At 42.9% G+C, this 229,455-nt stretch carries 229 protein-coding genes, 16 tRNA genes, 10 rRNA genes, 6 pseudogenes, 1 riboswitch and 5 other annotated features (1 of these 267 only partly in view); of the genes and pseudogenes, 36 read left to right on the top strand and 225 right to left on the bottom strand.

The annotated features are described in order from the left end of the window. The 3 genes from CEF17_RS18000 to CEF17_RS17990 form a co-directional block, all read left to right on the top strand. Positions 1–266 carry the 3' end of a Cof-type HAD-IIB family hydrolase gene (locus CEF17_RS18000; RefSeq protein ID WP_100400693.1) on the top strand. Its footprint begins 598 nt before the window's first position, so only the last 266 of its 864 coding nucleotides appear in the window; its start codon lies beyond the left edge, outside the window; its stop codon occupies positions 264–266. Positions 267–590: 324 nt separating this feature from the next. Then, positions 591–2,159, top strand: a complete 1,569-nt coding sequence (locus tag CEF17_RS17995; protein WP_157843079.1) for a Na+/H+ antiporter NhaC family protein — start codon at positions 591–593, stop codon at positions 2,157–2,159. Between the two features lie 232 nt (positions 2,160–2,391). Further along, complete coding sequence (locus CEF17_RS17990; protein WP_232725548.1) at positions 2,392–2,637, top strand: hypothetical protein; 246 nt, start codon at positions 2,392–2,394, stop codon at positions 2,635–2,637. A gap of 151 nt (positions 2,638–2,788) precedes the next feature. Here CEF17_RS17990 and CEF17_RS17985 read toward each other — a convergent pair whose 3' ends face one another. Next, positions 2,789–3,208, bottom strand: coding sequence for a universal stress protein (locus CEF17_RS17985; RefSeq protein WP_100400691.1), 420 nt, complete (start codon positions 3,206–3,208; stop codon positions 2,789–2,791). Between the two features lie 65 nt (positions 3,209–3,273). Further along, the gene (locus CEF17_RS17980; RefSeq protein WP_442857443.1) at positions 3,274–4,713 is read right to left on the bottom strand and encodes a SulP family inorganic anion transporter; all 1,440 of its coding nucleotides are present in this window, start codon (positions 4,711–4,713) and stop codon (positions 3,274–3,276) included. 449 nt (positions 4,714–5,162) lie between these two features. On the opposite strand from CEF17_RS17980, the gene CEF17_RS17975 reads away from it, so the two are divergent. Further along, positions 5,163–5,774, top strand: coding sequence for a YusW family protein (locus CEF17_RS17975; protein ID WP_100400689.1), 612 nt, complete (start codon positions 5,163–5,165; stop codon positions 5,772–5,774). Between the two features lie 51 nt (positions 5,775–5,825). Here the strand turns inward: CEF17_RS17975 and CEF17_RS17970 are convergent, their stop codons facing one another. The 3 genes from CEF17_RS17970 to nirB (CEF17_RS17960) all read right to left on the bottom strand — a co-directional run bounded on the left by CEF17_RS17970 (position 5,826) and on the right by nirB (CEF17_RS17960) (position 11,195). Continuing rightward, positions 5,826–6,494 carry an HD domain-containing protein gene (locus CEF17_RS17970; protein WP_232725547.1) on the bottom strand — a complete coding sequence of 223 codons (669 nt, stop codon included), beginning with the start codon at positions 6,492–6,494 and terminating at the stop codon, positions 5,826–5,828. Positions 6,495–6,654: 160 nt separating this feature from the next. Then, positions 6,655–8,802: an assimilatory nitrate reductase catalytic subunit NasC gene (gene nasC / locus CEF17_RS17965; protein ID WP_100400687.1), complete on the bottom strand. Its 2,148-nt coding sequence runs from the start codon at positions 8,800–8,802 to the stop codon at positions 6,655–6,657. Between the two features lie 35 nt (positions 8,803–8,837). Next, positions 8,838–11,195 (bottom strand): nitrite reductase large subunit NirB, encoded by a 2,358-nt coding sequence (gene nirB, locus CEF17_RS17960; protein WP_100400686.1) that lies wholly within the window; start codon positions 11,193–11,195, stop codon positions 8,838–8,840. Positions 11,196–11,557: 362 nt separating this feature from the next. On the opposite strand from nirB (CEF17_RS17960), the gene moaC reads away from it, so the two are divergent. Next, on the top strand, positions 11,558–12,049 hold the full coding sequence (gene moaC, locus CEF17_RS17955) for a cyclic pyranopterin monophosphate synthase MoaC (RefSeq protein WP_100400685.1): 492 nt from the start codon (positions 11,558–11,560) through the stop codon (positions 12,047–12,049). Positions 12,050–12,066: 17 nt separating this feature from the next. Here moaC and CEF17_RS17950 read toward each other — a convergent pair whose 3' ends face one another. The 6 genes from CEF17_RS17950 to CEF17_RS17925 form a co-directional block, all read right to left on the bottom strand. After that, on the bottom strand, positions 12,067–12,633 hold the full coding sequence (locus CEF17_RS17950; protein ID WP_100400684.1) for a GNAT family N-acetyltransferase: 567 nt from the start codon (positions 12,631–12,633) through the stop codon (positions 12,067–12,069). Positions 12,634–12,640: 7 nt separating this feature from the next. Next, positions 12,641–13,195: a GNAT family N-acetyltransferase gene (locus CEF17_RS17945; RefSeq protein ID WP_100400683.1), complete on the bottom strand. Its 555-nt coding sequence runs from the start codon at positions 13,193–13,195 to the stop codon at positions 12,641–12,643. Positions 13,196–13,469: 274 nt separating this feature from the next. Continuing rightward, positions 13,470–13,793: a nitrite reductase small subunit NirD gene (nirD, locus tag CEF17_RS17940; RefSeq protein WP_100400682.1), complete on the bottom strand. Its 324-nt coding sequence runs from the start codon at positions 13,791–13,793 to the stop codon at positions 13,470–13,472. Between the two features lie 14 nt (positions 13,794–13,807). Then, positions 13,808–16,246 (bottom strand): nitrite reductase large subunit NirB, encoded by a 2,439-nt coding sequence (gene nirB / locus CEF17_RS17935; RefSeq protein ID WP_100400681.1) that lies wholly within the window; start codon positions 16,244–16,246, stop codon positions 13,808–13,810. A 187-nt stretch (positions 16,247–16,433) separates the two neighbouring features. Continuing rightward, complete coding sequence (gene cobA, locus CEF17_RS17930; protein ID WP_100400680.1) at positions 16,434–17,894, bottom strand: uroporphyrinogen-III C-methyltransferase; 1,461 nt, start codon at positions 17,892–17,894, stop codon at positions 16,434–16,436. Positions 17,895–18,286: 392 nt separating this feature from the next. Then, a complete protein-coding gene (locus CEF17_RS17925; RefSeq protein ID WP_100400679.1) occupies positions 18,287–18,739 on the bottom strand; it encodes a hypothetical protein in 453 nt (150 codons plus the stop codon). A 127-nt stretch (positions 18,740–18,866) separates the two neighbouring features. On the opposite strand from CEF17_RS17925, the gene CEF17_RS17920 reads away from it, so the two are divergent. Further along, positions 18,867–19,232 (top strand): rhodanese-like domain-containing protein, encoded by a 366-nt coding sequence (locus CEF17_RS17920; RefSeq protein WP_100400678.1) that lies wholly within the window; start codon positions 18,867–18,869, stop codon positions 19,230–19,232. 160 nt (positions 19,233–19,392) lie between these two features. On the opposite strand, the gene CEF17_RS17915 is transcribed toward CEF17_RS17920, so the two are convergent. Next, positions 19,393–19,761: a DUF2512 family protein gene (locus CEF17_RS17915; RefSeq protein WP_100400677.1), complete on the bottom strand. Its 369-nt coding sequence runs from the start codon at positions 19,759–19,761 to the stop codon at positions 19,393–19,395. A 440-nt stretch (positions 19,762–20,201) separates the two neighbouring features. On the opposite strand from CEF17_RS17915, the gene CEF17_RS17910 reads away from it, so the two are divergent. Then, positions 20,202–20,906: a C40 family peptidase gene (locus tag CEF17_RS17910; RefSeq protein ID WP_100400676.1), complete on the top strand. Its 705-nt coding sequence runs from the start codon at positions 20,202–20,204 to the stop codon at positions 20,904–20,906. Between the two features lie 301 nt (positions 20,907–21,207). On the opposite strand, the gene CEF17_RS17905 is transcribed toward CEF17_RS17910, so the two are convergent. Then, positions 21,208–21,444: a hypothetical protein gene (locus CEF17_RS17905; RefSeq protein WP_100400675.1), complete on the bottom strand. Its 237-nt coding sequence runs from the start codon at positions 21,442–21,444 to the stop codon at positions 21,208–21,210. 77 nt (positions 21,445–21,521) lie between these two features. After that, entirely contained in the window at positions 21,522–22,022 is a 501-nt protein-coding gene (locus tag CEF17_RS17900) for a DUF421 domain-containing protein (protein ID WP_100400674.1), read from the bottom strand. Between the two features lie 321 nt (positions 22,023–22,343). Here CEF17_RS17900 and CEF17_RS17895 point away from each other — a divergent pair, with 321 nt between their 5' ends. Beyond that, entirely contained in the window at positions 22,344–22,820 is a 477-nt protein-coding gene (locus CEF17_RS17895) for a hypothetical protein (protein WP_100400673.1), read from the top strand. A 40-nt stretch (positions 22,821–22,860) separates the two neighbouring features. Then, a complete protein-coding gene (locus tag CEF17_RS17890) occupies positions 22,861–23,241 on the top strand; it encodes a YndM family protein (RefSeq protein ID WP_100400672.1) in 381 nt (126 codons plus the stop codon). A 37-nt stretch (positions 23,242–23,278) separates the two neighbouring features. On the opposite strand, the gene CEF17_RS17885 is transcribed toward CEF17_RS17890, so the two are convergent. From CEF17_RS17885 to CEF17_RS17855, 8 genes are all read right to left on the bottom strand, one after another. Next, positions 23,279–24,076, bottom strand: coding sequence for a class I SAM-dependent methyltransferase (locus CEF17_RS17885; protein WP_100400671.1), 798 nt, complete (start codon positions 24,074–24,076; stop codon positions 23,279–23,281). Positions 24,077–24,311: 235 nt separating this feature from the next. Then, complete coding sequence (locus tag CEF17_RS17880; protein ID WP_100400670.1) at positions 24,312–25,949, bottom strand: Na/Pi cotransporter family protein; 1,638 nt, start codon at positions 25,947–25,949, stop codon at positions 24,312–24,314. A 326-nt stretch (positions 25,950–26,275) separates the two neighbouring features. Further along, the gene (locus tag CEF17_RS21120) at positions 26,276–26,722 is read right to left on the bottom strand and encodes an ArsA-related P-loop ATPase (RefSeq protein ID WP_442857442.1); all 447 of its coding nucleotides are present in this window, start codon (positions 26,720–26,722) and stop codon (positions 26,276–26,278) included. 41 nt (positions 26,723–26,763) lie between these two features. Next, entirely contained in the window at positions 26,764–27,090 is a 327-nt protein-coding gene (locus tag CEF17_RS21115; protein WP_157843077.1) for an ArsA-related P-loop ATPase, read from the bottom strand. Between the two features lie 12 nt (positions 27,091–27,102). Continuing rightward, positions 27,103–27,465, bottom strand: coding sequence for an arsenite efflux transporter metallochaperone ArsD (arsD, locus tag CEF17_RS17870; RefSeq protein WP_100400669.1), 363 nt, complete (start codon positions 27,463–27,465; stop codon positions 27,103–27,105). Positions 27,466–27,482: 17 nt separating this feature from the next. Beyond that, positions 27,483–27,902: an arsenate reductase (thioredoxin) gene (arsC, locus tag CEF17_RS17865; RefSeq protein ID WP_100400668.1), complete on the bottom strand. Its 420-nt coding sequence runs from the start codon at positions 27,900–27,902 to the stop codon at positions 27,483–27,485. 16 nt (positions 27,903–27,918) lie between these two features. Beyond that, positions 27,919–29,223, bottom strand: coding sequence for an arsenic transporter (locus CEF17_RS17860; protein WP_100400667.1), 1,305 nt, complete (start codon positions 29,221–29,223; stop codon positions 27,919–27,921). A gap of 15 nt (positions 29,224–29,238) precedes the next feature. Next, entirely contained in the window at positions 29,239–29,592 is a 354-nt protein-coding gene (locus CEF17_RS17855) for an ArsR/SmtB family transcription factor (protein ID WP_100400666.1), read from the bottom strand. Positions 29,593–30,197: 605 nt separating this feature from the next. Here CEF17_RS17855 and CEF17_RS20720 point away from each other — a divergent pair. Further along, on the top strand, positions 30,198–30,353 hold the full coding sequence (locus tag CEF17_RS20720; RefSeq protein WP_232725546.1) for a hypothetical protein: 156 nt from the start codon (positions 30,198–30,200) through the stop codon (positions 30,351–30,353). A gap of 83 nt (positions 30,354–30,436) precedes the next feature. Further along, the gene (locus CEF17_RS17845) at positions 30,437–30,664 is read left to right on the top strand and encodes a hypothetical protein (protein ID WP_100400664.1); all 228 of its coding nucleotides are present in this window, start codon (positions 30,437–30,439) and stop codon (positions 30,662–30,664) included. 207 nt (positions 30,665–30,871) lie between these two features. Here CEF17_RS17845 and CEF17_RS17840 read toward each other — a convergent pair whose 3' ends face one another. Next, positions 30,872–31,858 (bottom strand): metal ABC transporter substrate-binding protein, encoded by a 987-nt coding sequence (locus CEF17_RS17840; RefSeq protein ID WP_442857441.1) that lies wholly within the window; start codon positions 31,856–31,858, stop codon positions 30,872–30,874. 404 nt (positions 31,859–32,262) lie between these two features. On the opposite strand from CEF17_RS17840, the gene CEF17_RS17835 reads away from it, so the two are divergent. Further along, the gene (locus CEF17_RS17835; protein WP_100400663.1) at positions 32,263–32,880 is read left to right on the top strand and encodes a hypothetical protein; all 618 of its coding nucleotides are present in this window, start codon (positions 32,263–32,265) and stop codon (positions 32,878–32,880) included. A gap of 247 nt (positions 32,881–33,127) precedes the next feature. On the opposite strand, the gene CEF17_RS17830 is transcribed toward CEF17_RS17835, so the two are convergent. Next, entirely contained in the window at positions 33,128–33,376 is a 249-nt protein-coding gene (locus CEF17_RS17830) for a GlsB/YeaQ/YmgE family stress response membrane protein (RefSeq protein WP_054636519.1), read from the bottom strand. 331 nt (positions 33,377–33,707) lie between these two features. On the opposite strand from CEF17_RS17830, the pseudogene CEF17_RS21110 reads away from it, so the two are divergent. Continuing rightward, positions 33,708–34,250: pseudogene (locus CEF17_RS21110) on the top strand (peptidoglycan-binding domain-containing protein); the annotation flags it as partial. Positions 34,251–34,412: 162 nt separating this feature from the next. Further along, positions 34,413–34,763, top strand: coding sequence for a C40 family peptidase (locus CEF17_RS21105; protein ID WP_385942609.1), 351 nt, complete (start codon positions 34,413–34,415; stop codon positions 34,761–34,763). 87 nt (positions 34,764–34,850) lie between these two features. Here CEF17_RS21105 and CEF17_RS17820 read toward each other — a convergent pair whose 3' ends face one another. The 7 genes and pseudogenes from CEF17_RS17820 to rpsN all read right to left on the bottom strand — a co-directional run bounded on the left by CEF17_RS17820 (position 34,851) and on the right by rpsN (position 41,569). After that, complete coding sequence (locus tag CEF17_RS17820; RefSeq protein WP_100400662.1) at positions 34,851–35,720, bottom strand: MBL fold metallo-hydrolase; 870 nt, start codon at positions 35,718–35,720, stop codon at positions 34,851–34,853. Positions 35,721–35,970: 250 nt separating this feature from the next. After that, positions 35,971–36,211 (bottom strand): annotated as a pseudogene (locus CEF17_RS21100) (metal-sensing transcriptional repressor). Positions 36,212–36,309: 98 nt separating this feature from the next. Next, positions 36,310–37,440, bottom strand: a complete 1,131-nt coding sequence (locus tag CEF17_RS17810) for an NAD(P)/FAD-dependent oxidoreductase (protein WP_100400661.1) — start codon at positions 37,438–37,440, stop codon at positions 36,310–36,312. Positions 37,441–37,523: 83 nt separating this feature from the next. After that, positions 37,524–38,837: pseudogene (locus CEF17_RS17805) on the bottom strand (6-phospho-beta-glucosidase); the annotation flags it as partial. A gap of 85 nt (positions 38,838–38,922) precedes the next feature. Next, positions 38,923–40,095, bottom strand: coding sequence for a GTP-binding protein (locus tag CEF17_RS17800; protein ID WP_100400659.1), 1,173 nt, complete (start codon positions 40,093–40,095; stop codon positions 38,923–38,925). A gap of 18 nt (positions 40,096–40,113) precedes the next feature. Next, positions 40,114–41,265: an FAD/NAD(P)-binding protein gene (locus CEF17_RS17795; protein ID WP_100400658.1), complete on the bottom strand. Its 1,152-nt coding sequence runs from the start codon at positions 41,263–41,265 to the stop codon at positions 40,114–40,116. Between the two features lie 34 nt (positions 41,266–41,299). Then, positions 41,300–41,569 carry a 30S ribosomal protein S14 gene (gene rpsN / locus CEF17_RS17790; protein ID WP_054636579.1) on the bottom strand — a complete coding sequence of 90 codons (270 nt, stop codon included), beginning with the start codon at positions 41,567–41,569 and terminating at the stop codon, positions 41,300–41,302. Positions 41,570–41,915: 346 nt separating this feature from the next. On the opposite strand from rpsN, the gene CEF17_RS17785 reads away from it, so the two are divergent. Next, the gene (locus CEF17_RS17785) at positions 41,916–43,022 is read left to right on the top strand and encodes a metal ABC transporter solute-binding protein, Zn/Mn family (RefSeq protein WP_100400657.1); all 1,107 of its coding nucleotides are present in this window, start codon (positions 41,916–41,918) and stop codon (positions 43,020–43,022) included. Positions 43,023–43,194: 172 nt separating this feature from the next. Further along, a complete protein-coding gene (locus tag CEF17_RS17780) occupies positions 43,195–43,932 on the top strand; it encodes a ZIP family metal transporter (protein WP_100400656.1) in 738 nt (245 codons plus the stop codon). Positions 43,933–44,009: 77 nt separating this feature from the next. Here the strand turns inward: CEF17_RS17780 and CEF17_RS17775 are convergent, their stop codons facing one another. The 3 genes from CEF17_RS17775 to CEF17_RS17765 form a co-directional block, all read right to left on the bottom strand. Continuing rightward, positions 44,010–45,695 carry an ABC transporter permease gene (locus tag CEF17_RS17775; RefSeq protein ID WP_442857440.1) on the bottom strand — a complete coding sequence of 562 codons (1,686 nt, stop codon included), beginning with the start codon at positions 45,693–45,695 and terminating at the stop codon, positions 44,010–44,012. A 27-nt stretch (positions 45,696–45,722) separates the two neighbouring features. Continuing rightward, positions 45,723–46,838, bottom strand: a complete 1,116-nt coding sequence (locus tag CEF17_RS17770; RefSeq protein ID WP_100400655.1) for an extracellular solute-binding protein — start codon at positions 46,836–46,838, stop codon at positions 45,723–45,725. Positions 46,839–47,019: 181 nt separating this feature from the next. Further along, complete coding sequence (locus CEF17_RS17765; RefSeq protein ID WP_100400654.1) at positions 47,020–47,889, bottom strand: VanW family protein; 870 nt, start codon at positions 47,887–47,889, stop codon at positions 47,020–47,022. Positions 47,890–48,124: 235 nt separating this feature from the next. Here CEF17_RS17765 and CEF17_RS17760 point away from each other — a divergent pair, with 235 nt between their 5' ends. Then, positions 48,125–49,450, top strand: a complete 1,326-nt coding sequence (locus CEF17_RS17760; RefSeq protein ID WP_100400653.1) for a cytochrome P450 — start codon at positions 48,125–48,127, stop codon at positions 49,448–49,450. Between the two features lie 279 nt (positions 49,451–49,729). Here CEF17_RS17760 and CEF17_RS17755 read toward each other — a convergent pair whose 3' ends face one another. Further along, positions 49,730–50,647, bottom strand: coding sequence for an aldo/keto reductase (locus CEF17_RS17755; protein ID WP_100400652.1), 918 nt, complete (start codon positions 50,645–50,647; stop codon positions 49,730–49,732). A 231-nt stretch (positions 50,648–50,878) separates the two neighbouring features. Here CEF17_RS17755 and CEF17_RS17750 point away from each other — a divergent pair, with 231 nt between their 5' ends. After that, complete coding sequence (locus tag CEF17_RS17750; protein WP_100400651.1) at positions 50,879–51,607, top strand: YetF domain-containing protein; 729 nt, start codon at positions 50,879–50,881, stop codon at positions 51,605–51,607. Between the two features lie 29 nt (positions 51,608–51,636). After that, positions 51,637–51,999, top strand: a complete 363-nt coding sequence (locus CEF17_RS17745; RefSeq protein ID WP_100400650.1) for a DUF4363 family protein — start codon at positions 51,637–51,639, stop codon at positions 51,997–51,999. 63 nt (positions 52,000–52,062) lie between these two features. Here the strand turns inward: CEF17_RS17745 and CEF17_RS17740 are convergent, their stop codons facing one another. From CEF17_RS17740 to sigW, 8 genes are all read right to left on the bottom strand, one after another. Next, positions 52,063–52,953, bottom strand: a complete 891-nt coding sequence (locus tag CEF17_RS17740; protein ID WP_100400649.1) for a hypothetical protein — start codon at positions 52,951–52,953, stop codon at positions 52,063–52,065. Positions 52,954–53,461: 508 nt separating this feature from the next. Then, positions 53,462–55,264: a glutamine--fructose-6-phosphate transaminase (isomerizing) gene (gene glmS, locus CEF17_RS17730; RefSeq protein WP_100400647.1), complete on the bottom strand. Its 1,803-nt coding sequence runs from the start codon at positions 55,262–55,264 to the stop codon at positions 53,462–53,464. A gap of 126 nt (positions 55,265–55,390) precedes the next feature. Beyond that, on the bottom strand, positions 55,391–55,519 hold the full coding sequence (locus CEF17_RS20910) for a hypothetical protein (protein WP_269799467.1): 129 nt from the start codon (positions 55,517–55,519) through the stop codon (positions 55,391–55,393). Between the two features lie 281 nt (positions 55,520–55,800). Continuing rightward, on the bottom strand, positions 55,801–57,147 hold the full coding sequence (gene glmM, locus CEF17_RS17725; protein WP_100400646.1) for a phosphoglucosamine mutase: 1,347 nt from the start codon (positions 57,145–57,147) through the stop codon (positions 55,801–55,803). Between the two features lie 36 nt (positions 57,148–57,183). Continuing rightward, entirely contained in the window at positions 57,184–58,488 is a 1,305-nt protein-coding gene (locus tag CEF17_RS17720; RefSeq protein ID WP_198509003.1) for a CdaR family protein, read from the bottom strand. Next, the gene (gene cdaA / locus CEF17_RS17715) at positions 58,481–59,308 is read right to left on the bottom strand and encodes a diadenylate cyclase CdaA (RefSeq protein ID WP_100400644.1); all 828 of its coding nucleotides are present in this window, start codon (positions 59,306–59,308) and stop codon (positions 58,481–58,483) included. Before cdaA ends, CEF17_RS17720 begins: the two co-directional genes overlap by 8 nt. Before the next feature lie 187 nt (positions 59,309–59,495). After that, on the bottom strand, positions 59,496–60,122 hold the full coding sequence (locus CEF17_RS17710; protein WP_100400643.1) for an anti-sigma factor: 627 nt from the start codon (positions 60,120–60,122) through the stop codon (positions 59,496–59,498). Positions 60,123–60,140: 18 nt separating this feature from the next. Continuing rightward, positions 60,141–60,704: an RNA polymerase sigma factor SigW gene (gene sigW / locus CEF17_RS17705; protein ID WP_100400642.1), complete on the bottom strand. Its 564-nt coding sequence runs from the start codon at positions 60,702–60,704 to the stop codon at positions 60,141–60,143. 224 nt (positions 60,705–60,928) lie between these two features. Between sigW and CEF17_RS17700 the strand changes: the two genes are divergently transcribed. Next, positions 60,929–61,087 (top strand): aspartyl-phosphate phosphatase Spo0E family protein, encoded by a 159-nt coding sequence (locus CEF17_RS17700; RefSeq protein WP_232725543.1) that lies wholly within the window; start codon positions 60,929–60,931, stop codon positions 61,085–61,087. Between the two features lie 168 nt (positions 61,088–61,255). Here the strand turns inward: CEF17_RS17700 and CEF17_RS17695 are convergent. From CEF17_RS17695 to CEF17_RS17655, 9 genes are all read right to left on the bottom strand, one after another. Beyond that, positions 61,256–61,331: transfer RNA gene (locus tag CEF17_RS17695), tRNA-Ala, on the bottom strand. Between the two features lie 8 nt (positions 61,332–61,339). Beyond that, a tRNA-Gly gene (locus CEF17_RS17690) sits at positions 61,340–61,413 on the bottom strand. A 6-nt stretch (positions 61,414–61,419) separates the two neighbouring features. Beyond that, positions 61,420–61,494, bottom strand: a tRNA-Gly gene (locus CEF17_RS17685). A gap of 216 nt (positions 61,495–61,710) precedes the next feature. Next, positions 61,711–61,786, bottom strand: a tRNA-Lys gene (locus CEF17_RS17680). Between the two features lie 16 nt (positions 61,787–61,802). Continuing rightward, positions 61,803–61,888 (bottom strand) — tRNA-Tyr (locus CEF17_RS17675). Positions 61,889–61,989: 101 nt separating this feature from the next. Continuing rightward, a tRNA-Glu gene (locus CEF17_RS17670) sits at positions 61,990–62,064 on the bottom strand. 154 nt (positions 62,065–62,218) lie between these two features. Further along, a complete protein-coding gene (locus tag CEF17_RS17665; protein WP_100400641.1) occupies positions 62,219–63,436 on the bottom strand; it encodes a D-alanine--D-alanine ligase family protein in 1,218 nt (405 codons plus the stop codon). Between the two features lie 20 nt (positions 63,437–63,456). Further along, complete coding sequence (locus CEF17_RS17660) at positions 63,457–65,043, bottom strand: UDP-N-acetylmuramoyl-tripeptide--D-alanyl-D-alanine ligase (protein ID WP_100400640.1); 1,587 nt, start codon at positions 65,041–65,043, stop codon at positions 63,457–63,459. A gap of 6 nt (positions 65,044–65,049) precedes the next feature. Beyond that, positions 65,050–65,829: an alpha/beta fold hydrolase gene (locus CEF17_RS17655; protein ID WP_100400639.1), complete on the bottom strand. Its 780-nt coding sequence runs from the start codon at positions 65,827–65,829 to the stop codon at positions 65,050–65,052. Between the two features lie 454 nt (positions 65,830–66,283). Between CEF17_RS17655 and CEF17_RS17650 the strand changes: the two genes are divergently transcribed. The 4 genes from CEF17_RS17650 (at position 66,284) to cydS (ending at position 69,918) form a co-directional block, all read left to right on the top strand. Beyond that, on the top strand, positions 66,284–67,174 hold the full coding sequence (locus CEF17_RS17650) for a manganese catalase family protein (protein ID WP_100400638.1): 891 nt from the start codon (positions 66,284–66,286) through the stop codon (positions 67,172–67,174). Positions 67,175–67,429: 255 nt separating this feature from the next. Next, positions 67,430–68,761: a cytochrome ubiquinol oxidase subunit I gene (locus CEF17_RS17645; RefSeq protein ID WP_100400637.1), complete on the top strand. Its 1,332-nt coding sequence runs from the start codon at positions 67,430–67,432 to the stop codon at positions 68,759–68,761. Positions 68,762–68,774: 13 nt separating this feature from the next. Beyond that, positions 68,775–69,791, top strand: a complete 1,017-nt coding sequence (locus CEF17_RS17640) for a cytochrome d ubiquinol oxidase subunit II (RefSeq protein ID WP_100400636.1) — start codon at positions 68,775–68,777, stop codon at positions 69,789–69,791. After that, complete coding sequence (cydS, locus tag CEF17_RS21095) at positions 69,769–69,918, top strand: cytochrome bd oxidase small subunit CydS family protein (protein WP_442857462.1); 150 nt, start codon at positions 69,769–69,771, stop codon at positions 69,916–69,918. The genes CEF17_RS17640 and cydS overlap by 23 nt, the downstream gene beginning before the upstream one ends. A gap of 56 nt (positions 69,919–69,974) precedes the next feature. Here the strand turns inward: cydS and CEF17_RS17635 are convergent, their stop codons facing one another. Continuing rightward, positions 69,975–70,268 carry a hypothetical protein gene (locus tag CEF17_RS17635; protein WP_100400635.1) on the bottom strand — a complete coding sequence of 98 codons (294 nt, stop codon included), beginning with the start codon at positions 70,266–70,268 and terminating at the stop codon, positions 69,975–69,977. Positions 70,269–70,582: 314 nt separating this feature from the next. Here CEF17_RS17635 and CEF17_RS17630 point away from each other — a divergent pair, with 314 nt between their 5' ends. Next, entirely contained in the window at positions 70,583–71,971 is a 1,389-nt protein-coding gene (locus CEF17_RS17630) for an MFS transporter (RefSeq protein WP_100400634.1), read from the top strand. 31 nt (positions 71,972–72,002) lie between these two features. Here the strand turns inward: CEF17_RS17630 and CEF17_RS17625 are convergent, their stop codons facing one another. Genes CEF17_RS17625 through eutH form a run of 3 tightly spaced genes read right to left on the bottom strand, consistent with a single transcriptional unit; the run spans position 72,003 to position 74,583 of the window. Then, positions 72,003–72,692, bottom strand: coding sequence for an SOS response-associated peptidase (locus CEF17_RS17625; RefSeq protein ID WP_332835310.1), 690 nt, complete (start codon positions 72,690–72,692; stop codon positions 72,003–72,005). Positions 72,693–72,704: 12 nt separating this feature from the next. Further along, positions 72,705–73,466 (bottom strand): 3-oxoacyl-ACP reductase, encoded by a 762-nt coding sequence (locus CEF17_RS17620; RefSeq protein WP_100400633.1) that lies wholly within the window; start codon positions 73,464–73,466, stop codon positions 72,705–72,707. Between the two features lie 25 nt (positions 73,467–73,491). After that, positions 73,492–74,583 carry an ethanolamine utilization protein EutH gene (eutH, locus tag CEF17_RS17615; protein WP_100400632.1) on the bottom strand — a complete coding sequence of 364 codons (1,092 nt, stop codon included), beginning with the start codon at positions 74,581–74,583 and terminating at the stop codon, positions 73,492–73,494. Between the two features lie 280 nt (positions 74,584–74,863). Here eutH and CEF17_RS17610 point away from each other — a divergent pair, with 280 nt between their 5' ends. Continuing rightward, on the top strand, positions 74,864–76,129 hold the full coding sequence (locus CEF17_RS17610; RefSeq protein ID WP_100400631.1) for a Y-family DNA polymerase: 1,266 nt from the start codon (positions 74,864–74,866) through the stop codon (positions 76,127–76,129). A gap of 55 nt (positions 76,130–76,184) precedes the next feature. On the opposite strand, the gene CEF17_RS20145 is transcribed toward CEF17_RS17610, so the two are convergent. Then, on the bottom strand, positions 76,185–76,328 hold the full coding sequence (locus CEF17_RS20145) for a hypothetical protein (protein ID WP_157843075.1): 144 nt from the start codon (positions 76,326–76,328) through the stop codon (positions 76,185–76,187). 261 nt (positions 76,329–76,589) lie between these two features. Here CEF17_RS20145 and CEF17_RS17605 point away from each other — a divergent pair, with 261 nt between their 5' ends. After that, a complete protein-coding gene (locus CEF17_RS17605; RefSeq protein WP_232725602.1) occupies positions 76,590–77,000 on the top strand; it encodes an NUDIX hydrolase in 411 nt (136 codons plus the stop codon). 118 nt (positions 77,001–77,118) lie between these two features. Next, a riboswitch (cyclic di-GMP riboswitch) is annotated at positions 77,119–77,207 on the top strand. Between the two features lie 53 nt (positions 77,208–77,260). After that, positions 77,261–77,548: a hypothetical protein gene (locus CEF17_RS17600; protein ID WP_100400629.1), complete on the top strand. Its 288-nt coding sequence runs from the start codon at positions 77,261–77,263 to the stop codon at positions 77,546–77,548. 40 nt (positions 77,549–77,588) lie between these two features. Here the strand turns inward: CEF17_RS17600 and CEF17_RS17595 are convergent, their stop codons facing one another. The 8 genes from CEF17_RS17595 to CEF17_RS17560 form a co-directional block, all read right to left on the bottom strand. Beyond that, positions 77,589–77,954: a PH domain-containing protein gene (locus CEF17_RS17595; RefSeq protein WP_157843074.1), complete on the bottom strand. Its 366-nt coding sequence runs from the start codon at positions 77,952–77,954 to the stop codon at positions 77,589–77,591. Between the two features lie 91 nt (positions 77,955–78,045). After that, positions 78,046–78,621 (bottom strand): DUF421 domain-containing protein, encoded by a 576-nt coding sequence (locus tag CEF17_RS17590; protein WP_232725541.1) that lies wholly within the window; start codon positions 78,619–78,621, stop codon positions 78,046–78,048. Between the two features lie 531 nt (positions 78,622–79,152). Beyond that, positions 79,153–79,617: a hypothetical protein gene (locus tag CEF17_RS17585; RefSeq protein ID WP_100400627.1), complete on the bottom strand. Its 465-nt coding sequence runs from the start codon at positions 79,615–79,617 to the stop codon at positions 79,153–79,155. A 163-nt stretch (positions 79,618–79,780) separates the two neighbouring features. Further along, a tRNA-Thr gene (locus tag CEF17_RS17580) sits at positions 79,781–79,856 on the bottom strand. 147 nt (positions 79,857–80,003) lie between these two features. Beyond that, a 5S ribosomal RNA gene (gene rrf / locus CEF17_RS17575) occupies positions 80,004–80,120 on the bottom strand. Positions 80,121–80,199: 79 nt separating this feature from the next. After that, a 23S ribosomal RNA gene (locus CEF17_RS17570) occupies positions 80,200–83,140 on the bottom strand. Positions 83,141–83,437: 297 nt separating this feature from the next. Next, a 16S ribosomal RNA gene (locus tag CEF17_RS17565) occupies positions 83,438–85,005 on the bottom strand. Together the 16S, 23S and 5S rRNA genes with 1 tRNA gene alongside form the textbook arrangement of a ribosomal RNA operon. 300 nt (positions 85,006–85,305) lie before the next feature. Next, a complete protein-coding gene (locus tag CEF17_RS17560; protein ID WP_054637092.1) occupies positions 85,306–85,533 on the bottom strand; it encodes a hypothetical protein in 228 nt (75 codons plus the stop codon). Between the two features lie 98 nt (positions 85,534–85,631). On the opposite strand from CEF17_RS17560, the gene pdaB reads away from it, so the two are divergent. Then, the gene (gene pdaB, locus CEF17_RS17555; RefSeq protein ID WP_100400626.1) at positions 85,632–86,393 is read left to right on the top strand and encodes a polysaccharide deacetylase family sporulation protein PdaB; all 762 of its coding nucleotides are present in this window, start codon (positions 85,632–85,634) and stop codon (positions 86,391–86,393) included. A 44-nt stretch (positions 86,394–86,437) separates the two neighbouring features. Here pdaB and CEF17_RS17550 read toward each other — a convergent pair whose 3' ends face one another. After that, positions 86,438–87,046: a KinB-signaling pathway activation protein gene (locus CEF17_RS17550; protein WP_100400957.1), complete on the bottom strand. Its 609-nt coding sequence runs from the start codon at positions 87,044–87,046 to the stop codon at positions 86,438–86,440. Positions 87,047–87,191: 145 nt separating this feature from the next. Between CEF17_RS17550 and gerD the strand changes: the two genes are divergently transcribed. Continuing rightward, positions 87,192–87,878 carry a spore germination lipoprotein GerD gene (gene gerD / locus CEF17_RS17545; RefSeq protein WP_198509002.1) on the top strand — a complete coding sequence of 229 codons (687 nt, stop codon included), beginning with the start codon at positions 87,192–87,194 and terminating at the stop codon, positions 87,876–87,878. A 72-nt stretch (positions 87,879–87,950) separates the two neighbouring features. Here the strand turns inward: gerD and CEF17_RS17540 are convergent, their stop codons facing one another. The 5 genes from CEF17_RS17540 to CEF17_RS17520 all read right to left on the bottom strand — a co-directional run bounded on the left by CEF17_RS17540 (position 87,951) and on the right by CEF17_RS17520 (position 93,325). Continuing rightward, entirely contained in the window at positions 87,951–89,015 is a 1,065-nt protein-coding gene (locus tag CEF17_RS17540; RefSeq protein ID WP_100400956.1) for an Mrp/NBP35 family ATP-binding protein, read from the bottom strand. Positions 89,016–89,185: 170 nt separating this feature from the next. After that, positions 89,186–90,958: an SLC13 family permease gene (locus CEF17_RS17535; RefSeq protein WP_100400625.1), complete on the bottom strand. Its 1,773-nt coding sequence runs from the start codon at positions 90,956–90,958 to the stop codon at positions 89,186–89,188. Positions 90,959–91,156: 198 nt separating this feature from the next. After that, the gene (gene cwlD / locus CEF17_RS17530; RefSeq protein WP_100400955.1) at positions 91,157–91,873 is read right to left on the bottom strand and encodes an N-acetylmuramoyl-L-alanine amidase CwlD; all 717 of its coding nucleotides are present in this window, start codon (positions 91,871–91,873) and stop codon (positions 91,157–91,159) included. Between the two features lie 66 nt (positions 91,874–91,939). Next, a complete protein-coding gene (locus tag CEF17_RS17525) occupies positions 91,940–92,380 on the bottom strand; it encodes a DUF2521 family protein (protein ID WP_157843073.1) in 441 nt (146 codons plus the stop codon). Positions 92,381–92,530: 150 nt separating this feature from the next. Then, complete coding sequence (locus CEF17_RS17520; protein WP_100400623.1) at positions 92,531–93,325, bottom strand: alpha/beta hydrolase; 795 nt, start codon at positions 93,323–93,325, stop codon at positions 92,531–92,533. A 161-nt stretch (positions 93,326–93,486) separates the two neighbouring features. Between CEF17_RS17520 and CEF17_RS17515 the strand changes: the two genes are divergently transcribed. Further along, the gene (locus tag CEF17_RS17515; protein ID WP_054637100.1) at positions 93,487–93,705 is read left to right on the top strand and encodes a hypothetical protein; all 219 of its coding nucleotides are present in this window, start codon (positions 93,487–93,489) and stop codon (positions 93,703–93,705) included. A 59-nt stretch (positions 93,706–93,764) separates the two neighbouring features. Here the strand turns inward: CEF17_RS17515 and CEF17_RS17510 are convergent, their stop codons facing one another. The 4 genes and pseudogenes from CEF17_RS17510 to CEF17_RS17495 form a co-directional block, all read right to left on the bottom strand. Beyond that, entirely contained in the window at positions 93,765–94,661 is an 897-nt protein-coding gene (locus CEF17_RS17510; protein ID WP_100400622.1) for a DUF6671 family protein, read from the bottom strand. A 169-nt stretch (positions 94,662–94,830) separates the two neighbouring features. Next, positions 94,831–94,896 (bottom strand): annotated as a pseudogene (gene rpsI / locus CEF17_RS17505) (30S ribosomal protein S9); the annotation flags it as partial. Between the two features lie 548 nt (positions 94,897–95,444). After that, the gene (locus CEF17_RS17500) at positions 95,445–96,725 is read right to left on the bottom strand and encodes a hypothetical protein (RefSeq protein WP_157843072.1); all 1,281 of its coding nucleotides are present in this window, start codon (positions 96,723–96,725) and stop codon (positions 95,445–95,447) included. A 64-nt stretch (positions 96,726–96,789) separates the two neighbouring features. Next, on the bottom strand, positions 96,790–97,830 hold the full coding sequence (locus tag CEF17_RS17495; RefSeq protein ID WP_100400620.1) for an HNH endonuclease: 1,041 nt from the start codon (positions 97,828–97,830) through the stop codon (positions 96,790–96,792). A gap of 265 nt (positions 97,831–98,095) precedes the next feature. Between CEF17_RS17495 and CEF17_RS21090 the strand changes: the two are divergent. Then, a pseudogene (locus CEF17_RS21090) lies at positions 98,096–98,339 on the top strand (IS110 family transposase); the annotation flags it as partial. 78 nt (positions 98,340–98,417) lie between these two features. Here the strand turns inward: CEF17_RS21090 and CEF17_RS17485 are convergent. Further along, a complete protein-coding gene (locus CEF17_RS17485; RefSeq protein WP_100400619.1) occupies positions 98,418–98,606 on the bottom strand; it encodes a hypothetical protein in 189 nt (62 codons plus the stop codon). A 296-nt stretch (positions 98,607–98,902) separates the two neighbouring features. Here CEF17_RS17485 and CEF17_RS20700 point away from each other — a divergent pair, with 296 nt between their 5' ends. Continuing rightward, a complete protein-coding gene (locus CEF17_RS20700) occupies positions 98,903–99,064 on the top strand; it encodes a tyrosine-type recombinase/integrase (protein WP_100400618.1) in 162 nt (53 codons plus the stop codon). A 270-nt stretch (positions 99,065–99,334) separates the two neighbouring features. Here CEF17_RS20700 and CEF17_RS17475 read toward each other — a convergent pair whose 3' ends face one another. The 8 genes from CEF17_RS17475 to CEF17_RS17440 all read right to left on the bottom strand — a co-directional run bounded on the left by CEF17_RS17475 (position 99,335) and on the right by CEF17_RS17440 (position 103,780). Next, positions 99,335–99,688, bottom strand: a complete 354-nt coding sequence (locus CEF17_RS17475) for a hypothetical protein (protein ID WP_100400617.1) — start codon at positions 99,686–99,688, stop codon at positions 99,335–99,337. Next, positions 99,685–100,377 (bottom strand): dCTP deaminase, encoded by a 693-nt coding sequence (dcd, locus tag CEF17_RS17470; RefSeq protein ID WP_100400616.1) that lies wholly within the window; start codon positions 100,375–100,377, stop codon positions 99,685–99,687. The genes CEF17_RS17475 and dcd overlap by 4 nt, the downstream gene beginning before the upstream one ends. A 244-nt stretch (positions 100,378–100,621) precedes the next feature. After that, positions 100,622–100,846 (bottom strand): hypothetical protein, encoded by a 225-nt coding sequence (locus CEF17_RS17465; RefSeq protein ID WP_100400615.1) that lies wholly within the window; start codon positions 100,844–100,846, stop codon positions 100,622–100,624. A gap of 145 nt (positions 100,847–100,991) precedes the next feature. After that, complete coding sequence (locus CEF17_RS17460; RefSeq protein ID WP_100400614.1) at positions 100,992–101,402, bottom strand: COG3415 family protein; 411 nt, start codon at positions 101,400–101,402, stop codon at positions 100,992–100,994. A 57-nt stretch (positions 101,403–101,459) separates the two neighbouring features. Further along, positions 101,460–102,338, bottom strand: coding sequence for an ATP-binding protein (locus tag CEF17_RS17455; RefSeq protein ID WP_100400613.1), 879 nt, complete (start codon positions 102,336–102,338; stop codon positions 101,460–101,462). 14 nt (positions 102,339–102,352) lie between these two features. Continuing rightward, entirely contained in the window at positions 102,353–103,198 is an 846-nt protein-coding gene (locus CEF17_RS17450) for a replication protein (RefSeq protein WP_100400612.1), read from the bottom strand. A gap of 14 nt (positions 103,199–103,212) precedes the next feature. After that, positions 103,213–103,494, bottom strand: a complete 282-nt coding sequence (locus tag CEF17_RS17445) for a helix-turn-helix domain-containing protein (RefSeq protein ID WP_100400611.1) — start codon at positions 103,492–103,494, stop codon at positions 103,213–103,215. 70 nt (positions 103,495–103,564) lie between these two features. Then, complete coding sequence (locus CEF17_RS17440; RefSeq protein ID WP_100400610.1) at positions 103,565–103,780, bottom strand: helix-turn-helix transcriptional regulator; 216 nt, start codon at positions 103,778–103,780, stop codon at positions 103,565–103,567. A 98-nt stretch (positions 103,781–103,878) separates the two neighbouring features. On the opposite strand from CEF17_RS17440, the gene CEF17_RS17435 reads away from it, so the two are divergent. Both CEF17_RS17435 and CEF17_RS17430 read left to right on the top strand, forming a co-directional pair. Further along, entirely contained in the window at positions 103,879–104,268 is a 390-nt protein-coding gene (locus CEF17_RS17435) for a helix-turn-helix domain-containing protein (RefSeq protein WP_100400609.1), read from the top strand. Positions 104,269–104,319: 51 nt separating this feature from the next. Next, the gene (locus CEF17_RS17430; protein ID WP_232725540.1) at positions 104,320–105,486 is read left to right on the top strand and encodes a site-specific integrase; all 1,167 of its coding nucleotides are present in this window, start codon (positions 104,320–104,322) and stop codon (positions 105,484–105,486) included. A 124-nt stretch (positions 105,487–105,610) separates the two neighbouring features. Here the strand turns inward: CEF17_RS17430 and rpsI (CEF17_RS17425) are convergent, their stop codons facing one another. From rpsI (CEF17_RS17425) to metG, 130 genes and pseudogenes are all read right to left on the bottom strand, one after another. After that, entirely contained in the window at positions 105,611–106,003 is a 393-nt protein-coding gene (gene rpsI / locus CEF17_RS17425; protein ID WP_054637103.1) for a 30S ribosomal protein S9, read from the bottom strand. Between the two features lie 21 nt (positions 106,004–106,024). After that, positions 106,025–106,462, bottom strand: a complete 438-nt coding sequence (rplM, locus tag CEF17_RS17420; protein ID WP_100400607.1) for a 50S ribosomal protein L13 — start codon at positions 106,460–106,462, stop codon at positions 106,025–106,027. A gap of 292 nt (positions 106,463–106,754) precedes the next feature. Beyond that, positions 106,755–107,492: a tRNA pseudouridine(38-40) synthase TruA gene (gene truA, locus CEF17_RS17415; protein ID WP_100400606.1), complete on the bottom strand. Its 738-nt coding sequence runs from the start codon at positions 107,490–107,492 to the stop codon at positions 106,755–106,757. 16 nt (positions 107,493–107,508) lie between these two features. Continuing rightward, positions 107,509–108,306, bottom strand: a complete 798-nt coding sequence (locus tag CEF17_RS17410) for an energy-coupling factor transporter transmembrane component T family protein (protein ID WP_100400954.1) — start codon at positions 108,304–108,306, stop codon at positions 107,509–107,511. Positions 108,307–108,308: 2 nt separating this feature from the next. Continuing rightward, a complete protein-coding gene (locus CEF17_RS17405) occupies positions 108,309–109,172 on the bottom strand; it encodes an energy-coupling factor transporter ATPase (protein WP_100400605.1) in 864 nt (287 codons plus the stop codon). After that, complete coding sequence (locus tag CEF17_RS17400; protein WP_100400604.1) at positions 109,173–109,985, bottom strand: energy-coupling factor transporter ATPase; 813 nt, start codon at positions 109,983–109,985, stop codon at positions 109,173–109,175. A gap of 253 nt (positions 109,986–110,238) precedes the next feature. Then, positions 110,239–110,601: a 50S ribosomal protein L17 gene (rplQ, locus tag CEF17_RS17395; RefSeq protein ID WP_054637108.1), complete on the bottom strand. Its 363-nt coding sequence runs from the start codon at positions 110,599–110,601 to the stop codon at positions 110,239–110,241. Between the two features lie 41 nt (positions 110,602–110,642). After that, positions 110,643–111,587: a DNA-directed RNA polymerase subunit alpha gene (locus CEF17_RS17390; protein ID WP_054637109.1), complete on the bottom strand. Its 945-nt coding sequence runs from the start codon at positions 111,585–111,587 to the stop codon at positions 110,643–110,645. Between the two features lie 191 nt (positions 111,588–111,778). Further along, positions 111,779–112,171: a 30S ribosomal protein S11 gene (gene rpsK / locus CEF17_RS17385; RefSeq protein WP_100400603.1), complete on the bottom strand. Its 393-nt coding sequence runs from the start codon at positions 112,169–112,171 to the stop codon at positions 111,779–111,781. A gap of 25 nt (positions 112,172–112,196) precedes the next feature. Continuing rightward, the gene (rpsM, locus tag CEF17_RS17380; RefSeq protein WP_054637111.1) at positions 112,197–112,562 is read right to left on the bottom strand and encodes a 30S ribosomal protein S13; all 366 of its coding nucleotides are present in this window, start codon (positions 112,560–112,562) and stop codon (positions 112,197–112,199) included. A 20-nt stretch (positions 112,563–112,582) separates the two neighbouring features. After that, complete coding sequence (rpmJ, locus tag CEF17_RS17375; protein ID WP_054637112.1) at positions 112,583–112,696, bottom strand: 50S ribosomal protein L36; 114 nt, start codon at positions 112,694–112,696, stop codon at positions 112,583–112,585. 87 nt (positions 112,697–112,783) lie between these two features. Further along, positions 112,784–113,002 (bottom strand): translation initiation factor IF-1, encoded by a 219-nt coding sequence (gene infA / locus CEF17_RS17370; protein WP_054637113.1) that lies wholly within the window; start codon positions 113,000–113,002, stop codon positions 112,784–112,786. Positions 113,003–113,006: 4 nt separating this feature from the next. Beyond that, complete coding sequence (locus tag CEF17_RS17365) at positions 113,007–113,315, bottom strand: KOW domain-containing RNA-binding protein (protein ID WP_100400602.1); 309 nt, start codon at positions 113,313–113,315, stop codon at positions 113,007–113,009. 21 nt (positions 113,316–113,336) lie between these two features. Beyond that, positions 113,337–114,083: a type I methionyl aminopeptidase gene (gene map / locus CEF17_RS17360; protein ID WP_100400601.1), complete on the bottom strand. Its 747-nt coding sequence runs from the start codon at positions 114,081–114,083 to the stop codon at positions 113,337–113,339. Then, positions 114,080–114,733 (bottom strand): adenylate kinase, encoded by a 654-nt coding sequence (locus CEF17_RS17355; RefSeq protein WP_100400600.1) that lies wholly within the window; start codon positions 114,731–114,733, stop codon positions 114,080–114,082. Before CEF17_RS17355 ends, map begins: the two co-directional genes overlap by 4 nt. 64 nt (positions 114,734–114,797) lie before the next feature. Further along, positions 114,798–116,090 carry a preprotein translocase subunit SecY gene (secY, locus tag CEF17_RS17350; protein ID WP_100400599.1) on the bottom strand — a complete coding sequence of 431 codons (1,293 nt, stop codon included), beginning with the start codon at positions 116,088–116,090 and terminating at the stop codon, positions 114,798–114,800. After that, positions 116,090–116,530: a 50S ribosomal protein L15 gene (gene rplO, locus CEF17_RS17345; RefSeq protein ID WP_054637115.1), complete on the bottom strand. Its 441-nt coding sequence runs from the start codon at positions 116,528–116,530 to the stop codon at positions 116,090–116,092. The genes secY and rplO overlap by 1 nt, the downstream gene beginning before the upstream one ends. Before the next feature lie 30 nt (positions 116,531–116,560). Beyond that, positions 116,561–116,749: a 50S ribosomal protein L30 gene (gene rpmD / locus CEF17_RS17340; RefSeq protein ID WP_054637116.1), complete on the bottom strand. Its 189-nt coding sequence runs from the start codon at positions 116,747–116,749 to the stop codon at positions 116,561–116,563. A gap of 13 nt (positions 116,750–116,762) precedes the next feature. Continuing rightward, complete coding sequence (gene rpsE, locus CEF17_RS17335) at positions 116,763–117,260, bottom strand: 30S ribosomal protein S5 (protein WP_100400598.1); 498 nt, start codon at positions 117,258–117,260, stop codon at positions 116,763–116,765. A gap of 20 nt (positions 117,261–117,280) precedes the next feature. Further along, a complete protein-coding gene (rplR, locus tag CEF17_RS17330; RefSeq protein WP_100400597.1) occupies positions 117,281–117,643 on the bottom strand; it encodes a 50S ribosomal protein L18 in 363 nt (120 codons plus the stop codon). Between the two features lie 35 nt (positions 117,644–117,678). Continuing rightward, a complete protein-coding gene (rplF, locus tag CEF17_RS17325; protein WP_100400596.1) occupies positions 117,679–118,215 on the bottom strand; it encodes a 50S ribosomal protein L6 in 537 nt (178 codons plus the stop codon). Positions 118,216–118,245: 30 nt separating this feature from the next. Next, the gene (rpsH, locus tag CEF17_RS17320) at positions 118,246–118,644 is read right to left on the bottom strand and encodes a 30S ribosomal protein S8 (protein ID WP_100400595.1); all 399 of its coding nucleotides are present in this window, start codon (positions 118,642–118,644) and stop codon (positions 118,246–118,248) included. 30 nt (positions 118,645–118,674) lie between these two features. Beyond that, the gene (locus tag CEF17_RS17315) at positions 118,675–118,860 is read right to left on the bottom strand and encodes a type Z 30S ribosomal protein S14 (RefSeq protein ID WP_019375521.1); all 186 of its coding nucleotides are present in this window, start codon (positions 118,858–118,860) and stop codon (positions 118,675–118,677) included. A gap of 28 nt (positions 118,861–118,888) precedes the next feature. Continuing rightward, the gene (gene rplE / locus CEF17_RS17310; protein ID WP_100400594.1) at positions 118,889–119,428 is read right to left on the bottom strand and encodes a 50S ribosomal protein L5; all 540 of its coding nucleotides are present in this window, start codon (positions 119,426–119,428) and stop codon (positions 118,889–118,891) included. 27 nt (positions 119,429–119,455) lie between these two features. Next, positions 119,456–119,782 carry a 50S ribosomal protein L24 gene (rplX, locus tag CEF17_RS17305; protein ID WP_054637122.1) on the bottom strand — a complete coding sequence of 109 codons (327 nt, stop codon included), beginning with the start codon at positions 119,780–119,782 and terminating at the stop codon, positions 119,456–119,458. 43 nt (positions 119,783–119,825) lie between these two features. After that, positions 119,826–120,194, bottom strand: a complete 369-nt coding sequence (rplN, locus tag CEF17_RS17300; RefSeq protein WP_100400593.1) for a 50S ribosomal protein L14 — start codon at positions 120,192–120,194, stop codon at positions 119,826–119,828. Between the two features lie 35 nt (positions 120,195–120,229). After that, the gene (gene rpsQ / locus CEF17_RS17295) at positions 120,230–120,493 is read right to left on the bottom strand and encodes a 30S ribosomal protein S17 (protein WP_100400592.1); all 264 of its coding nucleotides are present in this window, start codon (positions 120,491–120,493) and stop codon (positions 120,230–120,232) included. A gap of 26 nt (positions 120,494–120,519) precedes the next feature. Then, positions 120,520–120,723 carry a 50S ribosomal protein L29 gene (gene rpmC, locus CEF17_RS17290; protein WP_054637125.1) on the bottom strand — a complete coding sequence of 68 codons (204 nt, stop codon included), beginning with the start codon at positions 120,721–120,723 and terminating at the stop codon, positions 120,520–120,522. Next, positions 120,713–121,147, bottom strand: a complete 435-nt coding sequence (rplP, locus tag CEF17_RS17285) for a 50S ribosomal protein L16 (RefSeq protein WP_054637126.1) — start codon at positions 121,145–121,147, stop codon at positions 120,713–120,715. Before rplP ends, rpmC begins: the two co-directional genes overlap by 11 nt. Before the next feature lies 1 nt (position 121,148). After that, positions 121,149–121,808 carry a 30S ribosomal protein S3 gene (rpsC, locus tag CEF17_RS17280; RefSeq protein ID WP_054637127.1) on the bottom strand — a complete coding sequence of 220 codons (660 nt, stop codon included), beginning with the start codon at positions 121,806–121,808 and terminating at the stop codon, positions 121,149–121,151. Positions 121,809–121,811: 3 nt separating this feature from the next. After that, positions 121,812–122,153 (bottom strand): 50S ribosomal protein L22, encoded by a 342-nt coding sequence (rplV, locus tag CEF17_RS17275; RefSeq protein ID WP_054637128.1) that lies wholly within the window; start codon positions 122,151–122,153, stop codon positions 121,812–121,814. Positions 122,154–122,174: 21 nt separating this feature from the next. Further along, entirely contained in the window at positions 122,175–122,453 is a 279-nt protein-coding gene (gene rpsS, locus CEF17_RS17270) for a 30S ribosomal protein S19 (protein WP_054637129.1), read from the bottom strand. A 57-nt stretch (positions 122,454–122,510) separates the two neighbouring features. After that, positions 122,511–123,341 carry a 50S ribosomal protein L2 gene (rplB, locus tag CEF17_RS17265; protein ID WP_100400591.1) on the bottom strand — a complete coding sequence of 277 codons (831 nt, stop codon included), beginning with the start codon at positions 123,339–123,341 and terminating at the stop codon, positions 122,511–122,513. A 25-nt stretch (positions 123,342–123,366) separates the two neighbouring features. After that, positions 123,367–123,651, bottom strand: a complete 285-nt coding sequence (gene rplW / locus CEF17_RS17260; RefSeq protein WP_269758318.1) for a 50S ribosomal protein L23 — start codon at positions 123,649–123,651, stop codon at positions 123,367–123,369. Beyond that, positions 123,651–124,274 carry a 50S ribosomal protein L4 gene (rplD, locus tag CEF17_RS17255; protein ID WP_100400590.1) on the bottom strand — a complete coding sequence of 208 codons (624 nt, stop codon included), beginning with the start codon at positions 124,272–124,274 and terminating at the stop codon, positions 123,651–123,653. The genes rplW and rplD overlap by 1 nt, the downstream gene beginning before the upstream one ends. Positions 124,275–124,301: 27 nt before the next feature. Further along, positions 124,302–124,934, bottom strand: coding sequence for a 50S ribosomal protein L3 (rplC, locus tag CEF17_RS17250; protein WP_100400589.1), 633 nt, complete (start codon positions 124,932–124,934; stop codon positions 124,302–124,304). Positions 124,935–124,988: 54 nt separating this feature from the next. After that, positions 124,989–125,297: a 30S ribosomal protein S10 gene (gene rpsJ / locus CEF17_RS17245; protein ID WP_054637132.1), complete on the bottom strand. Its 309-nt coding sequence runs from the start codon at positions 125,295–125,297 to the stop codon at positions 124,989–124,991. A gap of 431 nt (positions 125,298–125,728) precedes the next feature. Continuing rightward, positions 125,729–126,919 (bottom strand): elongation factor Tu, encoded by a 1,191-nt coding sequence (tuf, locus tag CEF17_RS17240; RefSeq protein WP_100400588.1) that lies wholly within the window; start codon positions 126,917–126,919, stop codon positions 125,729–125,731. Between the two features lie 121 nt (positions 126,920–127,040). Next, positions 127,041–129,119: an elongation factor G gene (gene fusA, locus CEF17_RS17235; protein ID WP_100400587.1), complete on the bottom strand. Its 2,079-nt coding sequence runs from the start codon at positions 129,117–129,119 to the stop codon at positions 127,041–127,043. Between the two features lie 65 nt (positions 129,120–129,184). Continuing rightward, positions 129,185–129,655 carry a 30S ribosomal protein S7 gene (gene rpsG / locus CEF17_RS17230; protein ID WP_054637133.1) on the bottom strand — a complete coding sequence of 157 codons (471 nt, stop codon included), beginning with the start codon at positions 129,653–129,655 and terminating at the stop codon, positions 129,185–129,187. Between the two features lie 29 nt (positions 129,656–129,684). Beyond that, a complete protein-coding gene (gene rpsL, locus CEF17_RS17225) occupies positions 129,685–130,098 on the bottom strand; it encodes a 30S ribosomal protein S12 (protein WP_054637134.1) in 414 nt (137 codons plus the stop codon). 108 nt (positions 130,099–130,206) lie between these two features. Further along, entirely contained in the window at positions 130,207–130,458 is a 252-nt protein-coding gene (locus CEF17_RS17220; RefSeq protein ID WP_054637135.1) for a 50S ribosomal protein L7ae-like protein, read from the bottom strand. 77 nt (positions 130,459–130,535) lie between these two features. Then, a complete protein-coding gene (gene rpoC / locus CEF17_RS17215) occupies positions 130,536–134,153 on the bottom strand; it encodes a DNA-directed RNA polymerase subunit beta' (protein WP_100400586.1) in 3,618 nt (1,205 codons plus the stop codon). Between the two features lie 94 nt (positions 134,154–134,247). Further along, positions 134,248–137,787: a DNA-directed RNA polymerase subunit beta gene (gene rpoB / locus CEF17_RS17210; protein WP_100400585.1), complete on the bottom strand. Its 3,540-nt coding sequence runs from the start codon at positions 137,785–137,787 to the stop codon at positions 134,248–134,250. 489 nt (positions 137,788–138,276) lie between these two features. Continuing rightward, positions 138,277–138,873: a class I SAM-dependent methyltransferase gene (locus CEF17_RS17205; RefSeq protein ID WP_100400584.1), complete on the bottom strand. Its 597-nt coding sequence runs from the start codon at positions 138,871–138,873 to the stop codon at positions 138,277–138,279. Positions 138,874–139,062: 189 nt separating this feature from the next. Then, positions 139,063–139,425 (bottom strand): 50S ribosomal protein L7/L12, encoded by a 363-nt coding sequence (rplL, locus tag CEF17_RS17200; protein WP_054637138.1) that lies wholly within the window; start codon positions 139,423–139,425, stop codon positions 139,063–139,065. A gap of 68 nt (positions 139,426–139,493) precedes the next feature. After that, a complete protein-coding gene (gene rplJ, locus CEF17_RS17195; RefSeq protein ID WP_100400583.1) occupies positions 139,494–139,994 on the bottom strand; it encodes a 50S ribosomal protein L10 in 501 nt (166 codons plus the stop codon). 72 nt (positions 139,995–140,066) lie between these two features. Continuing rightward, positions 140,067–140,222 (bottom strand) — a sequence feature (ribosomal protein L10 leader region). A 54-nt stretch (positions 140,223–140,276) separates the two neighbouring features. Then, entirely contained in the window at positions 140,277–140,975 is a 699-nt protein-coding gene (gene rplA, locus CEF17_RS17190) for a 50S ribosomal protein L1 (RefSeq protein ID WP_054637139.1), read from the bottom strand. A 109-nt stretch (positions 140,976–141,084) separates the two neighbouring features. Beyond that, positions 141,085–141,510, bottom strand: coding sequence for a 50S ribosomal protein L11 (gene rplK / locus CEF17_RS17185; RefSeq protein ID WP_054637140.1), 426 nt, complete (start codon positions 141,508–141,510; stop codon positions 141,085–141,087). A gap of 148 nt (positions 141,511–141,658) precedes the next feature. Continuing rightward, entirely contained in the window at positions 141,659–142,192 is a 534-nt protein-coding gene (nusG, locus tag CEF17_RS17180; protein WP_054637141.1) for a transcription termination/antitermination protein NusG, read from the bottom strand. A gap of 54 nt (positions 142,193–142,246) precedes the next feature. Then, positions 142,247–142,441, bottom strand: a complete 195-nt coding sequence (gene secE / locus CEF17_RS17175; RefSeq protein WP_054637153.1) for a preprotein translocase subunit SecE — start codon at positions 142,439–142,441, stop codon at positions 142,247–142,249. Between the two features lie 237 nt (positions 142,442–142,678). Continuing rightward, positions 142,679–142,825: a 50S ribosomal protein L33 gene (gene rpmG, locus CEF17_RS17170; RefSeq protein WP_054637142.1), complete on the bottom strand. Its 147-nt coding sequence runs from the start codon at positions 142,823–142,825 to the stop codon at positions 142,679–142,681. Positions 142,826–143,028: 203 nt separating this feature from the next. Beyond that, entirely contained in the window at positions 143,029–143,679 is a 651-nt protein-coding gene (sigH, locus tag CEF17_RS17165) for an RNA polymerase sporulation sigma factor SigH (RefSeq protein ID WP_100400582.1), read from the bottom strand. A gap of 76 nt (positions 143,680–143,755) precedes the next feature. Continuing rightward, positions 143,756–144,268 carry an NYN domain-containing protein gene (locus CEF17_RS17160; protein ID WP_100400953.1) on the bottom strand — a complete coding sequence of 171 codons (513 nt, stop codon included), beginning with the start codon at positions 144,266–144,268 and terminating at the stop codon, positions 143,756–143,758. 7 nt (positions 144,269–144,275) lie between these two features. Next, a complete protein-coding gene (gene rlmB, locus CEF17_RS17155; protein WP_100400581.1) occupies positions 144,276–145,025 on the bottom strand; it encodes a 23S rRNA (guanosine(2251)-2'-O)-methyltransferase RlmB in 750 nt (249 codons plus the stop codon). Then, a complete protein-coding gene (locus tag CEF17_RS17150; protein ID WP_100400580.1) occupies positions 145,022–145,459 on the bottom strand; it encodes a Mini-ribonuclease 3 in 438 nt (145 codons plus the stop codon). The genes rlmB and CEF17_RS17150 overlap by 4 nt, the downstream gene beginning before the upstream one ends. Next, positions 145,460–146,860 carry a cysteine--tRNA ligase gene (cysS, locus tag CEF17_RS17145; protein ID WP_100400579.1) on the bottom strand — a complete coding sequence of 467 codons (1,401 nt, stop codon included), beginning with the start codon at positions 146,858–146,860 and terminating at the stop codon, positions 145,460–145,462. Next, the gene (cysE, locus tag CEF17_RS17140) at positions 146,857–147,543 is read right to left on the bottom strand and encodes a serine O-acetyltransferase (RefSeq protein ID WP_100400578.1); all 687 of its coding nucleotides are present in this window, start codon (positions 147,541–147,543) and stop codon (positions 146,857–146,859) included. The genes cysS and cysE overlap by 4 nt, the downstream gene beginning before the upstream one ends. 103 nt (positions 147,544–147,646) lie before the next feature. Further along, positions 147,647–147,872: a binding site (T-box leader), on the bottom strand. A gap of 22 nt (positions 147,873–147,894) precedes the next feature. Continuing rightward, on the bottom strand, positions 147,895–149,355 hold the full coding sequence (gene gltX / locus CEF17_RS17135; protein ID WP_100400577.1) for a glutamate--tRNA ligase: 1,461 nt from the start codon (positions 149,353–149,355) through the stop codon (positions 147,895–147,897). 42 nt (positions 149,356–149,397) lie between these two features. Beyond that, on the bottom strand, positions 149,398–149,871 hold the full coding sequence (ispF, locus tag CEF17_RS17130) for a 2-C-methyl-D-erythritol 2,4-cyclodiphosphate synthase (RefSeq protein WP_100400576.1): 474 nt from the start codon (positions 149,869–149,871) through the stop codon (positions 149,398–149,400). Continuing rightward, entirely contained in the window at positions 149,868–150,566 is a 699-nt protein-coding gene (ispD, locus tag CEF17_RS17125) for a 2-C-methyl-D-erythritol 4-phosphate cytidylyltransferase (RefSeq protein ID WP_100400575.1), read from the bottom strand. Before ispD ends, ispF begins: the two co-directional genes overlap by 4 nt. Positions 150,567–150,790: 224 nt before the next feature. Then, entirely contained in the window at positions 150,791–151,888 is a 1,098-nt protein-coding gene (locus tag CEF17_RS17120) for a PIN/TRAM domain-containing protein (protein ID WP_100400574.1), read from the bottom strand. Positions 151,889–152,092: 204 nt separating this feature from the next. After that, positions 152,093–153,166 (bottom strand): DNA integrity scanning diadenylate cyclase DisA, encoded by a 1,074-nt coding sequence (gene disA, locus CEF17_RS17115; protein WP_100400573.1) that lies wholly within the window; start codon positions 153,164–153,166, stop codon positions 152,093–152,095. A gap of 79 nt (positions 153,167–153,245) precedes the next feature. Then, entirely contained in the window at positions 153,246–154,643 is a 1,398-nt protein-coding gene (gene radA / locus CEF17_RS17110; RefSeq protein ID WP_100400572.1) for a DNA repair protein RadA, read from the bottom strand. A 186-nt stretch (positions 154,644–154,829) separates the two neighbouring features. Then, complete coding sequence (clpC, locus tag CEF17_RS17105; RefSeq protein ID WP_100400571.1) at positions 154,830–157,286, bottom strand: ATP-dependent protease ATP-binding subunit ClpC; 2,457 nt, start codon at positions 157,284–157,286, stop codon at positions 154,830–154,832. A gap of 25 nt (positions 157,287–157,311) precedes the next feature. Next, entirely contained in the window at positions 157,312–158,388 is a 1,077-nt protein-coding gene (locus CEF17_RS17100; protein ID WP_100400570.1) for a protein arginine kinase, read from the bottom strand. Continuing rightward, positions 158,388–158,924, bottom strand: coding sequence for a UvrB/UvrC motif-containing protein (locus CEF17_RS17095; RefSeq protein WP_054637148.1), 537 nt, complete (start codon positions 158,922–158,924; stop codon positions 158,388–158,390). The genes CEF17_RS17100 and CEF17_RS17095 overlap by 1 nt, the downstream gene beginning before the upstream one ends. A gap of 28 nt (positions 158,925–158,952) precedes the next feature. Beyond that, positions 158,953–159,420, bottom strand: coding sequence for a CtsR family transcriptional regulator (locus CEF17_RS17090; protein WP_100400569.1), 468 nt, complete (start codon positions 159,418–159,420; stop codon positions 158,953–158,955). Between the two features lie 130 nt (positions 159,421–159,550). Continuing rightward, on the bottom strand, positions 159,551–160,258 hold the full coding sequence (locus CEF17_RS17085; RefSeq protein WP_100400568.1) for an MgtC/SapB family protein: 708 nt from the start codon (positions 160,256–160,258) through the stop codon (positions 159,551–159,553). Between the two features lie 290 nt (positions 160,259–160,548). Then, a 5S ribosomal RNA gene (gene rrf / locus CEF17_RS17080) occupies positions 160,549–160,665 on the bottom strand. Between the two features lie 79 nt (positions 160,666–160,744). Further along, positions 160,745–163,685, bottom strand: a 23S ribosomal RNA gene (locus CEF17_RS17075). A 241-nt stretch (positions 163,686–163,926) separates the two neighbouring features. Further along, positions 163,927–164,002 (bottom strand) — tRNA-Ala (locus CEF17_RS17070). Positions 164,003–164,010: 8 nt separating this feature from the next. Beyond that, positions 164,011–164,087 (bottom strand) — tRNA-Ile (locus CEF17_RS17065). 106 nt (positions 164,088–164,193) lie between these two features. Continuing rightward, positions 164,194–165,761 (bottom strand): 16S ribosomal RNA (locus CEF17_RS17060). 159 nt (positions 165,762–165,920) lie between these two features. Beyond that, positions 165,921–165,996: transfer RNA gene (locus CEF17_RS17055), tRNA-Ala, on the bottom strand. Positions 165,997–166,003: 7 nt separating this feature from the next. After that, positions 166,004–166,080: transfer RNA gene (locus CEF17_RS17050), tRNA-Arg, on the bottom strand. Between the two features lie 3 nt (positions 166,081–166,083). After that, positions 166,084–166,158 (bottom strand) — tRNA-Gly (locus tag CEF17_RS17045). Positions 166,159–166,187: 29 nt separating this feature from the next. Next, a tRNA-Lys gene (locus tag CEF17_RS17040) sits at positions 166,188–166,263 on the bottom strand. A gap of 45 nt (positions 166,264–166,308) precedes the next feature. Next, positions 166,309–166,384, bottom strand: a tRNA-Thr gene (locus CEF17_RS17035). Positions 166,385–166,390: 6 nt separating this feature from the next. Beyond that, positions 166,391–166,466, bottom strand: a tRNA-Val gene (locus CEF17_RS17030). Positions 166,467–166,474: 8 nt separating this feature from the next. Further along, a 5S ribosomal RNA gene (gene rrf, locus CEF17_RS17025) occupies positions 166,475–166,591 on the bottom strand. Positions 166,592–166,672: 81 nt separating this feature from the next. Continuing rightward, a 23S ribosomal RNA gene (locus tag CEF17_RS17020) occupies positions 166,673–169,613 on the bottom strand. 297 nt (positions 169,614–169,910) lie between these two features. Further along, positions 169,911–171,478: ribosomal RNA gene (locus CEF17_RS17015) — 16S ribosomal RNA — on the bottom strand. Between the two features lie 501 nt (positions 171,479–171,979). Beyond that, positions 171,980–173,470 (bottom strand): lysine--tRNA ligase, encoded by a 1,491-nt coding sequence (gene lysS / locus CEF17_RS17010; protein WP_100400567.1) that lies wholly within the window; start codon positions 173,468–173,470, stop codon positions 171,980–171,982. Positions 173,471–173,759: 289 nt separating this feature from the next. Continuing rightward, a pseudogene (locus CEF17_RS17005) lies at positions 173,760–174,300 on the bottom strand (tRNA-dihydrouridine synthase); the annotation flags it as partial. A gap of 41 nt (positions 174,301–174,341) precedes the next feature. After that, positions 174,342–174,545, bottom strand: coding sequence for a helix-turn-helix domain-containing protein (locus CEF17_RS17000; protein WP_100400566.1), 204 nt, complete (start codon positions 174,543–174,545; stop codon positions 174,342–174,344). Next, positions 174,497–175,027: a 2-amino-4-hydroxy-6-hydroxymethyldihydropteridine diphosphokinase gene (folK, locus tag CEF17_RS16995; RefSeq protein ID WP_100400565.1), complete on the bottom strand. Its 531-nt coding sequence runs from the start codon at positions 175,025–175,027 to the stop codon at positions 174,497–174,499. Before folK ends, CEF17_RS17000 begins: the two co-directional genes overlap by 49 nt. Beyond that, positions 175,028–175,387: a dihydroneopterin aldolase gene (gene folB, locus CEF17_RS16990; RefSeq protein WP_100400564.1), complete on the bottom strand. Its 360-nt coding sequence runs from the start codon at positions 175,385–175,387 to the stop codon at positions 175,028–175,030. Next, positions 175,380–176,222: a dihydropteroate synthase gene (folP, locus tag CEF17_RS16985; RefSeq protein ID WP_100400563.1), complete on the bottom strand. Its 843-nt coding sequence runs from the start codon at positions 176,220–176,222 to the stop codon at positions 175,380–175,382. The genes folB and folP overlap by 8 nt, the downstream gene beginning before the upstream one ends. Before the next feature lie 23 nt (positions 176,223–176,245). Further along, a complete protein-coding gene (pabC, locus tag CEF17_RS16980) occupies positions 176,246–177,097 on the bottom strand; it encodes an aminodeoxychorismate lyase (protein ID WP_100400562.1) in 852 nt (283 codons plus the stop codon). Between the two features lies 1 nt (position 177,098). After that, positions 177,099–177,683: an aminodeoxychorismate/anthranilate synthase component II gene (gene pabA / locus CEF17_RS16975; RefSeq protein ID WP_054637360.1), complete on the bottom strand. Its 585-nt coding sequence runs from the start codon at positions 177,681–177,683 to the stop codon at positions 177,099–177,101. Beyond that, positions 177,680–179,149 carry an aminodeoxychorismate synthase, component I gene (gene pabB, locus CEF17_RS16970; RefSeq protein ID WP_100400561.1) on the bottom strand — a complete coding sequence of 490 codons (1,470 nt, stop codon included), beginning with the start codon at positions 179,147–179,149 and terminating at the stop codon, positions 177,680–177,682. The genes pabA and pabB overlap by 4 nt, the downstream gene beginning before the upstream one ends. Positions 179,150–179,315: 166 nt before the next feature. Beyond that, positions 179,316–180,245 carry a cysteine synthase A gene (cysK, locus tag CEF17_RS16965; RefSeq protein WP_100400560.1) on the bottom strand — a complete coding sequence of 310 codons (930 nt, stop codon included), beginning with the start codon at positions 180,243–180,245 and terminating at the stop codon, positions 179,316–179,318. Between the two features lie 121 nt (positions 180,246–180,366). Next, positions 180,367–181,266, bottom strand: coding sequence for an Hsp33 family molecular chaperone HslO (gene hslO, locus CEF17_RS16960; protein ID WP_100400559.1), 900 nt, complete (start codon positions 181,264–181,266; stop codon positions 180,367–180,369). 39 nt (positions 181,267–181,305) lie between these two features. Next, positions 181,306–182,070, bottom strand: a complete 765-nt coding sequence (locus CEF17_RS16955; protein ID WP_100400558.1) for a type III pantothenate kinase — start codon at positions 182,068–182,070, stop codon at positions 181,306–181,308. Between the two features lie 237 nt (positions 182,071–182,307). Next, positions 182,308–184,347, bottom strand: coding sequence for an ATP-dependent zinc metalloprotease FtsH (gene ftsH / locus CEF17_RS16950; protein WP_100400557.1), 2,040 nt, complete (start codon positions 184,345–184,347; stop codon positions 182,308–182,310). A 70-nt stretch (positions 184,348–184,417) separates the two neighbouring features. Further along, on the bottom strand, positions 184,418–184,957 hold the full coding sequence (gene hpt, locus CEF17_RS16945) for a hypoxanthine phosphoribosyltransferase (protein ID WP_054637356.1): 540 nt from the start codon (positions 184,955–184,957) through the stop codon (positions 184,418–184,420). Positions 184,958–185,127: 170 nt separating this feature from the next. After that, positions 185,128–186,522, bottom strand: coding sequence for a tRNA lysidine(34) synthetase TilS (tilS, locus tag CEF17_RS16940; protein WP_100400556.1), 1,395 nt, complete (start codon positions 186,520–186,522; stop codon positions 185,128–185,130). After that, positions 186,506–186,949 carry a threonine/serine exporter family protein gene (locus CEF17_RS16935; RefSeq protein ID WP_054637354.1) on the bottom strand — a complete coding sequence of 148 codons (444 nt, stop codon included), beginning with the start codon at positions 186,947–186,949 and terminating at the stop codon, positions 186,506–186,508. The genes tilS and CEF17_RS16935 overlap by 17 nt, the downstream gene beginning before the upstream one ends. A gap of 7 nt (positions 186,950–186,956) precedes the next feature. Continuing rightward, the gene (locus CEF17_RS16930; RefSeq protein WP_054637353.1) at positions 186,957–187,724 is read right to left on the bottom strand and encodes a threonine/serine exporter family protein; all 768 of its coding nucleotides are present in this window, start codon (positions 187,722–187,724) and stop codon (positions 186,957–186,959) included. A gap of 37 nt (positions 187,725–187,761) precedes the next feature. After that, on the bottom strand, positions 187,762–188,757 hold the full coding sequence (locus CEF17_RS16925) for a protein kinase domain-containing protein (RefSeq protein WP_100400555.1): 996 nt from the start codon (positions 188,755–188,757) through the stop codon (positions 187,762–187,764). After that, the gene (locus CEF17_RS16920; protein WP_100400554.1) at positions 188,717–189,460 is read right to left on the bottom strand and encodes a VWA domain-containing protein; all 744 of its coding nucleotides are present in this window, start codon (positions 189,458–189,460) and stop codon (positions 188,717–188,719) included. Before CEF17_RS16920 ends, CEF17_RS16925 begins: the two co-directional genes overlap by 41 nt. A gap of 92 nt (positions 189,461–189,552) precedes the next feature. Further along, a complete protein-coding gene (spoIIE, locus tag CEF17_RS16915) occupies positions 189,553–192,054 on the bottom strand; it encodes a stage II sporulation protein E (RefSeq protein ID WP_157843070.1) in 2,502 nt (833 codons plus the stop codon). 400 nt (positions 192,055–192,454) lie between these two features. After that, positions 192,455–192,531: transfer RNA gene (locus CEF17_RS16910), tRNA-Met, on the bottom strand. A 204-nt stretch (positions 192,532–192,735) separates the two neighbouring features. After that, on the bottom strand, positions 192,736–193,203 hold the full coding sequence (locus tag CEF17_RS16905; protein WP_100400552.1) for a S1 domain-containing RNA-binding protein: 468 nt from the start codon (positions 193,201–193,203) through the stop codon (positions 192,736–192,738). 183 nt (positions 193,204–193,386) lie between these two features. Beyond that, the gene (locus CEF17_RS16900; protein ID WP_100400551.1) at positions 193,387–193,779 is read right to left on the bottom strand and encodes an FtsB family cell division protein; all 393 of its coding nucleotides are present in this window, start codon (positions 193,777–193,779) and stop codon (positions 193,387–193,389) included. 2 nt (positions 193,780–193,781) lie between these two features. Next, the gene (yabQ, locus tag CEF17_RS16895) at positions 193,782–194,381 is read right to left on the bottom strand and encodes a spore cortex biosynthesis protein YabQ (RefSeq protein ID WP_100400550.1); all 600 of its coding nucleotides are present in this window, start codon (positions 194,379–194,381) and stop codon (positions 193,782–193,784) included. Further along, a complete protein-coding gene (gene yabP / locus CEF17_RS16890) occupies positions 194,378–194,674 on the bottom strand; it encodes a sporulation protein YabP (protein ID WP_100400549.1) in 297 nt (98 codons plus the stop codon). Before yabP ends, yabQ begins: the two co-directional genes overlap by 4 nt. Before the next feature lie 110 nt (positions 194,675–194,784). After that, complete coding sequence (locus CEF17_RS16885) at positions 194,785–195,066, bottom strand: RNA-binding S4 domain-containing protein (protein ID WP_100400548.1); 282 nt, start codon at positions 195,064–195,066, stop codon at positions 194,785–194,787. Beyond that, complete coding sequence (mazG, locus tag CEF17_RS16880) at positions 195,063–196,547, bottom strand: bifunctional methyltransferase/pyrophosphohydrolase YabN (RefSeq protein WP_100400547.1); 1,485 nt, start codon at positions 196,545–196,547, stop codon at positions 195,063–195,065. The genes CEF17_RS16885 and mazG overlap by 4 nt, the downstream gene beginning before the upstream one ends. After that, positions 196,544–198,151 carry a putative polysaccharide biosynthesis protein gene (locus tag CEF17_RS16875; protein WP_100400546.1) on the bottom strand — a complete coding sequence of 536 codons (1,608 nt, stop codon included), beginning with the start codon at positions 198,149–198,151 and terminating at the stop codon, positions 196,544–196,546. The genes mazG and CEF17_RS16875 overlap by 4 nt, the downstream gene beginning before the upstream one ends. A 158-nt stretch (positions 198,152–198,309) precedes the next feature. Then, positions 198,310–198,849, bottom strand: a complete 540-nt coding sequence (gene spoVT / locus CEF17_RS16870; RefSeq protein WP_100400545.1) for a stage V sporulation protein T — start codon at positions 198,847–198,849, stop codon at positions 198,310–198,312. Between the two features lie 211 nt (positions 198,850–199,060). Beyond that, positions 199,061–202,594 (bottom strand): transcription-repair coupling factor, encoded by a 3,534-nt coding sequence (mfd, locus tag CEF17_RS16865; RefSeq protein ID WP_100400544.1) that lies wholly within the window; start codon positions 202,592–202,594, stop codon positions 199,061–199,063. A gap of 227 nt (positions 202,595–202,821) precedes the next feature. Next, complete coding sequence (locus CEF17_RS16860) at positions 202,822–203,055, bottom strand: anti-sigma-F factor Fin family protein (protein ID WP_100400543.1); 234 nt, start codon at positions 203,053–203,055, stop codon at positions 202,822–202,824. Between the two features lie 62 nt (positions 203,056–203,117). Further along, positions 203,118–203,690: an aminoacyl-tRNA hydrolase gene (pth, locus tag CEF17_RS16855; protein ID WP_100400542.1), complete on the bottom strand. Its 573-nt coding sequence runs from the start codon at positions 203,688–203,690 to the stop codon at positions 203,118–203,120. Between the two features lie 147 nt (positions 203,691–203,837). Beyond that, the gene (locus CEF17_RS16850) at positions 203,838–204,503 is read right to left on the bottom strand and encodes a 50S ribosomal protein L25/general stress protein Ctc (protein WP_100400541.1); all 666 of its coding nucleotides are present in this window, start codon (positions 204,501–204,503) and stop codon (positions 203,838–203,840) included. Positions 204,504–204,684: 181 nt separating this feature from the next. After that, positions 204,685–205,635, bottom strand: a complete 951-nt coding sequence (locus CEF17_RS16845; RefSeq protein WP_083465565.1) for a ribose-phosphate diphosphokinase — start codon at positions 205,633–205,635, stop codon at positions 204,685–204,687. A gap of 21 nt (positions 205,636–205,656) precedes the next feature. After that, positions 205,657–207,027: a bifunctional UDP-N-acetylglucosamine diphosphorylase/glucosamine-1-phosphate N-acetyltransferase GlmU gene (glmU, locus tag CEF17_RS16840; RefSeq protein WP_100400540.1), complete on the bottom strand. Its 1,371-nt coding sequence runs from the start codon at positions 207,025–207,027 to the stop codon at positions 205,657–205,659. A 192-nt stretch (positions 207,028–207,219) separates the two neighbouring features. Then, positions 207,220–207,513, bottom strand: coding sequence for a septation regulator SpoVG (gene spoVG / locus CEF17_RS16835; RefSeq protein ID WP_054637341.1), 294 nt, complete (start codon positions 207,511–207,513; stop codon positions 207,220–207,222). Between the two features lie 146 nt (positions 207,514–207,659). Then, a complete protein-coding gene (locus CEF17_RS16830) occupies positions 207,660–208,037 on the bottom strand; it encodes a RidA family protein (RefSeq protein ID WP_100400539.1) in 378 nt (125 codons plus the stop codon). Further along, entirely contained in the window at positions 208,034–208,876 is an 843-nt protein-coding gene (gene purR, locus CEF17_RS16825; protein WP_054637339.1) for a pur operon repressor, read from the bottom strand. Before purR ends, CEF17_RS16830 begins: the two co-directional genes overlap by 4 nt. A gap of 59 nt (positions 208,877–208,935) precedes the next feature. Next, a complete protein-coding gene (gene ispE / locus CEF17_RS16820) occupies positions 208,936–209,799 on the bottom strand; it encodes a 4-(cytidine 5'-diphospho)-2-C-methyl-D-erythritol kinase (RefSeq protein WP_100400952.1) in 864 nt (287 codons plus the stop codon). Positions 209,800–209,934: 135 nt separating this feature from the next. Next, entirely contained in the window at positions 209,935–210,111 is a 177-nt protein-coding gene (locus tag CEF17_RS16815) for a small, acid-soluble spore protein, alpha/beta type (RefSeq protein WP_054637338.1), read from the bottom strand. Between the two features lie 123 nt (positions 210,112–210,234). Further along, positions 210,235–210,489, bottom strand: a complete 255-nt coding sequence (locus tag CEF17_RS16810; RefSeq protein ID WP_100400538.1) for a Veg family protein — start codon at positions 210,487–210,489, stop codon at positions 210,235–210,237. A gap of 346 nt (positions 210,490–210,835) precedes the next feature. Then, complete coding sequence (gene yabG, locus CEF17_RS16805) at positions 210,836–211,711, bottom strand: sporulation peptidase YabG (protein ID WP_100400537.1); 876 nt, start codon at positions 211,709–211,711, stop codon at positions 210,836–210,838. Positions 211,712–211,804: 93 nt separating this feature from the next. Beyond that, positions 211,805–212,686, bottom strand: coding sequence for a 16S rRNA (adenine(1518)-N(6)/adenine(1519)-N(6))-dimethyltransferase RsmA (gene rsmA / locus CEF17_RS16800; RefSeq protein ID WP_100400536.1), 882 nt, complete (start codon positions 212,684–212,686; stop codon positions 211,805–211,807). Beyond that, a complete protein-coding gene (gene rnmV / locus CEF17_RS16795) occupies positions 212,683–213,249 on the bottom strand; it encodes a ribonuclease M5 (RefSeq protein WP_100400535.1) in 567 nt (188 codons plus the stop codon). Before rnmV ends, rsmA begins: the two co-directional genes overlap by 4 nt. A gap of 713 nt (positions 213,250–213,962) precedes the next feature. Beyond that, a complete protein-coding gene (locus CEF17_RS16785; RefSeq protein ID WP_100400533.1) occupies positions 213,963–215,249 on the bottom strand; it encodes a G5 and 3D domain-containing protein in 1,287 nt (428 codons plus the stop codon). 300 nt (positions 215,250–215,549) lie between these two features. Beyond that, a complete protein-coding gene (locus tag CEF17_RS16780; RefSeq protein WP_100400532.1) occupies positions 215,550–216,317 on the bottom strand; it encodes a TatD family hydrolase in 768 nt (255 codons plus the stop codon). A 145-nt stretch (positions 216,318–216,462) separates the two neighbouring features. Next, positions 216,463–218,490: a methionine--tRNA ligase gene (gene metG / locus CEF17_RS16775; RefSeq protein WP_100400531.1), complete on the bottom strand. Its 2,028-nt coding sequence runs from the start codon at positions 218,488–218,490 to the stop codon at positions 216,463–216,465. 760 nt (positions 218,491–219,250) lie between these two features. Between metG and CEF17_RS16770 the strand changes: the two genes are divergently transcribed. Beyond that, positions 219,251–219,544 (top strand): AbrB/MazE/SpoVT family DNA-binding domain-containing protein, encoded by a 294-nt coding sequence (locus CEF17_RS16770; RefSeq protein WP_054637334.1) that lies wholly within the window; start codon positions 219,251–219,253, stop codon positions 219,542–219,544. 130 nt (positions 219,545–219,674) lie between these two features. Here the strand turns inward: CEF17_RS16770 and rsmI are convergent, their stop codons facing one another. The 11 genes from rsmI to rrf (CEF17_RS16715) form a co-directional block, all read right to left on the bottom strand. Continuing rightward, a complete protein-coding gene (rsmI, locus tag CEF17_RS16765; protein WP_100400530.1) occupies positions 219,675–220,550 on the bottom strand; it encodes a 16S rRNA (cytidine(1402)-2'-O)-methyltransferase in 876 nt (291 codons plus the stop codon). Continuing rightward, the gene (locus CEF17_RS16760) at positions 220,547–220,810 is read right to left on the bottom strand and encodes a GIY-YIG nuclease family protein (protein ID WP_100400529.1); all 264 of its coding nucleotides are present in this window, start codon (positions 220,808–220,810) and stop codon (positions 220,547–220,549) included. Before CEF17_RS16760 ends, rsmI begins: the two co-directional genes overlap by 4 nt. After that, positions 220,797–221,537, bottom strand: a complete 741-nt coding sequence (locus CEF17_RS16755; RefSeq protein ID WP_100400528.1) for a tRNA1(Val) (adenine(37)-N6)-methyltransferase — start codon at positions 221,535–221,537, stop codon at positions 220,797–220,799. The genes CEF17_RS16760 and CEF17_RS16755 overlap by 14 nt, the downstream gene beginning before the upstream one ends. An 86-nt stretch (positions 221,538–221,623) precedes the next feature. Beyond that, entirely contained in the window at positions 221,624–221,974 is a 351-nt protein-coding gene (gene yabA, locus CEF17_RS16750) for a DNA replication initiation control protein YabA (protein WP_100400527.1), read from the bottom strand. A 28-nt stretch (positions 221,975–222,002) separates the two neighbouring features. Then, complete coding sequence (locus tag CEF17_RS16745) at positions 222,003–222,818, bottom strand: PSP1 domain-containing protein (RefSeq protein ID WP_100400526.1); 816 nt, start codon at positions 222,816–222,818, stop codon at positions 222,003–222,005. A gap of 1 nt (position 222,819) precedes the next feature. After that, positions 222,820–223,803, bottom strand: a complete 984-nt coding sequence (gene holB / locus CEF17_RS16740) for a DNA polymerase III subunit delta' (RefSeq protein ID WP_100400525.1) — start codon at positions 223,801–223,803, stop codon at positions 222,820–222,822. Positions 223,804–223,818: 15 nt separating this feature from the next. Next, entirely contained in the window at positions 223,819–224,148 is a 330-nt protein-coding gene (locus CEF17_RS16735; protein WP_054637330.1) for a cyclic-di-AMP receptor, read from the bottom strand. 167 nt (positions 224,149–224,315) lie between these two features. After that, positions 224,316–224,954 carry a dTMP kinase gene (tmk, locus tag CEF17_RS16730; protein WP_100400524.1) on the bottom strand — a complete coding sequence of 213 codons (639 nt, stop codon included), beginning with the start codon at positions 224,952–224,954 and terminating at the stop codon, positions 224,316–224,318. Between the two features lie 5 nt (positions 224,955–224,959). Beyond that, a complete protein-coding gene (locus CEF17_RS16725; protein WP_100400523.1) occupies positions 224,960–226,408 on the bottom strand; it encodes an aminotransferase class I/II-fold pyridoxal phosphate-dependent enzyme in 1,449 nt (482 codons plus the stop codon). 70 nt (positions 226,409–226,478) lie between these two features. Next, the gene (locus CEF17_RS16720) at positions 226,479–226,685 is read right to left on the bottom strand and encodes a sigma factor G inhibitor Gin (protein WP_054637325.1); all 207 of its coding nucleotides are present in this window, start codon (positions 226,683–226,685) and stop codon (positions 226,479–226,481) included. Between the two features lie 440 nt (positions 226,686–227,125). After that, a 5S ribosomal RNA gene (gene rrf / locus CEF17_RS16715) occupies positions 227,126–227,242 on the bottom strand. A 91-nt stretch (positions 227,243–227,333) separates the two neighbouring features. After that, positions 227,334–228,203, bottom strand: a sequence feature (23S ribosomal RNA rRNA prediction is too short). 1 nt (position 228,204) lies between these two features. Then, positions 228,205–228,957 (bottom strand) — a sequence feature (23S ribosomal RNA rRNA prediction is too short). 11 nt (positions 228,958–228,968) lie between these two features. Beyond that, positions 228,969–229,407: a sequence feature (23S ribosomal RNA rRNA prediction is too short), on the bottom strand. Positions 229,408–229,455 lie beyond the last annotated feature (48 nt).

Genomic DNA, 229,455 nt, shown 5'->3' with positions numbered 1-229,455 from the left:
CCGGTCGCGACAATATTGAGATTATGCATCCGGACATTCAAAAAGGGAAAGGGCTGCTGTCTGTCCTTGAACATCTCCATATTGACGCCGAAAATAGCTTTGCCATTGGAGACAATTACAACGACCTTCCCATGTTTAACCTGGTTGGAACCAGTATCGCGATGGGAAATGCTGAAGATGATGTAAAAAAAGTCGCTACTCACGAAACTGCTCATCATGATGCAGACGGTGTGGCCAAAGCAGTTTATGACATCATTTTAAAATAACTTTTCCTCTTTTCTTTTTTCCCTGTTATAATTGCCTGGGCCCATAATATAATAATGGTAAATCTCCATCAGAAACGTGGCGGAGGCAGAACGACCCGTTGTGCTTGCCCGCCTTTTACGCCTATTTTCGGCATTCTCTCAAGCAGTAAAGAGCAGCTTTTTAGAGCTGTATTGAATAAAAAAAACAGGACTGTCACTGTTCACGGGAAGAACAAATAACGGCAGCGTCTCGGCCATCTGGCAATGGATATGCTCCATTGCCCTTTTTTAGTGACAAATGTTTCAAGCTTGGAGAAAAAATTCGAATAGAAAGGAAATTGCATAATGACAGAACCATCCTTTATTTCCTTGATTCCGCCCCTTCTTACTCTTCTTATGATTATACTAACGCGAAGAGTTATTTTATCTTTAGGTGCCGGGATTGTGATAGGAGGTCTTATTTTAAACGACTGGAGTGTTGTCTCCACCATTGTTCAAATTACAGAAACTGCAGTCTCTCTTTTTTACGTTGACGGCGCTGTGAATGACTGGGAATTTTTCATCATGCTATTCTTGCTTTTTCTAGGCATGATGGCCGCTCTTATTACTTTTTCAGGCGGCAGCCGTGCGTTTGGGGAATGGGCTCTTTCCAAAGTAAAAACAAGAATAGGTGCCCAGCTCGCTACATTAGTATTTGGAATTCTTGTATTCATTGATGATTATTTTAATAGTTTAACCGTAGGACAAGTGAGCAGGCCTCTTACCGACAGACATAAGGTGTCACGAGCAAAGCTTGCCTATATCGTGGATTCAGCTGCTGCTCCTATTTGTGTGATTGCTCCGCTGTCAAGCTGGGGCGCCTACATTATAACGATTATTGCTGGAATCTTAGCTGATCATGGTCTGGGGCAGTATGGAGCTCTTGAAGCATTTATTTATATGATCCCAATGAATTTTTACGCCTTGACGGCCATCTTGTTTGTTTTTCTGGTTATTGTATGGAAGCTGAATTTCGGGCCTATGCGTACCCATGAATCAAGAGCTATCCAAAAAGGTGTATTGTTTGACTCCTCCAGAGGAGCGATCCCCGGAGACCACAAAACAGATATTAATGAAGGAAAAGGCTCAGTCATAGACTTACTTCTGCCGATTGCCGTGTTAATTGTGGGTACAGTGGTATTCATGATTATTACCGGAATACAAGGAACAGAAGGAGAAGCAACCGCTCTTACTGTATTTGCTGAAACTGATGTAGCATCCTCCTTGGTATATGGCGGACTGATAGGACTGAGCACGGCTCTCCTTTTAACTGCAAGAAAAAAACCATCTGTAAAAGGGGTACTATCAACCTTAGGAAAAGGCATTCAATCTATGCTTCCAGCAATTTACATCTTAATATTTGCCTGGACAATGGTTACGGTTATTGATGGTTTAGGAACTGGAGAATATTTAGCCGGAGTTCTAGATGGTACGGTTCCTGCGTACTGGCTGCCAGCTCTGCTCTTTCTTTTGGCAGGATTTATGGCTTTTTCTACCGGGACATCCTGGGGCACCTTCATTTTACTCCTTCCAATAGCGGGAGACATTGCAGCAGCCCTTGATATAACAATGATGCTCCCTGTTCTAGCAGCAGTTTTAGCAGGTGCCATTTTTGGAGATCATTGCTCTCCTATTTCAGATACGACCATTCTTTCCTCTACAGGTGCGGGCAGCCATCATATCGATCATGTATTGACCCAGCTTCCTTACGCCTTAGTCGTAGCGGCAGTATCCTTTTTAGGCTATTTAGTGCTCGGGCTGACAGGAAGCACTTTATTAGGTCTTACTGTATCTATTGTTCTCCTTATCCTCGCCGCACTTATGTTGCGTGGCCTTATAAAGCCTATAGACTCAGGGTCAGAATCTTCTATTTGACAGGAAAGATAAATTTAATAAAACTGCCTTGTTCTTTAAAGAAACCAAAGGACAGGGCAGCTTTTTTTAAGCCTGCAAATGAGTCATGTTTTTTCTTTTTACTTGCAGAGGGTGAGAAAATACTTACACTGACTTCCCTATTCAATTCTCTCTCTGCAATTCACAGTTTTCTCTTTCCAGTTTAGGGGCATACTTATTATAGAAGAAAGTTAATGTCTTGAGAGAAAGGATTTTGAAAATGGATGTACTTGTGATAATTCTGGCTATCATTGTACTCGCTGTTTATTTCTCACCGTTTATTTTTTCAAGCTTACAGGCGTCCTTTCCTTTTTTCAATTCCTTCATGAAAGTTAAGTACACTACAATTTTTGCGATTATAGCTGTCATGTTCGGACTTTATATGGATCCATTCCCAGTCCAGACCGTCTTTCTTGGAATGATTGCAGGAAGCTTTATGGATTTTTTATTACGAGATTAGAGGAGAGAGGTGCCTGGCACCTTTATGATGTGTAACATAATAAAATGCATTTTCCCCTTTGCACTAGGGAATTCAGCAATATTAATGTTACAAACCAAGAAGGTGCCAGGCACCTAAATAAAATCCCCCTTGGTGATAAGGGGGATTTTATTTATTTTACAATCATTACCGGACTTTGCACCCTTTTCGCTACTTTATGGCTGACACTGCCAAGCACCATGCTTTGAAGCTTGTTTAAGCCCCGGCTTCCTATAACTACACAATCATAGTTTCCCTCATTCGCAAACTCTACAATGCTAGGTCCTGGTTCTCCATGCTTTAAATGTATATCATAAGAAACGTTTTCTTCTTCAAACATTTCAATGATAGGTTTTAAACGTTCTTTTCGCTTTTTTTCGATTACAGCTGTATCGCCGAAGTGAATGACCTCAGATTTTGCTTTTTCCCCGTCTATTACATAAATGATATCAATGTGGCTGTCTTTATGACCAGCTCTTATACCCAAAGCGTGTCTGGCAGAACGTACAGCATTTTCAGAGCCGTCTGCAGCCAAAAGGATTTTTTTGTACATTGCTGATCTCCCCCTTTTAGTATTATTATATATGAAAAAAGTGCGCATTACTGCGCACTTTTCCCTTAATGGCCTGATGATAACCCTTCAAGCCTTTTCATAAGGTTTGAACTCTCCTGGTTCAAGCCGGTAAAACTGACTTCAACGTTATTTTGCTCATACTTTGCTCTTACTTTTTCCAAAGCCTCGACGGCGGAGTCATCCCATACGTGGGCTTTTGATAAATCAAGCTCCACTTTCTTCACATTCTCCTGGTAATCAAACCCTTTTGTAAAGTCAGTTACTGATGCAAAGAACAGTTGACCGTCTATATGGTAGACTTTTTTCTCTTCTGCTCTGATAAAATGCTCGGTTACTTTTACTTTAGAGATCTTTGCGGCAAAGAAAATCGCACTTAAAATTACACCGGCAAATACCCCTTGCGAGAGGTCATGAGTGACCACGACTGTTCCCACCGTAACCAGCATAACTGCCGAGTCAGTCTTTGGAATTTTAGGAAGCATCCTAATGGATCCCCAGTCAAATGTACTGATTGACACCATAATCATGACACCTGCCAAAGCAGCCATCGGAATTTGGACAACCAGATTACCAAGGACAATGATCAAGAACATGAGAAACACACCGGCAACCAAAGCGGATAACCTTCCCCTTCCTCCTGACTTCACATTAATAACAGATTGTCCAATCATGGCACACCCTGCCATCCCGCCAAAGAAACCTGTCACTACATTGGCGTAGCCCTGTCCTCTGCTTTCTTTGTTTTTATTGCTGTCCGTATCTGTCATATCATCAACAATTGTTGCTGTGAGCAAGGACTCCAACAAACCAACAACAGCAAGAGCCAGCGAGTAAGGAAGTATAATCATTAATGTTTCCATATTTAGAGGAATAGAGGGAAGCAAAAAGACTGGCAATGTATCAGGCAAAGCCCCCATGTCTCCAACAGTCCGAACACCTGCATTCATAAAAACAGCAATAGCTGTCACCACAACAATGGCAACTAATGTCGACGGTACCGCTGAAGTAACTTTAGGGAGCAGATAAATAATGGCAAGCGTTAAAGCAACCAGTGCATACATAATCCATGTTTCTCCCACAAAATGCTCTAATTGTGCCATAAAAATTAAGATGGCAAGAGCATTCACAAACCCCACGATCACAGCCCTTGGGATAAACTTCATAAAGACGGCCAGCTTAAACACACCAAATAATATTTGGATAATTCCCGTAAGAATGGTAGCAGCAAGCAAGTATTGAAGCCCATGATCTGCTACAAGTGTAACCATTAACAATGCCATAGCTCCCGTAGCAGCTGATATCATGCCTGGGCGTCCACCAACAAAGGCAATCACCACTGCAATACTAAAAGAAGCGTATAACCCTACCATCGGATCTACTCCTGCAATGATAGAAAAAGCGATGGCCTCTGGTATAAGGGCCAAAGCCACCACAATTCCTGCAAGAACATCCCCTTTGACATTCCCAAACCACTCTTCTTTCATCTTTGCTGTATTCACTTTTTTGTTTCGCACCTCTTTCTAATTTTTTACTCATTTGCATGGATGAAATTAGAAAGATTATTTTTTTAACCTGCCATTCACATAACAGAGTACCGTTCTATTATTTACAATCTGCTAATTTCAGCTAGGTTATCCGTCCGTTTCCCTCTCTTTTAACATCTTGTGCGCAGAGCATTTCATCTAAGATTCTTGTCCCTAACAAGAATCGGCGTTGTGAACAAAAGAAGTGTAGCATATTTACAGCTATACCGAAAGTCCCATGTAAGTCAATTACATGATTGCATTTCTCTCATTTTCTCTTTTATTCCCCTTTATATGTTAACTTTCACAAATGCCAATAATCTTTCTCCAGCCTGTTTATGTCTTGCCTTCAACGGGTATAGGTCACTCATTACTCATTACTTATGATTAATTAAAAGGAGTTTTTTCATATGAAACGTTCTTTCATTGCTATGTCTTCCTTAGCCCTTGTGCTGGCTGCCTGCGGAGAGGGAGAAGATAACGGTGCAACAGAAGGAGATACAGAACAAGAAGTATCTGAAAATGTCCAAACAGAAGAAACAGACCAGGAGGAGCCAGAGGAAACAGGCGATTTAGAGGACGATGAGCAAACAGAATCACCTGATGATGAAGAAGAGGAAAATGGGGATGAAGAAACAACTGACGACCTTAACGACACAAACGGTGACGAGGAGGAAGCATCTGCAGATGAATCCTTGCTTGATCGTGGCGTAGAAGAGTTCGACCTGGACATTGAATTTACTGATGGCAGCGAATGGGAATATGAATATGAAGAAAACGGAGATACAGAGGGCGAAATCGAAAAAGAAAACGGTGAGGAAGAAGAACAAGAAGGAGAGCAGGCCATCTCAGAATTAGAAGATCTTCTTGGCAGCCTTTATATTAATGAAGATATGTCTGATGATGAAATTATTGATGCAGTCCTGGAAGAACTTGATATCAGTCGTGACGAAATCGATGAATTTGAGCTTGAAATTGAGTTTCAAGATGGGACGAATCTTGAAGTAGAATTAGAACAATAAGCACGTAAATTTGGAAAAAGAGTCTGGCTCCGAGCCAGACTCTTTTTATGCTCATTTCTCCCCATTCCACTCCAGGTAAAACTGCTCGAGAAAATTCACCATAAACAAGTGTCTCTCTTTGCCTATTTCTTTTCCATAATCTGTATTCAATTTTTCTTTTAACAGGAGCAGCTTTTCATAAAAATGATTGACTGCGGAGCTTTGCCTTTTTTCGTATTCTTCTTTTGACATTGCTTCCTGAGGCTGCTCCCCTGGGACGTATATAGGATGGCCATGGGCTCCTGAAAAAGCAAAGGTCCTGGCAATACCAAGAGCACCAATCGCATCAAGACGGTCTGCATCCTGGACCACCTTCCCTTCAATGGTTTTCATTGGAGGGTTGTGGCCTCCCCTGAAAGACATTGTTGAAATAATTTCTAAAACATGATCTCTTTCTTCTTTACGAACCTGCTTGTCATCCAGCCAACCTGCCACTTTTTGAATACCATCCGCTTCTGTCTCATTAAATTTTGAGTCCGCCATATCATGAAGCAGAGCCGCCAGTTCACAGACAAAAAGGTCAGCCTTTTCTTCCCGGGCTATTGTTTTTGCCAGCTCAACTACTCTGTATGTATGCCACCAATCATGCCCGCTTGCCTCTCCTTCAAAGAAATCTCTTACCCACTCCTGCGCCTGCTTTACTATTTCTTCAGTCTGCATAAATACCACCTGTCTTTTCATTAGCCTGAATTCACTACTCTTTTATTATGTGGATTTTCTCAAAAAAGGTAAAGAACCTGGAAACGATTCTTCTCCCGGAAGGAACCCTCGATTTCCAGAACAAATCTATTTGGCAGACAAACTTAAAAGCCTCCATAGCAAGGCTATGGAAGCTTTTAAGTTAAATCACTGCCGTAAAGGGCTGAACTTTCACTGCTGAAGTTTTGAATCCGGGCATTCTGCACTGAGGATCCAATTCCCTAGGAATTAAGTTGTTTACATTCTGGGATTCGGCCCAGTGAAAGGGAACAAATACTGTATCTTCCCTAATGTCTGAAGACCATTTACTTCTTACAATGATTTCTCCTCGCTTTGAGGTAATTTTGACAAGACTATTGTCTTCAATCTCATACTTTCTTGCTGTGGAAGGATGTATTTCAATAAATGACTCAAAGAACCTGGCATTCAACGCAGATGTTTTTCGTGTTTGCACCCCTGTTAAATAATGCGCCATTACCCGCCCTGTCGTTAAGTACACTGGAAATTCCTCCGAAGGTTCTTCCTTTTTAATGGAAGGATCGTTTGAAACAGGCATCATTGCTGCTCTTCCATCAGCATGGTGGAACCGCTCTTCAAACAACCTGCTTGTTCCCTCATGATTTGTATCAGGGCAAGGCCACAGGATTCCTTCCTTTTCCTTAATACGCTCATAGGTCATGCCATAATAGTCAGCCATGCCGCCTCGAGAAGCTACGCGAAGTTCATTAAAGATGTCTTCCACTGTTTCGTAAGTGAAGTATTCTTCTTTTCCCATCACTCTGGCTACTTCACATAAAATCTTCCAGTCATGTTTCGCTTCTCCGGGAATCCTTCGCTGCCCTTCTCTGTGCATCACTCTTCCTTCCATATTAGTCAAGGTACCTTCATTTTCAAGGTAAGATGTAGGGGGAAGAATCAAGTCAGCTAACTCAGCTGTTTCCGAAATAAACATATCCACTGCAACTAGGTATTTCAGCTTTTTCAGGCCGTTTTTGACTAATGTGGCGTTAGGGTTGGAGACAATCGGGTTAGAGGCCATGAGAAACATCCCGGTTATTTCCCCTTGATGCACTTTTTCCATCATTTCATAGGCAGAAACCCCTTTTCCAGGGATATCTGTGTCCTTCACTCCCCAGACCTCGGCAATATATTGACGGTGATCCGGGTTTTCAATGGAACGATAACCTGGCAGCTGGTCTGATTTCTGGCCGTGTTCTCTTCCTCCTTGTCCGTTCGCCTGGCCGGTAATAGCTCCGTATCCACAGTTTGGCTTCCCAATTTTCCCTGTAACGAGAAGAATGTTTAGAAAATTACGTACAGCCATATGTCCATCCGTCTGCTGTTCTACCCCTCTTGCTGTAAAAATCGTGCCTGTTGCAGCCTTACCAAATTTCATTGCCGCCTTTTGAATTTCGGCTTCAGCTACACCTGTGGACTGACTAATTTCCTCTAACGAGAAAGAAGCCACATGCTCCTGAACCTCGTCAAACCCATTGGTTCGTTCATCTATGAAACTTTCATCGATGAGGTTTTCCTCTATTAAAACTTTTAAAATACCATTGGAAAGAGCAGCATCCTTGCCAGGTTTTACTTTCAAATGTAAGTCAGCCATTTTAGTCGTTCCTGTTTCTCTTGGATCAATGGCGATTATATAAGCACCATTTGCTTTGGCTTCTTCAAAGTACGGCATAATCGTAGGCTGGCAGTCAGCAATATTTGTGCCTGCTAAGATAATAACTTCAGACTCTGGAATTTCTGAGAGAGTGTTGGTGAGACCCCTGTCAATCCCAAATACCTTCGCCCCCGCTGAGGCAGCCGAAGACATGCAAAACCTGCCGTTATAATCAATATATTTTGTTTGAAGGCCAATGCGGGCAAATTTACCAAGTAGGTATGCGGACTCGTTGGTTAAAGACCCTCCGCCATAGACAGAAAGGGCATCCATTCCATCCTCTCTTTGTATCTCTGTGAAATTCTCTTTGATAAGGTGTAAAGCTTTGTCCCAGGAGATCCGATGAAACTGCCCATCTTCTCCCTTTGCCATAGGATAAGTGATACGATCCTTGTGCACAGCATGGTGGTGGGCATTGAGCCCTTTAATACAGACCCTTCCTTGCGTAGTTGGGTTATCAAGCCCCTGGGCTGAGTATTTCTTTCTAGTAACTACAGTCTGCTCTACCAGTTGAATCTTACATTGCATGCTGCAAAAAGGGCACTGAGTGTTGTACACTTTTTCAGCTTGAACCTTTTGTTCTTTTTCTCTAAAATATTTCAGCAATAAATCAGTCATGGAAACTCCTCCCTCCTAAGCAAACCTTCTCATTCTTAGCTGGTAACCTCTAGTCCATACTTTTTCTCCATCCTGACATTTCTATCATGATCCAATCGCTCAAGCAGATGATCTTGAAGCTCACTATCAAAGAGAACTTCACGCAAATGTATCTCTGTAATTCTCTGTGCCCATTCGCCCACCGTTTCTCTGAAATTACCCGTTTCCCGGTAATACTGGATAAGCGATAAAGTGAGGATCATAGCGTCTTCACTTGTCTCCGCTACTGAAAGAAGCTCTCCTGTCTGTGGCTCGCCTTTTGTCGTTCCTCCGATGTACACTTCCCATCCTCTGTTCATTGGGACAAGCCCGATATCTTGAAGCTTGGCACCAGCACAGTCTTTCATACAGGAAGACACACTCACCTTAACTGTCGACGGTGTGTTTAAATACTCCAGTTGTCTTTCGATTTCTACAGCAAGCTTGGTTCCCTGCTCTTTTTCACAGTCGCACACGTGAGGACTGTGACTTGTCTGTACAGGGTTAATTTTATAGGCACCTGAGGGGATTAATTCTTTATTAAGTTTTTCATAAATACTGGCCAGATCACTTTCTCTAACTCCCTGAATATGCAGTCTCTGATCTTCGCCAATAGCCACCTCATGTAGGTTATACGCTTCTGCAAGATCGGCTAACAGTCGGAGCTGTTGTGGATTCGTAAGCCCTCCATATATCTTTGGGGTAATTGTGTAGGTTCCGTTTTGCTGTTTAACGGCATGCTCCTCTTCAGAAAACGTACGTTGTGCCTGATAGTTTTCATCAATCATTCCCAGATAATAATGCAATGCAGGAACACAGTCTGCACAGCCATCCTTACTATCCCAGGGAAGCGATTCAATAACCCCCTGCACACTTCTAAGGTTTTTTACCTGTATTTGCTGAACGACTTGTTCTTCCGTTAGGGAAGTACAAGAGCACATTGTTTTTCTTTCAATCTTTTCGTTAAAATCATCACTTTGGATGTACTCAAGAAGGTCTGCCACAAAAGGCTGGCAGCTTCCGCAGGATGTAGAGGCTTTGGTGCATTCTTTTACTTCGCCTAATGTTGTGCAATTATTTTCCTGGACTTTTTCTATGATTGTACCTTTGGAGACGTTATTACAATTACAGATGAGTTCTGTTTGTTCCATAGAGGCTACGGGACTGGTGCCTCCAGAAGCATTTTGGAGGAACGTTTTCTTATCTTTGTCTGACAGCTCCTTTTTCTGCAGCATCATGCCAAGAAGCTTGCTGCCCATGGAAATATCTCCGTAAAGAACAGCTCCTACAATGATTTCATCTTTAAAGAAGATTTTTTTATAAATGTTTTCCAGTCCATCGTACATTTGCAAAGTGGTTGTTTCTGTATCTTCAGTGATTTGCCCGGCTGAAAACACATCAACACCCGCTATTTTCAATTGTGTAGAAACAACTGAGCCTTTGTAGCCGTCACTCTGTTGTTCACATAGATTTCCAGCCAATACTTTCCCTTGTTCGTACAAGGGCTTTACGAGACCATAGGTCCGGCTTCGATGCTCGGCACACTCTCCAACCGCATATATGTTTGGTGTGTTCGTCTCTAAATAGTCATTTACTAAAATGGCTCGATTAGTATCAATTCCACTTGCGTTTGCTAATTCTATATTTGGCTTTACCCCCGCCGCCATGACAACAAGATCAGCCTCTATCATTTCCCCATTCTCAAACTGCAATCCAGTCACGTGGTCTTCACCTAAAAATTCTTTTGTGTTTCTGGAAAGGTAAAATTTCATACCCTGACTTTCAAGCTCTCTTTGAAGCATCTCGCCGGCCATTCGATCCAACTGATTATTCATTAAGTAGTCATCACGGTGAACCACTGCTACTTCCATACCTCTATTCAGCAGCCCTTTGGCAGCCTCCAGACCAAGAAGTCCTCCCCCTATGACCACTGCTTTGTTTACTGTTTTAGAGGCTTTTATCATTTGCTCACAATCCTCTATCGTTCGAAAAGAAATAATGCCTTCCTTTTCCACACCAGGCAAAGGAAGTATAAAAGGTACTGAACCAGTAGCCAGGATCAGTCGGTCATAATCAACTTCACGCCCTTTGTCCGTTACGATCATCCGGTTTTCACTGTCAATCTGCAGCACCTTTTCTCCCGTATAAAGCGTGATATTATTATCCTGATACCACTGCCAATCATTTAAGGTAATCTCTTCTACTGTGGAACTGCCTTGCAGAAGAGAGGAGAGCATAATGCGGTTATAGTTTATATGTGGTTCACTTCCGAAAATAGTAATCTCATATTTCTCATTATCTATCTTAAGTAATTCCTCGATACAGTGTAAGCCTGCCATTCCGTTTCCTACGAGAACTAACTTATTCTTGCCCATGGTGTACCTCCAACAAATTTATAATAAAAAAGGAAAGCCTGAGACAGGTTGCAATGACTAGAATATGCTTCTTATCTACTTGTTTATAGGGAAAATACAGGCTGCCTTTACAATTCCATATCGAATAGGGCAGCTGCTATTTAAAGATTTGATAATAAAAGTTGTGAAAACACAGAAAAAATAGTATAGTTCTTATATTTCCAAACTTCTCCCAAACCTTCAACACTTACGTTAGAAAACTTAACATACTTTTTCTCAAGTGAACATTCTATGTTCTTCTATCTGCCACCAAGGAATGTTACTATCGTTTTATGCAAAAGAAGTATCACACATATATTGATCCAGGAAAGGTGGATGACCAAATGAGTGATTTTTCTCATTGGAATAAAGAGGGCAGACCAAAGATGGTTGATATCTCTCATAAAGAAGAAACGAAGCGGACAGCTCTTGCCCAAAGTACAGTATCTATTTCCGAAGAGCTGTATGAAAAGGTTCAAAAGGGCGGCATAAAAAAAGGGGATCCTTTGCAAGTTGCTCAAGTAGCAGGAATCATGGCAGCAAAAAACACACCAGACCTTATTCCGATGTGCCATACTATATTGCTGCAGGGAACTGATTTCACCTTTGAATATCAACAAACTGAGCAAGGGTATGATTTACTTATTACTGCTGAAGTAACATGCAAAGGTAATACTGGAGTAGAAATGGAAGCCTTAACTGCTGTATCTGTTGCAGCCCTTACTTTTTATGACATGTGCAAAGCTGTGGATAAATCAATGATTATTAAAGAGACACATCTGGTGGAAAAAAAAGGGGGAAAGAGCGGAGATTTCTATCATCCTAACCGTTCGTAAAATACTGGCAAAACACTTCAGCTGTGCAGAATACTGGATGTGTTTTGCCTTTCTTTTTCTATAATTTTCTCCCACTCGTCCTCCAGCATGCTCATTTCCACCAAAGTCCAGTATTCATTTTCAAACCTTCGAAAATCTCTTTTTCTTCCTTCCTCAATAAATCCCATCTTTTTATAACAAACTAGCGCCTGTTCATTAAAATCCCACACTCCGAGACTGATTCTATGTAGGCCCAGACGATCAAATCCAAAGTGAATCGCTTCTTTGATTACTTGTTTTCCGTATCCTAATCCTCTGTACTTTTCATCTATAATAACCTTGCCTATTCTCGCGGATCTGTTGTAGCGATTGACAGCACCAATCGATAAGTGGCCAATCACTTCGCGGGTATTATTTTGAATGATTTTAAACACATAACGAGTACTGTCTGTTTGGTTTGCCTCACTTATATATTCCATCAGCTGCTCTCTTGTAAGGGGATAAGAAAAAGTAGGCCCTGCCCACTGCATAAGAAAGCGTGGAGAACAGGCCCATTTCATTACTATTTCAATATCATCTTTACCGAAATACTCCATTGTTATCATCCACTTATTACCCCCTTTGCTTCATACGCGAAGAATGATATAAGTCTTCTGTTGAAAAAAGCATGGTCCACTCTCCTAAATCCTTGCCACCAATGGTAATGGTGTGTCTTCTTATAAATTTGGGTTCAAGCTTTTCGTAAAAAGGCATGTTAGGATTATCCACGAGGGCACGAATAATGAGTTCCTTCCAATTCCTTTCCAAAAATGCTTCAGAAATAGAATACACTAAACGCTTTCCTACCCCTTGTTTTTGACATCCCTCATACAAATAAAGTGCAAATAGTTCTCCATCAGTCTCTTCCTCTTTGGGAGCAGGCCCTCCCAGAGCAAAGCCTATAATCCTATTATCCTTCATTCTGACCGCTACTCTTCCGATGTTCTGTGCTAAAGGGAATTCTTTGATGAGACGTTTCCACCAGTCCGTTCTCTCTTCAACATGTAAGGAATCTAAATATGAGGCAGGAATGATTCCTTTATAGGTGGTTTTCCAGCTATCTATATGGACTTTTGCAATTTCTTTCTCATCACCTGGTTTCATTGGTCTGATCTCATAGCTCTCCATCCCATTCCATCCTCTCTGCAGGGTGTCTTTAACCACTCATACCATATGATCTTCTATTATAAACCTTAAAACCCTGGTTGACTAAAAATCTCCTCGCCTGTCAAAAGTAATGGCAGAGATTCTCTGGTCGGTTACAAAAAAAAGAACACCGAAAGCACATTTGCTCGCAGCATTCCTTGGTTTGTAGTTATAGTTTTATATAGTAAAAGATTTGGAAAGGAGCAGACCGGGGGCCCGCTTTCCGGCAGGCCCCACCTACCCCATTTCTTAACTTTTAGATATACAGATATACAGAGTCGTCATCAACATCTACTTTGTACGTTTGCACGCAGCCTTCATCAGGTCCTTGAACCATTCCGTCATTAACACATACTTTCCAATCATGAAGGGGACAAAATACATTATCACCGCTGACTATACCTTGAGATAAAGGACCGCCTTTATGGGGACAGCTGTTTTCTATTGCTTTGATTTTCCCGCTCTTCAGCTTAAAGAGAGCGATGGAATGGCCTTCAATAACCACTTCTTTCCCAATACCTTCAACCACTTCGGATACATCTGCCACCTTCAGTTTGTTCACTTCTCCTACCTTGCTCATTATCTGTCCCCTCCTTATTGTTGAGTAACTTGTACGTTTTTGTTTTCAAAGAGTTCTTTTCTCTTGGCTTCATCCTCGACAATATCCTTCCATGGATCTTTAAGAGGTGATAACGCAACTTCCATCCGCTCGATTAATGCTTTTCGCTCCTCTTGGTCATCCATTACAACGGAACGGATATGATCAAGTCCTACACGCTCAACCCAGTGAGACGTTCTTTCGAGGTAACGGGCATCCTCTCTGTAGTATTGTAAAAATGCGCTGATTGTATCTAGTACTTCTTCACCCGTTTTCACTTTACAAAGAAGGTCTCCGCCGCGGAGATCAACCCCGCCGTTACCTCCAACATACATTTCCCAGGCACCCTCTACGCCCACAATTCCTATATCCTTGATGCCTGACTCTGCACAGTTACGCGGGCAGGCTGATACAGCCATCTTCACTTTGTGAGGGGTATTTAGACGCTCGTATTTTTTCTCAATTTGCACCCCAAGTCCAATGGAATCCTGTGTTCCAAAGCGGCAGAAGTCTTCACCTACACATGTTTTTACAGTCCTGATCGTTTTCCCATATGCATAGCCTGAAGGCATGTCTAAGTCGCTCCAAATACTAGGAAGATCTTCTTTCTTTACTCCAAGCAAGTCGATGCGCTGCCCGCCTGTAACCTTCAGCAGGCCTACTTTGTACTTATCAGCTACATCAGCAATTTTTCTCAGCTGGTCTGAGTCTGTCACCCCGCCGTACATTCGAGGAACAACTGAGTATGTCCCATCATTTTGAATGTTGGCATGGACTCTTTCATTAATAAAACGGGAAGTATGGTCATCCTCATACTCCAGTGGTTTCACCATACCGAGATAATAGTTGATGGCAGGACGGCATTTTGAGCACCCTTCATCATTTTTCCAGCCTAGAACATTCATTACTTCACGGGTGTGAGTAAGTCCTTTTTCTTTAATTTCTTCCACTACTTCTTCATGTGAATAATCAGTACATCCACAAATCGGCTCTTTCTGGTCAGCACCAGCCACTTCATCACCAAGGGTAAGTGCCAGAACATCGTTAACTAACGGTTTACATCCTCCACAGGAGCGAGCTGCATTTGTATATTGTTTAATTTCTTCTACAGTTGATAAACCTTGTTCATGAATGGCCTGGACAATGGCACCTTTGGAAACCCCGTTACACCCGCAAATCGTTTCTTCGGCTGCCATAGATGCTACTGGACTTTCTGTAGCTGCAGCTCCGTTTTCAGAAGGAAGAAGGGCAACTTTGTTCATTTCGGAGATGTCTTCTCCCTTTTTCATCATGTCAAGAAGACGAGGGGAATCTGAAGTGTCACCAAACAGAACGGCTCCAACCACTTTATTATCCTTGACTACTACTTTTTTATAAATTCCGTCAAATTCATCGTGTACTCTGATCGCACGATATCCTTCTTGATCCTGAAATTGCCCTGCTGAAAACACGTCTACACCGGAAACTTTTAATTGAGTGTAAACAAGAGATCCCTCGTATCCAGGCTTTAGCTTGCGCTCTTTATCACACAAATGCTCTGCTAACACTTTTCCTTGTTCATATAATGGAGCAACGAGCCCATAAGCTATACCGCGGTGTTCTGCACATTCTCCGACTGCATATACATTTTGTGCGCTCGTTTCCATATAATCATTGATTACAATAGCACGGTTGGTTTCAAGCTTTGTTTTTTGAGCTAAATCAATATTTGGCTTTATTCCCACAGCCATGACCACAATATCGGCGTCGAGAACCTGGCCGTCTTTAAAGCGTAAACCTTCTACATTTTCTTTTCCTAGAATACGTTCAGTTTGTTTTCCCATGTGGAACCGCATTCCCTGGCTCACCAGTTCTTCTTTAAGCATCCGAGCAGCAGGCTCATCTAGTTGACGCTCCATTAAGTGATCAGCCAAATGAATGACGTCAACCTCCATATCGAGATTTAACAAACCACGGGCTGCTTCCAAACCTAATAATCCACCTCCGATAACAGCTGCTTTTTTGTACTTTTTAGAAGCTTCAATCATTTTTTCACAGTCTTTAATATCACGAAATGCCATCACGTCTTTTTTATCTGCTCCTGGAAGAGGAAGCATGAATGGATTTGAACCGGTTGCGAAAATTAAGTGATCGTAGGAAGCACTAATGCCGCCTTCACTATAGACAACCTGTTTTTTCGTATCTATTTCTACTACAGGGTCTCCGACATAAAGAGTAATATTGTTGTTTTTATACCAGTCGTAATCATTGAGAACAATGTCGCTTACACCTGTGTCCCCTTGAAGCACAGAAGAAAGTAAAATACGGTTATAGTTTGGGTGGGGTTCTTTTCCAAATACAGTAATTTCAAAGCGGTCTGGATTTCTTTTTAAGATCTCTTCTAAGGTTCTTATACCGGCCATACCGTTTCCTATGAGTATCAGTTTCTCTTTCACTTGTCATCCACTCCTCTTTCCTTCTTTTTTCTGGAGAATAAAAATTGTCAGCTGCTCGCCAGTTTCAGTGTCCTGTCTTCCACAGAATAATTTATCTATTCTACATGCATATTTAACGAGTAAAAAAACAAAGCCTCTGAACCTTTCTCACCAGGATTATAGAATTCACCTGCCCCTTCTATTTTCATTAGGCTTTTGCCGCTTGAGATAATGAGCTTTCAGCAGTCAGCCATTCAGTAAATTCTTCTTTGCTGCTAAATACTAAGGAGATAGGCACCCCTTCCCTTTTCACTAGCTCTGCTGTCTCTTTTCCTATACAATAAACAGATAAATATTCACCTGCCTGATCAGCGTCTATTCCTTGCTCTTTCATAAATTGGAGAAATGAGTGGGCCGAATTACAATCTGATAGAAGAAGTGTATCTGCATGTCCGTCATCAATCAGACGATGAAGCGTTTCTGAAAAGACTGATGCGATTTTCTTCTGATGTGTTACAGCAAATTCTTTGTTCATCGGACTAGATAATGAGAATCTGTCTTCCTCCCGGCCTAAAAATAAAGGTCTCTCCATTTTCATCCTGTCTCCTAACAGGCTTGATTGAATTCCATATGTTTGAAGCTCTTCTTGCACCTTAGAATCAACTGTGTAAACAGCTTGCTGTACTTGTCTTACATCCTTGCCTTTACGTCCAAGACTCTTGATAAAGATTGAGATACTTTCTTGAGAAAGGAAAACTAATTCCTTAAAACTATCTAGCTTTGACAAATAGGAGGTGTCTTTTCCTTCTATTACATTTTGACTAGGTTCGTATACATCTAATCTGGCATCAGCAAGCATAGCTTTAAGATAGGAATGGTTATTTCCTTCCGGAAGAATAACACCTTGGCTCACTAAAGTAGAGCGTTCAAACCATTTCAGCTTTCTTCTCAAGCTCACAATGTCTCCCACAAGAGTAATAGCCGGATTGGCTATCCTCTGCTGAACCACTTTATTTGAGATAGTAGAAAGAGTCCCTTCTACTGTTCTCTGTTTGCCAAAGGTTGCCCATTCTACAACAAGTACTGGTGTTGTGGAAGGCTTCCCGTACGTAATGAGCTGTTCACATATATAAGATAAGTTCTTCATTCCCATGTAAAAGGCGATCGTATCAATTCCCTTTGCCAGTGAGTCCCATTCCAGCACAGGCTTACCATGTTTATCCTTGCTGTGACCGGTTACCATTGCAAAGGATCCACCAAACTTCCGATGAGTAACAGGCACCCCTGCATACATAGGGGCTGCAATTCCAGATGTGATCCCCGGGACAATTTCATAATCAATCTCATGTCCTGCCAGGAGTTCTGCTTCTTCGCCCACTCTTCCAAATACTGATGGGTCTCCGCCTTTAAGCCTTACAACTTTCAGCCCGCGCCTTGCATATATCAGAAGCTGTTTTTGGATATCCTCTTGCCTTAACGTATGCTGGCACGGCTTTTTCCCGCAATAAACTAACTGAGCATCTTCCCTTGTTTCCATCAGCAAGATGGGATGAACCAAACGATCATATACAATTACATCTGCTTCCTGAAGCAGCCGTCTGCCTTTCACTGTCAGCAATTCAGGATCTCCAGGTCCGGCTCCTATAAAATACACAATCCCTTGTTTCATATTTCCCCACCTTTTGGTCTTCATCTTTGTTAGCATTAACGTTTGATGTGAAGTTCTTGATATAAAGTATTGTAAAGGAGGAAAAGTTTGTTTTGTTAAATGGTGTTAGATAACCTAACACGAAAATTCCCACTACTCTCACTCTTATGAAAAAACACTTGGTTGTTGGAGGCTGGAGGGAGTGATTAGAACGATTCAGAATGAAAAATGGTGATCTAAATGTATTCACGAATAATACATACGAATCGTTCACGCTATTAGATACCACCTCAGCTTCTGCTCTTTGCAGAGTTTCCCATTATCCTTGGGTGACGCAAGCCCGAAAGAAAAATAAAAAAGACACCCGCCCTTCTAAGAGGAGGTGTCTTTCAAGAAATTTTCTATTATTAAAGTCACCGGGTTTCCAAAGCTTTCTCAAAAATATACTTCTTTTCAGGTAAAGGAAGCATACAAAAAGTATCCTTTGTTTCTCCTTTTTTCTTCATCTTCATAATAGATTGGCAGAAACCGCATGTATCATTTGCATGAATTAATGGATTTTCATCGGGGAACCAATCCTTTTCTTCTTTTACATAATAACCGTGAAGTTTATAAATCGTCCCATCCTTTAACTTTGCAATTATTTCAAGGTGAGACCCTTGCTGAAGCTCTCCATCATTTGAATAGTTCGTAACGAGCTTTTCCTTTTTCTCTTCCAGACTAACATGTTCAAGCTTAAGAAAATCCTTTAATTCATTTGTCCTCAGTTCATGCCAGCCTTGTGTTTCCTGTCCCGTTTCCCGCAAATAATTCAGATGCTCTTCATACCTTGAAAGGTAGAGATGCACAGGCTCTCTTCCAGGCATACCACTTCCCCCTTTTCCTGCATTTTAACATATCGTTTAATTATGTTACTTTATTATCAATGAACATTCGAGCAACAAAAGAGTCCCCCTTACCAATAAAAAATTCTATAAGGACAGGTGAGTACCATTGTCAAAAGAAATGGATGGAATTAAACAGCTTTCTTATGAAGAGTTAAAAGAGATCTATGAGAAGAGGGATCAGAATAAAATTATAATTGATGTCCGGGAAATAGATGAATATATAGAAGGACACATTCCTCGTATCCCGCTCCTCCCTATGAGCGAAATTGCAGAGAAGGCTGGAGACTTTGATAAAAGCAAAGATCACATTTTTATTTGTCGAAGCGGCCGGCGAAGCCAGCAGGTGGCTCTCTTTTTTCAATCACAAGGAATTACTTCCTATAATTTCTCTGGAGGCATGCTTACTTGGGAAGGACCACAGGAAACGGGAGAAGAAAACATCGTTACAGATGTAAAAGACATCTATAAATAGAATGTGGCACCCTTGACGATTGTAATTTTCCTCTTCACTAATTCCTTCTAGCTCAAGACTTTCGCCATTTTCTATATTACAAACACCTCAGGTGCCTGGCACGCCCCTTGTCTCTCCAAAAAAGAGGACGACCTTTTCGGGATCGTCCTCTTTACCTATTCTAAGATGAATATACTCCCTCGATTTCTGGATGAACCTGCTTGGATACATATTTGTGAAAGGCCCATTCTCCCGCTGCAATAATTACTGCAGAAATAAGAGCAGGGATAAATGGTACTTCCATTCCATAGATTGGGATAGCAGCAAACCAGGTCATAAACAGGACAACAGCAAAGTCACTTATGGTAGCTGTCATGTTATTGGCCTTCCTTAAAATCAATAAATCCCCAACAATATAAGAAACAGCCACGATAAGAAGAGACAATACAATGGTGCTCAGTACCGGGTAGCCGTAAAATCCGCTCAAAACAACAAGTAATACGAGGGCTACCATGGCAATTTTCATTGCTAACGCTTTGATGTGTGCCATAACTCCACCTCCTTGTCACATCACATACCCACTGTTTTCCATATTTAAAACCAAATTTCAAATCTCTTTCCAACTCTTTCTATATTTCTTTAATGTTACAAAAGTATTTTCAGAAATTCAGACATTTGATAATAAAAACGAAAAAAACCTGCTCTCAAAGGGAGGTAGACAGCTACCCGCTTTTTTCCCTCTATTACATAATATTACAAGTGAAATAACAAAGATTACCTTTGTATAACAAAGAGATAGGATGTATTGTACAAGGAGTTTCAGGGTGGTACATTACTCATTGTAGTCATGACAACAACGAGCCAAGCGGTTAATTAAATTATAAATTTATGAAAAAAATAAGGAGGTGTAATCCAGTTTTATAACTGTCAGTTTAGGTTTCTTAACATAGAAAACAAACATAGGGAAAGTTATAAAATAGGATTAAACATATGAAAAAATTTGTGATTTCAGCAGCTTTAGCAGGTGGACTCTTTTTAGCCCCAACAGCAGCGGATGCAGCATTCGGAGATAACACATTACGAGTAGGCATGAGTAACGGGGAAGTTTCTCAACTTCAAGAAACTCTTAAAGAAGAAGGACATTTTAACCACAGTGTAACTGGGTATTTCGGACCAATCACGAGACAAGCAGTAGTCGACTTTCAGCGGGAGCAAAATATTCAAGTAGATGGAGTTGTCGGGCCACAAACATTTGGCGAAATGAACGTGAGCGGAAATGGATCCAGCACAGCCACTTCCACATCATCAAATCAAACACAAGTAGCGGGAGCTTCTACTACTTCTAACGCTACAGGTATTGTAGACACAGCTAAATCATTACAAGGAACTCCTTATGTATGGGGGGGTACTTCGCCAAGCGGATTTGACTGCAGCGGTTTTATTCAATATGCATTTAATCAAAATGGAAAATCAATACCAAGAACAGTGTCCGGAATGTATAATGCTTCTACAAAAGTGTCTAATCCTCAGGTTGGCGATCTAGTATTCTTTGAAACTCGTACGGGTCCTTCCCATGCAGGGATCTATATCGGAAACAACCAGTTTGTACACTCTGGATCTTCCACTGGCGTTACAGTTGCAAGCTTGAGCAACTCATACTGGAGTCAAACTTACATCGGTGCAGGCCGCATATAAATTCAGCTTCATTTCTTTTTCCTTTCCTTCATCCCGTGCTGGGGTGAAGGCTTTTTTATTGATATAATTTCACTTCCCCTTTCTTCTTACACTTAAAACTTCTTTTTTCTAAAAATCTCTCTTAAAAGTAAATATTTATTTGAACAGGCAATCATGCTTATTAAAAATTCAAACTCTCCCTAGCTAGCTTTTTTCAATACCAAATCTAATTTGCAGACCCTTGGAAAAACAAGTCTTCTTACAATAACAGCAGTAGCTTAACAAAAAAAAGAAGCCTCACATTAGTAAGCCTTCCTCACATTTATATAGTAAGCCAGCTGGTTGGTGAACTGGATTCATAGTACACTTTTCCAAATTCTTTTCCTTCTTGTTCTTTCTGCGCGTTAATTAAAACGACTAAACAGTCTTTACAAGAATCGTCCACCCCTGTACAGCTAGCCGTTATCTCTTTTGTATTATCACTGGATGCCCATGATACTTCATGAACGACATGTAACTTTCTACGATGACAGTAAGTCTGTTCCCGGTGTATATCCATATATTCACCTGCCTGTGGGGTTTCTGTTCTATTCCCACTTCTTAACTAAAGAAAACTTTTAAAGGGGTCAAATTATGCTATTTTTTTACATCCTTTAATGCCTCTCCCTCTTCTTCTCCTTGAATTACTGATAGTGAGCCATCCGTCTCCAGCACTACTGCTTTTACATCCTGTAATGAAGGTTGACCATTTGTTCTGACGGCTTGCTTTATTTCATCTTTGTTTATCCTTTCTTTTTTCATAGCTTCTATATTAAAATTCCCTTCATAATAAAGTAATCGAGGTTCCGCTTTAATCATTCTATTAACAGCAGAAAACCTGACAGAGAGCGAGGTGACTATAAATTGCAGAATAATAAGCATGGCTAAAGCCGCCACTCCTTCTGCATAGGTAACTTCTTCATTGAGAAGGATAGTAGCCACCGTTGAGCCAAGAGCTATAGTAATAATAAAATCAAACATATTCATTTTTGAGAGCGTTCTTTTACCTGATATTCTCAGCATGAATATAAGAAGGGGATAAATACACAACGAAATAATAACCACTCTTATGATTCCTTCCCAGTCCTCAAAGAACATGTTCCAACCCTCCTTCTTTATGAATGTGAACCTGATAACCCTTTCCAAAGGAAGACCCCAGAGAGTACCTAAAAAAGAGTAAAGAATGTTTATTGTCTTACTTTATTTACCTTTTTCTCAGACCTAAAACACCTTTACCGTTTTCATATACACATCCCCCTCCACTCTGCCTCTTCTAACGCAATGTCCATTTGTTAAACGGCTTCCTTGCCAAAAATTAATTGTTTAACTGTGCAAAAAAGGTGGAAGAACATGAACAAACCGCACTGATAAACTAGCTCAAAAAATTAGCTTTCCAAAAAAAACACAGGAGGGATAACCGTGTCTAAAGAACAAAAAGGGAAAAGCGGAAGTAAATTAGTAACTGCCATAACAATAGGGGCCCTGGCCGGGGCAGCCGCAGTATTGATCGACTCAAACACTCGCTCTAAAGTGAAGGGCAGCACGACACAAATGAAAGATTCAGTAGCAAAGGTGGCTTCTGATGTAAAGGAAGATCCGGCTGGCACAAAAGACCAAATGATGGACCGTGTACAGGAAGCTACAAATGTACTGAAGGAAGCAGTAGATGGCTTGCAATCTCTATATGATAAAGCAAACGATGAATTATTTGATAAGGTATCTGAAGTAAAAGAAGACACACAGGAAGTTATTTCTTCAGCAAAAGAAGCAGGGGAAGACCTACAGGAAGTGGGAAGCAAGGTAAAGGAAGCAAAAGACGAATTAACAGGGAGCGATAATCAATCAGCTGCAGAAAATAAGGGGGCAGTAAACAATATTACTGACCGCCCTGTTTAATATAGATTAATAGACCAACGTGAAAAGAGAGGTGAAGGACATGGAACACTTAAAAGCGTTAGGAATTAAGTTCGTAATGGTTGCCGCATCCCTTTTTATAGTACTAGGTCTATGGGGAGTGCCGATTGCAGAAATTCTAATTACCAGCTTAGTTCTTACTGCAGGAGCTTATCTAATAGGCGACCTGTGGGTGTTCCCCTCCTTTGGTAACTGGACAGCCGCCTTCGCCGATCTTGGTCTAGCTTTTGCAGGAATCTGGATTGTAGGTACCTTACTGTTTCCTGGTATTAACTTGCCGCTTGCAGCGCTTATATCAGCCGCAGTGATAGCAGCAGGTGAATACTTTTTCCACAAGTTTATGGCAAGAAAAGTACTGAACAATAACAATCGCCATGTCAGAGAAGAAGCTCAACGCGCTTAACAGAAAAAAGGACAGAGCCTGCGAGGCTCGGTCCTTTTTATGTTTTTTTTAAGATGCTGACGTAAAATTCATGAGGCACTGCATGAATAGTAGAACCAAAAGTTTCTGTCACGTTATCCTGCACCTCTTGAAGAACCCGTTCTCTCTTACTTCTCTCAAACATTGACAGCCACGACAAAGAACCTACTCTCCCCTTCCATTCACTAGGAGTAAAGCTCACTTCATAGCTGAATTTAAAGCAGTCTGTTAACTCAAAGCTATTCTCTTTCCATTCTTCAAACCACTCTACAGGAAAGCTATTAATTAACTGAGTTGAATCAGATTTGGACCCTGGAGACGTCATCTTCTGATTGGGCATATGTTTTTTTATAACTTGCAAAGTATTCCTGATCAAAAGGCTTTGCTTGGGCAAAAATCCTGAATCCATTACAAGGAAGGTGCCGTCTTCTTTCAGGATTCTCTTTACTTCTTGTAATGCTTTTTCCCTGTCAAACCAATGCCACGCCCTAAGAACGGTAACGTAATCGTAACGATTGCCAGGAAGAGCGGTGTTTTCCGCTGTACGGTTAAAATAAGTAATGGAAACTCCTTCTTTAGTGTCTATTTTTCCACCGAGATCCGTCAGATCCTTTGAAGGTTCAATGGCAATAACATTAGCTCCTTGCCTTGACAGCCCGCGTGTAAGGACCCCGGTACCCGCTCCAAGGTCTGCAATGTTACTCCCGTTAACCTCTATCCCTCTATTGGAGAGTTTAGTAAAAAGTGTATCAGGCAAATCATTTCTCCATTTAGCGTAATCATGAGCTACTGAGCCAAAGTTTACTTTCCTTGTCACACTATCCCCTCGCCCTTTATTGGATATAATTACGTTCCTATTATGGCACTTGTAACATTTTGAAAGTTATACTGCTTTTCTTTGACAAGCATATCCTTCTATATATTTTCCGAGGATACTGTTGTCACTCTCGTTAATGGTTTCTTGTTTGCACCTGACATTTCCTTTGTTTTTAGATCATTTTCCCCCTACAAAAAAGGTTGTCACCAATTGGGACAACCTTTACTTATTACTATTAGCTTGCTTGATCCGAGGTTTGAATCAAGCTTTCTACAATATTGGAAGCATGGTCTCCTATTCTTTCGAGGTTGCTTAGCATATCTAAATAAATCATTCCATTTGTACCTGAACATTCGCCTGCATTCAATCGTTCCACGTGTGCTTTTCGGTTCAGCTTTTCTGTCTGGTCAATTTCCCCTTCAATCTCTAAAACTTCCATAGCTATATTTACATCTGCCTTTTCTAATGCCATTAAAGCCTTTTCTACAGCCAGCGAAGTAATAGAAACCATGTGAGCCAACCCTTCTTTTGCTTCATCAGAAAATTTCACTTTATGAACCATTGCATGTTCTGACAGCTCCATAATGTTTTCACAATGGTCGCCAATTCGTTCAATGTCTGTAACGTTATGCATAAGCTGAGAATGAAGCTCTGATTGAGTCGGGTTTAAAGAAGCTTTTGAAATGTGCGTAAGATAACTGATTATCTGTTTGTTTAAGTCATTTATAACTTCTTCTTTTCTTTTTGTAAGCTCCCCTTGCTTAGGGTCCCTGCTGATCAGCATATCTGTAGAGTGGTGAACACATTCCCCTGCCAGTGAGCCCATACGCAATACTTCGAGTCTCACTTTTTCTAGTGCAAATGAAGGCTGCTTTAATAATTCTGGTTCCAGGTGCTTTGGCCCCTGCTCGACAATCTCATCTTCTCCTCTTATAATTTTTGGAATAAGGTAAGCGTACAAAGCAATTAGCGGCAGCTGCAGCAGTACGTTGACGGAGTTAAACAATCCATGGGCATAAGCGATTTCTCTTGCAATGTCACCTCCGAGAGTAGAAGACATAAATAAAACTACTATTTGTACGACTGGCAGTATGATAAGAAACATTACTGTACCTATTACATTAAAAAATACATGAGTTAAGGCTGCTCTTTTGGCAGCAACTGTTGCTCCCAAAGAAGCCAGAACAGCAGTGATTGTCGTTCCAATATTGTCACCAAAAAGAATCGGGAGAGCTTGTTCAAGGTTGACAAGTCCATCAACTGCCATAGTCTGAAGCACGCCGATGGCAGCACTTGAGCTTTGAACCAGCATCGTAAAGAAGGCTCCGGCTACTACGCCTAAAATAGGGTTTTCGCCTAACGTAGCCATCATGTCCACAAATTGCGGCATATCCCTAAAAGGGTACAGCCCATCAGACATCGTACTAAGGCCAAAGAAAATCATTCCAAAACCAAAGAAAACTTGTCCAATGTTATTAATAGACTTCTTATTAAAAAAGAAAATTAAGAAGGTACCAAATGCCAGAATCGGCAAAGCATAATCACCAATTTTGAAGGAAATCATAAAGGCGGTTAGCGTTGTACCCAAGTTGGCGCCCATAAGCATGGGAATTGCTCTTCTAAAGGTAAGCAAACCAGCGTTAACCAGTCCTATAATCATAACTGTTGAACCCGTGGAAGTCTGGAGCAAGGCAGTTACAAGGGCACCGGCTATCACACCTTTAATAGGATTATCCGTGGCTTTCTCCAAAATACCACGAAGTCTGTCTCCAGCTGTGTTTTGGAGGCCGTCACTCATATATTTAATACCAAAAAGAAAGATTCCTAACCCTCCAAAAAATAAAAACGCCATGGTTTGCATATCTATATCCATCGGTTGTTCCTCCTAAATTATCATTTCCATAGCTGATCATAACAACCGATTGTTAATAATATATAGATTCAATGTAAAGGTTTTGTAAATTTCATCTTTGTTTTATTAAACATACTGCTGTAATACTCGAAAATGGTGGTGAGAGGAAAAAAACAGGTGAAAAACGATATATGATTTTCATTAATGGTGGTGCAGTTAAGAAAGTACACCGTCCGTAAGCCCCATCATCCCATTTCTGATCAACAAAAAGGTGTCAGTTATCGAAAATCGATAACTGACACCTTTTATTACTTTTCAGAGACCGTTTTGTCCCAGCCTCTTACGTATTATTTCATTCTAGCTGATAAAAGGGAATCACTTTTCCAGGGAAGTAAGCAAACTTGTTCAGCTTCCTTACTCTTCACTCGTTCAATCCACTTTTGTTCCACCAGTCCTTTTGCTTTTAATATCGGGTCCTCCGTATGGGCTGCTGACAAGCTCTGATTTAACACCCACCAGCTGGGAAACAATTCTGCCCGCTTCAAGTCTTCCTGTAAACGGCTCGCTTCAAGAACTGGAGTTGCTTCCGGCAATGTTATTACCACGATGTCTGTTTGCTCAGGATCACGGAGCCGAGGAAGGAGCTTCTTAACCTCTTCAGGAACTTGTCCTGCCGGGAGCTGGAGAAGACGCAGAGTATGTCCGGTTGGTGCTGTATCGAAAATAATATGATCATACTCATTTTCCAGCTTCTCCGTTGTCAAGAAGGCCCGCAAACTCATCAAATGCTGCAATTTCCACTGTACAAGCTCCTGAAAGCTGCTCTTCCATTTGATTAAATCGCCGATTCTGGAAGAAGGCCCCGGTATGGACCAACCACCTTTTCTCTGTACTGTTCTGCTATTTCCTCAGGATTAATATTAATAGCAGAGAGACCTGGAACCTTTTCAATATCTGTAATGTCTGTTTGGATTTCCTGTTCAAACACGTCCTGGAGATTAGAAGCAGGATCCGTGCTTACTATAAGCACACGTTTGCCGCTGTCAGCCAGATTTACAGCAGCTGCACATGCAGTTGATGTTTTTCCGACTCCCCCTTTTCCTGTATAAAAGAGAAAAGGTGTTAAATCTAAATTCATGGGGTTAAATCTAGGATAAGTCATGGTAATGCTCCTTTAAAGCAAAGTAATATTGTTCCCGCTAGAAGGCTTGGATGATATTTTATCCTCACTGAGCCCGCTCCACTTGGCAAATTCCTGGTTTGTCGGGTACTTCCCTGTTTTCACAATTGTCCCATCAACCATGACAGCCGGAAGGGCGTCGTCCGCTCCCTTTTCGTGTAACAGCTCTTTCATCGCTTTTTCTTCAATGAAAGCTTGCAGCTCTGATGATCCTAGGTTAAACCTTCTTATATCTATATTTTCTTTTTCGAGCATAAAGATTGCTGTCGCTACTCTTGTCAGCTCAGGATCTACACTTGGACCACAGACTCCTGTGTCACAGCACATCGCAGGATCGTATATTCGAATAGTTCCCATTCAGATCACTCCTTTTATTACTTCCCCGTCTCGGCAAACCTCTTAATTCTTGCATCGATTTCATCACGGACACGCTGGAAGAACTTCCACTGTTCTTCATCTGTCCCCTCCGCCTTTGCAGGGTCATCGAATCCCCAGTGTTCCCGCTCTTTGTTTGGAGGCGTTGCCGGGCAGACATCATTTGCATGGCCGCATAAGGTCACAACTAGATCTGCTTTACTTAATATATCCCGATCAATGGTGTCAGACGTTTGATTTGAAATGTCAATTCCTATTTCTTTCATAGCCTTTACAGCCTTAGGGTTCACTCCGTGAGCTTCTATGCCCGCTGAATAAACCTCATATCTATCCCCTAGGTAATGATGCCCAAACCCTTCTGCCATTTGACTGCGGCAGGAGTTCCCTGTGCACAAAAAATAAATAATCGACTTTCCCATTTACCATTCTCTCCTTTTACATCATTGATAATATAAGAAGCCATAGATACAGACCTACAAGGGTGATAAAGAGAGTCGGCACGGTAAGGATAATCCCTACCTTAAAATAATAGCCCCATGATATCTTTACACCCTTTAACGCAAGAACATGAAGCCACAGCAACGTAGCCAGTGATCCTATCGGGGTAATTTTCGGTCCTAAATCAGCTCCTATAATATTGGCATAAATTAATGCTTCACGCAGAATTCCAGACGTATCTGTTTCGGCTATCGCCAAAGCATCAATCATAACGGCAGGCATATTATTCATGACAGATGAAAGAATCGCTGCGATAAATCCCATTGAAATGGTAGCAACAAATAACCCTTCATCGGCTGCAGCCTGAATGACCACAGCAAGTAAATCTGTCAGACCGACATTGCTCAAGCCGAAGACGACGACATACATCCCTATAGAAAATACCACTATGGCCCACGGTGCACCTTTCATGACTTTCCCGGTATTCACCGCAGGGCTTTTTCTTGCCATGATAATAAAAAAGATGGCAATTGCACCGGCTACAAAGGAAACCGGAACCTCAACAAACTCACTGACGAAGTACCCTGTAAGCAGAAGGCCAAGAACTATCCAGGATAAACGAAACATTTTTTCATCTCGTATCACTTCTTTTGGTTTTTTCAACATCGACATATCATAGTTCTTTGGTATATCTTTTCTAAAGAATAAAAAAAGCACTAAAATACTGGCACCTAAAGCAAAAAAGTTCGGAACAATCATTCGGGAAGCATATTCCACAAAACCAATATTAAAAAAGTCTGCTGATACAATATTAACGAGGTTGCTGACGACTAATGGCAGCGACGTCGTATCTGCAATAAATCCACTCGCCATAATAAAAGGAAAAATCATAGCTTCTTTAAAATGAAGAGCCCGCACCATCGCTAATACAATAGGTGTCAGAATCAACGCTGCTCCATCGTTAGCAAAGAATGCCGCAACGATTGAGCCTAATATGGTTACGTAGATAAACATCCGGACACCATTTCCTTTGGCAGCCCTTGCCATATGTAACGCAGACCACTCAAAGAAACCAATTTCATCTAAAATAAGTGAGATAATAATAATAGCTATAAACGTTAACGTTGCATTCCATACGATTCCTGTTACTGTCGATACATCTTGAAAGCTTACAATCCCGGCTGCCAAGGCAAGCACTGCTCCAATAGCGGCAGACCAGCCAATGGACAGACCTTTGGGCTGCCAGATGACCAGCACTAATGTAAACAGGAAAATAAGAACTGCAAGTACAGTTGTCGTCATTTCCTACTCCTCCTACTAGTCACACCGAATACGCAATCCATTCTGTGCTAACTCGTCAAGCACTGCTGTCTGATCTGGTATATATGACAAAATATCCTCAATTACCGGGTAGAGATCAGTTTCTTTGTTAAGTGAATAAAACATCCACTGTCCTTTTCGTTTTTCTTTTACGATTCCTACATCTCTAAGCTTTCGTAAATGCTGACTGATGGCTGGCTGGCTGACTTGAAAAATTTCAACAAATTCACACACACAGCACTCACTTTGTTCAAGCATTTTAAGCATCCTTAACCTGTTTTGGTCTCCCAGCAGCTTAAAAACTCTCGCTCCGTCTGCAAACTCAATCTGTTTAATCTTTTTAACTGACATAGGCCGTTCACCTCCTAAACCTAGGATAACAAATCATATAAGCATATGCTAATATGATAATAAAATGTAATTAAACCTTTACAAATTTACATTCTTGCTATTCTCTATTAACATTTCGATCTTTCGCTTATGATGCGACCATAAACCAAAGGCTGGTGAAATAAATGAAACAGGAGTTAATTTTGATTGTGGAAAGCAAATAAAAGCTGGCACGGGTGATCAGCTGAGAGCATGAATATGAAGGCTATGAGGTTGCTGTTAGCATCATACACCGCAACCCTCGAGTGATACACAGTGGATAAAAGGTATTTACATGCTAGTGGCAAGATATAAAGAGGATACAAAAACCCCAAAAGGCACTTTATTTGGGGGTTTATCTTAATAAAAAACCCTCTCTCTTTTTCGGTTCGTATTATTTTTTATCACTGTAAAAATTTATTGTTTTCTCCCAGTGAAAAGTATTTCCTTAGGGAAACTATTGTTATAATATATATTTATATTGGTTGTTACCCTTTCGGATTTTTGAAGCACAGCCTCGTCCTTTAACAGGAACCACCGGCGAACTTCATAAAATGCGCATCTTCAGACAGTTGACAAAAGATACAATGAATACAGAAAGCATAGTAGAAAATAATGAAAGGCTAGTATTTGAGATTGATCATTCTCATGTTATTGACCGAATGAACAGAGAAAATGGGCAGGAGGAAAATGTTCAAGAAGCAGTTGAACAGCAAGAAGAAGCAGGATCTTTTACTGAATAGTTTTTCTGCTCTTTGAAGTACAGCTTCTACCATTGGAACTTTGCTTCCCATAAACCAGAAGGAAGGAGACATAGGTTCAGGTCATGTCTCATTGTGAAAAAGAGGGAAATATTGTTCTTTTTAATGGCATAGTCACCGTCACATTCACTATACTTCTTATTGTCTGCCTTATTGGGGTGTTATTTGCCCTGATTGACCTTGCCTTGGTTATTTATGCGAAATCGTTATATAGAAAAAGAGGTAAATCCCAAGAAGACATAGGAGAGAATGGGAAAAAACAAGGCAGTCAAAGCGAAAGAAGAAGATTTTAATTGATTAGGAAATATTAAAACCTTTGGCTGAGAAAAAAGAGGAAAAGAATAAGATTGATTATAATATAAATCCAAAGATGTGAGGAAAAGAACGGTCTGAACCCCATCGGATCACTCCTTCTTTTGTATATTCTTTAATGAATACAGCAAAAGATGACTGGGAAGAACCAGTCATCTTTTGCTTTTTCTTTGGGTTTTTTTTCTGTGTTATTGACTTAACCCGTTTACAATGGTTTCTACATTGTGTTCCATCATATCGATATAAGTTTCTGCTCCACTGCCTTCTTGTCCCACGGCATCTGTATAAACAAACTCCTCGTAAATTTCTACTCCAGAGTTTTCAGATACAGTTTCCATGTACTGCGGGTTAATGGTTGATTCGAGAAACAAGGCTGGCAGGTCTTCATCTCTTGCTAGATCAACAATGCGGTTAATTTGGCCTGGGGTTCCTTCCTCATGGGAATTAATGGACCAGACACCATCCGTTTCAAATCCATAATCTCTGCCAAAATATTTGAATGCATCTTCCGATAAAACAATGATTCGATTATCTTCTGGTACTTCTTCTACTTTTTCTTCTGTCCATTCATGGAGGTCTTGTAATTCTTCTAAATAGGCCTCTGCATTTTCTCTATATTCTTCTTCGCCCTCAGGGTCGCGCTCGACCAAGTCTTCTACAAGATTTTCAATATACACAGAGGCGGCGCTTGGAGACAGCCAAGCATGAGGGTCATGCCCGTCATCTCCTTCAAGTGCTATAGGCTCTACTCCTTCTGATAGTTCTACAATAGGAACATCCCCAACATTCTCCACTAAGCCTTCCAGCCACTCTTCAAGATCTAGACCATTAACATAAAAAACTTCCGAATCGCTGACCTTTTGGAAATCACTTGGCACAGGCTCATATTCATGTGGTTCTTCTCCAATTGGAACTATGTATTCTACCGTTCCCCGATCCCCAACAATGTTGTCAGCAAAATCTCCGATCACAGAAAAACTGGTCGTTACATTAATCTCTTCTCCATTACCATCAGCTTCCTCGTTATTATCCTCAGTGTCTGTGTCCTGTTCTTCTTCAACGGTTTCTTCTTCTGTCGTTTCGTCAACCCCACCTTCTTCATCTGTCTCGCCACAGCCGGCTACTACTACTGTAGATATTCCCATTAAAACTAACCATTTTTTCACTTTCTCCATCTCCTCTGCATATAAATTCTTATTTTAATGTAATAGTTTACTACACGTAAAAATATTAGACTCAGGTAAAAAAAGTTACCTTTTTTAAAATATGTTTCCCTAAACCAACATAATGAATTTTCCCATAAACCTTATTTCCTGTCTAGGGTATCTAGGGAAAAAAATATTGTTTTTTTGTACGTGGCACAAAATAAATCAGCATAACAGAAAACATGTAAAATGTTTTAATACTTTACGTTAGCTGCGGTTTATTCTATTTTCTTTTTTTATATTTCATTGTATAAAGATTATTATATTGGCAGATAACCCATTATCTTCTAGGAGGACTCCCAGATGAAAAAGTTTATGATCACAAGCATCGGAACAGTAGTTATTGGTGGTGGACTCACTCTGCTTCTGCTCTCATGATACCCGACGATGTACAGGAAGAACATGCTGAGACATACGGAGAAGTAGCTGCAAGCGCAGAAGAGGAAGAAGAAGTGGAGACAGAAGAAGCAAATGACGACTTAGCGGAAAGAGAAATTCACATGGGACACGCTACGATGAATGGCTATGTTATGTATGGTTGGGATCATAGCAATTTCAATCTTGAGAATTTAAAAGCTTCCTTTGAGCATCGCCCTCAAAGTGTTGAGAAAGCTCTTGAAGGTATGGACGATTCAGCCCTCCAACAAGATTTCGAAGAACTCTTATCTATATGGGACGAGTTAGAAGCAAATGTTGAAGATGTTGAGGAACGAGATCGTTTGGTTCATGAGCTTCAAAAGATCTATAGAGACTTAGATTACTATGTAAGAGAAAATGCTCGTTTTGATCCTCCTAACGTCACTCATTATGGGAAAAGCGTAGGCTATCAAGAGGTAAAGGATCAAAGAACGGATGAACAGATAAAGCGTGAACAAGAATCCGAGGAAACAATGAGAGAAATGGAGATTCATTGGGATGATCGGTATGAAGAGAACGAACCAACACGAATCATAGGTGAGGAGGAAAAAAGAATCATGGGGCACCATGAATAGAGAAAATTTTAGAAAGGCTCAAAATTGGCTCTATTACTCCTTTACTGTTTTGGTTTAGGTATAATGTTCACACTATTTATGGCCATATAGGACGTTTATAAGCAGGACAGTGATCCGGCCTCAGTTAATTATATAAGTGGCTTTGTATACTCTCTATTTTCAATGCAACTTATAATATGTAAAACCCGAATATGGACACTTTTTATATGTGTCCAATATTCGGGTTATGAGTCATGTCTGCTATTTTTTACTTTCTAATTACACGGAGAATGATCGAAACAATGGCTATGAAAATAATGGCCCCTAATAGTGCCGGGAAAATAAAAATGTCACCGAGTTCAGGTCCCCACTCTCCAAAGAGATTGCCTCCTATCCAGGCACCTACTACACCGGCAACAATATTGCCGATAATACCTCCTGGCAAGTCTTTACCTAAAATCATGCCGGCAATCCAGCCAATAATACCGCCTACAATTAATGTAATTATTAGTCCCATTTTCCTATACTCTCCTCTCTTTCTAATAATGAAAAAGAAGAATAATATCTTCTTAGAAAGAGCTATTCCTCATTTAAAGCTTAATAAATCACCTTTTTTTATGAAAAAATTAGTGAGAATGTAAAACTATTCATGCAGACACTGAAATATGTCAATAAGCCTTCTGTCGTTTTTTGATTATTATGTTCCCCTCCCCTCTTATCCCGGCGTTTTATTTTTTATATTATTACAATATTCACCCTAATATTACATTTATATTTCAATTGACCATATCAGTTGTTCACTATAATGAAATTTTAGTAATATTTAGATAACACATTAAACGGATATTATGGCGGGAGGTGGCCTCACCTATAAGGTGCGGGAAAATATGAAAAAGTTTATGATTTCTACAATTTTTGTAAGTACATTGCTTTTAACACCTAAAGTTGCTGATGCTGCTCTCGGCGATCAAACACTTCGTATTGGAATGAGAGATAACGATGTAACTGAGTTACAGGAACTTCTTAAACGAGAAGGACTGCTTCGCGGCGGTGTGGACGGAATCTTTGGGCCACAGACCAAGCAGTCGGTCAAGGACTTCCAAGCACGCAAAGGCTTAACGGTTGACGGCATTGCCGGCCCTCAAACTTTTAGTGCTATGAATGTCAGGAGCTCTTCAGCTGCCTCTTCACCTTCATCATCGAATTCCAGCTCTTCTACCTCTGCTCAACAAAGCAGTTCTTCTTCAAATAGCTTCAGCTCGACTCTTAGACAAGGAATGCGAGGAAGTGAGGTCTCAAGCTTACAATCAGCCCTTAAGGACAAAGGATTCCTGCAGGGAAGTGTGGACGGTGTATTCGGGCCCCTAACCGCCCAGTCAGTCCGTAATTTTCAGCGCTCTGCCGGTATTGCGGTTGACGGCATTGCCGGTCCTCAAACGTTTAATGCTCTAGGAAGCAGTGCTGTTTCTAATAGCAGCAGTAACAGTAATTCCAGCAGCTCAGCAGCAAGTAACACCTCTACATCTAACCAGCAGAGCTCAGGTTCCTCCACCATTGAAAGCACTATTCGTACAGCCCAAAGCTTAACAGGCACACCATATGTATGGGGAGGCACAACCCCAAGAGGGTTCGATTGTAGCGGTTTTATTCAATATGCTTTCAAGCAGCATGGAGTAAATCTGCCCAGAACAGTCGCTCAAATGTATAACCAGCTTACAAGAGTTTCTTCTCCTCAAAGAGGAGATATTGTATTCTTTAATACAAGCTCAGGCCCATCACATGCCGGAATCTATTTAGGTAACGGGCAATTTATTCACTCGGGAGCGTCCACCGGTGTTATTATTGCCAGTATGAGTAATTCTTATTGGGCACCAAGATATTTGGGAGCGGCAAGAGTAAATTAACCACCTACATATAAATATCAAACGTCTTGAACATATAGTTTTATAATAAAGCACCCTGGCTTTTATAGCAGAGTGCTTTGTTATTGGTTACATTTTCTTATTATAGGCATCTACATACTTTCCTTTATCGGGAACGGCAATTTCCTGAAAGTTTTCTACCAGGCTTCTTAATCCTTCCTTTAATTGATCACCTGTCATAGGAAGCCCGTGTCCAGTAACAGCCACTGCCGGCTGCAGTTGATTTATTTTTTGCACAGAAGCCTCTGCCTGAAGCCAATCTGGTGTAAAGTACCTTGGCGGCCCGCTGATTTCCTGCTCTTGTGTTAAGACTTTATAAAGGTATTCTTGTTTCACTGTGACAAATGCATCTCCTGCTATCAATGCCCGGTCTCTCTCACGAAAGAATGAGACATGCCCCGGAGTATGTCCAGGAGTATGATGCCATTTCCATTCCTTCAGAAACGGAACAGTGCCGTCCAGGGGAAGCTGTTGTATGTGATTTCCTAAATCTACAGGTTCATTAGGAAACATTCCCGACAGCTTGGCAATCACCCCTCCTTCTACACTCGGATCAGGCTCTGGATAACTTTTATTTCCTTGGAGAAAGGGCAGTTCCTCTTTATGAGCATAGACAGGTACTTCTTGCCAGTGAGTAATTAAGTCAAGAATTGCTCCTACGTGGTCAAAGTGACCATGGGTTAAAAAAATAGCTTGAGGCCTGGCTCCTTCCCCGAAAGTCTCTTGGACAGCTGCTATAATTTCCTTGGCTGACCCAGGCATGCCTGCATCTACTAAGACAAATTCCTTTTTATTTTGAGAATCACTTATAAAAGCAATGTTTACGATTTGAATCGTCTTGCAGTAAATATCCGGGAGCACTTGGACACTCAGGCCGTCTGCCAGTGATGTAGCCGGAATGATCTTATAATCTCCCCCCAGGTGCATTTCTTTTTCCACTATACCTCCACCTTTCGTCTAACAAGCAACGTCTTTATTATCAGTCCCTGTCCTCCCTTTTATGTAAAAAGAACAGCTAAAGGCCAATCACCATTTTTAAGCTGACCGCAGACCAAGGTATGGAAGTGATTTTGTTTTTCAACACCTCGCAGTACGCTTTTGGGGCATGAAATACTCCAAAGGAAGACACTGTGAATAAAAAAAGCAGACCAAAAGTAAAAATACAATGATCTGCTTTGCTGCATAGATGCTATCTGCTTTTCATCAGAAGATTTACGGTTTCTTGAATAAGCTCTATTGTATTTTCATCTTTTTACATTTGTTCTCTTACATTTTTCTAAATTTGAACTAACGACAAGGCCAATGGCTCTGTCCAAGGCATTTCTCGCTGCTGACATTTGGCTGACTAGATCTTTGTAGTCTTTTTCTTCCTCCATCATTCTAAGTGTTCCTGTGACTTGTCCTTCTACTCATTTCACTCGATTTTTCATCTGGTCGTTATATTTATCTTATCGTGTACCCACCCTAGTATACTTTCAAGTAGGAGAGAAAGAACGCAAAAAAGAACCCTTTGAAGGGCTCTTGATCTTTAAGAATGAGGGTCGCTTTCTGCTATTGCCTGCAGCAGAGAATAATTTTCCAGATCCAAACCAACTTCCTTACCCATTGCTACATTGGCAAGCTCTGAACCGAGATAAGGGCCAACAGTAAGACCCGAAGCCCCCAACCCATTTGCAATAAGAAGACCTTCTTTTTGAGGAGCTTTCCCTATTACAGGCAGAAAACCAGGAGTCATAGGCCGAAAACCAACTCTCGTTTCAAGGAAAGTGCTATGATAAAGACCTGGCGCTACATGTAGGGCCTTTTCAAGGATCCCATGCACCCCGCCAGCCGTTACTCTGTTATCAAATCCTGCTTCATCCTCGTGAGTTGCCCCCACGATGATTCTTCCCTCTTCAAACGAGAGGAGGTAATGGTTGCTTGGCGGCATGACAACTGGCCACTTGTTAGTTGATACATCCATTTCAAGGTGAACAATCTGGGCTTTCTGGGCGGAGACCAACAGATTGATCCCTAAAGGTGCCACTAACTCTCTTGCCCAGGCTCCTGCTGTGACAATTACCTGGTCTCCATATATTTGATTTCCTTCTACTTCTACTCCCGTTACCCTGTCTTTAGTAAAAAGTAAAGATGCGTCTCCGTAAGTGATAGAGGCTCCTTTTTTTTCAGCCGCGTTTATAAGAGCCTTACATAAGGCTCTCCCATTCACTCTTGCCCCTCCACTGACATGAACAGAGCCATACTCTTCCGAGATTGGCGGAAAGAGAGATTTCGTTTCAGCAGGGGAAAGCAGAGTAATCTCCCCTATTTCTGGAGCATTCTCTCTTCGTTTCATCGCTCTTTCTACTGTTTTTTTAAGCTTCTGTTCATCGGTATGAAGACTGATTGCTCCTACCTTTTCATATCCTGTCTCGTATTCGCCTTCCTCGGCAAGCTCTTTGATTAGCTCTGGATAATACTTAGCTCCGTTTTTCGCCAAATGATACCAGGCTTTGTTTCTTCTTTGAGTAAGCCACGGACAGACGATACCAGCAGCAGCGTCAGTCGCCTGGCCAGGATCTCTCCGGTCAACTATTGTAACCCTGGCCCCGCTTTTAGCTAAATGATAAGCAGTAGAGGCTCCTAATATTCCTGCTCCAACTACTACATATGACGTCAATTGTATGCACCTCGTTCCTGAGTTCTCGTGGCTATTTTACCAGCCTTACCCCTGTGAACAAAGCCGTCACCCCCAGGTATGTAAAAAAATTGCGGGAGGTGCTCCCTATGTGCTTCCATCATTTCTTTCACAAGCTGCTTTGAAGTTCGAAGAGATGGCACTAAAGGATTAGCATACATTGCTTTTACTGCTTCTGTAACGTCACCGCTTACAGCTGCACTGACTGTTTTTTCCTCAAACTCTTTCAACTCTTGAATCAGCCTATCCCCATTAGATGGAAGCCTACCTGCATTGCATGGTACAGGACCATCTTTTGTAATGAAACAGCTGACTTCAACAGCTGAATCAGAAGGCAAAGCTTTAATAGCTCCATTATTTCGAGTATTCACTGCTTGAATATCACCTTTGTCCGTGTAAATGGAAGTGATTAAGCGTACGGCAGCTTCCGAGTAGTAGGCCCCGCCCCTTTCCTCAAGCTGGAGGGGCTTTACAGCAAGAGATCGATCTTTATAGAGTGTAAAAAGATCTTTTTCTATTTCCTTTACTACTTCTGCACGTGTTTTGCTCTGGGCTGCTTCTGTCTTGCACACTTTCACGATATCCTCGGTCTTTATATAGTATTTATAATAAGGGCTTGGCAGAGCTCCTAATTCCTTAATAAATTCCGGCTCCCACCCCAGCCTTTTTATATCCTTTTTCATAAGCTCTATCTGTGGAGCTGTCAGGAGGTTATGTATTTTTTGCGTAACGTCCACTTCATCAACTGATACACTAAGTCCAAACACCATGTGATTCAAACCTGCAAAATCAATATGAATTCTAGAAGAAGGGTGCACATTCAGTAATTTTGCTACAGCTCTTTCCATTTTGACAGGGACATTGCACAGCCCAACTGCTTTCTTAATGTTAGAATGGCGAAGAACGGCTTCAGTAATAATACCAGCGGGGTTGGCAAAGTTGATCAACCATGCATCCGGGCAAAGCTCTTCCATGTCCCGACAGACATCTAATACGACTGGGATTGTCCGCAGTGCTTTAAAAAAGCCTCCAGGGCCAGTCGTTTCCTGGCCCAGAATACCATGTTTTAAAGGAAGCTTTTCATCTTTGACTCTCGCATCCAACAGGCCGATACGAAACTGCGTAATCACAAAATCAGCATCTATCAGTGCTTCTTTTCTTTTTAAAGTCTCAATAACCTCAATGGGCAATCCTGCTTTGGCAATCATCCTTCTGGCGAGGTCCCCAGCTATTTCCATCTTTTCTCGTCCTGCTTCAATATCTGTCAGCCACAGCTGCTTAACGGGAAGAGATAGGTAATTTTTAATAAGCCCTTCTACAAGTTCAGGAGTATAACTGGATCCGCCTCCTATGACTGCTATTTTTACTCCCTTTCTCATGCCCTGTCCTCCACAAATTTATCTATTCTCTCTATCATCTGTTTCTTTCTTTGATATGTAAAATATTGGCGTTTGAAAGGAGCAGTTAAAGAACCGTTTTTTCTTGCTTGGCTTTCCATTCATGATATTCGTCTGGCTGAATTAAACATCGATCGAGTGCTTCTTCTATCTCAGACTGCTTCATATCAATTCCTATAATGACTAATTCATTGATTCGGTCTCCAAATTCATGATTGATTAACTCAACCGCTGTTTCAGGCTCCTGATCAACCAGTTCCTTCTTCTCTTCGTTCGGGAGTGCAGCTGCCCAATAAGCTGCGGGTTCTAAAGATACGGAGCTTCCTGCTTGTGACAACAGTACTGCGTAGTCATGGTGTGTAGACAGCCATGCCATTCCTTTCGCCCTGACCACTTCCTTCGGGGTGGATGAAAGCCAGGCAGTTAGTCTTTCCGTGTGAAAAGGCCAGCGTTTCCGGTACACAAAGGAGCTTAGGCCATACTCCTCTGTTTCAGGTGTATGATTTTCCATTTCAAGTTCTTTCAGCCAGCCAGCTGATTGACTTGCATGTTCAAAATCAAACAGACCAGTACCCAGAACTTCAGAAGGTTCAATGCGCCCATACATCGTTTCAATTAAATTGGCTTCGGGCTGAAGCTTTTGTAAAAAGGCAATCAGCTTTTTGCGGTCTTGAGGTTGTAAACAATCAATCTTATTCACTATAAGAACATTGCAAAATTCTACTTGGTCAATAAGTAAATCCACAACGTCTCGCTCATCTTCCTCATCTGCGTTTTGTTTCCTATCTATTAATGTTTCCCCTGATGAATAATCCTCCCAAAAGCGATTAGCATCTACTACTGTTACCATTGTATCCAATCGGCATTGTTCACTTAAGTCGATCCCCATTTCATCATCCAGGTAACTAAACGTCTGGGCTACAGGTATTGGTTCACTAACCCCTGTAGATTCAATCAAAATGTAATCTATATCCCCTTGTTGCACCAAACGGTTTACCTCAACAAGCAGGTCTTCACGTAATGTACAGCATATGCAGCCATTTGATAGTTCTATCATTTTCTCCTCTGTGCGTTTAAAGCCGCCACGTTCTATTAAATCAGCATCAATGTTAATCTCACTCATGTCATTTACAATGACTGCGACTCTTACCCCATCCCTATTTGCTAATATATGATTTAATACAGTCGTCTTGCCTGCCCCTAAATAGCCGCTTAAGACTGTAACCGGTACTTTTTCCATCTATCTTTCCCCCTTGCTCTAGTTAGCCAGTGCAGTGATAATCTCTGCACTTTTCCTTGCCCCGGCAATGTTGCGTGATACGGGCCCTATTTCCAATTCTGCCAGTGGACCAGAAACATGGAGCCCGTTTTCCCATTCCAAATTTTTATTAATAATAGGAAAACCGCATGATGTACAATTGGGCATATGAGTCAGCCAGTCGTGAATTGGATGACGAGAGGCGGCCCCTGTCGTTAAAATAACAGAGGATACTTTTTGGCTTTGATTTTCTTTTAACCTGATATCAATATAAGATCCTGCAGCTCTTACACCTGAAATTTCATCAGTAATTACTTCAAGTTGTCCGCGTCCGTACAATCTTTTAGCTTTCATAAACAAATTTCTTGGCATCGATCCCCTGTGCCTTGCCTGAGTAATCATTTTCCTCCGTATATTCAGATCATTCTCTTTTCTGAAAGAAGTCAGGTATTTAGGCCCCAGCCACCCAGGATCACTATCAAAGTCATGAACTCGAAAAGGATGCCGTTTGATAAGTTTGACCTTTTCATTGTGCACATTACATAAATGGACAGCAGTATGTATGGAAGAGATACCGCCGCCTACAATGCCAAAAGAAGGGGGCATTTCTTTTATGGATTGCAAATCATCATTGAAAATGTGATGAATTCTGTGAGGGTTGCTTTTTGCCAGTTCTTCAGCCCACTCTGGATAGGAAGGCTGAGTATTCATGCCTATGGCAAGTACGACCCGCTTGGCTTCTAATCTCCCATTGGTTGTATGAACCATCCACTTTTTCTTTCCTGGAGCAAGATTCTCTACTTTAGCCCTAAACCAGCAACTGTATAGATCTGTTTCCGCAAATAGTGCTTCACAATGGGCGTTAAATAGAGGAAGGCTCGGTCTTTTAAACCTTCCAATAAAAGGAGCCGTAACCTTATTATCCTTTGCGTATTTCTGCAGACTAAAGGGAGCGGGATCCAAATGATGCACGGAAGGAGACCTTAAATAATCCATTCCTATTTTGCTTGTAATGGTTTTCCACTTGTATAAAGGGACAGGATATGGATCAATAATCAGCAAGTCGTCTTTCTTTACTTTTCCACTCTTTAATAAAAATGTAGCGATCGTGCATCCATGAATGCCGCCTCCAATAATGATCCATTTATACATAGCTGCCTATCCTCCCTTTACATAGTTAATCAGTTTACCAGCTGGATTTCTTTACACCTGGAATCTGCCCTTTATGAGCCAGCTCACGAAAAGTGATACGGGACATTCCAAACTTTCTCATATAGCCTCTGGGTCTGCCGGTTATTTCACAACGGTTATGAAGTCTTGTGGGTGCCGAGTCCCTTGGCAGCTTTCTTAATGCTTCGTAATCCCCTTTTGCTTTTAGTTCTTTTCTTATTTCCGCATATCTCTCCACTATTTCCTGACGTTTTTTTTCTTTTGCTATTTTAGATTTTTTAGCCATTTTCATTCTCCTTTTTAAATCATAATCATTTCGATTTAGATCCGAAATTTTTTTCGTGACAAAATAGTAATTGTTACGATTTATATTTGAAATTATAATGACTTCTTTTCTCTGTGTAAAGTCTTTCTTTCTTACGCTCACCTATCATACGTCACCTTCATGTTTTAAAGTTGACTGTAATACACTAAAATTGGCTATTTTCAAAAGCCTGATTTATGATTTTTAGAAAAACTCATCTACAAACTGAACAAATTGTAACAATTACGGTTTACAAAGCAATCAATACCCTTTATACTCTTTTCTAGATTAATAAAACAGAATGATTACGAAAAGGGGATTACATACAATGAAAGCTAAAGCAGGAATTGCGTGCACAATTGGGCTTTCTGCCGTTTTGGCAGCTTGTGGAGAAGCTGATCAAACGGAAGAAGCAACTGAACAAGACGAAGGTAACGGTGAAGAAACTGAAACAATTGATGTTTACACTACCTTATTTGCTCTAGAGGATTTCGCAAATCGTATCGGCGGGGAAGCTGTGAATGTAACAAATATTGTGCCCGTTGGCGCTGATGCCCACAGCTTTGAACCAACTGCACAGACAATGATTGATATTGCCGAATCAGATATGTTTTTATACAACGGAGCAGGTATGGAAGGATTTGCGGATGCAGTTGAAGATACTCTTCAAGGAGAAGATGTGAAGGTTGTGAAAGCCGTAGAAGGCATCGATTTGATTGATTATGGTCACGATCACGACCATGAGCACGGGCATGATGACGACCATGGACACGATGACCATTCTCATGAAGAAGATGAGCACGGACATGATGACCACACTCATGAGGAAGATGAGCACGGGCACGATGACCATGCCCATGAAGAAGATGAAGATCATTCACATGACGATCATGGACACTCACACGACCACGGAGACGAAGATCCTCATGTCTGGCTTGACCCAGTTTTATCCATAGAAATGGCAGAAAACATTAAAGAGGCGTTAGTAGAGGTTAACCCTGAGGAAAGCGAGACCTTTGAAAACAATTTTGAAGAACTCCAGCAGGAGCTTGAAACCCTCCATGAAGAATTTGAAGTAATGGTAGAAGCTGCAGATAAGGATACATTTATCGTTTCACATGCAGGGTACGGCTACTGGGAACAACGTTACGGATTAAACCAGCTTGGAATATCTGGACTTTCTCCTACAAATGAGCCCTCTCAAAAACAATTAGAAGAAATTATTCAATACGCAGAGGATCACGATATTGAGTATGTTATGTTTGAGCAAAACATTACTCCTCAAGTTGCTGAAGTTGTTCAAGACGAGGTAGGAGCTGAAGCCTTACGTCTTCATAATCTCGAGGCTTTGGTCGAGGAGGATGAAGAAAACGAGGAAGACTACTTTAGTCTTATGAGAAGAAACATTGAAAACCTGGAAACTGCTCTTCAATAAACTAGTAAACCCAACTATCTACAAAGCCTGCAGAGACACTGCAGGCTTTTTTTAAACACCAACTATTTCTTTTTCCTCAGGGACAGGTCTCTTAAATTTATATAGTCCATGCTCTTCTATCCCTTCCTTGCACTGAATAAGGTATAAGAAAACGGCAGGACTGGAGGAAAGAATGGAAGAATTTCTTATTGCCAGTTTTTTATCGGCTCTTGCTACAGGAGCAGGTGCCGTGCCGGCACTCTTCATGGCAAGTGCAACACATAGAGCAAGAGATATTCTGATTGCCTTTAGTGCTGGTTTAATGGTAGCCGCTTCTACGTTTGAACTTATCCCCGAGGCGCTGGAGTTAGCAGGCTTTCCTGTTATTGCGTCCGGACTGCTTCTAGGTGTACTGGGACTTACTTTTCTTGAGCAAAATATTCCTCATACCCACACAGAAACACCACCTGGAAAAAACAACCCGTACCCTTATCCTGCTCAAGCCATACTCGTTGTTACTGCGATCACCTTTCATAACATACCAGAAGGTTTATCGGTAGGAGTAAGTTATGCTAGTGGAGTCGAAGGGTTAGGAATGTTGATTGCCTTTACAATTGGCCTGCAAAATGCTCCGGAAGGCTTTATCATCGCTTTGTTTCTCATTCAGCAAAACGTTTCTCGCTGGAAGGCACTCTTGATTGCTGCTTTTACTGGCATTATTGAAGTCGTTGCAGCCATCATCGGTTTTTGGCTCACGGCTTACGTGTATGCTCTTCTCCCTCTAGGCCTGGCATTTGCTGCAGGCTCAATGCTTTATATTGTTTATAAAGAGCTTATCCCTGAAAGCCACGGTGATGGTCACGCGCTTAGCGCCACCTACGCCTTTGTTTTCGGCCTGGTCGTCATGCTTTTTTTCAGCAGAATGTTTTAGATCATTGGAAAATCAGAATACAGCACGTTAAAAAAAGAGACAAGCACCAATGCTCGTCTCTTTTTCTGCCTTGTTTTTTAATACTTTTTTAACATATATCGAAGTGGAATAATAGACACCAAAATAAGAATTAAGGCAGCCGGTGCAGCCTGATGATAAATTGCTTCAGAAGCTTCGTAATAAATACGTACCGCCAGTGTATCAAATCCAGGCGGCCTTAACATTAGGGTAGCAGGCAGTTCTTTAATCGCACTGACAAACACGAGCGCGCCACCGGCAAGTACCCCAGGCAGAATCGAAGGGATAATCACTTTAAACATTACCTTCCATGGCGGATAGCCTAAGCTCCGGGCTGTCTCGTCTACTCTCGGGGAAACTAAGCTGAGTGATGCATCCCCTGCTTGCATCGCTTGCGGCAAGAATCGTACGACCATAGCAAGCGCGATGAGATAAAAAGTATTGTACAGGAACGGAAAGTGATTGTTAAAAATAAACACAAACCCTAAGGCAACTATTACGCCTGGAAGAGCGTAGCCAGCATAGCTCATTTTATCAATACTGCTGGAGATTACCGATGGATACCTTGAACGCAAGTAAATGATCGGCAGCGCAAGGAGCATACATAATAATGCCGCCATTCCTGAAACAAGTATACTGTTCCAGGCGAATTCGAAAAAGCGTGCATCCACAGCTCCTCTATCCAAACCAATAATTGTCCAATAAATTAAGACGACAATTGGCAAGAAGATTGAAAATGTAATAACCAGTCCGATAAAAGCCATAACCAGAGGCTTCCACTTACCAAGTGACAATATATCAGGTTCTCTAAAAGTGTTGGAAGTTTGGTAGAATTTATTTTTCTTTCTGGTTCTGGATTCAATCCATAAGATGAAAACAGTCAGCACAATGAGGACCAGGCTTAAAACAGAAGCTGATTCTGTATCAAAGCTTGCCCGCTGAAAGTAAATGGCTGCTGTAAATGTTACGTACCTGAGCATAGCAATGGCACCGAAATCTGAGAGAACATACAAGGCGATCAGGATAGCCCCTGCTCCAATAGCCGGACGGAGAAAAGGAAGATTCACCTTCCAAAACACTTGCATCGTATTCATCCCTTGAGATCGGGCCACCTCTTCAAAATTACGATTCATTTTTCGAAGGGAGGCACTTGCTATGAGAAAGACATACGGATAGGTAAACATTGTAAGTACGAAAAAGACACCCCAAAATGAATAAATCGATAGAGGATAGTCTCCAAAAGTGTTCACCAGCCACGGAGTTTCTCTCCAAAGATCACGCATCCACCCACTTGGTCCAAATACAATAATATAGGCCACAGCGCCCACATAGGGAGGGATCACTAACGGCAGAGCAAGCACCCATTGAAGCAGCTTTCTCCCGGGTACATCGGTCCGCACCACAAGCCAGGCCAATGATACCCCAAGAATAACTGCACAAACGGTAACGGCAAAGGTCAATGAAAGAGTGTTCCACAAAAGCTGAGGGATTCTTCCGTCCAACAGTCTCATCCAGCGGTCTGCCCCTGCAAAAAGCGACCTCCAAATGACATAGATGATTGGTACAGACATCAATAGACCGACCAGCATTCCCAATGTAAAAAGCAGAGGGCCCGGAGGGTTTCCACGCCAAATACCAAGCCAGCGTCTTCTCAAGAAACGGAGAAGGGTTGGAGAAGTGTTTTCCCCAACCTTGGCATTTTGATCGTTATCCAGTTGTCTATTTTCATTCTTCCCCATGCTCATTATGCCCTCTCCTAAATACGGATAACTCTATCTTAAATCAAGATCTAGTCCAGAATCTTCAATCAACATTCTAGTGTCTTCAAAATAGTTTCCAAGTTCTCTTAACGGCATATCCTGGATCTTAAGTTCATCAAACCTTACAGCTTCTTCGTATGGAGGGTCCAATTCAGGATTTATAGGAACTTCCAGTGATTCCCCAACGAAAGCCAGCTGATTTTCCTCTTCAAGAACCCAATCCATAAATGCTCTCGCATTTTCTTCATTCGGTCCACCAGCAACCATTCCTACACCGGCTGCGTTGGCAATGGCTCCCATTTCTTCTTCTCCTTGGTCAGGGTAGACAAAACCAACGTTATTATCATTAGGTTCTTCTAACTGCTGATGATAGTAATAATTGTTAACAAGTCCAAAGGCATGCTCACCTGCGCCTACAGCTCGACGGATATCGCCATGTCCATCAAAAATCCCGGCAGCATTTTCCTGGATGGACTCGATCCATTCTGCTGTTCTTTCATCGCCCCACTCATACCGAAGAGCTGAAACATTTCCGATCATACCGCCATTGCCTCCGCGGGTAATGGCATAACCATTTTCTACATCTGCCCACTCAGCATCAAATAAATCTTCCATGCTGGTTGGCACTTCATCTTCTGAAACCAAATCTTTATTGTAAATAAAACCGCGGGCTCTTGCAGAAATTGCCACCCACTCATTATTCTCAGCTCTGTACTGGCTGTCAATGGATTCAACATTCTCCGGATTAGAAGCTTCTAAAAGTCCCTCTCCATTTAAGTATTCTAACGCACCGATATCATTGGAAATGAAAATATCTGCCTGCACATTTCCTGCTTCTTCTCGTAATTGAAGAGGCTCGGCTTCATGCAAGGTGTTTACTTCAATGCCTGTTTCTTCAGAAAATTTGTCCAATAGAGCCTGCACAAATTGTTCGTTCCTAGCCGAGTATACCACAAGTTCCCCGTCTAATTCACTAACACCTTCTTCTGATGTTTCTTCTGTCTCTGTATCACCGTCGGCTTCGTTGTCACCAGACTCACCCTGATCCTCTTCCTGGCCGCAAGCAGCAGCGATCACAAGGAAAGCTGCCAAGACCAGTAGAAGAAGATACTTGCTGTACTTTTTCATACTCTCTTCCCCCTTGAACTATGTAAATGAAAATGATTATCAATCTAAACACAACTATACGGTAATTGATAATCATTGTCAATACTATTATTATGGGGGTAAAACATTTTTCTGATCCCTTTTCTTCACCGTAAAACAAAAAAATTTCTGGACGATGAATATAATTAATCTCACTTTTAAGCTAGTTTATATCTCTAGGTTCTGCATTCACCCTGTCTGAGGAGAACACTTGCACCAATACCATACCGCCGACTGTTTTCGCCCGCAGGAGAACAGGCTGGTTATACCCGTTTTTAAAAGTGAAATCAGGACCATGCCAGCTTACCGTAGCATCTCTTCCAGGGGGAACGTAGGAAACCCGTTTACTATGAGTGTATCTTTGGGTAATTTCCATACCTGCTTTGTCTACAGCGTTAAACAAGGTTGAAGAAACCTGGCAAATCCCCCCGCCTATCCCATCGTACATTTTTCCTTTAATAATAATAGGGGCTGATAAATAACCTTTTTCTTTTGTTCGTTGTCCCACTACTTCATTAAATGAAAATGTCTCTCCTGGAAAAACAACATGATTATTGATCGCCTCTACGGCAAGAGTAATATTCGTGGCTCTCTCCTTCTTTTTTCGATTGAAGTAAGTGATGTATTGTCCAATTTGTTTTTCACGAATTTCCGATAGGAGCTCTACGTCAACTTTTGGGTGAATAGGGAGGAGAGGAGCGCTTACTACGGTGGAACTACCGCTGTAATAAAATTTTGACACCTTACCGAACAACGCCTTCCGGTCAAGTTTATACCCTTCTTTTCCCGGAACAATATTTTCTCCTTTATCAATGGAGGCATTTACCGGGCCTTGGTATACATGTTGTTCCATCCTATCTAAAAATTCCTCTATTTTTTCATACTCAATGACAGGCTCACCAAGCATTGGTTCTGTAATCGCTTCCTTAGGAAGAACACCTACGATTTCCCCTTCGTTTTTAACAGATAATTCGCTTGTTCCGCTGTGAGCGAAAGCAATGATAATGGATAAAAGCAAATATGTACCTTTCATGGTCTTCAACCTCCCACCTGTAGTATGAGTAAGGTAAAGATTTTTCATGTACATTGTCCATGTTTTCTAAAGTAAATGATGACGATTCGGTTAACCCGCTACACAGGAAGCAATCAAGCGTTTATCATCACTCGCCAAGGGTAATTATTATGAATAGAGTAACTTCAACCACTTCTAGAGAGTACATAGCCTCTATGAATGATGAATTTAAAATGTGAAAGAGGAGTTGAAGCCTGTGAAAGTAAAAACACCTATTCCACGTGAAAAAGGGTTCGACAAAACCGTGTCACTCATCAAAGAAGGATTTCATTTTATCCCAAAAAGACGTGAAAAGCTGGGGTCTGATATTTTTGAAACTCGGTTGATCGGCCAAAAAACAGTCTGCATGGCCGGTGAGGAAGCAGCCAGAGTGTTTTATGATAATGACAAATTTAAACGTAAGGGGGCTCTCCCGAAACCACTCAAAAAGTCATTGCTCGGCGAAGGCGGTGTCCATGAGCAAGACGGGGAAGTCCACAAGCACCGTAAGCGGATGTTTCTGTCAATGATGACTCCTGAACGGCTTGAGGATATGAAAAGAATTGCCGTTGAAGAGCTGGACAAAAAAGCAATAGAGTGGGGAAAGAAAGATGAAGTGGTGCTTCTCAACGAGATTCAAGAAGTCTTTGCAGTAGCAGGCATGCGCTGGGCCGGGCTGCCTTTGAAGGAAGAGGAAATTAAAGAGCGAACCCATGAGCTGGTGGACATGGTTGATTTCGGAGGTTCTGGTGTCGGCAGTTCTGCAGCCAGCTTTAAAAAAGGGGTTAGTGCCAGAGATAGCCATGAGAAGTGGCTCCAGGGAATAATAAAAAATGTGCGGACCGGGAAGTTAGAAGTTCATCCAAATACCGCTCTCTATATTGTTGCTCACCACACAGAACAAAACGGAAAAAAACTTGATTTAAAAGCCGCTTCAGTCGATTTGAATAATGCCTACCGTCCGCTGATTGCTGCTGCCTATTATATCGCCTTTGGTGTTCTTGCACTCCATGAGAATCCGGAGGTGACAGACAAACTGAAGGCAGATAAAGACAACTACAGCCAAATGTTTGCCCAGGAAGTTCGCCGTTACTATCCCTTTGCACCTGCCATGGCGGCCAAGGTGAAGAAGAACTTTGAGTGGCACGGTTATAAATTCAAAAAAGATATGCTGGTTGTATTAGATTTATTTGGAACCAATCGTCATCCGGACCTGTGGGAGAACGCAGATGAATTCTGGCCAGAAAGGTTCAAGGATTGGAAGGAAAGTCCTTTTGCCTTTATTCCTCAAGGCGGAGGCGACCATCATGCCGGACACCGTTGTGCCGGTGAATGGATGACGGTCATGGTTATGCGCTCTTGTTTTAAGTACCTGACAGAAAACATTACTTACAAGGTGCCTGAACAAGATCTTGAGTATGATATGACCCGTATTCCAACGTTTCCTAAGAGCGGCTTGGTTATTTCCAATGTAAAAAGAACGACTGCTTCCCCAGTAGATTTAATGCTAGAGGAACAAAGCCAGACTGTTGTAAAATCATAAAGGATAAAAGTTTTGTCGTTGGTTGCTCTAAAATCACGCCTGCGGGAAATGCGTGGTGCATTTTCCCCGGTTAGCTGAAGTCTTGCCCGCGGCAACGAGTGTATTTTTAACAATCAACCAACAGAATTATAATATAAGTAAGGGCCCTCACCGACGGTGAAGGCCCTTCTATTTAGCTGAGTTTTGTCCCAGCCTCTTTAGCCAGGTTTTTGTCCTATCCTCTTTCTTTCTTTTCCATACCCTTCTCCATGAGCTGTGGAAAGGGTTTTTTTGCTCTGCTTATGGCAGCTCATTACCTGCTGCTCTGTATAACTCATACCACTCTTTTCTTGTCAGTTGGATTTCTGAAGCTTTGACTATATCTAATAGCCGTTCAAGGTTCATGCTCCCAACAATTGGTTGAATTTTTGCAGGGTGACGAAGAATCCACGCAATCGCCACAGCCGCAGCTGTGATGTTATAATGCTCCGCCAGCTCTTGCAGTTTCGCGTTCACCTCTGGAAACTGCTCATTTCCTACAAATGGACCTTTTATCATTCCATACTGAAAAGGAGACCAAGCCTGGACGGTCATATTATGTAAACGACAATAATCAATCACACTACTATCCCGCACAATACCAGCACTGTTTTGCATATTCACATTAAGCCCTGCATCAAGCATGCCAGTATGCATGAGGCTAAATTGAAGCTGATTTACGATTAACTTTTGCTCTATGTATTGATTTAGAAGTTCTATTTGCATAGAGTTTTGATTGCTTACCCCAAACTGGCGTACTTTCCCGCTTTTCTCAAGAATCCTGAACGCTTCTGCTACTTCTTCTGGGTCCATAAGAGCATCAGGACGATGAAGGAGCAATATATCAATATAATCTGTTTGCAGCCTTTGAAGGCTGCCGTCTACTGATTCAATAATATGTTCTTTTGAAAAGTCAAAATAGCCTTTCCTGATCCCGCATTTCGTTTGAAGAAGAATATCTTCACGCTGTATGGAGGTCAGTTTGATTGCCTCGGCAAACGTCTCTTCTGCTTTTCCCTTTCCATAAATATCAGCATGATCAAAGAAATCGACACCGGCTTCCACTGCATTTTGAATAACTCTGGCAGCTTCCTCTTTAGAAAGAGTGCTTATCCTCATACAACCCAAACCAATCTCTGAAGCGGTGATGTTACTAGTTCCTATTTGTAACTTTTGCAAACGGTCTCACTTCTTTCTCTAAGAATACTTCCATAATAGCAGGAGGTTCCAAAAATAAACAAATCTTTTCATTACCTTCCGCCCTTTGGCCTTTCTTCGGAATTCTATAACCCGTATAAAAACACCATAACCATGGGGGTGAGAGCCTGTTTCTATAAAGAAAAACCAATGGTATAAATGCAAAAAAGCAGGGGATTTTATGCTTATCAGAGGAAGAAGGTGAGATTGTTTATGCAGGAGCCCCTCGTAGTTCTCGTTCGATCGATCATTACTTTTTTTACTATACTTTTATACGCGAGATTAGTTGGTAAACAGCTTATTGGGAATTTTACAATGTTTGATTACATAAATGGAATTACGATAGGATCAATCGCTGCTACGCTAGCCACCGATCTTTCCTCAAAAGCATTGGTACACTGGATTGCTTTAACGGTTTTTATTGTTTTGACTATTATTCTCCAATTTATTGGCAATAAAAATCGTTTCCTATCTAAAGTTCAGGATTCAGAGCCGGTCGTACTTATGCAAAATGGAATGATTTTAGAAAAGAATCTGTCAAAGGTACGTATAACAAAAGATGAACTTATGCAGCAGCTCCGCTCAAAAAATATCTTTTCTCCTGTGGAAGTAGGAATTGCAATTTTAGAACCCGACGGCTCTGTTTCTGTCCTCCCCCACTCAGACTACCAACCGGTTCAAAAAAGAGATTTTAACCTTCCAGGCCAACCGCCGCAACTCACTACCGAGCTGATTGTGGATGGAAAGATTATTACACAGAATTTATCTCAGCGAAAAAAAGATGAGGATTGGCTAATGGAGCAATTAAAGAAAAAGGGAATACATTCAGTAAAGGAGGTTTCCTATGCTGCTCTGCTTCCGAATGATTTTTTTTACGTTGATAAGTTTGAGGATAACATAACTGATAAATTAAATATCAGTGACTACAAAGGACCTTACTAACAAGGGAATGTTTTAAGGGGGTAGTTTTCATGAGGAAATTCTTTCTTTACCTTGTTCCATCTCTGTTTTTTGTTGCTTCTTTACTCTTAATGACCAGTGGCGGGTGGTTGAAAGAACCGGTCGGTAAAAATGACGATTTGCTTTTTTACGTAGAAAATATAGAACAATATATACAAGAGGAGAGGTGGGAAGAAGCTGCAAGTGAACATGAAAAGGCTTTGCAAGCATGGGATCAAGTTTCTAAGAGGGTGCAGTTTAGTGCAGAACGAGACATAATAAATGAAATTAAAGGCTCCCTTTCTCGAATAAAAGGAGGAATTGAAGCGCGGAATGCCAATACTATTTTATCAGAGATATATTACTTCTATGGCTTGTGGGAAGACCTTACCTAAAAGGGTAAATGTCCTGCAGGGTTTAATTTTCTCTCTCCTCCTGGAGAGTGAAAATTCTTTTACTTAACGCTCTAAGAAATTCTCAGAGTATATCTCCCACCGATTTGTTATGATATCTTTTTTTAATCCAAAGGTAAATAAACCACTCTTTGTTCCTTCTCCACGAGCTGAATATTTAAGATCAACCGGCACTTCTAGTGCAAAAACAGGGGAAGGCACTGTCTCATGGTCTTCAACGTGCTTTGAAACAATACTGATTTTGCTTATTTCCTGTAACATCTCCTTCCCATTTTGTGTAATGTATTCTGGTTGAGCAACCCGTAACAGATACAAATCATCCTGGTGAAGAGCGGTAAGAAACAACTCAACTACTTCATATGGGCCCATTTTATTGCGATACTCCTCAAGCTTTCCAGCCGCCTTTAAGACCATGAATTGATGAGCAGGATCCATGTTGTTCTTACGGTGCGTTGTGCTTCCTGCAAAGTGAATACAAAAGTGACCCGGAAATCCGTTTGACAAAGCTCCTGCCCCATGAGGCATACCATTCATAGAAGCGGCGATCATGCGTCCATCAAGATGAACAAGTACTGCTCTTCGTTTCCAGCTCCACTTTCCTTCATATATTTCTTTCATGATTTCTGTGTCGCTTGTTGTTAAGGGTTGTACATCGGCGTGTTGTTTGCCAGCTCGTTTTTGTACATTGAAGGTGAGACCAGTATCAAGATCTGTCACCTGAAAAGGGGCTTTACCAGGCATAAGAATTCGAACTTCCGGCCAAAATAGCATTTCGCCAAATGGCTGCTCTCGCACCATATATTCAAGCGGGGATTGAGAAGAAATACCTGATTTGTACATTTGATCTAATTCCTTCATGACAGCTGCTTCTGCAGAACTACTCACTGCCAGGGAAAAAAGAATAAGAAGTGAGACCATTTTCAATACTGTTTTCACGCCATCACATCCCCATGTTATTTCTCCATCTATTTTGTACTTCTCGGCTCACTTTATGCTTTTAACAATCAACTTACTGAACTGTTCAAAATGTTAGTAAGTTCTTTTCCATAATGAAGAGAAGAATTGGGAGAAAAGACGAAAAAAGTTTATGTCTAATGTCTACTTGATAATGAACTGAATACTAGGGGTTTAGACAGTGAGGATAACAACGTGTGAACAGAAAGAAAATGTAAAAAGCGATTAACCTATTGGACAAGAGATTGAGGAGATTGAGGATATTGACCAATAAATTGTATTGGAGCCAACATAAAATGTGGTAGTGATGTTTGGTTAAACAAACGTTTGATTAGGATAAAAACATTAAAATACCTAGTGATTTCCTCCTGAAATTCTTCAATTCCCTGCCGTTTGAAAACAGCCTTTGTAGCGTGGAAACGATAAAGCGGAAAGAGCATAAAAAAACCCTGATCGTTTACCAACAATCAGGGTTTGTATGAAACAGCCTCTATTCCACAGTAACTGACTTTGCCAGGTTACGTGGTTTATCCACATCGCATCCTCTGTGAAGAGCTGCAAAGTAGGAAATCAGCTGCAATGGAATAACACTTACAAGAGGAGTCATATATTCATGTATTTTTGGAAGAACGATGTTATCTTCTTCTTCTTCCATTCCTTCCATTGAAATTAAGCATACATTTGCTCCTCGTGCTGCTACCTCTTGAATATTACCGCGAATGTTCAGATTCACATGTTCTTGAGTTGCCAGGCCGATCACAGGTGTCCCATCTTCAATTAAGGCGATGGTACCGTGCTTCAGTTCTCCACCTGCAAATCCTTCTGCTTGGATATAAGAGATTTCTTTCAGCTTTAATGCACCTTCCAAGACAACATGGTAATCAAAGGCACGGCCGATGAAGAAGCAATTACGGGTTTCCAGCAAGTAGTCCCTAGCAATTTGCTCCATGGTATCCTTCTGATCGCAAAGGGTTTCCATCGCGTTTGCCACAATACCCAGTTCATAAATTGCATCAAAGTCCGTATCAATCCCCTGTGCTCTTGCCGCATCCATAGCCAAAATGGAAAATACAGCCATTTGGGCAGTATAGGCTTTTGTAGAAGCAACTGCTATTTCCGGGCCTGCATAGGTGTGAAGAGTGAAGTCTGCTTCACGCGAAAGGGTAGACCCTGGAACATTCGTAATGGTTAAAGACTTAAAGCCTTTTTTCTTAATATTTACGAGCACGCCGCGGCAGTCTGCTGTTTCGCCGCTTTGTGAGATAAAGATAAAGAGCGGATTTTCTGATAACATCGGCTCATTGTACAAAAATTCACTTGCAATATGGACTTCTACCGGTTTTTTTGCCACCTTTTCCATGAGTTCTTTGCCAACAAGACCTGCATGGTAGCTCGTTCCAGCAGCAATGATATAAACGCGGTCAGCCTCATTCACAGCCGAGCGAATATCTTGTTCAAGCTTTATGTCACCAGAATCGTTTTGATATTTTTGGATGATGTTTCGAATAACGAAAGGCTGTTCATCAATTTCTTTTGCCATAAAATGAGAGTAGGTGCCTTTTTCCGTATCACTCTCATCAAGCTCTGCGGTGAAAGACTCTCTGGAAATAATCTCGCCCTCAAGGTTCTTAATTTCAACCTTGTCACGGGTAACAATCACCATTTCCTGGTCCATTAGCTCCACAAATTCTTTTGTAACGTGCAGCATAGCCATTGAATCAGATGCTACAACGTTAACCCCATCACCAACCCCTACAAGAAGCGGGCTCTTATTTTTCCCTACATAGATCGTATCGTTGTTTTCTTTATCTACAAGAGCCGTAGCATAAGAACCTTTGAGCAGGGAAAGTGTTTTACTGAAAGACTCTTCTACACCCATGCCTTCTTCCACAAACTTTTCTACAAGCTGTACAATGACTTCAGTATCTGTGTCACTGGCAAGGTCGACACCTTGTAAATATTCACGTATCAATTGAGCATAGTTTTCTATTACGCCATTATGAACAAGTGTAAATCGACCAGAAGAGCTTTGATGGGGGTGGGCATTTAACTGGCTTGGCGGTCCGTGTGTAGCCCAGCGTGTGTGACCAATCCCGAGAGTTCCTGAAGCGTCCCCATTTATTGATTCCTCAAGGGTGGCAATTCGTCCTTTTTCTTTGTAGAGCTTTACTCCATCTTCTGCTGCTAAGGCAATTCCAGCTGAGTCATAGCCTCTGTATTCAAGTTTCTTAAGACCTTTAATTAGTATATCTTTTGCTTCCTCATTTCCAGCATATCCAACAATACCACACATACATTAATACCTCCCATTAAACAGGGCAGGTTTGCACGGGGCAGCCTGCCCCGCTCTTCTCTTTTTTAAATGATTTCCCTCTGGCCGTCTGCAGGCTGGGAATCGTTCTCTATTTCTAACGTGCCATTACTCCTGCTTTTGTACAAAGAGTTGCCTCTCTGCTTTACCAGGAGCTTTCGGATGTGACACTGCATCCGGGAGGTATCCGCCGATCACTCGATAAACCTCCTCCTCGTCAACTGCTCCTTTTCTCACCGTTTCAGGAACAGCCCGGGCGCTTTTATGACTTCTTGCTTTCTTTTTCTCTCCTTTCCAATTTTAGAATCTGGGATAATCTTACTATAAGGACTCCTGCCGGTCAATTGTAAATTTGTCTAGTTCTTTTTATGAAAATGGCAAACTAATGAACACTTACCCTTGATTTCACTTTAGTAAACAAGGGAAAAACCTACTGATAAAATTTTATAGCAGGGCCTGTAATATAAAAATATGCACAGGCCGGCTCTATTGTGAGTCAGCCTGTGCTGTGTTTTTGTCTATTGAGTGCGGCCCATCTGCTGTTCCACAATCTTAACAATTTCATCTACATACTTTGAGCAAAGTTCTTCTGTCTCAGCCTCTGCCATCACTCTTACAAGAGATTCTGTACCAGAAGGACGGACGAGGATACGCCCATTGCCCCCCATTTCGCTTTCAACCCGCTCGATAGCATCATTTATTACTGTATTGGTGTGGATTTCTTCCTTGTTCACTACAGGAACGTTGACAAGCTTTTGCGGGAATTTATCCATTTCAGCAGCTAACTGTGAAAGAGGCTTCTCCGTTGTTTTAACAATATTTGCAAGTTGGAGAGCTGTTAACATCCCATCTCCGGTTGTCACATAATCGAGGAAAATAATATGCCCGGATTGCTCGCCGCCTAAACTATAGCCGCCTTTACGCATTTCTTCCATAACGTACCTGTCTCCCACAGAAGTCTGCTTTGTTTCTATTCCCTGAGTTTCAAGAGACTTATATAACCCTAAATTACTCATCACGGTTGTGACTAGTGTATTTTCGTTTAAAAGTCCCTCTGACTTCAAGTACTTTGCACAGATAAACATAATCCGGTCCCCGTCAACAATGCTGCCATTCTCATCAACTGCAATCAGGCGGTCAGCATCTCCATCAAAGGCAAGCCCCAAATCAGCGCCCTTTTCTTTTACGAATGCAGAAAGAGTCTCTGGATGAGTAGAGCCCACCCCTTCGTTTATATTGATTCCGTCCGGATTGTTTCCAATCGTTGAAATATCAGCTTCCAGGTCAGCAAACAAATGTGGAGCAAGGGAAGAAGCTGCTCCGTGTGCACAATCCAACGCAATGTGAAGACCAGAGAAATCCTCCTGAACCGTTTGTTTCAAAAACTGCAGGTATTTCTGTCCGCCTTCAAAATAATCATTTACCACACCAAGGCTCTTGCCGGTTGGACGAGGCAACTCATCTTCTCCGGTAAGGTGATTCTCAATTTCTTGTTCCATGGCTTCAGATAATTTAAATCCATCGGAACTAAAGAATTTAATGCCATTGTCTTCTACTGGGTTATGAGAAGCAGAAATCATAATGCCCCCTTGAGCACTCAATGCTTTCGTTAAAAAAGCTACACCAGGAGTAGAAAGAACACCCAGCCTCATCACTTCGACTCCAACAGATAAAAGCCCGGAAATTAATGCTCCTTCAAACATTTCGCCTGAAATTCTTGTATCTCTTCCTATAACGATTTTTGGCTGTTCAACATCTTTTGTTAATACATAGCCGCCCGCACGGCCAAGCCTAAATGCTAATTCAGGAGTCAGCTCGGTATTTGCTACGCCTCTTACACCATCAGTGCCAAAATACTTTCCCATTTACTATCTCTCCTTCAATGACCAACTCACATGACCCTACTCTTCGGTTTCGTCATCATTATCGTTCCCATTTTCTTCTTCATCATTGTTATCTAGTTCTTCTTCTTCTTCTTCTTCTTCAGATATTTCTACCTCAGCTTCTTCCACTTCAGGTTCCACTGTGATTTCTTCTGGCCCTTCACCTTCTAAAGGGACTGTTTGTTCACCAGATTCCCCTTCTTCTACTTCACCAATGATACGAATATCTTCCTCTTCAATGGCTTCCAGCTCACTTTCTGACCCGTAAACATCTACGTCCGTAGTTTCTTCTTCTGGATCAGTAATTTCAATGGTGTCACCATCTTCCCCTTCTTCAATTTCAATAGGGACATCTTCGATCGCTGCTTCTTCCTCATCTGCCACTTCTATTGTGACAGTAACGGTATTCGGTCTTACCTCTTCCACTCCTGGAGGGGGTTCTACCTCCAGCTCTAACGTCTGGCTTTCAGTTATGGCAGACAAGTCTAACACCACACCCTCGACCACTTGTATATCGTCGATTACTTCCTGTGGCCCAAAGATCGTCACCTCAGTAGGTTCAAGTTCTAAATCTACAATGGTCAATCCTTCTTCCAGGCTGCCCTCTCTTGTTAAATTAACAGGTACAGAAACAAATGGGCTTGTTACAGGTATTTCCACGTCTACGGTTTCAGGATTCACCTCTACATTCAGCTCGTTGCCAAATTCGTCATATACAGCTACGGTTCCTGTGGTTTCTACTCTTTCGTTTGTTCCTGCTACATCAATGAAAGTCCTTACTGAACTAATTTGATTAAGGACTGCCCTTGGTGCTGTCACTTCTACTTCTGACGGGGACACCTGGGGGGCGCCTAAAGTATAGCCATCTTCCACTCCCTCAGTATTCTGCAATTCCACTTCTACAGGTAGAGAAACGGTTTCCCTCTCCTGGAGCTCTACCTGAATGTTTTGAGGAACAATGGAAACAGCCAGCTCTGCAGGAAACCCGCTATGCTGAATATTAACATGATGAATGCCTTCTCCCCTGTCTTCTAAATCTACATAGACCTCATAATTCGGGTTCACCAAAAACATAGTAATAGAGCTCTGTGGTCCTGTAAGAGTGATATCAACTGTTTCTGCTATCTCTACAATTGCGTACTGTTCATCGTCATAATAGGCATCTATTTCCACATCTTCGATCATATGTGTGGTTTCGTTAACTGTTGGGAGTGCTCCCGGCTGATTATTAACATTCTCCATGTTTACCATTGTATAGAGCATCACAGCAATCATTAATGAAATTAACTTAATAAACCAATGATTGTTGAAAAGTTTATCCATTCTTTTTCCCTCCCCACTGCCAGAGAGTAGAACCATTTTGCTTTTGATCTATTACTAAATCCTTTTCAAGCATTGCTCTTAATGTTTCTTCATCAATATCTCTGTGAAGGTCTCCGTTTTTTGTGACGGATATGCTTCCTGTTTCCTCTGATACAGCTATGGTCAAACTATCGGTTACTTCACTGATGCCAAGAGCAGCTCGGTGCCTTGTACCTAGCTCCTTCGAGATAAATGGATTCTCAGATAAAGGCAGGTAGCAGGCAGCAGCTGATATTTCATTGTTTCTAATAATGACAGCCCCATCATGGAGAGGGGTGTTTGGAATAAATACGTTAATCAAAAGCTCAGAGGTAATGCTTGCATTCATGGGGATACCGGTTTCTACGTAATCATTCATACCAGTTTCCTTTTCAATGGACAGCAGCGCCCCGATCCGGCGTTTAGCCATATAATTTACAGACTTTATAATAGCCTCCACTGTCTTATAAGAGCTCTCTTCCTCTGGAGACGTTCTGCCGCCAAATATCCTGCCGCGTCCCAGTTGTTCCAGCGCCCTTCTTAATTCAGGCTGAAAGATTATGATAATGGCAAGCAACCCGTATGTAACCATCTGTGACATGATCCACTGTAACGTTCTCAGACCAAAAAAGCTGCTCAAAAACCAGACAGCCAAAATCACAGTGATCCCTTTAACAAGCTGTACCGCCCGGGTCCCCCGGATTACCATAATCATTTTATAAATGACATATGTGACTAATAATATATCGACAATCCTTCCAAGCCAGGTAAGGAATTGAATATCTTCTCCAATAGGGAACATCGCTCTTCCTCCAATTTCTTCTTTACGGAAAAAGCTAACCAACGACCAATATATTATAGCATAAAATCCTTAGGAGCCGTTTTGATTCTTCGGTGCTCCAAAAGTTGTGTTTCTTTCTTGGTCAGAGTACAGCTTTCTTGCCTTACCACTATTTAATCATGAAAAACCACCCGGTGTCAGCGGATGGCTATTCCTCGTTTCCAGACAGGATATCCCCAGTGAGTCTTTTTGTATGGTACCAGATCCACTCCAGCACCTGATCCACCTCTTCAATTTCTCCGGATACTTCCCCGGCTGATGCCAAATAAGGCTCTCCATTAATCACGGTTAAGTTTCCTAAAACTTCACCATGGACTTCAACACTACCGTTTTGGACAATTAAGTCTCCTTCTACCACTTCATCTTCAGGAATGACAACCAGTCCATTTTCTTTGTTGATATGAACATTCCCGCTCCCTTGGACCGATATTTCCTGGCCGGATTGATCATTCCATATTGAAAATACACTTGAAGACATTAGAAGAAGAAAGATAGCAGAGGCTGCGGCTACCGGGTGATTATACGCCCATTTTTTCCAGGCAGCTCTTTTTCTTTTTTTAGGGAGCTGTTCCATTACGCTGGCTGTGAAAGAGCCAGGAGCCTCTATATGTGAGGCACTTTGTATAAAAGCTATTGTTTTTGTTGTTTCATGATAATGGGAATGGCAAGTGCTGCACTTTTTTAAGTGCTCATAGAACGAGGCTCTTTCTTTCGCGTCTAACTCTTCGTTAAAATAGCTTTTTAGCACTCGATCATGGTAGTGATCACAAGCCATGGTCATTTCCTCCCTTCATCATGCGCCGCCAAGTCGCTTTCTTAACGCTTCCCTTCCTCTATGCAAGTGAGTTTTCACGGTATTTACCGGCAGATCTAATATGTCACTAATTTGTTTTATGGGCAAATCTTCTATGTACCTTAAAATAATAGCTGACCTGTATTTAGGAGGCAAGTAAGAAATTTCCTTTTGAATCCATTCCTGCATTTCTACAGTTACCACTTCTTCCTCTGGCAGCGGCCCTGCTGCTGCAACCTGTGAGTAACCGGTGACGCCCTCTGTACCTTTCACCTCTGCATCCAGTGAATAATCAGGCTTCTTTTTCCGTAAGCGGTCAATACATAAATTTGTAGCAATGCGGAACAGCCAGGTAGAAAACTTCCTTTGCTCATCAAAGCTTTCAATATTGGCATAGGCTCTTAAAAATGCTTCCTGTGCAACATCCTGTGCTTCATGAGCGTTTCCTGTCATACGATAAGCAATTTGGTATACTTTATCTTTATAAAGATCGATCAATTCTGCAAACGCCTCTTGATCCCCGTTTTTCACTTCTTTAATCAGCCGTTTTACCAGGGCATCCATTATCTCAACCTCCGCCCAGCTCGGGTCCTTCTTCTACGAAAGAAGGAGCTTTAAAGTTTCATTATCTCGATAAGAAAATCAATCTTCCTTATTGTACCAAAAATTTTTTCGCACCAAGATATGCATATGGAAGATTTTTAAAAATATGCTATTTGTAATGTTTGCTTTTACTAAATTGGGGGTATACCATATTTAGGAAAAAAGTGGAGAAAGAGGTGAAGGTTGTGCCGGAAGAAAGCCTCATCAACGAAATTGAGATGATCAGGGAGCAATTGAATAAAGAAGCATGGAGTAAGCCTCTGTTCTCCAACGAGGTCGTTCAACTAAGCAAGAAACTCGACTCCTTATTAAATAAATATGACTCTTATTTTGCAAAGCATTAATTACCTTCAGTGATGACTGAGGGATATTTTTTTCTCTATTGTTCTTTGGAAAAGCTGTTTTAACGATGGCAGCTTCTAAAAATGCGTTCATTTTTCTGCTTCCTGGACTATGGTTTGTATAAAAACACAAAAAAACCTTAGTTTATCACTAAGGATCGTTATAAATATTGGTGGAGCCTAGCGGGATCGAACCGCTGACCTCCTGCGTGCAAGGCAGGCGCTCTCCCAGCTGAGCTAAGGCCCCTTCTTATATGGAGCGGGTGATGGGAATCGAACCCACGACATCAGCTTGGAAGGCTGAGGTTTTACCACTAAACTACACCCGCAGATTATGGAGCGGAAGACGGGATTCGAACCCGCGACCCCCACCTTGGCAAGGTGGTGTTCTACCACTGAACTACTCCCGCATGTAAGAAGACAAACGAGAAGCACATTTATGTAAATCATATTAAAACATGTCGGCAAAAAAAAGCCGACTCTAACACGTCCATGAATGGACAACTATTGAGTAAATGGTGAGCCATGGAGGATTCCGACGCAACGCTAGTCCCGTCTCTTCCTTGTCTGTGCTTCCCTGCTACGGGAGAACCGTAGGTGAGAATCACGCAACTCTTGTGTATAAATGGTGAGCCATGGAGGATTCGAACCTCCGACCCTCTGATTAAAAGTCAGATGCTCTACCAACTGAGCTAATGGCTCGTACATATAAATGAAATGGTGGAGGGGGACGGACTCGAACCGCCGAACCCAGAGGGAGCAGATTTACAGTCTGCCGCGTTTGGCCAACTTCGCTACCCCTCCAAAAAAGCTACCTTCCTATTAAAACATATTGAGTTTTTCGTGTCAACCTCAATTATATTTTAAGAAAAAAACAAAGCCCTCTTCCATGAGAGCAAAAGTAGTGGTGACCCGTACGGGATTCGAACCCGTGTTACCGCCGTGAAAGGGCGGTGTCTTAACCACTTGACCAACGGGCCATGATTAAATGAATGTATATTGTCTTACTGACAAAAAATATTATATATCAAACTATATTATAAATCAATAGGTTATTAAGATTTTCAGAGAAAAAATTTAAGATCTCTAAAAAAGGGAAGAGGCTGCCTTTGATGGCTGCCTCTTTTAGCTTTCCTAACGGTTACTCGATTTAGATCCGCCTTTGCTTCCACCTTTTGCTCCTTGAGCACTATGCAAAGAAAATAAGTTAGAATCAATCGAAAACGTAAGCTTTTCTCTTTCCCTTTTACGCTTTAAAGCAAATTGAATCATTTGGTGAGTAAGCTGCTTGAAGTCTTTTCCGGCTGGATCCCATAAGTAAAAAGATAAAGAACCAGGAATGGTGTTAATTTCATTTATATATACTCTTTGTTCGCTGTTATCAATAAGGAAATCAATACGAGAGACCCCACTGCAGCCAAGAAGCTGAAATGTGTCAATTGCAAGGTCTTTCACTTCTTCTTCAAGATTCCCTGGAATGTCGGCAGGAATAATACGGTCTGTGCTTTCCATTCCTTTAGAGGCTCCGCCTCCTCCTTTACCGCCGCCTTGATATTTGTCCTGGTAGCTCAAGATTTCTTCAGTTTTCAGAACTTCTTCAATAACGGAAGCTTCTGCATCCTCGTAATCTCCTAAGACAGAGCAGTTTACCTCTTTCATATCCGTCACCATTCGTTCCACAACAATTTTGGCGGCAAATTCCATGGCTTCCTCTACAGCTGTTTCTAATTCTTCCCGGTTTCCTGCTTTGCTGATTCCCACACTAGAGCCAAGATTAGCCGGCTTGACAATTACCGGGTATTGAAGCCTTTCTTCTATCTCTTCGATAAAATCCTCGCTGTCTGCATTCCACTGGCTATTATAAAACCATACGTAATCAAGAATCGGCAGACCTGAGTCCCTTAATACCTGCTTCATGAGAATTTTATCCATCCCAACAGCAGAAGATGGAACATCACAGCCAACATAAGGCAGGTCAAACAATTCAAATAGTCCCTGAAGCACACCGTCTTCGCCAAATGTACCGTGAATGATTGGGAAGGCTACATCAATTTCAGCCATTATTTTCTTTCCAAATTTAGGGGCAGGGTCTTTCTGCAGAGCAACTCCGCCCGCCTCATTCTTCGTGACAATGACCTTTTGAGCCTCTGAAAGAAGCTTTTTGATATCCTTATAATTATCAATATCCAGCAGCTGCTCTCCTGTATACCAGTTCCGATCCTTACTTATATATACTGGTATAACATCATACTGGCTGCTGTCCATCTCATTGATGGCCTGGAGAGCTGAGATTACAGAAACCTCATGCTCAACAGAGACACCGCCAAAAAATACTCCGACTCTAGTTTTCATGCCGTTTTCCTCCTAATTTCTCACTCATTGAATGTATCGGGTAAATCATTCTCTAAAAGAACCACTGATTTTTGAGTAGCAAGCTCATTCATTTTGTCTAGAGCTTCTTGCAGGTTTTTTGCTACAAAGTACTGGGATTCCGGGTACCCTTTTTCCTTTAATCCATCCTGCAAAGGAATTGTTTGTTTTTTTCCAACGAGAATAACAAAGTCACAAGCGTCAGCTGCGTGCATCCCTAACGCTTTGTTTAATTCATACTCTCTATCTCCCAGTTCAATCATCCCGGGAGTAATCAGAATCTTGTATTCTGGCATCTGTCCCAGAACCTCAAGAGCCATCTTTGAACCAACCGGATTGGAATTAAAGGCATCATCAATGATTGTGATATTTCCATTCGGCTTTTTAAGCTCAAGACGGTGAGGAACAGGCTGTGCCTTTTTGACTGCTTGTGCAATCTTTTCAAGGGGAATACCCTTCTCTGATCCAATGGCTACCGCTGCCAGGATGTTGTAAATATTATGACGGCCAAGTAGCTTTGTCTGCATTTCCACAGAGGTTCCATCGTACTTTGTAACGGTAAAATGAGTTCCTTTTGAGGAATAAGTAATATCAGTAGCCCGGTAATGGAGGTCCTCTGCATCAATGCCGTAATACATGGTTCTGACTTTATTTTTTTGTTGGTATGCCATAATGTTCTCATCGTCCTTATTTACAAACGCTGTCCCATCATGAGGCAATGTTTCTACAATCTCATATTTTGTTTTCTTAATATTATCAAGAGTTTTGAAGGTATCCAGGTGCTGTTCTCCGATAGCAGTCAGAACCCCGTATTTGTGATGAACTAACTCACAGATTTCCTGAATATCGTGCTCTTGCTTAGCGCCCATTTCTGCAATGAAGATTTCGTGATAGGGCTTAAGCATCGTTCGAATCGTTTTTGTAACACCCATTTTGGTATTATAGCTTTCAGGAGTCATCAGAACATTAAATTGAGAGGAAAGCACTGTTTCAAGCATATGCTTAGTACTTGTTTTTCCATAGCTCCCTGTTATCCCTACCACTTCCAGGTTAGGCATACTCTTAATGATTTTTTCCGCATCATTAAAGTAATACTGGTTAACCTGGCTCTCAATCGGCCAGTTAATGGTATTGGCAGCAATCATGACAAAGTAGGCCAAAATATTGCTCACAATCAGCGGAATCATAAACCAAAGAAGGGAAACCTCAGCTCCTGCCCCAATCAACGCTGCCACGACCGCAACGATAAGATAAAGGATACCTATAGTTGCTAGCAACCGTTTTACCCTCGGGGTAAACACAAGCTTTTTCTTTTCAGTAACCTTTGGCTGAAAATAAATATTTAATCCATAAAGAGCAGTACCAAGAAGAAGTGCAGTGTTTTCAGCCCCGAAAATCAGTGGGATGATGGCAAGAAGAGGCCAAAAGTCCTTTCGCTGGTACACCAAATCTTTATGTTCGTTCATCCACTTCCATATCCGCTCATTGCGGTAGGAGTTAAGCTGGAGCATATGAGTGCTTTTCTTTATTCTGATCGCTGTATAAAAGCCCCAGACACTTAAAAATAGTATAATTAATAAACTTGTCATAAAACGTTATTCCTCCTTGTCTTTCTGAAGGAAGTTATCAATAATCACCAGAAACTCATTTAAATTATCCAGGTACGCGTAGTGGCCTGCACCTTTAAGAACCACCAGCCCGGCATCGGGAATCTTTTCTTCCATCAGTTTTCCATCTTCCACCGGAGTTGCCTCATCATTTTCCCCCCACACAAGCAAGGTAGGAACTTTTATATCCGGTAAATGATGCTGCAGGTCTTCGTTGACTACATGCACCAGAGATTGCTGCATCACTCCTGATACATTCTTGTAGTCTGCCGAACCTACTTTTCCTTTTATTTTGTTTAATATTTCTTCCCGGTATTTGCTTAAGCCCGGGAGCCTTAGTACTTGTTTGCATGCTTTGTACGTATAGACCTTAATATAATACTTCAATTCTCTTTTTGGCTTTACCCCGGCGCTGTCTACCAGAATAATCTTACGGATCGGGTGTTCTGAAGCATACTCAGATGCATACTTAATAGAGACCCTCCCCCCAAAAGAATGGCCTACCAGCACAGGATCTTCAATTTCCAGCTTCTGCAGAAACTGCTTAAATAAATAAGTATATTGACCTACGCCCCAAGGTTCCGGTGGCTCGTCACTTTCCCCAAAACCAGGGAAATCTATCGACCACACGCGATAATTCTTTTCTAAAAATTGATGCACAGGGGCAAATGCTTGTATATTCGCTCCCCAGCCATGAAGCAGAACAATATTTCGGCCTTTGCCGGATACATGATAGTTTACGTTCACTCCGTCAATGTCTATGAACACAAAAATACGCTCCCATTCTTATTTTCTTCAGTACCTGTTATGTAAAGTGCTCATTCACACCATCTCTTCAAGACTGGCTTTATAAAAGAGTTTCTTTGAAAATAATAAATATAAGTAGTTTTGCACACATTTACACCACTTTATCTTACCACAGATAAAAGCAAACGAGAATGAACTCTTTGTCACATTCCCTTGCTGTCACACTTACTTATTATCTACACCTCTCTCCCTACCCTGTATTAAAAAAGAATAATCTCCTTTCTCACTTTTCACGGGCCTTTTCGAGCTTGCTGAAAAATATCCTTTTCTAATTTATGCGAAATCTTTTGACGATATGAAGGGGACGGACAAATTTCGGCTCCAAAAACCTATTTTTAATGAGTTTAAATAGGAAGGAAGAGGGTAGAAGAAACAGGAAGATTTTTCTTTAATTTCCTAAAGGAGTTGTTTATTCATGTTCCAAAGATTCGATCGTTTACAGATTGAACTTCCAAAGCCCGACAAACCAGATCCGGATGCAGCAAACGCGGTACAAGAGTTAATGGGCGGACGTTTTGGTGAAATGTCAACCTTGATGAACTACATGAACCAATCCTTTAATTTTCGCTCTAAAAAGAAACTAAAACCCTACTATGACCTCATTGCAAGCATCACTGGCGAAGAGCTTGGACATGTAGAACTGGTAACTGCCTCTATTAACTCATTGATGGAAGGTGCTACGGATCATAAATCTCCCTTAGATGCCCCGTTAGAACCAGGTAAATCTGCAGCTAACCCGCATCATTTTATTGTAAATGCCCAGTCCAGCATGCCCGTAAATGCTTTAGGCCAGCCATGGCAGGGAGATTACGTTTTTAACAGCGGAAACCTTGTACTGGATCTCCTTCACAATTTCTTTCTTGAATGTGGAGCCCGCACTCATAAAATGCGTGTCTATGAAATGACAGATAACCCGGCAGCACGAGAAATGATAGGATACTTACTTGTTCGCGGAGGTGTTCATACAGTAGCATATGCGAAAGCACTTGAAACTTTAACAGGAGTAGATGTGAAAAAGATGCTCCCAATTCCAGATCTTGAAAACAGTAAATTCCCCGAGGCAGAGCAGCATGAAAGACGTGGTCTTCACCGAAAACTTTTCACCTTCTCTCCGGAGGATTATAAGGATATTGATAAAATCTGGGTCGGGGAGCACCCCGAAGACGGCAGCACCCTCGAAGTGGTTGAAGGCATGCCTGAAGGAGGAGAAAAACCTGACTTTGAACCAAAACCGGAAGAGTTTGCACCGGGCTATAATATAGAAGATTTCTACGAAATTGCTGCGAAACTGCAAAAGAATATGTAAGCTTCGTCTTACAGCACCGGCTGGTATCAATTTCTGCCGGTGCTTTTTATGTCCAGAGCCTAAACATAAAAGCAGTCATGCCCTCATAGATTGTTACCATATTTCCTTTCTTCCTCCTTTTCGTTGATGGCCAGGCGTAAGAACTACTTATTTAAAATCAGGTACTACCCTGCCTTTTTTTTCAACCTTATTACGCTGTAAAAAACATATGCTTTCAAAGCATTTAAATATATGGTCGGCCGGGAGGAAAACGTTATGTTTATTGAATATGATCCTGCTGTCTACAGCCGGATCCTCACTGCTTTGACCCTTAGCTTTCATATTCTGTTTGCGACCATTGGTGTTGGCGTCCCGCTCATGATTGCATTAGCAGAATGGACAGGTATTCGCAAAAGTGATCCTCACTATATACTCCTTGCCCGCCGCTGGGCAAGAGGATTTGTAGTAACTGTAGCTGTAGGTGTTGTGACCGGTACAGCTATAGGCTTGCAATTAAGCCTCTTATGGCCTGGTTTTATGAAGTTGGCCGGGCAAACTATCTCTTTGCCATTGTTTATGGAAACTTTCGCTTTCTTTGTTGAGGCTATATTTTTAGGAATCTACTTATATACGTGGGACCGCTTTACAAACCCGTTAAAGCACTTGCTGCTTCTCATGCCGGTTGTCATTGGAGCAGCTTCCTCAGCTTTCTTTATAACGACAGTCAATGCTTTTATGAATGCACCCCAGGGTTTTGAAATTGTTGGAAACACTTTAGTTGATATAAGCCCCCTTGCAGCAATGTTTAACCCTGCTGTACCTACAAAAACAGCTCACGTGCTCATTACCTGTTATCTTGCTTCAGCCCTTATCCTCGCAATGATAGGAGCCTTTCGGATTATCAGAGGGGAAACACATGTCTACCATAAAAAGGCTCTTCACCTTACGATGACAGCTGCTTTTGTTTTCTCCATCAGCACTGTTTTGATAGGAGATTTGTCTGGGAAGTATCTTGCTCACTACCAGCCTGAAAAGCTTGCAGCAGCTGAATGGCATTTCGAAAGTACTGACCATGCACCTCTTTTGCTTGGGGGAGTCTTACTTGAAAATGGAGAAGTCCGGTATGCTCTAGAACTCCCTTATGCCTTAAGTATTCTTGCTCATGGAAGTCCTGACGCTCATGTAACCGGGCTTGATCAATTTCCTGAAGAAGACACCGCCCCGTTATGGATACATTACTTGTTTGATGTCATGGTTGGAAGCGGAGTATACTTATTGTTTATTTCTGCTCTGTACTTGCTTTATTTCTGGAAATTCCCCGGCAAGCTTTATCATAGGGCATTGATGAAAGCAATCATTATTTCAGGTCCACTTGCTATGCTCGCTGTGGAAGCAGGATGGATTTTTACAGAAGTTGGTCGGCAGCCCTGGATTCTCTACCAGGTTATGCGTACCACTGATGGGGCAACCACTGCTTATCATGTGGATGCCGTGCTATATCTTTTTACAGGCTTATATGCCGTTTTAGGTGCAACTGCGGGGATCGTCCTCTGGAGAATGTTTACACATAACCCTGTTGACCGTGAGATCTTTAAACGAGGACTTTGACAGAGGTGATTTTATGAATTATGAAATCATTAGTATTAGTATTCTTTGGCTGTTTCTTTATGGCTACTTACTTGCGGCCTCTGTTGATTTCGGGGCGGGCTTTTTCCACTTTTATAATAAGGCCACAAAGAAAAGCGATAAAATAGATCAATTAATTCAACGGTACCTCTCTCCGGTCTGGGAAGTCACCAATGTATTCCTCGTTTTTTTCTTTATCGGCCTCGTAGGCTTTTTTCCTGCCACTGCCTACTATTTCGGGACAGTCCTGTTAATTCCCGTAAGCATTACAATAGTACTTCTCGCTGTTCGGGGCTCTTACTATGCTTTCAACACATATGGCTCGAAAGAGAATTTATTGTATTCTTTTTTCTATGGAACTGCCGGCCTTTTCATACCAGCCTCTCTCACCGTAATTCTTGCTATTTCACAAGGCGGTTTTTTGCAGTTTTCTAACGGAACAATTGAACTTCTTTATCATGACCTTCTAACAAGCTGGCTGCCCTGGAGCCTGGTATCTCTGGCCATGGTGAGCGTTTTGTTTATTTCATCATCTTTTCTTGCCTTTTATAGCTGGAAAGCTGCCGAGGGAAAAGCATACAGACTTTTCCGTAAGTACACTTTGTTGTGGGCTTTCCCTGTAATGCTCGCAAGCCTTTTCGTTGTGTTCGCCATCAGCCGCCACAGCCCTGTACGCTTTCAAATCCTGGCAGATCTCAGCTGGATATTTATGATCTCTTTCTTCTTTTTCTGCGGAGCCGTTTTTTTAATTTGGAAGAGCAGAAAACCGGGGCTCGCTTTTGTATGCGTGATGACCCAGTACTTTACCTCCTGGTTTGGGTACGGAGCCTCCCATTTACCCTACCTGCTTTATCCTCACCTCACCATTTATGACGGAGTCGTTAATGATTCAATGGCCTTTTCCTTACTTTTGGCTTTTGCAGGCGGAATGGTGCTGCTTATTCCTTCACTGCTTTTGCTTATGAGGCTCTTTTTATTTGATACCGAATATGTACAAGGAAAAAAACAATAGGAGGAATGCTATGTCTGGATGGAGTTATTTTCTGATTATGGTTGCGCCGTTCCTTATCGTCGGCTTCTCTCTTTTGTTTTTGTTTTTGTGGTGCGGGAAAAGGAAGAATCCCTTCCCCCCTCAATGACTTTTTCTCCTGCTTTCATCATTCCCGCCCCCCTGTTTCTTTCCACAGGGGGCAGCTTAGTGAGTTAATATCATGATCATTTCGTACAGGGTCTCCAAGTGGTAGAGAAGCAGAACGCCGGATATAGTTAAAGATCCAACGATCCAGCCTAATCCTTTTCTTGCTTTTTTTATATCTGAAAAGAGAGCTACAACACTGGCTGTAAAGGCAGCTACGATAAAGCCGATCCATAGGAGATGTAAGACATTGCTTATCCTTGGTATGCTCATAACAAGGGCGCTGATTGTTTGTCCTACCAGAATAAAGCCAATCAAAAAGTAAGCAATATTATCTTTCGCTGCTTTTACCACCTGACCACCTTCTTTCCTATTTTTAGAAAGCGCTTACATAATATTTTTCTTGTATGTTGACTTCTAAAATTTTCTGCTCTTCTTCCGCCAAGCCCTCTATCTTTATTCCAAAGCTTCTGGAGGATGCCTGTTCATTCTTCCAGCGTTATAGAAAGGCGCGTTTGTTGACAATATATTTAGAGACTCGTAATATTAACATCTGGTCTTTAAATAAAGCTGGCTGAGTACAAGTTATAGTTCTTTTCCCTACCTTACTTCATTTTACTCATTAGTACTCATTAGGCCAGAGAATTCGTTGTGAAAGAAGGAAATGTATGACTACTTCTGCAACTAGTGCTCATTCTCCTCCTGAGCTTGAGCCGTTATTAAAAAAACGACTCATTCGTCTCGTTGCTCTCATTCTTATTTTTTCTGTTATGAATGGGACGATGTTTAATGTAGCCATACCGGATATCGCGGATCACTTTAACCTGCTTCCTTCGCAAGTCAGCTGGGTGATGACCGGTTACATCATGGTGAATGCTGTCGGTGCATTGATGTATGGAAAGCTTGCTGATATTTTTCCCATCCGTTCGATTCTTACATTTGGGATCAGCATGTTCGCTCTAGGAGCCCTGTTAGGTTTCCTTTCTCCTTCCTATGGTCTTTTGCTTGCATCAAGGATTTTGCAGGCAATCGGAGGTGCGACTATTCCTGCCCTGGCGTTTATTATCCCAACCCGCTTTTTCCCTAATGAACGCGGAAAGGTGTTTGGTATCATCTCCTCTACTATTGCCTTTGCTTCAGGCATCGGTCCTATTGCCGGAGGGCTTATTGCCGGCATCCTTGATTGGCGTTATTTGTTTTTATTTTCCGTTGCCTCCGTTTTCGCCATTCCGTTTTTTCGTAAGTGGATGCCTGCCGAAGAAAAGAGAGAAGGAAAAATAGACTATCTTGGTGCTCTTCTATTTAGTATAGCGATTGCTTCTTTTCTAGCCTTTGTCACCACGCTCATAATGTGGCTTATCCCTGTCGCATCTTTATCTTTTGTACTCTTTATCCTTAGAATTCTGAAAGCTGAAGATCCCTTTATCAGGCCTGAAATGTTAAAAAATCGGGCCTACACTATTACCATACTGACAAGCTTTCTAGGAACCAGTGTATTGTTTGGCCTGATTTTTGTCATCCCTATTATGCTTCGCGACCTCTATGAGTTAAGCACCTTAGCTATTGGATTTGTTCTTTTTCCGGGGGCTATGATCGCCGGTATACTAGGACGTTCCGGGGGAGAGCTTGTAGACAAAATAGGCGGGGAAAAGGTGGTGGTCCTGGCTTTAGTTCTCATAGGATCTGGAACAATCCTTCTTTCCACCTTTGCCGGATTTGCTCCCTGGATTATTGCTGTGTGCCTGGTTATCTCCTATATTGGCTTCCCGCTTATTCAAAGCTCAACAGCAAATATCCTCTCTGCTATCCTGCCTGCTAAACAAACAGGAGTAGGGATTGGGCTGTTTAATTTGTTAAACTTTGTAGCAGGAGCTTTTAGCAGTGCTTCCTTTGGAGCTATTTTAGACCTTCAGGATACAGGGATTGTGTTGAATCCTCTTGCTCTGCAGGGGGAGAATGCCATCTTTTCCAACCTGTTTCTTGGACTCACTGTTCTTTCATTTCTCGCTTTGCTCTTGTTTTCTGTGACATTTAAAAAGCACTCTTCTGCGGATTAGAAACAGGCGCCATCAAGGATGACGTCTGTTTTTACAATGAGTTAATCAGGCTGGCGTATTCATTTTTTGGATGATTGACCTCGGGGGACACGGGATAAGCCTCCATTTTCTCTGCTGGAAAAGCCTCTAACAATGTTGTTAGATGATAAGGATCATCCTCTTCTTTATCGAGCCACTCTTTTTCCCTTTCCGCCCTTAAAATGACAGGCATTCGTCCATGAATATCTTCTACAAGAGAATTGGCCTTTGTCGTAATAATAGTGCATGAAGTAATAACTTCCCCCTTTTTCTCCCACTTGTCCCACAAACCTGCAAACGCAAACAGGGGCTTTTCTTTTACCTGAATGTGATAAGGCTGTTTCACACCGTTTTCCTGTTTCCATTCATAAAATCCGTCAGCTGCAATCAAGCAGCGCCGGCGCTGCAACAGCCTTTTAAAAGCCGGCTTTTCATGCACTGTTTCAGCTCTTGCATTGATCATTTTAAACCCGATCTTCGGGTCATCCGCCCAGGAAGGCACCAGTCCCCAGCGCATAAAGCCGGCACGGTTACTTGTTCCGTCATTTATAATGCAAAGCACTTCCTGACTTGGAGCAATGTTGTACCTTCTATCCACTCTTTCTGGAATCACTTCTGCTGCGAACCTTCTTTGGATCATTCTTTTGTCCGCTGTCAACGTATACCGCCCGCACATTACGATCACTTCCTTTATCAACAGCACCCTCTGCCTCTTTTACTTCATCACGAGACCGCCGTCTACAATAAGATTTTGCCCCGTCACTGCTCTGCTTAGTGGGGAGGCGAACAACAAAACGGCATCAGCCATTTCTTCAGGTGTAATGACCCGCTGAAGAGGTGTATTCTGCTGAATGATTTGAAATACCTCTGCTGATGTTGCTTTACTGGCATCTGTTTCTTTTAATAGTCCGCCAGAAGCCATGTTCACGGTGATCCCGTAAGGCCCGAGATCATGGGCCATGGTTCTTGTAAGCCCAAGCAACGCAGCTTTTCCGCTTGTATAATCGTGGTATGGAACCACTGGATTTTGCACAAGGTTCGTTCCAATGTTAACTATGCGACCGAATTCCTGTGCTTTCATGTCAGGAATTCCCGCTTGTGCGGTATTCAAAGCAGCTTGGACGCTTCCTTCAAATTGAACGGAAAAATCCTCCCAGCTGATGTCCTCCGCATTTTTTCTTTCCACTGGATCAAAGCTGAAACCAACTAAGGCGTTATTTACAATGGTCGTGATCGACGTCTTAAAGTATGACGCCGCTTCCTTGAAAATCTTCTCAACCTCTTCTTTGCTGCGCACATCTCCCTGGAGGGCAATCGTTTGTTCACCTAGTTCCTCAGCAAGGTTCTCAGCTCGTTCTTTGCTTTGATAATAGTTAATGATGACATTGGCCCCTTCCCGGGCAAATGCCCGCACCACTGCTTCGCCCAGTCCTCTGCTTCCTCCTGTAACAAGTACTGTTTGACGTTTAATATCCATATCCTTTCCTCCTTTTGGTGGTTTATTACTTTTGAACCTCTGCTTCCAGGTCCCTTGTTAACACAAAGGCTGCTATCATTGCCGTGATTCCTCCCGTGATCTTTCCGATCATCATAGCTGTGATCATTTCCTCTTCTACAGAGGCAGTAAAAGCAAGGTGTCCTCCTAAAATGAATGCTCCGCTCACTGCAAAAGCAAAGTTCATTACCTTTCCGCGGGGGTTCATATCTCGAGCCATTCCAAACATAGGAATGGCATGAGCTAAAGAGGACAGCCAGCCAACAACCGAGATTTCATTCATATGTACCTTATTTCCTAACGGAGACAGAGCCTTCCCAAAAGCCTTTTTTAAAAAATGGACCAGAGGGAAAGCTCCTGCGAGCATAATGGCTATCATGCCGACAATTTGGATCCCTTCACTAATAGGGGCCATTCCAGAAACAAGTGTCCAGCCTGTGAGCGTTTGAAAGATGATAACCGCTGTTGCTCCAACCATCAAGGCCGTCACCCCCTGGCCGAACATCATAAAAAGAGTCACCATAACACGGGGCTGAAGCCACAGGCCTAAAGCAATCCCCCCGGAGAAAATCACAATGGGCACAATGCTTCGAAGCATCATCTCCATTGAAAAGCCTGCAGCCGCCCCTCCCGCAAGAAGGCCGAGAGGAATCGTAGTAAGCCCTGCCAAAACTCCTTTTGCTAAGTAAGGACGATCTTCTTTTTCAATGAGACCTAAAGCCACGGGAATCGTAAAGGTAAGGGTGGGACCAAGCATCGTACCCAGTAAAATGCCGGCAAACAAAGCAGCATCCCTGCTTTCAGCTAACTCTAAAGCCAGTGGGTATCCTCCCATATCCAAGGCAAGAAACGCAGTAGCAAACATAGCGGGGTCTGCCCCCATCCATGAGAAAAAGGGAACCACCACCGGCCGGAGAAGCTCTGCAAGAACTGGAGCCAAGGAGATGATGCCGATCATGGCGATCGCTAAAGGGCCCATCGCCATAAACCCCCGCTCAAACTGTTCCCCGTAGCCGAAACGATTGCCGCCTATCTTATCTGCAGCCCCTATGATCATAAAAATAACAAGAACTAGTACCACTATTTCATTAATTGACATCAGGCTGACCACCAGCTTTACATTTTACTTACTCCTTTTCATTCTACACTACGCTTCCGGACACCTCTTTCGGGGTGCCTTTCGGGGTGCCTGGCACCTCACGCAACTGTCATCTTTTTGTAACATGCTTATGGTACTTTTCCTTGCTCCAAAGGTACTTCTTCTTTCCCCCCTGCTGCAGTCCCTGGCACCTAATCAATTTTTACCAGCACCCTTCTCCTTGAATTAAGAACTTACGTTCGCATATAATAAAGAGAAACTGCATGGCGAGGTGAAGCTCATGGATACTCTGTACAGTCAAATTAAAAGAAAAACCATTCTCTGTATAGACATGAAGAGCTTTTATGCAAGCTGCTCGGCAATTGACCTTGGACATGATCCTCTCACATGCTGCCTTGCTGTCGTAGCTGATACAAAACGGTCAGGAAGCGTGGTTCTGGCAGCAACACCAGCTATGAAAAAGAAATTCGGCATCAAAACAGGAAGCCGTCTGTTTGAAATTCCGGACGACCCTGACATACAGATCGTAAATGCGTCGATGAGTGCTTATTTAAAAACTTCTGTAGAACTGACTAAATTCTTTGCTGAATTTGTGCCCTCCGCTCATATTCATACCTATAGTGTGGATGAAAGCTTTCTTCAGGTGGATGGCTCTCTTCACCTTTATGACTCTCCCCGTCATATGGCACGAATGATTCAGCGCAGCATGCTCAGACGTTTTGGACTGATGTGTGCCATTGGTATCGGTCCAAATATGCTTCTCTCAAAATTGTGTCTTGATCTTGATGCAAAAAAGAAAGGGATCGCTGAATGGCAATTTGAAGATGTAAAAGAAAAGCTCTGGCCCGTGGAGCCCCTTAGCAAGATGTGGGGCATCGGCAGCCGGATGGAGAGAAACCTGAACCGTTTAGGAATACGAACAGTTGGACAATTGGCCCGGACTCCCATTGAACTTCTTGAAAAACAATTTGGCGTCATGGGCAGCCAGCTATACCATCATGCGTGGGGAATTGACCTCTCAGAAATAGGAGCTCCTATTCTGGACGGCCAAATCAGCTACGGAAAAAGCCAAATTCTTCTTCGTGATTATGAAAAGGAGGAAGAAATAAAACATGTCATTCTTGAAATGAGCGAAGAAGTGGCCAGACGAGCCAGAAGGGAACGAAAAGCCGGCCGGACGATCAGTCTCGGCGTTGGGTACAGCCACAAGGAAGCAGGCGGTTTTAACCGTTCCTATACCGTATCTGAGCCGACGAATGAAACAAAGGAAATCTACCACATCTGTCTTCATCTTTTTCAAAAGCACTACCGCGGTGAAACGGTGAGAAGCCTGTCTGTTACCTTATCGAAGGTTTGTGAAGACAGCTGCACCCAACTCAGTCTGTTTGATCCAAAAAAGCCCAAGCGAAAAGCTTTGGGGTATGTAATGGATCAAGTAAGAGCAAAGCATGGGGCGGATTCTCTTTTGCGGGCCGTCTCTTATACGAAGGCCGGCACAGCCCGCCACCGTTCTACCCTGGTGGGAGGCCATAAAGCAGAAGGATAGGAAATTGCACTAAAAAAACAAAGGGGCCTCCCATCATAGGGAAGCCCCTTTGTAATCATTTGGCCTCTTCAGTCTTTTTCTCATATATTTGTTCACCTGTCAGATACTCGATCTTTGATTTGAGTAAAGCATTTTCTTTTGATAAAGATGCTACCTGGTCTGCCAAGTAATCAATCAATTCGTTCACTTCGGTTTTCATTCGTTACTTCCTCCTATTATGTTATCCTCTAAGGGGTTATTGTAAATAAACACTGTCATTAAATGAGCAAGGTTTATTTACCCCTGGTTCTTCCGACTTAAACTTTCTTTCGCGTCAGCAAGCCATGAAGAACTCACACACTTTACTATGGTATTCACTACAATTCAAAGAGATGACAATGATTTAAAAAAGGGAGTGTTTTTTTTGAAAGAGGATTATATTACTTACTTACGAAGCTTTACAGGCAAGAACAAGGTAATCATGGTGGTTGCAGGAGTGCTGATTTTTGATGAAGATAATCGCCTTCTTCTGGAACTTCGCTCAGATAACCAAAAGTGGGGACACCCCGGAGGCTACATGGAGTTAGGAGAAACAATAGAAGAAACAGCGAAAAGAGAAATTTATGAGGAAACAGGACTTACCTTGGATGAGGTAGAGCTTTTTGGGATCTATTCGGGAAAGAAGCAGGAACGTATTTTACAAAATGGAGACGAGGTCTCTCTCGTTAAAATCATGTTTACTTGCAAAGAATTCAGCGGACAGTTAAGAAAAAGTGAAGAATCTCTTCAATTAAAATTTTTTCCCTTGGATAAGCTGCCAGACATTTGGCCAGCCCAGAAGGCTGTATTTAACGATCTCCTGTCAGGAGTCTCGCGCCCTATTATCAAGTAACAGAGGTGAGCGCAAAATATTATGCATATAATTATAAAAATTTGGCAATCGAGAGTTTAACAGAAAAATCCTTTTAAATTCTTTGTTTTCTTGTAAAATAAAGGCTATATCATATGTGTAGATGAAAAGGCAAAATTGCTGAAAAGCAATGACGCAAAACTGTAGGGGCTAAGGTATAAGGCTATACTATGCCAGCCAGCTGCTGTACTTCTTTTTCTCTTTTTTGAATCATAATCAAAGAAAAGCGAGTGTATACGTCTATGAAATTAGAAACCATTATTCGCGGTAATGTCCAATTAACAGAGGAGCCCAGGAATACGTTCTACCACTTTGCTATTAACGTAGAAGAAACCTTAAAGCGCGCACCTGAAATTGATGCAGTAGCAATTTTCGGAATGATCATTTTCCAAGGAAGGTCCTGTGAAACTGTGATCCAGCAAGACCTCAATATCCCATGGAATGCTCTACTAGAAAGCACACAAGCACAAATACGCCAAAAAGCTTTTCGGCAAATTGAAAAATATGAAAGCCATTGTAATCAGCAGTAGAAACCCTGTCTTTTACAATGGCTTTGCTTTATTCAAAAACTTAATGTTTAGACCGTTCACAAATACGCTGAGAGAGCTTTCGGTAAAATTCCATTACATCCGTATCCTTTAGAAACTGAAGCTGATGAGTTCCTCTTTTTGTTGCGATTTCGATATTGTTTGAAAAAGCAAACACCCCAGTCTTTTCAATGGCTATTTCCTCAATTTTTTCATAAGGAATACTGTATACTGCTGACCGGGATTTAGAAATAAGAGAACGGTCAACAAAGAGAATACGGTGACTCGTAAAAGCAACGAAGTCGACCATGAGTCCATATGTACTCTCAAGTTCTTCTCCTTCAAATAAAAACTCCTGTGCCTGGTCTATATGCTTTCTCTTATTGTCTCCTCTCCGAAACAAACTCACCTTTACTATCCCTCCATCTATAAATTCTCTGCATGCCTCTTTTATTCTCTCACTAACAAACAGTGATTACAATTCATTGACTCATCATGCCCTAGTCCAATTTTTCCGGGGGAGGATTGAGGTGTTTCCCTTCTTCAGCTTCTCTAAACAAGTTACCTTCTTTCGGAGGCGATTCATTAGACTCTCGCAATAAACGCTTGAATTCTCCCACAGTAAGCGGCCTGGCGTCTTCTGTCAGCTCATATCCTAAACGTCCATTTGGTTCAATGGTTGCTCTTTTTACACTTTCCATGCTGATGATCCCATTTTGCCTGAGATGCATTTCGATTTTATCTACTGTAAGCCTTACCTTTTTGATATTTTTTAGAAGAGGTCTGCCATCTTTTATTACTGGTACCGATCCACCAGTAAAAAATTTTTCCATTCGGTTTGATTTCACTTGGAGGTATTCAACAATCAAAAGCACCAATACAAAAATAGCAACAGAAATAACCGTTTTTACTACACTTGTTTCAATAATGGGCTGTACAATAATTGAACCGATTGAAATTAAGATAACAGTGGCCGGAATTGTCAGCTGGGAAATTGATTTTCTGCCTGTGACTCTCAGCAATAAAAAACCTACCAATACCATCAAAACTGACTCCCATATAAAATCAGTTTCCACGCCTTATCCTCCTTTTCTAAACCTATCCACTTTTATATTCAGCGTCATAGACAGCCAATAGATGCTAAAGCTTGTCTCCCATTGTCCCATTTTTAGATTCTCCTTCCTGTCCATTTTTAAACATGGTCAAAGAACTGAAAAACAAGAGGATCAAACATGAAGGCAAACGAAAGATCAAAAAGATAGGGGTGTTTTACACCTTTTATAGAGTAAATTAAATCAGGTAGTAAAGTGGAAGATATGCAAGTCAAGTCCCTCATTGAGACACCAAGACTGCAAGGATTTTTCTTAGAACAAGGGTGGAGTATAGGGCAGTAAGCAGATTCCTTTCTTGGATGTGGTTAATCAATGTACAAAAAGAGGAGCCCCAAAAGTTCAACTTAGGGGGCTCCTCGATCCGCAAGTACACTAGAGAAGTGCTGAGGATACCTTTTATTATACTCTTATTTCCAGTAAATGAAATGATCCCCAAGGTGTGGGTATATCATCATCCTGAAGCATTAGCAGTTCGTTGATGAAAGAATGTACTTACTACATATTCATGCTGCTGACTGTAGATTGTTCTCTCCAACAGTTAAACTTGTATAATAAGTAAGCTGGAAACAAATAAGAAAGAAATGTTTTATAGATATTCCAGCCATTGCGATACTCTACCCCTCCTGATCCTACAGCAATAAGTTCAAAGAATGTACTGAGAAGAGTGCATAGAAACAGATCTGCTTTTTCTGAAAAAACTCTTTTTTTCCGCCAATAAATCATTAGAGCCCCTAGGATCGGGAAGTAACCAAAATTATAAGGTATGGTAGTCAAAAATTGCAGCTTCCTTGAAGAAATTCTTGGTTTAACGACCCAGTACCTGTTCCCAAGAATGTTTATGATCAGTGAAATAACAGAAACAAACGGCACGGCTCTCGTAATCACTTGCTTATCTTTTTTATAAAGGACCAGACCCATAACCCAAGGAAAAAGAAAACCAATCATAATATTAAAGAACATTTATATCACCTCTTTTTCATAGTGCCCGGCTGCCTTTTTCCCTATGTATTCTTATGGGCATGCTTGGACTGGCGTGGTGTCCCCTGAATACATCCATACAGGTGCAGACACAAAAAAAGCAGATTCTATTTAAACAGAATCTACTTAGAAATTGTATGTATAATGGAGCTTCCAAGCGGGCTCGAACCGCTGACCTCTTCCTTACCATGGAAGCGCTCTACCGACTGAGCTATGGAAGCATGGAAAGTTAGCATCTATTGACTGACAGCTTCTATTGTAATACTTGAAGCATGCCATGTCAATACATCTTGAGAAATAAGAGAGGCTCAAATGCTAATCATTTTGCTTATAAAAAAGCACCCGTATTGTGGGTGCTTTCAGAGTTTGCCTGGCAGCGTCCTACTTTCACAGGGAGTTGCCCCCCAATTATCATCGGCGCTGAAGAGCTTAACTTCCGTGTTCGGCATGGGAACGGGTGTGACCTCTTCGCTATCGTCACCAGACATAGAGAACATCGTTCTCTCAAAACTGAATAACAGAGAAGAAATAGAGTGTATCACCGAGGCGCCCACCTATTTGTGTTAGGATAAGCCCTCGACCGATTAGTATCTGTCAGCTTCACGTGTCGCCACGCGTCCACCTCAGACCTATCAACCTTGTCATCTTCAAGGGGTCTTACTAGCTTGGCGCTATGGGAAATCTCATCTTGAGGGGGGCTTCATGCTTAGATGCTTTCAGCACTTATCCCGTCCACACGTAGCTACCCAGCTATGCTCCTGGCGGAACAACTGGTACACCAGCGGTGTGTCCATCCCGGTCCTCTCGTACTAAGGACAGCTCCTCTCAAATTTCCTGCGCCCGCGACGGATAGGGACCGAACTGTCTCACGACGTTCTGAACCCAGCTCGCGTGCCGCTTTAATGGGCGAACAGCCCAACCCTTGGGACCTACTTCAGCCCCAGGATGCGACGAGCCGACATCGAGGTGCCAAACCTCCCCGTCGATGTGAACTCTTGGGAGAGATTAGCCTGTTATCCCCAGGGTAGCTTTTATCCGTTGAGCGACGGCCCTTCCATACGGTACCGCCGGATCACTAAGCCCGACTTTCGTCCCTGCTCGACTTGTAGGTCTCGCAGTCAAGCTCCCTTTTGCCTTTGCACTCTTCGAATGATTTCCAACCATTCTGAGGGAACCTTTGGGCGCCTCCGTTACTGTTTAGGAGGCGACCGCCCCAGTCAAACTGCCCACCTGACACTGTCCCTGAACCGGATCACGGTCCGAGGTTAGAATTTCAGTACAGCCAGGGTAGTATCCCACCAGCGCCTCCACCGAACCTGGCGGTCCGGTTTCCAAGGCTCCTACCTATCCTGTACAAGCTGTACCAAAATCCAATATCAAGCTACAGTAAAGCTCCATGGGGTCTTTCCGTCCTGTCGCGGGTAACCTGCATCTTCACAGGTAATATAATTTCACCGGGTCTCTCGTTGAGACAGTGCCCAAGTCGTTGCACCTTTCGTGCGGGTCGGAACTTACCCGACAAGGAATTTCGCTACCTTAGGACCGTTATAGTTACGGCCGCCGTTTACTGGGGCTTCAATTCGAAGCTTCTCCCCGAAGGGGATAACCTCTCCTCTTAACCTTCCAGCACCGGGCAGGTGTCAGCCCCTATACTTCGCCTTGCGGCTTCGCAGAGACCTGTGTTTTTGATAAACAGTCGCTTGGGCCTTTTCACTGCGGCTCTCCGGGGCTTTAACACCCTAGAGAGCACCCCTTCTCCCGAAGTTACGGGGTCATTTTGCCGAGTTCCTTAACGAGAGTTCTCCCGAGCGTCTTAGAATTCTCATCCCACCTACCTGTGTCGGTTTGCGGTACGGGCACCTCTCACCTCGCTAGAGGCTTTTCTTGGCAGTGTAGGATCAGGAACTTCGGTACTATGATTTCCCTCGCCATCACAGCTCAGCCTTACAAGAAGCGGATTTGCCTGCTTCTCAGCCTACCTGCTTGGACGCGCATATCCAACAGCGCGCTTACCCTACCTTTCTGCGTCCCCCCATTACTCAAATGGTGAGGAGGTGGTACAGGAATTTCAACCTGTTTCCCATCGCCTACGCTTTTCAGCCTCGGCTTAGGACCCGACTAACCCTGAGCGGACGAACCTTCCTCAGGAAACCTTAGGTTTTCGACGGAAGGGATTCTCACCCTTCTTTTCGTTACTCATACCGGCATTCTCACTTCAAAGCGCTCCACTGGTCCTCACGATCCAGCTTCTCAGCCCTTTGAACGCTCCCCTACCACGAACACCTGATGGTGTTCATTCACAGCTTCGGTGATACGTTTAGCCCCGGTACATTTTCGGCGCAGAGTCACTCGACTAGTGAGCTATTACGCACTCTTTCAATGATGGCTGCTTCTAAGCCAACATCCTAGTTGTCTAAGCAACTCCACATCCTTTTCCACTTAACGTATACTTGGGGACCTTAGCTGGTGATCTGGGCTGTTTCCCTCTTGACTACGGATCTTAGCACTCGCAGTCTGACTCCCGAGAAATAAGTCTCTGGCATTCGGAGTTTGACTGAATTCGGTAATCCTGTAGGGACCCCTAGTCCAATCAGTGCTCTACCTCCAGGACTCTAACTCGAGGCTAGCCCTAAAGCTATTTCGGGGAGAACCAGCTATCTCCGAGTTCGATTGGCATTTCACCGCTACCCACACCTCATCCCCGCAATTTTCAACTTGCGTGGGTTCGGGCCTCCAACAGGTGTTACCCTGTCTTCACCCTGGACATGGGTAGATCACACGGTTTCGGGTCTACGACCACGTACTATGGCGCCCTGTTCAGACTCGCTTTCGCTGCGGCTCCGCCTCTTCAGCTTAACCTTGCACGGGATCGTAACTCGCCGGTTCATTCTACAAAAGGCACGCCGTCACCCATTAACGGGCTCCGACTACTTGTAAGCACACGGTTTCAGGATCTCTTTCACTCCCCTTCCGGGGTGCTTTTCACCTTTCCCTCACGGTACTGGTTCACTATCGGTCACTAGGGAGTATTTAGCCTTGGGAGATGGTCCTCCCGGATTCCGACGGGGTTTCACGTGCCCCGCCGTACTCAGGATCCACTCCGGAGGAAACGAAGTTTCGGCTACAGGGCTCTTACCTTGTCTCGCAGGTCGTTCCAGACCGCTTCGCCTACTTCGTTTCTTTGTAACTCCAATGGAGTGTCCTACAACCCCAGGGTGCAAGCACCCTGGTTTGGGCTGTTTCCGTTTCGCTCGCCGCTACTCAGGAAATCGCATTTGCTTTCTCTTCCTCTGGGTACTAAGATGTTTCAGTTCCCCAGGTCTGCCTTCTTACACCCTATGGATTCAGGTGCAGATCCTATCCCATTACGGATAGGGGGTTCCCCCATTCGGATATCTCCGGATCAAAGCTTACTTACAGCTCCCCGGAGCATTTCGCTGTTCGTCGCGTCCTTCTTCGGCTCCTAGTGCCAAGGCATCCACCGTGCGCCCTTTCTAACTTAACCTATTAGGTGGTTTGTTTCTAAGTCACGCCTCGAAAGTTCCACTTTCATGAAACTCCGGTGTGATTTTTGGCTCTATTTCTTCTGTTATCCAGTTTTCAAAGAACGAAGCACAGGATGTGCAAACTTCGGTACCGTCACAGGACGTGACGAATGGTGCCGAAGATCCTTATCCTCGTCTTCCTTATAATAAGGGAGAGTGTGCCTTGAGAGTTATCCTCTCAAAACCGAATGAAAGTCAAAACGTCCGGCCAGGACCCGAAGGTCCCGGTCGTCGATTCGGAAAAAATTACTCCGTAGAAAGGAGGTGATCCATCCCCACCTTCCGGTAGGGATACCTTGTTACGACTTCACCCCAATCACCTGCCCCACCTTCGGCGGCTGGCTCCTAAAAGGTTACCTCACCGACTTCGGGTGTTGCAAGCTCTCGTGGTGTGACGGGCGGTGTGTACAAGGCCCGGGAACGTATTCACCGCGGCATGCTGATCCGCGATTACTAGCGATTCCGGCTTCATGCAGGCGAGTTGCAGCCTGCAATCCGAACTGAGAATGGCTTTTTGGGATTGGCTAAACCTCGCGGTCTCGCAACCCTCTGTACCATCCATTGTAGCACGTGTGTAGCCCAGGTCATAAGGGGCATGATGATTTGACGTCATCCCCACCTTCCTCCGGTTTGTCACCGGCAGTCACCTTAGAGTGCCCAACTGAATGCTGGCAACTAAGGTCAAGGGTTGCGCTCGTTGCGGGACTTAACCCAACATCTCACGACACGAGCTGACGACAACCATGCACCACCTGTCACTCTGTCCCCCGAAGGGGAAGACCCTATCTCTAGGGCGGTCAGAGGATGTCAAGACCTGGTAAGGTTCTTCGCGTTGCTTCGAATTAAACCACATGCTCCACCGCTTGTGCGGGCCCCCGTCAATTCCTTTGAGTTTCAACCTTGCGGTCGTACTCCCCAGGCGGAGTGCTTAATGTGTTTACTTCGGCACCAAGGGCATCGAAACCCCTGACACCTAGCACTCAACGTTTACGGCGTGGACTACCAGGGTATCTAATCCTGTTTGCTCCCCACGCTTTCGCACCTCAGCGTCAGTAACAGACCAGAGAGTCGCCTTCGCCACTGGTGTTCCTCCACATATCTACGCATTTCACCGCTACACGTGGAATTCCACTCTCCTCTTCTGCACTCAAGTTCCCCAGTTTCCAATGACCCTCCACGGTTGAGCCGTGGGCTTTCACATCAGACTTAGGAAACCGCCTGCGCGCGCTTTACGCCCAATAATTCCGGACAACGCTTGCCCCCTACGTATTACCGCGGCTGCTGGCACGTAGTTAGCCGGGGCTTTCTGGTCAGGTACCGTCAAGGTGCCGCTCTATTCGCACGGCACTTGTTCTTCCCTGACAACAGAGCTTTACGATCCGAAAACCTTCTTCACTCACGCGGCGTTGCACCGTCAGGCTTTCGCCCATTGCGGATGATTCCCTACTGCTGCCTCCCGTAGGAGTCTGGGCCGTGTCTCAGTCCCAGTGTGGCCGATCACCCTCTCAGGTCGGCTACGCATCGTCGCCTTGGTGAGCCGTTACCTCACCAACTAGCTAATGCGCCGCGGGCCCATCTCACAGTGTTAGGATAAATCCCAACTTTTACAAGAAGATCATGTGATCTTCTTGATTATCCGGTATTAGCCCCGGTTTCCCGGGGTTATCCCAGTCTGTAAGGCAGGTTGCCCACGTGTTACTCACCCGTCCGCCGCTCATTCCACAAGCTTTGCCCCGAAGGGCGCAGCTTGCTTCCTGCGCTCGACTTGCATGTATTAGGCACGCCGCCAGCGTTCGTCCTGAGCCAGGATCAAACTCTCCGATAAAATGAAGATGTTTGAAACTAACTTAACTTACTTTAATAGAAATTAACTGACGTTTGACTTTCATTCGATTTTCAAAGGACAACTTGTCCGCCGTTTTTTGGCGACTTAATTATCATAACACCTAAACAACCACTCGTCAATAACTTTTTTTGCAATTAATTAAAAGCAGTGGAGCTGATTGCGTCGGACTAATAATATATCATCTGGTTATTAAAGAGTCAACTATATTTTAAAAAGAAATTCACAGCAAATCATAACCCTTTTTAATTCATAAGGAAGCCCCTGCCCCCGTTTTGGTGATTACTTGTGCACTCTCTTTTTTAAAGGCTTGATATATCTCACGCAATCATTTGGATGAGCGAACCGGCGGTAGAGCCCAAATATCAATTTGTACTTCTCTTCCATTGCTTTTTTCACTCTGTCATCTATACGAGAATCTGATAAATCAAGCAGCAGCTCTTCTAACTCCCTCTTTAATATGTATTCCATTTCCTGAGCTTCTTTTCCGTTAATTAATAACCCAAGCATTTGTCCACCTCTTTTATAAAAGTAAAGTCTACTCATATCTTGTCCTCACCTGCATAAAATTATGCTAAGTGACCAGACGGAAGGGGAGCTCCTTTGATATGAGACACATTTGGGTTCTAAATGGCAAAACACTTAAGTATTATGCTCTTGCCACAGTGGCAGCCTTATTTGCTGCCAGCTTCTTATATGCAAGTCAGGCATATATACCGGCTTTTTCTACTGATGAAGGGCCAAGGGCTTTCCATAGAGCAGAGATTGATGAAAAAAAGGCCGCCTTAACTTTCAATATCAGCTGGGGTGATAAACGTGCCCTGCCTATACTTGAAATTCTTGCAGACCACAAAGTAGAAGAAGCAACATTTTTCGTCTCAGCCTCCTGGGCAGAAAGGCACCCTGATATTTTAGAAAAAATAAATGAGGCAGGATACACCATCGGCAACCACGGTTACCAATACGAGCATTATACAGAATGGGAAGAAAGTGAAATGATGCGGGATTTAAATGAAAGCCATCGCAAATTGAAGGAGGTAGGAGGAATCGAACCAGTCTACTTCCGCCCCCCTCACGGAGATTTTGATGAGAGAGTGCTACAAGCTGTAGATCGATTCGGCTATTCTACAATTCATTGGAGTGTTGGCGGCAGTGATTGGAAAAATCCAGGAGTTGAAACAATTGTAAAAGATATTACAGAGAACACAGAACCTGGTGATGTGATTCTTCTCCACGCTTCAGACTCAGCAAAGCAGACCCATAAAGCTCTCCCTGTGATTCTTAATGAGCTCTCTGAGAAAGGATATCAACTTGTTTCATTAGAAGAATTAATTACAGATGGTGAAGCGGAAACTCAAGAAATTAAGTAATAAAAAACAGCCATTTTCCAAGAGGAAAAATGGCTGTTTTTATATTATGCTTTCTCTTTGTGGTCTCCTGTCAATCGGTGAAGGGTCAACAACTGCCACGTATTTGCTGTGAGAAGCGGTGCCAGGTAGATCCAGAGCCACTTGGAATCATTTACTGTTCCAACTGTTAACGCCGGAATCCACTCAATCGTTGTAATAACGTACATGAAAAAAAGAGCCGGGATAAACGTTCTTTTATTCGTGTCTCTCATTTTAAAGTAAGCAACAATTATACTGTACAGCAAGAGTAAGAAAGGCATGATCATATAACCAAAGATGGTTTCATCTCCGTCAGCATAAGCTAAGTATCTAAAATAAATGAGATCAAATAATACAAATAATATAAGAATGACTTGGATTCTATTCCACAGCTTGACGGATTTAAATAACCCTAAAGCCAAACGATGAATAGTCAAATAAGCAAAGAAACCCATTTGAGCCACCAGGCTTATGGCTGCACTAATACCCAGCATCCAAAGCAGGCCAAACAAAAAATTCAAGAACCCGCCATCTAAGTACGTATCTAAATCTAATAACACACCAACTATTGCGCCGCTTATTGAGCCAATAATCAGCGTAGTAAAAAACAAATAAACTACTTTCCGAGTATTCAACGCCATCCGCTCCCCTTATGTTCTTACCGTAATGATTTTATCAATCGTTTTGGTAAAAAGCTACCTTATATACTTGTTGTGCATATTTTTTCACATCTGCACTCATATTAAAGACAACTACACTACTGAAAGGAGCGTCCACGTGATGAAAGGTCTTCAAATTTTATTTATCCTTGGATTGCTCGCCGCATTTGCCTCCGGGTGCGCCACTGTGGAGGGAGGAGAGAACCACGGTGATTATGAAAGTACAAAAGAAATGCTGGTGGACTTATTAAAGACAGATGAAGGAAAGGCAGCCGTAAGAGAAATATTAACTGATGAAGAAGTAAGACAAGATATTGTAATGGAACAAACTTTCGTTCAAAGTACGATCCAAGACACCTTAGTATCTCCCGAAGGTAAAGCATTTTGGCAGGAAACAATGAAGGATCCTGAATTTGCTCGGGCACTGGCAGAGAGTATGCGTCAGGAGCACGAAGAGCTCCTTCGGCGTATGATGAAAGACCCTGAATACCAGGCTGTTCTGTTAGAGTTATGGCAGGACCCGGAAATGGATGATAACATTTCTGAGCTCTTACGAAGTAAAGAACACAAGCAGCAAATTATGAACGTAATGACAGAAGCATTTGAGAGCCCCTTCTTTCTTGCAAAGCTCCATGATATTCTAACCGAGGTTTCTGCAGAACGCTTAGAACAGGAAGCAGCTGATCAAGAACAGCAGGAGCAGCAGGAACAAGAACAGGAAGAACAGGAAGAAGATCAGGAAGAACAGGAAGATCAGCAAGGAGAAGAGGGGGAACAGCAGCAAGAAGATGAAGAAGAACCCCAATAAATTATTTACCGGCTCTAATTAAAAAGGCCCCACCTGTTAAGGTGAGGGCCTTTTCTATAGAAGAAAGTCTATTTACTTTCCTGCCTTTTCAATCACTTTTGAAGCGATCTCATGATAAATCTGGCCGATCTTATCGTCAGCGTCATACACGGATGGAGCAAAATCTTTTTCATCTATTTCAGGCTGCCCTAGTGGGATACGACCAAGAATGTCTGTTTTTAGCTCTTCGCTCAGTCTTTCTCCGCCACCTGTTCCAAACACATATTCCTTCTCGCCAGTCAGCTTACTCTCAAAGTAAGCCATGTTCTCCACAATACCAAGGATCTGGTGGTTTGTTTTAATAGCCATTGCCCCCGCTCTCGCAGCAACAAAAGCAGCTGTCGCGTGAGGAGTAGTAACAATGATCTCCTTGCACTCTGGAAGCATCGTGTGAATGTCTAAGGCAACGTCCCCAGTGCCAGGAGGAAGATCTAAAATAAGATAATCAAGTTCTCCCCACTCTACTTCATTAAAGAAGTTATTAAGCATTTTTCCAAGCATAGGTCCTCTCCAAATTACCGGAGCATTATCTTCAACGAAAAATCCCATGGAAATCACTTTTACTCCAAAACGCTCAACAGGGTAAATTCTTTCTTCTACCACAGTGGGACGTTCTTCAATCCCCATCATATCCGGCACGCTGAATCCATATATATCTGCGTCAATAATTCCAACTTTCTTGCCCTGCCTTGCTAAGGAAGTGGCCAGGTTTACGGAAACGGTAGACTTCCCTACGCCACCTTTCCCGCTTGTTACAGCAATAAACTGTGTCTTATTCTCTTCAGAAAGAAGAGACGGTCCTGAAGTAGCAGCTGGCTGTCCTTGCTCCATGCCTCCATGCTGACTTATTTCTTCTTTTGTCAATTCATCAAAACGGAGGCCGACAGACCCTGCCCCTGCTCCTTTCACAGCGCTTACAATTTCTTGCTGCACTTTCATCTGCTCAGAAGTACCCGTTCTGGCTAATGCAACTTTCAAACTGACGTTATCCCCTTTAATCTTCACTTCTCTGAGACCGCCGGTTTCAACGATATTTTTATTTAGGTCAGGATCATTTATTCCTTTTAAAGCTTCAATCACTTGTTCTTCTGTAAGCAACACGGACACCATCCTTTGACTTTAGAAAATCTTACTATGTATAGCATACCTTTTCTCCCCTGTATTTTTCAAACAGAAAAAACACCAGCTTGCATGAATTATGCCTGGCGTTTTTTCAACTCTCTGCCTTATGACGGAAAAACAAAGAGCTTCCTTCGCCAGGAAAGCTCTTAAAACCAAACTATATTTACAATTACAACTGTCACAACCATATAAAGAAGGTTAAGAGGAATACCTATCTTCAAATAGTCAGTAAAACGATATCCACCCGGCCCATAGACAATAAGGTTTGTCTGATACCCTATAGGAGTGGCAAAGCTGGCTGAGGCTGCGATAGCAATGGTGACAAAGAAAGGTACAGGATCAACTCCAAGCTGGGTTGCCATGGCAAGGGATATAGGAAACATGAGTACGGCCGCAGCGTTGTTTGTAATGATTTCTGTAAAAACCGAGGTGAGAAAGTAAACAACCAAAATAGCCCCGATGATCCCCGCTCCAGCCGTAAGCTCTACAAAATGTTGAGCAATATAGGCAGCTGTCCCTGTCTGCTCCAAAGCTATACCTATCCCTATTGCACAAGCAATAAGAATAAGAACGTCAAATTGAATATACTTTTTTGCACCTACAAAGGTAATCGTTTTTGTCAAAAACAGAGTCAGAGAAGCAAGGACAGCCGCTTCAAACATGGAAAGCACATTAAAAGCCGCTAACAAAATCATGACAACCATTGTTACTCCAGCAATCACGGACTTTTTTGAGTCCATGATTTCCGGCTCCTCCAACGGTGAAACAATATAAAAATCATTTGTGTTAGACCACTTATTTACAAAGTCTTTATTTACGAGAAGCAGTAGTGTGTCCCCCGGCTTTAATTTAATGTCTCCGACTTTACTGTTGATTCTCTCATCATTTCTATGAACGGCAACTATACCTGCATCGTATTTACTGCGAAACTTTATTTCTTTTACCGTTTGATTCATCAAAGAAGACTGATGTGACACCACCGCTTCTACTAAGGAAGAGGTGCCGTTTTGAAGGTCTTCAAGTACAAGGCTGGTTCCTGTTTCCACCCTTAAACCCTTGATATTTTGCAAATCCACGATGGTTGAAAGGAGCCCAGTAAAAATCAAACGATCGTTTGTTTTAATTTTATGGTAAGACGGAACGGGAACGATTCTTTCCCCGTTTCTAATCAGCTCGATGAGATAAAGGCCATTTAAGCTTCTTAGGCCGGCCTCTTCTATTGTTTTCCCCACTAAAGGTGAATTTCCTTCCACAACTGCTTCCGCCAAATATTCCTTGGAGCTCTCATCAAAAGACTCTTCAGAGGTTTTCCGGTTAGGCAATAGCTTGTATCCAATCGTAATCATAAACAAAATCGCTAAGATACTTGCAGGAAGGCCTACAATTGCAAGCTGAAACATTGAGAATCCTTCAAGCCCCTGCTCAAGCATAAAACCGTGGATAACCAGGTTAGTGGAAGTGCCGATTAATGTAAGAGTCCCTCCAAAAATCGCTGCGTAAGACAGCGGAATTAAAAATTTTGAAGGTGAAATATTTCGTTCTTGGCACCACTTCCGAACAACAGGGGTAAACATGACAACGATCGGGGTATTATTTAAAAAAGCAGATAATCCTGCAATAGGAAGCATCATTTGAAAAAGGGATTTTTTAGGCCCTTTGCCAGACCCCAACGCTTTTGTGACCACCTGGTTAAGCATTCCGCTTTGTTTAATTGCCCCGGCTATAATAAATAGGAGAGCAACAGTGAGCATGCCCTCGTTTGCAAATCCTCTTAGAGCATCTTCCGGCGCAAGTATTCCGGATAGTAAAAGAACAGCCAAAGCTGTAAAAACAATAAAGTCCGGTCGGGCTATTTCTCTTACAAGGCAAATGAGCATGATGAAAACGACTGCCAAGACAAACCCTATTTCAAATGTCACTTCTCTCCCCCCTCTCTTCCCTGCAAGTATCTTTACAATTCTTATTAGTTAAGTTGGAATTACCGTTTAAAAAATACTGCTGACTATTTCAACCTTAATCAGCAGATGAATATTAATATCATATTATTCTCACAAATACGATGTGTCAAGTAGGTTTTAAAAATAAAAAAAAGCTTTCGAAAAGAAAGCTTTTCAGATTTACTCCATTTCTTCCCCAGAATAATAACGAAGGAGCCCCTGATAAATAGAAGCCGATACTTTATCCTGGTATTCTTCTTTGCTAAGCATGGAAGCTTCTTGTGGATTCGATAAAAATCCAACTTCAATAAGCATCCCTGGAATTGCTGCTTTATCAAGAAGATATATATTGGAAATAGGCTTTGCCTCACGCTTAGTATTTTCTAAATTTCTCGTCAGCTCTGCTTGCACGAACTTTGCAGCTATTTCATTATCAGGTACTGAGCGGTTATAAAACGTTTGTGCCCCGCTCCATTTTGGTGATGGTATAGAATTCAGATGCAGAGAGATAAACATGTCACTGCCTGTTTCATTAATAAGCTCCACTCTTCTTTTTAAATCGGATACTTTTCTGTTACGGTATCCCTTTACGTCTTCTGCGGCTAAATCATGATCCCCTTCTCTTGTCATAAGGACCAGCGCTCCTGATTCCTGAAGATAATCTCTAAGCTTTAATGAAATATCCAAGGCAATATCTTTTTCTAATAAACCACTTTTAGCTACAGCTCCTCCATCCACTCCTCCGTGTCCAGGATCGAGAATTATTATCCTGCCGGATAGGGGGAGCTGCCAGGTAGATAACGAATCGTCGCTATCCCAGTATATTTGTATAAGCCATCCAATGACGGCACAAGCTATAATGACGAAAATCCCGATTAACCATTTTTTTACGCTCATAAGCCGCCCGTCCCCTTCCTCCATGCTTGTTTCATCTATATGAAAGGACGAGCAGGCTTATTCTTTTTATTGCAAGCGTAAAAGCAATCTTGTTTTTCCAGTTTCAAATCCCTTTTCCCACCAGTGGACAACAAAACCATCTACCGCTTCAAACATTTTTTCTTCTTTTGCTTGTGGGTCATGGACCCAGCCATACATAAAGTTATATAGTTCTTTCACAAGAAACTTCACTTCCCTGTTTGCCCGTTCTTTAATGGAAATGTCATCTTCTCCCCTTACTCCTAAACGGCTGTATTTTGCCCCAAGCAGGAAAGAATCAATAGCCAGGTCTACGCAGGCATCCTCCATAAAAGAATATTGAAAATGAAAATTCGGGAACACAGGAATGAAAAATGTTTCTGAAATGGATTGTATATCCTTAATAGACAAAGTGCGAAGTATTTTTTTTTCAAAATCCCATTCTTTCTTTCTTCGCCGCTCATTTAATGAAACGATTGTATTGCTCACTTGCATCCCCTCCTTGCCTTTATTATTTGAAAGGAGAGCCACTGCATGCAGTGGAAAAGAAGGAGGATTAGTGGCCGTGGAGGTGAAAATTAACCAATTATGAACCAAATAAAAAACGGGGGAAGTCCCCCGAACACGTGTGTTTTCCTTTTAGATTTGTATGGTTGCTTTTTGCTGCGTCCAGATAAGGGATGTCTCAAATAATTCTTTTTCAAAACGGTAACTTGAAAAAGTATGATCCGCTCCTGAAATATAAGACCATTCGACCGTTCCTTTTTGTCTTTCTTGAAGAGCAGATGCATATTTAGCTGTATTTTCTCTTGGGACATCTTCATCCTCTTCCGCATGAATAAGGAGGACGTTTTTTTCAAACCTCTTCACTGCTTTTAACGGGTCAAAAGAAGTTAAGGACTGAAAAAAGGGAGTCTTTAGATAAAAGCCGTCATAATCATAGGCTCCTTCTTTTTCTGCAATGATTTCTGCTTCCTTCCCAACAATGGATACAATGTCCTGATAAGGATCCGCAACCGGAGACCAGAGAATGAGACGAGATACCCTTTCGTCCTCTGCTGCCGTTAAAGAGGAGACTGCACCCCCCAGACTATGACCAATTACTGTGATGTCCATTTCATCTACAAAAGGCAAGTTACTAACGTAATCAAGAGCACCTTTGACTTCCCGGATTTGCCGGGTCAAAGTAATTTCTCCGTAGTCGCCTTCACTATCGCCACACCCGCTGAAATCAAAACGAAAAACAGTAAATCCCTCATCCGTGAACTTCCTTGCTGCCTTAACAAACATTCTATGCTCCCCCACTTTGCTACCTACAAAACCGTGAACTAACACTATAGCTGGGGTTTTTTCTTCCATCTTTTTATCAGGAACATGAACCACCCCTGATAATGACAAGCCACCGACTGTGAAATGTACACTTTCTTCCTTCATAGTGGTCCTCACTCCTTTAATACTCCGGTTTTTGTTTAATTTTATATTAAGTATATTATTCTTATTTGTCAACTTGGAATTAAAATGCTATTTATTTTGTTACATAAAATACTTGCCCCCAGCTTATCCTAATAGAAATTCAGTTTGAAGGAGGGCAAGCTATGAGATTTGATGTGTCTCTTGTGTCACGGGTAAGCGAGGATATAGAGGATTCTGCAAAAAGACTGAGGGAAATTGTAAATTCTCCACAGGAGCTTTCAGCGGAGCTTCAAAAAATTGAAAGCTGTGTTCGTTCTCTGCAATCTTTATCGGAGGGTCAGAATCAGGCAGGGGCCAATGCTGCCAATGCCCAGCATGCCCCAGACCAAAATCAGACCTAAGAAAAATGAACGTGCAAATCGATTCTCCTTTAACCACTGGTCAGACTTTATACCTGTAACTAAGGATTACAAACGTGACAGCGGAGAGGATCTTCGTACTCCTTTCCCTTCGGACATTGCACTTCATGTTTGTAACTGCATTTTTTACAGCTGTACACGTGAGCAAGCAGTGATTCAGTAGGAAACCCGCAGCCTGCGCAAGGTAATCCTTTCTTATGTTCAGTTACTTCAAAGCCAGGGGCTGAACAAGAAGGACATAAAGAAGTAATCTTAGATACAAGATCCTTTGCAGCAAGTTCGATATTTTTCATGCGGGTGGGGTTATACATAGCCCTCATGTCTGTTTCAATGCTCAGAAGCTTTGAAGTCTTTTTCCAAAAACCAAATGATGTATTAGTCGGCCTGTAAAGACTGTCTACTGCTATTTTCAGCTGTTCAGTGCTTGTGATTCCTTTGATGATGTCTTTACTTTTCCTACTGTCAGTACTTCTTTTTACAATGAGGCCATGCTCTGGAAAACCAGCCGACTTCGCAAATTCTTCAGCTTCCTTAAATGATGCGATCTCTTTTTGGGCAGCGTTCGTGTTGCTGTTGGCAGCATAGCCGATTATTTCAAATCCCTGTTTTTGGTCAATACATACTATAAGCTCTCTGTTATAAGGCACGTGGGAAAAAACGGGGTGAGCTCCAAATGATCCTTCGCTGGCTATTCCGATATCTAAGCCCGTTTGCTTCATCGCAGCCACTGCTTTTTTTCTTGCTGCCTCAAGCTGGTCCCCCGCTCTCTTTACTTCTTTTGTAAACGTGCCAAAAGAATCTGAATTAAAGGATTCAGGAACAACTGCTTTAAGTGCAAGCTCACGTTCAAGTATAGGGGCAATCACTTTCTCTTTTTTATGCATTGTGGCTATCACACATTTACGGTTTAAAAAAAGCTCTTTAACATCCTCATTCATATTCTGCTGATTATCTCCTTGTAAAAAAATATATCCGTTTGTTTAATTATATCCTGGATTCCACTCCTTCCCTATTATATGTGTGAGCAAAAATAAAAAGCTTATGAAAATATCCAGATAAGAAAAGACCCCCAACCATTTTGGTTGAGGGTCTTGGAATGTAGATATATTAACGCTTTGAGAACTGAGGAGCACGACGAGCTGCTTTAAGACCGTATTTCTTACGCTCTTTCATTTATATATTAAATAAGAAGAAAATGGCAACAAATTTTTTTGCAAAAAGCCTTATTTTATAGGGCTTTTTTGCTTTTTATAAAAATGCATAATATATCCTTATATATGTTTCGTGGTCAGAATGTGGTCAAAATTTAAAATGACTTTTCATAATAAAGATAAACTTTTCAGTTTTTTCGTAAAAAACCAGAGCTATTACTGAGAAAATAGACCACTCCATTCTACTGCAAAATTATTCTTTAATAAAACTATACTGCATAAAATGGGGTAAAGTTTTCAATCTATTATTGAAAAAAAGGATGTGTAATAATGGAAGAAAAGCGTAATCCAATGTGCCAATGGTCTACAGGAAATCTAATTTTAACTGTAGAAGATAAAGGACCTTCCTATTGACGGAGCCTCAGTCGAAATTAGCGATATGGAAGCTAATTTTATTGCAAATTTACAAACAGATAAATTTGGTAAAATGTCAGCTATTGAATTACCTGCTCCATCTAAAGAAGATTTGAGTAAAAGTTAATTTCACAATGCTTTTTTGTAAAACTTATACTATTTCCAAGGAAGTTCATCATATTCACCTTCCCATGAAGGGAATTTTAGTCTATTGGTAAATATCCCCCCATACCCAATTAAATTTAATAGAAGCAATTCTGTATAATACATACCTAACTGGTTTATTAAGAACTTATCATGTATCACGTAACTTTCCATACGTGAGTTACGTTTAGGGTGTGCTATATTATTTCTGAATTTCACTAATAAATGAGGACCAGAATCAAAGTGGTTACTAAACTTCTTGTGTTCACCATTTAAGTCCGTTTTTATTGAAAGTTCATCTAATATTGTTTCTAGATTTTTTTGAAAATTATTTTTATCGAACTGTGTTTTACTAATAATTTGAGGTGTTTGCTGTGTCAGTAAAACAAAAGATAGTTTTTCTAGTGCGATCTGAGAATTTATGGTTTTATTTTCTATAAATGTGGCGTTTAATGCTTCAACATACCAATGTACTGTTTCTTTTATGATTCTTTTCAAAAACTCATCATTAAACTTAAAAGCTAAACTATGGAAGAGATCTTCAATTACACTACCTTTGTGTTTAGGAAACCAGTTGGGCACCTCGCTGTAGGGGCTCATTAATGGTACTGAAAATTCTCTATATTCCTCTCCCTCTTTGGTTTTACCTATTTTTATTGGCATACCTATATGTCTACCTGCACAAAGAGTAAAAATCCATACAAATATCTCTTCAATTTCATTTACCTCTGACTTTTTAAACTTACTTCCATCTTCTTTTTCTATTTTTATTATATGAGTAATATTGTGTCCATTTCTATCCTTCAAGTGGGGAAAGATCCCTCTATCTTTATAATCATGACGAAGCTGCAAAGTTATTTTCCAGTCCTCATGCTCAATTGTAATTCCACCGTTATAATGATAATTACCTTTAGTAACGCCTTCTCCAAGATATTTAATGAAATTGTTTACATGAATGTAATAACTGTCCATATAAATATCTTTCTCATCTTTCATTTGGTATAATACCATTCCTTTAGCCAGTTGATTATGTTGTACTAGATCTAAACTTGCTTTTGTTGGTGACATCCCTGGAACTTCTAAGACTATTTCTTCATCATCCATGAGTGTATGTATACTTACTTTTTGAGACTCACCTTGAAATCTAATTGCTGGTTTTGGATAAAAATTCAACACAACAGAACCTATTAATTCTACAACCTGATTCTTGCTCAATAATTTAAAACTACCTTCAAAAATTATAAACTTATTATTTTCCGTAAAAAAAAGGGACTCAATAGCTTGAGTTGACAAATCGATCTCCACCTCTTTATATGGAACCTTACTTGTAGGACAAACAGGTTCACCTTCTACTATTTTAACTATAAAGCATAATGAGATCATCTTCAGAGATCTGTATATTACATTTTTCAATTCGACTCTCTCTTTTTTTATATAATAGTTTTAATAAATTCGTCTTATCTTTTAAGGTAGCGTGATGAAGTGCTCGATGACAATTAGGACAAAGAGAAACGACATTAGCAGCTACATCGAGACTATAATCAAAAGAATCCTGACAGGAAATTAGGATCAAGTGATGAGCCTCAACATAATTTTCCCCAGTTACTTTAGATTTAAATGTTGTGTGCGTTGGATCAATTTCACATTTATAATCTGCCTTTATTATTGCACTTAAGGCTGTCTTAGGATCCCTATACCACTTACCACTACTAGTAGCTCCTGTTCTTTTTACTGGAAACTTTGGAGTATCTGAGGGTTTTGTAATTCCAATAGATGGTGTACTTTCAATCTCGCTTTGATATTCTTCTTCACTTTTTGCCTCGACCTTAGTAAAAGACCTAGTCCTAACCTTTTTACCTGTGAGAACAGAATCGATAGCTTTTTCTACAGTTCCATATTTACTAGCTGCCCTTTTAATCCTATCTTTTGATATTGAATTAAAAGACTGAGGACTATAATTTCCCGGATAACCAAATAAAGGATTGAAATCACTAGGAGAGACATCAATTCTTTGTACATCAATCAAAAAATAAATAAATTCAAAAATCGGCCCCCCTGCCTTTGCAGGTGGCCAAGCTTTTTCTGCTAAGTCTTTACTTTGTATCTTTGTAAGAACTACAGCCAGATAAGCATACTTACCTGAATTATAAAGAATTACTTTATCGCCAGCTTTCATCTTTTTCCAAGTTCTTTCATTGTTAGGTCCAGTTTTGGCTCCCCACATCTGGACCTCCTTGTCTAAGCCTGCATCCTTTAACTCACTTAATACAAATGGGTCTGAAGATGAAATTAATCTGTGATGCTTATGTATGGGATACTTCTTTTTAATTGTTTCTTTTAAGTTTCCCTTTGCAACTTTGTCTGAACCTTGTCCTGCTGGAACGAGAAACCATCCCATATATCCACCCACCCCCCTTAAAAATTCATTTATTCAAAACTATTCTCTTAAGCTATGGATAATAGTACAAACCATTTTTAATATAATTGGTCTTTATTTCTTTAATAATAATCCATCTATATATCATTTCTATTTGATTAGTATTTTTCCTGCAAACCTATTATTTCCTCATTGGTTAGCAATTTATTCTTTTAGTGAGTAACAATCAAATCTAAGGAGGAAACTCTTATATGATGTTTAAAAACAAAACAAACAAAATCAACTAATCGAAAGAATTTCTGCCAAGCACAATAGTCGGTGTAGACATTGCAAAACAACTTCATGTGCCACGAGCTGTAATTTACCGTAGTATTGTTGGTTATTTTCTGGCGTTTGAAAACAATGAAAAAGGGTTCACTAAATTTTTAGAGTGGATAAATGACTTAAATCAACCGACCGACCATTATTGGTTACCCCTATCCAAATGGCTATATAAAGAAGTAGTAACAGTTAATCCTCATATTATTAAAATAAGAATAAACTATATAAAAGAATAGAATTTAGGGATTTATACTCACCCCTATATTCTTTATTCTTTTTAGGAAAATTTAAATACCGCTGATATTTGCTCCTGCAACTACATAAGTGCCGCTATCTTTCTCGATTAGATCCTTTTCATTTACGTAAATCGTGTAGTCATCATGATCCTTACTAAGCGCAGTCCATACCTTAAACTCTTCTCCCTTTTCTTTTAAATCTAGATTAGGTTTATTTGTGTACCTCTTCACAACAGCCATTTAATTTATCCCTCCCATTAATTCTAGTTAGATTTTATCTTCTCTTAATTAGTATGGGCTATTTAAAAAACCCCATATCTATATTTTCTCAACCGATGCAACAAATTTGCCTAGAACGAAGGTGGGCAATTTCGATTGGTTTGCTCTGCCGTCTTTTAAACTAAACGAAAATATCTTACTTGCTCCTCCTCGCTATGAAAATCTCCGTTTGCTTTTAAATCTGCTATGGAGGGTGATACTCCATGTGTTAGAAACCGGATTACGATTCATGGGTTACCTCATCACATGCATGTCTCCTGTTTGAATCAGGAACAAGTATAAAAGAAGTTCAGGAGCGGTTGGGGCACTCTGATATTAAGGTGACAATGAACATATATACTCACGTAACAGATTACCTTAAAGAACAAACAGCACAAAATTCCAAAGCTATATTGAATTATAAGAAATGGTCAAATTAAAATTTTTCATAAAAAGCCCCCCAACCATATTGGTTGAGAGTCTTGAAAAGCGATCATATTAACGCTTTGAGAACCGAGGAGCACGCCGAGTTGCTTTAAGATCGTATTTCTTACGCTCATAAGAGAACGGGTGTTCAGCTACTATCACCCATGCTCAAAACGTTGATTCTTTTTGTCATTTACGATTCAGGGAAATCACCTTAAAGCATGATGTGTGCTAGTTTTCTGCTAGTATCCTTTTTTTGCTGGGCAGGCAGGGAGAGGGGAAACTCATTCTTGTGAGAAAGTGAAAAAAGAATAAATGCCTAATGCTAACATAGAGAGTATTACTGTGAATGTCCAAGCTTCCTGGTTCACTGATATAGCTATACCGGTAGTCGTGAACAGATTTCCTCCTAAATAATAGAATCTATACTTCTTTTTTCTTTTAGCTTTAGGGGAATCTTTTTCTATTTCCTCTCTGAACGCATCTAATATCTTATCGACTTCCTTGTCGATATTTCCCTGGCTTTTCAATTCCTCGAGAATTGAGTCGGCAATTACTTCAGAGCCTTTTCTAGCCATCAATGCTTCTTTTGTTTCTCTTTCTGTGTGACGGCGTACAATTTCTCTTAGATTAGTCATTTAGAATGTCTTTCTTCCCACTGTTTGATTCCTAAATCCGCCAAATCGTTTGCAGTAGACTTTATTTGCCCCATCAAATAATTGCCCAGATCACCTGCGACCCTGTCGGAAACTTCACTTACTCCCTTAATTCTTAAAAAATCTTGAATTTCTGAATCCAAATGAAGCTTAGAAATACTTACGTTCTCCGAGTCCATATATTTTGCGTCCTGCTTTTCATAAGGCTTCCACGGTTTTGTACCGAGTTCAAACAGGCCGATTTGACAGCATTTAATTCCCGGTACCAGTTTAATCGGCGTATTCGTGCTGTTAAATGCTAAAAGTGAAATTTTACCTCTGTAACCTGGATTCATATAATGAGCCGGACTAATTATAAGACCTAATGACTTCACACTGTACCTCTCATAAATCCTTGCAGATTTATCCTCGGGAACTTTTATAAATTCTGAAGTTTGAACCAGAACGGATTGTTTTGGCTGCAGCATGTAATCATCTTTAGTCAGATCGATTGATTTATAATGATCCTCCGTTACTTCTTTTCCCATGATGATCGGTTCATCGGAAACGTACTCTTTAATGAGATTATCCAGGGTGAGGTCTATGGTAGCGCCTTCACAGTTATCTGGGTTATAAGGGTTCACGAATTTATCACTCCTTGCCAGCGCATCTAACTGCTTATCACTTAACATAGTAATTCCTCCCCTCCTAAGTATAGTTAATACCCTAATTATCGCTTGAATCATCTTAAAGAATCAACAATTATTTATTGCAATTTATGCACAGTGTAGATCGGTATGTGCCTACTCTGCTTATAACCTTCTCCAAGAAATTTCGACAATCCTTTTAATCAACAATAAAAGACAAAAGAAGACAGTTCTTATAATAATCCCTCCTTCTCATCGATTCCCTTCTGATCACAGTATTCTCGATTGACTACGCTTGATTGCACATATACCCTATTCTCTGATCGATAGCCATAATACTAGGAGAAATAAAACTATCCAACTTTTCTTCTAAGTGATGATCGATGAAATACTGCAACCGATCGAGCATAGAAAAAAGGTCATAATTAGCTACACTGTCTGCCCAGTTCCACCTATTAGCGGTTTCCTCTTCCACGAGAACTTCTGTTACCTCTTGAACATTCAGATCCAGCACCCTGCCACTCCCTCTCTCCGGAAATTGTGATAGAGGCAATACAAATGTAGCTTCTTAAACTTCAGAGCTCATAACAGATAATAAGCGAAAAGCCGTGCTGAGGCACGGCTAGAATTGGTCTTGTTTTGGTCTTGTTTTGGTCTTGTTATGGTTTCCAAGTAACGGTGTTAGTTGTACCCACCAAATCATCAACCGCGTTACTTTCTCCTTTAAATGAAACCTCAATCTGCTCATGTTTTAATTGGTTTAGTGTTTTACTGAAGATCTCTAAAAGCTTGTCTGTTGGGACATCTGAATAGTTGCGGTTTACTAACTCTTCTTTAATTCGCTCAATTTGTTGTCCCAACAGTTTAATTCTTGCTGCTTTAGTGAGGTAAAATTGTTCTTGTAAAGCTTCCAACTCGATGGCCTTCAGATTTTCAATTTCTGTTAGATAAGTCTTGGACCATTCTATCAGTGTGGATTTAGCTACTCTAAGCTCTTTAGAGATATTATTAAAGCTTTTACCTTTTGCCCTCATTTCTATAAACCGCTGCCTAGTGTTGTTATCCTTCACACCAAACCTCCTATGCCTACCTGGATTTTTATTCTCGTATTCATATTCATACCTTCCTTACTTGCCCTGATACTTCTTCCGAAAATCTTCAGTAACAAGCTTTATAAAGTTAGTCCTGTGATGCAACCTACTGTAAACCCGCTCGCCTACAGCACTTGGTAAGTGCTGTTCATTAAAATTGCTTGTATAGATTGTTGGCTTGCCTACCCTAAGGTTAACAATCTCAAACAATTTGTTCTTACTCCAATCAAACTCATCTTTACTTCTTGCTTCTGAGCCCAAATCATCCAATACCAAAAGCTCAAACTTTCTTAAGTCGTTAAATATTCCCTCCTCTGTTTGTTTAGAACCCTTTTGATATGTGGATTTTATTTTAGAAAGGAGTGTCCCTGTTGTTAGGTGCCCCACTAATATTCCTTTTTCTTTAAGAGTTCTTGCTACCGCCGTTGTCAAATGAGTCTTGCCCGTCCCAGGATTCCCCATGATCAATAAATTGGATCTCTTCTCCTGGGCTAGAGAGTGGAATGTTTTAACATAGTCCATTGTGGTCCTTTTAGCTTCATGGAGGGTACCTTCATTACCGACCGTAAAGTTTTTAAAGCCTGCATTCTTTAGGTCTTCTGGAATAAACCAATACTCTTTCTCAAATCGCCTGTTTAAATGTTCATTTGATTTGATTTTATTCCTTTCTAGAACCCTGGCTAATTCCTTTTGTTCAGTACAAGCCTTACATTTTATTTCTAATTCTTTACAAGCCCGCTTCCACTCTTTTTCCCCGTGTATTCTATACTCGGGACTGTTTGCTTTTCCCCTACACACAATACATACCTCCTCAGCCATTCTTGCTTCATAATCGTTACGATTTTGAAGCTCTTCTACATAATGTTTCATACTCCGCTTAAATAAATCAGATAAGGCTGTAGTTACTTCATTCATCAATTTAACACCACCTAAAAAGGAAATTCTTTTTCAAGGGCATTTATTTCCTCTATCTCTTGTCTTGTTGGTTGCTTGTTCATTGACCCAAGAAACATGTTATTAAGAGCTGGTATATCTTCGCTTTTCTTATTTTTAACCTTAGAATCAAATTTGGCGTTGTATTCTTTCACAGCAGCCAATGTATAAAGTTCTAAATTGTGAATGTTTTTCAGGATTGACTCAATATAAGCTGCTGGCTTTTTTGGTGTTTGAAGTTTTGCTCTTTTAATCGTTTCACATATAATTTCTTCCGGTTCCTGAAACTGACTTTTTTCAACCCAATAAGTAAAGTTCTCGGCTAAAATCGACGGGGGAGTCCCAAAAAATTTTTCATATTCCAAAAAAGGGACAGGTTTTTCTGGTAGATGATCTTTTTCTTTAAATTTTTTTTTGTTTCTTTCTTCCTTGTCTATTTCACCGTAGCTTTTATCGACACTTTGACCACTGGCTCCGTTGTTTGAAACACCAGAGGTTATTTCTCCTTTCTCGGTTTTACCAATGACTGTTTTACCAACCCACTCGTCATGGTTTTTATTAAAAGAAACTTTCCTATAGCTACCAGGCTTAATTTTTTGGAAAATTACTCTTCTCCCTTCTAACCTTTTTAATTCGCGTTGTATTTGCCGTGAATCGCATCCTGTAGCTTGACTCAGAAAACTCAGTGATAAATCATGTTCGTTACGATGAAAACCATAAGTAAACCGCCAAATTATAAAAAGTACCCGGTACTGTGTAGGACTTAGTTTAATTTTGCCCATCTCTTCTAATATTTCGTTAGCTATTTTTGTATAGCTGTTCTTTTGCTGAACCTTAGTCATACCCTCTCACCTGCTTAAGAATAATGTCTTGAATTTTTACGCATCCATTCACTTACTTCCCAACGATTTAAGCGAATGACTTGTCCTCTTTGAAAATAAGGAATTTCTCTACTTGCGATCATATTTCTAACAGTGGGAACACTGACTTTCAAGTAATCAGCAGCTTCGTTTATGGTCATAATTTCTTCTTTTGAATACTCCCCTAGTACTTCTGCCCACATCTCTTGTAAAGCTTCCTTTAATTCTGTTCGGTTAATTAGAATTGTGTCTTCTGGTAATTCTAATTTAAAGCTCATCAACTACACCTCTTCTTTTACCAATTAATTTAGGCATCTATCCCCCAACCTCTTATGTTGCTTATCCCCTTTATTGCTCTTCATGGTTTACAATGTTGCTAAAAAAAATATCACTTGGATTCTTACTTAATTCTTTACAAATAACTGACACAGTTGTAACCGTTGGATTGCTCAGACCGTTTTCTATTTTGCTTATTGTAATACGATTTAGTTTAGTGCGTCTGGCCAACTCTGAAATAGACATCCCCCGTTTAGTTCTTGCTTCCTTCAGTCTGTTGCTATTCAAGATTTACACCTCCTACAATAAGAGTATATACTATAGTTTGCCACTTTGTAAACCATGATGTACAATGTAAATGCAAATAAACAAAAAGTGGTGGTTGTATGAATGATTTTGGCAATTATTTAAAAGAACTAAGAGGAGAAAGATCTTTAAGAGATGTACAAAAAGGAACTGGTATAAGTCATACCTATTTAAGCACACTTGAAAAAGGTTTCGACCCACGAACAAAAAAGCAAAGGAAGCCAACACCTGAAACATTGAAAAAACTAGCGTCATATTATGATATTTCATATACTACTTTGCTAGAAAAAGCAGGGTATATAAGCTTAGAAGCAAGTGTAAAAACAAAAGCTGATACAAGTGGAGATCTTAGTGTAACTTTAGACCTGTTTAATTTATTAGAGGGGGAGCGAAAGGTTAACTTTAAAAGAAAGCCGCTTACTAAAGAAGAAAAGGAAAAAATACTTTATTTTATAGAAAACAAGTTATAATCAACTACACCAGCCACAGGTGCTAAAAATTAGAAAGACTTTGCAAATGAGGTGGATAGATTGGCGTCATATAAAAAATATCAAACAAAACAAGGACAAAAGTGGCTATTTAAAATGGACACAGGTCGAAATCCTCTAACTGGGAAAAGACAGACAACGACACGAAGAGGTTTTAAAACAAAAAAAGAAGCACAGGCAGCCGCATTAAATTTGGAGCAAGAATTAACTACTGGGACTTTAATTAACAATAGTAACCTAACTTTTAATGAGGTATATAAACAATGGTATGCTGATCACTCAAGGACGATTAAAAAGAGTACACAAAAAACAATACAATCAAAATTTAATAAACATATATTACCCCGCTTCGGAAACTTGAAAGTTAAAGAGATAAATAGAGCTTACTGCCAGAAAGTTATTAATGAAATTGCCGCTACGATTAAATCAGTTAACGATATTAAAATTCAGATTAATCAAGTGTTTAAATATGCTCTTAAAATGGATCTAATAAACAAAAATCCTCTTGAACACGTAAGCATACCTAAAGAACAGAAAGAGTTACTAAAGGACCATTATGATTTAAGTGAAGAAGAACGTAATTATTGGACCAAAAAAGAAATACGACAGTTTTTATCAATAACCCAAGCGGAAACATCAATACGTGATCAAGTGCTCTTTCACCTTTTAATTTATACCGGAGGGCGTAAGGGGGAATTACTAGCTTTAACTTGGGATGACATTGACTTTGAGGTTGGTTCTCTTCGCTTAGGGAAAACCCTTTTTTACGACCAGGGTGAATACCTCTTTCAAACGCCCAAAACGAAAAAATCAACAAGATTAATTAGTTTAGATACATCTACCCTTAATTCACTCAAAAAGTTACGTAAGGAGCAAATAGAAGCCAAATTAGCCGCTTTTAATTCTAACAATGAGAACAGGATAGTATTTACGAGGGGGGACGGTTCTCCCTTACGTCTTGCATACCCAAATGAAAAATTAAACATCCTTATAAAAAAACATAACCTTCACCGGATTACGATTCACGGGTTACGTCATACACATGCTTCTCTCCTGTTTGAAGCAGGAGCAAGTATAAAAGAAGTTCAGGAGCGGTTGGGGCACTCTGATATTAAGATGACAATGAACATATATACTCATGTAACAGATTACCTTAAAGAACAAACAGCGGCAAAATTCCAAAGCTATATTGAATTATGAAGTGGTCAAAGATCTATTTCGTGGTCAAAGATCTATTTCGTGGTCAAAATGTGGTCAAAATAGAATTTTAGCATAAAAAAGACCCCCAACCAGTATCGGTTGAGAGCCTTTGAGGCGTTGATAATTAACGCTTTGAGAACTGAGGAGCACGACGAGCTGCTTTAAGACCGTATTTCTTACGCTCTTTCATACGTGCGTCACGAGTTAGGAATCCAGCACGCTTAAGTGGCTGACGGAAGTCAGGATCCACATCAAGAAGCGCGCGAGCGATACCGTGACGGATTGCACCAGCTTGACCAGTGAAGCCGCCTCCGTTCACGTTTACTTTTACATCATATTGACCTTCTGTTCCAGTTTCGTTTAAAGGCTGCTTTACAACAAGCTTTAACGTTTCTAGATCAAAGTACTCGTCCAAGTCACGGCCATTAACAGTAATGTTTCCGTCACCAGGTACAAGGTGAACACGAGCTACAGAATTTTTACGACGACCAGTACCGTAGTATTGCACTTGTGCCAAAGTTAATACCCTCCTTTTTTATTATCCGCGAAGTTCGTAAACTTCTGGTTGTTGTGCTTGGTGCTTATGTTCCGGACCTGCATATACGTGAAGCTTCTTCCCTTGCTGGCGTCCTAGGGAGCCTTTTGGAAGCATGCCTTTAACCGCAAGCTCAATAAGTCTTTCTGGCTTCTTGTCACGCATTTCTCCAGCAGTAGTCTCTTTCAAACCACCTGGATGTTGGCTGTGGCGATAGTATTTCTTATCGCGAAGCTTTTTACCAGTCAAGTGGATTTTCTCAGCATTGATGATGATAACATTGTCACCAGTATCGATGTGAGGTGTGAATTGAGGCTTGTTCTTACCGCGAAGAATAGATGCAACTTCACTAGCAAGACGACCTAATGTTTGACCTTCAGCGTCAATTACGTACCATTTGCGTTCTACTTCGCCTGGCTTTGCCATATATGTTGTACGCATCGATGTCCCTCCTAAATCTTTCAATTATTAACGTTCGTCTATTTAACGTTCGTCTATTTAACAATCATCATTTACGATTCATTCCGATTCCCGGGGCTAGTGGGAATTTGAAATGCCAAATAACATCATATAATATATGGAACCCAATGTCAATGCCTGTACACCAGGATGAGTTGCTTTTTTTCAGGTGCCTGGCACCTTTTCTGGTCCTAATCAAGAATTGCTTCTGTAGCAAGCGTTTTACGCATTCCCCTGTTACACTTTCATTACAAAAGAGGAAGGTGCCAGGCACCTAATAAACTACTTCCCAGAGAAACAATCCATGTCCTGGCACAGTTGGTCCGGCAGCTTCCCGGTCACATGCCCGAATAGCAGCTCCTACACTCTCAGGACTCCGCTTCCCTTTGCCTACTTCAAGCAGTGTCCCTACGAGAATCCTTACCATGTTATACAAAAAGCCGTTCCCCCTGAACACGAAGATGAGCTCATCACCCTCTTGAAGAACCTCTGCTTTAAATATGGTGCGCACTTTATCAATGACATCAGTATTGGCGGCACAGAAAGAAGAAAAGTCATGCCTTCCGATTGTTTGACTGACTGCCTCACGCATAGCGTTTATATCAAGTTGATCAGGAACATAGTAGGTGTAGTGCCGTCGAAATACATCCTTTGCGGGTCCGGTCAGCACACGGTACCGATATTCCTTTTCTTTTGCCCCGTAACGGGCATGAAACCCGCCTTCCACATATTCAGCTTCTTTAACCTGAATATCTCTCGGCAGAAAAGGAGTGAGCGCCTGGGCCCACTTGTCTTCTGGTACAGCAAGGGGAGTGTCGAAATGAACGACCTGGCCGTATGCATGGACGGTGGAGTCTGTCCTTCCTGAGGCTGTAACCTTTGTCTTTTTACCTTTATGAATCTTTTCAAGAGCATCTTCAAGACAGCTTTGAACCGTACGCTGTCCGGGCTGAACCTGCCAGCCGGCAAAATGAGTGCCGTCATATGCTATTTTACATTTCACTCTTCTCATATGGTTCCTCCAACTATCAGCCTCTTATGGCAAAAATTAAGATACCAAAGGCAGCAACAATGATACAAGCTGCGGTGTCCCGCTTCCTCCAGACTAACTCTCTCAGCTTTGTTCTCCCCTCGCCTCCGTTGTAACCCCTAGCCTCCATCGCATACGCTAAATCTTCCGCCCTTTTAAAGGCTCTCATAAACAAAGGGACAAGAAGAGATACAAAAGCCTGCGAGCGGTCTTTGACTGTTCCCTTGGTAAAGTCTGCTCCCCTGGCCGCCTGAGCTTTTAGTATTTTCTCTGTCTCTTGTAAAAGAGTAGGGATAAATCGAATAGCAATGGACATCATTAAGGCAATATCATGGGCGGGCACACCAATCTTTTTCAAAGGAGAAAGCATGATTTCAAGAGCATCTGTTAAATCAATAGGACTTGTGGTTAAGGTGAGTAATGAAGTTATAAAAACGAGAAGGAATAAACGCATCGAAATGAAAAACCCCTGCTCCAATCCCCCTGAGTAAACGGTAAAAGCTCCAAAGGAATAAAGGAGCTCTCCTTCGTTTGTAAAAAAAGCGTGTAGTAAAAAGGTAAATAAGATAAGAATAGAGATAGGGAGCATGCCTTTCCAAATGTAACGAATTGGAATACCGGAGATCGAAAACACAAAAAGGGCCCCGGCAAACAAAGTACCATAGCTTACCCAGCTATTAGCCAGGAAAATAACAAAAACAAAGAGAAAAACGGCAATTAATTTAGCTCTGGCATCAAGGTGATGCATAAGAGAACGACCAGGGATGTATTGACCAATGATTACGTTTTGAAACATACTCATGTTCTTCCTTCCTTCCCTTTATCAATCTCTTTAGCAGCCTGTGCGGCCGAAAGCGATTTAGAAGAAAATGCCACGTCCCACTCTTTTTCCAGCATATTTAATAATCGAACCGGCTCTGGAAGGTCTAAGTCCAATCTAAGCAAGTCCTCTTCTCTTTGATAAACCTCCTGAGGGCTTCCGCTCATTACTATTCTTCCTTCATTCATCACGTAAATGTTATCCGCTAATCGAGCAGCTTCTTCCATCTGATGAGTGATCATAATAGTTGTAGTTCCCTTTTCTTCATGCCATTTCTTAAAGAGACTAATAATTTCCTCTTGTCCTTTAGGATCAAGACCAGCTGTCGGTTCGTCCAGGATTAAGATTTTAGGATCCATCGCCAGCACACTTGCGATAGCCACCCTTCTCATTTGTCCACCGCTTAGATCAAAGGGAGATTTAGAAAGAATGCGTTCTGGAAGCCCTACCTTTTCCAGGAGAGCTGGAAGTTCTTTTTTTACCGCCATTACATTTTTGCCCATGTTTTTAGGCCCAAATAATAAATCTGCCTCCACGGTATCTTCAAACAACTGGTGCTCGGGATACTGAAACACCATTCCTACCTGTCGTCTGACAGCTTTTATCTCTTTTCGTTTTGCTTTCGCATGAAGGATCTTCCCACCGACCAATACTCTTCCTTCCGAAGGTTTAATCAGACCGTTAACATGCTGAACAAGGGTTGATTTTCCTGAACCAGTACGTCCAATAACAGCAGAAAAGGATCCAGATGGAAAATGAGCCGAAACGTTATTAAGTGCCAACGCTTCAAAAGGCGTCTTTTTCATATAACGGTGTGTAACGTTCTCAAACTTGACCTCCATCTAAAACTCCTCCCTTAGCTGTAGAACTTTTGCTGCCTCCATCGTATGCCCTCTTTTATCCAGTTCAAAATAAAGCTCTAACCCAAAAGGAAGAGGAATACCTTTTTCTTTCACCCAGCTCAATTCTTCTATCATTTTCATTGGGGTGCTGTCTTTAATAATCGCTCCATCTTCTATGTAAAGGATTCTATCAGCAGCTAATGCGTCATGAAAGCTGTGAGTGATCATAATGACCGTGACCTCTTTTTCGTGATGAAGCTTTCTAATCGTCTCTATTACTTCCTTGCGGCCTTTAGGATCGAGCATGGAGGTCGCTTCATCAAAAATCATTACCTGAGGATTCAAAGCCAGAATTCCAGCTATCGCTACTCGCTGCTTCTGACCGCCGGACAAGCGATGTGGCTCATAATCAAGCAGGTCTGTAATCCCAGTTTTAGTTGAAACATTTTCAATCCTTATTTTCATTTCAGAGCGATTTATGCCGGCATTTTCCATGCCAAAGGCTAAATCATCCCTGACCGTAGGTGCAACAAACTGATGGTCGGGATTTTGAAAGACCATCCCTACTCTTTGCCGAATGGTGGGAATATCCTCTTCATTTGCCGTTTCTTTGTTATCTATAACTACTCGTCCTTTTTCAGGAAGGAGCAATCCATTAAAGAGTTTGGCAAGAGTAGACTTCCCTGAACCATTAGGACCGATGACAGCCACCCACTCACCTTTTTGGACAGACAGTGATAGATCTTGCAGTATCCAATTTTCTTCCTCGGAGTAGCGGAAATAAATCTCATGAAAAGTTGCTATGGCTGTCATGATGGCCACCTGCTTTCTTGTACTTTAGGAAGGTTTATTTGTTAACACTATTATTGTAATAGGTTAACAATGTAAACTCAATCATGCTTGTTCATAACAACGGATCGCAAAAATCCTGCGATCTTTAAAAATGGCCTTAAAGACAAGAGACAGACCCTCTGCCTACAAAAAAAGGGCATGGACAAAGCACCAACTTGGTCTCGTCCTGCCCTTACGGATCTATTAGATTACAAAAGGTATCAGTTACCTTGTATTACACGAATTCAATAATAGACATCTCTGCAGCGTCTCCGCGGCGAGGGCCTACTTTAAGAATACGAGTATAACCGCCTTGGCGGTCTTCATAGCGAGGAGCAATCTCGTCAAAAAGCTTTTGTACAGCATCTTTTCCAGACTCCTCATCAGCTGTTTCAAGACGGATGAAAGCAGCCGCTTGACGACGGGCGTGAAGATCTCCACGCTTGCCTAAGGTTACCATTTTTTCTACGATTGGACGCAATTCTTTTGCTTTAGCTTCTGTAGTCTCGATACGCTCATTGATGATTAAGTCAGTTGCCAAATCACGGAAAAGAGCTTTACGAGCAGAGCTGTCACGTCCTAGCTTTTGGTATGCCATGAATATTCCCCTCCTTTTTACTCAAACTACCTAAAAGGCGTCTATTCTTCATCACGAAGGCCGAGTCCGAGTTCACCCAGCTTTTCTTGTACTTCTTCTAATGATTTCCGGCCCAAGTTACGAACCTTCATCATATCTTCTTCAGACTTCTGGCTTAACTCCTGAACCGTGTTAATGCCTGCACGCTTCAAGCAGTTATAAGAACGCACAGAAAGATCAAGCTCTTCAATGGTCATTTCAAGGACTTTTTCCTTTTGGTCCTCTTCCTTTTCAACCATTATTTCAGCATTTTGAGCCTGATCTGTGAGACCTACAAAAATATTCAAGTGTTCCGTCATGATTTTGGCTCCAAGAGACACCGCTTCTTCCGGACGAATACTTCCATCTGTCCACACATCAAGTGTTAATTTATCAAAATTAGTCACTTGTCCAACACGTGTGTTTTCTACCTGGTAGTTAACACGAGATACTGGAGTGAAGATAGAATCAACTGGAATTACACCAATTGGCAGGTCGTCGCTATTATTTCCTTCAGCTAATACATAGCCGCGTCCGCGTTTAGCAGTCATGCGCATATGAAGATTAGCTCCAGAGTTTAGAGTAGCAATATGAAGATCTGGGTTCAACACGTCAACATCACTGTCAAACGTAATGTCTTTTGCAGTTACAACCCCTTCACCTTGTGCATCAATTTCAAGAACCTTCTCTTCGTCAGAGTAAATTTTAAGTGCAAGCTTTTTTAAGTTTAAAACAATCGTAGTTACGTCTTCAACGACACCTTCAATTGTGGAAAACTCATGCAGTACACCATCAATTTGGACTGTCGTAACAGCAGCTCCTGGAAGGGAGGATAATAGGATACGGCGCAAGGAATTTCCTAGAGTTGTACCATAGCCACGCTCTAATGGCTCAACAACAAACTTGCCGTACTTGGCATCCTCGCTTAGTTCAACCGTCTCGATATTAGGCTTTTCAATTTCGATCATATATTTATACCCTCCTTCAAAACGTCGAAACTCCGGCAGACCTGCTTAAGCCTAACCGGAATTTTCCCTTAGGCAGTTTTTGACCACATTTCCATCCTTACACGTCAACAATACGTAAGACGTTTCCGTCCAATAAGTGTTGCGCCTTACCCATTATTAACACTTATAGGAAATTCCATACTTCTGTGGTGTTATACTCTGCGACGTTTTGGCGGGCGGCAGCCATTATGAGGTACTGGAGTTACGTCGCGAATGACGCTGATCTCAATACCGGTTGCTTGCATGGAACGAATAGCCGCTTCACGACCAGCTCCAGGTCCTTTAACTGCTACTTCTACAGTTCTCATGCCATGCTCCATTGCAGCCTTAGCAGCTGTTTCAGCTGCCATTTGAGCAGCAAAAGGAGTAGACTTACGAGAGCCTTTGAAGCCTAGTCCACCTGCACTTGCCCAAGAAATTGCATTTCCTTGTGTGTCGGTGATTGTGATAATCGTGTTGTTAAAAGTTGAACGAATGTGAGCCACTCCAGTCTCTACATTCTTACGCTGACGGCGTTTACGAGTGTTTGTTTTGGCTTTTGCCATGTTAGACTGACCTCCTTTTCATCTATTATTTTTTCTTGTTAGCTACTGTACGACGAGGACCTTTACGAGTACGAGAGTTATTCTTCGTATTTTGACCGCGCACCGGCAATCCACGACGGTGACGGATACCACGGTAAGATCCGATTTCGATTAGACGCTTGATATTTAGAGACTTTTCCCGGCGAAGGTCACCTTCAACGGTGAAACCATCGATTGCACTACGGATCCGGCCAAGCTCTTCTTCAGTTAAATCACGAACGCGAGTATCTTCAGAAACACCAGCTTCTTTTAAAAGTTCAGAAGCAGCGCTTTTTCCAATTCCATATACGTAGGTGAGAGAAACAACTACTCGCTTGTCACGAGGAATGTCAACACCTGCTACACGTGCCATCTATTGAGCACCTCCTTATATTATCCTTGCTTTTGTTTATGCTTAGGGTTTGAGCAAATGACCATGACCTTTCCATTACGGCGAATAACTTTACATTTTTCGCAAATCGGTTTAACAGATGGTCTGACTTTCATGTCTATTTACCTCCTTAACTGCTCGGAGTACATTCGAGAGTATAACACGCTTCGGACTAATTATTGCCGACTGGAATAGACATACTATTACTTATAGCGATAAGTGATCCGTCCGCGGGTTAGATCATACGGGGAGATTTCAACTGTTACTTTGTCACCAGGAAGAATTCGGATAAAGTGCATGCGAATTTTTCCGGAAACATGAGCTAAAATCTTGTGGCCATTTTCGAGTTCTACTCGAAACATGGCATTTGGAAGCGGCTCTAGTACCGTCCCTTCCATTTCAATAACATCATCTTTGGCCATGAATTTACTCTCCTTCCTTCAGTAATTCGAGATGCTGCTGTGAGAACACACCAAGAGCAAATCTGAGTTTCGCATTGGTGACACGTCCGGTTTCCTCTATGCTTCGTATCACTTCATCAGAGATATGGGGAAGGGGCTCTATATGATTCACATTTTTCTTCTTAGCCTTATCAAACTTTCGCTTGTCTCCATCAGCCAGCAGAAGAAAACGTTCATCTAACACCCCTACGACGACAGCATACTGTCCAGTATCCCGTCCCCTTTTGATACGGACGACTTGTCCGACACGGGGTGGAGAATCAGAATCTTTCATTCCTGCATCACCTATATATTATCAAGCTTGAGTTAGGATCTCATAGCCTGTTGTAGTTATGGCAATGGTATGCTCAAAATGAGCACAGTTCTTCCCGTCAGTGGTTACCACCGTCCAATTGTCTGAAAGTGTATGAACATGACGTTCACCAGCATTCACCATTGGCTCGATTGCCAGTACCATTCCTGGTTTCAGGCGAGGTCCTTTTCCAGGAGGCCCGAAGTGAGGAATCTGAGGGTCCTCATGAAGCTCCTGGCCTACGCCGTGTCCCACATACTCTCTTACGATAGAAAAGCCTTCGGCTTCTACATACTTTTGTATGGCGTGAGAGATGTTTGACAAACGTTCTTTTGGTTTTGCTTCAGCAAGACCCTTGAAAAGGGAAGCTTCTGTAACATCCAAAAGACGCTGATCTTCTTTGGAGATATCCCCAACAGGATAGGTCCAGGCTGAATCCCCATGATAACCATTATACTTTGCACCAATATCAATTGAAATGATATCGCCTTCGTTTAAGGCGCGGTCACTCGGAATTCCATGTACCAGCTCTTTATTTACTGAAGCGCAAATGCTTCCGGTAAATCCACTGTAACCTTTAAATGATGGTATTGCCCCGTGCTGACGAATAAACTTATCCGCAATCTCATCCAAGTCTTTCGTTGTTATACCAGGCTGAATATGCTTTTGTAATTCCTGATGCGTGAGGGCTACAATACGCCCGGCTTCACGCATTATATCGATTTCTCGATCTGTTTTACAAATTATCATGCATGAAGTCCTTTCAGCAATTCATCAATGTCTCGGAGCACCTTATCAATATCCTGATCTCCATCAATATTTCGAAGATAACCTTTTTCCTCATAAAAATCAATGAGAGGTTGTTGTTGTTCTATATTTACATCCAAACGCTTCTTAACGGTTTCTGGCTTATCATCATCTCTTTGAATCAATTCACTGCCATCCACATCACAGATGCCTTCTTCTTTCGGAGGATTGAAAATGACATGATAGGTTCTTCCAGATGTTGGTGAAACTCTTCTCCCGGTTAAACGCTCCATTAAGCTATCTTTGTCTACTTCAATATTGAGCACATAATCTAAAGAAGTATTCAACGATGCCAAGATATCTTCCAAAGCTTCTGCTTGAGCTACTGTGCGCGGAAATCCATCAAGTAGAAACCCTTTTTCGCAATCACTCTTGCTTAGTCGCTCTCGAACAATGCCAATTGTTACCTCATCGGGAACTAATTCGCCGGCATCCATGTAAGACTTTGCTTTAATTCCAAGCTCTGTCTCTCCCTTAATAGCAGCGCGGAACATGTCCCCGGTAGAAATATGCGGAACACCGTATTTTTCTACAATCTTTTCAGCTTGTGTGCCTTTACCGGCACCTGGAAGTCCCATTAAAATAAGGTTCATTTATATCTCCTCCATCGCTCCGAGTTCAGCCAAGGGTCTGGGGAGTGCCCTTCCCCTCGATCTCTTATTTAATAAAGCCTTTATAGCTTCGTTTGATCAACTGGCTTTCTATCTGTTTCATTGTATCCAACGCTACACCCACGACAATTAACAATCCCGTGCCGCCTATTTGTATGGTTTGCGGAAGGCCTAACTGGGTAGTAAAGAAAACAGGAATGACTGAAACGGTGGCTAAGAATAATGCGCCGACCAACGTGAGTCGATACATAATTCTTTTGATATAAACCTCGGTGGTCTTCCCTGGACGAATGCCGGGAATGTAACCTCCTTGTTTTTTAAGGTTTTCAGCCATTTGCTCCGGATTCACTTGTACAAATGTATAGAAGTAGGTAAATCCAATGATCAATGCTGCGTAGAAGATTAAACCAAACGGCTGGGTATAATCAAAGTTTTGAATGACCCATCTTGCTACAACATTATCTTCCCCTACAAAGCTTGCAACGGTAGGAGGGAAAATAAACAAAGAAAGGGCAAAGATAATTGGGATAACACCTGCGGCATTTACTTTTAACGGCAGGTGAGTTGACTGTCCACCTACAGGACTGCGGCCTACCAGGCGTTTAGCATATTGTATCGGCACCTTACGGATCGCTTGCTGTATAAAAATAACCCCAACTACAATCAAAAGTACGGCTATCGCTAGAAACAGTAGCGTAACAATGCCGAAAAATAATTGATCTCCAGCATCTTCGATTTGGGTGGCATAAATTTGATTCACACCATTAGGTATCCCTGCTGCTATACCGCCAAAGATGATAATAGATATACCATTTCCAACACCTTTGAGTGTAATCTGTTCCCCTAACCACATTAAGAATGCAGTTCCTGTTGTCATCACCAAGGCAATGAAAATGTATTTCGGAATACTTGGGTCCGGAATCAAACCAGGAAAGAGGTTGTTAAAACCAATAGACATCCCTAAACCTTGAATAAAAGCGAGAACAACAGTGAAGTACCTTGTGAACTGAGCGAGTTTGCGCCGTCCTGCTTCACCCTGTTTGGCCCATTCAGTAAATTTAGGAACAACGTCCATCCGTAACAATTGTACAACAATGGATGCGGTGATATAGGGCATGACACCCATAGCAAAAACAGAATAGTTCCCTAGCGCTCCGCCGCCAAATGTATTTAAAAATCCAAAAGCGTTCGCTTGATCCTGAAAGTCTAATACATCGCGGTTAGAGCCCGGGACAGGTATAAAGCTTCCTATTCTGAACACTACGAGCATGAGAAGGGTGAAAATGACTTTCCGTCTTAAATCACCCACGCGAAAAATATTGGAGATCGTACGGAACATTAGATCACCTCTGTTTTGCCGCCAGCCTCTTCGATTGCTTTCACAGCAGACGCAGAGAACTTATTGGCTCTTACAGTCAGGTCTTTATCCAGGTTTCCGTTGCCTAGAATTTTGATTCCGTCTTTAACGTTGCTAACTACCCCTTCTTTTACAAGAAGTTCAGGAGTTACCTCTGTACCTGACTCAAAACGGTTAAGAGTTTCTACATTCACAACTGCGTATTCTACGCGAGTCGGGTTCGTAAATCCACGCTTTGGCAAACGCTTGTAGATAGGGTTTTGACCCCCTTCAAAGCCTGGTCTTACTCCGCCACCGGAACGGGCGTTTTGACCTTTATGACCACGGCCTGCTGTCTTACCATTACCAGAAGCCGGGCCACGTCCTACACGATTGCGAACTTTACGGGAACCTTCTGCAGGTTTCAACTCATGAAGTTTCATGCTGACACCTCCCTGTCTCGTTGAAGTTTATTATGCATCAATTTCTTTTACAGTTAATAGATGCGATACTTTATTGATCATTCCGCGGATTGCGGCATTGTCTTCTTGTACTACTGAATGATTCACCTTGCGCAGCCCAAGTGTATTTACAGTAACGCGCTGGTCCTGCGGACGGCCAATCAAACTACGGCTGAGGGTGATTTCAAGTTTTTTTGCCATCTCGTTTCCCTCCTTATCCTAACAGTTCTTCGACGCTTTTACCACGTAGTTTAGCTACTTCTTCAGCTGTCTTTAAGCTTTCAAGGCCTTGCAAAGTTGCGCGAACCATATTGATTGGGTTGTTAGAACCTAGAGACTTGGAAAGGATATCATTTACGCCACCTAACTCAAGTACGGCACGAACTGGTCCACCTGCGATAATCCCAGTACCTTCGCTTGCTGGCTTCATTAGTACGCGTCCTGCTCCAAAGTGTCCAACGATTTCATGTGGAATTGTTGTTCCAACAGTCGGTACTTCAATAAGATTCTTTTTACCGTTTTCTACAGCTTTGCGGATAGCTTCCGGTACTTCAAGAGCCTTGCCCATTCCAAAACCGACGTGGCCGTTACGGTCACCTACTACTACAAGAGCAGCAAAGCGGAAACGACGTCCACCTTTAACAACTTTCGCTACACGGTTGATAGCTACTACTCTTTCTTCAAGTTCAAGCTTATTTGGATCGATACCCATGGATTTTCCCTCCTTCTTTTTTAGAATTTCAACCCGTTTTCTCGTGCTGCATCAGCAAGTGTTTCCACACGGCCGTGATAAATGAATCCTCCGCGGTCAAATACAACAGATTCATGTCCTTTTTCACTAGCGCGCTTTGCGATAAGTTCACCAACTTGCTTAGCTGCCTCTTTATTTCCACCGTTCTCAAGCTTAAGCTCATTATCAAGAGATGATGCTGCAACAAGAGTTTCACCCTTCACATCATCAATAAGTTGAGCATAGATGTGCTTGGAAGAACGGAAAACATTTAAACGTGGGCGTTCAGCTGTCCCTTGTACTTTACGGCGGACACTCATGTGACGCTTTTTACGGGACGCATATTTATTAGTTTTCGTAATCATGCAACGCTCCTCCTTTCTCACTTTTTCGTTAGGAGTTACTTACCAGTTTTACCTTCTTTACGGCGAACTTGCTCGCCTGCGTAACGAATTCCTTTTCCTTTATAAGGTTCCGGAGTCCGTACAGAACGGATGTTAGATGCAACAGCACCAACACGCTCTTTGTCGATTCCTTTAACCACTACTTTGGTGTTCGCTGGAACATCGATTTCGATTCCTTCTTCAGGAACAATCTCAACTGGATGGGAGTATCCTACATTCAGAACTACCTTGTTTCCAGATTTGTTCGCACGATAACCTACACCGACAAGCTCCAATGCTTTTTCATAGCCTTGGGTTACGCCCTCAACCATGTTGTTGATCAAGCTGCGGCTAGTTCCATGAAGAGCACGGTGCTCTTTGTGGTCAGAAGGTCTTTCAACCGTTACTTCGTTATCTTCCACATTGACTTTCATGTCAGAATGAATTTCACGCTTTAGTTCCCCTTTCGGGCCTTTAACAGTTACTACGTTACCGTCAAGTGAAACTGTTACACCTTCAGGGATTACTACTGGTTTAATACCTACACGAGACATAATGTCACCTCCATTTCATCCACTCTTGTGTTACCAGATATATGCTAGAACTTCTCCGCCAACTTGTTGGCTGCGAGCATCTTTATCGGTCATTACTCCGTTAGAAGTAGAAATTACAGCGATTCCTAACCCACCAAGTACACGAGGTACTTCGTTAGCTTTCGCGTAGACGCGAAGTCCTGGCTTGCTGATTCGCTTAAGCCCGGAAATAACGCGCTCATTGCTTGGTCCGTACTTCAAGAAGATACGGATGATTCCTTGCTTGTTGTCTTCAACATATTCTACATCGCGTACGAAACCTTCACGCTTAAGGATTTCTGCGACTTCTTTTTTCAAGTTAGAAGCTGGCAGTTCAAGCTTCTCGTGACGAACAGTGTTTGCATTACGAATGCGTGTTAGCATATCGGCAATCGGATCTGTCATAACCATATCGGTTTACCTCCTTCCTTGTCTGGAGCCTTACCAGCTTGCTTTTTTGACGCCTGGAATTTGTCCTTTGTATGCGAGTTCGCGGAAACAAATCCGGCAAAGTTTAAATTTGCGTATAACAGAGTGAGGACGTCCACAACGTTCACAACGGGTGTACTCACGTACTTGGTACTTTTGTGGCCGCTTTTGTTTGGCGATCATTGATTTTTTAGCCAAGGCAGATTGTCCCTCCTTAAAGGTTCACTTATTTTTGGAACGGCAGTCCCATTTGAGTTAGCAACTCACGTGCTTCTTCGTCCGTTTCAGCAGTGGTAACAATCACGATATCCATGCCGCGAACTTTGTCTACTTTATCGTATTCGATCTCTGGGAAGATCAACTGCTCTTTTACACCTAGCGTGTAGTTCCCGCGACCGTCAAATGCTTTGTTTGAGATCCCGCGGAAGTCACGTACACGAGGAAGAGATACGTTGATTAGCTTTTCAAGAAAATCATACATACGTTGGCCGCGAAGTGTAACCTTGGCGCCTATAGGCATGCCTTCACGAAGCTTAAAGCCTGCGATAGATTTCTTGGCCTTTGTGATTAAAGGTTTTTGACCTGTGATATCAGCTAGTTCTTCAACTGCTTTATCAAGAGCCTTAGGGTTTTGCACCGCTTCACCCACACCCATGTTTATCACAATTTTGTCTACTTTAGGTACTCCCATAACAGAGGAGTAATTGAACTTTTCATGCAAGTTTGAAACAATCTCATTTTGATATTTACTCTTTAGAGCGTTCATATGGTTGACCTCCTTTCATCAACTGACTTACTTATCGAGGGGTTCACCAGATTTCTTAGCAACCCGGATTTTTTTTCCGTCTTCAACTTTATAACCTACACGAGTAGGTTCACCGCTTTGCGGATCAATAGGCATCACGTTGGATACATGAATTGGCGCCTCTTGGTTCATGATTCCACCTTGCGGATTTTCTTGAGAAGGCTTAGCATGTTTTTTTACCATGTTAACCCCTTCTACTAACACTCTGTAATCGCTTGGGTAAGCTTCAAGAATCACGCCTTCGGTGCCCTTGTCTTTCCCAGTGATTACTTTAACTTTATCGCCTTTTTTGACGTGGAGTTTAGGTTGAGCCATCATCGCACCTCCTTAACCATGCATTTTCATCTATACCGGTCTCTTAAAGCACTTCTGGTGCCAAAGAAACGATTTTCATGTACTGCTCATCACGGAGTTCTCTTGCTACCGGTCCGAAAATACGAGTCCCGCGAGGGCTTTTATCTGGGCGAACAATTACAGCTGCGTTTTCGTCGAACTTAATGTAAGAACCATCTTTACGACGCGCACCGCTCTTAGAGCGAACAATTACAGCAGTGACAACTTCACCTTTTTTGACAACGCCTCCTGGTGTTGCTTGTTTTACCGAGCAAACAATCATATCACCGATGTTAGCGGATTTACGACCAGAGCCGCCTAGAACTTTAATGCATTGTACTTGTCTTGCACCAGAGTTATCTGCAACTTTTAAACGACTTTCTTGTTGAATCATTGACTACGTAACCTCCCTTCATACAGAGAAAAGTATTAAATGATCACGGCTTCTTCTACAATTTCCACTAATCGGAAACGTTTATCCTTAGATAGCGGGCGAGTTTCCATGATCTTAACGATATCGCCTTTTTTGGCTTTGTTTTCTTCATCATGTGCTTTGAATTTCTTAGAGTACTTTACACGCTTTCCGTATAGGGAATCAGTCTTGTACGTTTCAACCAGAACCGTAATAGTCTTATCCATCTTATCAGAAACAACGCGTCCATTGTACACTTTACGCTGATTACGTTCAGCCATTTAGCCAAACCTCCTCTCAGGGTTTATTAACCTTTATTAATACCGAGTTCTCTTTCGCGTAAAACTGTCTTGGCACGGGCAATATCTTTCCGTACTGTGCGAATCCGTACTGGATTGTCCAATTGACCAGTTGCCAGCTGAAAGCGAAGGTTAAATAACTCTTCCTTCAGTGACTTAGTCTTTTGCTCAATTTCAGCAGTGGTTAACTCTCTAATTTCATTAGCTTTCATTTGCCTCACCACCTACTTCTTCGCGTTTAACAAACTTCGTCTTAATTGGAAGCTTGTGAGACGCAAGTCTAAGTGCTTCGCGGGCTACTTCTTCAGGAACCCCCGCAATTTCAAACATGATCTTACCAGGTTTTACAACAGCTACCCATCCTTCAGGAGCACCTTTACCGGAACCCATTCGAACTTCAAGAGGTTTTGCTGTGTATGGTTTGTCTGGAAAAATTTTAATCCAAACCTTACCGCCACGCTTCATGTAACGAGTCATTGCGATACGAGCTGACTCAATTTGACGGTTTGTAATCCAAGATGCTTCTACTGCTTGAAGGCCATATTCACCAAAAGTAACTTCAGTTCCGCCTTTTGCACGGCCTCTCATTTTTCCACGATGTTCACGACGGAATTTAACACGTTTAGGCATCAACATATTATTTTCCTCCTTCCTTTTTGTTCGTTCCTTTCGTTGGAAGGACTTCTCCACGATAGATCCAGATCTTCACTCCGATTTTACCGTACGTAGTGTCTGCCTCAGCAGTCCCATAATCGATGTCCGCGCGAAGTGTATGGAGAGGAACTGTCCCTTCGTTATAGCTTTCAGAGCGAGCGATGTCAGCTCCGCCAAGACGGCCGGATACTTCTGTTTTGATACCTTGTGCTCCAGCACGCATTGTGCGCTGCATAGCTTGCTTCATTGCACGACGGAAAGAAATACGGTTTTCTAATTGACGAGCAATGTTTTCTGCAACCAGGCGAGCATCCATATCAGCTTGCTTTACTTCTGCAATGTTGATGTGTACTCTTTTGCCAGTTAATTGGTTAAGGGCTTTACGAAGTGCCTCGACTTCCGAACCGCCTTTACCGATAACCATACCAGGTTTCGCAGTGTGAATAGTAATATTAACACGCTTTGCTGCACGCTCAATCTCAATTGTAGATACTGATGCGTCCGTCAAGCGGTTTTCGATGAACTCACGAATCTTAACGTCCTCGTGAAGTAAGTCTGCATAGTCCTTGTCAGCGTACCATTTGGAATCCCAGTCGCGAATTACGCCAATGCGCAACCCTACCGGATTAACTTTTTGACCCACTCATTAACCCTCCTTCTTTTCTGATACAACGATTGTAATATGGCTTGTGCGCTTGTTAATTCTTGTGGCGCGCCCCATCGCACGTGGACGGAATCTTTTAAGCGTTACACCTTCATCAACAAAAGCCTCGCTGATATATAGATTCTCAGGTTCCATTTCATAGTTATGCTCTGCGTTTGCAACAGCAGAGTTTAGTACTTTCTCAATGATCGGGGAAGCTGCTTTTGGAGTGTGATTAAGAATAGCTAGCGCTTCACCGATGTTCTTGCCCCGAACAAGGTCTGCTACCAAACGTGCTTTACGAGGGGCAATTCGGACTTGTTTAGCAACTGCTTTAGCTTGCATGAATGTTTACCTCCCCTCTAATTAACGTCTCGTTTTCTTATCGTCTTTTCCATGGCCTCTGTACGTTCTTGAAGGTGCAAACTCTCCAAGCTTATGGCCAACCATGTCCTCTGATACGTATACAGGCACGTGCTTACGACCATCGTAAACCGCGATTGTATGCCCAACAAAGTCAGGGAAAATTGTGGAGCGGCGAGACCAGGTTTTAATTACTTTCTTATCATTCTTCTCATTTAATTCTTCCACTTTTGTCATCAAGTGGTCATCGACAAAAGGTCCTTTTTTTAAACTACGACCCATGATGAGACCTCCCTTCGTGATTGGCCCACGGTTCCGTAGAACCGCAGCGCAACCTCGTTATTTTTTACGACGACGGACAATATACTTGTCAGTGTCTTTGTTTTTCTTACGTGTCTTGTAACCAAGAGTTGGTTGACCCCATGGTGTAACTGGTGACTTACGTCCGATAGGCGCTCGGCCTTCCCCACCACCGTGTGGGTGATCACTAGGGTTCATTGCAGAACCACGAACGACAGGACGTTTACCTAACCAGCGAGACCGGCCGGCTTTACCAACGTTAATAAGTTCATGTTCAAGATTACCAACTTGACCGACTGTAGCACGACATGAAGAAAGAATCAAGCGTGTTTCACCAGATCTTAGTCGCACAAGAACATATTTACCTTCTTTACCAAGCACTTGAGCTTCTGCTCCTGCAGAACGAACAAGCTGTGCTCCACGTCCAGGCTTTAACTCAACGTTATGGATTACCGTACCCACTGGAATGTTAACTAGTGGTAGTGCATTCCCTACTTTGATGTCTGCCTCTGGACCTGATACGATTTCTTGTCCTACCTTAAGACCTTTTGGTGCAAGGATATAACGTTTTTCACCGTCCAGGTAGTTAATGAGCGCGATGTTAGCAGAACGGTTTGGATCGTACTCGATAGTCGCTACACGACCAGGAACTCCATCCTTCTCACGCTTAAAGTCGATAACACGATATTGACGCTTGTGCCCGCCGCCTTGGTGACGAACAGAAATACGGCCTTGATTATTCCGACCGCCTTTCTTGTGAAGGGGCTCAAGCAAAGATTTTTCTGGCTGATCAGTTGTGATCTCTGCAAAGTCGCTTCCGGACATTCCGCGGCGACCATTTGTAGTCGGCTTATACTTTTTGATAGGCATCTTGTTTTCCCTCCTTCACTCTTTATTAGCTTTCAAATAGTTCTAATTCTTGACTGTCTGGCGTTAGTGTGACAATCGCTTTTTTACGGCTGGGTTTAAAACCAGTATATCGGCCGAAACGACGGAATTTACCTTTGTAGTTCAAAGTGTTAACTTTCGCTACTTTAATATCAAAGATCTCTTCCAACGCCTGCTTGATTTGCGTTTTGTTAGCCTTCACGTCTACTTCAAATGTATATTTCTTCTCTTCCATTTGATCTGCAGAGCGTTCAGTAATTACGGGGCGCTTAATTACATCGCGTGCGTTCATTATCCAAGCACCTCCTCTACCTTCTCCACTGCCTCTTTTGTGATGACTACTTTGTTGTGCTTAAGCAAGTCAAGTACGCTCACATTATCGGCAGTTACAAAGGTAACTCCAGGGATATTTTTTGCTGACAAAGCAACGGCTTCATTATAGTCAGCTGTTACTACAAGTGCTTTGTCACTTGCAGAAAGACTAGAAAGGATATTAACCATTTCTTTTGTCTTTGGTGAATCTAATTTCAAGTCCTCTACTACTACAAACTCTTCACTCTGTACTTTAGTGGAAAGAGCGGATTTAATAGCAAGACGACGTACTTTCTTTGGCAGGCTGTAGCTGTAGCTACGCGGTGTTGGTCCGAAGACTACTCCGCCTCCTACCCATTGTGGGGAACGAATAGATCCTTGACGGGCACGTCCAGTTCCTTTTTGACGCCAAGGTTTGCGTCCTCCGCCTCTAACTTCAGAACGATTTTTAACTTTGTGTGTTCCCTGACGCAATGATGCCTGCTGCATAAGCACAGCATCCGCTAGAACAGCTTCATTTGGTTCGATGCCAAATACGGCATCCGCCAAATCTACATCTCCGACTTGAGAGCCGGATTGGTTAAACAATGCTACTTTAGGCATGATGGAGCCTCCTTTCATTCAGACATTTTATTTCGTTGCTTTTACAGCACTTTGAATAGATACATAGCTTTTTTTCGGTCCAGGTACATTACCTTTGATTAGCAGCAAATTACGGTCTGTATCGACTTTCACTACTTCAAGGTTTTGTACTGTTACTGTGTTTGTACCCATGCGTCCCGGAAGCTTCTTCCCTTTAAGAACGTGGTTTGGATCTGTTGGACCCATTGAACCTGGGCGACGGTGGTAACGAGAACCGTGAGACATTGGTCCGCGAGACTGGTTATGGCGCTTAATAGCACCCTGGAAACCTTTCCCTTTAGACGTTCCAGTTACATCAACTGTGTCTCCTGCATTAAATGTATCAACTTTGACTTCCTGACCAACTTCATATTCCGTAAGTGTCACGTCACGGAATTCACGTACGTAGCGCTTGGGAGTAGTACTTGCTTTCTCAGCGTGTCCCTTAGCTGGTTTGTTAGAACGTGATTCTTTTTTATCGGAGAAACCAAGTTGAATGGCTTCATACCCGTCAGACTCAACAGTCTTGGTTTGTAGAACCACATTTGGTTCAGCTTGGATAACTGTTACTGGTACTACCTCTCCGTTGTCGTTAAACAACTGTGTCATTCCAATTTTTCTTCCCAAGATTCCTTTGGCCATTAGTCACACCTCCTGTTATTTTATAAGATTATTTATTGTTAATATAAAAGACTATTAAAGTTTAATTTCAATATCGACACCAGATGGTAAATCCAAACGCATCAAAGCATCAACTGTTTGCGGCGTTGGGCTTACGATGTCAATTAAACGCTTATGTGTGCGCATTTCAAATTGCTCACGGGAATCCTTAAACTTGTGAGTCGCACGCAAGATTGTGTAAACAGACTTTTCTGTAGGTAGTGGAATAGGACCAGATACTCCCGCTCCAGAACGCTTCGCTGTGTCAACAATCTTCTCTGCAGACTGATCAAGAATGCGATGGTCATAAGCTTTTAAACGAATACGAATTTTTTCTTTTGCCATTTGTAGACCTCCTTTTTTCGTCCGATTTATACAGACATCCTCCGCGAAAATTATCCCACCACGCCCTCCCATGGCAAAGGGTCCGGGTGTGTCGGCAACCTTCCGCATCATCGTTATCCAGGACCAAGAACGTATAGATTCACTGATTTATCAGCTCAAAAATATATCCATTGGTCACACTTTTTCTATTATAAAGACTCAGTACACTAATTGCAAGTTTTTATTCAAAAAATTTTGCTTTCCTTTATTTCTCAAGCAACCCTTCTTGCTGTTTACTGCAAGAACTCTTTCTTGAACGCCAGCAGGTAATCAGCCAGGCGTTTTATTTCTTCCTTATAATAGAAGAGATAGGGTAAAGACGTATCACACAGTGCTACACCACTAAAAAGAGCCCTGACTCTGTCAGGACTCTTTTTATATCACTTTACTTATTACTCAGTGATTTCAGCAACAACGCCAGCGCCTACAGTACGTCCGCCTTCACGGATAGAGAACTTCGTACCGTCTTCGATCGCGATTGGAGCAATTAGTTCAACTGTCATTTCGATGTTGTCACCAGGCATAACCATTTCTACGCCTTCAGGTAGGTGGATAACACCAGTTACGTCAGTTGTACGGAAGTAGAACTGAGGACGATAGTTAGAGAAGAAAGGAGTGTGACGTCCACCCTCTTCTTTTGAAAGAACATATACCTCAGCTTTAAACTTCGTGTGTGGAGTGATAGAACCAGGCTTAGCCAAAACTTGGCCACGCTTGATGTCTTCACGGCTTACACCACGAAGAAGGGCACCAATGTTGTCGCCAGCTTCTGCATAGTCAAGAAGCTTACGGAACATTTCTACTCCAGTAACAGTTGTTTTTCTAGCTTCTTCATCGATACCGATGATTTCAATTTCATCACCAACATTAAGAACTCCACGCTCTACACGGCCAGTCGCAACTGTACCACGGCCAGTGATTGAGAATACGTCCTCAACAGGCATCATGAACGCCTTGTCTTTGTCACGCTCTGGAGTTGGGATGTAGTCATCTACAGCTTGCATAAGCTCGACGATTTTTTCCTCGTACGCTTCGTCTCCTTCAAGTGCTTTCAAAGCAGATCCGGATACAACAGGTACGTCGTCTCCAGGGAAGTCGTACTCAGAAAGAAGGTCACGTACTTCCATTTCAACTAGCTCAAGAAGCTCTTCGTCGTCTACCATGTCTACTTTGTTCAAGAAAACAACGATAGAAGGTACCCCAACCTGACGGGAAAGAAGAATGTGCTCACGAGTTTGTGGCATTGGACCGTCAGCTGCGGATACTACAAGAATAGCTCCGTCCATTTGTGCAGCACCAGTGATCATGTTTTTAACATAGTCAGCGTGGCCTGGGCAGTCAACGTGTGCATAGTGACGAGCATCTGTTTCATACTCTACGTGTGCAGTAGAGATTGTGATTCCACGCTCGCGCTCTTCTGGAGCACCGTCGATAGAATCGTAAGCCATAGCCGTTCCAGAACCGGAACGCTTATGAAGTACAGTTGTAATAGCAGCCGTTAACGTAGTTTTACCATGGTCAACGTGGCCGATAGTACCGATATTGGCATGTGTTTTCGAGCGATCAAACTTTTCTTTTGCCATTATGATAATCCTCCCTTAAATCAAGTAAATTATGTGAAGCAAGAAAGGTGGAACATTCTGCTATGAATCACCTTTCTTAGCTTACAATAAATTTTTTTTAGAAACAATTGTTTCGATTAAATTATTGTCCACTACTTTTCTTAATGATTTCTTCAGAAACACTCTTAGGCACTTCTTCATAGTGGTCAAAGTACATGCTGTACGTTCCACGTCCTTGTGTGTTAGAACGAAGATTTGTAGCATAGCCAAACATTTCAGCTAGTGGTACAAATGCACGGATTACCTGAGCATTCCCACGAGCTTCCATACCTTCAACACGGCCACGACGGGAAGTTACGTCACCCATAACGTCACCCATGTATTCCTCTGGAACCACAATTTCAACTTTCATAAGCGGCTCAAGAAGCACAGGGTTACACTTGGTTTTTGCCTGCTTAAGTGCCATAGAAGCAGCTACTTTAAATGCCATTTCGTTGGAGTCAACGTCATGGTAAGAACCATCAAAGAGCTTGGCTTTTACATCAATAAGCGGGTATCCTGCCAACAGACCATTTTGCATTGACTCAGCAATGCCCTGCTCTACAGAAGGAATATATTCACGAGGAACTACCCCACCTACGATTTTGTTTTCAAATTCAAAGCCAGCGCCTTCTTCGTTTGGCTCAAATTCAACCCAAACGTGACCATACTGACCGCGCCCACCGGACTGGCGGACAAACTTCCCTTCACATTTTGCGCCTTGACGAATCGTTTCACGGTAAGAAACCTGAGGAGCTCCTACAGTAGCCTCTACTTTGAACTCACGTCTTAGACGGTCAACAATGATATCAAGGTGAAGTTCTCCCATTCCAGAGATAATTGTTTGACCAGTTTCTTCATCGGTCTTTGTCTGGAAAGTTGGATCCTCATCAGCAAGTCTTGCAAGGGCAATACCCATTTTATCCTGGTCTGCTTTTGACTTAGGTTCCACAGACAAGGAGATAACCGGTTCTGGGAATTCCATAGATTCAAGGATTACGCGATCCTTTTCATCACATAGAGTGTCTCCAGTTGATGTATCTTTCAAACCTACTCCTGCTGCAATATCACCAGCATACACACTGGAGATTTCTTCACGAGAGTTTGCATGCATTTGAAGAATACGACCAACACGCTCACGCTTGTCCTTAGTCGAGTTACGAACATAAGAACCAGAATCAAGCCTTCCTGAATATACGCGGAAGAATGTAAGCTTACCAACGTAAGGGTCAGCCATTACCTTAAAGGCAAGTGCTGAGAATGGTCCGTTATCATCAGGTTTACGCTCTACTTCTTCCTCGGTGTCTGGAAGATGACCTTTGATAGGAGGTACATCAAGTGGAGATGGAAGATAGTCAATGACAGCGTCAATCATTAATTGAACACCTTTGTTTTTGAAAGCAGAACCGCAAAGAACAGGGTAGAATTCTACGCTTAGTGTGGCTTTACGAACAGCTGCTTTTAATTCGTCATTGCTGATTTCTTCACCTTCAAGATATTTCATCATAAGATCTTCATCGAGTTCAGATACTGCCTCAATTAGCTTCTCACGATATTCCTCAGCTTGAGCCTTGTATTCTTCTGGGATTTCACGGGCCTCTGTACGAGTTCCGAGATCGTCCAAGTAGAAGAATGCTTCCATTGTAACAAGATCAATGATACCTTCAAACTCGTCTTCAGCACCGATCGGAAGCTGAACTGCTTGCGCGTTAGCACCTAGACGGTCTTTAAGAGTACCCAAGGAGTAGATGAAATCTGCCCCGATTTTATCCATCTTATTAACAAAAACAATACGAGGTACATGATATGTGGTCGCCTGGCGCCACACTGTTTCTGTTTGTGGTTCCACACCAGATTGTGCGTCAAGAACCGCAACTGCCCCGTCAAGTACACGAAGAGAACGCTCTACTTCTACAGTAAAGTCTACGTGCCCTGGTGTATCGATAATGTTTACACGGTGGTCTTTCCACTGAGCGGTGGTAGCAGCAGAGGTGATAGTAATACCACGCTCTTGCTCTTGCTCCATCCAGTCCATTTGTGATGCACCTTCATGAGTTTCACCAATTTTATGGATACGACCAGTGTAATAAAGGATACGTTCTGTGGCAGTCGTTTTACCGGCATCGATGTGAGCCATGATACCGATATTACGAGTTTTTTCTAAGGAGAATGCTCTTGCCATAGACTCCTTCTCCTTTCTCAAATCCTAAGTTGGTTGAATTATTTTTATAATATCTACCTGACAGATTACCAGCGATAATGAGCAAATGCTTTGTTTGCTTCAGCCATGCGGTGAGTGTCCTCACGCTTCTTAACAGCTGAACCAGTATTGTTTGCTGCATCCATAATTTCATTAGCCAAACGTTCTTCCATCGTTTTCTCTCCGCGAAGACGAGCGTAGCTCACCAACCAGCGAAGTCCCAATGTCGTACGACGATCAGGCTTAACTTCAATCGGTACCTGGTAGTTTGCACCACCTACACGGCGAGCTTTAACTTCCAGCACAGGCATGATGTTTTTCAATGCTTGATCGAATACTTCCATTGGCTCTTGATTTGTACGTTCACGTACGATATCAAAAGACTTATAAAGAATGTTTTGAGCTTTACCTTTTTTACCGTCAACCATAATGCGGTTGATTAGACGAGTGACCAATTTAGAGTTGTAAAGCGGATCAGGCAGCACGTCACGGCGAGGTACAGGTCCTTTACGAGGCATGGATCACCCCTCCTTTCTTGTATTTATTTTTATTTCTTCGGCTTCTTCGTGCCGTATTTAGATCTGCTTTGCTTACGATCTTGTACACCAGCAGTATCTAGTGCACCACGAACGATGTGATAACGTACCCCTGGAAGGTCCTTTACACGTCCTCCACGGATCAATACCACACTATGTTCTTGTAAATTATGGCCAATTCCCGGGATGTAAGCAGTAACCTCGATCCCGTTTGTCAAACGAACACGTGCATATTTACGCAATGCAGAGTTCGGTTTCTTTGGCGTCATCGTTCCAACACGAGTACATACTCCACGCTTCTGAGGAGCAGACTGGTCTGTTTGAACTTTTTTGAAGCTGTTAAACCCTTTGTTCAAAGCTGGGCTGTCAGACTTCTTTGTCTTGTTTTGACGTCCTTTGCGGACAAGTTGGTTAATAGTAGGCATCCAATTTCCTCCTTCCTTAAGCTATTTTCAAGACCACCGATCCAGGTGGTTCAATTGAAGACAAAAGTAAAGTTTTTGCTAGCAGAGAGTACCCTGCCAGCAAAAACATTATCCCTTTTTCAAGGCAACCGTTGCAGCTCCTACATCAATTCCACAAGCTTTACCAAGCAGCTGCATAGAATCGACAGTGTGAATGGGGATATTTCTATCTTTAGCAGCTAAGATGATTTTGTTGACGACACGCTTTTCTGCATCCTCGGCAACAATTACTTCATCTGCTGTACCCGCTTCTAAAGCTTTCAACGTCTGCTTCGTTCCTATCACTACTTCAGCGGCCTGTGTTACTTTTTCATAAGACATTAGTCATCCTCCAAAGCACAGGGTGTTAGGCGCACTTTGATATCATATCACTCTGAAAAACGAGTGTCAACACTCTTTTACTCATGATTCATAATTGCTTCAACACTATCCGCTTCAGGCTTTTCCACTGTTTCACTTATATCTGACTTCAATGAACGGTATCTCTGCATTCCCGTTCCGGCTGGAACAAGTTTACCGATAATAACGTTCTCTTTCAGTCCTACAAGCTCATCACGTTTTCCTTTGATTGCCGCATCTGTAAGGACACGAGTCGTTTCCTGGAAGGATGCAGCTGACAAGAAGGAGTCTGTTTCAAGAGACGCTTTCGTAATACCAAGGATCACAGGACGGCCCACAGCCGGCATTTTGCCTTCTGCCAGTACTTTATGGTTAGCATCGTCAAAATTGTGCACTTCCACAAGGCTTCCAGGCAGTACCTCTGTATCTCCGGAATCAGCGACACGGATCTTACGAAGCATTTGACGGACCATTACCTCTACGTGTTTGTCGCCAATTTCTACCCCTTGCATGCGGTATACCTTTTGTACTTCTTTTAGCAGGTATTCTTGTGTCCCATGAAGACCTGAAACAACCAGTAGTTCTTTCGGGTCGATGGAGCCTTCAGTTAAAGGATCACCAGTTTCCACATGATCTCCTATTCCTACTTTAAGGCGTGAGCCATATGGGGTAGTATAAGATCTTGTTTCCTGATCTCCTTTTATTGTTACTTCTTTTTTATCGCCAGCCTCCTGAATCTCCGCTACTTCCCCAGACAATTCAGTAATAACGGCTTGCCCTTTAGGATTTCGTGCTTCAAATAGTTCCTGGATACGCGGAAGACCTTGTGTAATATCGTCTCCTGCCACCCCGCCTGTATGGAACGTACGCATGGTGAGCTGGGTTCCCGGCTCTCCGATAGATTGTGCTGCAATAATTCCTACTGCTTCTCCAACCTCTACGTCACTTCCAGTAGCAAGGTTTCTTCCGTAACATTTCTTACATGCACCGTGTCGCGTATCGCATGTAAATACTGAACGGATCGTTACCGTTCCCACTCCTGAATCTTCAATTACTTTTGCTGTATCTTCATTAATCAGTTCATTCTTCCTGATCAGCGTTTCATCTGTTTCTGGGTGGCGCACAGTCTTAAAGGCCACACGCCCTACGAGACGGTCATACAAGTCCTCAATGACTTCATTTCCTTCCCTAAGAGCACTCACTTCAAGGCCTCTGTCTGTTCCGCAGTCATTTTCCCGAATGATAACATCCTGGGCCACATCAACAAGGCGACGAGTAAGATAGCCTGAGTCGGCTGTTTTGAGAGCTGTATCCGCAAGACCTTTTCGCGCTCCGTGTGTGGAGATAAAGTACTCAAGTACTGTCAGACCTTCACGGAAGCTGGACTTAATCGGAAGCTCGATAATACGTCCAGACGGGTTGGCCATCAATCCGCGCATCCCAGCAAGCTGTGTAAAGTTAGAAGCGTTACCACGAGCACCTGAGTCACTCATCATGAAGATTGGGTTTTGCGGATCTAATGTACCCATTAAGCGTTCCTGAATGATATCCTTCGCTTCACTCCAGATGGAAATAACTTTATCGTAGCGCTCTTCCTCGGTAATTAAACCGCGGCGGAACTGCTTCATAACCCGTTCCACCTTCAGGTCAGCATCATCAAGAATTTCTTGTTTTGTTTTCAATACTACAATGTCTGAAACCCCGACAGTGATCCCCGCTTTAGTGGAATAATAAAACCCTAGGTCTTTCATTCGGTCAAGCATCTTCGACGTTTCAGTAATCTGGAAGTCTTTAAACACTTGAGCGATGATATCTCCTAAGAAACCTTTCTTAAAAGGAGGGACAACTTCTCTGGATTCAAACTCTTTTTTAACGTCCGTGGTGCTAGGCACCATGTATTTATCAGGTGTAGCTGTTTCAAGATTTGTTCTCGTAGGTTCATTTACAAAGGCAAATGAGCTCGGCATAATCTCATTAAAAATTAACTTCCCTACGGTCGTTAACAACAATTGATCATTCTGCTCTTCGGTAAAGGTAGTCTTTTTCAAGGAAGCAACAGGGATCGCAATCCTACTGTGTAAATGTACGTAACCATTTTGATAAGCAGTTAATGCTTCATTGGTGTCCTTGAAGACAGAACCTTCTCCATCTGCCCCTTTTCGTTCCAAAGTGAGATAATAGTTCCCTAAAACCATATCCTGGGAAGGCGTTACAACAGGCTTTCCATCCTTAGGATTAAGGATATTCTGCGCTGCAAGCATAAGAATTCTTGCTTCCGCTTGTGCTTCCGCTGAAAGAGGCACGTGAACAGCCATTTGGTCTCCGTCAAAGTCTGCATTATACGCTGTACACACGAGAGGATGCAGCTTTATCGCACGACCTTCAACCAGCGTTGGTTCAAATGCTTGAATACCGAGTCTGTGTAACGTCGGCGCCCGGTTTAAGAGTACTGGGTGCTCTCTGATTACCTCTTCTAGTACATCCCATACTTCAGGCTGCACTCGCTCTACTTTTCGTTTCGCACTTTTGATGTTGTGGGCAAGCCCTTTGCTGACAAGCTCCTTCATTACAAAAGGCTTAAAGAGCTCAAGGGCCATTTCCTTTGGAAGACCGCATTGATACATTTTAAGAGCGGGCCCTACCACGATTACGGAACGGCCGGAATAGTCAACACGCTTACCTAGTAAGTTTTGACGGAAACGGCCTTGTTTTCCTTTCAACATGTGGGATAGGGATTTTAACGGACGATTCCCCGGCCCGGTTACAGGACGGCCGCGGCGGCCGTTATCTATTAGTGCATCTACTGCTTCCTGAAGCATTCTTTTTTCATTTTGAACGATGATATTTGGCGCTCCTAGATCTAAAAGACGCTTCAAGCGGTTATTTCTGTTTATTACACGACGGTATAAATCATTTAAGTCCGAGGTGGCAAACCGGCCACCGTCAAGCTGCACCATTGGACGCAGTTCTGGCGGAATTACCGGAAGAACATCAAGAATCATCCATGATGGATCATTCCCTGAGTTTCTAAATGCTTCGAGAACTTCAAGGCGCTTAATCGCTCTCGTCCGGCGCTGACCTTGAGCAGTTTCCAACTCTTCTTTCAACGTGTTAACTTCTTTGTCTAAATCGATATCTGACAAAATCTTTCTAATTGCTTCGGCTCCCATTTGAGCAGAAAAGCCTCTTCCGTACTTATCATAGTACGAACGATATTCCTTCTCTGATAGAAGCTGCTTATATTCTAGAGGGGTGTCTCCTGCATCAGTCACTACGTACGAAGCAAAATAAATGACTTCCTCCAAGGAACGAGGTGACATGTCTAAAACAAGGCCCATTCGGCTTGGAATCCCTTTAAAATACCAGATATGGGATACTGGTGCAGCAAGTTCAATATGTCCCATTCGTTCACGGCGGACTTTCGCTCTTGTCACTTCCACGCCGCACCGGTCACAGACCACGCCTTTGTAGCGGACCCTTTTGTACTTGCCACAGTGACATTCCCAATCTTTTGTTGGTCCAAAGATACGTTCGCAGAAAAGTCCGTCCTTTTCAGGCTTTAACGTACGATAATTAATTGTTTCCGGCTTTTTCACTTCACCGCGAGACCAGGAGCGAATCTTATCCGGAGAAGCAAGACCAATTTTCATGTATTCAAAGTTATTTACATCTATCAAGGGGTCAACCTCCCTTTCGAACTTTCAGGTTGTAGGGAAAACAGCGGAGCGAAAGGCGGGATGTCCTTTCGCTTCCGGCAAACAGTGGTGTTATTTAGGCGTTCTCACTGGACTCCATTTTCAGGTTCAGCTTTTCATTAGACTGCTCTTCTTCATCGTCTAACTCTTTCATTTCAATTTCTTCTTCCGTACTAGAAAGCATCTTTACATCCATGCCAAGAGCTTGCAGCTCTTTAATCAGTACTTTGAAAGATTCAGGCACGCCTGGTTCAGGGACATTTTCTCCTTTGACGATTGCTTCGTAAGTTTTCACACGTCCTACGACGTCATCAGACTTGACTGTCAGAATTTCCTGCAGTGTATAGGCAGCCCCATATGCTTCTAGCGCCCATACTTCCATTTCCCCAAAACGCTGACCGCCAAATTGGGCTTTACCGCCAAGCGGCTGCTGGGTAACTAGAGAATAAGGGCCAGTTGAACGAGCATGAAGCTTATCGTCAACCATGTGAGCCAGTTTAATCATGTACATAACACCGACAGAAACACGGTTATCAAAAGTCTCACCGGTCCGGCCGTCGTATAGGATGGTTTTCCCATCACGAGCCATTCCTGCTTCAAGCAATGTTTCCCACACGTCTTCCTCCCGTGCTCCGTCAAATACCGGAGTGGCCATATGGACTTTCAGCTGGCGGGCAGCCATTCCTAAATGAAGCTCGAGCACTTGTCCGATATTCATACGAGATGGTACCCCTAGAGGGTTAAGCATGATATCAATCGGTGTTCCATCTGGAAGGTAAGGCATATCTTCCTCCGGAAGAATTCGGGAAATAACACCCTTGTTCCCGTGACGTCCTGCCATTTTGTCACCTTCATGAATCTTACGTTTCTGAACGATATATGCTCTAACCAGCTGGTTAACTCCCGGTGGAAGCTCGTCTCCATCTTCGCGGTTAAAGATCTTAACATCAAGGACAATGCCATCAGCTCCGTGGGGCACTCGCAGAGAAGTGTCTCTTACTTCACGGGCTTTTTCACCAAAGATGGCATGAAGGAGTCGTTCCTCAGCTGTCAGTTCTGTCATTCCTTTTGGAGTAACTTTCCCGACAAGAATGTCTCCATCTTTTACTTCGGCTCCCACTCTGATGATCCCTCGATCATCCAGGTTTTTAAGAGCATCCTCACTTACGTTAGGAATGTCTCGAGTAATTTCCTCTGGTCCAAGCTTTGTATCACGTGCTTCTGACTCATATTCTTCAATATGCACAGAAGTATATACATCGTCCTTTACCAGTCGCTCACTTAAGATGATGGCATCCTCGTAGTTATAGCCATCCCATGTCATAAAGCCAACTAACACATTACGCCCTAGAGCCATTTCACCTTTTTCCATCGATGGACCGTCAGCGAGTACCTCACCTTTCACAACCTGGTCTCCTTCACTCACAATTGGACGCTGGTTGTAACTGGTTCCTTGGTTTGAACGTATAAACTTGGACAAATTATATTTATCAAGGTCTGTCTTAACATCTTTACCGTCCACTTCCTCAAGGCGGCGAATCCATACTTCTCTAGCAGTGACACGCTCTACGATTCCCCTTGATTTAGAGACAATCGCTGCCCCTGAATCCTTAGCAGACACGTACTCCATGCCGGTACCCACAATAGGAGCTTCCGGCTCTAACAAAGGCACTGCCTGCCGCTGCATGTTCGCACCCATAAGAGCACGGTTAGAGTCGTCATTTTCAAGGAAAGGGATACAAGCTGTCGCAGCAGATACAACCTGCTTTGGAGAAACATCCATGTAGTCTATTTTTTCTTTCGGCACAATGGTGTTCTCACCGCGGAAACGCGCAATGATATTCTCATCCACAAAGCTTCCATCATCAGTGAGCTTCGCATTAGCCTGAGCGACTACATAATTGTCTTCTTCATCCGCAGTTAAATAATCGATATGCTCAGTAACCTTTCCAGTCTCATGATCAACACGGCGGTACGGAGTTTCCATAAAGCCAAATTCGTTGACCTTTGCATAACTTGACAAAGAGTTAATCAAGCCGATGTTTGGACCCTCTGGTGTCTCAATCGGACACATCCGGCCATAGTGAGAGTAGTGAACGTCACGCACTTCAAATCCGGCACGCTCACGAGTTAACCCACCGGGCCCAAGAGCAGATAGACGGCGTTTATGCGTTAACTCTGCCAATGGATTCGTCTGGTCCATGAACTGGGAAAGCTGAGAGCTTCCAAAGAACTCTTTGATTGAAGCAATTACCGGGCGGATATTAATCAGGGCCTGGGGAGTGATAGCGCTTGGGTCTTGAATAGACATTCTTTCACGCACCACTCGCTCCATTCGTGACAATCCGATACGGAATTGGTTTTGAAGTAATTCACCTACAGAACGTAAACGACGGTTCCCTAAGTGATCGATGTCATCTGTATCTCCCACTCCATGAAGCAGGTTAAAGAAATAGTTAATGGAAGCCACAATATCTTCCGGAGTAATGTTTTTGACAGACTTGTCAATATTCCCATTACTGATGACATTGATTGCCCGGTCCGCATCCTGCTCATCAGGCGGATATATTTTGATAGACTGAATATCTAAATCGCCTTCTTGTACTACACCACCGCTGACAGAATATCTCTTAAACCCTACATTATTTTCAAGGTAAGGAATAAGTCTATCAAGAGTTCTGCGGTCTATGACTGCACCTTCTTCAGCAAGCACTTCACCTGTTTCTGGGTCTACCAGAGTTTCAGCAAGGCGCTGATTAAAGAGACGATTCTTGATATGAAGCTTTTTGTTCATTTTATAACGGCCGACATTTGCCAGGTCATATCTCTTTGGATCAAAGAACCTTGAGTCTAAAAGACTTTTAGCGTTTTCTACAGTCGGCGGTTCCCCTGGACGAAGGCGCTCATAGATTTCAATGAGTGCTTTTTCCGTTCCATCGGTATTGTCTTTTTCAAGAGTATTGCGTAAATACTCATCTTCACCCAGAAGATCAATAATCTCCTGGTCCGAGCTAAATCCAAGAGCTCGCATAAGTACAGATACAGGGATTTTTCGTGTGCGGTCGATACGAACATAAACAATGTCTTTCGCATCGGTTTCAAGTTCCAGCCATGCCCCACGATTAGGAATGACCGTAGTGGTATAACCTTTCTTTCCATTCTTGTCCGTTTTATGGCTGTAGTAGACACTTGGCGAACGAACAAGCTGGGATACGATAACACGCTCAGCTCCATTAATGACAAAGGTTCCCGTATCTGTCATAAGAGGGAAGTCCCCCATGAAAACCTCTTGTTCTTTAACCTCTCCTGTTTCTTTGTTCATTAATCGAACCTTCACTCGGAGTGGAGCAGAGTAAGTTACGTCTCTTTCTTTTGATTCTTCTACGGAATACTTTGGTTCTCCAAGGCTGTAATCAATGAATTCAAGGATGAGGTTCCCTGTAAAATCTTCTATTGGGGAAATATCCTGGAACATTTCCTTTATACCCTCATCTAAAAACCATTGATAGGAAGCGGTTTGGATTTCAATGAGGTTAGGTAATTCTAACACTTCACTGATTCTTGCATAGCTTCTTCTCTGGCGGTGGCGTCCAAACTGAATGAGTTGACCTGTCAACTGATTCACCCCTCAAATCTCGCAAATTGTTCGTCACTCTCGGAGCAACGACTTTCCAAAGGTGACAAGCAATAAGGAAAGAAAATATGTGAACACGAATAACCCCTTTTCAAACGAAAATGGAGTCACTCATGTTTCTTCCAAGCTGATTCACAAATAATAATCTTCTTGCTGTATTACGAGAGTGCTAACCATCAAGTTATGAAGAAACGTAAGATAAGCAAACAATGCAGCTTGAACTTACTGTTCAAATGCTTGGCGGATTCTGCAAAATAATATTTTAATGCTCTTTCATTCGAAAAGTGCAAAATAAAAAATGGCTCTATAAGAGAAACCACTATTTTCCATCTCCTGCCTTGATTATCCTATTGTTCCCCACTCTCTTGTTTTTTATTCACTACCTGTTCATTTTCATTAATTCTCTTTGCATCATAAAATTGGTAGTTATACGCATTAAATAACAATAACACAAACCAATCTTATGGTCAATTATTTTTTCGCCTTTAAAATATAATAACCTTTGTTTTTTTTCACAGTCTCGACTGACTCAAAGATTTCCTCCAGTCTTTCCTTAGCAGAAGGCGCTCCTTGCTTTTTTTGAATTACTACCCACAGTTCTCCGTCAGGCAGCAAGTGATTAAACGTTTGTTTGAAAAGCTCATGAACCACTTTCTTTCCGGCTCTGATCGGGGGATTGGTAACAATTGCCGAGAAGTCCTGCTTTTTTACTGAATCAAGCAAATCACTCTCTTTTATAGTGACATTGTTTATTTGATTGTCTTTTGCATTCCTCTTCGCCAGACCAAGCGCTCTCTGGTTTACATCAACCATCCACACGTCTCTTTTCTTTTCAGCAGCAAGAGTAAGTCCAATAGGTCCGTATCCGCAACCCACATCAAGAATAGCCCCCTCTGCCTCGGGCCACTCAAAAGCGTCAAGCAAGGTTTGGGTCCCAAAGTCCACTTCTCCTTTTGAGAACACTCCTCTGTCAGTGGTGAACACTAGCTTATTACCACGCAAAACTGTTTCGATCTTTCGTTCTTCACTCTCACTAGAAGGGTTATGAGAATAATAATGATCTTTCATAACCTGCCTCCTCATTTATGAACTGTCCATCTATCCTACCAAAAGTAAATTACAGAAAGCAAAAAATGCCTTGTTTTCCCAACTGAAATGAAATTCTTCTCCACTACCCCCGGAAACTGATGAACTTCAAAACATTGAACAAAAAGGCTTCCCCCTAGATTAGGAGGAAGCCGATATTGCTGCGTTACCTTACTTAACTTCTACGCTTGCGCCAGCGTCTTCTAGCTTGCCTTTGATTTCTTCAGCGTCTTCTTTGCTTACGCCTTCTTTGATTGTCTCTGGAGCGCCATCAACTAGAGCTTTAGCTTCTTTCAAGCCAAGTCCAGTGATTTCACGTACGACTTTGATTACGTTGATCTTAGATCCGCCAGCGGACTCAAGAACTACGTCAAATTCAGTTTGCTCAGCTTCAGCAGCTTCTCCGCCTCCGCCAGCTACAGCTACAGGAGCAGCAGCAGTTACGCCAAACTCCTCTTCGATTGCTTTTACAAGATCGTTCAATTCAAGAACGGACATTTCTTTGATTTCTTCAATGATAGATTCTTTACTCATTGTGAATCCTCCTTAAAATAATTGATTATATTTTTACGTACTTTACGCACTATACAGCGACGTTCGACTTATGCGCCTTCTTCTTCCTTTTGGTCGGCAACTGCTTTGGTAGCCAAAGCAAAATTGCGCATTGGAGCTTGAAGTACGCTGAGTAGCATAGAAACAAGTCCGTCGTGAGATGGTAGGTCGGCAAGCTGCTGAATTTCATCAAGGCTTACTACACGTCCTTCAATCACGCCTGTTTTAATTTCCAGCGCCTCATGATTTTTAGCAAAATTGTTAAGAACTTTAGCCGGCGCCACTACATCTTCTGTGCTTGTGGCGATAGCAGTTGGCCCAACAAGATGCTCATCAAGTTCTGTAAGGTTTACTTGTTCAGTCGCACGGCGAGCCATTGTGTTTTTGTACACTTTGAAATCTACGCCAGCTTCACGCAATTGCTTACGAAGTTCAGTAGCTTCTGCCACGTCAAGTCCACGGTAGTCTACAAGGATTGTAGATACACTATTTTCAAGCTTTTCAGCGATTTCGCTTACGACTTGCTGCTTCTGTTCAATTACTTTGCTCATCGTCACACCTCCTAGTCTTCATACATTATTACCACACGATGTGAAGGCTTCTATTCATTCACCCTTTGGGCTTATGCAATAAAAAAACCTTCATGTCCATAGACATGAAGGTTTGCTCTCATAATTATCCCATTTGATTTCTCACTAGGAATTATAGAAAACTACCTCGGCAGGAAATTTAAGTGCGGCAAGCACTCCTGCTGTCTATGGTACGTCCGTATTGGTTTGTTTCAGGTTTCATACCTTTAACAGTATATATATTTCAAAGTAAGACGTCAAGTCTTATTTTAGGTTCAAAGTAGAAGTAGATACTTTCACTCCAGGACCCATAGTAGAAGCAACGGCTACGCCCTTCATATACGTTCCTTTAGCAGCGGCAGGCTTAGCTTTTACCAGCGTCTCGATCACTGTGTTAAAGTTCTCTTGAAGCTTTTCAGTATCAAAAGAGATTTTACCGATTGGAGCGTGGATGTTACCAGACTTATCTGTGCGATATTCAACTTTACCAGCCTTAATCTCGCCTACAGCCTTTTCTACATCCATTGTTACCGTACCGGTTTTAGGGTTTGGCATTAGACCTTTAGGTCCAAGCACTTTACCTAGTCTACCAACTTGAGCCATCATGTCCGGTGTTGCAACAACAACATCAAACTCAAACCAGCCTTGTTGGATTTTGTTTACAAGATCATCTTCACCAACATAATCTGCTCCAGCAGCTTCTGCCTCTTGCGCTTTTGCACCTTTAGCAAAAACCAAGACACGCTGAGTTCTGCCAGTTCCGTGCGGAAGAACAACTGCTCCGCGGATTTGCTGGTCATTTTTCCTTGGGTCGACGCCAAGACGAACAGCCACTTCTACTGTTTCATCAAAAGAAGCAGGAGCAGTCTTTTTCACTAGCTCAATAGCTTCTTCGGCATTATATGCTTGTTCACGATCAATAAGCTTTACAGCATCTTGATACTTTTTACCTCTTTTAGCCAATTTCATTTCCTCCTCGTTGTGGTTTTAGCGGTTATACCTCCCACTAATAAAGGTTGCGTCGTCCAGTCATCTAGACGGGATCTCGCAACCCTTAATCAGGCAACGGCAATTAGTCTTCGACTACAATGCCCATGCTTCTTGCTGTACCTTCAACCATAAGCATAGCTGCATCAATGTCAGCTGCGTTAAGATCTGGCATCTTTGTCTCAGCAATTTCACGTACTTTATCACGCTTAATCGTTGCTACTTTGTTCTTGTTAGGTTCACCAGAACCGCTTTCCACTCCAGCAGCTTTCTTTAGAAGAACAGCAGCGGGTGGGGTTTTCGTGATGAAAGTAAACGAACGATCTTCATATACACTAATTTCTACAGGAATGATCATTCCTGCTTGATCAGCAGTACGAGCATTGAATTCCTTACAGAATCCCATGATATTTACTCCAGCTTGTCCTAGTGCCGGTCCTACTGGCGGAGCCGGATTCGCTTTCCCTGCAGGAATCTGCAATTTAACGACTTTCTCGACTTTTTTAGCCACGCGACACACCTCCTTAGTCCGTGATGTGGTTTCTCGGGCAAGAGCCCTCCCACTCGAAAACGAACTTGATATCACAAGTTCGTTTGTTGAAGCTTATTTCAAACATTAAAAATCTTATCACTTCACGAGAGGAACTGCAAGTCCAAATTTAAATCTTTTCAACCTGATGAAACTCCAGCTCCACAGGAGTCTCCCTGCCAAACATATTGACATGAACCTTTACTTTTTGCTTTTCTGTATTAATATCTTCAATGGTGCCGGTAAAGTCAGCAAACGGTCCTTCTTTCACCTTCACTGTTTCTTTAAGGTCAAAGTCCACCTCTGCCTTCGGAGCATCCACACCCATTTGCTTCAAAATGTTATCTACTTCATCAGGAAGCAAAGGAGTCGGCTTGGAGCCTGCTCCTGCAGAGCCTACGAATCCAGTTACCCCCGGGGTGTTGCGAACTACATACCAGGAGTCATCTGTCATCACCATTTCTACAATGACGTATCCTGGAAAAACCTTGCGAGTGACCGCTTTGCTTTTTCCGTTTTTTACTTCCGTTTCTTCTTCAACCGGAACAAGTACGCGGAAAATCTTATCGGTCATCTCCATGGACTCTACCCTTTTTTCCAGGTTCGTTTTTACTTTGTTTTCATATCCAGAATATGTGTGTACTACAAACCAATTTTTCTCCATGTTCAAGTGGACGGTATGTCCTTCCCTCCTAACTAACAGGGGTCAGTTCAGCTATTAATCCAAGAATGTACGAACAAGGGTAGACAATCCTAAGTCTACCACGGCGAAGAAAATTGAAATAAAGAAAACCGTTGCAAGAACCACACCGGTATATTTTATTAACTCTTTACGAGTGGGCCAGGTAACCCGCTTCATTTCCCTGCCTACATCCCGTAAAAACTTCCCCGTATTTTTTACGCCGCTCGCCATAAGTGCCACCTCCAAAGCTTATGAGCCTCCTAAACCTACATGTCAATGAAACTATCTCTATACGAACCTTCACCGGTTTAAGATTCTCTGCAACAGAAAGCACAGCTCTTACGCTCCATCCTCTCCAATATTGGAGGAGATTATCCCTGGCTATTTATGAAAAAACCGCCTTTCGGCCTGGCTGTTCATTCCTTGCCTTCAAACAGTGTATTTATAAAATAAAAAAACAACCGCAGATTACTTTGTCTCACGATGAAGGCTATGCATATTACACTGTTTGCAAAACTTCTTCACCTCAATGCGGCCGGTCTCTGTCTGCTTCTTTTCAGTTGTATAGTTTCTGGCAAAACACTGTCCACATGAGAGTACCACTTTCCTCCGCATTGAGCACCTCCTAAGTAAGCTAACACTTCGTCATATGCATGCGCTTAATCACCATATCATACAGGAATTTCACTGTCAATCGGCTGGAGGAAAGGGCCGAATTTCGCCCTCAAAAAAACAAGGCAGCTATCACTGGATAAGCATGCCTTGTTTTTCAGTTATGAATATTTCGAAAATAAATGGTAGACGATTTTCCTTTACACTTATAAACTTACGCCCTTTACTTCCATGTATCTTTCAAGCTTTCGTTTGACTCTTTGTAAAGCGTTGTCAATTGATTTCACGTGTCTGTTTAAGTCAGCCGAGATTTCTTGATAGGATCTTCCATCCAGATAAAGCCTAAGTACCTTCTGTTCCAGGTCACTTAATATTTCACTCATTTTCAGTTCGATGTCGTCAAACTCTTCCTGATTAATTATCAGCTCTTCCGGGTCACTTACACGAGATCCGCATATGACATCCAGCAATGTTCGATCTGATTCATCATCATAAAGGGGCTTGTCCAAGGAAACATAAGAATTAAGCGGCATGTGTTTCTGCCGTGTTGCCGTTTTGATTGCAGTAATAATTTGCCTGGTAATACATAGTTCAGCAAAAGCTCTAAAGGAGGAAAGCTTGTCTCCTTTAAAATCGCGTATCGACTTATAAAGCCCAATCATACCTTCTTGAACAATGTCCTCATGATCGGCCCCGATGAGAAAATAGGATCTAGCTTTTGCGCGCACAAAGTTCTTATATTTATTAATTAAAAACTCAAGTGCTGCTGTGTCTCCATTACGAACCCTTGCCACTAGTGCTTCATCTTCAGCCTTATTGAAATGGTGCTGCTTAGCATCTTTGAGGTCTGTGCCCAATACAATCCCCCCGCCTCGACTGATTGTATATTTCTAGAAATAATTATAAATCACCGTGAAACCTAGCGTCAACTACTCATCGGCCTTCTCGACGCCATTTGTCAAAAATTTCAGCAATTTCTTTTGATATGGGCAATTTCGTCTCAATTCGACGCTCTTTTGTCTCTTGTACTTGTCGAGAAATCCCTTCCTCCACCAGCTCCATTTCTATGCGAAGCTCCCGGGCTGACTTACGCAGGGCCCCGCTTCCAAAAATCAAAGACTGCTCCGCATAGTCTGAAGTGGCGACATGTACTCGCGTTTCTACATTTTTAATTTCTCTTACAAGCTTTTCAATTCTTTCATCTGCTGTTTCATTTTCTCTTGTGTACACTACATCAATCCGGTAGTTTAGGTACTTCTTTCCCACGCCGGGAACCATGTGAGCATCAAAAATGACCTTAACCTCCCACCCCTTGAAAGCTTGGTACTCAGCCATTTTTTCAATTAACAAGTCCCGGGCCTGGGCAAGGTCCTTTTCCCTTAATTCTTTTAACTCCGGCCAGTCCCCGATAATGTTGTAGCCATCTACAAGCAAGACATCCTTCATTTCCATTTTACCCTTGTCCAATCGGCTTCCGTTTTCTCAGTACTTCAAACATTAACAAGCTGGCTGCTACCGACGCATTTAGCGATGTGACATGCCCTGTCATGGGAATACTTAGAAGAAAGTCGCACTTTTCTTTTACAAGCCTGCTCATCCCTTTTCCTTCACTTCCAATCACCAGGCCGACAGGCATATTCCCGTCCCATTCACGGAAATCCTGCTTTCCTTTTGCATCAGTCCCTGCAAGCCACAGTCCTTTTTCCTTAAGCTCATCCATGGTACGGGCCAGGTTTGTTACCCGTACGACCGGGACATGCTCAATCGCTCCAGTGGACGACTTTGCCACTGCCTGCGTTAAACCGACCGACCTGCGCTTTGGAATGATCACGCCATGGGCACCCGCTGCGTCTGCGGTTCGCAGAATAGACCCTAAATTGTGGGGATCGGCAATTTCATCCAGCAGCAAAAAGAAAGGGTCTTCCCCTTTGTCCCGCGCTTTCTCAAAAAGATCTTCAAGCTGTGCATATTCATAAGCCGCCACAGAAGCCACGACCCCTTGGTGACGGTTATTGCCGGCAAGCTCATCAAGTTTTTTCCGGGGAGAAGGCTGCACAAGAACTCCATTTTCCTTGGCAAGATCAAACACTTGTTTCATCTGCCCTTTCCCGGCACCTTCAGCTGTCCACACTTTATTAATCGGCCTGCCTGCTCGTAAAGCTTCCAGGACAGCGTTTTTGCCAGTGATCCACTCCTCACTCATGACTTCTCACTCCTTTCCTGTTCTTCTTCCACGAGGGTAAATGTATAGTAAATAATTCTCTCCAAGCGTTCCTTGCGTTCCAGGAAGTACAAAAAACCTAGCAGCGCTTCAAAGGCTGTACTGTGCCTGTACGTGTTTTGATCCGTATTTTTCGGCACAGTTCCAGACTTCGCGTTTCTCCCTCTTCTCACCACTGCCTCTTCTTCCTCTGTAAGTTCCTGCTTTTCTAAAAGACTTCTTACCGCCCGGGCTTGTGCCTTTGCGGAAACATACGATGTGGTGGTCTGGTGAAGCTTCTGGGGGCGCACTCTTCCGCGGGCGATCAGATGATGTCTGACGTACACATCGTAAATAGCATCCCCCATATAAGCCAGGGCCAAAGCATTTAACTGCCGGGCATCTACTTGCTTCTCTGTTCGTTCCTCTTCCAACATTTACCTCTCCCTTTTCCAGCGCGTTCCTTGAGGGGTGTCCTCCAGGATGATTCCCCGCTCCTTTAAATCATCTCGAATCTTGTCGGCTAATGTAAAATCCCGATTTTTCCTCGCTTGAATACGGTCCTGAATCAACGCCTCTATCTCTTCATCAAGGATTTCTTTTTCTTCTTCTACGGTCAGGCCAAGAATATCTCCAATTTCTTTGATTATCCCTCTAAAGGCGGCAAGGACCTTCTTGGAGGAATGCTCAGCCTGCATGCAGCGATTGGCTTCCTTGACTATATCAAAAAGCACAGCAATTCCATTGGCGGAATTAAAGTCATCATCCATTTCTTTGATAAAAGACTTTTTGTACTGATCAATCAATTTTAACCACTCTTCTTCGTCTCCAGCGTCTGCACTTTCTTCAAAGCGGTGTTCAAGGTTGCTGACCGTGGATTTAATGCGGTCCAGGCTGCTTTTTGCACTCTCTAATAATTCACTGCTGAAATTAATAGGAGTACGGTAATGTGCCTGCAGCATAAAGAAACGGACCACATCGGCTGGGTGTTCCTTAATAATGTCATGCACAAGTACAAAGTTACCAAGAGATTTCGACATTTTTTCATTATCTACCTTAATATAACCATTATGCATCCAGTAATTAGCCATCGCCTTTCCAGTAAGCGCTTCTGACTGTGCAATTTCATTTTCGTGATGAGGAAAAGCAAGATCCTGTCCTCCTGCGTGGATATCTATCGTATCACCAAGGTATTTTTTTACCATTGCAGAACATTCAATATGCCACCCAGGACGCCCCTTTCCCCATGGGCTATCCCAGGAAATTTCCCCCTCTTTCGCTTTTTTCCATAGTACAAAATCGAGAGGATCTTTCTTCCTTTCTCCCACCTCTATTCGAGAGCCAAGCTGAAGGTCTTCAATGGATTGATCTGAAAGTTTCCCATAACTGTCAAATGCTTTTGTTTTAAAATAAACGTCTCCCTCCGCTTCGTACGCATACCCTTTATCCTCCAAAAGAGTGATGAAAGTAATAATGTCCTCCATGGTGTCAGTAACTCGCGGGTGAAGATCGGCTTCCTTGACTCCGAGGGCCTTCGTATCCTCATGATAAGCCTCAATAAATTTTTCAGCTAATGCAGGTACCTCTTCTCCCAATTGATTCGCCGCTTTTATAATCTTATCGTCGACATCAGTAAAGTTAGAGATATATGTTACCTCGTATCCTTTGTAGTCCAGATACCTACGTACCATATCAAAGACAATGGCAGGCCGGGCGTTTCCTATATGAATATAGTTATAAACCGTTGGACCGCAGACATACATTTTCACTTTGTTTTCTTCCAGCGGTTTGAAGGGTTCTTTCTTTCTAGTTAGCGTATTATAAATGCTTACTGTCATCGCTGCTCACTTCCCTGTCTTTGTTCTTCCTTTTGTTTTTGCCGCAGTACCTTCACCTCTTGCCGAAGCTCCTCTAATTCTTCTTCCAGCTTACAAAATCTATCTGTAACAGGATCAGGAAGAAGGTGGTGATTTAAGTGCCCGTCTTTATCTTCATCTACTTTCACACCATCTTGAATGACTACTTTTCCAGGGATTCCAACTACTGTTGAGTTATCCGGCACCTCTTTTAAAACCACAGACCCGGCTCCAATCCGGGCATTTTCTCCGATTGTCATTGAACCGAGCACTTTTGCTCCGCTTGCAATCAGAACGTTGTCTTTAATGGTCGGGTGTCTTTTTCCCTTTTCTTTCCCTGTACCCCCAAGGGTCACTCCTTGATAGATGGTGACATTATCACCTATTTCACACGTTTCCCCAATGACAACACCCATTCCGTGATCAATAAACAAGCGCTGTCCAATTACTGCCCCCGGATGGATTTCAATTCCGGTAATAAAGCGACTGAATTGAGACAAAAGCCTAGCTAAAAAGAAAAGCTTGCGCTCCCATAAGAAATGCGCTACCCGGTGAGCCCATACAGCGTGAACTCCTGAATAAGTCATAATAACTTCAAACCGGCTCCGCGCTGCCGGGTCTTGTTCAAACACTACATCAATGTCATTTTTAAATGTTTTAAACATAGTTTCTCCCTCTTTTTCCCATTAATATGCCGTGCCCTCGTACATTCCAAAGACTTTTTCCCCGTTACTCTTTGGCACGAAAAAAAGCGCCCTGTGCCATTGGCACAGAGACGCTTACATAAGCGCGGTTCCACTCTGCTTAAGGATCAGAGAAATATAGATCCTTCCCTTCATCAGTTAACGGCTTAAGCCGCCCCAGCATACTTACTCTTCAGCCAGGGACTCTAAGGTGCATGTTCAGGAAACTCTTCCTACGACCACTTTCAGCCAAGGTGATCGTCTCTGTTTAGGAGGGCAGCTTCCTTACTTATCCTTATCAACGTTTTCTCTATATTCAGCTTTAGTTTATTTCTATTGATTAACAGCTTGTCTTAGACGGGCTTTCACAACATCAGGCCCAAGCAATGAGATTGCATGGGGCAGCTCCGGCCCATGTGTCTGACCAGTAACCGCTACACGAATTGGCATAAACAGCTTCTTCCCTTTTTGTCCGGTTGCTTTCTGTGTTGCCTTCACTGCCTTCTTCACATCTGCTGGTTCAAATCCTTCTAAGGCATCTATTTCCTCAGAAAACTGTTTCATAACTTCCGGCACCTGCTCTTCAGCAAGTACCTCCTTCGCATCTTCATTATACTCGATTTCTGTTTTAAAGAACAGATCTGTCAATTCTACAATTTCTGCAGCATAATGCATTTGTTCCTGGTAAAGAGAGACCAGCTTTTTTACCCACTCTCGTTGTTCTGTATCTAGTGATTCAGGGAGCTTTCCCGCTTCCTGAAAGTGAGGAACAGCCAGGTCCGTGAGCCGCTCTGTATCCGCTTCTTTTACATACTGATTGTTCATCCAGGCAAGCTTGTCTGTATCAAAAACAGCCGGTGCCTTTGATACACGTTCAAGAGAAAACTGTTCAATAAGCTCATCCATTGTAAAAATCTCTTCTTCTCCTACCGGAGACCAGCCAAGAAGTGCCAGGAAATTAACTATCGCTTCCGGCAAATAACCGAGGTTCTTATACTGCTCGACAAACTGCATGATTGATTCGTCCCGCTTACTCATCTTCTGACGATCTGGGTTAAGGATGAGAGAAGCATGAGCAAACTTCGGCTTTTCCCAGCCAAACGCTTCAAATACAAGAGCCTGGCGAGGAGCATTGGACAAATGTTCTTCAGCCCGAATAACGTGTGAAATTTTCATCAAGTGGTCATCGACTACCACGGCAAAGTTATATGTCGGCACACCATCGCCCCTGGCAATAACGAAGTCGCCAATTCCGTCCGTTTCAAAAGTTACTTCCCCGCGGACAGCATCATCTATCACCACTTTTTCTCCTTCCTTCACGAGAAAGCGAATAACCGGCTTAATGCCTTTTTCCTCATAAGCTTTACGCTGTTCGGCGGTCAAATTCCGATCCCTGCCACTGTACTTGGGTGCCTGGCCTTTAGCGAGTTGTGCTTCACGCTCAGCAGCCAGCTCCTCTTCTGTCATGTAGCAATAATACGCTTTTCCTTCTTCAAGGAGCTGTTCTATATATTTTGTATAAATATCCATGCGCTCCATGCTTCGGTAAGGACCATATTCTCCGCCTATATCTACACTTTCATCCCATTCAATTCCCAGCCATTTTAAGCTGGCCATCAGCTTCTCTGTGGCGGTCTCCAAATTTCTCGCCTGGTCTGTATCCTCTATCCGTAAGATAAACTTGCCGTTTTGGCTGCGGGCAAACAGATAATTAAATAAAGCAGACCTCGCTCCGCCGATATGAAGATGACCTGTGGGGCTTGGAGCAAACCGCACTCTAACTTCTTTTGACATACTTAACACCCTTCCACCTATTCTTTATTTCTAGTGAGCTTATTATTTGCTTACAAGCAATACTACGGCCTGGGAAGCAATTCCTTCTTCCCTTCCGGTAAAGCCAAGCTTCTCTGTAGTTGTTGCTTTTACATTCACTTGGGAAGCATCCCCCTCCAGCAGTTCAGCGATTCTCTCTCGCATTTCCTGGATGTAAGGAGCCATTTTCGGCCGCTGGGCCATAATCGTACAATCAATGTTGCCAAGCTGGTAGCCTTGCTTTTTTACAAGCATATATACATGTTGAAGCAGCTCTGCAGAGTCCGCATCCTTAAACGCTGGATCCGTGTCCGGGAAATGCTTTCCAATATCGCCTTCACCAATCGCTCCAAGGCACGCATCAGCTATCGTATGCAAAAGTACGTCCGCGTCTGAATGACCTAAAAGACCTTTTTCGTGGGGAATCTCAATACCACCAATGATTAAAGGACGACCCTCCACTAATTGATGAACATCAAACCCTTGTCCTATTCTCACGCTCTGTCTCCTCCCTTCCTTTTCTCAAGAATCGCTTTGGCAATAACTAAATCCTCGGGGGTAGTCAATTTAATGTTATCGTATTCCCCCTCTACGATATGTACCTCTTGGCCGGTAAACTCAACAAGGCTGGAATCATCAGTCCCCTGGTGATTTTTTTCAAGCGCTTCTTCATAGGACCTGACAACAAGCTCATGATGGAAGCCTTGCGGTGTTTGTATGGCCCACAAATTTTCACGAGGAACCGTATCCTTTACTATCCCCTCTGCTCCCCGTTTCACTGTGTCTTTCACTTTCACTCCGAGAACTGAGGCCCCTGTGGATGCTGTCTTTTCCACAAGCTCATGTACCCGTTCAATGCTGACAAACGGCCTGGCCCCGTCATGGACCAGCGTTATGCCCCCTTGATTATCTAAGGCTTTCAACCCTTTATACACGCTGTCCTGTCGTTCTTTCCCTCCAGGAACAAGTTCTGATATCTTGGTGAAGTGGTAAGAGTCTAAAAGTTCTTTCATTTCCTCTATTTCTTTTTCATTTACTACTATGATGATCTCTTTACACCAGTGATCTTGTTCAAATATAGCCAGAGTATGAACTATCACCGGGTCGCCATCTAAAGTAATAAATTGCTTGTTTTTTTCTGCTTTCATACGTTTGCCCTGGCCGGCTGCCGGGACCACTACTTTATAATCCATACTACCTCTCCGTCACTGTTTCCGTCTATTTTAAGGCTCTTCTATGATACACTTGATCAGGCTCGAAAATCAAACGAGAATCATACAAAAACCCTTCTTTTCATGCTTTATCAGATGTCAGTCGAAATAGCAGAAACAGGCCCTTTTATTAAAATAAAAAACACTCCCTTCTAATATCCGCCTGTTTGGTCAGGTCAGTCTACTAAAAGGCAGTGTCAAGGTCTTCACAAAGCTTTTTCCAGCAGCTTCGGCTTAGCAAAAATCATGCGGCCGGCGCTAGTCTGCAGTACGCTTGTAACCACTACTTCTATTGTTTTTCCTATATAATTGCGGCCGCTTTCTACCACAATCATTGTTCCATCATCTAAATAGGCAATACCCTGATTTTGCTCTTTTCCATCTTTAATCACTTGAACATTAAGCTCTTCTCCAGGAAGCACTACAGGCTTCACCGCGTTTGCCAGGTCATTGATATTAAGAACAGGGACTCCTTGGAATTCACACACCTTATTCAAATTAAAATCATTTGTAACAACCATTCCATTCATAACTTTCGCAAGCTTCACAAGCTTGCTGTCCACTTCCTGGATGTCTTCAAAATCCCCTTCATAAATATGGACTTCAGAGCTTAACTCTTTTTGGATTTTGTTCAAGATATCCAGTCCCCTGCGTCCACGATTTCTCTTTAATACGTCAGAAGAGTCAGCAATATGCTGAAGCTCCTCCAGCACAAATTCAGGAATCACTAACACGCCTTCCAAGAAGCCAGTTTGGCATATGTCTGCGATTCTGCCATCAATGATCACACTGGTATCCAGGATCTTAACTTTTGAGAGGTCATTCGGCTGTTCTTCTGAATCCTCTTTTCTTTTTTCCTTAGCTGTCGCTTTGGAGGCAGTAAACAGATTAATAAGTTCCTCTTTCTTTTTAAAACCTACCTGGAAGCCAAAATAACCCAGAAAGAACGAGATGAAAATAGGAAGCACCGTCGTCAGTACTGGAATTTGAATAGTATTTAAAGGAATGATAATCAAATACGCCACAATCAAACCAAATGCGAGACCTGTTGTTCCAAATAACACATCTGTTACAGGGGCCTTTACAATCGTTTCTTCCATCAAACGCATAACATTCACGATATAATCAGCCAGCCAAAATGTCAGAAGATATAAAATCAAAGCACCGAGAACAGCTCCTGCGTAAGGACTTTCTAACCAAGCAGGCGCATCAGTTGTAAGAAAAGATATAAGTTCAGGAATAAATAAAAAACCTAGTGCGCCGCCAACAAGTATAAAGAACAACTGTACAATCCATCTTAACATTTTTGGTTCACCTCCCTTTCCTTATTATAGACAAATCTCCTTTTTTGAAACCTATGAAACTCAATTTCACACGAACTTACAGAATGTAAAGGAACTGCTCTTTCATCGTAATAAAATCTAACACAATTGTCAATTTCAAACATTTCATTATATCTTTACCAATCAGAAGAAGTCAAGCCACAACACTCCCCTTTTCACTTCTGTTTAAATATGGCGGTCTATAAACAACTGCTCTTGTATCCTGTTTAGCCCTTCTTTTATTTTTCTGGCCCTGGCTTCACCAATTCCCTCTACCTCATCTAGTTCTGCAATAGAGGAAACCATGATTTTGTTTACCCCGTCGAACTCTTTTACAAGGTTTTCAATAATAGAAGCAGGGAGCCTCGGAATTTTATGAAGGATACGGTAACCGCGGGGAGAAACAGAATGCTCCTGGTGATTGACCTGCCTGGAATAACCAAGAAGCTTAAAGATGATGGAATCATCAAGAAGTTCTTCGTTTGAAAGTTTCTGCATTTCCTTCAATATATCCTTTGCGATTAAAGTCTCATTTTTGACGTAATCCTTAATTAGGTACACAGCCTCTTCTTCTATGTTGGAAACTAACTCGTTTAGCTGCATTGTAATTAAGCGACCTTCATTTCCAAGTTCACTAATGTAGTTAAGTATTTCGTTTTTTATGCGAAGAACCATTTCAACACGGTGAATAACCTGGGATACATCCTGAAAGGTAACAAGCTCTTCAAACTCTAAAGCCCCTAAGTTTGTTATGCTTTGATCTAACACCACTTTATACTTCTCTAATGTTTGAATTGCCTGGTTAGCTTTTGTTAAAATCATGCCCATATCTCTTAATGAATACCTTTCATACCCTTTATACAAGGTGATAACATGTCGCCGCTGAGAAATGGAAATTACCAGCCCGCCTGTCTGCCTTGCGACACGTTCAGCCGTTCTGTGCCGAATCCCTGTTTCAGTTGAAGTAATACCGTTATCTGGTACAAGCTGTGTATTTGCATATAGAATTTTTTTGCCGTCCTGACTTAAAATAATTGCTCCATCCATTTTCGCCAGCTCATACAGATAAGCAGGTGAAAACTCACAATTAATATAAAAACCGCCATCGACAATTGACTTCATTTCGTCGGTGTACCCTAACACAATAAGTCCGCCTGTTTTTGCCCGAAGAACATTATCTATTCCTTCTCGCAGGGGTGTGCCGGGAGCAACATAGTGCAAGACGTTTTCCATTACATTGTTTTTCTTTTTGTCAGTCATGCTGCAGCCTCCCTCTTCTTCCCTTTTCCTTTTGTGCGTACGGCATTAAAGCTTTTGGCCGCTTATTTTACCTTCCTGTTTACCACGGCCTCTGGTTTCCTTCAGAGGTTACCTGAATAGCTTCCTCTAAGGTAGAAACCCCTACAACTTCAATTCCCTCTGGTACTGTCCAGCCTCCCATGTTTTTTTGAGGGATAATAGCTCGTTTAAAGCCAAGTTTAGCTGCTTCACCGACTCGCTGTTCTATTCGAGATACGCGGCGGATCTCTCCTGTCAGGCCGACTTCTCCCATTACGACGTCGGTCGGGCTGGTAACCTGGTCTCTAAAGCTGGAAGCAACACAAATAGCTATCGCCAGGTCTACAGCAGGCTCATCTAGCTTAACTCCTCCTGCCACGTTTAAAAACGCATCCTGGTTCTGCAGCAAAAGTCCGACTCGTTTTTCTAAAACTGCCATTAATAAAGATACTCTGTTATGATCAACCCCAGTTGCTGTTCTCTTTGGATTTGCGTAGCTTGATGGGGAAACCAAGGCTTGCAGTTCCACCAGCACCGGTCTTGTGCCCTCCATGGAGGCCGCTACAATAGATCCGGCCACTCCTTTAGAGCGTTCCTCCAGGAAAATTTCCGATGGGTTTTTAACTTCTACCAGTCCATGCTCTTTCATTTCAAAGATTCCAATCTCGTTTGTTGAACCAAAACGGTTCTTTACTGCTCTTAAAATCCTGTAAGTATGGTGTCTCTCTCCTTCAAAGTAAAGGACCGAATCCACCATGTGCTCTAACAGCTTTGGTCCTGCAATGCTTCCCTGCTTTGTCACATGTCCAACAATAAAAACCGCAATTCCTCTTGTTTTTGCAATTCTCATAAAGGATGAGGTAGTTTCTCTTACTTGGGACACGCTTCCTGGGGCAGAAGTGATTTCAGCCTGGTGAATGGTCTGTATAGAGTCAATGACCACCATGTCTGGTTCCACTTCATCAATTGCCCGTTCGATATACTCCATATCTGTCTCTGCCAGCACAAACAATTTATCAGCTTGAATGGTTAACCTGTCTGCCCTAAGCTTTGTCTGCTTTACAGATTCTTCACCTGAAATATAAAGTACTTTATGACCCCGAGCTGCCAGGATCGCAGACATTTGAAGAAGAAGAGTAGACTTTCCGATCCCCGGATCTCCTCCTACTAAAACAAGAGATCCTGGTACAATCCCTCCTCCTAGTACGCGATTGAGCTCCATGATAGAAGTATTAATTCTCGCTTCTCTTTCGCCTGAAATCTTGGTTATGGACTGGGCCTTTTGCCTTTTGCCGTCTGTGCCGCTCCCTAACCCTGTCCGGGAAGCTCCTTGCTTTTTCTTGTCTTCAATTTCTTCAACCATCGTGTTCCAGTTTTGACAGCCTGGGCAACGCCCCATCCATTTGCTGGATTCATAACCGCATTCTTGACAAATAAACTTGGTTTTTATTTTTGCCATAGCTACCCCTCACTTTACTATATGTATCCTATAATCTATTTTACCACGCCCTCACAAAATTCCTTGAGAGATAAACTCCCCCCATTATATCCAGAACCTGTTTTAATTTGCCCTTTCCTTCCATGAGAACAAGAGCTAAGTATGTAATAGAAAAGCCGGGAGAGGATCTCCCGGCTTTAAAGGTGATTATGCGTTAGCTTCTGACTCTGACTTCGTCACCACGATATACTCTCCATCTTTTACATCAATGATGGCTTTTCCGCCTTTTTCAATATTTCCTCGAAGTACTTCCTCAGATAAACGATCTTCCACTTGCTTTTGAAGCGCCCGGCGAAGCGGACGAGCTCCATATTCCGGGTCGTACCCTTCATCTGAAATCTTGTCTTTTGCCACATCTGTTAACTCAAAGCTGATACCATACTCCGCCAGTCGTTTCCTAAGCTGTTCAGCCATCAGGACAACAATTTCCTTGATGTGTTTCTTTTCCAGGCTGTGGAAGACGATAATTTCGTCGATACGGTTTAAGAACTCAGGCCGGAAAGCATTTTTCAATTCTTTCATTACCTTATCTCTCATATCCGCATGCTCTTCATCACCAGATTGCGTGGCAAAACCTACATATTTATTTTGTTTTAAGGCGCTTGCTCCTACGTTAGAAGTCATAATAATTGCCGTGTTTCTAAAGTCAACTCTTCTTCCTTTAGAATCTGTCAGGAAACCGTCTTCTAATACTTGAAGAAGGATATTGAATACTTCTGGATGAGCTTTTTCAATTTCATCCAAAAGAATGACAGAATATGGCTTACGGCGAACCTTCTCGGTAAGCTGTCCTCCTTCTTCATATCCTACATATCCTGGAGGTGAACCAACAAGCCGGCTTGTTGAGTGCTTTTCCATATACTCAGACATGTCGATTCGAGTAACTGAGTCTTCATCGCCAAACAAAGTCTCTGCTACAGCACGAGCTAATTCTGTTTTCCCTACACCTGTTGGTCCTAAGAAAATAAATGAACCAATCGGGCGCTTTGGATCCTTTAAGCCAGCACGAGCTCTCCGCACGGCCTTGGAAATCGCTTTAACCGCTTCCTCCTGACCGATCACACGATTATGAAGGATTTCCTCCATACGAAGGAGACGCTCTGTTTCTTCTTCAGCAAGCTTGGAAACAGGTATACCCGTCCAGCTGGCCACTACCTGGGCAATATCTTCTGTTGTAACCTCTGTATTTTCTTGTCCTTGCTTTTCTTTCCATTCATCTTTCATTTGCTCAAGCTCTTCACGAAGATGCTGTTCACTGTCTCTTAAAGAAGCGGCTTTTTCAAATTCCTGGCTCTGCACCGCTGCATCTTTTTCCTTGCGGGTTTCTTCCAGCTTCTGTTCGAGCTCTTTTAAGTTAGGAGGGGCAGTATAAGAGCGCAAACGAACTTTCGACCCTGCTTCATCAATAAGATCAATAGCTTTATCGGGCAAAAAGCGATCTGGAATATAACGGTCAGAAAGCTTGACAGCTTCTTGAATCGCTTCATCAGTAATTGTTACCCGGTGATGAGCTTCATAGCGGTCTCGAAGGCCAATTAAAATCTGGGTAGACTCTTCCAATGTTGGCTCATCAACCTGGATTGGCTGGAACCTCCGCTCAAGAGCAGCATCCTTTTCAATGTATTTACGGTACTCATCCAACGTAGTGGCTCCGATACATTGAAGCTCTCCACGAGCAAGAGAAGGCTTAAGAATATTCGAGGCATCAATCGCTCCTTCTGCTCCCCCGGCACCAATCAGGGTATGGAGCTCATCAATGAACAAGATAATGTTGTTTGCCTGACGAATCTCTTCCATCACTTTTTTTAAACGGTCTTCAAACTCCCCGCGGTATTTAGTACCGGCAACTACCGTACCCATATCAAGGGTCATGACTCGTTTGTTACGAAGAATTTCTGGAACCTCGTTAGAGATAATAGCCTGGGCAAGCCCTTCAGCTATCGCTGTCTTCCCTACTCCAGGCTCACCAATAAGGACAGGGTTGTTCTTCGTCCGTCGGCTTAATACCTGGATCACTCTTTCAATTTCTTTACTGCGTCCGATAACAGGATCTAATCCTTCTTCTTTCGCTACCGCAGTCAAATCTCTTGCCAGACTGTCCAGGGTAGGTGTATTCGCATTAGCAGAGCTTGCGCCGGACGGCTGCTGGTGGCTGCTGCTTGATGCTTCGTTGCTTCCAAGCAGTTGAAGCACCTGCTGTCTCGCTTTGTTCAAGCTAACACCTAAATTATTTAACACCCGTGCAGCTACACCTTCTCCTTCACGAATAAGACCAAGCAAGATATGCTCTGTTCCTACATAGGAATGACCAAGCTTTCTTGCTTCATCCATGGAAAGCTCGATGACTTTTTTTGCACGTGGAGTGTAATGAATGGTTTTTGACCCTTCTTGCCCAGTTCCTATTAAAGCTTCCACTTCTTTTTGGATTTGTTCTGAGCCAAGATTTAGGGCTTGCAGGGCTTTCGCTGCAATTCCTTCTCCTTCTCGGCATAAACCAAGCAGAATATGCTCTGTTCCAATATTATTGTGTCCAAGTCGGATAGCTTCTTCTTGTGCAAGTGCAAGTACTTTTTGAGCGCGTTCTGTAAATCGTCCAAACATCATGATACGGACACCTCCATTTTAAGTACTAATCATTTGTTTCTTCTAATTTTAGTCGTTCACGAATCAAAGTAGCTCTGCGGATGTCCCGTTCATTGGCTGAGAGAGTCTCTCCTGCAAACTGCTGCAGGAAACCAGGCTGTGTCAGAATCATGAGTTCATTAAGAATATTACCCGTTATTCCTTCAATTAAATCCAGGTCTATCCCTAAACGCAAATCAGACAACCGTTTTGCTGCTTCCTTGGATTCTATGATTCTGCTGTTACTAAGGATGCCGTAAGAGCGGAACACCTTATCTTCTATTTGAACCCGCGAAGATTGAAACAGTCTCTCTCTGGCTGTTCTTTCATGCTGTATGACCTGCATGACCACTCCCCTCAGGTCTTCGACTATATCCTCTTCAGACTTTCCTAATGTCATTTGGTTTGATATTTGAAAAAGATTACCTAAAGCTTCGCTGCCTTCTCCGTAAATTCCTCTTACGACAAGGCCGAGCTGGTTAATAGCCGGCAATATCCTGTTTAACTGTTTAGTCATTACCAACGCAGGTAAATGCATCATTACAGAAGCTCTCATCCCTGTGCCTACATTCGTAGGGCAGCTTGTAAGATAACCCCTTTTTTCATCAAATGCATAGGTAACCTTTTCTTCTACCCAGTCGTCCAATCCTCCAGAAAGGACTAGACCTTCACTTAACTGAAAGCCTGGAAATAAGCATTGAAGACGCAAATGATCTTCTTCATTAATCATAATACTAATGGATTCATCTTCACTCAGCATGACGGCTCCATGGATCGAGCTTTCCGCTAAATGAGGGCTGATAAGATGTTTTTCAACCAGCACCTTCTTTTCATTGCTCGATAAGTCTTCCATTTTAAGAAGTTCAAGTTCACCTAAGGAACTGTACCCCTCTTTTCCAAGCTCAGAAGATAAATAGTTCAGCAGTGTTCTTGCAGAATCTTCGTTGGCGATAATAGGAAAAGGATAATCTTCCAGGTTTCTCGCCAATCGAAGTCTCGTGCTTAATACTATATCTGCATCAGGGCCCTTTTGATTTTTCATCCAAGGACTGATGGCTTCTGAAAAAAAACGCTGAAGCGACATCATTCCCCCTCCCCTTTATCTTGAATGCTTTTTTCAAGTTCCCGTATTTGATCCCGGATCTCTGCTGCTTCTTCAAACTCCTCACTAGCTATATACTGGCGCATCTTTTCCCTCAGATCATCTATTTGCCTGCTGAGTTTTAAGCGGCCGCCAATTCGTTTGGGAACCTTCCCTGAATGCAAATGATTGCCACTGTGTACTCTTTTAAAGATAGGGTCAAGCTTTTTATCAAACGCCTGGTAACAATAGGAACAACCAAATCTGCCTTTTTTGGCAAAGGTTTCATAATTCATGCCGCACTTATTACAAACCAGCTGTCTTGGACGCCGGGTTTGAGTGGATGAACTTGAAGACTTAGGAGGCTCAAAATTCAGCAGACCCGATAACAGGTCCTGAATAGAGTAATTCGGTACATACATTGATTCTCCTTTTTCTTTTGCACACTGATCACAGAGATGAACCTCGGTTTTTTTCCCATTTATAATATTCGTAAAGTGAAGTGAGGCTGTTCTTTCCTGGCATTCCTGACAGAGCATCTCCATTCCTCCTCCCCGTTTTGGCGCCTTACTCTCTATATTTCAAGCTTTTCAGCATAGCCTTTAAAATATTTGCCCGCAAAAGGTCGCGCTGGACCGATTGGGATAATGCCAGCACCTCACGTTGTAAGGCTGATATCATTAAGTTAGCCTCTCGTTTTGTGATGGCTTCTTCCTCGTACAAACGCTTAACTATACTTTCGGCAGATCCCTGGTCAATTCCTTTTCCGATCAAATCAATAATTTGGTCGCACAGTTCAGCATGGTCGGCAGGCTTCACCTTAATGATCCGGATGTATCCGCCGCCTCCGCGTTTGCTTTCGACAATATAGCCTTTTTCTACAGTAAAGCGAGTCCCGATGACGTAATTAATCTGGGAAGGCACGCAGTCAAATCGCTTTGCTAATTCACTTCTTTTAATTTCAATTAGATCCTGGTCACTTTGGGTGAGGACAGCTTTTAAATACTGTTCAATTATGTCTGATATATTCCGCATCCCAGTGACCTCCCTTCTCCCTGGCTCGATATTGACCTTGACTATATTTGACTATAAATATAGTACAAATAATTTGAAAATGCAAGTAGAACCCCTCTTTATTATGCCCAAAAAAGGAGCTCTTTCATTCTCATGCTTTTTCTATTCTTAGCTCATGTATGCCGTCACATTCTTGAATTGCTTCGTAAACATGAGCTTGATGAACCTCGTTTTTTCGTTCTATTTCAATTTTATACGCCAATAGGGCTGTTTCGTCTCCTGTCACCTCTTCCATGTTTATTTTGTTTATCTCAACGTCCAGCATTTCTAACGAATATATGACTTGTGACAGCTTGTTTTCCTTTCGGTTTGCCTGCAGATATATAATTTCAAATTGTGAAGGCTTCTTAAAAAAACGGTCTACTTTTGAAAGGTAACGCAAGCTGATAATGACGATTCCTGTGGTTAGTAACGCAGCAAAATACATTCCTGAGCCTGCGGCCAAACCTATTCCTGCAACCACCCAAATGGAAGCAGCCGTTGTTAATCCCCTGACTGAAGCACCTTGGACAATAATTGTGCCCGCTCCAAGAAACCCTATTCCGCTTATTACATAAGAAGCCAAACGGGAAGGGTCAAAAGTAACCAGTTCAGGATTTTCTTCCATATATGGCTGAAATCCAAATAACGCCAATAACATAACAAGAGCAGAGCCAACTCCTACTAAAAGGTGAGTCCGAAAGCCTGCATTTCTATGTTTTTGCTCTCTTTCCAGTCCTACTAAACCAGCGAGACTTGCAGCAAATAATAAGCGCAAGCTCATAACTACATAATCATTGTTGAGCCATTCAGCTTCCATTTACTCCCTCCCCCCCTCTTTGCCAAGGCACACCAAACCTATTTCTCTTTGTGTTTATCTTTAAACCTATTTTCAGGTTCCTACATCTTTTCCTCTTTGCATTACATAATTCCTTCTTCTTTCATTTTGTAATTAGTTCCAAAACCTCGAAAGAAGATAATATTGATTATCTTCTCTTTGAGAGACAAGGAAGAGAAATGGAGGTAAACTCGAAAGGAGATATCAGCAATTCACCCCCAGATAAAAGAACACAAAAAAAAGCACCCATGTTGTGGGTGCTTTCAGAGTTTGCCTGGCAGCGTCCTACTTTCACAGGGAGTTGCCCCCCAATTATCATCGGCGCTGAAGAGCTTAACTTCCGTGTTCGGCATGGGAACGGGTGTGACCTCTTCGCTATCGTCACCAGACATAGAGAACATCGTTCTCTCAAAACTGAATAACAGAGAAGAAATAGAGTATATCACCGAGGCGCCCACCTATTTGTGTTAGGATAAGCCCTCGACCGATTAGTATCTGTCAGCTTCACGTGTCGCCACGCGTCCACCTCAGACCTATCAACCTTGTCATCTTCAAGGGGTCTTACTAGCTTGGCGCTATGGGAAATCTCATCTTGAGGGGGGCTTCATGCTTAGATGCTTTCAGCACTTATCCCGTCCACACGTAGCTACCCAGCTATGCTCCTGGCGGAACAACTGGTACACCAGCGGTGTGTCCATCCCGGTCCTCTCGTACTAAGGACAGCTCCTCTCAAATTTCCTGCGCCCGCGACGGATAGGGACCGAACTGTCTCACGACGTTCTGAACCCAGCTCGCGTGCCGCTTTAATGGGCGAACAGCCCAACCCTTGGGACCTACTTCAGCCCCAGGATGCGACGAGCCGACATCGAGGTGCCAAACCTCCCCGTCGATGTGAACTCTTGGGAGAGATTAGCCTGTTATCCCCAGGGTAGCTTTTATCCGTTGAGCGACGGCCCTTCCATACGGTACCGCCGGATCACTAAGCCCGACTTTCGTCCCTGCTCGACTTGTAGGTCTCGCAGTCAAGCTCCCTTTTGCCTTTGCACTCTTCGAATGATTTCCAACCATTCTGAGGGAACCTTTGGGCGCCTCCGTTACTGTTTAGGAGGCGACCGCCCCAGTCAAACTGCCCACCTGACACTGTCCCTGAACCGGATCACGGTCCGAGGTTAGAATTTCAGTACAGCCAGGGTAGTATCCCACCAGCGCCTCCACCGAACCTGGCGGTCCGGTTTCCAAGGCTCCTACCTATCCTGTACAAGCTGTACCAAAATCCAATATCAAGCTACAGTAAAGCTCCATGGGGTCTTTCCGTCCTGTCGCGGGTAACCTGCATCTTCACAGGTAATATAATTTCACCGGGTCTCTCGTTGAGACAGTGCCCAAGTCGTTGCACCTTTCGTGCGGGTCGGAACTTACCCGACAAGGAATTTCGCTACCTTAGGACCGTTATAGTTACGGCCGCCGTTTACTGGGGCTTCAATTCGAAGCTTCTCCCCGAAGGGGATAACCTCTCCTCTTAACCTTCCAGCACCGGGCAGGTGTCAGCCCCTATACTTCGCCTTGCGGCTTCGCAGAGACCTGTGTTTTTGATAAACAGTCGCTTGGGCCTTTTCACTGCGGCTCTCCGGGGCTTTAACACCCTAGAGAGCACCCCTTCTCCCGAAGTTACGGGGTCATTTTGCCGAGTTCCTTAACGAGAGTTCTCCCGAGCGTCTTAGAATTCTCATCCCACCTACCTGTGTCGGTTTGCGGTACGGGCACCTCTCACCTCGCTAGAGGCTTTTCTTGGCAGTGTAGGATCAGGAACTTCGGTACTATGATTTCCCTCGCCATCACAGCTCAGCCTTACAAGAAGCGGATTTGCCTGCTTCTCAGCCTACCTGCTTGGACGCGCATATCCAACAGCGCGCTTACCCTACCTTTCTGCGTCCCCCCATTACTCAAATGGTGAGGAGGTGGTACAGGAATTTCAACCTGTTTCCCATCGCCTACGCTTTTCAGCCTCGGCTTAGGACCCGACTAACCCTGAGCGGACGAACCTTCCTCAGGAAACCTTAGGTTTTCGACGGAAGGGATTCTCACCCTTCTTTTCGTTACTCATACCGGCATTCTCACTTCAAAGCGCTCCACTGGTCCTCACGATCCAGCTTCTCAGCCCTTTGAACGCTCCCCTACCACGAACACCTGATGGTGTTCATTCACAGCTTCGGTGATACGTTTAGCCCCGGTACATTTTCGGCGCAGAGTCACTCGACTAGTGAGCTATTACGCACTCTTTCAATGATGGCTGCTTCTAAGCCAACATCCTAGTTGTCTAAGCAACTCCACATCCTTTTCCACTTAACGTATACTTGGGGACCTTAGCTGGTGATCTGGGCTGTTTCCCTCTTGACTACGGATCTTAGCACTCGCAGTCTGACTCCCGAGAAATAAGTCTCTGGCATTCGGAGTTTGACTGAATTCGGTAATCCTGTAGGGACCCCTAGTCCAATCAGTGCTCTACCTCCAGGACTCTAACTCGAGGCTAGCCCTAAAGCTATTTCGGGGAGAACCAGCTATCTCCGAGTTCGATTGGCATTTCACCGCTACCCACACCTCATCCCCGCAATTTTCAACTTGCGTGGGTTCGGGCCTCCAACAGGTGTTACCCTGTCTTCACCCTGGACATGGGTAGATCACACGGTTTCGGGTCTACGACCACGTACTATGGCGCCCTGTTCAGACTCGCTTTCGCTGCGGCTCCGCCTCTTCAGCTTAACCTTGCACGGGATCGTAACTCGCCGGTTCATTCTACAAAAGGCACGCCGTCACCCATTAACGGGCTCCGACTACTTGTAAGCACACGGTTTCAGGATCTCTTTCACTCCCCTTCCGGGGTGCTTTTCACCTTTCCCTCACGGTACTGGTTCACTATCGGTCACTAGGGAGTATTTAGCCTTGGGAGATGGTCCTCCCGGATTCCGACGGGGTTTCACGTGCCCCGCCGTACTCAGGATCCACTCCGGAGGAAACGAAGTTTCGGCTACAGGGCTCTTACCTTGTCTCGCAGGTCGTTCCAGACCGCTTCGCCTACTTCGTTTCTTTGTAACTCCAATGGAGTGTCCTACAACCCCAGGGTGCAAGCACCCTGGTTTGGGCTGTTTCCGTTTCGCTCGCCGCTACTCAGGAAATCGCATTTGCTTTCTCTTCCTCTGGGTACTAAGATGTTTCAGTTCCCCAGGTCTGCCTTCTTACACCCTATGGATTCAGGTGCAGATCCTATCCCATTACGGATAGGGGGTTCCCCCATTCGGATATCTCCGGATCAAAGCTTACTTACAGCTCCCCGGAGCATTTCGCTGTTCGTCGCGTCCTTCTTCGGCTCCTAGTGCCAAGGCATCCACCGTGCGCCCTTTCTAACTTAACCTATTAGGTGGTTTGTTTCTAAGTCACGCCTCGAAAGTTCCACTTTCATGAAACTCCGGTGTGATTTTTGGCTCTATTTCTTCTGTTATCCAGTTTTCAAAGAACGATGTATCAAACCTATAAACCTATCTTTCACTTCCCCATCTTTTTTAAAGATAGAGTGATAAAAACAACGATACCTGAGGGCACCGCAAGTGAGATTATTCTAAGCTTACACTTAGATAGATTCATACTTTTATAATTGGTGGAGCCTAGCGGGATCGAACCGCTGACCTCCTGCGTGCAAGGCAGGCGCTCTCCCAGCTGAGCTAAGGCCCCGTAAATGATGGTGGGCCTGAGTGGACTCGAACCACCGACCTCACGCTTATCAGGCGTGCGCTCTAACCAGCTGAGCTACAGGCCCATCATTTATAAAACGAGAGTTATCCTCTCAAAACCGAATGAAAGTCAAAACGTCCGGCCAGGACCCGAAGGTCCCGGTCGTCGATTCGGAAAAAATTACTCCGTAGAAAGGAGGTGATCCATCCCCACCTTCCGGTAGGGATACCTTGTTACGACTTCACCCCAATCACCTGCCCCACCTTCGGCGGCTGGCTCCTAAAAGGTTACCTCACCGACTTCGGGTGTTGCAAGCTCTCGTGGTGTGACGGGCGGTGTGTCCAAGGCCCGGGAACGTATTCACCGCGGCATGCTGATCCGCGATTACTAGCGATTCCGGCTTCATGCAGGCGAGTTGCAGCCTGCAATCCGAACTGAGAATGGCTTTTTGGGATTGGCTAAACCTCGCGGTCTCGCAACCCTCTGTACCATCCATTGTAGCACGTGTGTAGCCCAGGTCATAAGGGGCATGATGATTTGACGTCATCCCCACCTTCCTCCGGTTTGTCACCGGCAGTCACCTTAGAGTGCCCAACTGAATGCTGGCAACTAAGGTCAAGGGTTGCGCTCGTTGCGGGACTTAACCCAACATCTCACGACACGAGCTGACGACAACCATGCACCACCTGTCACTCTGTCCCCCGAAGGGGAAGACCCTATCTCTAGGGCGGTCAGAGGCTGTCAAGACCTGGTAAGGTTCTTCGCGTTGCTTCGAATTAACCCACATGCTCCGCCGCTTGTGCGGGCCCCCGTCAATTCCTTTGAGCTTCAACCTTGCGGTCGTACTCCCCAGGCGGAGTGCTTAATGTGTGTACTTCGGCACCAAGGGCATCGAAACCCCTGACACCTAGCACTCAACGTTTACGGCGTGGACTACCAGGGTATCTAATCCTGTTTGCTCCCCACGCTTTCGCACCTCAGCGTCAGTAACAGACCAGAGAGTCGCCTTCGCCACTGGTGTTCCTCCACATATCTACGCATTTCACCGCTACACGTGGAATTCCACTCTCCTCTTCTGCACTCAAGTTCCCCAGTTTCCAATGACCCTCCACGGTTGAGCCGTGGGCTTTCACATCAGACTTAGGAAACCGCCTGCGCGCGCTTTACGCCCAATAATTCCGGACAACGCTTGCCCCCTACGTATTACCGCGGCTGCGGGCACGGAGTTAGCCGGGGCTTTCTGGGCAGGTACCGTCAAGGTGCCGCTCTATTCGCACGGCACTTGTTCTTCCCTGACAACAGAGCTTTACGATCCGAAAACCTTCTTCACTCACGCGGCGTTGCACCGTCAGGCTTTCGCCCATTGCGGATGATTCCCTACTGCTGCCTCCCGTAGGAGTCTGGGCCGTGTCTCAGTCCCAGTGTGGCCGATCACCCTCTCAGGTCGGCTACGCATCGTCGCCTTGGTGAGCCATTACCTCACCAACTAGCTAATGCGCCGCGGGCCCATCTCACAGTGTTAGGATAAATCCCCACCTTTACAAGAAGATCATGTGATCTTCTTGATTATCCGGTATTAGCCCCGGTTTCCCGGGGTTATCCCAGTCTGTAAGGCAGGTTGCCCACGTGTTACTCTCCCGTCCGCCGCTCATTCCACAAGCTTTGCCCCGAAGGGCGCAGCTTGCTTCCTGCGCTCGACTTGCATGTATTAGGCACGCCGCCAGCGTTCGTCCTGAGCCAGGATCAAACTCTCCGATAAAATGAAGATGTTTGAAACTAACTTAACTTACTTTAATAGAAATTAACTGACGTTTGACTTTCATTCGATTTTCAAAGGACAACTTTACTTTTTGTAAAGCGACAACAATTATAATATCAAGTTATCATTTCTGTGTCAATAACTTTTTTAATAATTATTTGGTGGAGCCTAGCGGGATCGAACCGCTGACCTCCTGCGTGCAAGGCAGGCGCTCTCCCAGCTGAGCTAAGGCCCCAAAAAAATGGCGCGCCCGAGAGGAGTCGAACCCCTAACCTTCTGATCCGTAGTCAGACGCTCTATCCAATTGAGCTACGGGCGCTTATGGAGCGGAAGACGGGATTCGAACCCGCGACCCCCACCTTGGCAAGGTGGTGTTCTACCACTGAACTACTTCCGCAATGTTATTCTGTTAAATGTCAAATTAAATGGTGAGCCATGGAGGATTCGAACCTCCGACCCTCTGATTAAAAGTCAGATGCTCTACCAACTGAGCTAATGGCTCACAACATTATGGCATATAAAAACCTTCAGTGTAGAAGGCAAATAATGGTGCCGGCCAGAGGACTTGAACCCCCAACCTACTGATTACAAGTCAGTTGCTCTACCAATTGAGCTAGACCGGCAGGATATGGTGGAGGATGACGGGATCGAACCGCCGACCCCCTGCTTGTAAGGCAGGTGCTCTCCCAGCTGAGCTAATCCTCCTAGAGTACGCCTGGCAACGTCCTACTTTCACAGGGAGTTGCCCCCCAATTATCATCGGCGCTGAAGAGCTTAACTTCCGTGTTCGGCATGGGAACGGGTGTGACCTCTTCGCTATCGCCACCAGACATGTAGAGAACATCGTTCTCTCAAAACTGAATAACAGAGAAGAAATAGAGTGTATCACCGAGGCGCCCACCTAATTGTGTTAGGATAAGCCCTCGACCGATTAGTATCTGTCAGCTTCACGTGTCGCCACGCGTCCACCTCAGACCTATCAACCTTGTCATCTTCAAGGGGTCTTACTAGCTTGGCGCTATGGGAAATCTCATCTTGAGGGGGGCTTCATGCTTAGATGCTTTCAGCACTTATCCCGTCCACACGTAGCTACCCAGCTATGCTCCTGGCGGAACAACTGGTACACCAGCGGTGTGTCCATCCCGGTCCTCTCGTACTAAGGACAGCTCCTCTCAAATTTCCTGCGCCCGCGACGGATAGGGACCGAACTGTCTCACGACGTTCTGAACCCAGCTCGCGTGCCGCTTTAATGGGCGAACAGCCCAACCCTTGGGACCTACTTCAGCCCCAGGATGCGACGAGCCGACATCGAGGTGCCAAACCTCCCCGTCGATGTGAACTCTTGGGAGAGATTAGCCTGTTATCCCCAGGGTAGCTTTTATCCGTTGAGCGACGGCCCTTCCATACGGTACCGCCGGATCACTAAGCCCGACTTTCGTCCCTGCTCGACTTGTAGGTCTCGCAGTCAAGCTCCCTTTTGCCTTTGCACTCTTCGAATGATTTCCAACCATTCTGAGGGAACCTTTGGGCGCCTCCGTTACTGTTTAGGAGGCGACCGCCCCAGTCAAACTGCCCACCTGACACTGTCCCTGAACCGGATCACGGTCCGAGGTTAGAATTTCAGTACAGCCAGGGTAGTATCCCACCAGCGCCTCCACCGAACCTGGCGGTCCGGTTTCCAAGGCTCCTACCTATCCTGTACAAGCTGTACCAAAATCCAATATCAAGCTACAGTAAAGCTCCATGGGGTCTTTCCGTCCTGTCGCGGGTAACCTGCATCTTCACAGGTAATATAATTTCACCGGGTCTCTCGTTGAGACAGTGCCCAAGTCGTTGCACCTTTCGTGCGGGTCGGAACTTACCCGACAAGGAATTTCGCTACCTTAGGACCGTTATAGTTACGGCCGCCGTTTACTGGGGCTTCAATTCGAAGCTTCTCCCCGAAGGGGATAACCTCTCCTCTTAACCTTCCAGCACCGGGCAGGTGTCAGCCCCTATACTTCGCCTTGCGGCTTCGCAGAGACCTGTGTTTTTGATAAACAGTCGCTTGGGCCTTTTCACTGCGGCTCTCCGGGGCTTTAACACCCTAGAGAGCACCCCTTCTCCCGAAGTTACGGGGTCATTTTGCCGAGTTCCTTAACGAGAGTTCTCCCGAGCGTCTTAGAATTCTCATCCCACCTACCTGTGTCGGTTTGCGGTACGGGCACCTCTCACCTCGCTAGAGGCTTTTCTTGGCAGTGTAGGATCAGGAACTTCGGTACTATGATTTCCCTCGCCATCACAGCTCAGCCTTACAAGAAGCGGATTTGCCTGCTTCTCAGCCTACCTGCTTGGACGCGCATATCCAACAGCGCGCTTACCCTACCTTTCTGCGTCCCCCCATTACTCAAATGGTGAGGAGGTGGTACAGGAATTTCAACCTGTTTCCCATCGCCTACGCTTTTCAGCCTCGGCTTAGGACCCGACTAACCCTGAGCGGACGAACCTTCCTCAGGAAACCTTAGGTTTTCGACGGAAGGGATTCTCACCCTTCTTTTCGTTACTCATACCGGCATTCTCACTTCAAAGCGCTCCACTGGTCCTCACGATCCAGCTTCTCAGCCCTTTGAACGCTCCCCTACCACGAACACCTGATGGTGTTCATTCACAGCTTCGGTGATACGTTTAGCCCCGGTACATTTTCGGCGCAGAGTCACTCGACTAGTGAGCTATTACGCACTCTTTCAATGATGGCTGCTTCTAAGCCAACATCCTAGTTGTCTAAGCAACTCCACATCCTTTTCCACTTAACGTATACTTGGGGACCTTAGCTGGTGATCTGGGCTGTTTCCCTCTTGACTACGGATCTTAGCACTCGCAGTCTGACTCCCGAGAAATAAGTCTCTGGCATTCGGAGTTTGACTGAATTCGGTAATCCTGTAGGGACCCCTAGTCCAATCAGTGCTCTACCTCCAGGACTCTAACTCGAGGCTAGCCCTAAAGCTATTTCGGGGAGAACCAGCTATCTCCGAGTTCGATTGGCATTTCACCGCTACCCACACCTCATCCCCGCAATTTTCAACTTGCGTGGGTTCGGGCCTCCAACAGGTGTTACCCTGTCTTCACCCTGGACATGGGTAGATCACACGGTTTCGGGTCTACGACCACGTACTATGGCGCCCTGTTCAGACTCGCTTTCGCTGCGGCTCCGCCTCTTCAGCTTAACCTTGCACGGGATCGTAACTCGCCGGTTCATTCTACAAAAGGCACGCCGTCACCCATTAACGGGCTCCGACTACTTGTAAGCACACGGTTTCAGGATCTCTTTCACTCCCCTTCCGGGGTGCTTTTCACCTTTCCCTCACGGTACTGGTTCACTATCGGTCACTAGGGAGTATTTAGCCTTGGGAGATGGTCCTCCCGGATTCCGACGGGGTTTCACGTGCCCCGCCGTACTCAGGATCCACTCCGGAGGAAACGAAGTTTCGGCTACAGGGCTCTTACCTTGTCTCGCAGGTCGTTCCAGACCGCTTCGCCTACTTCGTTTCTTTGTAACTCCAATGGAGTGTCCTACAACCCCAGGGTGCAAGCACCCTGGTTTGGGCTGTTTCCGTTTCGCTCGCCGCTACTCAGGAAATCGCATTTGCTTTCTCTTCCTCTGGGTACTAAGATGTTTCAGTTCCCCAGGTCTGCCTTCTTACACCCTATGGATTCAGGTGCAGATCCTATCCCATTACGGATAGGGGGTTCCCCCATTCGGATATCTCCGGATCAAAGCTTACTTACAGCTCCCCGGAGCATTTCGCTGTTCGTCGCGTCCTTCTTCGGCTCCTAGTGCCAAGGCATCCACCGTGCGCCCTTTCTAACTTAACCTATTAGGTGGTTTGTTTCTAAGTCACGCCTCGAAAGTTCCACTTTCATGAAACTCCGGTGTGATTTTTGGCTCTATTTCTTCTGTTATCCAGTTTTCAAAGAACGAAGCACAGGATGTGCAAACTTCGGTACCGTCACAGGACGTGACGAATGGTGCCGAAGATCCTTATCCTCGTCTTCCTTATAATAAGGGAGAGTGTGCCTTGAGAGTTATCCTCTCAAAACCGAATGAAAGTCAAAACGTCCGGCCAGGACCCGAAGGTCCCGGTCGTCGATTCGGAAAAAATTACTCCGTAGAAAGGAGGTGATCCATCCCCACCTTCCGGTAGGGATACCTTGTTACGACTTCACCCCAATCACCTGCCCCACCTTCGGCGGCTGGCTCCTAAAAGGTTACCTCACCGACTTCGGGTGTTGCAAGCTCTCGTGGTGTGACGGGCGGTGTGTACAAGGCCCGGGAACGTATTCACCGCGGCATGCTGATCCGCGATTACTAGCGATTCCGGCTTCATGCAGGCGAGTTGCAGCCTGCAATCCGAACTGAGAATGGCTTTTTGGGATTGGCTAAACCTCGCGGTCTCGCAACCCTCTGTACCATCCATTGTAGCACGTGTGTAGCCCAGGTCATAAGGGGCATGATGATTTGACGTCATCCCCACCTTCCTCCGGTTTGTCACCGGCAGTCACCTTAGAGTGCCCAACTGAATGCTGGCAACTAAGGTCAAGGGTTGCGCTCGTTGCGGGACTTAACCCAACATCTCACGACACGAGCTGACGACAACCATGCACCACCTGTCACTCTGTCCCCCGAAGGGGAAGACCCTATCTCTAGGGCGGTCAGAGGATGTCAAGACCTGGTAAGGTTCTTCGCGTTGCTTCGAATTAAACCACATGCTCCACCGCTTGTGCGGGCCCCCGTCAATTCCTTTGAGTTTCAACCTTGCGGTCGTACTCCCCAGGCGGAGTGCTTAATGTGTTTACTTCGGCACCAAGGGCATCGAAACCCCTGACACCTAGCACTCAACGTTTACGGCGTGGACTACCAGGGTATCTAATCCTGTTTGCTCCCCACGCTTTCGCACCTCAGCGTCAGTAACAGACCAGAGAGTCGCCTTCGCCACTGGTGTTCCTCCACATATCTACGCATTTCACCGCTACACGTGGAATTCCACTCTCCTCTTCTGCACTCAAGTTCCCCAGTTTCCAATGACCCTCCACGGTTGAGCCGTGGGCTTTCACATCAGACTTAGGAAACCGCCTGCGCGCGCTTTACGCCCAATAATTCCGGACAACGCTTGCCCCCTACGTATTACCGCGGCTGCTGGCACGTAGTTAGCCGGGGCTTTCTGGTCAGGTACCGTCAAGGTGCCGCTCTATTCGCACGGCACTTGTTCTTCCCTGACAACAGAGCTTTACGATCCGAAAACCTTCTTCACTCACGCGGCGTTGCACCGTCAGGCTTTCGCCCATTGCGGATGATTCCCTACTGCTGCCTCCCGTAGGAGTCTGGGCCGTGTCTCAGTCCCAGTGTGGCCGATCACCCTCTCAGGTCGGCTACGCATCGTCGCCTTGGTGAGCCGTTACCTCACCAACTAGCTAATGCGCCGCGGGCCCATCTCATAGTGTTAGGATAAATCCCAACTTTTACAAGAAAATCATGTGATCTTCTTGATTATCCGGTATTAGCCCCGGTTTCCCGGGGTTATCCCAGTCTGTAAGGCAGGTTGCCCACGTGTTACTCACCCGTCCGCCGCTCATTCCACAAGCTTTGCCCCGAAGGGCGCAGCTTGTTTCCTGCGCTCGACTTGCATGTATTAGGCACGCCGCCAGCGTTCGTCCTGAGCCAGGATCAAACTCTCCGATAAAATGAAGATGTTTGAAACTAACTTAACTTACTTTAATAGAAATTAACTGACGTTTGACTTTCATTCGATTTTCAAAGGACAACTTTTTCCTGCCGCTCTTTTTGCGACTTTATTATCATAACACTCTCGTTAATAACAAGTCAACAACTTTTTAAAGTTTTTTTCGAGCATTTTTTGAAGCAGGAATGTTATAGTAACAAGTTCTGGCTAAAGTGTCAATACCTATAAAAAGAAAATGACTGACCAGAAGCTGTATTAACGTAGTATAATAACTGCGTCAATTTTATTTGTTTGTTTCCTCATCGCTTTTTGGCGACAAGAAATAATATATCATCATCTAAAAAGAAATGCAACACCTTTACTAACTTTTTTTAATGTCATGTATAATGATAACGAAACCTCTCTGAAAAGGATAGTTCTTTTTCCTAACCATTACCCTTGCATTAGTTACAAAAAACACCTGCCTTTTCTGCAGGTGTTTTTTGTTATTATATTTGGTTATTATTCTTGGTGCCTCATTTGCGGGAAAAGCAAAACGTCACGAATAGATGGAGAATCCGTTAACAGCATAACGAGCCGGTCAATTCCTATGCCTAATCCACCGGTCGGCGGAAGACCATATTCAAGAGACTCCAGAAAATCTTCATCCATCATGTGTGCTTCATCATCTCCTTGCTCCCGTTCCTTCACTTGTGCTTCGAAACGTTCCCGCTGGTCTATCGGATCGTTTAATTCAGTAAAGGCGTTTGCATGTTCTCTCCCTACAATGAACAGCTCAAAGCGATCCGTAAATCTAGGATCCTCTGGATTCTTTTTGGCAAGGGGAGAAATAGCAACGGGGTGTCCATACACAAACGTCGGCTGAATAAGTTTCTCTTCTACGAAGTGTTCAAAAAACTCGTTAACGACATGCCCAAAGCTCATTGTCTCTTTGACAGGTACCTTATGCTCTTTTGCAAGAGCTCTTGCTTCTTCATCACTCATATCTTGCCAAAAATCGACACCAGTATATTCTTTAATTGCATCTACCATATGAAGCCTTTTCCACTCCGGTGTCAAATCTACGTCATAGTCCCCATAGGTAATTTTCGTTGACCCGATCACTTCCTGTGCTATATGAGCGATCACGTTCTCCGTTAATTTCATTATATCTTTGTAGTCTGCATACGCTTCATACAATTCAATCATAGTGAATTCAGGATTGTGACGAGTGGAAACTCCTTCATTTCGGAACACTCGCCCGATTTCATACACCTTTTCCATCCCACCAACAATGAGTCTTTTTAGATGAAGCTCTATCGCGATTCGCATGTAAAGCTCCATATCTAAGGCATTATGATGAGTGACAAAAGGACGAGCGGATGCACCACCGGGGATTGAATGCATCATAGGGGTTTCCACTTCCAAGTAGCCATTTTCATCAAGGTACCGACGCATGGATTGAAGGATTTTACTTCTAGTCACAAATGTGTCGCGCACTTCAGGGTTCACAATTAAATCAAGATAGCGTTGACGATATCTTTGTTCTACATCCTTTAAACCGTGAAACTTATCTGGAAGAGGACGAAGAGATTTAGATAAAAAGGTGAAATCGCTCACTTTGATTGAAAGCTCTCCAACTTTTGTTTTAAAAGCCGATCCTTCAACACCTACAATATCGCCAATATCCGCGCTTTGGAATATTTCGTATTGTTCCTCGCCTACTTGATCCTTTCTGACGTAGATCTGAACCTGACCGGTAAGATCCTGAATATGGGCAAAACCTGCTTTCCCTTTCCCGCGCTTTGTCATAATTCGTCCGGCTAAAGTGACATGACTTTCTTTTTCTGAAAGCTCATCCTTAGTATATTGATCGAACTCTTTTTTCATGGACTCTGCAGTATGAGTTCTTTCAAAGCGGCCTCCAAATGGATCTTGTCCCTCTTCTTGCATTGCTTTCAACTTATCTCTTCGTACACTCATCTGGTCATTATATTCAAGCTCTTCGCTCATATCATCAACTCCCGATCCTGCTTATTTTCGATACATCATTTTTCAACTCTATTGGAACCTAAGTAAAGTATGTAAAAAAAGAGGGAGCCCTGCTTTAGCTCCTTTCGTCTAAAACTCCTTAAAGAAGGACGGAAGGAAGACGCTTTGGAGGGAGACCTCTAGTTACAGTTTAAAGAAGGGTGCGTGCACAACCAAGCACTTTTTAGCGGGCAGAAACTTTTTCAGCTTCTCTCGCTTCCACTTCTTCTACGTAGTTGTAAAGAACATTGGAAAGTTCTTCTCTTGTAAGCAAGTGATCTTTTACTTCCTTAATGATATCCCAATTTGCAGTCCCTTCATACATTTGCACTCTCGTTCGTCCATGAAGGGATACCCGCTTGTCCGACTGCTCTTTCAATAGCTCTTGTATTTTCTACGGCATGTATGTGGCCCCCATCCCATCCCTTGGGCATTTTTACTGCCACTGGCTTGTCAACGGTACGGTTACCATCTCATAGACTTTGGCTGGGTCGAGAAGCCACTTGGCGCCGGCATCACACTTTGTTCGAACCGGACATCACATATTCAATAATGTCCGGGTTCGTCTGCTTATCAACGACCTTAGCGGCTGTTGTTAACGTTTCTTTAGTCCCCCCGAAAATCTGGAGACTCAGCAGCTTTTCTCTTTCATCTACGCAAAGCGTTTGAAGATATTTCTCGTTCTTATGCAAGATGACTTTGCCACTCACCCTTTCAGCGCATACCAAACCCATTCCAAAATCCTTGGCGGTCGGACGAGATGCCGGATGACGTACACCAGCCATCGGGGCAAGAACCACTCGATTCTTCATTTCAATTGCCTATGTTAAGCATTTTTCACCTTCGTTTTGCTTCAACCTGATTGAAGCTCGTTTTTTGAAATCCCTAGTGCCTCGGTGACCTTCTCTATAAATTCTTCATCGGGGATGCGCGTTCCACGCTCAACATCTCCCAATAAAGAAACAGATACTCCAAGCTCATTAGCAAAGCTTTGCTGGGTATAGCCTTTTAATTTTCGGTATGCCCGAATTCTTCTTGCCCAATGTTGCTTTTCCATGCGCTTACACCTTCTTTATCTTTATCTGACAGCTGATCTACCGCTTTGTCTATCGTTATATGAAACCCCGGCAAGACAAGGTGAGGCGCAAGCTCTTGCAGCGGTATTAATACAAAAGCCCTTTCCATCATGCGGGGATGTGGGATATTTAAGTGACTCATTTCAATATTTTCTTTATTGTAGAGTAAAATGTCAAGGTCTATTGTGCGGGGGCCCCACCGAACAACCCTTACTCTCTGTAATTTATTTTCAATTTCCTGTGTTGCTTCTAGTAGTTCCACAGGTGAAAGCTCTGTTTGAATTTTAGTAACCATATTCAAAAAAGATTTCTGATCCGTTACACCTACCGGTTCGGTTTCATATAAAGACGAACTTTCTTCCACGATTACACCTGGAACTTGCTGTAATAAGTGAACCGCTTCGCGCAAATACTGCTCTCGGTTCCCCATATTTGAGCCAAGTGAGATATAAGCCTCATTCATTTATCTTTCCCTCGTTAGTTCAATGGCAACGTAATCATAATGTCCGGGTATTGGAGGGTCAGGCTTAATCACTTTAACAGTGACCCTCTCAATAATCGAAAACTCTGCCAGTACTTTATCAGTAATTGCCTGGGCTATGGTTTCCACTAAATCATATGTTTGTCCTTCGACAATTTCTTTTACAACCTGATAGGCTTCTCCATAATTTACGCTTTTCTTTAAATCATCACTGGCTGCTGCTTCGCGCAAATCTGCTTCAAGAGTCAAATCCACTCGAAAACGTTGTCCCAACTTGTTTTCTTCCGCAAATACCCCGTGATAGGCGTAAAACTCCATCCCATTTACAAAAATTTTATCCAAAAGAACTCACCTTCCTTTTTCCAAGCATCACATCCATCATTGTAGCCATTCTGCTCATCTCCAGCACATCATGCACCCTGACAATATTGCATCCCTTTTCTATCCCTAGACAAACCGTGGCTCCTGTTCCTTCTACCCTTTCAGAAGGCGGGAGGTTAAGTGTTTTTGAAATAAGTGACTTTCTGGAAGTTCCTAGAAGAACCGGGTAACCAAGTGCTGTAAATTCATCCATTCTTCTCATTGCTTCTAGATTCTGTTCATATGTCTTAGCAAAACCGATTCCTGGATCAAGTATAATCTTGTCTTCTTTCACTCCGGCCCTGCGGCAAATATCAATGCTTTCCTGTACATCGTTAATCATGTCTTCAAGCAGATCACCGTAATCAGTATTTGTTCGGTTATGCATTAAAATGATCGGTACGTCGTACTCTGCGGCTACACGAGCCATGTCAGACTCAGCCTTTGCCCCCCATACGTCATTAATAATCGCGGCGCCTGCTTCAATCGCCTGCCTTGCCACCTCTGCTTTATATGTATCCACTGAAATAGGAACAGTGAGATGTTTTGCCATCTCTCTTACTGTAGGAATGACTCTTTCCAGCTCTTCCTTCTCCTCTACTTTTGTGCTGCCAGGACGTGTTGATTCCCCGCCTACATCTATAATATCAGCACCTTGTCTTACAAGCTCAACAGCCCCTTTAACCGCTTTTTCTACATTATTGTATCTTCCCCCGTCGGAAAAGGAATCAGGTGTTGCGTTAATAATACCCATAACAAACGTCTTTTCTGTAAAATCCAGCTCCCATTTCCCCCAGGAAACAAATGAATGTTTCATTTTGGTTGTCCCTCCTTGCATGTTTAGATTTCTTGCCGGCTCCATAATTTTTCACGAAACAAAGCATAGTGTGCTTTCAACCGTGTGATATCCTCAGACTTTTTAAACTTTCTTTCATCTATTTCTGATAAAGGCACAATTTCCTGGATCGAATTTGTCACGAATGCTGCGTCTGCACTTAACAAATGATTCAATGAAAATCTTCCGGTGCGAATGTAATAGCCTAGCTTTCTGGCTAATGTCATTACGAATTGTCGAGTGATTCCGTTTAAAATGCCAGTATCTACAGATGGCGTATATAGTGTTCCCTGTTTCAGCCAGAATATATTAGAAACTACTCCTTCTGCTATATACCCTTCTCTGGTCAGGAAGATGCCTTCTTCACCTGGATGATCTCCAAGCTCTCTTTTTCCTAATATACTGTTGAAATAATGGTGGGACTTTAATCGAATATCAGCTTCTGGCGTATTCCTGGAGGTAGAAAGGATTACTCCTTTTTTTGTTAGAGAAGAAACAGGAGGCGTGAGAGGCTTCATGTAGATAATTTTCGTGGGGTTGTGATACTGGCTTGTTGTCAGCCCTAGGTCCTGTTCTCCTGCTGAGATATTATATCTGACATAAGCGTTTTGAAGATTGTTGGCGGTAAGAAGAAGATTTATTTCTTCTTCTACAGATGACCGCTCGTATGTCCACCGAATATTCATCATCGCTAGACCTTCTTCCAGCCGCCTAAAATGATCATCTAACAAAAAAGGGTGATTCTCATACACCCTGAATGTTTCAAAAAGCCCTAATCCGTACATAAATCCATGTTCAAAAGGGGAAAGGCGAGCTTCGCCCGCCTTCATAATTTTTCCGTTTATATGAATATACATCTTATACTCCTTGTACAGCCCGGTGGGTTTCAATAAAGTTGCGTAAAAGAGTTTTTCCGTCTCCTGTCATTATGGATTCAGGGTGAAATTGCACCCCTTCCACCGGCAGTGTTTTATGGCGGATACCCATAATCTCCCCTTCTTTTGTGGAAGAAGTAATTTCAAAACAGTCAGGCAGACTTTCTTTTTCCACAATTAACGAGTGATAGCGAGTTGCTGTAAAAGGTTGTGGCAGTCCCTTGTTCACTCCTTTATCCTCATGATAAATGTCGGATGTTTTCCCGTGCATTAAACGGTCAGCACGAATCACTTTTCCGCCGAATACCTGGGCAATCGACTGGTGACCCAGACACACTCCAAAAATAGGAATTTTGCCAGCAAAATGACGGATCGCTTCCATGCTGATTCCCGCCTCGTTGGGAGTACAAGGACCCGGGGATACCATAATGAAATCCGGTGCTAATTCTTCTATCTCTTCAAGAGTTACCTGGTCGTTTCTTTTTACAACCAGTTCCTCCCCCATTTCACCCAGATACTGTACAAGGTTATACGTAAATGAATCGTAATTATCAATCATTAAAATCATAAATGTTCCTCCTCTGCTCTACTCTGTTTTCCTGATACCTCTTCTTCACTCAGCTCTTTTGCCTTCCACAAGGCCTTTGCCTTTTTCAAGGATTCCTTGTACTCGGCCGCAGGATTCGAATCAATTACAATACCTGCTCCAGCCTGGACATAGGCTTTCCCTTCCTTTGCAAGCAAGGTTCGAATGACAATATTCATTTCCATGTCTCCGTTAAACCCAATCCAGCCTATAGATCCTGTGTACACTCCCCGTCGGACAGGCTCCAGCTCCTCAATGATTTCCATGGTTCTAATCTTAGGAGCCCCTGTAATTGTTCCTCCTGGAAAGGTTGCTCTTATCATATCATATACATCTATGTCTTCGGCAAGTATTCCTTTTACATTTGAAACGATATGCATGACATGGGAGTATCGTTCAATGACCATGAGTTCGTCTACGTAGACACTCCCGTATTTACACACTCTTCCTAAATCGTTTCTTTCCAAATCGACGAGCATAACGTGCTCAGCCCGCTCTTTTTCATTATAGAGGAGCTCTTCTTCAAGGGCCAGATCTTGCTCCTTGGTTTTCCCTCTTGACCTCGTCCCGGCAATCGGTCTTGTGCTTGCTTCCTCTCCATCCTTCTTTACTAATAATTCCGGTGATCCGCTCACAAGCTGGAAATACGGAGTGTGAATGTAAGCCATATACGGAGACGGGTTAAGTTCTCTTAGCTTCTCATAAATGTGAAGGGGGTCCGTTTGAAGAGTCTTCGCCTGCCGCACTGATAGATTTACTTGAAACACGTCACCGGCTTTGATATAGTCTTGTACCCTTCGTACAGCTTGTGAGAACTCACCTTCATTTAGAGAAACCTCCCACGTTTCCTCTTGCTCTTCTTTGTTTGACCATTCCCAGGAGGGATAAGGAGCAGACCAGCTTGCATAATAATCTGCTATTTTGGCCTCTGCTTTCTTCTGTTCACTCTCTTGGTAATGAACGATAATCCATAGCTTTTTCTCTTGATGATCATAAAGAAAGACATCGTTAAACACTAAAAAATAAAAATCGTCTGTATTTAAATCATCGCTTGAATCCTCTGGTAATAGCTCGACCTGCCGGATAAGATCATAGCTAAAAAAACCAATAGCTCCTCCCTGGAAATCGGGAAGGTCCGGATGTTTTTCAGTTTGGTATGGTGCCAGCCACCGCCTCATTTCCTCAAGGATATCTCCTTTGGTTTCAGCTTTCCCCTCTTTTGTTTCTACGGTAAATAGATCGTCTTTTCCTCTTAATAAAGCAAAAGGAGAGAGCCCGGCAATGCTGTAGCGGCCGCTTCGGCCACTTTCAAGCAACACGTGATATTCTAAATTTTTGCTCATATGTTTATATGTGTGAAACCACTTCTCCTCTGGAAAAGAAAAGCTCTGCGCTTTGACGTATCGACTGCTTTCTTTTGCAGGAAGCGGGGAAAAAGCTCCATTCATCATTGTCACTCCTCGCATTCTTCCATGGGAAGCTTTAAATCGTTCCTCATTGTACCATTAAGAGACAAGAAAAAAAATAAGGAGCCCTCTCCCCTAATGTGTCCTGACGCCTCGTGTAAAAGATTCCAAAAAAAGCAGCCAGAAACGGCTGCTTTTTAATAGCTTTTTATTCTGATTCTTCAAATTGATAAAGAGGTGTACTGAGGTAGCGCTCTCCATTACTAGGAATGATAGCTACGACTTTCTTTCCTTTACCAAGCTTTTTCGCTTCTTCTAATGCAGCATAAATCGCCGCCCCTGAAGAAACTCCGCCAAGGATGCCTTCTTCTCTCGCTGCACGGCGAGCATATTCGTAGGCTTGATCCTTACTTACCTGAACGACTTCATCATACACGTCGGTGTCGAGGATTTTCGGCACAAAACCAGCGCCAATGCCCTGGATTTTATGCGGGCCGGGGCTTCCGCCAGAAAGAACCGGGGAATCCGTTGGCTCAAGAGCTACAATTCTCATCTCCGGATAATTTTCTTTTAAAAGGGCACCTGCACCTGTAATTGTGCCGCCAGTTCCAATACCAGATACGAAAGAGTCAATTTGACCGTCTACTTGTTCCAGCAGCTCTTTTCCTGTTGTCTCACGATGAATCTTTGGGTTTGCTTCATTTTCAAATTGCTGAGGCATGAAATATCCATTTTCTTCTGCGAGCTCGTTCGCTTTACGGATTGCTCCACCCATACCCTCAGCTCCAGGTGTAAGAACAAGTTCTGCGCCATATGCGCGTAACAGATTCCGGCGCTCCATGCTCATTGTATCAGGCATGACAAGCACTGCTTTGTATCCTTGAGCAGCAGCAACCATTGCTAATCCAATACCCGTGTTTCCACTTGTTGGCTCTATGAGTGTATCTCCCTCTTTAAGCTTTCCTTGTTCTGCAGCATCTTTAATCATCGCTAACGCAATACGATCCTTAACACTGCTTCCCGGGTTCATAAATTCAAGCTTTAAGTAAACATCTGCGTCGTTTTCTCCCACTAAACGATTTAACTTTACTAGCGGAGTGTTTCCAATTAAATCAGTAATTGAATTTGCTACTCTCATTAAGACTCCTCCTAATACCCTAGTAATTTCATAGGCTTTATTGTTTTTATCTTACCAGTAGATTATTTAAAGTGTCAAACACTTTATTCATTAAAGCTGGGGCTCAATGATAATACCCCTTTTATCCAGGGGTATTACTTTCACTATTCAACGCACGTTCCTTTAGTTCCTGTAAGTCCTCTACAGAAAAATTGTAGATTTCATTACAAAAATGGCACTGAGTCTCTGCTCCCTTGTCCTTTTGGATCATATCCTCTAATTCCTCGCTTCCAAGACTCACAATTGCATTTCCAACTCGTTCTTTGGAGCATTGACAGGAGAATTTCACTTCTTGTTTCTCAAGAATCTTTACTTCCTCTCCAAAAATAATTTGAAGAATTTCTTCAGGATTTTTTCCCTTTTCAATGAGCTTTGAAATAGGCGGCATTGCACCAATCTGCGTCTCTAAGTTGTCAATCAGCTCATCATCAGCTCCTGGAAGCAGTTGCAGAATAAAACCACCAGCAGCCATTATCGTATTATCAGGGTTCACGAGGACCCCCAGTCCCACTGATGAAGGAACCTGTTCAGACGTAACAAAATAGTAAGTAAAGTCCTCTCCAAGTTCACCTGATACAATAGGACTGTTACCAGTAAAATGCTCCTTCATTCCTAAATCCTTTACTACTGCCAAATGTCCTTCTGTTCCCACTGCCCGGGCTACATCCAATTTCCCATGCTTATTTAAATCAAAATGAACCTGTAAATTATGAGCATACCCTCTCGTATTCCCCTTAGAATCACTATCAACTACGATGGGGCCCATTGGGCCGCCGCCCTCGATTTTAATCGTTAGTTTATCGTCTCCCTTTAGCATGGCTCCCATCATGGACCCAGCCGTCATCGCTCGTCCTAAAGCTGCTGCGGCTGTTGGCCACGCCTGATGTCTGCGGACCGCTTCATTCACCATTTCGGTGGATTTTATTGCATAGGCCCTTACTTTTCCCTCATAGGCCGTTGCTTTTACAAGATAATCAGACATACTTGTCCATCCTTTCCGTAGAAAATTCCTTTTAATGATTTATTTATTTTTTTCATAAATGACTTTTAAACCTTTTAAGGTTAAAAATGGATCTGCTTTGTTGATCGTTTTTGAATCTTTACTGATTAACTTGGCAAGCCCACCGGTAGCAATGACAAATGGAGCCTGATCAGCCTGGTCAATCATTCGAGATACTATCCCATCTACCTGTCCTACAAAACCATAATATATTCCAGACTGCATAGCATGAACCGTATTTTTCCCTACTACGCTCTCTGGTTTGCTTATTTCAACTCTTGGCAGTTTAGAGGCATGATTGTACAGGGCCTCTGTGGAAATAGTGAGTCCGGGAGCAATTGCCCCCCCTGCGTATTGATTAGAGGAATCAATATAGCAAAAAGTCGTCGCTGTCCCAAAGTCTACAATCACTAAAGGACCACTATACTGATGCAGAGCTGCGACTGCATTAACAATTCTGTCAGCCCCTACGTCTCTTGGACTGTCATACCGAATGTTTAAGCCCGTTTTAATTCCCGGGCCAATCACCATAGGTGTAAGGTTGAAGTATTTTTTGCTCATATGCTCAAATACAAACATCATGGAAGGAACAACGGAAGAAATAATAATGCCTTCTACACTTTGGGCTGATACATTATTATTCTCCATTAGAGATTTAATAATCATCCCATACTCGTCTTCGGTTTTTCTTCGGTCAGTAGAAATACGCCAATGATATAAAAGTGTCTCTTTATCATATAACCCTAACGCTATATTGGTGTTTCCCACGTCAATTACACAAATCATTTATATCACCACTATTGCACCTTTTTTAATTGTTAAAACGTTTGCTTACAAAGAATAGCTTATAGACAAAAAATATGAAAGCAAAATGTCTTTTCCCCTGATCAGATTCCTATAAAGCGTGTCCCCTTCTTACCAGAGGTATTACACCTTTTTTTCTGATTCTGCTTGCTCAGCTACAATACCAGGCATTAAAAAAGAGATGCCCGTAGGCACCCCCCTTTTTAAAAAATACTCATCTTAACGCTTATCTCTGTCTTCGGGATCTGGATTTTCAGGCAGATCGTTTGGACCAGATTCTTCGATTCCATCCTCTGGCTCTTTTGTGACATTTCCTTCTTCAGAAGAAGAGACATCAGCCTTGTCATTGTCTGATTTAGACTGAATATTTACCTTCACATCATCATTGTCCTGGTTTTCAGGGTTTGCATGATGACCTTCTGGAAGCTTCTTCTCATTAACAAGAGATTGGATTTGTTCAGCATCCAGAGTCTCAAGCTCAAGAAGCGTTTGAGCAACCAGTTCAAGAGCGTCCTTGTTTTCGGTTAAAATCTGGCGGCAGCGCTCATAAGATTCTTTAATAATGCGCTGAACTTCCTGGTCAATTTCATGGGCGATTGCATCACTGTAATTTGGTTCATTTTGGATGTCTCGTCCCAAGAATACTTGACCGCCGGAGCCTGAACCAAACTGCAGAGGTCCCAGCTTATCACTCATACCGTATTCCATAACCATTTTCCTTGCGATACCAGTCGCTCTTTGGAAATCATTATGGGCTCCTGTACTTACCTCGCCATAGATAATTTCCTCAGCTACACGTCCGCCAAGTAGACCGACAATTTTGTCGAGAAGCTCCGGCTTCGTCATGAAGTAACGGTCCTCTTTTGGAAGCATAACAGCATAACCGCCTGCCTGGCCTCGAGGAACAATCGTTACCTTATGAACCATATCCGCATTTTCAAGCTTCACACCGACGACCGTATGGCCTGCTTCGTGATGCGCAACGATTCCTTTTTCTTTCTCTGAAATCACACGACTCTTCTTCGCAGGTCCAGCAATCACACGGTCAATGGCTTCCTCTACATGCTTCATGTGAACCTTCGTTTTGTCTTCCCGAGCAGCCACCAGGGCAGCTTCGTTTAAGAGGTTCTCAAGATCAGCTCCTGAAAAACCAGGTGTACGCTGTGCGATGGCTTTCAAATTCACGTCATCTGCTAAAGGCTTGTTACGGGCATGTACTTTAAGTACTTCCTCACGGCCTTTCACGTCAGGACGGCCTACCATAATCTGACGGTCAAAACGTCCAGGACGCAAGAGAGCTGGATCCAAAATATCAGAACGGTTTGTCGCAGCAATGATAATTATCCCCTCATTGGCACCAAACCCGTCCATTTCTACGAGCAATTGGTTAAGGGTCTGCTCACGTTCGTCGTGTCCGCCGCCGACACCGGCACCACGCTGGCGGCCCACGGCATCAATTTCATCAATAAAAATAATACAAGGAGCATTTTTCTTTGCATTTTCAAAGAGGTCACGAACACGGGATGCACCGACACCGACAAACATTTCCACAAAGTCTGAACCACTGATGGAGAAAAACGGTACTCCGGCTTCCCCTGCCACAGCTCTTGCGATTAATGTCTTACCTGTTCCCGGCGGTCCTACAAGAAGAACACCTTTAGGGATACGGGCACCGATTGTCGCGAATTTCCGCGGGTCTTTAAGGAAGTCAACAACTTCCATAAGCTCCTGTTTCTCTTCATCTGCACCAGCCACATCTTTAAAGCGGGCTTTTTTCTTATCTTCCTGATAAAGCTTGGCCTTACTCTTACCAAAGTTCATAACCTTGCTGCCGCCGCCCTGGGCCTGGCTAAGCAAGAAGAAGAACAGGATAAAGATGATGATGAAAGGGATAACTGAAACAAAGAAAGTAACCCAGCCTCCAGGCTCTTCGGCTGGTTCCGTTTCAAACGTCACCACGTTCCCATCAGGTCCTTGTGCTGTCATAAGTAAGTTAGTTGAAGCTTCTGAAATAGGAATGTGTGTATGAAAATACTCGTCCTCAGCGGACTCATGAGTTTGATATTGAACGAAATACACTTCTCCTTCAGGCTGTACCATCATGGATGTTACTTCGTTGTTTTCCAGAGTGCTAACAAATTCATTAGACGTTACCTCTAGGTCAGCTTGTTGCGGATCATCTCCCAAGAAACTGATAATCCCTATAATAACGAGAAATATAAGCAAGTAAAAGATTGTATTACGAAAAATACGATTCATTCCTGACCTCCTCCCACGGACAATAAAAGCTTAGATAATAGTATCATATTTGCTCTCTTCCTCACAATAATTAGCTCTTGTAAATTTCCGGCTTAAGAATACCAATGTAGGGGAGGTTTCGATATCTTTCTGCATAATCCAATCCATACCCGACGACAAACTCATCCGGAACATTAAAACCTGCTACATCAGGAACTAAGTCAACTTTTCGGCCATCCGGCTTATCGAGAAGAGTAACAATTTTTAATGATTTAGCCCCTCTGTGCTTTATTAGGCTTACCAAATAACTTAATGTCAATCCGCTGTCAATGATATCTTCAAGAATAATAACATCCCGGCCCTCAACTGATGTATCAAGGTCCTTAATAATCTTTACTTCTCCAGATGAAACAGTACTGTTGCCATAACTCGATACATCCATAAAATCAAATTCCAAATGAGTATCAATTCGTTTCGTCAAATCGGTCAAAAAAGGGAGAGCTCCTTTGAGCACTCCAATCACCAATGGAAAACGCCCTTCGTATTCAGCCGTCATATCTTTCGCAATTTCACCTATTTTTTCCTGGATCTCTTCTTCAGTAATTAGAACTTTTTGGATTTCATCTTTCATTCTTTATGTGTACCCTCCCGAATGGAATGTATGTTTGCAAGCCTCAAAAGCGTGCGTCTTTTTACCTCGAGACCTATCTTACCATGAGAAAAAGCACTCTACACCCTTCCTGCACTTTAAATAGGCACATAAAACTCCACGATGCCGTATCTTTCACCATTTTGTCACTTTCACCTTTTTTCATACAATAAAATTAAAAAAGGCTTATTTTGTGTTGCAGTGAGCGCTCTCTCAGATTTTTTTAACAGAGGAAGCCACAAAATGTCCCCTTCTCCATCAACAATGACCGGCCAGTGATCACGTATGTTTTTATCGACTTTTTCATCAATAAAAACCCGGTTCACTTTCTGTCTTCCTTTCATCCCCGCTGGCCGTATGCGATCAGCTGGCTGACGCCCTCTCACTGTCAGAGGAAGAGGCAGCCCCTCAAGCTCACATACAAATATGTCCTTTTCTTTCCAGGCAGGTGGAAGCTGATCACTAATCCTTGCTGTTACCTTGTGACCGTTCCACTCTGTTTCACCAGGTACCTTTAGATTTCTTTTTTCCTCTGTACCCCTGTTCTCCTCAAGCCTTTCTATTGTAAAACGGCATTTCTCGTATGAACGAACCACCATCAGTCCCTGACGGAGATCCAGCTGTCCTGAGGGACTAGTACCCGAAATAAGGCGCAGACAATCCTCTATATGTATTGATGAAAGCTCTGGCTCTTTATCCCTAAAAAGATACTTTAATAGTAGAGGAATCCCCCGTCTTTGTAAAGAAACAGGAAGAGATGCCCAGTAAGGGACAGATATGGTAATTTCATCAGGCTGTTTAGAGATGACTGACTTCTTTATTTCTGATTCTGCCATCGCTTCTATATACTTTCTATCTTCATTCATCCATTCAGATAGTTTTTGTAGGTGGGAATGGACTTCCGGTTCTTCCTCTTTTAAAAAAGGAAGAACGTTTTTCCGAAACCTGTTTCTTAAATAGTCGTCTTTCTTATTACTCTCATCTTCCCGGTATGTAACTCCTGCTTTTTGACAATACGCCAAGATCTCTTCCTTTGTAACCGAGAGAAATGGTCGGATAATTACGCCATATGCCTCTTCTCTTTTCACCGGTATTCCCATTTCTCCAATTAACGCTCTTCCTGACGTCTGCTTCATAAGCATTGTCTCTACTTGGTCGTCTCCGTGGTGGGCGGTTGCCAGCTTCTGTGCTCTCCATCTGATCATTACATTTTCCAGGAATTCGTACCTTGCCTGGCGAGCTGTCTTTTGCACTGATCCTTTGTCTTGCTTTACTTTTTCAGCTAATGAAAGGTGAACCTTTTCAAAATAGACAGAATGCTCCCGGCACCACTCCTCTACAAATTCTGCATCCTTTATAGAGGGTGCACCGCGGAGGCCATGCTCCACATGTGCTGCTACAACCTGAAGCTCCCAGGTATCTTTCATCTTATGAAGGTAATGAAGAAGAGCCATGGAATCAGGGCCGCCTGAAACGGCTGCAACAATGGTATCCCCCTTGTCAATTAACTGGTGGGTGGTAATAAATTCCTTAACGGTTTGTTTCATAACGCTGTCCCACTCCTCTGCCTATTGAAAACACAGATAAAGCAAACACCAGGCCGGCTGCGATCGCACCTGCTTGAAGCAAGGTCCCTACTCCTTGCTCAAGGCCGGTTATATAATCCTCATCAACAAATGCAAGCATTGTAGCATATGCTTTGCCACCAGGAACAAGAGGAATAATCCCCGGAATGGTAAAAGTAGTGACAGGTACTCTTTGAAAACGTGCCAGCCAGTGTGAAATAAATGCTGCACTAAAAGCCGCAGCTCCGGTGGCAAAGGCTAATGGAATATCAAATTCAGGCAAAATCCGGTAAAGAAACCATGTAAGTACACCGATGAACCCTCCAACCCAAACAAGACGGAAAGGTACATTAAAGATTATGCCAAAGGCAGCAGTAGCTATAAAACAAAGGAATAACTCTAACAACATACCTCTATCACCCTATTATTCCTAAAAATATTGTCACTGATAAGGCTATGCCGGAAGCAATGGAAAGTGAAGTTAAAGCTGCTTCAGAGCCCCTCGCCACTCCGGCAACCAGATCTCCCGACATCAAGTCACGGACAGAGTTCGTTAATGGAATACCCGGGACCAGCGGAATTAATGACCCTATAATGATCTGATCAATATTTGAGCCAAAACCAATACCCACAAGGAAAAAAGCTGTCCCTCCTCCTATAAAAGCAGCCATGAACTCTGAAAAGAATTTGGCTTTCAAAAAATGCTGAAAAAATACGAGACTTAACGTAGTAATGACTCCTCCTATGAAAGCAGGAAGCATATCAAACAAGTTCCCGCCCATTAGAAACGAAAAAGCTGCCCCACCTATTCCTGATGCTAAATAGATGAGCCAGAGAGGATAATTCATAGGAGCGTTTTCTACATCAAGAAGCTGAAGATTTGCTTCTTCTAATGAAATATCTCCAATTACAAACTCTCTTGATATTTGGTTTACTGACGTTACCTTGCTTAAGTCCTGAAACCTTTCGACGATCCGAATCATCTGCATTAAATCAGAGCCGTCTTCAGTCTGAAATGATAAAAAGATACCGGTAGTAGTAACGAAACTGTTGACCTTTTTCATATGCGAGGCCTGCGCCATTCTTTTCATTGTATCCTCTACTCGGTAAGTTTCCGCTCCGTATTTTAGTAAAAGGTGCCCTGCTAAAAGGCATACATCCATTGTTTCTTCTGCTTTTGCCATAAGCAGGCCCACCTCGCTTTTTAGTAAATTTTCTCATTTATATCCACTGTCCCACTAAGTATAAGACAGATGCTAAAAAGAGAAAAGAGGCAGTTAACATTATTTCTATTTTATAGGAAGGCTTTTTCTCAGGAGAAGCACTGGCGGGGGGTGTACTCTTTTTTTTCTTCAATTGCTTTCCTTCTTTTACAGGCTTTATCTTTTCTTTTCTCTGTTTGTCAGAGATGGATTCCATTAAATCTTTTTTCATTAATTGAGCGTTTGGATATTCCCCGGTTAATGCCCTCATCAATACTTTCTTGTACGGACGCAGCAGAGGAGCCGACTCTATTTTTCCTGAAAGATATGGAAGAGAGTTTTCTCCTCCCTTTTTTTCAAATCTATTTGGATAGGCCACATTCAGAAAGATCATGGCGGAAGCAAAAAGATCATAGGATGGGGTTGCTTTTCGGTCTCCCAATCCCCAATATCCTCTATCAAAAAACTCTGTGTATTCTTTTACCGACCTTCCTATGAGGGTAGTGCCGCCTACGTCAAACCATCTGACTCTTGCAGGAGGACCGGTAATAATTAAATTATCAGGCTTAAGATCTCCAAATACCCACCCAGCCCGGTGAAGGCGATCCAAGTCTCCAAGCAGCTGAACAATAAATATAGGTGCCCATTCACTCCCTCTGTTCTCTACAAAGGAAAGGAGAGTTGTTCCTTCTAAATACTCCATTACATAAAACGGAAAGGCCTCTCCTTGAAGGATCACATCATCCATATCAAGGAGGGAAGGCCCCAATACCTGTCCTTTTACTTTTGAAAAGTGGGACAATACGTTGACCTCTGAAGTAATAGACATATTGTTTTTTCCCACTTTTACCGCTACTTTTCCTTTTGGCGATTCGGCCAGATAAACAGTACCCGTCGCTCCTTCCCCAAGCTTTTTTAATACGTGGTACTTGTGCCCGTGCCATTTCCCTGTTATGCATGTCCCCCTTTGCAAGTTAGAATCCTGACTCTTCCATGTAGTCTTCTTCGTGACCACGAGAAATCAGACTCCTTTTATCCTGACGTCTCCCAAAATTCAGCAAAGCAGCCTGTAAAGCCGGCCCTGTAGGAGTAACTCCTCCAACCGTAAGCTTTTGAAATTTGCCGGTCAATGACTCTATCTTTGGAGTCCAGTCCAGAAGCTGATCTACCTCTTTTCTTTTCCCGGGAAATGAATATAAGGAAAAGCGATTTTCTCCAACTCTGGAATTTAAACTTACAGACAAATCAGTAAGAGCTTCCTGCACCATGGGCAGCTTTGTTTTCATACTGGCACTTGTATCTACTAGAATTAATACTTCAAGGCGAATGGTTTCTCCCAGCTCATCAACAATCTCCATCACCTCTCCTCTCTTCTCAGGGGGAAGGTCATCCAATTCTTGATTTTTTCCAAGAATACTCGAAAGTTCTTTGTTCACCACCCCATGAAGAGTTTGGGTCATCGCTTTTCTTGTTACCATTTGTACCGTTTGTGCCAACTGCTTTGCATATACAATCTGGCTTATTCCCCCTCCAGCTAAAGCAATCTCCTCAACTTCTTTCTCCCCTTGCTGGCTCATCATCCCTTCTTCAAGGACACCGATAACGTTTGTGGTTATTCCTTGCTCTTTTCCAAGAGCAGCTATAGCAACCGGATCTTCACCTTGATTCGAGCACCCATCAGTTAACAACAAAATTTGCTTTAACGTGCCTTTACTCATAAAATACCCCTCCGTTATGAAGATGTAATGGTACCATCTTTCACAAATCCGAAGGGGAATATACTTTTCTCTCCTTTCTTTCTATGATTCTGCTACTGAGCTTTTTTCCTTAACAGATTTACATGCTGTCCAACTGGTATTGACGCCCACTTTGGTATATTTCGCTTAATTTTTGCTACCACTATCGTCATATCATCGTTAATTTCCCCCTGTCCGGCCCGAATCACTTCTTCTAATAAAAGATCTGCCACCTCCTGCGGCTTATTTACATTTAACTGATAGACAAGACGTTTCATCCACACTTCCTTGTTTTCGATTCCTTTAGGAACATCAAATATTCCATCACTCATCATAATTAAAAGATCCCCATCTTTTAACTGCTCATTTACGACATCCACCTCAACGTTTTCCAGCATCCCCATCGGAAGGTTACCTGCTTCTATTTGAAATACCTTACTCCCTCTTTTTACAAAGCTCGGTATGGAACCAACTTTTAAAAACTTAGCGTCTGCATCCTGTAAATCTATCATCGCCAAGTCCAGTGTAGAAAACATTTCTTCATTTGTACGAAGGGAGAGGATTGAATTAATAGACTTAATCGCTACTGTTTCATCCATTCCCGACTGCAAAATGGTCTGCAAAAGCTGCAGAGTGGCCTTGCTTTCTTCATGGGCTCGTTTTCCATTTCCCATGCCGTCACTAATTGCCACTGCAAACTTTCCTGATCCAATGTCCACTGCTGAGTGGCTGTCACCAGATACCCACGTCCCTCCCTTAGCGACAGTCGCTATTCCCGTTTCAACGGTGTATGTCCTGGCTGATACAAAGGTGATGCAGGAGTATCCAACTTCTGCTTCATCACTTTTTTCTTTTGCAACAACAATATGTTCATTTAAAATATCGGAAAGCATCGGCGCGATCACTTTTTCTCCTTTACCAAACCCTTCATCCTTTTCCATGACCATTTCTATTTCTACATTTCCTTCATCAAGCCTGAAAATATCAATGTGATTAATTTCTACCCCGGCATGATTAAGCGCATCATGTATTCGTTCCTCCTGCCAATAATGGTTTTCTTTTTCTTTTTGTATTTCACCAGCAAAGTTTTCCATAATCTTGGAGACTCCTTCTAATTGATCCGCTACAAGTCTTCTGCTCTCCTCTACTTTTAATTTTAATGTTTGTCTCTTTTCATGATCAGCCAATTCCTCCTTCATCACATTGATTACTTTTGTATTGTAGTGGCATAAGCGGCTCCAGCTCCCTTGTGTCTTTTGGGAAATCCCTCCACTTACCTGTAATTCTTCAATCATGGTTGACATGCTTTCATAGGTCTCATTAAATTGATTAACCCAGCATCTTTCTTTTTTAAAGCACGTTTGGCACGTTTTTTCCGTCACCTGGCTTAGCATTAAGTCCACTTCATGCTGTTCCTCCTCTCTCTTGTGAACAGACGGGGGTACGGAAAAGCTATGAGACAGCGTTTGAAACAGCTTTGAAAACTGCTCGACTTTCATAGCTGTAACGTCTTTTATTTTCTTGGCATGCTTTTGCTGCTCCTGCACGTGTTCAGAAGTTCCGGGAACATACTTAGCTAAAAAGCTGGTCACCACTTTAGGCGTAAAGATAAATAACAAAACGGCTACCGCAGACTCTGCTAACGTCAAGCTTGCGGCTCCCATTCCATTTCCGTATAGAGCAATCAGAGCCGTTCCTAACAACAGCCCAAGGCTCACCCCCAGTTTTTTCCCTTCTTTTAATAGTCCTCCAAGTAAGCCGGCAAATGCCAGGAGCCCTATCTGATACAGGTTGGCTACCGCTGCAAGGCTTAGCACCAGACCTACGACTACCCCGACAGCTGAACCAATTGCTGCTCCTCCAATATAAGCAAACAACAACACCAAGTAACGAGCCAGCATATGCTCAGCGGCTAAGCCATAAATTACCCAGCCAATAGCACCAGTCATTATTGAAGCCAGTAGTATAATGAAGCAGACAATTTCTTCGTGTTTTAAAGGCTGTCTGCGATTTTTAGTCATCAGGAGAGGAAGGCTCTGCATAAATATCATAGTAAGTACGAAGCTCAGCCCAGCTTCCACACCGGTCATTACCCCTGTGTAACTAGTAATTTCGCCAAGGGAAGCCCAGTTTACGAACAACCGTGAAAGCCCGGTGGCTAGTAAAACACTTATAGGAAGAGACATGGAGGTTTTCCAGCTGTATCGTTTCATCCATTCAAAGAGTAAAACAAAAAGAATAATTCCTCCTAAAACAAACGTGGCATGAAAAGGAGCTCCGAGGAACGTTCCTAAAAGAATACCTGCCGCTGCAACGACCCCTTTGTTTCTCTTCCATACATACACAGCAGCAAAGAAAGGGATGGCAAAAGGGTAAAGCTCTGCTAACAGCACAGCTCTTCCTAACAGCACTCCAACAATAAAAAGGAGTCCGCCCCACTGCAGAAAAACCAATTCAGATCCTCGTATCGCTCGTTCCTTTCCTTTTTTTCCTGTTGCGGTTATCATTCCCCATGTTTGTTTAACAGGCCATAACACGTCTACGCTTCTTTTAGTCGTGGTCTCTTTTTGTAACACATGCTTCACCACCTTGTAAGGATTTGTAAAGCAAGTATAGATGTTGAAAAGTATAATGTTTGTCAAAATGCCAAATACCCCTGAAAAAACTCTTCGACGTTTTCTTTTTCTTAAACCAATTCCCTGTCCTATTAAGGTTTTTACTTTTTTTTCCAAAAATAAATCACTGATTATATTCTTAAAACTTTTCTTTTTTCAAAAAAAGGATCTGTCTATAAAGACAGATCAAGGCGAAAGAAGTTGAAAAAGTCAGATAATTAAATCCGGTTCTTTTTATTTGGCTACATATATTTCAAATAACAGGAAACAATCACTTATTAGACAAAAAAACCGAAAGGGAGATCCCTTTCGGTCGTATTTATAAGATTTACCTATTAATTTAGTAAAGATAAACTAAGTATGGTAGCGGCGGAGGGGATCGAACCCCCGACCTCACGGGTATGAACCGTACGCTCTAGCCAGCTGAGCTACACCGCCTCGTTTATGCGACAATAAATATTGTATCTTTTCTCTACAAATAAGTCAATAGTTTTTTGAACAGAAAATAGGGTGACAAGCAGGGAATGCTTACAGTCCTCTTCTTTCCTTTTTACCCACTAGCGGAAAGGTTAGAGGCAAACAGGCACCACCCTGTATAAGTCACCCTTTTTCTTATATTATTTGCAAGAGCCGGCAGCAAGATTAGCGCTTAGATCCACGGCCACCTCGCTTGGAATCAGTGTTCTTACGTAACGAGGCCAAACGCTCTTCGCTGTCTTTTAGAAAACGATTCATTTTATCTTCAAAAGAAGCGGGGCGTTGCGGTCGTCCGCCTGGTCCACCACGGCCCGGTCCGCGTCCGGACCCGCCACGACGCTCACCCTTAGGACGGTCTGTTCTTTCTTGTCGCTCTGGACGCTCTGGACGTTCAGGACGATCCTGCGCTTTGCGGATAGAAAGGCCGATTTTACCATCGTCCTCTACTTTCATTACTTTCACTGTGACGGTATCTCCCACAGTTAAAAATTCATTAATGTTATCCACATACTTATCGGCAACTTCACTGATATGCACCAGTCCGGTTTTGCCTCCCGGAAGTTCCACAAATGCTCCAAAGTTGGTAATACCGGTTACTTTCCCTTCCAACTTGCTGCCTACTTCAATTGACATGAAAAAAATGCTCCTCCTTGTATACTTCTCAAATTTCATTGCGGCCTTGGGCAAGAATATCCTGCCCCTTTATTATACACGATAAGTGAGACAATTTGTTAATCACTTATTTGTAAGCAGGGCAAGTTTTCATGCATGCCTTCCGCCAGCCACCACTATTATACTTGAATGAAAAAATAAGTGTCAATCAGACTGTTGTTGTGCCGGAACTTTAAATAACGTTTCTCCAGGCTTTGTTAGATAATAATCTCTTCTAGCAATCTCTGCTATGTAGTCTATATCATTGTAGTTCTCGATCTCCTGCTTCAATTCTATTTCCTCCGCTTGCAGCTCTTTTATCTCTATTTCCAAGCTGTTTCTTTCTTCTTTCTTTGCTTCAAGCATGGACCACTGGGATATTAAAGTAACGGAGGCAATAATAGTAAAAAGAATGCCGACTGCTGCAAGAGCAGTAAGGCGCCGTGACAGGCCGCGTCTACGCTTTTCTTCTACAGCTTTTATTCTTTCCTGCTCACGATTCTTCTCGCTTGCGTACTGTGTTTTCAGTCTGGTAATTTTCTTTTTTTGATCTGCCATTTCTAACCACCTTTACGTTTAAATATCCGCCACTCCTTTACCCATTTTTTTAATAAATCTACCTTAGAATTTATGCTTTTTCGCAAAGAAGGAGGGAACCAGCGGATAAACAGGCTAACAATTGGCGATGCCAACCAGCGAAGAGGGAATATAATTACACGGAAGATTCCTATTACTATCGAACACAAGGTTGTTATTCCTATCATACCTAAGCTTACAAAGACTTTCAATATGAATTTGACAGGTTTGAAAACGGTTAATGTAATTATCTGCTTGCAAAAACGAAACAAATGTTTTACAAAGGTAATTACTTTCTCGACTGTAGACATAAAAACATCTCTGCCCCAAAGGCGGTAAAAATAAAAGCCAAAGAGGAGAGCAAGAAAAACATAAATACGCATTTCTCCTTCATTAGCATGAAGGAGAAAATAAAATATCAATAAAGCTTGAACCACCCAGAACAATACATCAAGTAAAGCTCGTCTCCAAGAAAAATATCGTTCTTTCCCCAGGAACCTGTGATATAAATCTAAATTCATTCCTACTGCTGTTCCCATAAGGACCATTACAAGCATAGTGTAGAACTGAACAGAGAGTGTCACTTGAACAACTTCCCGAATAAGCCTTTTGTTTTGTTATCCTGCTGATCCAGATAGATAAGATCATCTACCTTCCCTTCAATAGAAACAACACCTTCTTTTACATCCAGGTTTTTCATGTGAAGGTTATGGCCCCTGATGGAAAGATAACCAAGCTCTGTTTCTAATAAAAACTCTTCATTGTCAAAGCTTTCAACTTCTTTCACACCAGAAATCTCTAATGTTTTTCTTCCTTTGAGGGTAATATCATGAACCTTTTGAGGACGCTCTACTTGATAATCATCACGGTATGTCATACGACCACTCTCCTGTTTCTTTAGCTTGTTTCATGCCTATGCATCACAAGAGAGTAATAGAATAAACGAATAAGCAAAACAAAAATAACCTGACCGCAGCCAGGTTAACTTTAGTAATTTCTCTCCTCTTCTTTTGCCTCTTGCACTTCTTCTTTTAAAACAGTGTACATCGAATTTGATTCTTCTTTCTTTGTCGTATCCTTGATTGCCTCTACCCTTACCGTAACTTTTTTACTTCCAAACTGAATCGCAATCTCGTCGCCTTCTTTTACCTCCGTGCCGGCTTTAGCCTTGTTTCCGTTAACCGTAATTCTTCCCTTGGCAGCCACTTCTTTTGCTAAGGTTCTGCGTTTGATTAAACGGGAAACCTTTAAAAACTTATCAATTCTCATGATTCTCTCTCCTTCCTTTTTGCTTCTTCCCACAAAGCATCCATTTCTTCTAATTTCATATCCTCAAGGTTTTTCTTTTCTTCTCGTACCCTTTTTTCGATATAGGCAAATCGACGTTGGAATTTCTGGTTCGTCATATGGAGGGATTCTTCAGGGTGAAGGCCATAGTGGCGACCCAGATTTACTAGGACAAACAACAGATCCCCGAATTCCTTTTTCATCGCTTCCTTGTCAGCTTGTTGAATTTCAGCCTTTATTTCTTCTATTTCCTCCTGAAGTTTAGCCCATACTGGCTCTGCTTCGCCCCAGTCAAACCCCACTTTCGCTGCTTGCTTTTGGAGATCGAATGCTCTCATTAAGGACGGAAGGGATACGGGAATACTGCTTAATATAGAGGATGTCTCTGTATCTTCCCCTTTGCTTTTTTTCTCTTCCTTTTTAATTGCATCCCAATTAGTCACCACCTCATCGGCTATTTCTGCCTGTTCTTCTCCAAATACATGAGGATGACGGCGGATCATTTTTTCTGTAATAGTTTCTATGACATCATCTATCGTGAAGTAACCCTCATCTTCTCCAATTTGCGCATGAAGCATGACTTGAAGCAATACATCTCCGAGCTCTTCTTGAAGATGCCAGTCATCTTCTTCATCTATAGCGTCCAATACTTCGTAAGCTTCTTCAAGAAGGTATTTTTTTAGGGACTGGTGTGTTTGTTTTTTGTCCCACGGGCAGCCATTTGGGCCTCTAAGCTCTGCAATTACCTGCCGAAGTGTGTTGAAGTCCTGATACAGGAGCGCCTCTTCCTTTACTGGAGGAATATATAGTGCTGTTAAATTGCTTATCTCCGCTTTTCTGTCCAACTCATACAAAGGGAGCGTTTCTACCCTTTCCTTCGTAGAGCCTGCCGCTGTTACCAGCTTTATCTCATAGTCATCTGGAACTTTTTCCATCAGAGTAAGCTTTACCTCCGAAGCAATAAGTGGATCATATAGTTGGGTAATGATCATATGCTGTCGTACATTCATATTTTCTTTACCCAGCTCAGTCGCATCTAAAAGCTGAAAACCATCACTCGGGTCAATCTGAAGAGCTTGAAACATGGGGTCAAGGAAGCTTGCTCCTCCTTTAAATTCTATAGACACCTCACCCTTAGCTTCTTTTTCAATGAGCAGCTGTACCGTCATTTCAGCAACCATGGGATGACCAGGAACGACATAGCAAACATTCTTTGAGCGTGCTTCCTCACTGAGCCGTTCTACAATCTCCTTATAAACATCCTCAAAATTTCCATGCTTTTCGTATAAATAATCAAAGCTGTCAATCGCTATAGATTCCTCCTGAAGATCTTTCACAGCAGGATGATCTATTGTTCTGGCGTAGACCTTTTCTTGTTTTTTAATGAACCTGTATGCTCCTAGTGGAAGAAATTCAATACCTGCAGGCCCTAGACCTACGATTGAAATTTTTTTACTAGTCATGCTGATCGCTCCTTTACCAACAGAATCTTTTCTAAACGGTCCATGCCAGGGAGATAGCTGCTTTCAGGAGTGGAAATCACTTTCCAGCGTAACAAAAGGTGCAAAAAGATGCCTCCTCCTCCAGTGGCAGAACATACCGCCGCAATGGTATGAACTCCCCGTCCACCTTCCCCTCCAGTCATAAGACAGGAATGTAAAATCCAGGTGAACAGTAACATGAAAAGCAGAGCAGCTCCCCCTTTGACAACATGTAAGGCTTGTATTTTTACAGCATAGCCTTTTCGGTAAATAAAAATAATATTTAACAGAGCTGTAACTCCTATCCCTGTTACGGTTGCTGCCGCAGCCCCAATTGTTGTGAAAGCTGGGATAAGCAAAATGTTCAAAGAGATTTTGACGATAATGCCTATACTTAAGTGAATAGCCGGCAGATAAAAATGGTCTCTGCCTTGAAGTACAGCTGCTGATGTGACGGCTGCACCGCTTACGGCTAGTGTTAAGCCAAGCCACCTAAGCACCTCTGTACCATGGCCATTAACAAACAACATCACATTTACGGATTCAGCAATGACCCACAGCCCCAAGGCAGCTGCTGCCCCCACAATAATGCTTATCCTTATGGCAAGCTCCCCGAATATACGGGCTTCCTTCTCGTTTTTCCTTGAAACTTCTCTGCTGATATATGGAATTACAGCTAAGGAAAATGCAGTAGCCGCCAGTGTTCCAAACTGTAGGAGAGGCTGCCCGCGATCGAATACACCTTTTGCCACCATCGCTTCTTCTCCAGTAATTCCTGCTCCCTGAAGCATTCGAATAACCATCAATGCATCAACAAGCTGATAGATGATAAACATCATAGCTCCTACAGAAACGAGCATACCATTTACAAAAAGTCTTTTTCCTATTTGTCTGCTTGAAGCAAACACACTTGGCCAGTGAAGATGTGTAAACGAAATCGGGTGGCTTTTAAATGTAACAAAAAAGAGAACCACAGCTCCCGCTGCACTTCCGATAACCGATCCAAGGGCTGCTCCTGTACCTGCCTGGTATGCTGTTCCCTGGCTCATATATGTAATCCACGCAAATATCAATATGACCGCTACTCTCAGCACTTGCTCGGATAGGTGAGAGACAGCGGTAGGTACCATATTTCCCCTTCCTTGTCCGTACCCGCGGAGTGACGCTAGAAAGGGGACTGTCAAAACCGATAAAGAGATGAGCTGAAGAGGAAATGCTAACATTTCGTCTCCCATCCACTCTGCAAGAAAAGGAGCAGCCACCCACAATAGAATACATAACGGCAGGAAAAAAAGTGAAAGCAATATAAAAGAGGCGGCTGCTATTTCCTCTCCCTTGGATCTATGTAAACGCTCTTCAAGCATCATCTTTGAAATAATCACCGGAAACCCATACATGGAGATGACCATTACAGCTCCGTAGAATGGATAAATCTGCTGATAAACATAATAACCTAAGTCTCCGGTTAAATTCTGGTAAGGGACTCGGTATAGAGCACTAAGTATTTTTCCCAGTAAACCGGCTGCTGAAAGGATAAGAGCTCCCTTTATTAATTTACTGCCAGCGAGTATGTTCCGTTTCTCCAAAAAGGCTCTTCCTTTCTCATATGTGGCTTTATCTCCCGGGGTTGTATCCGGCGTTAATTATATCACATTGTACGACTTTCCTAAGAGACGGGGGAACGAAAGATGACTGCAAAAAAGCAGCCCGCTGGCTGCTTTTTTGAAATCGGTTATAATCTTAATTATTGCTCCATTTGTCTGGCAAGAAAACCGGCTGCTGTTTCCAGAAGCTTTTGTGTCACTTCACTATGAAATGATTCATTTTTGGCAACCATAACAACTGCTCCAATAGGATCACCATTAGCAATGATAGGAGCTACCACATAGCCTTGCATTTCTTCCTTATGGTCACTGACGACGTTGTATTCTCCTTGACTGCTCTCGATCTTTGTCTGACGTTCGGAGATGGCTTCCTCAACTACTTCTCCAACGTTTTTCGTGCCATACTCTTTCTTTGATCCTCCAGAAACAGCAATGTACGTATCGCGATCAGCGATCAAAATAGGATGGTGGAGTGTTTCGTATAATGCCTCTGCATATTCCTTAGCAAAATCACCTAATTCTGAGATAGGGGAATATTTCTTCAGTATGACTTCCCCGTCTCGATCTACAAAAATCTCTAATGGATCGCCTTCCCTTATTCGTAAAGTTCGGCGAATTTCTTTAGGAATGACGACCCTTCCGAGATCATCAATCCGACGGACAATACCAGTAGCTTTCATCTGAGATGCCTCACTTTCTAAGTTGTTTTCTCTTGATGAGATGAATAAAAGAATGGTGGTATAAACTTAGCTGCCTTTCTTTTTGAGACTTTTCTGTTGAAAAGTTCTACTTCATCGTTTTGCTACTCCTATTATCCGTCACCAAAAAAGAACTATTCATTCAATTTCCATATATTTTTTTAAATTTTGCCTGTTTTCCCTTTGATACTGTTTAATTGGTCTGATTAACCGTTTCTTTTTTTGCTTCTGGCAGTCTTTTCAAAAGCTTTTCAAGTAAGCCCAAGTACTTTTCATCTGACATCTTGCGTCGTTGAAGAACGATTTTGATTTTTTGATCCGTTGCTCCAAGACCCAGTTCTCTGCCAAGATCATTTATGACAGCAAACAGCTTTGCCCCGTCTATCTGATCACTCGTTTCTTTTGAAAGAATGAGTGAAGTTTTATTGTTCTCCTGCAGCAAAGCCTCAACTCCTTCTTCCTGTCCGTATACCTTAACTTTTGTCAGAGAAATAAGGTTCTTGACTTCCACAGGAAAATCACCAAAGCGGTCAATCATTTCATCCTCAAGATCCCTGATATCCTCTGTTGACTCCACTCCTTTAAAACGTTTGTACATTTCAATTTTTTGCTTGGAGTCTTCAATATAGCTGGCAGGTATATAAGCATCTACTTTCATATCAATTTCAAGTTCAGGTGGTTTCTCTTTTGGTTTATCGCCTTTCCTCTCTTCAATTGCATCCTTCAGCATTTGTGAATACAAATCAAACCCCACGGATTCAATATAGCCGTGCTGCTGGGCACCGAGAAGATTTCCTGTACCTCTGATAGAAAGGTCGCGCATCGCGATTTTAAAACCGGATCCTAATTCTGTAAATTCCTTAATAGCCTGCAGCCGTTTTTCAGCAACCTCACTTAACACCTTATCCCGCTGGTAGGTAAAATAGGCATAAGCCACCCGGTTAGATCTTCCTACCCGTCCACGTATTTGATACAGCTGGGAGAGCCCCATCTTATCAGCGTTGTAAATGATTAAAGTGTTTACATTCGGAATATCTACACCTGTTTCGATGATAGTAGTTGTCACCAGTACATCTTTATTTCCTTCCAGGAAGTCTATCATCACTGATTCAAGCTCTTGTTCGTTCATTTGCCCGTGTGCATAGGTGACATTTGCTTCCGGAACAAGCATAGAAATTTGATCTGCCATACGGCTTATATCATCTACGCGGTTATAGAGAAAATACACTTGCCCTCCCCGGCTCAATTCTCTTTCTACTGCCTCCTTGATGAGCGATGCATTATAATCGAGCACATACGTTTGAACGGGAAACCTGTTTTCCGGAGGTGTTTCAATAACAGACAAATCCCGGACACCAAGCATAGACATATGAAGGGTTCTTGGTATTGGAGTGGCTGTCAGAGTAAGTACATCGATATTAGATTTCAGCTTCTTGATCTTTTCTTTATGGGTCACGCCAAAACGCTGCTCCTCATCCACGATTAATAGACCTAGATCCTTGAATATTACATCCTTAGAAAGAACGCGATGCGTACCGATAACAATATCTACGCTTCCTGCCTTTAACCCTTTTATCGTTTCATTTTGCTGCTTTCGTGTACGGAAACGGCTTAAGAGGCCTACATTAATAGGGTAGTCCGAAAACCGCTCCTGGATGGTCTCGTAATGCTGTTGGGCAAGTATGGTCGTCGGCACCAGTATTGCTACCTGCTTCCCATCCATAATGGCTTTAAAGGCAGCCCTGATCGCAACTTCCGTTTTTCCATAGCCAACGTCTCCGCAAAGAAGACGGTCCATTGGCCTGCCTTTCTCCATGTCCTCTTTAATTTCTTGAATTGCCCTTAGTTGGTCCTCTGTTTCCTGATAAGGAAAAGAAGATTCAAATTCTTTTTGTTCAGGGCTGTCAGGTGAATAGGCATAACCTTTCGAAGCTTCTCTTTCTGCATAAAGCTTGATTAAGTCGTCGGCTATATCTTCTACTGAATTTTGTACTTTTCGTTTAACCTTTTTCCATTCACTTCCCCCAAGTGCGTAGATCTTAGGGTCTTTCTCCTCTGAAGCGACGTATTTCTGCACCTGGTCTATCTGTTCCACAGGCACATACAACTTATCGTTTCCTGCGTAGGAAATATTTAAATAATCTTTATGAATACCGTTTACTTCAAGAGTTTCAATTCCTAAATATTTACCTATTCCATGATTAGTGTGAACGATAAGGTCACCGACCTGGAGCTCTGAATAGCTTTTGATCCGCTCAGCATTAGATATTTTCTGACCTCTTCTTGCTCTTGTTACTTTCTTCGTAAACGTTTCTTTTTCCGTAATCACAGCTATCTTTTCCATAGGAAGCTCAAAGCCGCTATTTAAATACCCCGTGGTGATATATAGATATCCTGGTCGAAGTGAGGTACCTTCCTTCGCTATTTCCGTTTCGATATCATAATCACTCAGTATATTTTGCAGCTTTTTAGCCCGTTCATCATCACTTGCTATGAATACCACTGTAAAGCTGCCTTTTTTCCACCGGTCAACTTCCCCCTGTAACACAGGCATTTGCCCATGGAACTGCTGCATGGACTTACAGTTCACATTTACAATATTTTGCGGATTAATGGTAGGCACATGGCGTAAAAACAAGGACAGGTGAACCTTTGGCTGCTTCATACGAGTAAACAGCTTTTCAAATGGGATGGATAATTCAAGGTCATGTGGGACTTCACCTTGCTCCAGTAATGCGGTGTTCCACTCAGCTTCCTCTTTATCCAGCCTTTCTGCCATTTCCTGAACTCTTGTTAATTCATCAACCATTACTAGTGAGTCTTCCGGCAGGTAATCTAATAACGTACCGGTTTCTTCGTAGTAATAACTTACGTACTTATACAGCCCCTGAAATCTGCTTCCCTCGCGGAGCTGATCCCTTTCATATGTTAAATAGCTTTGGAGCTTTTCCTTCACTTCGTTGTTCTTCAACTTCTTTAAAGAGGCTGCAAGGGATTGCTCGAGCTTTTCTGCTCCCCGGTATAGATGCTCTTTAAACAGAATAATTTCCTGTCCCGGACCAATGAGCACTTCATTTACTTGAGTTAATGAACGCTGGTCTTCTGCATGGAAGTAGCGAATGGAATCAATCTCGGTATCAAAAAGCTCAATACGCAGAGGATTTTCCTCTGTCAGTGGATAGATGTCGATGATACCTCCACGAATGCTGAATTCGCCTGGGGAGCTGACCATATCGGCTCGTTGATACCCCGTAGATGTCAGCGTATACACAAAGTCATCTATAGGCAGATCTTCCCCGACTCTTAAACGATATTGACAGCGCTCCCATAAAGATGGAGGAGGGAGAAGACGTCTCATTCCTGCAATAGGAACAACCACAACGCCTTTCTTTCCATGCAGCAGTGTATTTAATACCTCAATTCGCTGAGCCATCATTTCAGGGCTGGCCACAGCTATTTCCGAGGAAATAAGTTCATTCACAGGGTATAAGTAAACATTATCACCTAAAAGATCTATTAAGTCTTCATAGAGTTTTTGAGCTTGGTACAGGTTATGTGTGATCACAACCTGTGGACGGGAAGTTTCTTCAAAAAACGAAGCCATTAACATCGTGCGGGCCGACCCTGTCAACCCTGTTACCAACTGCTCCTTTAATCCCGCTTCCACGCCCTCTTTTACCGCTTGAACATCTTTATTGTTCAGTAAGACCTGTTGAATACCCTTCATTCTTTTTGTTCCTCCTCATTTCTCAACCACCTCTCCCACTCTTTGGAACAGGATGACGGCCTTCTCCTACTTATCTATTCAGATGCACATAGCTGTACACCAATTATATACAATCCGAGACTGCTTCTTTCCACCTTACTTGCAGCTAGAGAACAGAAAAATGCTTTGGCTCACGTCTCACCAAAGCTGTTTTTCTATCTTATATAATATCATGATAATATGATTAATTAGTTAATCCAACGCTCAATTGCATGCAAGGAAGGATCTCTCTCCAATGCCTCCTGACAATGCTCACATGTGACCTTCACATAGGTATTTCCATTATTTCCGTAATGAACCATTTCTGCCCGTTCACTTTCTGTAAGCTCTTGTAAACCAAGCTTATGAGAATCCAGCAGCCGATCGTCTTCTACCTCACCGATGATTGTCCCGCAATGACGGCAGTGATATGAAATTGCCATATGCATACTCCCTTCTACCGTTTACAGCTATTTTTTCGTAGTATAAACGGCAGAAGCATTCCCTATACTCCTTCTTTGCGATTAAACTCATTCATCACTGAAGCAAAATCCTCTTTCGTCCACAGAGCAGCGGCTTCAGCTGACTTCTCAATCGCTTCCTTTACAGCTTCCTTTTCCTCAGGCGGGAATTTACCCAACACGTGAGAGGTAATGGATGCTCCTGCTTCGGGACGTCCAACACCTATTCTGATTCTTTTAAAATCTTTTGTGCCCAAATGATTGATAAGAGACTTCATGCCATTATGGCCTCCATGGCCCCCCTTTTGTCGAAGGCGCAATGAACCTGGTTCGAGATCCAAATCATCATATATTACCAATACATCTTCAGGTTTAATGGAGAAGTAATCAAGCAAAGGCTTAACCGATTCCCCTGATAAGTTCATAAAGGTCAGGGGCTTAAGTAAAAATACTTTTTCGCCACCCTGCACTCCTGTCCCGTATACCCCTTTAAATTTGCTTTGATCTAAAGAGATACTCAGTTTTTCTGCCACTATATCAATAGCTTCAAAGCCAACATTGTGTCTTGTTTCCTTGTACTTTGCCCCTGGATTTCCTAAACCGACAATGAGCTTCATAATCTTTCCCTCACTTCATCGCTTTCTTTCACGCAGAATGGACGGAGAAGAGCCGGTACAGGCTCTACCTCCGTCTTTCCTTTCAAAAATCTCAGATGTGAAAAAGGTATACCCGGCCACAACCGGCTATACCTTGTAATCTATTTGTTATTGATTTGATTCATTATTATCTTCAGAGGCGTCTTCACCAGATTCCTCTGCACCCTCTTCGCCTACCAGCTCAGGCTCTCCGCCTTCTTCAGCAGCAGGATCTTCCTCTTCTTGCGGTGGAAGCACGGTTACCACTGTTTCATCCGGTTCACCTAGAATTTCAAAGTTTCTACCGGACTTCAATGCGTCAACTTGAATGGAATCACCAATGTTTAGTTCAGAAATGTCGACTGTTATTTCTTCTGGAAAATCTTCTGGCTTAGCTCGCACGGTGATGTTGTAAAGAAGATGAGAGACAATGCCTCCTTCTTTCTCACCCGGTGCTTCTCCAGTTAGACTTACTGTAACATCTGCATCCATTTCAGCATCTAAATCAACTTCGAAGAAGTCTATATGCATGATATGGTCCTTAAGCGGATCTACTTGAATATCATGAGCGATAACTTTATGTTTCTTTCCTGTAGATTCCACTTCTAATTCTACAATGCCGTTACGCCCTACTTCACGAATGGTTTTAATAAAGTCAACATTTTCAACCGCTACCGGTGTGCTCTCTACTTTTTTACCGTATAGTACACCTGGCACAAAACCTTCCACGCGAAGCTTTCTTGTGGCAGAACGTTTTAAATCTGTACGTGACTTAGCCTCTAATACTGCTGACATTCTATTCACCCCTTATTAGTGTCCATTATTCTTTATTCCCGACATTTCATCTTCCGAAACCAAAAATCTGAATAAATTACTTGAAAAGGTTGTTGAATGTTACTGGGCAAGTGGTAAGTTTTCGTTTATACACCTTTAGTGGGAAATGTTTCTTCTTTATAGAAAACCATACTTCTTCGCTTTAATCAAACAGCGTGCTGACAGATGTGTGCTCGTGTACACGGATAATCGCTTCTGCCATTAGGCCAGCAACGGATAGCTCATGAATCTTTTCAATTTTCTTTTCCTCTGGCAGAGCAATTGTATTTGTAACAGTCAGCTCTTTAATTTGCGAATTCTTGATCCGCTCAATAGCAGGCCCTGATAATACTGGGTGCGTGCTGCATGCATACACTTCTTTGGCACCATGCTCAATTAATGCATCTGCAGCCAATGTCATCGTTCCGGCGGTATCGATAATATCATCAATAATAATGGCAGTTTTTCCTTCTACGTTACCGACAATGTTCATAACCTCAGACACATTAGGCTTTGGACGTCTTTTATCAATAATAGCAATTGGAGCTTTTAAACGGTCTGCCATTCTTCTTGCCCGTACCACACCTCCATGGTCCGGAGAAACAATGACTACATCCTCTAATCCTTTTTCCTCATAATGCTTGGAAAGAAGGGGCACACCGAGAAGCTGATCCACAGGAATATCAAAGAATCCTTGTATTTGTGTAGCATGAAGATCCATACTAAGCACTCTCGTGGCTCCTGCTGTCTCTAGCAGGTTAGCCACAAGCTTTGAAGTAATCGGCTCACGTGAGCGGGCTTTACGGTCTTGACGGGCGTATCCATAATAAGGTATCACAACATTAATTGTGTTAGCTGAAGCACGTTTGGCGGCATCCACCATGATTAAAAGCTCCATAAGATGTTCATTTGCAGGCTCAGAAGTTGACTGGACTATAAACACGTCACACCCTCGGATGCTTTCTTCGATGTTGACTTGAACTTCGCCGTCACTAAAACGCTTTACCGAGCATTTTGCCAAATCAATCCCGATATGTTCTGCTATTTCCTCAGCCAACTTTGGATTTGAGTTTAAGGTGAATACCTTCAAATACGGATCATCATACATTGCCATTTCTCTATTCCCTCCGTGCTATTATTGGTTAGATTTCTTTTTAAAATTTTCTTTATTTGTCTGCCTTGCGCGAGCAATGGATAAAGCTTTGCCCGGTACATCGTCGGTAATTGTCGATCCAGCAGCCACATATGCACCTTCTCCGACAGTTACAGGAGCGATTAAATTAGAATTGCATCCGATAAAAGCATCATTCTCGATCTTTGTCAGATGCTTTGAACTGCCGTCATAATTTACTGTAATCGAACCACAGCCTAAATTAACGTTCGTGCCTACTTCGGCATCCCCAATATAGCTTAAGTGAGAAGCCTTGCTTCCTTTATCCATGGAAGATTTTTTCACTTCCACAAAGTTCCCGATCTTCACTTCATCACTAATTTGTGATTGCGGCCTGATATGAGCAAATGGGCCAATATTTACATTGTTCCCCACTTCACTGTCAGCCACAACAGACTGTTTAATATGAGTGCTGTTTCCAATGGTACTGTCAATTAATTCACTGTGAGGGCCAATTGTGCATTTTTCTCCGATTTTTGTATGGCCTGTTATTATTACACCCGGAGAAAGGACCGTATCGCGTCCAATTTCTGCTTCTGAAGAAATATAAGTATTATCAGGGTCAAGAAGAGTAACACCCTGCCTCATCCAATTCTCATTGATTCGGCGTTTCATAGCCTGCTCCGCTTTGGAAAGAGCTACCCGGTCGTTTACACCTATCGTTTCTGTAAAATCTTCAGTCTGCCAGGCAGAGATCGTTTCCCCCTGCTCTTTTAAAATTTCAATTACATCAGGAAGATAATATTCTCCTTGAACATTATTATTTTCAACTTGCTTTAAAGCCTTGAATAGGGATTTATTATCAAAACAATAGGTACCTGTATTTATTTCCTTTACAGCCCGTTCAGTATCATTGGCATCTTTATGTTCTACAATACGGGTAACAGCTCCACTTTTTTCATCACGCAGAATCCTGCCGTAGCCCGTTGGGTCATCTGCTTTAGCAGTCAAAATTGTAGCTTTTGCACTTGTTTTTTCGTGGTGGTCCATTAAATCGGTAATTGTTTCCGCAGTGAGTAACGGTGTATCACCACATAAAACAACGGTGACTCCGTCCCTGCCGGCAAGCTGGTTTTCTGCCTGTTCTACAGCATGCCCTGTTCCCAGTTGTTCTTCCTGCAGAGCGTAAGAACTCCGGTCTCCCAAATGGTCTTTTACCATCTCCGCACCGTGCCCTACAATTGTAACGATTTCTGATAAGCCTGCATGGCGGACCTGCTCTACCACATGTTGAACCATAGGTTTACCACATACAGGATGAAGTACTTTATACAAGTCAGATCTCATTCGTGTTCCTTGTCCCGCAGCCAAAATAACTGCAAAGCGATCACTCATTATTTATCCCCCAAGCATGCTTTTTTCCATTACGAATATATCCTAAAAAAAAGACCTTTTCAAGGTTTGTCTTGATCTGGTCATAAAACCTTTACAACTTTTCTCCACGCGGCTCACATTAACTTCATTATTTTCCCAAAAAATAGCGACCTTGCTCAAATTCTGCAAGGCCGCTTGGCGTGTAAGTATAAATTAAGAAGCTCCAGCTTCTTCGAATTCTACGTTTTCTAATTCTCCCTGACGTTCGTACTCACCCAAAACAGCTGTTTGGATCTTTTCACGCGTTTGTGAAGAAATAGGGTGGGCGATGTCTCTAAACTCTCCATCCGGGGTACGTTTACTAGGCATAGCTACAAACAAACCATTATTCCCATCAATCACACGAATGTCATGAACAACAAACTCATTATCAATTGTAATAGAGGCTATCGCTCTCATTCTTCCATCGGTATTTACCCGGCGAAGTCTTACGTCTGTCACTTCCATTCTGTCACCACCTTTTGCCAAATAAAAGTCTTGATACTCAAATTCAACGACTAAGGCAGCAATTCCTTCTTTCCTTTCAGAAAAATAATATTTTTTTGTTCCTTTTATTTTTCTGAAGAAAAGAAGGGTGGATTCAAATGGTTCTTCTACCCTTTTACCAGGGCAGTTACTTCAATTTCCACAAGCACATCCTTTGGAAGACGTGCCACTTCTACACAAGAGCGAGCTGGCTGATGCTCACTGAAATATTCACCGTATATTTCATTGATCAATGGAAATTCATCCATATTCTTTATAAAAACGGTGGCTTTTACCACAGTATCCAGTGATGCTCCAGCTTCAGCAAGGACAGCTTTAAGGTTTTGAAAGACCTGATGGGTCTGCTCCTGAACTCCGCCTTCTACGATTTCCATTTCCGGAGTAAGAGGAATTTGGCCTGAACTATAAAATATATTGTTTACTATAATCCCTTGACTATAAGGACCGATGGCTTCTGGCGCCTTGGTCGTGTATACTTTTTTCATGCTTTGACCACCTCTTTGATTTTGTCGAGACAATTTCCTGGTACCACTTTTATTTCTTTTTGTTTTTCATTTACCTGAGCCAGTCTGGTGATTGAAACGTAATCGGTAACAAGGCGTTCTTCCACATCTTCTGCTTCTACAAGAACACCAATCCCGACCACGTTGGCGCGGAATTCCTTCAAGAGATCCATCATGCCTAAAGCAGTGCCTCCCGCTTTCATAAAGTCATCCACAATTAATACATTGGCTCCTTCTGGCAGACTGCGGCGGGCAAGAGACATGGTTTGAATCCGCTTAGATGAACCAGAGACATAATTAATGCTTACCATTGAGCCTTCCGTAACCCGATGATCTCTTCTCACGATGCTTACTGGCACGTCCAAATAGGAGCCTACAGCATAAGCAAGCGGTATTCCCTTGGTAGCTACAGTCATCACTGCATCAATCTTCTGATCTGCAAATACAGCTGCATATAATCGTCCAATTTCATTCATTAACCGGGGATAACCCAGAATATCCATCATGTATAAATACCCGCCTGGCAACAGCCGCTCCGGATCTTCTAGCTTTCTGCAAAGGTTATAAATAATCTCTTCCCCTTCTTCAGGAGCAACAGTGGGAACATATTTCACCCCGCCGTTTGCACCGGGAATAGTTAAAAGAGATCCGATACTCTGTGATTCAAACATCTCTTTTACGATACCTAAATCTTCACTTATTGAAGATTTAGCAGATGTGTATCGATCGGCAAAATAACTTAACGAGATTAACTGGTGCGGATGCTGTAAGAGAAAATGAGTCATGTCAACTAAACGTCCGCTGCGTTTCATTTTTTTCATAAGCCCCTCCGGAAAAACCGAATATTTTAGTTTAATATACCATCTTTGTACGGATTTTATCAAGTGTTGGGCTGACTAATTAAACGGACGGCATAGACTTGGTCACAAAATCCTCTCAGGGCATTATATACACGATGAACTCTTGCTTCTTTTTGAATCAGACCGAAAACAGTAGGCCCGCTTCCGCTCATTAATGCTGCATCAACACCGGACTTTTCCATTCGCTTTTTTATTTGTTTTACCTCTGGATGCATCTTCAGCGTCACGTCTTCCAAATCATTAGAAAGCATGTCGCAAATTTTATAATAATCATGTTCTTCAATGGCTCTCTTCATGATATCCGAACAATTTGGCTTTGAATGATCGATGCTGAGTCGTCGGTACACATCGGCAGTAGATACTCCAATCGGAGGTTTTGCCAGGATTACCCAGCAAGGCGGCGGCGAAGACAGTGGCTGAATAATTTCTCCTCTGCCTGTAGCAAGGGCTGTCCCTCCGTAAACACAAAACGAAACATCGGAACCGATTTCTGCCCCCAGGTCAGCAAGCTCTTCTTTGCTTAAATGAAGGTCCCAAAGGATATTTAATCCCTTTAACACAGCAGCAGCGTCACTGCTTCCTCCGGCTAAGCCTGCAGCTACCGGGATGTTCTTTTTTATGTAAATTGAGACCCCTTGATTCACAGTAAATCGCTTTTGCAGCAGGGCAGCAGCCTGATACGCTAAATTCCGGTTATCGGTTGGAACTAAACCTGAGGACATCTCAACAGTGATTTTAGTTCCTTCTTGGCTTTGAAGTTCCACCCTGTCAGCAAGATCAACCTGTGTCATAACCATTTTGACTTCATGGTAGCCATCTTCCCGCTTGTTCAGAACATCAAGGGATAAATTTATTTTGGCAGGAGCTTTTACAGATAGCTTCACGTTCCATTCTCCTTCATTTGCTTTGTTTCCTTTCATAATGCTTATCATCTGTCCATTTTAGTCGAAAAATGAAGCCATGTACAGAAAAAATAGGGGTCAGGCAAGAATGCCTGACCCAAAACCAGCGGTGTAATGTTACTTCTTTCCTGCCATCTGTTCTTCGGCCATTTCTATTGCACGTTTGACCATGTTTCCTGCATCACGAGATTTGATTCCACCCCATCCTTCTTTTTGCACGGTTTCATAAAATCCCAGATCTTTGGCCAATTCATACTTGAAATTCTCGGACATGATTCCTCGTCTGCGACTCAAGGCCACCAGCCCCTTTTTTCACCGCTGGTCAAGAATAGTATGAGCTTAAACAGACATAAATATAGCTTTCTGCCCAAAGAACAGAAAGCCATCTTCTCCCATAACTGGGAGCTGGTATGTTTATTATGCTTGCAGCTCTTCTTCTTCTGTAAGCGTGAGCTGAACCGTCTTGGTGAGCACGTCTGTGTAACTGTAGGAAATTCTTTCAATTGGATATTTTTCCCTATCCAGCTTAACAATAAAAACTGAAGGATATGTCTCTTCAATCAGCCCAGAGCGTTCTACAGTCTTTCTTCTTCCGCCGTTCGCCTTTACTGTCACTCGTTTACCTACATTGGCATCTAAAGCTTGTTTAATTTCGACCAGCGTTTTTCCCATAGTAATACCCACCTCACTAATATGAATTGTATCACTTCACCTTCACATTGTCAAATAAAATTTTTTATTATAACAGTGTTTTGAAAGTGTTGTCAATAACCTTTAACTCTCTCCATCTGCTACTGCTTTGTTTAGTCTGTACCACTTTCTCAAAAATATGTAAAAAACTAGAGATTATTTTTATTAATTAAAAGAGTTTTCGATAAATACATACATTCTTCCACATTATAGAGGATTTTTTTCCTTGGCTTTCTCGACACTCCTGCCTTTTTTCCTTCGATAAAAATTTTTTTATTTTCTCCTTTCTGAAATAAGGAGGCGTACAAAAAACCGCTCACCTTTTTGGCTAGCGGTTCGATGGAGAATCTTCACTTTTCCACGGTACGCCTCTGCGAAGCACTCCTTTTGTCTCCAGTCCTCCCAGTCCCTCTTCACCGGTTATGGTATTCCGGATAAGCTGAAGGATACTCACTTGATCCATGAACGGTGTTAAGCTTATTTTGGCAGCAATATAAACCGGATCCAAGGCATGGATGTTGACTCTATTCGGAGCACTGGCAAAGTTAGCCCCTGCTTTAATCAGCCACTCAAAATATGACTGGCATGCCCCTGCAAAGATAACGAGATCATCCAGCTGGGGTACAATGTTTCTCGCCTCCCGTACTGTCTGGCCAAACGCTTTTGAATGCCGGTATGCCTTAAGGTCATTTTCTTCTCCTCTAGAAGGCAGATAGGCATCGTGGCCGGTTATTACTAAAATATCCGGGCGGACCATATGAAGAAGAGAGGCCACTTGATTAGGCATTTCTTTTTCAGGAAGATGGACACCATACACCGGAATCCCCAAACGATCATATAAAGCCGTACACTTTTCCAAATAAGAGGGGTCTCCATCCAGATGGAGAACCCTTCCTCTCATTTCAAAATAAGGAGTCGATGAGGAATAACTATCCGTTGTTTCATACTCATTTCTTTCTTTTAAAAGCCTGCATTCCTGACGGAAAAGGCGATAGCAGTTTTCCTCTTTTTCTTTGGATTCCTTCTGACGTTTTTCTCTTTCTTGATCGTCAATTTTTTTTAAATCCGACAACGGAGAATCCGCCTGAAGCCGAACCTCTTCTCCAATCAGCTCGGCTTTCCCATCCTTAACCGCCGTAATTCTAAACAAAATATCGCAGTTATACGAGTATCTCGCTACCAAGTCACCTGCTTGAAAGCCCATTAGACACTCCTCCTTCACCACATAGCCTATGCACGGCAAAAAGAGGTGTGCCTGCCCACTCTGTAATTAGTTTATTTTGGTGATCCCTTTGGATTACCCTTGATTATAAAGGGGGTACAAAGCAAAACTTAAGCGAGAGAACTCCTCCATGGACAAGGTTTCTCCCCTCCGCTGAGAATCAATGCCTGCTTCTTCCAGAGCCTGAATAATTTCCGGTTTTTGTTCCTTGCTTAACAGATTATGCTGAAGATTGTTCAGAAGGGTTTTGCGTCTTTGGGCAAAGGAGGCTCGTACAACCTGAAAATAAAAATCCTTATCTGGAACTTTTATTGGGGGCTCTTCAAGAAGCTCTAAGTGAAGGATAGCTGAATCAACATTAGGCTGGGGAACAAAGACTGTCTTTGGGACAGTCATCACTTTCTTTGCTTTCGCGTGATACTGAACAGCAATAGATAAAGAACCATAATCCTTGGTACCCGGCTTTGCAGCAATGCGATCCGCGACTTCCTTTTGAATCATGACTGTGTAGCCGCTGACAGGAAGGTCCTGCTCCAACAAAGACATAAGAATAGGAGTTGTAACATAATACGGGAGATTCCCCACGACTCCCACACGTCTTACCTCTTGCATATCGTTTTCTATTACTGACTTCACATCAGCTTTTAGTATATCTTGTTGATGCACCGCGACATGGCTGTAGGGAGCTAACGTATCTTGCAAAATAGGGATAAGACGCTGATCAATTTCAAAAGCCGACACCTTTTTTGTTCTTTTAGCCAGCTGTTCTGTCAATGCCCCTATGCCGGGGCCAACTTCAATTGCTCCATCCTCTTCCGTCAGGCCTGTGGCATCTACAATCTTTCTCAGGATGTTCACATCAATCAGAAAGTTTTGTCCCAGGCTTTTTTTAAATGAGAATTTATGATTGTTAAGTATTTCTCGCGTGCGAATGGGAGTGGCGATGTCTTTTGTCACTTTGTATCTTCCTCCTCTATTACCGTCATAACTGCTCGGGCGAATTCATCCTCGGTAATACAAAATACTTCCAGTCTTTTTAAAAGCTGCTTCCCGTTAGCGTATCCTATGCCAAGCTCCTCTCCCAGCCGTTCTCTTCTTTTTCGTGCAAAAGGTCCGGCCAGGAGCCCTGCGTCCATTAAATCCTGCTGGCTTATGGTTTGAGAGGTTTGTTCTTCACTCTCAGTTCTGACAGCCGCGAGAGCTTCCCTGATTGCTTCGGGAGAGGCGTGCTCTACTCCGATGCTGCTTCCTTTGTTCTGAGAAAGGGCTTTTCGTTTTGGCAGGAACGCATGCTTGCAGCCTGGAACCGCTTCACTTACTATTCTGCGGATCCGATCACCAGGTGTGTCCGGATCCGTAAACACAATCACTCCTCGCCGTTCCATGGCAAGCTTAATCCTCTTAAGGACCCCGGGGGATACGGCAGAACCATTTGTTTCTATTGTATCTGCATCCACTGCCTGTTTAATCGCCGTTGTATCGTCTTTTCCTTCCACTACAATACACTCTTTTATTTTCATGTTTCCTCCAAGTTTACTCATTTACACTTCAAAGTCCAAAAGTCGTTATCTATTATACATGAAAGGCTTTATCTCTTTCTTTATTTTACCCCAAAAAAGCTGATCCCTATTGAGCAAGCGCCTTCTTCTTTAGAAAACTGCTAAAAGCTGTGATTTGCAACCGCTGGGTGGAGGTGCTTTTACAAAACAGTACAAGTACGTTCTCCGTTCAACCTTCCCTTCAACTCCAACCATGGCCGGCAACACTTCATCCTATTGGAAAATTGTCATTTCCTAGGGACGTTGCATTCTTATTTCTATTAGGAATAACAGTTCAGCAAAAAAAGGATTCTCCGCTATGATGAGGGAGGTCCAACAACCCATCACCAAAGGAGAATCCTGTTTGAATCGTACTCAACATGGTCGTATTATTCCAGTTTTAACATCACTTTCGTAATTGGCACCTTTATGGCGAGGATAAATCATTAAGCCTTGCCAGATATAGAGGGGAAATGGCTTATATATGACAAGTTTCCCAACCCTTTTAAGACCTTCCCCTGTGGGTCCAGTAACGCACTGAATTATATGTGAAACAGTTTGACGACTGTCTTCGGAAGTCACATGAACACAGACCATTCACCTCGTCCTCTTCAGCTATTGCTTATCCGGCTGCAGTTTACAGGCATTCATCTGAAGAGAACTCAAGTCAACTTGGCTGAGGGCGTCCCGTCCGTTTAATCAATGATTGTAACTTCTACCGTTCTGCGGCCGAAGCTAGTGGCATCAGAAGTGGTAGGCACATGAAGGTCAATACGGTTTCCTTGGATGGCTCCTCCTGTGTCACCAGCCACAGCCCTCCCATATCCCTCCACATGTACTTCACTTCCAAGTGGGATCACATCGGGGTCGACCGCTACCACCTTTTTATCTGGATTATTACTTAGGTCTATTCCCGTAGCCGTCTTTCCACTGCACCCATTACAGTCCGCTGTATAAGCAGTCGCTTCCATCGAAACAGTTTCTTCTTCCTGTGAGTCCTGCTCAGGTTCCGGACCAGAACTGCTCTGTGCTGAAGAAGTGCTGTTCGTGGAGGAAGGAGAGCTGTTTTGTTCAGGTGCTGATCCTGTCTGCTTGTTGCTTTGCCTTGACGTTGATGGCTTGCTTCCTATTGTTACCAGCCTGTCCTTCTTTTCTTTCACTTTTTCTTCTTTTACAAGTTTCCTTGACACCTCTTCTCCATCTTCAAGAACCACTTCATACTTCTTTTCAAGAAGACCTTTTTCTCCTTTTTCGTTTATTCTTTCCTTTCCCCTTTCCAGACTGTCATCCTTGGAAGTCACAGTTTTAAAATCTATCTCTTCTTCCACTACATCGGTGGTTTTTTCTACCCTGGTCACTTGAACTTCTGTTTCATTCGTAAGCTTTTCCTTGAGATCCGGTTTTACCCGATCGTCTTCCTCAAGGGTAACCTCAGCTTCCTGTAAAAAATCAGCGACAGTAGTCGAAGTGGTATGATGCTCTTTTTCTTGACCATCGACAATTACACTTACTGGAAAAGCTTGTTCGTACGTCAACGCTAATCCTTCTTCCACAGTCTGGTCAGGTTCATGACTAATGTAGTCATGCTTATTTACTTCTAATTCTAATTCTGATGTTAAATCTTCAACTGTTCGTGCTGTCGTCCAAACCTCGTCAACGTCATCCCCTATCATTACTTCAACTTGTACAGCCCTTGTCCATTCAACCGACATATTGTTTTCTATCGAAGAGGTAAGGTCAGGGCTTACATCATCAGCATCTTTCACTTGCAGCCCTTGCTCCCTAAACAATTCCTCTACCGTTTGGGCATGAGTGGCTGCTGTTATTTCTTCCATTTCATCAATCACAATGGTCACTGAAGACTTTGCCATTTCATATATCCCATATGTAGAAATAGAAATTACCAGCATAAAAGCAAATAAGGCCATCAGCTTATTTCTCATGCTCATTTTTAAAGGCATGAGTCTCTGCTTAAGGTCCATATTTTCATTCTCCTCCTAACTAGCGTGCTCTTTTTCCATAAGGTGTAACAAATATATAAAGAGACTTAGGGTCTCCCTTTTAATTGCCGTGTATAAATGTACTGTTCTATACAAGATCAGAAGTTTAGCTTCTTCCCCTCCTTATGTCAATAAAAGAAGCGCTGGCATATGTTGACATTATGCAAAAAACAATGAAAAAGGAGAAGAAATAATTATCGACTAATTCAGCATTTGTAAGGATTCCTAAAGAAAAAAACTCACGTTTGGAGGAGAATGTACAAGATCCGCTATCAAAATTACTTAGTTAATGTTGAAAAGTTTTTTTGCATTGCTTGTCGTTTGCTCCGCTACTTCTTCAAGAGAGATTTCTTTCAGCTCAGCAATTTTCTCGGCAACAAGCTTCACGTAAGCAGGCTCATTTCTTTTTCCTCTGTATGGGTGCGGAGCAAGAAATGGACAGTCCGTTTCAACAAGAAGCTTATCCATGGGAATTTCCTTTGCTACTTCCTTTGGCCTTTTAGCATTTTTAAAAGTCACCGGTCCGCCAAAGGAGATATGAAAATTCATTTTCAAGCACTCTCGGGCGATCTCTAAACTTCCCCCAAAACAGTGCATAATTCCTCCTACTTCTTCTGCTTTTTCTTCCTTGAGAATATCTACTATATCCTGATGTGCATCTCGATCATGAATGATAATTGGAAGGTTCACTTTCTTTGCAAGTCGTATTTGCTTTCTAAAGACCTCTTTTTGGACCTCTTTTGGTGATTTATCCCAATAATAATCGAGCCCCATTTCTCCTAATGCTACGACTTTAGGATGTTCAGAAAGCTCCTCTAACCATTTCAAGTCATCTTCTGTCATATCTATCGCATCAACGGGATGCCAGCCTACAGAAGCAAAAATAAAATCGTATTTCTCGGCTAGGAACAGAGCTCCTTTGATTGTTTTGCGGTCAAACCCGACCACATTCATCAAACGAACTCCTTCCCCCCGCGCTTTTTCAATGACTTGTTCCACATCCTCTTCAAATTGATCTGCATTCAAATGAACATGTGTATCAAATAACATTATGAAACCTCCTCAGCTCTTTTGTTCAGCTTCTACCATCTTTGTACTATACATAAGCCCTGGGCTTTTCTTCAAGAATCGTGTGTAAGCCCATGTAGTACCATTGATAAAAAAGTCCGGCAATAGCCGGACTTCTCTTACTAAATTAATTCACTTTCGCTCCGTTTGGAAGACTGTCATCAATGGTTGCCAAGGTAAGCTTCTTTCCTTCTGATCCGGCAAGAATCATGCCTTGTGACATTTCGCCTCGAAGTTTTACAGGCTTTAAATTCACTACGCAGATCACTTTTTTGCCGATGAGCTCTTCAGGCGTATAATATTTTGCAATGCCAGAGACAACCTGGCGTTTCTCGTAACCTAAATCTAGCTGGATCTTTAACAGCTTGTCTGCTTTTTTGACTGGCTCTGCTTTCAGCACTTCTGCTACTCGCATATCTACTTTAGAGAAATCATCTATGGTGATTTCAGTATTTTGTGCGTTTTCTTCCGGGACTTTCATTTCACTTTTCTCTTCTTCATTTGTTTTTACTACTCCGCCCATATCGTGAATAATATTAGCGGTTTCTTCTTTTACATCAAGACGAGGGAAGAGAGGTGTTCCTTTTTTTACAACGGTAGTCCCTTCCGGAATCTTTCCAAACTCCTTCATGGTTTCCCACTCAGTTAACTCATTTGAAATCCCAAGCTGCTTCCAGATCTTCCCTGGCGTTTCTGTCATGAATGGCTGAATAAGAATGGAAATATACCGCAGGGATTCAGCAAGATGGTACATCACCGCTCCAAGCTGTTCTTTTTGTCCCTCATCTTTTGCTAGAATCCAGGGCTGTGTTTCATCAATGTATTTGTTTGTTCTGCTCACCAGCTGCCAAATAGCCGTAAGAGCCACAGAAAATTCCATGTCCTCCATTGCGTTCTCGACTTTCGTAACCGTGGCGTTTACCAACTCTACCAGCGAGTCATCAAAAGAAGTTCCGTCCTTTAAGTACGCTGGTAAGGCTCCTCCGAGATATTTATTAATCATAGCCACAGTTCGGTTTAGTAAATTTCCAAGATCATTGGCTAGGTCATAATTCAACCGATCTACGAAGCTTTCCGGAGTAAAGACTCCGTCAGATCCAAATGGCACTTCACGAAGAAGATAATAACGAAGGGCATCCAGGCCGTAGCGGTCAATTAATGGGACAGGGTCTACGACGTTCCCCTTGGATTTCGACATTTTTCCGTCTTTCATAAGCAGCCAGCCATGGCCAAACACTTTCTTTGGCAGCGGTAGATCTAAAGCCATAAGCATGATCGGCCAGTAAATAGTGTGAAAGCGTACGATCTCCTTTCCAACTAAGTGAACGTCTGCCGGCCAGTATTTCTCATACAAATCAGGCTGATCTGTTCCGTATCCTAATGCTGTGATATAGTTAGACAACGCATCAATCCATACGTACACGACGTGCTTAGGGTCGCTTTTTACAGAAACTCCCCATGAAAATGCCGTTCGTGATACAGCCAAATCTTCAAGTCCCGGTTTAATAAAGTTGTTAATCATCTCATTTTTTCTTGTTTCCGGCTGTATAAACTGAGGGTTTTTCTCGTAAAACTCAAGCAGCCGGTCAGCGTACTTGCTCATTCTAAAGAAGTAAGACTCTTCCCTCACTTTTTCTACTGGCCTGCCGCAATCCGGACATTTCCCATCTTCTAGCTGGTGTTCTGTATAAAAGGATTCACAGGGCGTACAGTACCAGCCCTCATAGTGGTCAAGATAAATGTCTCCCTGCTCTTTTAGCTGCTCAAAGATCTTTTGAACTACCTTTTTATGACGGTCCTCGGTCGTTCGGATAAAATCATCATAGGAAATATCAAGTTTATCCCATAGATTTTGAATGCCACTTACAATCTCATCAACAAATTCCTGTGGACTTTGGCCTTTTTCTTCAGCTTTCCTTTCAATCTTTTGACCGTGTTCATCGGTTCCTGTTAAATAGCGCACATCATAACCACGAAGACGCTTGTATCTTGCCATGGCGTCTCCAGCTACAGTCGTATAAGCATGACCAATATGAAGCTTGTCACTTGGGTAATAAATAGGAGTTGTAATATAGAAGGTTTCTTTTTGCTTTGCCATTTTATTTCCTCCTTCATGTATTTGATATTTGGTGTTCTTTTCATCTGCCTGCTTCATACCTCTCACCTTCCAATCTTACATCCTTGTTAAGAAGGCGAGAGTCTAAACAAAGAGAGATGCTTTCTTTTCTCTAAAAAGACATAAAAAAGCCTTCATCCTGCTAAGGGACGAAAGCTTCGCTCACGTGGTACCACCCAAATTTCTTTGTTTCATGTGAAACAAAGGTCTCTTCTCACTGCTCTGCTGCCAGACATATTTGCAGTGTTCCATATAACGCTGGAGACGTTTCACCCTTGTTAACTTTCAACTCGAAAGAACTCCTCTTGGGCCCATTTTCTGCGGGTCTGCCTCACCGGTTCTCACCTTTTCCGGCTCTCTGTGAGAAGCTTCTTCGCATACTCTACCCTTCATCGGATTTACATCTATGGTTTCCATATTTCCTGTCTTTTAAAAAAACTATATCGAAGGAGAAGAACATGTGTCAAGCTTCCTTAAAAAGGATACGAAGAATTATTTGTAATTTCCATTTTTTCGTATCCGCTGATTTTTAGTATCGGTGCATTTTGTCGAAAATTATTAATCATAGTTTGCTAGTTTATATCAATAAAGAGATTACATTTACATTATACGCCTTTATAAAAAGCTATTTTTCTATTATTCCTATATATTTTCAATTTCTTCAAATTTCTTCAATATTTTTTTATGCATAATAATTGACGTCTTTTCTAAAGATTGGTATATTTAGAAAGAAGAAAGAGAAAATTGTCGAATATTGACTCTTCCTACAAAGCTATGAAAATATAAGGAGGATTTATTAATGAAATCTACTGGTATTGTACGTAAGGTTGATGAGCTTGGCCGTGTAGTTATTCCTATTGAATTGCGTCGTACGTTAGATATCGCAGAAAAAGACGCTCTTGAGATCTATGTAGATCATGACCGCATTGTACTAAAAAAGTACAAGCCTAATATGACTTGTCAGGTTACTGGTGAAGTGTCTGATGACAACGTATCCATTGCGGACGGAAAGATTATCTTAAGCCCTGAAGGCGCAGAAGAAGTAATTAAGGATCTTCAGTCATACGTCGATAAGCACAAAACAAACGCATAAGCTTTATAGATAAAGAGATTACAAGCTTACACTTACACATGTATTTTTATAGATAGAGAAAAAAAGGCAAAGCCTCTTCGAGCTTTGCCTTTTTTATTGTGGCTTAGAACCTTTGTTTTCCATACACCTTTTAATCTAACTCGTGAAAAGCCGAGTAGACTTCACGCTTTGGAACCTCTCTATCCTTTGCAGCCTGCTTTATTGCCTCTTTTGAAGACATCCCTTCCTCGATGTAGCTCTTCACATGCTCAGCAGGACCCAGATCCTGCCACCACGCCTGTTCTTCAACCGGAGCTTTCCCAGTCATCTGAACAATGAGACAGCACTCTCCTTTGACCGGCTCTTTTTCTAAAGCTTCCCTGATGGTACTAAGGGTTCCACGGAAAATTTCTTCATGCCGCTTAGTTAACTCTCTGGCAAGGGCTGCTTCTCTGTCTCCCCACTGTTTTTCAATATCTTCAACCGTTTTACCAATACGGTATGGGGATTCGTAAAAAATAACCGGGCCAGCAACATAGGAGAGTTTATCCAGGATTTCTGCCTTCTCCTTGTTTTTTCTTGGCAAAAAACCATAGAAGTAAAAGGGACCCCCTGCTAACCCTGACGCAATAAGGGCAGTGACAGCAGCATTTGCGCCAGGAAGAGGTATCACAGAGAAACCCGCACGAACACAGGAAGATACAAGCTCCTGTCCTGGATCTGAAACGAGTGGAGTGCCAGCATCACTGACCAAGGCTACTGTTTTCCCTTCTTTTAAATAGCCCAGCACTTTTTCTTCTTTTTGTTCTTTATTATGTTCATGATAGCTGTCAAGCGGGCCGGAAATTTCAAAGTGAGTACAAAGCTTTCTCGTCTGCCTTGTATCTTCAGCTAAAATCACATCTGCTTCCTGAAGGATACGAACTGCCCGGAAAGTCATGTCTTCCAGGTTCCCTATGGGTGTCGGCACAAGATATAAGTGGCCTTTATCGGCCTCAGCTGTATGATAGCTTTTTTGCTGGTTCATTTACTTTCCCCCGAATCAATTAAGTTTTTCTTCTGGGCTTTGGTTAGTTTTTTTATTGCTCGTTCAGCTTTCAGAGCTTCTGACTTTGTGGAAAAAGAACTTTCATACACAAGGGAAAGAGGTGCTCTTCCCCTTGTATATTTCGCTCCCTTTCCCATCTCATGTGTGGTCAGCCTTTTTTGCACATCTGTAGTGTAACCGGTGTAATAAGTGCCATCCCCGCACTTTAAGATGTACACAAAGTGCTTATTTTCCTTCATAATAATTTTGAAACTCCTTTGTATAGCTTCCTTTTTCATCGTAAACAAATAGAGGAGGAAGGCAGGCCAACCCTGGCTTTCCGTCTTTTATTCCTTCGAGAAGAACGATATTTGCATCTCTGTCTTTCTTTGGGTGAATAAACTTCACTCTTTTTGGTGCTATTCGATGCTTCTCAAAAAGCGTTATCATCTCTGAAAGCCGCTCTGGGCGATGCACCATGGCCACCTTACCTTTTTGCTTTACAACTTGGCTGCATGCCTGAATGACTTCTTCCAGACTGCAGTATATTTCATGGCGGGCAATAGCAAGGTGTGGATTTTCATTATATTCTTTCTCTCCTTTTGTAGCAAAATAAGGAGGGTTGCACGTCACCAATTCAAATTTGGCAGCCCCTGCTTCCTTTGCCACCGTAATGATATCTCCTTGCTTGATTGTCACTTGGTTATCTTTTTTATTGATTTGCACACTTCTTCGAGCCATATCACACAGCAGCGGCTGGATTTCCACACCAAGGATAGGGACCTGGCTTCTTTCTGTAAGTACAAGGGGGATAATGCCATTTCCAGAGCAAAAATCTATGATATTTCCTTTTGTACGCGGTACTGAGGCAAAACGGGCCAGTAATACTGCATCAATGGAAAAAGAAAATACTGAAGGGCTTTGAATAATTTGAAGCCTTCCTTTATTAATGTAATCAAGCCGTTCGCCCTCTTTTACCTCTTTCATTCCTTCTCCTCCTTTCTTTTACCTTGTTTCTTTATAAGTAAATTATCCCTGAAAAAAGGCCTTCCCATCATGGAAAGGCCTCTTCGTTATTTTTGATTTAAAAAGGATAGGCAAAAGAGACAATCTCCATCTACCCGCAAGCTTCCGTAATGGAGGTTGCAGATATGGAACCCTTCATGGTAAAGGCGGGCGAGATTATCATATCCTTCTCCAGGATTTGCTTTAAGGTGGGGAGTTGGTTTTTCAGTCTCTTTCTTCTCTGCTTCTTCTTCCTTATTGTCAAGCCTCTTTCGCAAGTGCTTGTTTTCAAGCATGAGAGCCTGGTTTTCCTCTATTAACATGACAAGCTGCTCTTTTAATTCTCCTAACTCATCGTGCAGAGCTCCTATTCTCTCTTCCATATGAATGACCTGGGAGAAAATCTCTTTTTTGTTCACTTTTTTCCCACCTCGCCATCCTTTCGCCTTAGCTCGTCAAGGAGCCTTCATCCATTATTTCTTCCAGGGAGTATTCAAGAACCCGGTCGGGGTCACTGAGAGATACTTGGATTACTCTTTCTAAGATATTTAAACCAATGACTTTTCCTTTTCCATCCGGTGTTTTAATTTGCTGGCCTACATCAGGCAACTCCTTCTTGGCTGTTTCATATGTGTCATTTTCGTATTTTAGACAGCACATTAAACGACCGCACAAACCAGATATTTTTGCCGGATTTAAAGATAAGTTCTGATCTTTTGCCATCTTGATTGAGACTGGCTCAAAATCTCCCAGGAAAGTTGAACAGCACAGTATACGTCCACACGGCCCTACGCCACCGAGCATCTTCGCTTCATCACGTACACCAATCTGACGTAACTCAATTCTTGTCCGGAAAATAGAAGCAAGATCCTTGACGAGTTCCCTGAAATCAATACGCCCATCCGCAGTAAAGTAGAATAATACCTTATTTCGGTCAAACGTATACTCTACTTCCACCAGCTTCATATCCAGCTTATGTTCATTAATTTTGCTAACGCAAACATCATAAGCTTTTTTTGCAAGCTGCATGTTTTCAGCCACATTCTGATTGTCTTGTTCTGTGGCCAGTCGAATCACTTTCTTCAATGGGAGCACCACATCGTCTTCTCCTACTTCTTTTGTTCCCAAAACGACTTTCCCATACTCTATGCCACGGGCTGTCTCAACAATCACCCATTGTCCTTCTTCTATAGCTAATTCACCAGGTGAAAAATAATATATTTTCCCTGCTTTTTTAAATCGTACTCCTACCACTTGATGCAAGTTACAATCCCTCCTGTAAACGGAGCAGTAAACGCTCCATTAAGAGCTGTGGGTTAACATTGGCCTGCAGCTGCCGCTTCGCTTCCAGTACAGCCTGTAACTGGCTGGTAACCTCAAGTTCTGTCCGTTGAAAGGCTTCTGCCTTCAATTGATCCCGCTGTTCTGGAAAAGCCAGACCTGTTTCCTCATGTCGTACAGTTAGAAGGTCTCGGTACCAGAAGAGAAGCAAATCTAACCCCGCATCCAGCTCTTCTCTATCCTTAAAATGGGCAAGCCACTTATCCTGCAGCGTTAAGAGCATTTGATGAGGCCTTTTTAACGCCTCTTCCGTCAATTGTATCACTAGACTTCTTCCTTGTACAATCCACTCTTTGTCCTCGTTATACCTTTCTAGGAGGTGGTCTGGAAGTCTGGCAAGAAGCGGTGCAACACTTTCACCGACGCCTTCGGATACAAGCAGTTTTGCTTTCCTTTCATAAGAAGGAGGAGCAAAGGTGAGAACCTGCGACCTAGAAATAACCGTTTCAAGTAAAAAATGGATATTCTCAGTAAGCAGAATTGCCAGCGTTTCGCCTTCTGGTTCCTCTAGAAACTTTAAGAGGCTATTGGCAGCACTTGCTGTCATTTTATCAGAGTCATTGACGATATAAACCTTTGTAGAAGACTCCATTCCTTTATATCCAAACTCTTTTTGAAGCTGTTCTACTTGGCCTTTTTTTATTGATTTCCCATCTGGCTCCACTAGAAGAACATCAGGATGATTACCATGTCTTATCCGTATGCAGTCTTTGCATGAGCCACAAGGAACCGTTCTATGATGTTTACCACAAAACATCCGCTGGGCAAGGAGGATGGCTGATTCCTTTTTTCCTGCACCTCTGGTTCCTTCAAATATATAGGCATGAGCCAGCCGATTTTTTTCAAAGCTTCGTTCAAGCATTTGAAAGACCGTTGGCTGTTGTTTTTTCATTGTCTCCCAATCCATAAGATCCCTCTATCATTAAAACTTTTCAAATTGTTCTACAGGCATAATAAACACTGTTGCCCCGCCCACTTGCACTTCTACAGGGTAAGGCACATAAGAATCAGCATTGCCTCCCATTGGTGAAACAGGAGCTACCAGTTGTTCTCTTGCTTTACAGTTCCCTTGAATAATCCCAAGAACGTCTTCCACCTCTTCGTCCTTCACCCCGATCAGAAACGTTGTATTGCCTGCTTTTAAAAACCCGCCTGTACTAGCTAATTTCGTGGCTTGAAAATTATTCTCCACCAGAGCATTAGACAAACGGTTACTGTCCTTATCTTGAATCACGGCAATAATAAGTTTCATATTAACCCCTTCCTTCGTAATAATCTCCCGTTTCAGGCTGCTCTCCCAATCTTGGATCGCGCCGGGGGTCGGAATAAGGAGAGCGCGGAAGCGAGACCTCTTTACTGTTATCTTACTGGATTGCTCTTACAATGAAAATCCTTTTTTTAAAAGAAGCAGGCTGCTGCTTACAAGTTCGGTAAGGCAGGAGAAATGATATGTTTTACTTCATCGAGAACGTTTTCTATCTCCCTGTTCGCATCTACCTTATGTATTCGTTCGGGGAATCTCTCTAACAATTTGTGATAAGCCTCCCGCACTTGATCGTGAAACTCAATTTTTTCCATATCTAATCGATTAATCTCGCGGCTGTTGTTCTTTTGGATTCTCCTCATTCCTGCCTGAGGCTCAATGTCCAGGTAAATGGTCAAGTCAGGCATGTATTGATCAATTGCAAATTCATTGATAGCGAGGACTTCCTCTATTCCTATTTTTCTAGCGTATCCTTGATAGGCCAGGCTGCTGTCAATGAATCTATCACAAAGAACAATCGCGCCTCGTTCAAGGGCAGGAATAACCTTCTCCACTAAATGCTGTCTTCTTGCAGCAGCATACAGCAATGCTTCTGTCCTGCCTTCCATTGCCGTGTTTTCGGGCGTCAGTATAATATGACGAATTTGTTCAGCAATATCTATTCCCCCGGGCTCTCTTGTTTTAATTACATGGTATCCAGATTCTATTAATTTCTCATAATAGGCTTCTATCACCGTTGTCTTTCCAGCCCCTTCGCCGCCTTCAAACGTCACGAATAAACCATTCTTTTTCATTTTCGTCATCCTTTATATATTCGTAGAGTCATACTCTTATCTGTCTCTTTTGTTCCTCCCTGAATTCTTCCACCTTCCTTAAGCCAGGCACTTAACGCATCCAACCGGGGACGGTCAATTTTCTCACCCTTTAACAGCAAAGGAACACCAGGGGGATAGGGAATCAGATCCTCTGCAGCTATTTCTCCTTCTGCCTCCTCAAGGGGACAGGAAATGACGTCTTTGTTTTCAAGTTCTTTTACCGGAAAAGAAAGCCTTGTGATAGGAGGAAACGGGAAGGACCAAACTCTCCTGAATGACTGGATCCCTTTGTAAACAGCCATTTCTTTCACTGCTTTTCTTATTTTTTCTGCTGCTATGTTCCAGGGGAAATCACTCGATAGAGGCAGAACCAATAAAACATGCCGGTGGTCAGCAAGTTCTGGATAGACCCCCTCTTTTTCCAAAAAAGATTGAAAAACCCATCCTGTCTGGGAGAAAGGAGCCTTGAGAGTGCATTTTAGAAGATCATCCTTTATGCCAGGAGGAGGAGACACGATATCCAATTCTTCTATTTGCTGGAGTTCTTGTCGAAAAGAAAGAAGAGAGTTTTTTATCTTCTGTTTGTCTTCTTTGGTTAAGATAGCCAGATAGCTTCTTGCAATATCCAGTGACATCATAATGGGATAAGATGGACTGCTTGATTGAAGCATTCCAGTATACTCCTTTGCTTTTTTCAAAAGTCTGGAGCTTCTTTTCACATGTAAAAATGCTCCCATTGTCATAGCCGGCAATGTTTTATGGGCAGATTGAACAACCATATCAGCCCCCTGATCCAATGCTTGTACGGGAAAAGGTTCTCCATAAACAAAATGTGCCCCATGAGCCTCATCTACTAACACTACTCCTTCCTGCTCATGAATATACTCAATAATGTTATGCAGAGGAGCAGCCCACCCGTAGTAAGTAGGAGATGTTAATACAAGCCCTTTGATTCCTTTATATGATTGAAAAGCTTCCTTTATCCTTTCGATCGTGACTCCAAGTGAAAGTCCTGTCTTATCGTCATAAATCGGCGATATAAATACAGGCTCGGCCTTAGCAAGCCTGAGACCGTTAATGACTGACTTATGAGCATCTCTTTGGACAGCTACTTTATCTCCTTCTTGAAAAGCAGACATGATCATAGCAAGGTTCCCTGCAGTCGAGCCACCCACTAAAAAGAAAGTTGATAACGTTCCGTATAAATCTGCTGCAAGATCCTGTGCTTCCCCTATGATCCCCTCGGGTTCATGAAGATCATCTAATCCCTCAAGTTCTGTGAGATCAAAAGGCAACAGAGAGGAAAAGTGTTCCTTGGAAGAGGTGGGAAATACAACTCCATTTTTGTGTCCTGGAACATGAAAAGAAAGAGGAGAGCTGCCTGCAAAAGCTGCGGCTTTGTCATATAGAGGACGTTTATATTGATTATTCATCGTTTACAATCCTTTTTTCATTCATTCCTTAACCATATATTCTTTTAAAAAAAAAGACAAGCCCTTCTCTTCAGGAAGTCAGCTTGTTAGTCTTTATTTCTCTAAGTCTTTCAATATAAAAGCGGTAATTTGGATCCTCAGTGGTCGCCTGCACAATATCCTGCTCACACTCTGAGCAAATAAAAGCTGTTACAATATGAATCCCTTTTTCCTTTTTTCTTTCACATATTAAACATAATTCGGTTACACTAGAATCGCTTTCATTTCTCGGTTTCATAGTTTTCACCCCTTACACATAGGATGGCCACTTTTTTGCTTCTTATACAAAGTCGTCACGATTTCACTTTGTTCTTCTAGTAGCATACGCGTCGACAACAAGGAATGTGCCTATTTTTTCCTTATGACCATAAGGAAAAAGCGAGTGCGACTTTTCTTCTGCCAAGACACCGAGAAACAGACTTTATTACATTTGTTGTAGATTTTCGTTAAAATCCTCAAGCATGGCCTCAGATTCCTTGGCGTAAGCACCCGGCAGGGATTCTTCGCATCGCATGCTATCCCCGAATCCATCTCGCTCTTTTATCTGCTCAACATTGGCCCGTAACAGAGCCTTCAAAAAAAATAGGTGCACAGCTTTCAGCTTTGAGTACTTCCAGGAGATGTGTTTTTTTGTTAGACATGAAAAAAGCACCCACAACGTGGGTGCTTTCAGAGTTTGCCTGGCAGCGTCCTACTTTCACAGGGAGTTGCCCCCCAATTATCATCGGCGCTGAAGAGCTTAACTTCCGTGTTCGGCATGGGAACGGGTGTGACCTCTTCGCTATCGTCACCAGACATAGAGAACATCGTTCTCTCAAAACTGAATAACAGAGAAGAAATAGAGTGTATCACCGAGGCGCCCGCCTATTTGTGTTAGGATAAGCCCTCGACCGATTAGTATCTGTCAGCTTCACGTGTCGCCACGCGTCCACCTCAGACCTATCAACCTTGTCATCTTCAAGGGGTCTTACTAGCTTGGCGCTATGGGAAATCTCATCTTGAGGGGGGCTTCATGCTTAGATGCTTTCAGCACTTATCCCGTCCACACGTAGCTACCCAGCTATGCTCCTGGCGGAACAACTGGTACACCAGCGGTGTGTCCATCCCGGTCCTCTCGTACTAAGGACAGCTCCTCTCAAATTTCCTGCGCCCGCGACGGATAGGGACCGAACTGTCTCACGACGTTCTGAACCCAGCTCGCGTGCCGCTTTAATGGGCGAACAGCCCAACCCTTGGGACCTACTTCAGCCCCAGGATGCGACGAGCCGACATCGAGGTGCCAAACCTCCCCGTCGATGTGAACTCTTGGGAGAGATTAGCCTGTTATCCCCAGGGTAGCTTTTATCCGTTGAGCGACGGCCCTTCCATACGGTACCGCCGGATCACTAAGCCCGACTTTCGTCCCTGCTCGACTTGTAGGTCTCGCAGTCAAGCTCCCTTTTGCCTTTGCACTCTTCGAATGATTTCCAACCATTCTGAGGGAACCTTTGGGCGCCTCCGTTACTGTTTAGGAGGCGACCGCCCCAGTCAAACTGCCCACCTGACACTGTCCCTGAACCGGATCACGGTCCGAGGTTAGAATTTCAGTACAGCCAGGGTAGTATCCCACCAGCGCCTCCACCGAACCTGGCGGTCCGGTTTCCAAGGCTCCTACCTATCCTGTACAAGCTGTACCAAAATCCAATATCAAGCTACAGTAAAGCTCCATGGGGTCTTTCCGTCCTGTCGCGGGTAACCTGCATCTTCACAGGTAATATAATTTCACCGGGTCTCTCGTTGAGACAGTGCCCAAGTCGTTGCACCTTTCGTGCGGGTCGGAACTTACCCGACAAGGAATTTCGCTACCTTAGGACCGTTATAGTTACGGCCGCCGTTTACTGGGGCTTCAATTCGAAGCTTCTCCCCGAAGGGGATAACCTCTCCTCTTAACCTTCCAGCACCGGGCAGGTGTCAGCCCCTATACTTCGCCTTGCGGCTTCGCAGAGACCTGTGTTTTTGATAAACAGTCGCTTGGGCCTTTTCACTGCGGCTCTCCGGGGCTTTAACACCCTAGAGAGCACCCCTTCTCCCGAAGTTACGGGGTCATTTTGCCGAGTTCCTTAACGAGAGTTCTCCCGAGCGTCTTAGAATTCTCATCCCACCTACCTGTGTCGGTTTGCGGTACGGGCACCTCTCACCTCGCTAGAGGCTTTTCTTGGCAGTGTAGGATCAGGAACTTCGGTACTATGATTTCCCTCGCCATCACAGCTCAGCCTTACAAGAAGCGGATTTGCCTGCTTCTCAGCCTACCTGCTTGGACGCGCATATCCAACAGCGCGCTTACCCTACCTTTCTGCGTCCCCCCATTACTCAAATGGTGAGGAGGTGGTACAGGAATTTCAACCTGTTTCCCATCGCCTACGCTTTTCAGCCTCGGCTTAGGACCCGACTAACCCTGAGCGGACGAACCTTCCTCAGGAAACCTTAGGTTTTCGACGGAAGGGATTCTCACCCTTCTTTTCGTTACTCATACCGGCATTCTCACTTCAAAGCGCTCCACTGGTCCTCACGATCCAGCTTCTCAGCCCTTTGAACGCTCCCCTACCACGAACACCTGATGGTGTTCATTCACAGCTTCGGTGATACGTTTAGCCCCGGTACATTTTCGGCGCAGAGTCACTCGACTAGTGAGCTATTACGCACTCTTTCAATGATGGCTGCTTCTAAGCCAACATCCTAGTTGTCTAAGCAACTCCACATCCTTTTCCACTTAACGTATACTTGGGGACCTTAGCTGGTGATCTGGGCTGTTTCCCTCTTGACTACGGATCTTAGCACTCGCAGTCTGACTCCCGAGAAATAAGTCTCTGGCATTCGGAGTTTGACTGAATTCGGTAATCCTGTAGGGACCCCTAGTCCAATCAGTGCTCTACCTCCAGGACTCTAACTCGAGGCTAGCCCTAAAGCTATTTCGGGGAGAACCAGCTATCTCCGAGTTCGATTGGCATTTCACCGCTACCCACACCTCA

Source organism: Bacillus sp. FJAT-44742 (assembly GCF_002797315.1).
Classification (GTDB): Bacteria; Bacillota; Bacilli; order Bacillales; family Marinococcaceae; genus Thalassorhabdus; species Thalassorhabdus alkalitolerans.
Note: the sequence above shows the minus strand (reverse complement) of the source record. Positions and strands in the feature narration are given on the sequence as shown.

Excerpts from the sequence above, each read along its gene's own strand:
- CEF17_RS17995 (WP_157843079.1), top strand. The coding sequence starts at position 591 with ATGACAGAACCATCCTTTATTTCCTTGATTCCGCCCCTTCTTACTCTT.
- CEF17_RS17985 (WP_100400691.1), bottom strand. The coding sequence starts at position 3,208 with ATGTACAAAAAAATCCTTTTGGCTGCAGACGGCTCTGAAAATGCTGTA.
- CEF17_RS17980 (WP_442857443.1), bottom strand. The coding sequence starts at position 4,713 with ATGAAAGAAGAGTGGTTTGGGAATGTCAAAGGGGATGTTCTTGCAGGA.
- CEF17_RS17975 (WP_100400689.1), top strand. The coding sequence starts at position 5,163 with ATGAAACGTTCTTTCATTGCTATGTCTTCCTTAGCCCTTGTGCTGGCT.
- CEF17_RS17970 (WP_232725547.1), bottom strand. The coding sequence starts at position 6,494 with ATGAAAAGACAGGTGGTATTTATGCAGACTGAAGAAATAGTAAAGCAG.
- nasC (WP_100400687.1), bottom strand. The coding sequence starts at position 8,802 with ATGACTGATTTATTGCTGAAATATTTTAGAGAAAAAGAACAAAAGGTT.
- nirB (WP_100400686.1), bottom strand. The coding sequence starts at position 11,195 with ATGGGCAAGAATAAGTTAGTTCTCGTAGGAAACGGAATGGCAGGCTTA.
- moaC (WP_100400685.1), top strand. The coding sequence starts at position 11,558 with ATGAGTGATTTTTCTCATTGGAATAAAGAGGGCAGACCAAAGATGGTT.
- CEF17_RS17950 (WP_100400684.1), bottom strand. The coding sequence starts at position 12,633 with ATGATAACAATGGAGTATTTCGGTAAAGATGATATTGAAATAGTAATG.
- CEF17_RS17945 (WP_100400683.1), bottom strand. The coding sequence starts at position 13,195 with ATGGAGAGCTATGAGATCAGACCAATGAAACCAGGTGATGAGAAAGAA.
- nirD (WP_100400682.1), bottom strand. The coding sequence starts at position 13,793 with ATGAGCAAGGTAGGAGAAGTGAACAAACTGAAGGTGGCAGATGTATCC.
- cobA (WP_100400680.1), bottom strand. The coding sequence starts at position 17,894 with ATGAAACAAGGGATTGTGTATTTTATAGGAGCCGGACCTGGAGATCCT.
- CEF17_RS17925 (WP_100400679.1), bottom strand. The coding sequence starts at position 18,739 with ATGCCTGGAAGAGAGCCTGTGCATCTCTACCTTTCAAGGTATGAAGAG.
- CEF17_RS17915 (WP_100400677.1), bottom strand. The coding sequence starts at position 19,761 with ATGGCACACATCAAAGCGTTAGCAATGAAAATTGCCATGGTAGCCCTC.
- CEF17_RS17910 (WP_100400676.1), top strand. The coding sequence starts at position 20,202 with ATGAAAAAATTTGTGATTTCAGCAGCTTTAGCAGGTGGACTCTTTTTA.
- CEF17_RS17905 (WP_100400675.1), bottom strand. The coding sequence starts at position 21,444 with ATGGATATACACCGGGAACAGACTTACTGTCATCGTAGAAAGTTACAT.
- CEF17_RS17900 (WP_100400674.1), bottom strand. The coding sequence starts at position 22,022 with ATGTTCTTTGAGGACTGGGAAGGAATCATAAGAGTGGTTATTATTTCG.
- CEF17_RS17890 (WP_100400672.1), top strand. The coding sequence starts at position 22,861 with ATGGAACACTTAAAAGCGTTAGGAATTAAGTTCGTAATGGTTGCCGCA.
- CEF17_RS17880 (WP_100400670.1), bottom strand. The coding sequence starts at position 25,949 with ATGGATATAGATATGCAAACCATGGCGTTTTTATTTTTTGGAGGGTTA.
- CEF17_RS21115 (WP_157843077.1), bottom strand. The coding sequence starts at position 27,090 with ATGACTTATCCTAGATTTAACCCCATGAATTTAGATTTAACACCTTTT.
- arsD (WP_100400669.1), bottom strand. The coding sequence starts at position 27,465 with ATGGGAACTATTCGAATATACGATCCTGCGATGTGCTGTGACACAGGA.
- arsC (WP_100400668.1), bottom strand. The coding sequence starts at position 27,902 with ATGGGAAAGTCGATTATTTATTTTTTGTGCACAGGGAACTCCTGCCGC.
- CEF17_RS17860 (WP_100400667.1), bottom strand. The coding sequence starts at position 29,223 with ATGACGACAACTGTACTTGCAGTTCTTATTTTCCTGTTTACATTAGTG.
- CEF17_RS17855 (WP_100400666.1), bottom strand. The coding sequence starts at position 29,592 with ATGTCAGTTAAAAAGATTAAACAGATTGAGTTTGCAGACGGAGCGAGA.
- CEF17_RS20720 (WP_232725546.1), top strand. The coding sequence starts at position 30,198 with ATGAATACAGAAAGCATAGTAGAAAATAATGAAAGGCTAGTATTTGAG.
- CEF17_RS17845 (WP_100400664.1), top strand. The coding sequence starts at position 30,437 with ATGTCTCATTGTGAAAAAGAGGGAAATATTGTTCTTTTTAATGGCATA.
- CEF17_RS17840 (WP_442857441.1), bottom strand. The coding sequence starts at position 31,858 with ATGGAGAAAGTGAAAAAATGGTTAGTTTTAATGGGAATATCTACAGTA.
- CEF17_RS17835 (WP_100400663.1), top strand. The coding sequence starts at position 32,263 with ATGATACCCGACGATGTACAGGAAGAACATGCTGAGACATACGGAGAA.
- CEF17_RS17830 (WP_054636519.1), bottom strand. The coding sequence starts at position 33,376 with ATGGGACTAATAATTACATTAATTGTAGGCGGTATTATTGGCTGGATT.
- CEF17_RS17800 (WP_100400659.1), bottom strand. The coding sequence starts at position 40,095 with ATGGAAAAAGTACCGGTTACAGTCTTAAGCGGCTATTTAGGGGCAGGC.
- CEF17_RS17795 (WP_100400658.1), bottom strand. The coding sequence starts at position 41,265 with ATGTATAAATGGATCATTATTGGAGGCGGCATTCATGGATGCACGATC.
- rpsN (WP_054636579.1), bottom strand. The coding sequence starts at position 41,569 with ATGGCTAAAAAATCTAAAATAGCAAAAGAAAAAAAACGTCAGGAAATA.
- CEF17_RS17785 (WP_100400657.1), top strand. The coding sequence starts at position 41,916 with ATGAAAGCTAAAGCAGGAATTGCGTGCACAATTGGGCTTTCTGCCGTT.
- CEF17_RS17780 (WP_100400656.1), top strand. The coding sequence starts at position 43,195 with ATGGAAGAATTTCTTATTGCCAGTTTTTTATCGGCTCTTGCTACAGGA.
- CEF17_RS17775 (WP_442857440.1), bottom strand. The coding sequence starts at position 45,695 with ATGAGCATGGGGAAGAATGAAAATAGACAACTGGATAACGATCAAAAT.
- CEF17_RS17770 (WP_100400655.1), bottom strand. The coding sequence starts at position 46,838 with ATGAAAAAGTACAGCAAGTATCTTCTTCTACTGGTCTTGGCAGCTTTC.
- CEF17_RS17765 (WP_100400654.1), bottom strand. The coding sequence starts at position 47,889 with ATGAAAGGTACATATTTGCTTTTATCCATTATCATTGCTTTCGCTCAC.
- CEF17_RS17750 (WP_100400651.1), top strand. The coding sequence starts at position 50,879 with ATGCAGGAGCCCCTCGTAGTTCTCGTTCGATCGATCATTACTTTTTTT.
- CEF17_RS17745 (WP_100400650.1), top strand. The coding sequence starts at position 51,637 with ATGAGGAAATTCTTTCTTTACCTTGTTCCATCTCTGTTTTTTGTTGCT.
- glmS (WP_100400647.1), bottom strand. The coding sequence starts at position 55,264 with ATGTGTGGTATTGTTGGATATGCTGGAAATGAGGAAGCAAAAGATATA.
- glmM (WP_100400646.1), bottom strand. The coding sequence starts at position 57,147 with ATGGGAAAGTATTTTGGCACTGATGGTGTAAGAGGCGTAGCAAATACC.
- CEF17_RS17720 (WP_198509003.1), bottom strand. The coding sequence starts at position 58,488 with ATGGATAAACTTTTCAACAATCATTGGTTTATTAAGTTAATTTCATTA.
- cdaA (WP_100400644.1), bottom strand. The coding sequence starts at position 59,308 with ATGTTCCCTATTGGAGAAGATATTCAATTCCTTACCTGGCTTGGAAGG.
- CEF17_RS17710 (WP_100400643.1), bottom strand. The coding sequence starts at position 60,122 with ATGGCTTGTGATCACTACCATGATCGAGTGCTAAAAAGCTATTTTAAC.
- sigW (WP_100400642.1), bottom strand. The coding sequence starts at position 60,704 with ATGGATGCCCTGGTAAAACGGCTGATTAAAGAAGTGAAAAACGGGGAT.
- CEF17_RS17665 (WP_100400641.1), bottom strand. The coding sequence starts at position 63,436 with ATGAAAACTAGAGTCGGAGTATTTTTTGGCGGTGTCTCTGTTGAGCAT.
- CEF17_RS17660 (WP_100400640.1), bottom strand. The coding sequence starts at position 65,043 with ATGACAAGTTTATTAATTATACTATTTTTAAGTGTCTGGGGCTTTTAT.
- CEF17_RS17650 (WP_100400638.1), top strand. The coding sequence starts at position 66,284 with ATGTTCCAAAGATTCGATCGTTTACAGATTGAACTTCCAAAGCCCGAC.
- CEF17_RS17645 (WP_100400637.1), top strand. The coding sequence starts at position 67,430 with ATGTTTATTGAATATGATCCTGCTGTCTACAGCCGGATCCTCACTGCT.
- CEF17_RS17640 (WP_100400636.1), top strand. The coding sequence starts at position 68,775 with ATGAATTATGAAATCATTAGTATTAGTATTCTTTGGCTGTTTCTTTAT.
- cydS (WP_442857462.1), top strand. The coding sequence starts at position 69,769 with ATGTACAAGGAAAAAAACAATAGGAGGAATGCTATGTCTGGATGGAGT.
- CEF17_RS17630 (WP_100400634.1), top strand. The coding sequence starts at position 70,583 with ATGACTACTTCTGCAACTAGTGCTCATTCTCCTCCTGAGCTTGAGCCG.
- CEF17_RS17620 (WP_100400633.1), bottom strand. The coding sequence starts at position 73,466 with ATGGATATTAAACGTCAAACAGTACTTGTTACAGGAGGAAGCAGAGGA.
- eutH (WP_100400632.1), bottom strand. The coding sequence starts at position 74,583 with ATGTCAATTAATGAAATAGTGGTACTAGTTCTTGTTATTTTTATGATC.
- CEF17_RS17610 (WP_100400631.1), top strand. The coding sequence starts at position 74,864 with ATGGATACTCTGTACAGTCAAATTAAAAGAAAAACCATTCTCTGTATA.
- CEF17_RS20145 (WP_157843075.1), bottom strand. The coding sequence starts at position 76,328 with ATGAAAACCGAAGTGAACGAATTGATTGATTACTTGGCAGACCAGGTA.
- CEF17_RS17605 (WP_232725602.1), top strand. The coding sequence starts at position 76,590 with ATGGTGGTTGCAGGAGTGCTGATTTTTGATGAAGATAATCGCCTTCTT.
- CEF17_RS17600 (WP_100400629.1), top strand. The coding sequence starts at position 77,261 with ATGAAATTAGAAACCATTATTCGCGGTAATGTCCAATTAACAGAGGAG.
- CEF17_RS17585 (WP_100400627.1), bottom strand. The coding sequence starts at position 79,617 with ATGTTCTTTAATATTATGATTGGTTTTCTTTTTCCTTGGGTTATGGGT.
- CEF17_RS17560 (WP_054637092.1), bottom strand. The coding sequence starts at position 85,533 with ATGCTTGGGTTATTAATTAACGGAAAAGAAGCTCAGGAAATGGAATAC.
- pdaB (WP_100400626.1), top strand. The coding sequence starts at position 85,632 with ATGAGACACATTTGGGTTCTAAATGGCAAAACACTTAAGTATTATGCT.
- gerD (WP_198509002.1), top strand. The coding sequence starts at position 87,192 with ATGAAAGGTCTTCAAATTTTATTTATCCTTGGATTGCTCGCCGCATTT.
- cwlD (WP_100400955.1), bottom strand. The coding sequence starts at position 91,873 with ATGAGCGTAAAAAAATGGTTAATCGGGATTTTCGTCATTATAGCTTGT.
- CEF17_RS17520 (WP_100400623.1), bottom strand. The coding sequence starts at position 93,325 with ATGAAGGAAGAAAGTGTACATTTCACAGTCGGTGGCTTGTCATTATCA.
- CEF17_RS17515 (WP_054637100.1), top strand. The coding sequence starts at position 93,487 with ATGAGATTTGATGTGTCTCTTGTGTCACGGGTAAGCGAGGATATAGAG.
- CEF17_RS17510 (WP_100400622.1), bottom strand. The coding sequence starts at position 94,661 with ATGAATGAGGATGTTAAAGAGCTTTTTTTAAACCGTAAATGTGTGATA.
- CEF17_RS17495 (WP_100400620.1), bottom strand. The coding sequence starts at position 97,830 with ATGGGATGGTTTCTCGTTCCAGCAGGACAAGGTTCAGACAAAGTTGCA.
- CEF17_RS17485 (WP_100400619.1), bottom strand. The coding sequence starts at position 98,606 with ATGGCTGTTGTGAAGAGGTACACAAATAAACCTAATCTAGATTTAAAA.
- CEF17_RS17475 (WP_100400617.1), bottom strand. The coding sequence starts at position 99,688 with ATGACTAATCTAAGAGAAATTGTACGCCGTCACACAGAAAGAGAAACA.
- dcd (WP_100400616.1), bottom strand. The coding sequence starts at position 100,377 with ATGTTAAGTGATAAGCAGTTAGATGCGCTGGCAAGGAGTGATAAATTC.
- CEF17_RS17455 (WP_100400613.1), bottom strand. The coding sequence starts at position 102,338 with ATGAATGAAGTAACTACAGCCTTATCTGATTTATTTAAGCGGAGTATG.
- CEF17_RS17450 (WP_100400612.1), bottom strand. The coding sequence starts at position 103,198 with ATGACTAAGGTTCAGCAAAAGAACAGCTATACAAAAATAGCTAACGAA.
- CEF17_RS17445 (WP_100400611.1), bottom strand. The coding sequence starts at position 103,494 with ATGAGCTTTAAATTAGAATTACCAGAAGACACAATTCTAATTAACCGA.
- CEF17_RS17435 (WP_100400609.1), top strand. The coding sequence starts at position 103,879 with ATGAATGATTTTGGCAATTATTTAAAAGAACTAAGAGGAGAAAGATCT.
- rplM (WP_100400607.1), bottom strand. The coding sequence starts at position 106,462 with ATGCGTACAACATATATGGCAAAGCCAGGCGAAGTAGAACGCAAATGG.
- truA (WP_100400606.1), bottom strand. The coding sequence starts at position 107,492 with ATGAGAAGAGTGAAATGTAAAATAGCATATGACGGCACTCATTTTGCC.
- CEF17_RS17410 (WP_100400954.1), bottom strand. The coding sequence starts at position 108,306 with ATGTTTCAAAACGTAATCATTGGTCAATACATCCCTGGTCGTTCTCTT.
- CEF17_RS17405 (WP_100400605.1), bottom strand. The coding sequence starts at position 109,172 with ATGGAGGTCAAGTTTGAGAACGTTACACACCGTTATATGAAAAAGACG.
- CEF17_RS17400 (WP_100400604.1), bottom strand. The coding sequence starts at position 109,985 with ATGACAGCCATAGCAACTTTTCATGAGATTTATTTCCGCTACTCCGAG.
- rplQ (WP_054637108.1), bottom strand. The coding sequence starts at position 110,601 with ATGGCATACCAAAAGCTAGGACGTGACAGCTCTGCTCGTAAAGCTCTT.
- CEF17_RS17390 (WP_054637109.1), bottom strand. The coding sequence starts at position 111,587 with ATGATCGAAATTGAAAAGCCTAATATCGAGACGGTTGAACTAAGCGAG.
- rpsK (WP_100400603.1), bottom strand. The coding sequence starts at position 112,171 with ATGGCAAAAGCCAAAACAAACACTCGTAAACGCCGTCAGCGTAAGAAT.
- rpsM (WP_054637111.1), bottom strand. The coding sequence starts at position 112,562 with ATGGCACGTGTAGCAGGTGTTGACATTCCTCGTGACAAGCGAGTAGTT.
- rpmJ (WP_054637112.1), bottom strand. The coding sequence starts at position 112,696 with ATGAAAGTCAGACCATCTGTTAAACCGATTTGCGAAAAATGTAAAGTT.
- infA (WP_054637113.1), bottom strand. The coding sequence starts at position 113,002 with ATGGCCAAAGATGATGTTATTGAAATGGAAGGGACGGTACTAGAGCCG.
- CEF17_RS17365 (WP_100400602.1), bottom strand. The coding sequence starts at position 113,315 with ATGAAAGATTCTGATTCTCCACCCCGTGTCGGACAAGTCGTCCGTATC.
- map (WP_100400601.1), bottom strand. The coding sequence starts at position 114,083 with ATGATAATTTGTAAAACAGATCGAGAAATCGATATAATGCGTGAAGCC.
- CEF17_RS17355 (WP_100400600.1), bottom strand. The coding sequence starts at position 114,733 with ATGAACCTTATTTTAATGGGACTTCCAGGTGCCGGTAAAGGCACACAA.
- secY (WP_100400599.1), bottom strand. The coding sequence starts at position 116,090 with ATGTTCCGTACGATCTCCAATATTTTTCGCGTGGGTGATTTAAGACGG.
- rplO (WP_054637115.1), bottom strand. The coding sequence starts at position 116,530 with ATGAAACTTCATGAGTTGAAACCTGCAGAAGGTTCCCGTAAAGTTCGC.
- rpmD (WP_054637116.1), bottom strand. The coding sequence starts at position 116,749 with ATGGCAAAAAAACTTGAAATCACCCTCAGCCGTAGTTTGATTGGCCGT.
- rpsE (WP_100400598.1), bottom strand. The coding sequence starts at position 117,260 with ATGGGTATCGATCCAAATAAGCTTGAACTTGAAGAAAGAGTAGTAGCT.
- rplR (WP_100400597.1), bottom strand. The coding sequence starts at position 117,643 with ATGATTACGAAAACTAATAAATATGCGTCCCGTAAAAAGCGTCACATG.
- rplF (WP_100400596.1), bottom strand. The coding sequence starts at position 118,215 with ATGTCTCGTGTAGGTATTAAACCAGTAGTAATCCCTGAAGGTGTAACA.
- rpsH (WP_100400595.1), bottom strand. The coding sequence starts at position 118,644 with ATGGTTATGACAGATCCGATTGCCGATATGCTAACACGCATTCGTAAT.
- rplE (WP_100400594.1), bottom strand. The coding sequence starts at position 119,428 with ATGAACGCTCTAAAGAGTAAATATCAAAATGAGATTGTTTCAAACTTG.
- rplX (WP_054637122.1), bottom strand. The coding sequence starts at position 119,782 with ATGGCTCAACCTAAACTCCACGTCAAAAAAGGCGATAAAGTTAAAGTA.
- rplN (WP_100400593.1), bottom strand. The coding sequence starts at position 120,194 with ATGATTCAACAAGAAAGTCGTTTAAAAGTTGCAGATAACTCTGGTGCA.
- rpsQ (WP_100400592.1), bottom strand. The coding sequence starts at position 120,493 with ATGGCTGAACGTAATCAGCGTAAAGTGTACAATGGACGCGTTGTTTCT.
- rpmC (WP_054637125.1), bottom strand. The coding sequence starts at position 120,723 with ATGAAAGCTAATGAAATTAGAGAGTTAACCACTGCTGAAATTGAGCAA.
- rplP (WP_054637126.1), bottom strand. The coding sequence starts at position 121,147 with ATGTTGATGCCTAAACGTGTTAAATTCCGTCGTGAACATCGTGGAAAA.
- rplV (WP_054637128.1), bottom strand. The coding sequence starts at position 122,153 with ATGCAAGCTAAAGCAGTTGCTAAACAAGTCCGAATTGCCCCTCGTAAA.
- rpsS (WP_054637129.1), bottom strand. The coding sequence starts at position 122,453 with ATGGGTCGTAGTTTAAAAAAAGGACCTTTTGTCGATGACCACTTGATG.
- rplB (WP_100400591.1), bottom strand. The coding sequence starts at position 123,341 with ATGCCTATCAAAAAGTATAAGCCGACTACAAATGGTCGCCGCGGAATG.
- rplW (WP_269758318.1), bottom strand. The coding sequence starts at position 123,651 with ATGAACGCACGCGATGTAATTAAGCGCCCCGTAATTACTGAACGCTCT.
- rplD (WP_100400590.1), bottom strand. The coding sequence starts at position 124,274 with ATGCCTAAAGTAGCATTGTTTAACCAATCCGGCTCTCAAGTCGGAGAT.
- rplC (WP_100400589.1), bottom strand. The coding sequence starts at position 124,934 with ATGGCCAAAGGAATCTTGGGAAGAAAAATTGGAATGACACAGTTGTTT.
- rpsJ (WP_054637132.1), bottom strand. The coding sequence starts at position 125,297 with ATGGCAAAAGAAAAAATTCGTATTCGTTTAAAAGCTTATGACCATCGC.
- tuf (WP_100400588.1), bottom strand. The coding sequence starts at position 126,919 with ATGGCAAAAGAAAAGTTTGATCGCTCGAAAACACATGCCAATATCGGT.
- fusA (WP_100400587.1), bottom strand. The coding sequence starts at position 129,119 with ATGGCAAGAGCATTCTCCTTAGAAAAAACTCGTAATATCGGTATCATG.
- rpsG (WP_054637133.1), bottom strand. The coding sequence starts at position 129,655 with ATGCCTCGTAAAGGACCTGTACCTCGCCGTGACGTGCTGCCTGATCCG.
- rpsL (WP_054637134.1), bottom strand. The coding sequence starts at position 130,098 with ATGCCTACTATTAACCAACTTGTCCGCAAAGGACGTCAAAACAAGACA.
- CEF17_RS17220 (WP_054637135.1), bottom strand. The coding sequence starts at position 130,458 with ATGTCTTATGAAAAAGTAACACAGGCCGCTGAAGTAGTGATAGGAACG.
- CEF17_RS17205 (WP_100400584.1), bottom strand. The coding sequence starts at position 138,873 with ATGAAAGATCATTATTATTCTCATAACCCTTCTAGTGAGAGTGAAGAA.
- rplL (WP_054637138.1), bottom strand. The coding sequence starts at position 139,425 with ATGAGTAAAGAATCTATCATTGAAGAAATCAAAGAAATGTCCGTTCTT.
- rplJ (WP_100400583.1), bottom strand. The coding sequence starts at position 139,994 with ATGAGCAAAGTAATTGAACAGAAGCAGCAAGTCGTAAGCGAAATCGCT.
- nusG (WP_054637141.1), bottom strand. The coding sequence starts at position 142,192 with ATGGAGAAAAATTGGTTTGTAGTACACACATATTCTGGATATGAAAAC.
- secE (WP_054637153.1), bottom strand. The coding sequence starts at position 142,441 with ATGGCGAGCGGCGTAAAAAATACGGGGAAGTTTTTACGGGATGTAGGC.
- rpmG (WP_054637142.1), bottom strand. The coding sequence starts at position 142,825 with ATGCGGAGGAAAGTGGTACTCTCATGTGGACAGTGTTTTGCCAGAAAC.
- CEF17_RS17160 (WP_100400953.1), bottom strand. The coding sequence starts at position 144,268 with ATGAAGGATGTCTTGCTTGTAGATGGCTACAACATTATCGGGGACTGG.
- rlmB (WP_100400581.1), bottom strand. The coding sequence starts at position 145,025 with ATGAGTGAGGAGTGGATCACTGGCAAAAACGCTGTCCTGGAAGCTTTA.
- CEF17_RS17150 (WP_100400580.1), bottom strand. The coding sequence starts at position 145,459 with ATGTTGGAAGAGGAACGAACAGAGAAGCAAGTAGATGCCCGGCAGTTA.
- cysS (WP_100400579.1), bottom strand. The coding sequence starts at position 146,860 with ATGACAGTAAGCATTTATAATACGCTAACTAGAAAGAAAGAACCCTTC.
- cysE (WP_100400578.1), bottom strand. The coding sequence starts at position 147,543 with ATGTTTAAAACATTTAAAAATGACATTGATGTAGTGTTTGAACAAGAC.
- gltX (WP_100400577.1), bottom strand. The coding sequence starts at position 149,355 with ATGTCAAAAGAAGTTAGAGTGCGGTTTGCTCCAAGCCCCACAGGTCAT.
- ispD (WP_100400575.1), bottom strand. The coding sequence starts at position 150,566 with ATGGATTATAAAGTAGTGGTCCCGGCAGCCGGCCAGGGCAAACGTATG.
- CEF17_RS17120 (WP_100400574.1), bottom strand. The coding sequence starts at position 151,888 with ATGTTAAGATGGATTGTACAGTTGTTCTTTATACTTGTTGGCGGCGCA.
- disA (WP_100400573.1), bottom strand. The coding sequence starts at position 153,166 with ATGACTGACAAAAAGAAAAACAATGTAATGGAAAACGTCTTGCACTAT.
- radA (WP_100400572.1), bottom strand. The coding sequence starts at position 154,643 with ATGGCAAAAATAAAAACCAAGTTTATTTGTCAAGAATGCGGTTATGAA.
- clpC (WP_100400571.1), bottom strand. The coding sequence starts at position 157,286 with ATGATGTTTGGACGATTTACAGAACGCGCTCAAAAAGTACTTGCACTT.
- CEF17_RS17100 (WP_100400570.1), bottom strand. The coding sequence starts at position 158,388 with ATGTCGCTTCAGCGTTTTTTTTCAGAAGCCATCAGTCCTTGGATGAAA.
- CEF17_RS17095 (WP_054637148.1), bottom strand. The coding sequence starts at position 158,924 with ATGCTCTGTCAGGAATGCCAGGAAAGAACAGCCTCACTTCACTTTACG.
- CEF17_RS17090 (WP_100400569.1), bottom strand. The coding sequence starts at position 159,420 with ATGCGGAATATATCAGACATAATTGAACAGTATTTAAAAGCTGTCCTC.
- CEF17_RS17085 (WP_100400568.1), bottom strand. The coding sequence starts at position 160,258 with ATGGAAGCTGAATGGCTCAACAATGATTATGTAGTTATGAGCTTGCGC.
- lysS (WP_100400567.1), bottom strand. The coding sequence starts at position 173,470 with ATGAGCGAAGAGCTTGAATATAATGACCAGATGAGTGTACGAAGAGAT.
- CEF17_RS17000 (WP_100400566.1), bottom strand. The coding sequence starts at position 174,545 with ATGGAAAAGCAACATTGGGCAAGAAGAATTCGGGCATACCGAAAATTA.
- folK (WP_100400565.1), bottom strand. The coding sequence starts at position 175,027 with ATGAATGAGGCTTATATCTCACTTGGCTCAAATATGGGGAACCGAGAG.
- folP (WP_100400563.1), bottom strand. The coding sequence starts at position 176,222 with ATGAAACATTCATTTGTTTCCTGGGGGAAATGGGAGCTGGATTTTACA.
- pabC (WP_100400562.1), bottom strand. The coding sequence starts at position 177,097 with ATGTATATTCATATAAACGGAAAAATTATGAAGGCGGGCGAAGCTCGC.
- pabA (WP_054637360.1), bottom strand. The coding sequence starts at position 177,683 with ATGATTTTAATGATTGATAATTACGATTCATTTACGTATAACCTTGTA.
- pabB (WP_100400561.1), bottom strand. The coding sequence starts at position 179,149 with ATGAATGGAGCTTTTTCCCCGCTTCCTGCAAAAGAAAGCAGTCGATAC.
- cysK (WP_100400560.1), bottom strand. The coding sequence starts at position 180,245 with ATGAGAGTAGCAAATTCAATTACTGATTTAATTGGAAACACTCCGCTA.
- hslO (WP_100400559.1), bottom strand. The coding sequence starts at position 181,266 with ATGTCTGATTATCTTGTAAAAGCAACGGCCTATGAGGGAAAAGTAAGG.
- CEF17_RS16955 (WP_100400558.1), bottom strand. The coding sequence starts at position 182,070 with ATGATTTGTGTAATTGACGTGGGAAACACCAATATAGCGTTAGGGTTA.
- ftsH (WP_100400557.1), bottom strand. The coding sequence starts at position 184,347 with ATGAATCGTATTTTTCGTAATACAATCTTTTACTTGCTTATATTTCTC.
- hpt (WP_054637356.1), bottom strand. The coding sequence starts at position 184,957 with ATGAAAGATGAAATCCAAAAAGTTCTAATTACTGAAGAAGAGATCCAG.
- tilS (WP_100400556.1), bottom strand. The coding sequence starts at position 186,522 with ATGAAACAAACCGTTAAGGAATTTATTACCACCCACCAGTTAATTGAC.
- CEF17_RS16935 (WP_054637354.1), bottom strand. The coding sequence starts at position 186,949 with ATGTTGTTAGAGTTATTCCTTTGTTTTATAGCTACTGCTGCCTTTGGC.
- CEF17_RS16930 (WP_054637353.1), bottom strand. The coding sequence starts at position 187,724 with ATGGCAAAAGCAGAAGAAACAATGGATGTATGCCTTTTAGCAGGGCAC.
- CEF17_RS16920 (WP_100400554.1), bottom strand. The coding sequence starts at position 189,460 with ATGAGTAAAGGCACGTTAAAGCAAATTTTGTTGTTAACTGATGGGTGC.
- CEF17_RS16905 (WP_100400552.1), bottom strand. The coding sequence starts at position 193,203 with ATGTCAATTGAAGTAGGCAGCAAGTTGGAAGGGAAAGTAACCGGTATT.
- CEF17_RS16900 (WP_100400551.1), bottom strand. The coding sequence starts at position 193,779 with ATGGCAGATCAAAAAAAGAAAATTACCAGACTGAAAACACAGTACGCA.
- yabP (WP_100400549.1), bottom strand. The coding sequence starts at position 194,674 with ATGACATACCGTGATGATTATCAAGTAGAGCGTCCTCAAAAGGTTCAT.
- CEF17_RS16885 (WP_100400548.1), bottom strand. The coding sequence starts at position 195,066 with ATGAGAATTGATAAGTTTTTAAAGGTTTCCCGTTTAATCAAACGCAGA.
- mazG (WP_100400547.1), bottom strand. The coding sequence starts at position 196,547 with ATGACTAGTAAAAAAATTTCAATCGTAGGTCTAGGGCCTGCAGGTATT.
- spoVT (WP_100400545.1), bottom strand. The coding sequence starts at position 198,849 with ATGAAAGCTACTGGTATTGTCCGTCGGATTGATGATCTCGGAAGGGTC.
- mfd (WP_100400544.1), bottom strand. The coding sequence starts at position 202,594 with ATGAAGGGTATTCAACAGGTCTTACTGAACAATAAAGATGTTCAAGCG.
- CEF17_RS16860 (WP_100400543.1), bottom strand. The coding sequence starts at position 203,055 with ATGGCAATTTCATATCACTGCCGTCATTGCGGGACAATCATCGGTGAG.
- pth (WP_100400542.1), bottom strand. The coding sequence starts at position 203,690 with ATGAAGCTCATTGTCGGTTTAGGAAATCCAGGGGCAAAGTACAAGGAA.
- CEF17_RS16850 (WP_100400541.1), bottom strand. The coding sequence starts at position 204,503 with ATGTCAGCAGTATTAGAGGCTAAGTCACGTACAGATTTAAAACGTTCT.
- CEF17_RS16845 (WP_083465565.1), bottom strand. The coding sequence starts at position 205,635 with ATGGCAATGTATGATGATCCGTATTTGAAGGTATTCACCTTAAACTCA.
- glmU (WP_100400540.1), bottom strand. The coding sequence starts at position 207,027 with ATGAGTGATCGCTTTGCAGTTATTTTGGCTGCGGGACAAGGAACACGA.
- spoVG (WP_054637341.1), bottom strand. The coding sequence starts at position 207,513 with ATGGAAGTGACAGACGTAAGACTTCGCCGGGTAAATACCGATGGAAGA.
- CEF17_RS16830 (WP_100400539.1), bottom strand. The coding sequence starts at position 208,037 with ATGAAAAAAGTATACACGACCAAGGCGCCAGAAGCCATCGGTCCTTAT.
- purR (WP_054637339.1), bottom strand. The coding sequence starts at position 208,876 with ATGAAAAAAATGAAACGCAGCGGACGTTTAGTTGACATGACTCATTTT.
- CEF17_RS16810 (WP_100400538.1), bottom strand. The coding sequence starts at position 210,489 with ATGGGAAAAACGCTGGTCGAAATTAAACAAGCTTTAGATGCCAATGTA.
- yabG (WP_100400537.1), bottom strand. The coding sequence starts at position 211,711 with ATGGGCTTTCAAGCAGGTGACTTGGTAGCGAGATACTCGTATAACTGC.
- rnmV (WP_100400535.1), bottom strand. The coding sequence starts at position 213,249 with ATGAAAATAAAAGAGTGTATTGTAGTGGAAGGAAAAGACGATACAACG.
- CEF17_RS16785 (WP_100400533.1), bottom strand. The coding sequence starts at position 215,249 with ATGGACCTTAAGCAGAGACTCATGCCTTTAAAAATGAGCATGAGAAAT.
- CEF17_RS16780 (WP_100400532.1), bottom strand. The coding sequence starts at position 216,317 with ATGTTATTTGATACACATGTTCATTTGAATGCAGATCAATTTGAAGAG.
- metG (WP_100400531.1), bottom strand. The coding sequence starts at position 218,490 with ATGAAGCAGGCAGATGAAAAGAACACCAAATATCAAATACATGAAGGA.
- CEF17_RS16770 (WP_054637334.1), top strand. The coding sequence starts at position 219,251 with ATGAAATCTACTGGTATTGTACGTAAGGTTGATGAGCTTGGCCGTGTA.
- rsmI (WP_100400530.1), bottom strand. The coding sequence starts at position 220,550 with ATGAACCAGCAAAAAAGCTATCATACAGCTGAGGCCGATAAAGGCCAC.
- CEF17_RS16760 (WP_100400529.1), bottom strand. The coding sequence starts at position 220,810 with ATGAAGGAAAATAAGCACTTTGTGTACATCTTAAAGTGCGGGGATGGC.
- CEF17_RS16755 (WP_100400528.1), bottom strand. The coding sequence starts at position 221,537 with ATGAAAGAGGTAAAAGAGGGCGAACGGCTTGATTACATTAATAAAGGA.
- holB (WP_100400525.1), bottom strand. The coding sequence starts at position 223,803 with ATGGATTGGGAGACAATGAAAAAACAACAGCCAACGGTCTTTCAAATG.
- CEF17_RS16735 (WP_054637330.1), bottom strand. The coding sequence starts at position 224,148 with ATGAAACTTATTATTGCCGTGATTCAAGATAAGGACAGTAACCGTTTG.
- tmk (WP_100400524.1), bottom strand. The coding sequence starts at position 224,954 with ATGAAAAAGAATGGTTTATTCGTGACGTTTGAAGGCGGCGAAGGGGCT.
- CEF17_RS16725 (WP_100400523.1), bottom strand. The coding sequence starts at position 226,408 with ATGAATAATCAATATAAACGTCCTCTATATGACAAAGCCGCAGCTTTT.
- CEF17_RS16720 (WP_054637325.1), bottom strand. The coding sequence starts at position 226,685 with ATGAAACCGAGAAATGAAAGCGATTCTAGTGTAACCGAATTATGTTTA.